The 200,694-nt window shown below is 65.4% G+C and carries 176 protein-coding genes, 3 tRNA genes and 3 pseudogenes (1 of these 182 running past the window's edge); 90 read left to right on the top strand and 92 right to left on the bottom strand.

Annotated elements, in window-relative coordinates; translation table 11 throughout:
• Window positions 1-144: 144 nt before the first annotated feature.
• From gndA to ACFVUS_RS37925, 4 genes are all read right to left on the bottom strand, one after another.
• Window positions 145-1,587: an NADP-dependent phosphogluconate dehydrogenase gene (gene gndA / locus ACFVUS_RS37940; RefSeq protein WP_387778136.1), complete on the bottom strand. Its 1,443-nt coding sequence runs from the start codon at window positions 1,585-1,587 to the stop codon at window positions 145-147.
• A gap of 149 nt (window positions 1,588-1,736) precedes the next feature.
• Window positions 1,737-3,041: an ATP-binding protein gene (locus tag ACFVUS_RS37935; protein ID WP_387778597.1), complete on the bottom strand. Its 1,305-nt coding sequence runs from the start codon at window positions 3,039-3,041 to the stop codon at window positions 1,737-1,739.
• Complete coding sequence (locus ACFVUS_RS37930; protein ID WP_387778133.1) at window positions 3,041-3,727, bottom strand: response regulator transcription factor; 687 nt, start codon at window positions 3,725-3,727, stop codon at window positions 3,041-3,043. Before ACFVUS_RS37930 ends, ACFVUS_RS37935 begins: the two co-directional genes overlap by 1 nt.
• 46 nt (window positions 3,728-3,773) lie before the next feature.
• Entirely contained in the window at window positions 3,774-5,276 is a 1,503-nt protein-coding gene (locus ACFVUS_RS37925) for an alpha/beta fold hydrolase (RefSeq protein WP_387778130.1), read from the bottom strand.
• A gap of 135 nt (window positions 5,277-5,411) precedes the next feature.
• Here ACFVUS_RS37925 and ACFVUS_RS37920 point away from each other — a divergent pair, with 135 nt between their 5' ends.
• Window positions 5,412-6,209 carry a HugZ family protein gene (locus ACFVUS_RS37920; RefSeq protein ID WP_387778127.1) on the top strand — a complete coding sequence of 266 codons (798 nt, stop codon included), beginning with the start codon at window positions 5,412-5,414 and terminating at the stop codon, window positions 6,207-6,209.
• Here ACFVUS_RS37920 and ACFVUS_RS37915 read toward each other — a convergent pair whose 3' ends face one another.
• Window positions 6,210-6,998, bottom strand: a complete 789-nt coding sequence (locus ACFVUS_RS37915) for a hypothetical protein (RefSeq protein WP_387778124.1) — start codon at window positions 6,996-6,998, stop codon at window positions 6,210-6,212.
• Window positions 6,995-8,071, bottom strand: a complete 1,077-nt coding sequence (locus ACFVUS_RS37910; RefSeq protein ID WP_387778121.1) for a family 43 glycosylhydrolase — start codon at window positions 8,069-8,071, stop codon at window positions 6,995-6,997. Before ACFVUS_RS37910 ends, ACFVUS_RS37915 begins: the two co-directional genes overlap by 4 nt.
• Window positions 8,072-8,152: 81 nt before the next feature.
• Here ACFVUS_RS37910 and ACFVUS_RS37905 point away from each other — a divergent pair, with 81 nt between their 5' ends.
• From ACFVUS_RS37905 to ACFVUS_RS37880, 6 genes are all read left to right on the top strand, one after another.
• Window positions 8,153-8,680, top strand: a complete 528-nt coding sequence (locus ACFVUS_RS37905) for a gluconokinase (protein ID WP_387778118.1) — start codon at window positions 8,153-8,155, stop codon at window positions 8,678-8,680.
• Between the two features lie 37 nt (window positions 8,681-8,717).
• Window positions 8,718-9,449, top strand: coding sequence for a hypothetical protein (locus tag ACFVUS_RS37900; protein ID WP_387778115.1), 732 nt, complete (start codon window positions 8,718-8,720; stop codon window positions 9,447-9,449).
• A 474-nt stretch (window positions 9,450-9,923) separates the two neighbouring features.
• Window positions 9,924-12,665: a beta-ketoacyl synthase N-terminal-like domain-containing protein gene (locus ACFVUS_RS37895; protein WP_387778112.1), complete on the top strand. Its 2,742-nt coding sequence runs from the start codon at window positions 9,924-9,926 to the stop codon at window positions 12,663-12,665.
• Window positions 12,666-12,681: 16 nt separating this feature from the next.
• Complete coding sequence (locus tag ACFVUS_RS37890) at window positions 12,682-15,792, top strand: amino acid adenylation domain-containing protein (RefSeq protein ID WP_387778110.1); 3,111 nt, start codon at window positions 12,682-12,684, stop codon at window positions 15,790-15,792.
• A 401-nt stretch (window positions 15,793-16,193) separates the two neighbouring features.
• Window positions 16,194-16,883: a hypothetical protein gene (locus ACFVUS_RS37885; RefSeq protein ID WP_387778107.1), complete on the top strand. Its 690-nt coding sequence runs from the start codon at window positions 16,194-16,196 to the stop codon at window positions 16,881-16,883.
• A gap of 100 nt (window positions 16,884-16,983) precedes the next feature.
• Window positions 16,984-17,994: an alpha/beta hydrolase gene (locus tag ACFVUS_RS37880; protein ID WP_387778104.1), complete on the top strand. Its 1,011-nt coding sequence runs from the start codon at window positions 16,984-16,986 to the stop codon at window positions 17,992-17,994.
• A gap of 3 nt (window positions 17,995-17,997) precedes the next feature.
• Here the strand turns inward: ACFVUS_RS37880 and ACFVUS_RS37875 are convergent, their stop codons facing one another.
• A complete protein-coding gene (locus ACFVUS_RS37875) occupies window positions 17,998-18,531 on the bottom strand; it encodes a hypothetical protein (protein ID WP_387778101.1) in 534 nt (177 codons plus the stop codon).
• A gap of 267 nt (window positions 18,532-18,798) precedes the next feature.
• On the opposite strand from ACFVUS_RS37875, the gene ACFVUS_RS37870 reads away from it, so the two are divergent.
• Complete coding sequence (locus tag ACFVUS_RS37870; RefSeq protein WP_387778098.1) at window positions 18,799-19,731, top strand: cutinase family protein; 933 nt, start codon at window positions 18,799-18,801, stop codon at window positions 19,729-19,731.
• A 58-nt stretch (window positions 19,732-19,789) separates the two neighbouring features.
• Here the strand turns inward: ACFVUS_RS37870 and ACFVUS_RS37865 are convergent, their stop codons facing one another.
• Complete coding sequence (locus ACFVUS_RS37865) at window positions 19,790-21,088, bottom strand: cytochrome P450 (protein ID WP_387778095.1); 1,299 nt, start codon at window positions 21,086-21,088, stop codon at window positions 19,790-19,792.
• Between the two features lie 200 nt (window positions 21,089-21,288).
• On the opposite strand from ACFVUS_RS37865, the gene ACFVUS_RS37860 reads away from it, so the two are divergent.
• Window positions 21,289-22,032: a hypothetical protein gene (locus tag ACFVUS_RS37860; protein ID WP_387778092.1), complete on the top strand. Its 744-nt coding sequence runs from the start codon at window positions 21,289-21,291 to the stop codon at window positions 22,030-22,032.
• Here ACFVUS_RS37860 and ACFVUS_RS37855 read toward each other — a convergent pair.
• The gene (locus tag ACFVUS_RS37855; protein ID WP_387778089.1) at window positions 22,010-23,491 is read right to left on the bottom strand and encodes a glyceraldehyde-3-phosphate dehydrogenase; all 1,482 of its coding nucleotides are present in this window, start codon (window positions 23,489-23,491) and stop codon (window positions 22,010-22,012) included. The two genes, ACFVUS_RS37860 and ACFVUS_RS37855, sit on opposite strands and share 23 nt — an antisense overlap.
• Window positions 23,492-23,639: 148 nt before the next feature.
• Between ACFVUS_RS37855 and ACFVUS_RS37850 the strand changes: the two genes are divergently transcribed.
• The 3 genes from ACFVUS_RS37850 (at window position 23,640) to ACFVUS_RS37840 (ending at window position 26,156) form a co-directional block, all read left to right on the top strand.
• Entirely contained in the window at window positions 23,640-24,395 is a 756-nt protein-coding gene (locus ACFVUS_RS37850) for an isocitrate lyase/phosphoenolpyruvate mutase family protein (RefSeq protein WP_387778086.1), read from the top strand.
• Between the two features lie 86 nt (window positions 24,396-24,481).
• Window positions 24,482-25,327, top strand: a complete 846-nt coding sequence (locus tag ACFVUS_RS37845; RefSeq protein ID WP_387778083.1) for a 3-hydroxybutyryl-CoA dehydrogenase — start codon at window positions 24,482-24,484, stop codon at window positions 25,325-25,327.
• Window positions 25,328-25,364: 37 nt separating this feature from the next.
• On the top strand, window positions 25,365-26,156 hold the full coding sequence (locus tag ACFVUS_RS37840; protein WP_387778080.1) for an ATP-grasp domain-containing protein: 792 nt from the start codon (window positions 25,365-25,367) through the stop codon (window positions 26,154-26,156).
• Between the two features lie 13 nt (window positions 26,157-26,169).
• Here the strand turns inward: ACFVUS_RS37840 and ACFVUS_RS37835 are convergent, their stop codons facing one another.
• The 5 genes from ACFVUS_RS37835 to ACFVUS_RS37815 all read right to left on the bottom strand — a co-directional run bounded on the left by ACFVUS_RS37835 (window position 26,170) and on the right by ACFVUS_RS37815 (window position 29,662).
• Window positions 26,170-26,562: a nitroreductase family deazaflavin-dependent oxidoreductase gene (locus tag ACFVUS_RS37835; RefSeq protein WP_387778077.1), complete on the bottom strand. Its 393-nt coding sequence runs from the start codon at window positions 26,560-26,562 to the stop codon at window positions 26,170-26,172.
• Between the two features lie 58 nt (window positions 26,563-26,620).
• Window positions 26,621-27,607 carry a GlxA family transcriptional regulator gene (locus ACFVUS_RS37830; RefSeq protein WP_387778075.1) on the bottom strand — a complete coding sequence of 329 codons (987 nt, stop codon included), beginning with the start codon at window positions 27,605-27,607 and terminating at the stop codon, window positions 26,621-26,623.
• 7 nt (window positions 27,608-27,614) lie between these two features.
• The gene (locus tag ACFVUS_RS37825) at window positions 27,615-28,481 is read right to left on the bottom strand and encodes an alpha/beta fold hydrolase (protein WP_387778073.1); all 867 of its coding nucleotides are present in this window, start codon (window positions 28,479-28,481) and stop codon (window positions 27,615-27,617) included.
• Between the two features lie 159 nt (window positions 28,482-28,640).
• On the bottom strand, window positions 28,641-29,120 hold the full coding sequence (locus ACFVUS_RS37820; protein ID WP_387778071.1) for a PIN domain-containing protein: 480 nt from the start codon (window positions 29,118-29,120) through the stop codon (window positions 28,641-28,643).
• Window positions 29,121-29,131: 11 nt separating this feature from the next.
• On the bottom strand, window positions 29,132-29,662 hold the full coding sequence (locus ACFVUS_RS37815) for a helix-turn-helix domain-containing protein (RefSeq protein WP_387778069.1): 531 nt from the start codon (window positions 29,660-29,662) through the stop codon (window positions 29,132-29,134).
• A 226-nt stretch (window positions 29,663-29,888) separates the two neighbouring features.
• Between ACFVUS_RS37815 and ACFVUS_RS37810 the strand changes: the two genes are divergently transcribed.
• Window positions 29,889-30,377 carry a T6SS immunity protein Tdi1 domain-containing protein gene (locus ACFVUS_RS37810; protein ID WP_387778066.1) on the top strand — a complete coding sequence of 163 codons (489 nt, stop codon included), beginning with the start codon at window positions 29,889-29,891 and terminating at the stop codon, window positions 30,375-30,377.
• A gap of 54 nt (window positions 30,378-30,431) precedes the next feature.
• On the opposite strand, the gene ACFVUS_RS37805 is transcribed toward ACFVUS_RS37810, so the two are convergent.
• Both ACFVUS_RS37805 and ACFVUS_RS37800 read right to left on the bottom strand, forming a co-directional pair.
• The gene (locus ACFVUS_RS37805; RefSeq protein WP_387778063.1) at window positions 30,432-31,631 is read right to left on the bottom strand and encodes a lipid-transfer protein; all 1,200 of its coding nucleotides are present in this window, start codon (window positions 31,629-31,631) and stop codon (window positions 30,432-30,434) included.
• Window positions 31,624-32,046: an OB-fold domain-containing protein gene (locus ACFVUS_RS37800; protein ID WP_364640349.1), complete on the bottom strand. Its 423-nt coding sequence runs from the start codon at window positions 32,044-32,046 to the stop codon at window positions 31,624-31,626. The genes ACFVUS_RS37805 and ACFVUS_RS37800 overlap by 8 nt, the downstream gene beginning before the upstream one ends.
• A 128-nt stretch (window positions 32,047-32,174) precedes the next feature.
• On the opposite strand from ACFVUS_RS37800, the gene ACFVUS_RS37795 reads away from it, so the two are divergent.
• The 7 genes from ACFVUS_RS37795 to ACFVUS_RS37765 all read left to right on the top strand — a co-directional run bounded on the left by ACFVUS_RS37795 (window position 32,175) and on the right by ACFVUS_RS37765 (window position 37,829).
• Window positions 32,175-32,822, top strand: a complete 648-nt coding sequence (locus ACFVUS_RS37795; RefSeq protein WP_387778060.1) for a GTP-binding protein — start codon at window positions 32,175-32,177, stop codon at window positions 32,820-32,822.
• Window positions 32,823-32,931: 109 nt separating this feature from the next.
• Window positions 32,932-33,381, top strand: coding sequence for a DUF2871 domain-containing protein (locus ACFVUS_RS37790; protein ID WP_387778057.1), 450 nt, complete (start codon window positions 32,932-32,934; stop codon window positions 33,379-33,381).
• 21 nt (window positions 33,382-33,402) lie between these two features.
• Window positions 33,403-34,338 (top strand): NADP-dependent oxidoreductase, encoded by a 936-nt coding sequence (locus tag ACFVUS_RS37785; protein WP_387778054.1) that lies wholly within the window; start codon window positions 33,403-33,405, stop codon window positions 34,336-34,338.
• Between the two features lie 123 nt (window positions 34,339-34,461).
• Window positions 34,462-35,076 carry a TetR/AcrR family transcriptional regulator gene (locus ACFVUS_RS37780; RefSeq protein ID WP_387778051.1) on the top strand — a complete coding sequence of 205 codons (615 nt, stop codon included), beginning with the start codon at window positions 34,462-34,464 and terminating at the stop codon, window positions 35,074-35,076.
• Between the two features lie 130 nt (window positions 35,077-35,206).
• Window positions 35,207-36,085 (top strand): carbon-nitrogen hydrolase family protein, encoded by an 879-nt coding sequence (locus tag ACFVUS_RS37775; protein ID WP_387778048.1) that lies wholly within the window; start codon window positions 35,207-35,209, stop codon window positions 36,083-36,085.
• Window positions 36,086-36,247: 162 nt separating this feature from the next.
• Window positions 36,248-36,589 (top strand): YciI family protein, encoded by a 342-nt coding sequence (locus ACFVUS_RS37770; RefSeq protein ID WP_387778045.1) that lies wholly within the window; start codon window positions 36,248-36,250, stop codon window positions 36,587-36,589.
• A gap of 1 nt (window position 36,590) precedes the next feature.
• Complete coding sequence (locus ACFVUS_RS37765; protein ID WP_387778042.1) at window positions 36,591-37,829, top strand: RNA polymerase sigma factor; 1,239 nt, start codon at window positions 36,591-36,593, stop codon at window positions 37,827-37,829.
• A 6-nt stretch (window positions 37,830-37,835) separates the two neighbouring features.
• Here the strand turns inward: ACFVUS_RS37765 and ACFVUS_RS37760 are convergent, their stop codons facing one another.
• The 8 genes from ACFVUS_RS37760 to tnpB all read right to left on the bottom strand — a co-directional run bounded on the left by ACFVUS_RS37760 (window position 37,836) and on the right by tnpB (window position 47,688).
• Window positions 37,836-39,044 carry an SfnB family sulfur acquisition oxidoreductase gene (locus ACFVUS_RS37760; protein WP_387778039.1) on the bottom strand — a complete coding sequence of 403 codons (1,209 nt, stop codon included), beginning with the start codon at window positions 39,042-39,044 and terminating at the stop codon, window positions 37,836-37,838.
• Window positions 39,045-39,119: 75 nt separating this feature from the next.
• On the bottom strand, window positions 39,120-40,496 hold the full coding sequence (locus tag ACFVUS_RS37755) for a styrene monooxygenase/indole monooxygenase family protein (RefSeq protein WP_387778036.1): 1,377 nt from the start codon (window positions 40,494-40,496) through the stop codon (window positions 39,120-39,122).
• Window positions 40,493-41,986 carry an LLM class flavin-dependent oxidoreductase gene (locus ACFVUS_RS37750; protein ID WP_387778033.1) on the bottom strand — a complete coding sequence of 498 codons (1,494 nt, stop codon included), beginning with the start codon at window positions 41,984-41,986 and terminating at the stop codon, window positions 40,493-40,495. The genes ACFVUS_RS37755 and ACFVUS_RS37750 overlap by 4 nt, the downstream gene beginning before the upstream one ends.
• Window positions 41,983-43,200, bottom strand: a complete 1,218-nt coding sequence (locus ACFVUS_RS37745; RefSeq protein ID WP_387778030.1) for an acyl-CoA dehydrogenase family protein — start codon at window positions 43,198-43,200, stop codon at window positions 41,983-41,985. Before ACFVUS_RS37745 ends, ACFVUS_RS37750 begins: the two co-directional genes overlap by 4 nt.
• Entirely contained in the window at window positions 43,197-44,339 is a 1,143-nt protein-coding gene (sfnG, locus tag ACFVUS_RS37740; RefSeq protein WP_387778027.1) for a dimethylsulfone monooxygenase SfnG, read from the bottom strand. The genes ACFVUS_RS37745 and sfnG overlap by 4 nt, the downstream gene beginning before the upstream one ends.
• A 158-nt stretch (window positions 44,340-44,497) precedes the next feature.
• A complete protein-coding gene (locus ACFVUS_RS37735) occupies window positions 44,498-45,409 on the bottom strand; it encodes a LysR family transcriptional regulator (RefSeq protein WP_387778024.1) in 912 nt (303 codons plus the stop codon).
• A 120-nt stretch (window positions 45,410-45,529) separates the two neighbouring features.
• On the bottom strand, window positions 45,530-45,994 hold the full coding sequence (locus ACFVUS_RS37730; protein WP_387778021.1) for a GNAT family N-acetyltransferase: 465 nt from the start codon (window positions 45,992-45,994) through the stop codon (window positions 45,530-45,532).
• A gap of 302 nt (window positions 45,995-46,296) precedes the next feature.
• Window positions 46,297-47,688 (bottom strand): IS607 family element RNA-guided endonuclease TnpB, encoded by a 1,392-nt coding sequence (tnpB, locus tag ACFVUS_RS37725; protein ID WP_387778593.1) that lies wholly within the window; start codon window positions 47,686-47,688, stop codon window positions 46,297-46,299.
• Window positions 47,689-47,844: 156 nt separating this feature from the next.
• On the opposite strand from tnpB, the gene ACFVUS_RS37720 reads away from it, so the two are divergent.
• Together ACFVUS_RS37720 and ACFVUS_RS37715 are read left to right on the top strand one after the other, a co-directional pair.
• Window positions 47,845-48,273 carry a helix-turn-helix domain-containing protein gene (locus tag ACFVUS_RS37720; RefSeq protein WP_387778018.1) on the top strand — a complete coding sequence of 143 codons (429 nt, stop codon included), beginning with the start codon at window positions 47,845-47,847 and terminating at the stop codon, window positions 48,271-48,273.
• 121 nt (window positions 48,274-48,394) lie between these two features.
• Window positions 48,395-48,868: pseudogene (locus ACFVUS_RS37715) on the top strand (DUF2637 domain-containing protein); the annotation flags it as partial.
• A gap of 461 nt (window positions 48,869-49,329) precedes the next feature.
• Here the strand turns inward: ACFVUS_RS37715 and ACFVUS_RS37710 are convergent.
• The 3 genes and pseudogenes from ACFVUS_RS37710 to ACFVUS_RS37700 form a co-directional block, all read right to left on the bottom strand.
• A complete protein-coding gene (locus tag ACFVUS_RS37710; RefSeq protein WP_387778015.1) occupies window positions 49,330-50,205 on the bottom strand; it encodes a hypothetical protein in 876 nt (291 codons plus the stop codon).
• 419 nt (window positions 50,206-50,624) lie between these two features.
• Entirely contained in the window at window positions 50,625-52,523 is a 1,899-nt protein-coding gene (locus tag ACFVUS_RS37705; RefSeq protein ID WP_387778590.1) for a zinc-ribbon domain-containing protein, read from the bottom strand.
• A gap of 45 nt (window positions 52,524-52,568) precedes the next feature.
• Window positions 52,569-52,934, bottom strand: a pseudogene (locus tag ACFVUS_RS37700) (zinc-ribbon domain-containing protein); the annotation flags it as partial.
• Window positions 52,935-53,357: 423 nt separating this feature from the next.
• Between ACFVUS_RS37700 and ACFVUS_RS37695 the strand changes: the two are divergent.
• The 8 genes from ACFVUS_RS37695 to ACFVUS_RS37660 all read left to right on the top strand — a co-directional run bounded on the left by ACFVUS_RS37695 (window position 53,358) and on the right by ACFVUS_RS37660 (window position 65,075).
• Entirely contained in the window at window positions 53,358-54,605 is a 1,248-nt protein-coding gene (locus ACFVUS_RS37695) for a sigma-70 family RNA polymerase sigma factor (RefSeq protein ID WP_387778012.1), read from the top strand.
• Between the two features lie 500 nt (window positions 54,606-55,105).
• Window positions 55,106-56,329: a sigma-70 family RNA polymerase sigma factor gene (locus ACFVUS_RS37690; protein ID WP_387778009.1), complete on the top strand. Its 1,224-nt coding sequence runs from the start codon at window positions 55,106-55,108 to the stop codon at window positions 56,327-56,329.
• Window positions 56,330-56,899: 570 nt separating this feature from the next.
• Window positions 56,900-59,422: an FxSxx-COOH system tetratricopeptide repeat protein gene (gene fxsT / locus ACFVUS_RS37685; RefSeq protein WP_387778006.1), complete on the top strand. Its 2,523-nt coding sequence runs from the start codon at window positions 56,900-56,902 to the stop codon at window positions 59,420-59,422.
• 108 nt (window positions 59,423-59,530) lie between these two features.
• Window positions 59,531-60,052 carry a hypothetical protein gene (locus ACFVUS_RS37680; RefSeq protein ID WP_387778003.1) on the top strand — a complete coding sequence of 174 codons (522 nt, stop codon included), beginning with the start codon at window positions 59,531-59,533 and terminating at the stop codon, window positions 60,050-60,052.
• 382 nt (window positions 60,053-60,434) lie between these two features.
• Window positions 60,435-61,157, top strand: coding sequence for a competence protein CoiA family protein (locus ACFVUS_RS37675; RefSeq protein ID WP_387778000.1), 723 nt, complete (start codon window positions 60,435-60,437; stop codon window positions 61,155-61,157).
• The gene (locus ACFVUS_RS37670; RefSeq protein ID WP_387777997.1) at window positions 61,144-61,719 is read left to right on the top strand and encodes a hypothetical protein; all 576 of its coding nucleotides are present in this window, start codon (window positions 61,144-61,146) and stop codon (window positions 61,717-61,719) included. Before ACFVUS_RS37675 ends, ACFVUS_RS37670 begins: the two co-directional genes overlap by 14 nt.
• Complete coding sequence (locus ACFVUS_RS37665) at window positions 61,719-64,145, top strand: UvrD-helicase domain-containing protein (RefSeq protein ID WP_387777994.1); 2,427 nt, start codon at window positions 61,719-61,721, stop codon at window positions 64,143-64,145. Before ACFVUS_RS37670 ends, ACFVUS_RS37665 begins: the two co-directional genes overlap by 1 nt.
• 108 nt (window positions 64,146-64,253) lie before the next feature.
• The gene (locus ACFVUS_RS37660) at window positions 64,254-65,075 is read left to right on the top strand and encodes a hypothetical protein (protein ID WP_387777991.1); all 822 of its coding nucleotides are present in this window, start codon (window positions 64,254-64,256) and stop codon (window positions 65,073-65,075) included.
• 49 nt (window positions 65,076-65,124) lie between these two features.
• Here the strand turns inward: ACFVUS_RS37660 and ACFVUS_RS37655 are convergent, their stop codons facing one another.
• From ACFVUS_RS37655 to ACFVUS_RS37635, 5 genes are all read right to left on the bottom strand, one after another.
• Entirely contained in the window at window positions 65,125-66,195 is a 1,071-nt protein-coding gene (locus tag ACFVUS_RS37655) for a DUF4238 domain-containing protein (protein WP_387778587.1), read from the bottom strand.
• Window positions 66,196-66,611: 416 nt separating this feature from the next.
• Window positions 66,612-66,686 (bottom strand) — tRNA-Val (locus tag ACFVUS_RS37650).
• Between the two features lie 63 nt (window positions 66,687-66,749).
• Window positions 66,750-67,214, bottom strand: a complete 465-nt coding sequence (locus ACFVUS_RS37645) for a peroxiredoxin (protein WP_387777988.1) — start codon at window positions 67,212-67,214, stop codon at window positions 66,750-66,752.
• An 89-nt stretch (window positions 67,215-67,303) separates the two neighbouring features.
• A complete protein-coding gene (locus ACFVUS_RS37640; protein WP_364638242.1) occupies window positions 67,304-67,729 on the bottom strand; it encodes a DUF3052 domain-containing protein in 426 nt (141 codons plus the stop codon).
• A 126-nt stretch (window positions 67,730-67,855) separates the two neighbouring features.
• On the bottom strand, window positions 67,856-68,413 hold the full coding sequence (locus ACFVUS_RS37635) for a hypothetical protein (protein WP_387777985.1): 558 nt from the start codon (window positions 68,411-68,413) through the stop codon (window positions 67,856-67,858).
• Between the two features lie 211 nt (window positions 68,414-68,624).
• Between ACFVUS_RS37635 and aceE the strand changes: the two genes are divergently transcribed.
• The 7 genes from aceE (at window position 68,625) to ACFVUS_RS37600 (ending at window position 79,527) form a co-directional block, all read left to right on the top strand.
• The gene (gene aceE / locus ACFVUS_RS37630; protein WP_387778584.1) at window positions 68,625-71,498 is read left to right on the top strand and encodes a pyruvate dehydrogenase (acetyl-transferring), homodimeric type; all 2,874 of its coding nucleotides are present in this window, start codon (window positions 68,625-68,627) and stop codon (window positions 71,496-71,498) included.
• Window positions 71,499-71,543: 45 nt separating this feature from the next.
• On the top strand, window positions 71,544-72,842 hold the full coding sequence (locus ACFVUS_RS37625; protein WP_364640355.1) for a helix-turn-helix domain-containing protein: 1,299 nt from the start codon (window positions 71,544-71,546) through the stop codon (window positions 72,840-72,842).
• Window positions 72,843-72,969: 127 nt separating this feature from the next.
• On the top strand, window positions 72,970-73,884 hold the full coding sequence (locus ACFVUS_RS37620; protein ID WP_376069396.1) for an ACP S-malonyltransferase: 915 nt from the start codon (window positions 72,970-72,972) through the stop codon (window positions 73,882-73,884).
• Window positions 73,885-73,989: 105 nt separating this feature from the next.
• Window positions 73,990-74,289 (top strand): meromycolate extension acyl carrier protein AcpM, encoded by a 300-nt coding sequence (gene acpM / locus ACFVUS_RS37615; protein ID WP_364638251.1) that lies wholly within the window; start codon window positions 73,990-73,992, stop codon window positions 74,287-74,289.
• A 10-nt stretch (window positions 74,290-74,299) separates the two neighbouring features.
• The gene (locus tag ACFVUS_RS37610; protein ID WP_364638254.1) at window positions 74,300-75,550 is read left to right on the top strand and encodes a KasA/KasB family beta-ketoacyl-ACP synthase; all 1,251 of its coding nucleotides are present in this window, start codon (window positions 74,300-74,302) and stop codon (window positions 75,548-75,550) included.
• Window positions 75,551-75,718: 168 nt separating this feature from the next.
• Window positions 75,719-77,149: an acyl-CoA carboxylase subunit beta gene (locus ACFVUS_RS37605; protein ID WP_387777981.1), complete on the top strand. Its 1,431-nt coding sequence runs from the start codon at window positions 75,719-75,721 to the stop codon at window positions 77,147-77,149.
• A 173-nt stretch (window positions 77,150-77,322) separates the two neighbouring features.
• A complete protein-coding gene (locus ACFVUS_RS37600; RefSeq protein WP_387777978.1) occupies window positions 77,323-79,527 on the top strand; it encodes a protein kinase in 2,205 nt (734 codons plus the stop codon).
• 109 nt (window positions 79,528-79,636) lie between these two features.
• Here the strand turns inward: ACFVUS_RS37600 and ACFVUS_RS37595 are convergent, their stop codons facing one another.
• From ACFVUS_RS37595 to ACFVUS_RS37570, 6 genes are all read right to left on the bottom strand, one after another.
• The gene (locus ACFVUS_RS37595) at window positions 79,637-81,028 is read right to left on the bottom strand and encodes an FAD-binding oxidoreductase (protein WP_387777975.1); all 1,392 of its coding nucleotides are present in this window, start codon (window positions 81,026-81,028) and stop codon (window positions 79,637-79,639) included.
• A 201-nt stretch (window positions 81,029-81,229) separates the two neighbouring features.
• Complete coding sequence (locus tag ACFVUS_RS37590) at window positions 81,230-81,643, bottom strand: hypothetical protein (protein ID WP_387777972.1); 414 nt, start codon at window positions 81,641-81,643, stop codon at window positions 81,230-81,232.
• 65 nt (window positions 81,644-81,708) lie between these two features.
• Window positions 81,709-82,242: a DUF3145 domain-containing protein gene (locus ACFVUS_RS37585; protein WP_387777969.1), complete on the bottom strand. Its 534-nt coding sequence runs from the start codon at window positions 82,240-82,242 to the stop codon at window positions 81,709-81,711.
• A gap of 95 nt (window positions 82,243-82,337) precedes the next feature.
• Window positions 82,338-83,174: a serine hydrolase domain-containing protein gene (locus tag ACFVUS_RS37580; RefSeq protein WP_387777966.1), complete on the bottom strand. Its 837-nt coding sequence runs from the start codon at window positions 83,172-83,174 to the stop codon at window positions 82,338-82,340.
• 10 nt (window positions 83,175-83,184) lie between these two features.
• Window positions 83,185-84,615: an amino acid permease gene (locus ACFVUS_RS37575; RefSeq protein ID WP_387777963.1), complete on the bottom strand. Its 1,431-nt coding sequence runs from the start codon at window positions 84,613-84,615 to the stop codon at window positions 83,185-83,187.
• Between the two features lie 292 nt (window positions 84,616-84,907).
• Entirely contained in the window at window positions 84,908-85,282 is a 375-nt protein-coding gene (locus ACFVUS_RS37570; RefSeq protein WP_387777960.1) for a MerR family transcriptional regulator, read from the bottom strand.
• Between the two features lie 45 nt (window positions 85,283-85,327).
• Between ACFVUS_RS37570 and ACFVUS_RS37565 the strand changes: the two genes are divergently transcribed.
• The 3 genes and pseudogenes from ACFVUS_RS37565 to ACFVUS_RS37555 all read left to right on the top strand — a co-directional run.
• Entirely contained in the window at window positions 85,328-86,098 is a 771-nt protein-coding gene (locus ACFVUS_RS37565; protein WP_387777957.1) for an alpha/beta fold hydrolase, read from the top strand.
• A 36-nt stretch (window positions 86,099-86,134) separates the two neighbouring features.
• Complete coding sequence (locus tag ACFVUS_RS37560; protein WP_387777954.1) at window positions 86,135-87,325, top strand: serine hydrolase domain-containing protein; 1,191 nt, start codon at window positions 86,135-86,137, stop codon at window positions 87,323-87,325.
• Between the two features lie 112 nt (window positions 87,326-87,437).
• Window positions 87,438-88,436 (top strand): annotated as a pseudogene (locus ACFVUS_RS37555) (agmatine/peptidylarginine deiminase); the annotation flags it as partial.
• On the opposite strand, the gene ACFVUS_RS37550 reads toward ACFVUS_RS37555, so the two are convergent.
• Both ACFVUS_RS37550 and ACFVUS_RS37545 read right to left on the bottom strand, forming a co-directional pair.
• Complete coding sequence (locus tag ACFVUS_RS37550) at window positions 88,433-89,029, bottom strand: DinB family protein (RefSeq protein WP_387777951.1); 597 nt, start codon at window positions 89,027-89,029, stop codon at window positions 88,433-88,435. The pseudogene ACFVUS_RS37555 and the gene ACFVUS_RS37550 overlap by 4 nt on opposite strands.
• A 126-nt stretch (window positions 89,030-89,155) precedes the next feature.
• Window positions 89,156-90,211: a phosphotransferase family protein gene (locus ACFVUS_RS37545; RefSeq protein WP_387777948.1), complete on the bottom strand. Its 1,056-nt coding sequence runs from the start codon at window positions 90,209-90,211 to the stop codon at window positions 89,156-89,158.
• Between the two features lie 125 nt (window positions 90,212-90,336).
• On the opposite strand from ACFVUS_RS37545, the gene pabB reads away from it, so the two are divergent.
• Window positions 90,337-92,922 (top strand): aminodeoxychorismate synthase component I, encoded by a 2,586-nt coding sequence (pabB, locus tag ACFVUS_RS37540; RefSeq protein ID WP_387777945.1) that lies wholly within the window; start codon window positions 90,337-90,339, stop codon window positions 92,920-92,922.
• Window positions 92,923-92,933: 11 nt separating this feature from the next.
• Here pabB and ACFVUS_RS37535 read toward each other — a convergent pair whose 3' ends face one another.
• Entirely contained in the window at window positions 92,934-93,422 is a 489-nt protein-coding gene (locus tag ACFVUS_RS37535; protein WP_387777942.1) for a hypothetical protein, read from the bottom strand.
• Window positions 93,423-93,526: 104 nt separating this feature from the next.
• On the opposite strand from ACFVUS_RS37535, the gene ACFVUS_RS37530 reads away from it, so the two are divergent.
• On the top strand, window positions 93,527-95,209 hold the full coding sequence (locus ACFVUS_RS37530) for a TerD family protein (RefSeq protein WP_387777939.1): 1,683 nt from the start codon (window positions 93,527-93,529) through the stop codon (window positions 95,207-95,209).
• A 236-nt stretch (window positions 95,210-95,445) separates the two neighbouring features.
• Here the strand turns inward: ACFVUS_RS37530 and ACFVUS_RS37525 are convergent, their stop codons facing one another.
• Window positions 95,446-96,255 (bottom strand): hypothetical protein, encoded by an 810-nt coding sequence (locus ACFVUS_RS37525; protein ID WP_387777936.1) that lies wholly within the window; start codon window positions 96,253-96,255, stop codon window positions 95,446-95,448.
• Window positions 96,256-96,336: 81 nt separating this feature from the next.
• Between ACFVUS_RS37525 and ACFVUS_RS37520 the strand changes: the two genes are divergently transcribed.
• From ACFVUS_RS37520 to ACFVUS_RS37510, 3 genes are all read left to right on the top strand, one after another.
• A complete protein-coding gene (locus ACFVUS_RS37520; protein WP_387777933.1) occupies window positions 96,337-97,566 on the top strand; it encodes an MFS transporter in 1,230 nt (409 codons plus the stop codon).
• Window positions 97,567-97,569: 3 nt separating this feature from the next.
• The gene (locus ACFVUS_RS37515; protein ID WP_387777930.1) at window positions 97,570-97,941 is read left to right on the top strand and encodes an ArsR/SmtB family transcription factor; all 372 of its coding nucleotides are present in this window, start codon (window positions 97,570-97,572) and stop codon (window positions 97,939-97,941) included.
• A gap of 188 nt (window positions 97,942-98,129) precedes the next feature.
• Window positions 98,130-99,743 (top strand): flavin-containing monooxygenase, encoded by a 1,614-nt coding sequence (locus ACFVUS_RS37510; protein ID WP_387777928.1) that lies wholly within the window; start codon window positions 98,130-98,132, stop codon window positions 99,741-99,743.
• Between the two features lie 76 nt (window positions 99,744-99,819).
• Here the strand turns inward: ACFVUS_RS37510 and ACFVUS_RS37505 are convergent, their stop codons facing one another.
• Window positions 99,820-100,851, bottom strand: coding sequence for an alpha/beta hydrolase (locus ACFVUS_RS37505; RefSeq protein WP_387778581.1), 1,032 nt, complete (start codon window positions 100,849-100,851; stop codon window positions 99,820-99,822).
• Window positions 100,852-101,159: 308 nt separating this feature from the next.
• Here ACFVUS_RS37505 and ACFVUS_RS37500 point away from each other — a divergent pair, with 308 nt between their 5' ends.
• The gene (locus ACFVUS_RS37500) at window positions 101,160-102,530 is read left to right on the top strand and encodes a serine hydrolase domain-containing protein (RefSeq protein WP_387777925.1); all 1,371 of its coding nucleotides are present in this window, start codon (window positions 101,160-101,162) and stop codon (window positions 102,528-102,530) included.
• On the opposite strand, the gene ACFVUS_RS37495 is transcribed toward ACFVUS_RS37500, so the two are convergent.
• Entirely contained in the window at window positions 102,517-105,822 is a 3,306-nt protein-coding gene (locus tag ACFVUS_RS37495; RefSeq protein ID WP_387777922.1) for a BTAD domain-containing putative transcriptional regulator, read from the bottom strand. The genes ACFVUS_RS37500 and ACFVUS_RS37495 overlap by 14 nt on opposite strands.
• An 89-nt stretch (window positions 105,823-105,911) precedes the next feature.
• On the opposite strand from ACFVUS_RS37495, the gene ACFVUS_RS37490 reads away from it, so the two are divergent.
• From ACFVUS_RS37490 to ACFVUS_RS37465, 6 genes are all read left to right on the top strand, one after another.
• Window positions 105,912-106,322 (top strand): PaaI family thioesterase, encoded by a 411-nt coding sequence (locus tag ACFVUS_RS37490; RefSeq protein WP_387777919.1) that lies wholly within the window; start codon window positions 105,912-105,914, stop codon window positions 106,320-106,322.
• A 201-nt stretch (window positions 106,323-106,523) separates the two neighbouring features.
• Window positions 106,524-107,600 (top strand): phospho-N-acetylmuramoyl-pentapeptide-transferase, encoded by a 1,077-nt coding sequence (gene mraY / locus ACFVUS_RS37485; RefSeq protein ID WP_364638317.1) that lies wholly within the window; start codon window positions 106,524-106,526, stop codon window positions 107,598-107,600.
• A gap of 131 nt (window positions 107,601-107,731) precedes the next feature.
• Window positions 107,732-108,637 carry a metal-dependent hydrolase gene (locus ACFVUS_RS37480; protein ID WP_387777916.1) on the top strand — a complete coding sequence of 302 codons (906 nt, stop codon included), beginning with the start codon at window positions 107,732-107,734 and terminating at the stop codon, window positions 108,635-108,637.
• Between the two features lie 5 nt (window positions 108,638-108,642).
• Window positions 108,643-109,752: a PDR/VanB family oxidoreductase gene (locus ACFVUS_RS37475; RefSeq protein ID WP_387778578.1), complete on the top strand. Its 1,110-nt coding sequence runs from the start codon at window positions 108,643-108,645 to the stop codon at window positions 109,750-109,752.
• A gap of 45 nt (window positions 109,753-109,797) precedes the next feature.
• Complete coding sequence (locus tag ACFVUS_RS37470; protein ID WP_376069449.1) at window positions 109,798-111,561, top strand: SDR family oxidoreductase; 1,764 nt, start codon at window positions 109,798-109,800, stop codon at window positions 111,559-111,561.
• 185 nt (window positions 111,562-111,746) lie between these two features.
• On the top strand, window positions 111,747-112,043 hold the full coding sequence (locus ACFVUS_RS37465) for a hypothetical protein (protein WP_387777913.1): 297 nt from the start codon (window positions 111,747-111,749) through the stop codon (window positions 112,041-112,043).
• Window positions 112,044-112,068: 25 nt separating this feature from the next.
• On the opposite strand, the gene ACFVUS_RS37460 is transcribed toward ACFVUS_RS37465, so the two are convergent.
• From ACFVUS_RS37460 to ACFVUS_RS37450, 3 genes are all read right to left on the bottom strand, one after another.
• Window positions 112,069-112,560, bottom strand: a complete 492-nt coding sequence (locus ACFVUS_RS37460) for a hypothetical protein (RefSeq protein WP_387777910.1) — start codon at window positions 112,558-112,560, stop codon at window positions 112,069-112,071.
• Between the two features lie 111 nt (window positions 112,561-112,671).
• Complete coding sequence (locus ACFVUS_RS37455; RefSeq protein WP_387777907.1) at window positions 112,672-113,685, bottom strand: TerC/Alx family metal homeostasis membrane protein; 1,014 nt, start codon at window positions 113,683-113,685, stop codon at window positions 112,672-112,674.
• Window positions 113,686-113,894: 209 nt separating this feature from the next.
• On the bottom strand, window positions 113,895-114,323 hold the full coding sequence (locus ACFVUS_RS37450) for a nitroreductase family deazaflavin-dependent oxidoreductase (RefSeq protein WP_387777904.1): 429 nt from the start codon (window positions 114,321-114,323) through the stop codon (window positions 113,895-113,897).
• A 126-nt stretch (window positions 114,324-114,449) separates the two neighbouring features.
• Between ACFVUS_RS37450 and ACFVUS_RS37445 the strand changes: the two genes are divergently transcribed.
• Together ACFVUS_RS37445 and ACFVUS_RS37440 are read left to right on the top strand one after the other, a co-directional pair.
• On the top strand, window positions 114,450-114,830 hold the full coding sequence (locus ACFVUS_RS37445) for a DUF4234 domain-containing protein (RefSeq protein ID WP_387777901.1): 381 nt from the start codon (window positions 114,450-114,452) through the stop codon (window positions 114,828-114,830).
• 160 nt (window positions 114,831-114,990) lie between these two features.
• Window positions 114,991-115,064 (top strand) — tRNA-Ile (locus tag ACFVUS_RS37440).
• A 19-nt stretch (window positions 115,065-115,083) separates the two neighbouring features.
• Here ACFVUS_RS37440 and ACFVUS_RS37435 read toward each other — a convergent pair.
• The 4 genes from ACFVUS_RS37435 to ACFVUS_RS37420 form a co-directional block, all read right to left on the bottom strand.
• Entirely contained in the window at window positions 115,084-116,007 is a 924-nt protein-coding gene (locus tag ACFVUS_RS37435) for a TIGR03564 family F420-dependent LLM class oxidoreductase (protein WP_387777898.1), read from the bottom strand.
• 121 nt (window positions 116,008-116,128) lie between these two features.
• A complete protein-coding gene (locus ACFVUS_RS37430; protein ID WP_387777895.1) occupies window positions 116,129-116,905 on the bottom strand; it encodes an SDR family NAD(P)-dependent oxidoreductase in 777 nt (258 codons plus the stop codon).
• A gap of 58 nt (window positions 116,906-116,963) precedes the next feature.
• Entirely contained in the window at window positions 116,964-118,646 is a 1,683-nt protein-coding gene (gene aspT, locus ACFVUS_RS37425) for an aspartate-alanine antiporter (RefSeq protein ID WP_387777893.1), read from the bottom strand.
• A gap of 29 nt (window positions 118,647-118,675) precedes the next feature.
• Window positions 118,676-120,310, bottom strand: coding sequence for a bifunctional aspartate transaminase/aspartate 4-decarboxylase (locus ACFVUS_RS37420; protein ID WP_387777890.1), 1,635 nt, complete (start codon window positions 120,308-120,310; stop codon window positions 118,676-118,678).
• A 178-nt stretch (window positions 120,311-120,488) separates the two neighbouring features.
• Between ACFVUS_RS37420 and ACFVUS_RS37415 the strand changes: the two genes are divergently transcribed.
• The 3 genes from ACFVUS_RS37415 (at window position 120,489) to ACFVUS_RS37405 (ending at window position 122,609) form a co-directional block, all read left to right on the top strand.
• A complete protein-coding gene (locus ACFVUS_RS37415) occupies window positions 120,489-121,616 on the top strand; it encodes an asparaginase (protein WP_387777887.1) in 1,128 nt (375 codons plus the stop codon).
• A 92-nt stretch (window positions 121,617-121,708) separates the two neighbouring features.
• The gene (locus tag ACFVUS_RS37410) at window positions 121,709-122,371 is read left to right on the top strand and encodes a lysophospholipid acyltransferase family protein (protein ID WP_387777884.1); all 663 of its coding nucleotides are present in this window, start codon (window positions 121,709-121,711) and stop codon (window positions 122,369-122,371) included.
• Between the two features lie 61 nt (window positions 122,372-122,432).
• Complete coding sequence (locus ACFVUS_RS37405) at window positions 122,433-122,609, top strand: DUF6374 family protein (RefSeq protein ID WP_375968405.1); 177 nt, start codon at window positions 122,433-122,435, stop codon at window positions 122,607-122,609.
• Window positions 122,610-122,670: 61 nt separating this feature from the next.
• Here ACFVUS_RS37405 and ACFVUS_RS37400 read toward each other — a convergent pair whose 3' ends face one another.
• From ACFVUS_RS37400 to ACFVUS_RS37375, 6 genes are all read right to left on the bottom strand, one after another.
• Complete coding sequence (locus ACFVUS_RS37400; protein ID WP_387777879.1) at window positions 122,671-124,623, bottom strand: amino acid transporter; 1,953 nt, start codon at window positions 124,621-124,623, stop codon at window positions 122,671-122,673.
• Between the two features lie 281 nt (window positions 124,624-124,904).
• Entirely contained in the window at window positions 124,905-125,585 is a 681-nt protein-coding gene (locus ACFVUS_RS37395; protein WP_387778575.1) for an N-acetylmuramoyl-L-alanine amidase, read from the bottom strand.
• 139 nt (window positions 125,586-125,724) lie between these two features.
• Window positions 125,725-126,141, bottom strand: coding sequence for a MarR family winged helix-turn-helix transcriptional regulator (locus ACFVUS_RS37390; protein ID WP_387777876.1), 417 nt, complete (start codon window positions 126,139-126,141; stop codon window positions 125,725-125,727).
• Entirely contained in the window at window positions 126,134-127,507 is a 1,374-nt protein-coding gene (locus ACFVUS_RS37385) for an MFS transporter (protein ID WP_387777873.1), read from the bottom strand. Before ACFVUS_RS37385 ends, ACFVUS_RS37390 begins: the two co-directional genes overlap by 8 nt.
• A gap of 50 nt (window positions 127,508-127,557) precedes the next feature.
• A complete protein-coding gene (locus tag ACFVUS_RS37380; RefSeq protein ID WP_387777870.1) occupies window positions 127,558-128,499 on the bottom strand; it encodes a hypothetical protein in 942 nt (313 codons plus the stop codon).
• A 160-nt stretch (window positions 128,500-128,659) separates the two neighbouring features.
• Window positions 128,660-129,649, bottom strand: a complete 990-nt coding sequence (locus ACFVUS_RS37375; protein WP_387777867.1) for a zinc-binding dehydrogenase — start codon at window positions 129,647-129,649, stop codon at window positions 128,660-128,662.
• Between the two features lie 315 nt (window positions 129,650-129,964).
• On the opposite strand from ACFVUS_RS37375, the gene ACFVUS_RS37370 reads away from it, so the two are divergent.
• The 10 genes from ACFVUS_RS37370 (at window position 129,965) to ACFVUS_RS37325 (ending at window position 138,937) form a co-directional block, all read left to right on the top strand.
• Window positions 129,965-130,195, top strand: coding sequence for a hypothetical protein (locus ACFVUS_RS37370; RefSeq protein ID WP_387777864.1), 231 nt, complete (start codon window positions 129,965-129,967; stop codon window positions 130,193-130,195).
• A gap of 91 nt (window positions 130,196-130,286) precedes the next feature.
• On the top strand, window positions 130,287-130,640 hold the full coding sequence (locus ACFVUS_RS37365; RefSeq protein ID WP_387777861.1) for a hypothetical protein: 354 nt from the start codon (window positions 130,287-130,289) through the stop codon (window positions 130,638-130,640).
• A gap of 692 nt (window positions 130,641-131,332) precedes the next feature.
• A complete protein-coding gene (locus ACFVUS_RS37360) occupies window positions 131,333-133,558 on the top strand; it encodes an ATP-binding protein (RefSeq protein WP_387777858.1) in 2,226 nt (741 codons plus the stop codon).
• Window positions 133,555-133,977: a roadblock/LC7 domain-containing protein gene (locus ACFVUS_RS37355; RefSeq protein WP_387777855.1), complete on the top strand. Its 423-nt coding sequence runs from the start codon at window positions 133,555-133,557 to the stop codon at window positions 133,975-133,977. Before ACFVUS_RS37360 ends, ACFVUS_RS37355 begins: the two co-directional genes overlap by 4 nt.
• Complete coding sequence (locus ACFVUS_RS37350; protein ID WP_375968411.1) at window positions 133,974-134,330, top strand: DUF742 domain-containing protein; 357 nt, start codon at window positions 133,974-133,976, stop codon at window positions 134,328-134,330. The genes ACFVUS_RS37355 and ACFVUS_RS37350 overlap by 4 nt, the downstream gene beginning before the upstream one ends.
• Window positions 134,311-134,913 (top strand): ATP/GTP-binding protein, encoded by a 603-nt coding sequence (locus ACFVUS_RS37345; protein WP_387777852.1) that lies wholly within the window; start codon window positions 134,311-134,313, stop codon window positions 134,911-134,913. The genes ACFVUS_RS37350 and ACFVUS_RS37345 overlap by 20 nt, the downstream gene beginning before the upstream one ends.
• Window positions 134,910-136,163, top strand: coding sequence for a cytochrome P450 (locus ACFVUS_RS37340; RefSeq protein ID WP_387777849.1), 1,254 nt, complete (start codon window positions 134,910-134,912; stop codon window positions 136,161-136,163). The genes ACFVUS_RS37345 and ACFVUS_RS37340 overlap by 4 nt, the downstream gene beginning before the upstream one ends.
• Complete coding sequence (locus tag ACFVUS_RS37335) at window positions 136,160-137,383, top strand: cytochrome P450 (RefSeq protein WP_387777846.1); 1,224 nt, start codon at window positions 136,160-136,162, stop codon at window positions 137,381-137,383. Before ACFVUS_RS37340 ends, ACFVUS_RS37335 begins: the two co-directional genes overlap by 4 nt.
• A gap of 91 nt (window positions 137,384-137,474) precedes the next feature.
• The gene (locus ACFVUS_RS37330) at window positions 137,475-138,176 is read left to right on the top strand and encodes a hypothetical protein (RefSeq protein ID WP_387777843.1); all 702 of its coding nucleotides are present in this window, start codon (window positions 137,475-137,477) and stop codon (window positions 138,174-138,176) included.
• A 17-nt stretch (window positions 138,177-138,193) separates the two neighbouring features.
• Window positions 138,194-138,937 carry a hypothetical protein gene (locus ACFVUS_RS37325; protein WP_387777840.1) on the top strand — a complete coding sequence of 248 codons (744 nt, stop codon included), beginning with the start codon at window positions 138,194-138,196 and terminating at the stop codon, window positions 138,935-138,937.
• Here ACFVUS_RS37325 and ACFVUS_RS37320 read toward each other — a convergent pair whose 3' ends face one another.
• Window positions 138,938-140,560, bottom strand: a complete 1,623-nt coding sequence (locus tag ACFVUS_RS37320) for an acyl-CoA synthetase (RefSeq protein ID WP_387777838.1) — start codon at window positions 140,558-140,560, stop codon at window positions 138,938-138,940. It lies immediately after the preceding gene.
• A 317-nt stretch (window positions 140,561-140,877) separates the two neighbouring features.
• Here ACFVUS_RS37320 and ACFVUS_RS37315 point away from each other — a divergent pair, with 317 nt between their 5' ends.
• Window positions 140,878-141,141, top strand: coding sequence for a GlsB/YeaQ/YmgE family stress response membrane protein (locus ACFVUS_RS37315; protein ID WP_387777835.1), 264 nt, complete (start codon window positions 140,878-140,880; stop codon window positions 141,139-141,141).
• Here the strand turns inward: ACFVUS_RS37315 and ACFVUS_RS37310 are convergent.
• From ACFVUS_RS37310 to ACFVUS_RS37270, 9 genes are all read right to left on the bottom strand, one after another.
• Entirely contained in the window at window positions 141,114-141,998 is an 885-nt protein-coding gene (locus ACFVUS_RS37310) for a class I SAM-dependent methyltransferase (protein WP_387777832.1), read from the bottom strand. The two genes, ACFVUS_RS37315 and ACFVUS_RS37310, sit on opposite strands and share 28 nt — an antisense overlap.
• A gap of 18 nt (window positions 141,999-142,016) precedes the next feature.
• A complete protein-coding gene (car, locus tag ACFVUS_RS37305) occupies window positions 142,017-145,514 on the bottom strand; it encodes a carboxylic acid reductase (protein WP_387777829.1) in 3,498 nt (1,165 codons plus the stop codon).
• A gap of 211 nt (window positions 145,515-145,725) precedes the next feature.
• Window positions 145,726-146,520 (bottom strand): IclR family transcriptional regulator, encoded by a 795-nt coding sequence (locus tag ACFVUS_RS37300; protein WP_387777826.1) that lies wholly within the window; start codon window positions 146,518-146,520, stop codon window positions 145,726-145,728.
• Between the two features lie 25 nt (window positions 146,521-146,545).
• Entirely contained in the window at window positions 146,546-148,105 is a 1,560-nt protein-coding gene (locus ACFVUS_RS37295; protein WP_387777823.1) for a GMC family oxidoreductase, read from the bottom strand.
• Complete coding sequence (locus tag ACFVUS_RS37290; protein WP_387777820.1) at window positions 148,102-149,646, bottom strand: APC family permease; 1,545 nt, start codon at window positions 149,644-149,646, stop codon at window positions 148,102-148,104. Before ACFVUS_RS37290 ends, ACFVUS_RS37295 begins: the two co-directional genes overlap by 4 nt.
• A gap of 36 nt (window positions 149,647-149,682) precedes the next feature.
• Window positions 149,683-151,182 (bottom strand): aldehyde dehydrogenase family protein, encoded by a 1,500-nt coding sequence (locus tag ACFVUS_RS37285; protein WP_387777817.1) that lies wholly within the window; start codon window positions 151,180-151,182, stop codon window positions 149,683-149,685.
• Window positions 151,176-152,303 (bottom strand): aromatic ring-hydroxylating dioxygenase subunit alpha, encoded by a 1,128-nt coding sequence (locus ACFVUS_RS37280; protein WP_387777814.1) that lies wholly within the window; start codon window positions 152,301-152,303, stop codon window positions 151,176-151,178. Before ACFVUS_RS37280 ends, ACFVUS_RS37285 begins: the two co-directional genes overlap by 7 nt.
• A complete protein-coding gene (solA, locus tag ACFVUS_RS37275) occupies window positions 152,300-153,439 on the bottom strand; it encodes an N-methyl-L-tryptophan oxidase (protein WP_387777811.1) in 1,140 nt (379 codons plus the stop codon). Before solA ends, ACFVUS_RS37280 begins: the two co-directional genes overlap by 4 nt.
• Window positions 153,440-153,442: 3 nt before the next feature.
• The gene (locus tag ACFVUS_RS37270; protein ID WP_387778572.1) at window positions 153,443-155,863 is read right to left on the bottom strand and encodes an FAD-dependent oxidoreductase; all 2,421 of its coding nucleotides are present in this window, start codon (window positions 155,861-155,863) and stop codon (window positions 153,443-153,445) included.
• 223 nt (window positions 155,864-156,086) lie between these two features.
• Between ACFVUS_RS37270 and ACFVUS_RS37265 the strand changes: the two genes are divergently transcribed.
• Together ACFVUS_RS37265 and ACFVUS_RS37260 are read left to right on the top strand one after the other, a co-directional pair.
• Window positions 156,087-156,425 carry a bifunctional 3-phenylpropionate/cinnamic acid dioxygenase ferredoxin subunit gene (locus tag ACFVUS_RS37265; RefSeq protein ID WP_387777808.1) on the top strand — a complete coding sequence of 113 codons (339 nt, stop codon included), beginning with the start codon at window positions 156,087-156,089 and terminating at the stop codon, window positions 156,423-156,425.
• Window positions 156,422-157,624, top strand: coding sequence for an NAD(P)/FAD-dependent oxidoreductase (locus ACFVUS_RS37260; RefSeq protein WP_387777805.1), 1,203 nt, complete (start codon window positions 156,422-156,424; stop codon window positions 157,622-157,624). Before ACFVUS_RS37265 ends, ACFVUS_RS37260 begins: the two co-directional genes overlap by 4 nt.
• Before the next feature lie 228 nt (window positions 157,625-157,852).
• Here the strand turns inward: ACFVUS_RS37260 and ACFVUS_RS37255 are convergent, their stop codons facing one another.
• The 4 genes from ACFVUS_RS37255 to ACFVUS_RS37240 form a co-directional block, all read right to left on the bottom strand.
• Window positions 157,853-158,191 (bottom strand): YdeI family protein, encoded by a 339-nt coding sequence (locus ACFVUS_RS37255; RefSeq protein WP_375968428.1) that lies wholly within the window; start codon window positions 158,189-158,191, stop codon window positions 157,853-157,855.
• A 114-nt stretch (window positions 158,192-158,305) separates the two neighbouring features.
• Complete coding sequence (locus tag ACFVUS_RS37250; RefSeq protein WP_387777802.1) at window positions 158,306-158,722, bottom strand: hypothetical protein; 417 nt, start codon at window positions 158,720-158,722, stop codon at window positions 158,306-158,308.
• 76 nt (window positions 158,723-158,798) lie between these two features.
• Window positions 158,799-159,650, bottom strand: coding sequence for a hypothetical protein (locus ACFVUS_RS37245; protein WP_387777799.1), 852 nt, complete (start codon window positions 159,648-159,650; stop codon window positions 158,799-158,801).
• Window positions 159,651-159,806: 156 nt separating this feature from the next.
• Window positions 159,807-160,262, bottom strand: coding sequence for an SRPBCC family protein (locus ACFVUS_RS37240; RefSeq protein ID WP_387777796.1), 456 nt, complete (start codon window positions 160,260-160,262; stop codon window positions 159,807-159,809).
• A gap of 93 nt (window positions 160,263-160,355) precedes the next feature.
• Between ACFVUS_RS37240 and ACFVUS_RS37235 the strand changes: the two genes are divergently transcribed.
• The gene (locus ACFVUS_RS37235; protein WP_387777793.1) at window positions 160,356-160,799 is read left to right on the top strand and encodes a DoxX family protein; all 444 of its coding nucleotides are present in this window, start codon (window positions 160,356-160,358) and stop codon (window positions 160,797-160,799) included.
• On the opposite strand, the gene ACFVUS_RS37230 is transcribed toward ACFVUS_RS37235, so the two are convergent.
• Together ACFVUS_RS37230 and ACFVUS_RS37225 are read right to left on the bottom strand one after the other, a co-directional pair.
• On the bottom strand, window positions 160,775-161,629 hold the full coding sequence (locus tag ACFVUS_RS37230) for a patatin-like phospholipase family protein (protein WP_387777790.1): 855 nt from the start codon (window positions 161,627-161,629) through the stop codon (window positions 160,775-160,777). The two genes, ACFVUS_RS37235 and ACFVUS_RS37230, sit on opposite strands and share 25 nt — an antisense overlap.
• Before the next feature lie 38 nt (window positions 161,630-161,667).
• Entirely contained in the window at window positions 161,668-161,913 is a 246-nt protein-coding gene (locus ACFVUS_RS37225; RefSeq protein ID WP_387777787.1) for a hypothetical protein, read from the bottom strand.
• A 55-nt stretch (window positions 161,914-161,968) separates the two neighbouring features.
• Here ACFVUS_RS37225 and ACFVUS_RS37220 point away from each other — a divergent pair, with 55 nt between their 5' ends.
• The 8 genes from ACFVUS_RS37220 (at window position 161,969) to ACFVUS_RS37185 (ending at window position 166,703) form a co-directional block, all read left to right on the top strand.
• The gene (locus ACFVUS_RS37220; protein WP_387777784.1) at window positions 161,969-162,184 is read left to right on the top strand and encodes a hypothetical protein; all 216 of its coding nucleotides are present in this window, start codon (window positions 161,969-161,971) and stop codon (window positions 162,182-162,184) included.
• Between the two features lie 162 nt (window positions 162,185-162,346).
• On the top strand, window positions 162,347-163,249 hold the full coding sequence (locus ACFVUS_RS37215; RefSeq protein WP_387777781.1) for a helix-turn-helix domain-containing protein: 903 nt from the start codon (window positions 162,347-162,349) through the stop codon (window positions 163,247-163,249).
• Entirely contained in the window at window positions 163,246-163,437 is a 192-nt protein-coding gene (locus ACFVUS_RS37210) for a DUF397 domain-containing protein (RefSeq protein ID WP_387777778.1), read from the top strand. The genes ACFVUS_RS37215 and ACFVUS_RS37210 overlap by 4 nt, the downstream gene beginning before the upstream one ends.
• Window positions 163,438-163,556: 119 nt before the next feature.
• A complete protein-coding gene (locus tag ACFVUS_RS37205; protein ID WP_387777775.1) occupies window positions 163,557-163,880 on the top strand; it encodes a hypothetical protein in 324 nt (107 codons plus the stop codon).
• Entirely contained in the window at window positions 163,880-165,238 is a 1,359-nt protein-coding gene (locus tag ACFVUS_RS37200) for a hypothetical protein (RefSeq protein ID WP_387777772.1), read from the top strand. The genes ACFVUS_RS37205 and ACFVUS_RS37200 overlap by 1 nt, the downstream gene beginning before the upstream one ends.
• A gap of 128 nt (window positions 165,239-165,366) precedes the next feature.
• Complete coding sequence (locus ACFVUS_RS37195) at window positions 165,367-165,744, top strand: hypothetical protein (RefSeq protein ID WP_387777769.1); 378 nt, start codon at window positions 165,367-165,369, stop codon at window positions 165,742-165,744.
• A 1-nt stretch (window position 165,745) separates the two neighbouring features.
• Complete coding sequence (locus ACFVUS_RS37190; protein ID WP_387777766.1) at window positions 165,746-166,090, top strand: YbaB/EbfC family nucleoid-associated protein; 345 nt, start codon at window positions 165,746-165,748, stop codon at window positions 166,088-166,090.
• A 64-nt stretch (window positions 166,091-166,154) separates the two neighbouring features.
• A complete protein-coding gene (locus ACFVUS_RS37185) occupies window positions 166,155-166,703 on the top strand; it encodes a hypothetical protein (protein ID WP_387777763.1) in 549 nt (182 codons plus the stop codon).
• 104 nt (window positions 166,704-166,807) lie between these two features.
• Here ACFVUS_RS37185 and ACFVUS_RS37180 read toward each other — a convergent pair whose 3' ends face one another.
• The 3 genes from ACFVUS_RS37180 to ACFVUS_RS37170 all read right to left on the bottom strand — a co-directional run bounded on the left by ACFVUS_RS37180 (window position 166,808) and on the right by ACFVUS_RS37170 (window position 173,972).
• Window positions 166,808-167,248 carry a hypothetical protein gene (locus ACFVUS_RS37180; protein WP_387777760.1) on the bottom strand — a complete coding sequence of 147 codons (441 nt, stop codon included), beginning with the start codon at window positions 167,246-167,248 and terminating at the stop codon, window positions 166,808-166,810.
• A 29-nt stretch (window positions 167,249-167,277) separates the two neighbouring features.
• Entirely contained in the window at window positions 167,278-172,686 is a 5,409-nt protein-coding gene (locus ACFVUS_RS37175) for a DUF6531 domain-containing protein (RefSeq protein WP_387777757.1), read from the bottom strand.
• Between the two features lie 191 nt (window positions 172,687-172,877).
• On the bottom strand, window positions 172,878-173,972 hold the full coding sequence (locus ACFVUS_RS37170) for a DUF4268 domain-containing protein (RefSeq protein WP_387777754.1): 1,095 nt from the start codon (window positions 173,970-173,972) through the stop codon (window positions 172,878-172,880).
• Between the two features lie 243 nt (window positions 173,973-174,215).
• On the opposite strand from ACFVUS_RS37170, the gene ACFVUS_RS37165 reads away from it, so the two are divergent.
• Both ACFVUS_RS37165 and ACFVUS_RS37160 read left to right on the top strand, forming a co-directional pair.
• Window positions 174,216-175,307, top strand: a complete 1,092-nt coding sequence (locus tag ACFVUS_RS37165) for an RNA ligase (ATP) (RefSeq protein ID WP_387777751.1) — start codon at window positions 174,216-174,218, stop codon at window positions 175,305-175,307.
• A gap of 287 nt (window positions 175,308-175,594) precedes the next feature.
• Window positions 175,595-175,807, top strand: a complete 213-nt coding sequence (locus ACFVUS_RS37160) for a hypothetical protein (protein ID WP_387777748.1) — start codon at window positions 175,595-175,597, stop codon at window positions 175,805-175,807.
• A gap of 57 nt (window positions 175,808-175,864) precedes the next feature.
• Here ACFVUS_RS37160 and ACFVUS_RS37155 read toward each other — a convergent pair whose 3' ends face one another.
• The 5 genes from ACFVUS_RS37155 to hxsA2 all read right to left on the bottom strand — a co-directional run bounded on the left by ACFVUS_RS37155 (window position 175,865) and on the right by hxsA2 (window position 180,210).
• On the bottom strand, window positions 175,865-176,434 hold the full coding sequence (locus ACFVUS_RS37155; protein ID WP_387777745.1) for a hypothetical protein: 570 nt from the start codon (window positions 176,432-176,434) through the stop codon (window positions 175,865-175,867).
• Window positions 176,435-176,639: 205 nt separating this feature from the next.
• Window positions 176,640-177,809, bottom strand: coding sequence for a His-Xaa-Ser system radical SAM maturase HxsC (gene hxsC / locus ACFVUS_RS37150; protein WP_387777742.1), 1,170 nt, complete (start codon window positions 177,807-177,809; stop codon window positions 176,640-176,642).
• On the bottom strand, window positions 177,797-179,251 hold the full coding sequence (gene hxsB, locus ACFVUS_RS37145) for a His-Xaa-Ser system radical SAM maturase HxsB (RefSeq protein WP_387777739.1): 1,455 nt from the start codon (window positions 179,249-179,251) through the stop codon (window positions 177,797-177,799). The genes hxsC and hxsB overlap by 13 nt, the downstream gene beginning before the upstream one ends.
• Before the next feature lie 3 nt (window positions 179,252-179,254).
• Complete coding sequence (locus ACFVUS_RS37140; protein WP_387777736.1) at window positions 179,255-179,545, bottom strand: hypothetical protein; 291 nt, start codon at window positions 179,543-179,545, stop codon at window positions 179,255-179,257.
• A gap of 86 nt (window positions 179,546-179,631) precedes the next feature.
• Window positions 179,632-180,210, bottom strand: coding sequence for a His-Xaa-Ser repeat protein HxsA2 (gene hxsA2 / locus ACFVUS_RS37135; RefSeq protein WP_387777733.1), 579 nt, complete (start codon window positions 180,208-180,210; stop codon window positions 179,632-179,634).
• A 444-nt stretch (window positions 180,211-180,654) separates the two neighbouring features.
• Here hxsA2 and ACFVUS_RS37130 point away from each other — a divergent pair, with 444 nt between their 5' ends.
• The 4 genes from ACFVUS_RS37130 to ACFVUS_RS37115 all read left to right on the top strand — a co-directional run bounded on the left by ACFVUS_RS37130 (window position 180,655) and on the right by ACFVUS_RS37115 (window position 185,038).
• Window positions 180,655-181,491 (top strand): vWA domain-containing protein, encoded by an 837-nt coding sequence (locus ACFVUS_RS37130; RefSeq protein ID WP_387777730.1) that lies wholly within the window; start codon window positions 180,655-180,657, stop codon window positions 181,489-181,491.
• Window positions 181,488-182,324, top strand: coding sequence for a hypothetical protein (locus tag ACFVUS_RS37125; protein ID WP_387777727.1), 837 nt, complete (start codon window positions 181,488-181,490; stop codon window positions 182,322-182,324). The genes ACFVUS_RS37130 and ACFVUS_RS37125 overlap by 4 nt, the downstream gene beginning before the upstream one ends.
• A gap of 5 nt (window positions 182,325-182,329) precedes the next feature.
• On the top strand, window positions 182,330-184,483 hold the full coding sequence (locus ACFVUS_RS37120; RefSeq protein WP_387777724.1) for an AarF/UbiB family protein: 2,154 nt from the start codon (window positions 182,330-182,332) through the stop codon (window positions 184,481-184,483).
• 78 nt (window positions 184,484-184,561) lie between these two features.
• On the top strand, window positions 184,562-185,038 hold the full coding sequence (locus ACFVUS_RS37115; protein ID WP_387777721.1) for an HNH endonuclease: 477 nt from the start codon (window positions 184,562-184,564) through the stop codon (window positions 185,036-185,038).
• 161 nt (window positions 185,039-185,199) lie between these two features.
• Here ACFVUS_RS37115 and ACFVUS_RS37110 read toward each other — a convergent pair whose 3' ends face one another.
• Both ACFVUS_RS37110 and ACFVUS_RS37105 read right to left on the bottom strand, forming a co-directional pair.
• Window positions 185,200-185,346, bottom strand: a complete 147-nt coding sequence (locus ACFVUS_RS37110; protein WP_387777718.1) for a hypothetical protein — start codon at window positions 185,344-185,346, stop codon at window positions 185,200-185,202.
• A 778-nt stretch (window positions 185,347-186,124) separates the two neighbouring features.
• A tRNA-Asn gene (locus ACFVUS_RS37105) sits at window positions 186,125-186,197 on the bottom strand.
• A gap of 174 nt (window positions 186,198-186,371) precedes the next feature.
• Between ACFVUS_RS37105 and ACFVUS_RS37100 the strand changes: the two genes are divergently transcribed.
• On the top strand, window positions 186,372-186,617 hold the full coding sequence (locus ACFVUS_RS37100; protein WP_067567582.1) for a hypothetical protein: 246 nt from the start codon (window positions 186,372-186,374) through the stop codon (window positions 186,615-186,617).
• Window positions 186,618-186,694: 77 nt separating this feature from the next.
• On the opposite strand, the gene dnaG is transcribed toward ACFVUS_RS37100, so the two are convergent.
• Window positions 186,695-188,623 (bottom strand): DNA primase, encoded by a 1,929-nt coding sequence (dnaG, locus tag ACFVUS_RS37095; RefSeq protein ID WP_387777715.1) that lies wholly within the window; start codon window positions 188,621-188,623, stop codon window positions 186,695-186,697.
• 94 nt (window positions 188,624-188,717) lie between these two features.
• Here dnaG and ACFVUS_RS37090 point away from each other — a divergent pair, with 94 nt between their 5' ends.
• The 3 genes from ACFVUS_RS37090 to ACFVUS_RS37080 all read left to right on the top strand — a co-directional run bounded on the left by ACFVUS_RS37090 (window position 188,718) and on the right by ACFVUS_RS37080 (window position 190,619).
• Window positions 188,718-189,308 (top strand): energy-coupling factor transporter transmembrane component T family protein, encoded by a 591-nt coding sequence (locus ACFVUS_RS37090; protein WP_387777712.1) that lies wholly within the window; start codon window positions 188,718-188,720, stop codon window positions 189,306-189,308.
• A 70-nt stretch (window positions 189,309-189,378) separates the two neighbouring features.
• Window positions 189,379-189,948 (top strand): biotin transporter BioY, encoded by a 570-nt coding sequence (locus ACFVUS_RS37085; RefSeq protein WP_387777709.1) that lies wholly within the window; start codon window positions 189,379-189,381, stop codon window positions 189,946-189,948.
• A complete protein-coding gene (locus tag ACFVUS_RS37080; RefSeq protein ID WP_387777706.1) occupies window positions 189,945-190,619 on the top strand; it encodes an energy-coupling factor ABC transporter ATP-binding protein in 675 nt (224 codons plus the stop codon). The genes ACFVUS_RS37085 and ACFVUS_RS37080 overlap by 4 nt, the downstream gene beginning before the upstream one ends.
• On the opposite strand, the gene ACFVUS_RS37075 is transcribed toward ACFVUS_RS37080, so the two are convergent.
• The 4 genes from ACFVUS_RS37075 to ACFVUS_RS37060 form a co-directional block, all read right to left on the bottom strand.
• Window positions 190,616-191,695, bottom strand: a complete 1,080-nt coding sequence (locus ACFVUS_RS37075) for a DUF4190 domain-containing protein (protein WP_387777703.1) — start codon at window positions 191,693-191,695, stop codon at window positions 190,616-190,618. The genes ACFVUS_RS37080 and ACFVUS_RS37075 overlap by 4 nt on opposite strands.
• A gap of 91 nt (window positions 191,696-191,786) precedes the next feature.
• The gene (locus ACFVUS_RS37070) at window positions 191,787-193,049 is read right to left on the bottom strand and encodes a deoxyguanosinetriphosphate triphosphohydrolase (RefSeq protein ID WP_387777700.1); all 1,263 of its coding nucleotides are present in this window, start codon (window positions 193,047-193,049) and stop codon (window positions 191,787-191,789) included.
• A gap of 2 nt (window positions 193,050-193,051) precedes the next feature.
• Window positions 193,052-193,720, bottom strand: coding sequence for a YdcF family protein (locus ACFVUS_RS37065; protein ID WP_387777697.1), 669 nt, complete (start codon window positions 193,718-193,720; stop codon window positions 193,052-193,054).
• A 29-nt stretch (window positions 193,721-193,749) separates the two neighbouring features.
• Window positions 193,750-194,445 carry an MBL fold metallo-hydrolase gene (locus tag ACFVUS_RS37060; RefSeq protein WP_387777694.1) on the bottom strand — a complete coding sequence of 232 codons (696 nt, stop codon included), beginning with the start codon at window positions 194,443-194,445 and terminating at the stop codon, window positions 193,750-193,752.
• Window positions 194,446-194,508: 63 nt separating this feature from the next.
• On the opposite strand from ACFVUS_RS37060, the gene ACFVUS_RS37055 reads away from it, so the two are divergent.
• On the top strand, window positions 194,509-196,494 hold the full coding sequence (locus ACFVUS_RS37055; RefSeq protein WP_387777691.1) for a TPM domain-containing protein: 1,986 nt from the start codon (window positions 194,509-194,511) through the stop codon (window positions 196,492-196,494).
• A 314-nt stretch (window positions 196,495-196,808) separates the two neighbouring features.
• Here ACFVUS_RS37055 and ACFVUS_RS37050 read toward each other — a convergent pair whose 3' ends face one another.
• From ACFVUS_RS37050 to ACFVUS_RS37035, 4 genes are all read right to left on the bottom strand, one after another.
• Window positions 196,809-197,414 carry a response regulator gene (locus ACFVUS_RS37050; protein ID WP_387777688.1) on the bottom strand — a complete coding sequence of 202 codons (606 nt, stop codon included), beginning with the start codon at window positions 197,412-197,414 and terminating at the stop codon, window positions 196,809-196,811.
• Window positions 197,411-198,634: a sensor histidine kinase gene (locus tag ACFVUS_RS37045; RefSeq protein WP_387777685.1), complete on the bottom strand. Its 1,224-nt coding sequence runs from the start codon at window positions 198,632-198,634 to the stop codon at window positions 197,411-197,413. The genes ACFVUS_RS37050 and ACFVUS_RS37045 overlap by 4 nt, the downstream gene beginning before the upstream one ends.
• 112 nt (window positions 198,635-198,746) lie before the next feature.
• Window positions 198,747-200,177, bottom strand: a complete 1,431-nt coding sequence (locus tag ACFVUS_RS37040) for a molybdopterin-dependent oxidoreductase (protein WP_387777682.1) — start codon at window positions 200,175-200,177, stop codon at window positions 198,747-198,749.
• A 93-nt stretch (window positions 200,178-200,270) separates the two neighbouring features.
• Window positions 200,271-200,694 carry the final stretch of an amino acid adenylation domain-containing protein gene (locus ACFVUS_RS37035; RefSeq protein WP_387777679.1) on the bottom strand. It continues 13,754 nt past the right edge of the window, so the window shows 424 of its 14,178 coding nt (coding positions 13,755-14,178); its start codon lies beyond the right edge, outside the window — the gene reads right to left on this strand; it ends in the stop codon at window positions 200,271-200,273.

Below are 200,694 nucleotides of genomic sequence, written 5' to 3'. Positions count from 1 at the left end.
CGCTTGCGTCAGCCGGCCTTTTTTTGGGCGGTATTTTTTCACCCGGGGTGTGCCCCCGGCCAAACCGCGCGCCGGGATGACGAAGGCGCGGTCACAGCTTTCGTGACCGCGCCTATGCGCTACGCGTGGAGCGGGGACGTGCTTCTACGCCTCGATTTCACTCCGGTCGCCGCTCCACAGCGTGTGGAACTTGCCGGGGCCGTCGATGCGCTCGTAGGTGTGCGCACCGAAGAAGTCACGCTGACCCTGGGTCAGCGCGGCCGGGAGGCGCTCGGCGCGCAGCGCGTCGTAGTACGACAGCGAGGACGCGAACGCCGGGACCGGAATGCCGAGCAGGGTCGCGGTGGCGACCACGCGCCGCCAGCTGTCGATGGCCGTCTCGATGGCCTCGCGGAAGTACGGGGCCAGGATCAGGCTCGGCAGCGCCGGGTTCTCGTCGTACGCCTCCTTGATGCGGTTCAGGAAGCGGGCGCGGATGATGCAGCCGCCGCGCCAGATGGTGGCCAGATCGCCGGGGTGCAGATCCCAATTGTATTCGGCGCTACCGGCTTCGATCTGATCGAAGCCCTGCGCGTACGCCACGATCTTGGAGGCGTACAGCGCCTGCCGGATCGCCTCGGTGAATTCGGCTACGTCCGTGGGCTTTTCGGCGAGCTGACCCGAGGCCAGGCCGACGGCGGCCTTGCGCTGGGCGCGCGAGCCGGACAGCGCGCGGGCGAAAACCGCCTCGGCGATACCGGTTACGGGCACACCGAGATCCAGTGCGGACTTGACCGTCCAGCGGCCGGTGCCCTTCTGCTCGGCGGCATCGACGATCACATCGACCAGCGGCTTACCGGTCTTGGCGTCGACCTGATTGAGCACCTCGGCGGTGATCTCGACCAGGTAGCTCTCCAGTTCACCGGAGTTCCAGTCGGTGAACACATCCGCGATCTGCTTGGCGTCGAAGCCGAGCGCATCGCGGAACAGGTTGTAGGCCTCGCCGATGAGCTGCATATCGGCGTATTCGATGCCGTTGTGCACCATCTTGACGAAGTGGCCGGAGCCGTCCGGTCCGATGTGCGTGCAGCACGGCGTGCCATCGACCTGTGCCGCAATGGATTCCAGCATCGGGCCGAGCGATTCGTAGGATTCCTTGGGCCCGCCGGGCATGATGGCCGGACCGTTGAGCGCGCCCTCCTCACCACCGGAGATGCCCGCGCCGACGAAGTTCAGCCCGCGCGCGGCCATGGCCGCCTCGCGCCGAATGGTGTCGGTGTACAGCGCGTTACCGCCGTCGATGATGATGTCGCCGGGCTCCATGGCCGCGGCCAGTTCCTCGATGACGGCATCGGTGGGATCGCCGGCCTTGACCATGATCAGCACGCGGCGCGGCTTCTCCAGGGCGGCGACGAATTCCTCGACGGTCTCGGTGCGCACGAAATCGCCGTCGCCGCCGTGTGCCTCGAGCAGGGCGTCGGTCTTGCCGATGCTGCGGTTGTGCAGAGCGACCGTGTAGCCGTTGCGTGCGAAGTTGCGGGCGATATTGCTACCCATGACCGCGAGTCCGGTGACGCCGATCTGGGCGCGCGCTGTAGAGGTCGCCATGAAACAGCCTCTCTCCATTCGACAGATGTAGTTGCGTGGCCGCACGAACCGGGTTCGTCGGCGGCACCCCGAAACTCCGGAACGCCTGATCTTTTCTACCGCACGCCGAATTCGCCGCTCAGCGCGGCTACGGGCGACCGCGCCGCGGGTCAGCCGCGCGCGGGCAGCTCGAAGCCGACTTCCGCTCCGCCGCCGGGGTTGTCGGCCGCGAAGACGCTGCCGCCGTGCGCGGTGACGATGTCGTGCACGATGGCCAGGCCCAGGCCGGAGCCGGGGGTGGCCCGGGTGCGGTCGGCCCGGTAGAAGCGATCGAACACCGCGCGCTGGGCGGCCGGATCGATGCCGGGACCGTGATCGCGCACACTCAGCCGGGCCCGGTGAATCACCAGTTCGACATCGGTGTCGGGCGGGCTGTACTTGGTGGCGTTATCGAGCAGATTGTCGACGCAGCGGGCCAGGGCGTGCGGTCCCGCGGTCACCGTGGCCGGGTCGTCCAGCCGCACGGTGATGGTGCGCCCGGTGCGGCGACGGAAGCGCTGCACGCAATCCTCGGCGAGTTCGGCGAGATTCACCTCGGTCGCGGGTTCGGCGGTGTGCTGATCGGTGGCCAGTTCCACGAGTTCGGCGATGAGGGCGTCCAGCGCCTTGGCCTCCTGGACCAGGGTGGTGAGCACCTTGGCCTCATCGTCGGGACCGAGTCGGCCGCGGGCGCGCTGGAGCAGTTCGGCGCTGCCGCGCACCGATGTCAATGGTGTGCGCAGTTCATGACTGGCGTCCTCGACCAGCCGCTGCTGCTGTGCGCGCGAGACGCGCAGCGCGGCGAGCATGGAGTTGAAGTTCCTGGTGAGCTCACCGACCTCATCGCGGCCCGCGTCCGGGAGCACGGTGGACAGATCCCGGGTGGTCGTGATCCGTTGCGTCGCATCGGCGAGGCGGCGCATCGGTCGCAGTATGCGGCCGATGGCCAGCCAGCTGATCAGCGCCGCCGCCACCACCGCGAGCACCGTGAGAGAGGCTGTGCTCCACAGGAACTCATTGTCGACGCGGGTGACCTCGTCGTAGTTCTGGCCCACCATGACCGCACCGCCACCGGCTCGGCCGTGGGTGAGCACCCCGTAGGTGGTATCGCCGATATCGACGTTGGTCTCATTGCTGCCCTTGCCCGCGCGGGCGATCTCTCGATCGAAGTCGTTGACCGGCAGCGGATTCCGCCCGGGGGTGAGCGGTACGACGGTGCCGTCCGCGAGCAGCAGCTGTTCGGTCATATCCGGTCGCTCCGGCAGTTCCGCGCCCGAATCCAGCAGCGCCAGCACCACATCCGCCCGATCGGCGAGTCCGCGATCGACCTGCGCCGCGACCAGCGGCGACACACTGCGATACGCCATGACCAGGGTGGTCAGAATGGCGGCCACCGTCACGATGACCGCCACCAGGGTGAGCCGAGCCCGCAACATCACGCGGTCTTGACGGTGTAGCCGACATTGCGGACGGTCTGGATGAGCCGGGGCTCGCCGCCCTCTTCGGTCTTGCGGCGCAGATAGCCGATATACACATCCAGCGAACGGGATTCGGTGTCGAAGTCGAAACCCCAGATGTGCTCGTAGATCTGGCCGCGCGAGAGCACCACCCGCTGATTGCGCAGCAGTAGTTCCAGCACATCGAATTCGGTGCGGGTCAGATCGAGAAGTCTTGCGCCCCGGTGAACTTCGCGCGTCGCGGGATCCAGGGTCAGATCCCCGGCGGTGAGCAGTGCGGACGCGGGCTCATCGGGTGCGCTGCGGCGCAGCAGCGCCCGCAGCCGGGCCAGCAGTTCCTCGGTATCGAACGGTTTGGCCAGATAGTCGTCGGCTCCGGCGTCCAGGCCCGCGACCCGGTCGCCGACCTGGTGCCGCGCGGTGAGCACCAGGATCGGCAGCCGGTCGCCCTTGCGGCGCAGTGCCCGGCACAGTGAGAGTCCGTCCATGCGGGGCATCGCCACATCCACCACCGCCAGATCGGGACGATCGGCCTCCAGCGTCGCGAGCGCGGTCAGGCCGTCGTCGGCGAGCAGCACCCGGTAGCCCTCGAACCGCAGGAGCTGGTCCAGGGTGCTGCGTACATTCGGATCGTCCTCGACCACGAGCACTGTCGCGCTAGTCATCGGCTCAGTCTGGTCGGCGGTGGTCGCGGTCATGGATTCCGGCCTGTCAGTTCGTGACCGGGGCCACGGCGATGGGCGGGACCGCGGCGATGCAGGCGGTGTCACCGGTCTTGCCGTTGCGGACGAAGTCGCCGATCACGCCGACCACGCAACCGCTGGGCTCCAGGTCCGGGACGTGTCCGGTGTTCGGCACCGAGATGAAGGTGGCGTCGGCGAACTTGGCGGCGACGAGCTTGCCATTGGCGTCCGGGGTGATGGCGTCGAGATCACCGGAGATGACCAGTACGGGCACATTCGGCAGTGCGGTGCGCACCTGATCGGGGCGCTGGTGATCCTTGATACCGGGCCAGTTGATGCACGCGTCACCGCCGTCACGCTGGCCGGCGGCGAAGCCCTGCGGGCTGAACGCGCCGAACGCGCCGGGGGTACCCGCCTGGGCGAGGGCGTCGCGATACTGCTGTTCACGCTGCGGCAGCGCGGCATCCCGGGACCACAGTGGTGCGTAGTCGTTGCAGGCCACGGTGATATAGAGCCCGATGTTCTCGTATCCGTCCTCGGCCGTGGTCTGTTTGGTGAATTCGATGAGGCCGGCGTCATCGCCGCGCACGGCCGCGTGCAGGGCGGCGGGCAGCATGCCCAGCGGGGTCATGGCCTGCGGGTCCGCGCCGATATTGCTGGTGGCGGATTCGAACACCAGGCTGGCGAGCTTGGCCTCGTCGAGCTGGATGACGCCCTTGCCCTGAACGGTGAGCGGCTTGTCCCGCAGGCGAGCGGCCACGGCGGTCAGGTCGTTGACGGCGGTATTGCCGTCGCACACCCTGCTGCGCTCGCAGATGCGTTGCAGTGCAAGGGAAACCGCTTGGGCATTGGGCCGCTGCATCGAATCGGTGTCATGCGGGTACGCACCCGAGAGCACCATCGACTGCACATGCTCGGGATGCCGCTGGGCGTAGATCGGCAGCAGGTACGTGCCGTAGGAGATGCCGTACGGAATCACCTTGTCGATGCCGAGCTGCGCACGGACCGCGTCGAAGTCGTCGACGGTCGCGGCCGAGGTATAGCCCTCCGCCTTCGGGCCGAGCTCCTGGGCACAGCGCGCGACCGCCTGGCGTTGCTGTTCGCGGGTGCCCAGCTGGTATTCGTCCTCGCTGACACCGCATTTCACCGGGTTGGAGACCCCGGTTCCGCGCGGGTCGATCAGCAGCACGTCGTACTGATTCAGCAGTCCGGCCGCCACCTTGGACGCGTCCCCGGCATGCCCGATCATCGGCACGCCCGGCCCGCCCGGGTTGGGCAGGATGGTGCCCGCCGCCGCACCGCCTTCACTGTGCTTGATGCGGGCGTACCCGATATCGATGGTGCCCAGGTCGGGCTTGCCCTCGACCAGAGGGCGTTGCACCACACCGCAATCCACCGCGTAGCCCTCGACGGTCGGGCACCACGGCGTGGCCGCGGCCTGATCCTTCGAATCCCCGCAGCCGGTGACCAGTCCGGCCAGTACGGCCGCTGCCAGTCCGAACCCCATTATCGATCGCACTCCGGCACGCATACCGGGCTCCCTCCGCACTCTCACCCGGTGTTTCCGGGCGACCGAGGTAATCGTGCGTGGGCTCCCGCAAAGGCTTTTCAAACAAACGTCAAAGCGAGGTAAGAATCCGCGGCGGGTGGCGCGTAGCCTGTGAGCGTGCCTCTCGACCACGGCGATCCCGGTGACGCCCCCTCCACTCCCCCGCCCCTGACCGCGGTCGTCAACGAGCAGCGGCCGACTCCCGCCGAGGAGACCAGAAGCGTTGTGGCGGCGACGAATACCGCCACCCTGGCGTCGCTGAGCACCGATGGCGGGCCGTGGGCGTCCTTCGTCACCTATGGGCTGCTCGACGGTCAGCCGGTGCTGTGCGTATCGCGATTGGCCGAGCACGGGCGCAATCTCGCCGGTGATCCCCGCGCCAGTCTGTCGATCGTCACCCCGGATTTGCCGTCCGATCCGCTGGCGGGTTCCCGGGTGACGCTGGCGGGCCGGGTCGAACAGCCGACGGGCGAGGAGGCCGCCGCCGCGCGCGAAGCGCATCTGGCCGCCGTGCCCTCGGCCAAGTACTACATCGATTTCAGCGATTTCACCGTGTGGGTGCTGCGGGTGGAGCGGGTGCGCTGGGTCGGCGGTTACGGCCGGATGGATTCCGCGAGCAGCGCGGACTACGCCGCCGCGCGCCCCGATCCGATTGTGTCCGTTGCCGGTCGGGCCATCACGCACCTCAATGACGATCACGCGGACGCGCTGCTGGATATGGCCAGGGCGCGCGGCGGCTATCCCGATGCCACGGCCGCGGTCTGCGAACGCGCCGACCGCTACGGCCTCGATCTGCGCGTCACCACCCCGCGCGGCATCGCGGTGACCCGGGTCGGCTATGTCGCGCCCATCGATACGATCGGTGAACTGCGTTCGGCGACGGTCGAATTGACCCGACTGTCGCGCGAGGCGTGATCAGCTCAGATCGTTGATGCAGTACCCCTCCGGGCCGATGGTGGTCTTGAACAGCATCGGCTGGGTGACCCCGGACGAATTCGTCACCGGCACAGTGACATCGACATCGGAGATGCCGGTCGGCTGGGTGCTGAACTCACCGAATCCGGTGGTGCCGGTGAGCCTTCCGGGATTGTTCGACAGCACCGATCCGGGGCACACCAGCGGGTACTTGCCCTCGATATCGTTCACGTCGACCGGTTTGCCGACCCAGCGGGACAGGTAGCGCTGCACGGTATATCGCGCATCGGCCTCATTGAAGGAGTTGACCGTGCCGTTCGGGGCGACGCGGGGACAGGCGTAACCGGAGCCGATCTCACTGCGCTTGGCGCTGACGGTCAGCGCCGGTCCGGTCCAGATCGCGGCGAACTGTCCGTCCACCCCGGGCTGCGCGACAGCCGCGAGGATTCCGTCCTTGTCGGCGTACATGTTTCGCGCGTTCTGCGGTTCGATGGTCCAGCACTTGCGCACCAGCTGATCCATATCGCCCGTCAGCAGATTCCGCACGAACGGCCGCAGGGCGCGCGCCGCGGCCTGATAACCGGGAACCTCACCGATCGTCACCTCCGGATCGGCGGCGCTGCTCGACGTCGCCGCCGTGGACGAATTCTGTTGCGGTAGTGCCGCTATCGACTGCGAGGTCTGCGAGGAATGTCCTGAATGCTCATCAGATCCCCCGCAACCGGTCAGCAGCGCGGCCAGCGCGACGGCGGCCAATCCGAACGAACCCAACGCTCCGCGTGTGCTCATCTCCCAGATGCTAATGCTTCGTCACCGACCGCGATGGGGGCATCGGGACCAAGAGCCATACCGAATTGCGGACGGCCGTCGGGCGCGAAGGCCATCGGCTGGGCGCGCACACTCCGGCCCGCCCACCCGGTGCCGGGATCCAGCCGCGCGTGATAGGTGATCCACTGCCGGTCACCGACGGTGAAGAACCCGTTGTGCCCGGGCGCGATCGAACCGGGACCGCCGGGCAGGATCGGTCCGCCGGATTTGGTCCACGCCGCCGGATTCATCGGATCGCCGCCGGCGGCCAGGCGCAGCAGGCCGAGTCGATAGGAGTCGTCGAAACTGGCGTTGGCGGAGAAGGTCACGTACAGGGTGCCGTCGGGGGCGAAAAGCGGCTGGGGCGCTTCGTTGATCAGCAGGTTCGCGTCATTGGGAACGGTCTCCCAGTCGGCGGTGGGTGTCGAGATCACCACCGATTCACCGGTGGGTGTCAAAGGATCCGCCATCCGGATCGCGCAGATCTGCTGTACGAGTTCGTTTTCCGGGTCCAGGCAGGACCAGAGGAAATAGCCCTGTTTCTTATAGGGCAGGTAGACCCCGTCGATCGCGACGCCGCCGGGCAGATCCATCGGGCCGAGGTAGTCGTACGGACCGGCGGGATCATCGCCGACGGAGCGCAGCGCGTACATCCGATGCGACTGATGGCTGTCGTTCTCCTGGCCCGCGTAGTAGATCCACCAACGATCGCCGATGTGCTGTAGTTCGGGAGCCCAGATCTTGGTGCAGGCGGGTGCCGGGCAGTCCGGATGCCGCCACACCACCGTCGGATCGGCGTCGCCCAGTCCGCCCAGCGTGTCCGAACTGCGGATGACGATATTGTCGCCGTTGTAGAAATCGCCCTGTACCAGGTGGAATCGGCCCTGGTAATAGGCGATGCTGGGGTCCGCGCCCGCGCCCAGGATGGGATTGGTGAACTCCTCGCGATGCGGGCCGTAGGCCGCGGCGTGCGACGCCGATAACGTGGGACCGAGGATCGTGACGCAGATCAGTCCGAGTATTGCCCGCCAGCCCGCCACGACCACCTCCAGCACCTATGAAGAATCCAGTTTCCGGCGTCCCGGTGGCAAGATCGGTGATTCCCGGACAGTCCGGCGTTTCGCCCAGGAGGATTCATGACCGTCGACGGCCCGCGCATCGTTGTCGTGATGGGCGTGTCCGGGTCCGGGAAATCGACCGTGGCCGCAAAGCTGGCGGACACCCTGGGCTGGGAGTTGCTCGAGGGTGACGATCTGCATCCGGCGGCCAATATCGCGAAGATGGCGGCCGGACATCCGCTCGACGACGCCGACCGGCAACCCTGGCTGGAGGCCATCGCCGCGTGGATGTCCGAGCGCATCGCCTCGGGACGTTCCGGTGTGGTCACCTGCTCGGCCCTCAAACATTCGTATCGGGACACCCTGCGCGGGGCTACCGCCGGGCACCCGGAAGGCCGGGTCACCTTCCTGCTGCCGTCCGGCACCCGGGAACAGCTGCAAGCACGCATGACCGCGCGCACCGGGCACTTCATGCCGCCCGGCCTGCTCGACTCCCAACTGGCCACCTTGGAGCTGCCCGGTCCGGATGAGGACTTCGTCACCGTCGAAATCGGCCCGCCCCCAGCGGAAGTCGCGGACGCGGCGCTGGCGGCCCTGCGAAAATAGCTGGGCAGCACCCGGTTTTCGCCGATACAGTGCCCGAATGACACGTTTGAATCAGATTGTCGCCGTGGAGAAAGGGATCAAGTCCCGAACCTTTTCCGAACTCACCGAGGCACATCACCAGCTGGGCAAGAATCCGCTGCTGAGCGGAATCTCGCGGACCTACCGCCCCAAGGATGAGGAAGGCGAGCAGCTGCCGCCGGAATCGACTCGCGTGCAGGTGAAGTCGGAAGAGGTGCTCAAGACCACGGCGGAGATTCTGACCAAACTCTTCGATGTCGTCGCCACCAAGGATTGGGCGAACTGCGCGGCCACCGCCGATGTGGTGGTGGACGGCCGCACCCTGGTCAAGGACGCCCCGGTGACCTATCTGCTCTTCCTGGAGAAGCAGCTGGTCGACCTGCACACCTTCGTGCGCAAGCTGCCGGTGCTGGACGCGGCCGAATCGTGGGAGTACGACACCGCGGCCGACTGCTACGCCACCGAGCCGGTGAATACGGTGCGCACCAAGAAGATTCCGCGCAACCACGTGAAAGCCGAAGCGACGGAGAAGCATCCGGCGCAGGTCGAGGTGTATCACGAGGATGTGGTGGTGGGCTACTGGCGCACCATCAAGTTCTCCGGCGCGCTGCCCGCCAAGCGCGTCAACGATCTCACCGAGCGCGTCGAAAAGCTGCAGCACGCGGTGAAATTCGCGCGCGAGGAGGCCAATAACGCCGAGATCACCCAGCGCAAGCCGGGTGCGGAGGTCTTCGGATATTTGTTTGGCTGACCGGCCGTAGCCCGCTAGTGTCGGTGGTGCGCAAGAGCGCAAGCTGAATCAGAAGTTCAATGTGACTGGCACACCGGCACAGTGGGGGTTCGAATCCTCCTCCCGCCACTCGCGGCGGGATAGCCCAATCGGCAGAGGCACCGCGCCATCAAACTCACGTTATCGCTCCAGTTTCAGCATTTCCGCCGAACGTCGAATCGAAGGAACGGACCGGGATCCAGAGGTTGCGGGTTCAACTCCCGCCGGCTCAGCCACCAATGGGCCGTAGCTCAATCGCAGAGCGCTGGACAATTTCAAGCTCATTCCGTTCTTAAACGTGTCGATGTGTCGCAATTCGGCGGACACCGAGGCCCCGGGGCAGGCTAGTCCCCGGGGCTTCCCCATATCCGGAGTAGGTTGCCGCCGGTACATCTCACCGCCCGAGACTTAGGTTTGCCTAACCTTATGGCCGGGTGTAACCTCGGCGCGGCAATGATGAACACAGACACTTCGGATAATCAGTCGATCGCCATCATCGGTATCGGAATTCGGGTACCGCTGGCACGCACCGCTCCCGCCCTGTGGGACAACCTGATCGCGGGAGCCACCGCCATTCGGCGCTTCAGCGTCGAGGAGCTCACCGCCGCCGGGGTGCCCCGGGCGCGGTTCGAGCACCCGAGTCATGTCCCCTACGGCACCGAGCTCGCGGGGATCGCGGACTTCGACGCGGATTTCTTCGGGTTCTCCCCGCGCGAGGCCAAGGTCACCGATCCGCAGCAGCGCATCTTCCTGCAGACCGCCTGGGAAGCCATGGAGGACGCGGGTGTGGTGCCCGCGCGGACGCCGCGCATCGGCGTGTTCGCCGCCACCACCATGAGCACGTATCTGCTCCGGAACCTACAGCGCAATAGCGAATTCCGGCCCGAAGACCTGGACTATCAGACGCTGATCGGCAATGACAAGGATTTCATCGCCACCCGGGTGGCCTTCAAACTCGGTCTCACCGGACCGGCGCTGACCGTCCAATCCGCCTGCTCCAGTTCACTTGTCGCGATTCACCAGGCGGTGCGGTCGCTGCGCGCCGGGGAGAGCGATGTCGCGCTCGCCGGTGGCGTCAGCATCGTCACTCCGCAGACCGCCGGATATCGCTACGAAGAGGGCGGCATCCACTCCCGCGACGGACAGTGCCGCCCCTTCGACAAGGATGCCTCCGGCACCGTGCGCGGCAATGGCTGCGGAATCATTGTGCTCAAACGACTTTCGGACGCGGTGGCGGACGGGGATCGCATCCACGCCGTGCTGGCGGGCTCGGCGATCAACAACGACGGCTCGGACAAGATGGGCTTCACCGCGCCCGGTATCGCGGGGCAGGCCGCCGTGATCGGTGCCGCGCTCGCGGACGCCGGAGTCCCAGCGAGCGATATCGGCTATGTCGAAACCCACGGCACCGGAACGGCATTGGGTGATCCACTGGAGTTCCGGGCATTGTCCCGGGCGCATACCGCCGCCGGTGGACCCGCGCCGGACTGCCTGCTCGGCAGCATCAAGGCCAACCTCGGACACCTGGATGTGGCGGCGGGCGTACTGGGCGTGATCAAAACCGCCCTGATCCTGAGCAATCAGACGGTGCCGCCGCAGCTCGGCTTCGATGCCGCCAATCCGCATGTGCCGCTGGGGCGTTCGGCCTACGACATCAACACCGAGCCGGTGGCACGCGAGTTGCGCGCCGCCGCGGTGAGCTCCTTCGGCCTGGGCGGGACCAATGCGCACTGTGTCCTCACCCGCGCGCCGCAACTCGCCGAACGACCCGTGCCAGAGGACCGGGCCTACCGGATCACGGTGACGGCACGCGATCGGAACGCGCTCACCCGGTTGTGCGGAGAACTCGCCGCCGACCTGCGCGGGCGGTCGATTCGTATCGACGATCTGGCCCATACGCTGGCCGAAGGCCGCACCGTCTTCGCCGAAAAGCTGGAATTCGCGGCGCATTCCAGCGCCGAAGCGGCGGAAATCCTGGATCGCCACCGCGGCGATTCGGCCCCGGCCAACGCGAATCTCACCGATCTCCCCGCCGCGCGCGGCCGCAAGATCAGCCTGCCCGGCTATCCATTCGACACCACCCCGCACTGGGTCGACCCGGATCCGGCTACCTCCGACAGCGTCGCGTCCACAACGACCGCCGCACCCGGAGAGGCCGTCGATCCGGATCGGCTGGCCGCCTTCGTACTGGAGACCGCGCGTCAGCTATTGGGTGATCCGGCGCTGCAACCGGATTCGGATTTCTACGCCTCGGGCGGCCAGTCCATGACCCTGGTGCGACTGGTCAGCACGGTGCGCGACACCTACGAACTCCCGCTGGGGCTCGAAGGATTCGAGCGACTGCGCACCATCGAGCAACTGGTGCAGCACATTCGGCTGGTATTCGAGAATCCAGGCCAGGCCGCTCCCGCCGTTGTCACCATCACCCCTGGCGACGGATCCGCGCTGTTCCTGGTTCCTCCCGCCGGTGGCACCAACTTCTGCTACCAGGCGCTGGCCACCCATCTGCCCGGTACGCATCCGATCATCGCCTTCACCGCCGCACCGGCCACCGATGAGCTGACGGTGCGAGAGTTGGCCGCCCGCAATATCTCCGAGATGCGCCGCGTTCAGCCCGACGGTCCGTATCGCGTCGGCGGCTATTCCTTCGGCGGCAATGTCGCCTTCGAGATGGCCATCCAATTGGAGGCGGCGGGCCAGGAAGTCGCCGATGTGGTCATCTTCGATTCGAATCCGCCGGAGGCCTATGTCGGCGGCGGCTTCGACGACAGCGAATTCTTCAAGGCCCTGGTGCAGATGGTCACCACCGCGTTCCCGGGCATCGAAGTGAGCGATGACCAGATCCCGACCTCGATGGCGGAACTGCCCGCGCTCATGCGGCAGTACCCGGAGGTCGCCGCGTTCACCGAACACGATGCCATTCGGTTCGCGCACCTGTGGCGACAGAACCACGATTCGATCAAACGGCATTACCCGGATCGCAAATACGGTGGCACGCTGACGATTCTGCGCGCCACCACGGCATTCGTGGCCGATCAGGAGACGCTGCGCATCCGGCAGGTTGGCAAGGACGTCTGGCGCGGGCACGCCACCGGGGCCGTGCGCATGGTCGACGTACCCGGCAACCACTACACCATTTTCACCGACGCCACCCTGATCCCGCAGGTCGCGGCGGCGCTACAGCCGCTGCTCGGCTGATCCAGGAGGTATCCGAATGACCGTGCGCGGCCGCCAGCTCTCCCCCGCCCAGCACACCCTGTACTCGCAACAGCGATTGTTCCCGGACGACCCCGCGTACAACCTGGGATTCCTGTACCGGGTGCGCGGGGACCTCGATTCCGAACGATTGCGCCGGGCGGGGGAATTGATGGCGGCGCGCGCCGTCCCGCTCAACGAGTACTTCGTCGAGCGGGATGGGACGGTCAGCGCCGAATACGATCCGGACAACCACTACGCGGTCGAACTAGATCGCCGAACCGGTGACGCCGCAGCACGATTGACGGCGGAGATCTCGGCGGAACTGGACCGGCCGATCCCGATGGATCGGTGGCCGCTGTATTCGGCGCGCATGGTTCAGGACGACACCTCGACCTACGTGGTGCTCATCGCCTCGCACCTGGTCGCCGACGCGCTCACCTTCTACAACCTCATCACCGATCTCGGAAAGCTCTACGGGGACCTGGATTTCATTCCACCGGGCGGGGAGCTGCTACCGCTGCCACCGGCCGCGGATCCGGACCGGGCGCGGGCCGCGGTCACCTACTTCCGCTCGAATTTCGTTGCGCTGGAGACTCTTTCGACACCCGAGTGGGAAGGCGACCGCCAGCGGGACGGGCAGCTGCCCGGCGAGCACGTGACCATGGACCTCGGCCCCGACCTGAGCGCCGCCGTGCACGCCGCGGTCAAGGAGCTGAAGGTGGGCAAGGTCGCGTTCTTCCTGGCGGTGCATCTGCTGGTGCTCGGCTGCCTCACCGCCTCCGCCCGCGTGACGACCGCGTTTCCGCTCGCGAACCGGCGCCGGGATCGAAAGCTGCTGCGGGCGTACGGATATCACGTCAATACGCTGCCGCTCTCGATCGATCTCGATGAGTACGAGACCTTCGATGAACTGTGCGCGGGCGTACAGGAACGTATCGACGCGCTGGTCGCGTTCGAGGACATCAGCCTCGGCGCGCACGCCCGGGAGATCTTCGACCATCCGGCGGCCGCCGTATCCCGCCCGTCCAGCAGCTTCACCTTCTACCGGCAGAAACTGTCGCTGCGCATCCCTGGCTGCGAATTCACCCCCATCCCGCTCCCGCGCGCCCGCCTCATCTGCCCCTTCGTGGCGAATGTGGAACAGCACGACCGGGGCTACACCTACTACATCCAATCCAGCTCCCGGGTAGCGGATTCGCGCCCGCAGGATGTGCTGCGCGCGGTACTCACCCATATCGCCGGACAACCACGCACGCGGCTCGACGCGGTGCCCTGGCTCGGTGCGCGCGAACTCGCGGAACTGCGCGAACAAGCCGGTACCCGGGTGGAACCTCCGGCGCACCAGACGATTACGCACGCCTTCGAGGAACAGGCGCGGCGAACCCCGGACGCCGTCGCGGTCTCCTACGAGGGCGTCACACTCACCTACGCGGAACTGAATCGCCGGGCCGACCGCCTGGCGGCATGGATCGACGCCGAACTCCCCGGCGACTTCACCGGCATCGCCATGCAGCGCTCACCGGAGCTGATCACCACGATTCTGGCGGTGCTCAAGTCCGGTCGCGCCTACGTCCCGATCGACCCCGCCGCACCCGCGCACCGCGTGGAAGCCATTGTGTCGCAGTTCGATTCACTGCACGTGCTGACCGACTCGACCGACCTACCCACCGTGGCCGCACTGCGCTGCCACGATGTCCACGCGGCCATACGCGCCGCAGCGGCCAACCCCGCACCCTTCCAACCGGCGGCCGGACGACCGGCGTACGTCATCTTCACCTCGGGATCCACCGGGACGCCCAAGGGTGTCGTGGTCACCCATGCGAATGTGCTGCGGCTGTTCACCGCGACCGCCAGGGAGATCGACTTCGGCGCGGATGACGTGTGGTCGCTCTTCCATTCGTACGCTTTCGATTTCGCTGTCTGGGAGATGTTCGGCGCACTGCTGCACGGCGGCAGGCTGGAGATCGTCCCGGAGTGGACTCGGCGCTCACCCGCCGATTTCGCGGTCTTCCTGGCCGAGCGCGGGGTCACCGTGCTCAGTCAGACGCCGTCGGCCTTCCGCGCGCTGAGCGCCGTGCTCACGCCCGCGCTCGCGGACGAGCTGGCCGTGCGCACCGTCGTATTCGGCGGTGAGGCACTGCAATTCGAGACGCTCGCGCCCTGGGTCGAGCGGTACGGGCACCGCGCCGAACTGATCAATATGTACGGCATCACCGAGACCACCGTGCACGCCACCGCGCATCGCGTCACCCCCGGCGATCTGAAGTCCCAGCGCCCCAGCGTGATCGGCCGCGCCCTGGACGATCTGCGCATCACCCTGGTCGATACCGCACTCCGCCCGGTCCCGGACGGGGTGGCCGGTGAGATCCTGATCGCCGGGCCCGGCGTTTCGAACGGCTACCTGAATCAGCCGGGGTTGACCGCCGAGCGCTTCCTGCGGCCGCCCTTCGCCGACGAGATCCACTACCGCTCCGGGGATCTGGCCCGCCGCGAAACCGACGGCACGCTCATCTACCTGGGCCGGATGGATCAGCAGATCCAATTGCGCGGGGTGCGAATCGAACTGGGCGAGGTCGAGGCGGCGCTGTCGGCCCACGACGGCGTCGGGGCATGCGCGGTCCGGCTGGATGGCCGTGATGCGGACGCACCCGAACTGGTCGCCTTCATCGTCGCGACCACCCGCGGCTCGGGCGATGACGGCACCTCCGTCACCGTCACCGATGCGGAACTGCGCCTGCACCTACGCGATCGACTGCCCGCCGCCATGCGGCCGACCCGATTCGTCCGCACGGAACAGCTGCCGCTGACCGTCAACGGCAAGCTGGACGACGCCTGTCTGCCCTGGCCGGAACCGCTCGAGCCGGACAACAACGCCACCGAGATCACCGCCGCCGCCGCGTCCACGCCCGCCGAAACGGTGCGCAATGCCTGGTCGAAGGTGCTGGGCCGCACCGATTTCAGCGATGCCGAATCCTTCTTCGACGCGGGCGGCACCTCGATCCAACTGGTCCAGCTCCTGGAGGAGCTGCGCGCCGGTTGCCCGCACCCCGATCACCTGGAGATGGTCGACCTGTTCGAGTTCACCACGGTGCAGGCGCAAGCCGCGCATCTGGCCACGCTGCTCTGACCTGCGCGAACGACCGATTCCACGGAAACCCGCGGCAAAACGAGAACACGTTCTATATGCTGACGCGTGATCGGCCGGGTACGAGCCGAAGCTGTGACCGGCAGGCTCCGCCGCCGGTGCGCGCCGCCACCGTGCGGCGCGCTTATTTCCTGAATAGCGCATTCGGCGCTGAATAATGTCTTTTTCATGCCTTATTCAGCCTTTCGAAAGACTGATCAACGAAGTGACATGACATATTTTCACTAGTTTTCCAGAAACCCTGGACGAGCGTCCAGCTGTCCGGTTTACTCATCCTTCAGGCGGCCTGTCACGGCAATTCGAGACGGGCCGCTCATCGATGAGGATATTGGTTCCGGGATGTGCCGGAGCCGCTGGAAGGAAACATGCTTCAGACTTCACGATTGACCGCCGGAATTGCGGCCTCCACCTTGATCATCGCCGGTGCGAGCGTTGCCCTGACCACCGGGGTGGCCACCGCCGATACCGCCACCTGCGCGGTTACCAGCCATGACACCAAGAAGGACATCAGCACCGTCGGTATCACACATGTGTACGACAAGACGGCCAGCGCGGAACAGATCGGCGTCGGCACCACCGTCACGTACACCATTGTGGTCGGTACGACCAGTATCGGTAACCCGTACGTAAATACCATTACCGATTACCCGCCCACCGGTTTCGCCGCTCCTGTCAAGACCACGATTACCGCGTACCACGCGATCGGCGGCCAGAAGGAAGAAACCGTCACGCCCGAGCCGAATGCGGGCGGCTGGAAGGTGACCAGCACCGGCTGGTTCGTCAATTCCGGCAACCCGGTCACCATGAAGATCACCTATAACGTGCCCGCCAGCGTCAAGCAGGGCCAGATGATCACCAGCGGCGGCATCGGCGTGGCCGGCACCGTCGGCGTCGGCGCCAGCTTCCCGAACCTGACCGCGTGCTTCACCGCGCGGGCGGCGAACCCGGGCGAGTCGGTGCAGGGCAGCCTGAGCAATAACGGCCTCGGCTCGTCCGACGGTCAGCTCAGCTCGACCGGTTCGGTCACCGACATTCTGACCGGCGTGCTGAAGAACGTCATTCCGGGCAGCTGATTTCTCCCCGTCCGTGGCCGGTGCGGTGCGACTGTCCGGCCACGGTCCGGGTACCATCCGGAATTACGTTATCCGCCAATCTTTTTCGAGGACGAAGTTCTTGTTCGCGCGTAAATCAGCGGTACTGTTCGCCGCTTCCGCTCTCGCCCTGTCTTTGTTGTCGGGCCTACCGGGCTCGGGTGCGGTGGCGCACGCCGAACCGGACGTCTCCCATATCGACCACATCGACCGGCCCGGACAACGCCAGCAGGTCTTCTACGTCTATTCCGCGGCCATGGATCGCATTATCCCGCTACAGATCCTGACCGCTTTCGATCAGAGCGAACCGCGCCCCACCCTGTATCTGCTCAATGGCGCGGGCGGCGGCGAGGATCTCGCCAGCTGGTACAACCAGACCGATATCGTGCAGTTCCTCGGCGAGAAGAACGTGAATGTGGTGACCCCTTCGGTGGGCGCGTTCTCGTATTACACCGATTGGCAGCGCGACGACCCCAAGCTCGGCCGCAATAAGTGGGAAACCTTTCTGACCCGCGAACTCCCGCCGATCATCGACGCGCAACTGGGCGCCTCCGGCGTGAATGCGATTGCCGGAGTGTCGATGTCCGCGACCTCGGTGCTGTACATGGCGGGCGCGGCCCCCGATCTCTATCGCGCGGTCGGCTCCTTCAGCGGTTGCGCCTCCACCCTCGATTCGGCCGGGCGCACCTATATCGATCTGGTGCTGGCCCGCGCGGGCGCGAGCCCGAAGAACATGTGGGGTGAGAACGGCGATCCGGCCTGGCGCGATCACGACGCCGTGCTGAACGCGGAACGCCTGCGCGGCAAGGCGATCTACCTCTCCAGCGCCACCGGCCTGCCCGGTGAGGCCGAGGCCATCGTGCCGCCGTATTCGGTCGGACAGGTCATGACCAAGGCCAATCAGATGGTGCTGGGCGGACTCATCGAAGCCGCCACCAATACCTGCACCCACCAATTGGCCGACCGGCTGGCCGAACTCGGCATTCCGGCGCAGCTCGAATACCGCGCCGCGGGATCGCACACCTGGCATTACTGGGAGCAGGATCTGCACAAGTCCTGGCCCATGTTCGCGACCGCGCTCGGCATCTCCTGAGCGCTAGTCGAAGACCCGGCCGGTGAGCTGCCCGCCCGAACGCTCCTGCACCAGACACACCTGGCGGGGCCGAGCGACGTAGGTCTGCTCATCGCCGGGATACAGCGCCAGCGTCATCAAATCCGCGTGCTCGCGGGTGCTGCGGCGCGCGAACTCGGACGCGCAATCGGTTCCGGCGTGAATCGACACCAGACTCGCGCCCGGCCACGCGATCGACGCGTCGAAGGTGTGGATGACCTCGGCGCGATGCGGTTCCCGGCACGGCACCACCGTGACCCGGTCCGCGCTCGTGTACGCCTGGGTCACCGAATCCTTGGACTGTGGCGCGGGATTCGCCATCGGTGGTAGCTGATCCACGCAGTATCCGGTGCGCAATTCATCGACCGGCAGCGATTGCGAACCCACCACATCGGCGGGCGCGCCGCCCGAACCGTCCTGGCGAATCACCCACACCACGATCCCGGCGAGTATCGCCAGGGTCAGTGCCGTCACCACCGCAATGAGCACGCCACGCGGCGACATCCGAGCAGACTCCATCGAACCTCCCGGTAGAGCGGTTGCCGACGAGATTTGACAATACAGAGCGTCAATCTTGCGACGTGATGGCAATCAAACAGCAAGCGCCGTCCGGACTGGCTGGTTTCTTGGTATGTTCGGCCCGGCGCGCCCACCGCAGGCCGACCTTCGTCATCGTCGGCCGATCTCAGCCCGCAGCGGCGAGCGCATATGCCGAAGTGTTGCCGCCCCGGGTTCAGCGGGGCTGAACTGCCGACAACGTACGGTCCGAGCAAGGAGTGATGCGCCTTGTCCTTTGGAACAACACGAACTTTCAAGACGGCCTGTGCCGCCGTGGCCGCGGTCCTGGCCACCGCGACGGGGGTGCTGCTCAGCGGCGCGCCCGAGGCGACCGCGGCCCCCGGCTGCCCGGATCTGAATGTCATTGCCGTACCGGGCACCTGGGAGACCACCCGGGACGATTCGGAACCCACCGGAATGCTGACCATGGTCACCCGCGGGCTACCCGGCAATGTGAAGACCAGCTACGTCGGCTATGCCGCCACCGCGCTGCCGTGGGAGGGCGAGGTGTACGGGCGCTCCAAACGCGAGGCCGTCACCAATGCCCGCGCCATGATCGCGGACGTCGCAGCCCGGTGCAGCGCAACGCGTTTCGCGCTGATCGGGTACAGCCAGGGCGCGGACGCGGCGGGTGATCTGGCCGCCGAGATCGGCACCGGACACGGCGTGGTGTCCCCCGATCGGGTGGTCGGGGTCGGGCTGATCTCGGATCCGCGCCGCTCCCCCGCCGATGCCCTGATCGGGCCGCCGGTACCGGGTACGGGTGCGGGCGGGGCGCGCATCGGCGGGTTCGGCTGGCTGAGCCAGAATGTGCGAACCTTCTGTGCTGCGGGCGATTTGTACTGTTCGGTGCCGGTCGATGATCTCGCCGGGCGATTCGCCGGATTCATGACCCAGCTGTCCGCGCCGGATCCACTGCAGATCGGCAATTACCTGCTGACCACGCAGTCCATTCTGGCCGAGGCGCTGCTGCCGGGCTGGTCGGCCATCATGGCCGCACCGGCGGACAATCCGGCGGGCGAGCAGTGGACGCGGCAGGTGCAGCAGTTCCTCACCTCCGGCATCCATCAGTCGTATCCGCGCTACGTGGTCGACAACAACGGGGCCACCGCCACCGCATGGCTGCACAATTGGCTCGTGGATATGGCCACGACGTCCTGATCTCCACCACCTGTCCCGGGGCCCGTCACCAATTGCGGTGGCGGGCCCCGTTTTCTATTCAGCCGGCGATGCGGGCCCGTTGCCCCAAACGCGCGGGCATGCTGGAATATCCGCGCAGCGTGAACAGCGGCCGTCGGCTCGGTTCGGCCGTGAGGGTCAGATCCGGGAATCGTTCGAAGAGCGCGCGCAGCGCGTGAATACCCTCCATGCGCGCCAGGCTCGCGCCGAGACAGGCGTGCACACCGCTGGAGAAGGACAGGTGATCCTTGGCGTTGGAACGGGTGACATCGAAGGCATTCGGATTCTCGAACACGGCCGGATCGCGATTGGCCCCGCCGAGCGACATCACCACCAGGCTGCCCTTCTTCAGCGGGACCCCGGCAACCTCGGTGTCGCACAGGGCCAGTCGCGCGGCCGCCTGAATCGGGGCCTCGAATCTGAGCATCTCCTCCACCGCGTTCGGCCACAATTCCGGCTCATCGCGCAGGATCTCCAGCTGGTCGGGATTCGAAAGCAGGTGCACCACACCGTTTCCGATGAGATTGACCGCGGTTTCGAAGCCCGCGCCCATCAGCAGCGTGGCCGCCGATTTGAGTTCGCCGTCGGTCAGATCGCCCGCGCTCACCAGCGCGCTCAGAATGTCCTCGCGGGGTTCGGCGCGCAGCCGAGCGATGTGCTCGTCCAGATAGCCGTCCATACCGCGCATGGACACCACCGCATTGCGCCACTGCCGCCAGGAGATTCCGATATCGAGCATCGGGCTCACCACATCACCCCACGCCAGGAAGGTGTCCCGGGATTCGTCCGGGAAGCCGAGCATCTCGGAGATGATGGCGATCGGCACGTGCGCCGCGAAATCGTGGATCAGATCGGCGGATCCGTCCGCGGGCAGCGCGTCCAGCAGCTCGGCCGTCACCGATTCCACCCGATCCCGCAGCCGCCCGATCGCCCTGGGCGTGAACGCCTTCGACACCGATTTGCGCAGCCGGGTGTGCTCGGGCGGATCGCTGATCAGCATGGACGGCTTCTCCACCGGATTGGGCGGAATCGGGGCCCGATCGGCGATCCGCCGCACCACACCGGTGCGCTCGAACCCGGTGATCCCGTATACGCCCCAATCACCGTCCCGCAGAATCCCCCGGCTCACCTCGTAATCAGCTGTGCCCCACGCGACCGGGCTCGGCACCAGCCGCCCCCGCTCCCGCAACCGCTCGATCGGCGGGAACGGATCCCGCAGTCCCGCAACACTTCCCATCAAATCCGCCAGCGGATCGTCGCGCAGCGTCTGCATCCGAATCCCATACCGCGGCGCACCCTGCTCCACCAGCCACCGCACCCAGTACCGCGCACCGATCATCACCGTCTCCTCATCATCGGATGACCTTTCAGGCAATGGAAACCTATTGTGCGGCAAAAGATTCCGCGAATAGTCCCACCGGAGGGCATTGCCACGGCGCAAGACGACGAAAGTAGGGGCATCACATCCCGGACCGGGCGCGGGAATGGCGGTGAGTTTTCCATTGGTCGTTCATTGGTGGCGGTCCGCATTCTCGGTGCGTGAAATCCTTCGCTCGCACCGCCGCACGTACCGCGCTCGCCGTGGCGGTGGTGGGTACCTCCGCCGCCGGACTCTTCGGCGCCACCACCACCATCGCCAACGCCCAGGGCGATTACGGCCCCGACACCTGTCTGGAAGGCTATGTCTGGCGGGAGGCCAACTCCGCCGATCATGTCTGCGTCAGCCCCGGGGTGCGCGATCAGGCGCGGGCGGACAATGCCGCCGCGGCGTCGCGCCGGGCCGGTGGCGGGGCGTACGGCCCCAATACCTGTGTCAACGGCTATGTCTGGCGCGAGGCGTACAACGGCGATGTGGTCTGCGTGACCACCGCGGTCCGGCAGCAGGCCAAGGACGACAATGCCGCGGCTGCCAATCGCAAAGCGTCACTGAATATCTGGCTCACCGACTACACCGAGGGACGGCACTGCGACGGTGACGTCTGCACCGTCACCTCGGACAGCGGCAGCAAGTTCAAGATAAACGGTGATCACTTCAACAGTGGCACCGTCACCATTATCGTCAACCGCAACAACGACTCTCACATCGCGACCTACACCGTGACCGCCGGACAGCACGACGGCTATCAGGGCGCGTCGTTCGGTTACCAGAGTCCGATGTGGGATCCGAACTCCGGTTACCACGCCGCATGCACCGCCGGGAACGACGCCTACATCCAGGCGTACGACCCGAACTCACAGCGCTGGTCGGCCAAACTGCCGTTCAAGCACGACTGCCGTTCGTGACGGCCACGCCCGCCCGATCCTGTTCGCCCAGTTGCGGATACGTCGGGTACTCGATGCCCGAGATGAACTGCACGGTGCGCACCACCTGGCAGGAGTAGCCGAATTCGTTGTCGTACCAGAGGTAGAGGATCGCGGTGTCACCGTCGACGATGGCGGCGTTGGCATCCACGATCGAGGCCGCGCGCGAGCCGATGAAATCGCTGGAGACCACATCGGTGGCGGCGGTGTAGTCGAGGTTGCGGCTCAGCGGGCCGGACAGCGAGACCTGGCGCAGGTAGTCCAGCACCTCGGCCTTGGTGGTCTCCCGCTTCAGCTGCAGGTTCAGGATGGCGACCGAAACATCCGGCGTGGGAACGCGAATGGAGTTTCCGGTGATCTTGGCCTGGAAGTCCGGCATGGCCTTGGCCACCGCGGAGGCCGCGCCGGTCTCGGTCATCACCAGGTTGAACGGCGCGGAACGGCCGCGGCGATCGGCCTTGTGGAAGTTGTCCAGCAGGTTCTGGTCATTGGTGAACGAGTGCACGGTCTCCACATGTCCACGCACGATGCCGAATTCGTCATCCATCGCCTTGAGCGGCGGCACGATCGCATTGGTGGTGCAGGAGGCGCAGGAGAAGATCCGTTGCGACACATCCTGTTCGCGGTGGTTGACCCCGTGCACGATATTGGGGACATCGCCCTTACCGGGCGCGGTGAGCACGACCTTGGCGATGCCGGGGCGCAGATGCTGCTCCAGGCCCTCGCGGTCACGCCAGCGGCCGGTGTTGTCGATCAGGATGGCGTCATTGATGCCGAACTCGGTGTAGTCGATGGTCTTCGGGTCATCGCTGTAGATGAACTTGATGACGCTGCCGTTGGCGATGATGGTGTCGTTCGCGGCGTCGACCTTGATGGTGCCGTTGAACTGCCCGTGCACCGAATCCCGGCGCAGCAGCGAGGCGCGCTTCACCAGATCGTCGGCGCTACCCCGGCGCACCACCACCGCACGCAGATTCAGGCCGTTGCCCGAACCGGTCTTCTCGACCAGCAGCCGGGTGACCAGACGCCCGATCCGGCCGAAGCCGTACAGCACCACATCGCGCGGGCCCTGCGGTTCGGCCTTGTTGCCGCCGATCACATCGGCCAGCACGTCGGCGGCGAACTCGGCGACCCCGAGTCCGCGCGCGTCGGCGCGATAGGCCATGACCAACCGGCCCAGATCGATCTTGCTCGGCCCCAGGTCCATGGCGCTCAGCACCTCGAGGAACGGCAGCGTCTCCTCGATCGAGAGCTCCTCGCCCTCGATCTGCCGCGCGAACCGGTGCGTGCGCAGAATGCTGATCACCGACTTGTTCACCAGCGACCGGCTGTGCAGGAGGATCGTCACCCCCTTCTCGCGATACAGCTTGCCGATGATCGGGATCATCGCCTCCGCCGAAGCCTCGTGAGCGTTCCAGCGGTCAAGATGGTCGGTAGTCAACACAAAGTCCTAGGGGTCGCCTCGAGATCTATACGAAAACGATGCTAACCAGCCCAAAACCATCACAACCCCCGGCTACCCCACTGTGAGACCTGCGTCATTCGAATCCGGCCGATGAGTTTCGGGCGGCCCGGCGGTATATCCATATATGACCGATCCGAAGACCCACGCCGACACCCTGCGCGCCCTGCACACGAAGGAGATGCTGGTACTGCCCAACGCCTGGGACGCCGCGAGCGCGAAGGCGGTGGCTGAGGCCGGATTTCCGGTGATCGCCACCGCCAGCAACGCCATCGCCGCCATGCTCGGCCACCCCGACGGCGAGGGTGCGCCCTGGCGGGAGATGTTCTACGCCGCCGGTCGCATCGCCCGCGCGGTCTCGATCCCGGTGACCGTGGACGCCGAGGCCGGATACGGTATGCGCCCGCGCGAACTGGTCGACCGGCTGCTCGATATCGGCGCGGCCGGCTGCAATCTGGAGGATACCGACCACCGTGCGGGCAGGCTGGCCGATCCCGGTGCGCACGCCGAATGGCTCGCGGAAATCCGTTCCGCCGCAACCGATGCCGGGGTTCCGATCGTCATCAACGCCCGCATCGATGCCTTCCTGCCCAAGAGCCGGGTGGCGGCGGCCGACCGGCTGGCCGAGACGATCCGGCGCGGACTCCTATACCGCGAGGCCGGAGCCGACTGCCTCTACCCCATCGGCGTCGGCAGCCACGACGATCTCGCCGCGCTCGTCGCCGAACTGCCGGGACCGATCAACGGCAACACCGGCGAACAGCTGCCGCTGACAACGCTTCGCGATCTCGGCGTAGCCCGAGTCTCCTACGGCCCCCGCTTCTACAACGCGGCCCTGGCCGGGCTGCGCACCGGCCTCGGAGACCTGAAAGCGCAGCTCTGAGGAAGCTGCCCGCGCCCGGTGGCGGGTCGATGAATCCGGTCGACCAGGATGGTCGCGAGACATCCGAACACAGGGAGATACGAATAATGCAACTCATCGGCGTAATCGGTGGCGGCACCATGGGGGCGGGTATCGCCGAGGTGGCCGCTCGCGCGGGCGGCGAAGTCCTGGTCCTGGAGCGGGACGCCGCCGCGGCCGACGCGGCGATCGAGCGCATCGAGAAGTCGCTGGCGCGCGCGGTGAAGTCGGGTCGCCTGGAGCAGGAGGCCGCGGACGCGGCGCGGGCGCGCATCACCCTCACCGTGTCGATCGACGATTTCGCCGATCGGGAGCTGGTGATCGAGGCCGCGCCGGAGATCGAATCGCTCAAGGCCGATTTCTTCACCAAGCTCGACGCCATCGTCTCCCCGGAGACCATTCTGGCCACCAACACCTCCTCCATCCCGGTCATCCGGATCGCCAACGCGACCTCGAACCCGGGCCGCGTGGTCGGTGTGCATTTCTTCAACCCGGTGCCGGTGCTGCCGCTGGTGGAGATCGTGGTGACGCTCAAGACCGATCGCGCGGTCGCGGACGCGGTCACCGCGTACGCCCGCGACGTGCTGGGCAAGCGCACCATCGAATCCAAGGATCAGGCCGGATTCATCGTCAACGCACTGCTGATCCCGTACCTGTGCAACGCGATTCGCATGTACGAGACCGGCTTCGCCAGCGCCGAGGACATCGACGAGGGCATGGTCAGCGGCTGCGCGCACCCCATGGGCCCGCTGCGCCTGACCGATACCGTCGGCCTGGACGTCACCCTCGCGGTCGCCGAATCCCTCTACGCCGAATTCGGTGAACCGCAGTACGCGCCCCCGGTGCTGTTGCGCCGCATGGTCGAAGCGGGCTATCTGGGCCGCAAGACCGGCCGCGGCTTCTACACCTACTGAGGTCTGCCCGGGCCGCTCACCTGCCGGGAGCGGCCCGGTGGCTCCGAATCCGGCTGTCGCGGTGCATGATCTGAGGATCATGTTCAGCACCGCCTTTCTCCAGTACTCCGGATCCGGTCCGATGCGCCATGAGGAGGCGCTGCTGTCGGAAGGATTGCGGCGGCGCGGGATTCCGGTGCGGTACTACACGATCAAGCAGATGCACCGCCGGACGCTGCCGTTGGGGCCGGGTGTGCTGATCGCCGGTGATATGGATGCGATGCACGGGGCGTTGCGGCAGTTGGGGATTCCGATTCCCGCGCCCGACGACTATCCGGATGTCCTGCGCGAATTCCTGCGGCGTGCGGTGCGGCTATCGACTCTGGGCGAGGTCGAGCGGGCACTGGAAATCGGTGCCCTGCCACCGACATTCGTCAAGCCCGCCGAGCGGCGCAAAAGCTTCACCGGTGCGGTGTGCTACTCGGAGCGGGATGTCTCGCACTTCGGGCCGGTCAGCCGACGCCAGCGGGTGTGGTGCTCCGAGGTCGTCTCCTGGATCGCGGAATACCGTGTCTACGTTGCCGATCGGCGCGTACTCGCGGTCGATCTGTACAGCGGTGATGAATCGGCGGCCTTGGATATGAGCGTGGTCGAGGCGGCGATCGCGGCCTATCAACCGGTCGCGCCGAGCGCGTACGGCATCGACTTCGGCGTGCTCGCGAACCGGGAGACGGCTCTGGTCGAAGCCAATGACGGGTATGCGCTCGGCGCGTACGCCATCGCCGCTGACGATTACACCGAACTGATCATGCGGCGGTGGCGTGAGCTACTCGAATCTGCCCGGGGCTGAACAGGTTCGGGGCTCAGGCGATATCGGCGACCAGTACGCCGAAACGGCCGCCCGCGACGCGCGCCGGAAGCGGGAGATCCAGACCGGCCTGACCGGGTTCGACAATGCGCGGGTTGGTGATTCGGATGGTGCGGAATTGGGATTGCACATCGGCCTCGCCCGCCGCCAGCACATTCCGGACCCAATCGGTGACGCCGTGACCGAGCACCACGGTGAACTTGCCCTTCGAGCGGAAGGCGTTGACGGGGGTCGTGTACGGCTTCCCGGATTTGCGTCCGGCGTGGTGGATCACCGCGAACGTGGGGAGGTAGGGCGCTGCCCGGCGCATGACCGGGTTCATGTATTTGACCTGCAGCCGGTCGAACCAGGCCGGGAACATCGATGCTCCGAGATCGGGTGTACTCATACCGCTCCTTCTATCTGTCTCGGACAGCCTAGATGCGCTGCGGCGGGCGCACATCCGCTCACGGGTGGTCTTCGACGGGCTTTTCGGCGAAGTGGCGGCGATAGCGCTCGGGCGTGGTGGACAGGCGGCGGGCGAAGACGCGATGCAGGGTCTCACCGTGCCGATAGCCCACCGCGCGCGCGATCGCGGTAATGGTGAGTTCGGTGGATTCCAGCAGGCGGCGGCCCGCCTCGATGCGCAGGTCCTCCACGAATGCCGCAGGGGTGCTGCCGGTTTCGAGTCGGAAGGCGCGCGCGAAGTGCCGCTCGCTCATACCCGCGCGCTCGGCCAGCACGGCCACCGACAGATCCGCGTCGAGATGATCGGGCAGCCACTGCTGCACCGCGCGAATCGCCGGGGTGCGCGCGGGCTGGGCGCGCAATTGCGCACTGAATTGCGCCTGGCCGCCGGATCGCCGGGTGAACACCACGAATGCCCGCGCGATCTCCTGCGCCAGCTCCCGCCCGTGATCATCCTCGACCAGTGCGAGCGCGAGATCGATTCCGGCGGAAACACCCGCCGAGGTCCACCGATTGCGATCGTGCACGAAGATCCGATCCGGCTCCACGGTCACCCGCGGATAGGTCCGCGCCAACCGCTCGGTCGTGCCCCAGTGCGTGGTGGCCCGATACCCGTCCAGCAGCCCCGCCGCCGCGAGCAGCAGCGCCCCCGAACACACCGAGGCCACCCGCCGGGATTTCCGTGCCAGCGCGGGTAATTCGCACACCACCTCGGCCGATACCGGCCCGGAAATCCAGCCGCCGACCACCACGAGCGTGTCGATCTCCGCCGCCGAGGCGGCCAGCTCGTGCAGCGAATGCTCGACCGCCAGGGTCAATCCCCCGGCCGCCTTGATCGCGCGCCCGCCCGGCGAGGCCGTGATCAACCGGTAGTCCTCACGTGCGGCGAGCGCGTTGACGAATACGAAAACATCCATCGGCCCGGCCAATTCGACCAGCTGCATGCCTTCGTAGACAACGAAGACAATGGTGCGCGGCTCGGGCATACCGTCATCATCGCAGCCGGGGCATCCGCGCCGCATATCGCTCCAGGAAGGGAATGACCACCGCGGCAACGCGATCGGGGAACTGCGCGTGCGGATAGTGACCGCCGTTCTCGACCATCACGACCCGCCCCACTCCCTCCGGCATGGCCGCCACAATCGCATCGGCCTCCGCCTCGGGATCCGCGAAATCCGGATCCGCCGCCCCCATGATCACCAATGCCGGACACCGCACCTCCCCCAGCCGAGCCTGCGCATCAGCCGGTGTCGTCGCCCCGGTCTTCGCGAACTCCGCCCACCGTTCAGGCCGCACCAGCACATTCCCGAGCTGCGCCAGATACGCGTCGAAGTCGGCGGGCTTGGTCGGATACGCGATATTCAGATACCGCCGCCACCACGACAGTGACTTCAAGATCGAGGTGAGCGCCAGCCGCACCATCCCCCGCCGATACCGCCGATCCGCGAAAAACGCTCCCGCATGGAAACTTTGGGCGAGTGTGAACGGATCGATCTCGACAATCCCGCACACCAGCTCCGGCGCCGACGCCGCCGCGATCGTCGCCGCCCCACCCGACAGCGAATGCCCCACAATCACCGCCGGACCCCCGAAATACCGAATCACCCCCACCAGATCCTCCGCCACATCTGTCCGACTGATAGCCGCCTCCCCCGTAACCGAAGGCCACCCGACACTCGACTCCCCATGCCCCCGCATATCCACATTCACCACCCGAAACCCCGCCTCGGCCAACAACCCCACCAAATACCGAAAGTCCTGCCGCACAGTCCCCATCCCATGCGACAACACCACCAACGGCCCCTCCCCCACCACATCACAAGCCAACGTTCCATACTCGAGATCCACATACTCGGTCATCATCATTCCTTCCGCCACGGCCACCTCCGTGACCTGCTGAAAGTGAACGCCGAAACCCCGCCCACCCCGACCCCCAAGTCCGAATCAGTCAGTCACCCGTCCGTTTTCATCAGCCCCTGACCATTTGGCCATAGCACTCCCGCCGTGGTCGAACAGCCTTCAGCGAACGGCGCGAATCGTCTTGATCGCACGCAGAGCCGCATCAGGCGAAACCGAGACCGTATCCGCGGCGAACTCGGCCGGTCGCAGAATCTGAATCTGTTCCGGCACTGCGGATCTGGAAAAATGACGTACGTTGTCGGTCACGATCGCACCGGCGTTACCCACAACCGCTGCGGCGAGCACATGCTCGTCGTATGGATCAGGAAGGCCGAATGTGCCCTCGTAGGGTTCCCAATTCTCCACGAGGGCGTCATCGAATGCGGACTTGACAGTCGCGATCAAACGACGCGTACGCACCTCGGCAATCCTCGGATCTTCCCCTCGATCAACAAGTTTGGCCGTCTCGCAGTGTTCCAACTCGGCAAGGATCGGTTCCGACCACAGCGGCCGGTACAAGCCCTCCACAGCGAGGGACAGGAGGAAGTCGCGTTGCAGACTCGGCCAGAGCACGCAGGTATCCAGCACCACGGCAAACACCTATGGCCACCTCAGCCCTTGGCCTTTCGCCGTTCCGCGACTAGGCGTCGGGCCTCATCGAGCCGCTGCCGGATCTGCGCGGGATCCTCGTCTCCGGTGATGTCAACCGCAGTAGCCGCCAACGCGTCGTACTGGCGCTGGCGACGCGCCTCCCGGTAGTCGAGCACATCATCGAGCTTCAAGCGATGACGTGTCCCGATCCGTTCGGCCGGCAACTCGTTCTTCTCGATGAGCCGCTTGACGGTCGGGCGACTGACGCCGAGGAGATCGGCGGCCTGCTGTGAGGTCAGCGTCATATTCCGCGGTGCGACCGTGACCGCCTTACCAGCCAGCAGCGCCGCGACTACTTGTTTGAGCGCCTGATGCACCTCACGCGGCAACTCGATCCGGTCGTGTTCGACTGCACCGACCAACGCATAGCTGGGCTTTGCATCGGTACCCCACCGCCGCTCATGCGCCTCGAGGAAGCTCAAGATAGGCGCCAACTGCTGGGCATCGGCCCCCGGAATGAATGTCCTCTCCTCCAAAGCCTGCGAACCCATGCCGCACCTCCAAGCGCCAACCGACCCATTCGAACGTTTCAAAACCATGTTCGAATCTTTCGATTATCGTCCCACGCCGTCAGCCAATTGTCGAGTACCACCTGGTCACACCATGTAGACAGTCACGAACCACCCCATCCTCGGCGAGACGAACGGTTGTTTATCGGCGACGAGCTTGCCGGTCGTCGCCAGGCGATCGGATCGCCAAATCTGTTGGGGCGCATGTTTGGATGGTGGGGTGAGTGATGAGTGTTTTCGGGTGATCGAGCCGGTTGCGATGGTGGAGGTCATGCCGCGGTGGGCGTTGCGGTTTCCGCAGTTCGACACTGTGGTGGGGTATTCGGATTTGGGGCAGGTGTTTTTGGCGAAGCGGAGTAGCGGGGAGTACGGGGTGCTTTATCCGTATCGGGATGCCGCCAAGAACTATGGGGTGTTCGGGAGTACCGGGGAATTCTTCGACAGCATTGTGCGGGATGAGTACTTCACGAAGGTGATCATGTTGGCCGAGCATGCGGCGGCGATCCGGGAGCGGCTCGGGGAGCTCGGGCCGGGGCAGGTGTATTTCCCTGTGCCATACCCGTTTCTCGGCGGCACCGAGGATGTGCACACCTATGAGAGCGGCGATGTGTGGGTGTTCCTGGATATCGTCGGGCAGTTCATGACTCAGGAGGCCGCACCGGCCAGACGACGGTGGCCTTGGTCTCGGCGTAAATGAGCGGTGCCCGAAAACCCAGGTGTGGCCTGGGTTTTCGGGCAGCGGGACCCGGTGTCAGCGGGTGGCGATGATCGCGGAGCCGTGGCCGAAGAGGCCCTGGTTGACCGCGATGCCCGCGCGGGGGTTCTCTACCTGACGGCCGTCGGCTTGGCCGCGGAGCTGCCAGGTGAGTTCGCAGATCTGAGCGATGGCCTGGGCGGGGATGGCCTCACCGAAGCAGGCCAGGCCGCCGCTGGGGTTGACGGGGACGCGGCCGCCGAGTGTTGTTGCGCCGCTGCGCAATAGCTCTTCGGCCTCACCCGGCTTGCAGAGCCCGATGTCCTCGTACCAGTCCAATTCGAGGGCGGTGGACAGGTCGTAGACCTCGGCGAAGGACAGGTCCTCGGGCCCGATGCCCGCCTCTTCGTAGGCCGCGGCGGCGATGGCGGAGCGGAAGGTGTTGCCCGAAGGCTCCACCGCCACAGCGGAATCGGTCGCGAAATCCGGCAGGTCCAGCACGGTTTTCGGGAACGTGGGGGTGACCGTGGACAGCGCGCTGATCCGAACCGGATCGGCGATGCCGTGGCGGCGGGCGTAATCCATGGACGTCAGCACCAGGGCCGCGCCGCCGTCACTGGTGGCGCAGATATCCAAGAGCCGCAATGGATCCGAGACGATGGCCGAGGCGGCGATCTCCTCCGCGGTGACTTCCTTGCGGTAGCGCGCGTTGGGGTTGTTCAGACCGTGCTTGGCGTTCTTGACCTTGACCGCGGCGAAATCGTCGAGCGTCGCACCGTGCAATGCCATGCGGCGACGGGCGTACAGCGCGAAGTAGATCGGATTCGTCGCACCCAGCAGATGGAAGCGCAGCCAATCCGGATCATCGCGGCGCTCCCCGCCGACCGGCTGGAAGAACCCCTTCGGCGTGGTGTCCGCGCCGACCACCAGCGCCACATCGGTCAGCCCGGCCAGAATCTGCGCACGCGCGTTGGCGATCGCCTGCGCACCCGAGGCACAGGCGGCGTAACTGCTGGAGATGCGCGCACCCGACCAGCCCAGCGCCTGCGCGAACGTCGCGCCCGCGACGAACCCGGGATACCCGTTGCGAATGGTGTCCGCACCCGCGATGTAGCCGACATCGAGATGGTTCACCCCCGCGTCCGCCAAAGCCGCACGCGCCGCGACCAACCCGTATTCGACGAAGTTGCGTCCCCATTTGCCCCACTGGTGCATACCCGCACCGAGGACGGCGATATCGCGATCGTTGTCAGTCATTGACCGGCCTCCACATCCACACCGTGTGCTCCGCTTCCTCGTCCTCGTACAGCACGCCGACGGTCAACTCGACCGGCATGCCGACGGCGAGATCGTCCACGCTGAGCCCGCGCACCACCTGCCCGAGAATCACCAGCTTCTCGACCTCGAGCTCCACCGCCGCGACCACGTACGGTTCGAACGGATCGGCGGAGACATAGGGCGGCGGTGGCTTGTACCGGGCGTCCGCGTACGACCAGATGCGGCCGCGGGTGGAGAACAGGTATTCGGCGAGCTCGGAGCCGTCATGCGGTCCGGTGCACTGCGGATTGCGGCAGGCCAGGGTGTTCTTCGGGAAGTACGGTGTGCCGCAGTCATTGCAGCGTGTTCCCACGAGCCGCGTCACACCGTCATCCGTGGTGAACCAGTCGGCCACGGCGGGGCGTTGTTCTTTCTGCACAATCCCGACCGTATAGGAACACGTTCTACTTTGGGGCCGGAATCCGCTCCGGCCGCGCCCGCCCGGAGGTACGGTGGACGCGGATTGAGGAGTATCACACCGCGATGGGCACCAAAGCTATTGACCCGCAGTCGATCCGCAATGTCACGATCATCGGCGACCCGAATGAGACGGCATGCGTGGCACACCGCCTGCACCGCGATTCCGGCGATCGGGGCGCCATCCGCTGGCCCGCGGACCAGGCCGAGTACACGATCCGCATCGCGGAACTGTCCAGCCGCACCCCCAACGCCGATCTGGAACGCTCGATCCGGGTGGCCGACGGCCTGATCGCGGTCGTCAACGCCACGACCCGCCGTGATCCGCGCCTGGAAACCGTGCTGCGCATCGCCGATGACCATCAGGTCGCCAGACTGTGCCTGATCAACGGACTCGATCAGCCCGGCGCGGATTTCGACCGCTGGGTGCACACCATCGCCGACATCCACGGCGCGACACCGCTGGCGCTGCACGTCCCGCTCGGCGTCGGCGCGGAGTTCCAGGACATCATCGACCTGTTCCCGATGTGGGCCGATTCCACCGAGATCCCCGCCGAACAACTGCATCGGCGCATCCGCCGCCGCACCCGCATCGGCGATGTGGTGCCCATCCTGTGCGACGCCCCGGGCAATGCCCCGCTGCTGGACGCCATCGTCCGATATCTGCCGTCACCCCTGGATGTCTGCCAGCCCGAGCACGCCCTGGACTACTGAATCGTTCAGCGCGCCTAAACCGCTGTTGCGCAACGGGTCATTGTTCCGGTATCGCCCGTCCCGAATCCTTGGAAACGCGGTTTTCAAGTGAGATGAGGAACGAGCCCCCGTGCAGAAGATCTATTACGCGGCACACACATACATGATCGTCGGTGTCATCAGCGGCCTGGTCTACCGCGAAATCACCAAATGGCAGGACTTCACCGGCGACACTCAGCTCGCCGTGGTGCACACCCATCTGCTGGCCCTGGGCATGCTGTTCCACCTCATCGTGCTGGCGCTGGAGAAGGCGTTCGGCCCGAGCGACGGAAAACTGTTCGACTGGTTCTTCCGGATCTACAACGCCGGTCTCGTACTGACGGTCACGATGATGACCATCCACGGCACGCAAACCGTCTTCGGCGCGCAGACGAGCGCCGCGATCTCCGGCCTGGCGGGCATCGGGCACATCCTGCTGACCATCGGCCTGATCCTGTTCTTCGTCAACCTCGGCAAACAGGTCTCCGGTACGACCGCACGCCCCGGCACCGCACCGCACCTGCACGATCAGCCCGCCTGATCTCGAAGGAGAGACTCGAAAATGCTTGCCATCACCCAGGATTCGTTCGGCGGACCCGAGGTATTGAAGCTCGCCGAGGTGTCCCGCCCCGAGCCCGGACCGGCCGAGGTGCTCATCAGAGTGCATGCGATCGGCGTCAATCCGACCGACTCCTGGCATCGGGCCAGCGGCGGGCTCGCGGGCGGTGAGACGCCGATTCGCCTGGGCTGGGACGTATCCGGGGTGATCGAGGCCATCGGCCCCGGCGTCACCATCTTCCAGCCCGGTGACGAGGTATTCGGCCTGCCCCGGCATCCGAATCCGGCGGGCACCTATGCGCAGTACGTGACTTCCCCTGCGCGGCATGTGATCCGCAAGCCGTCGGGGCTGACCCATACCGAGGCCGCCGCACTGCCGTTGGCCGCGCTCACCGCGTGGCAAGCGCTGGTGGACACCGCCGACCTACGGCCCGGCCAGCGCGTGCTGATCCACGCCGCGGCGGGCGGCGTCGGTCACCTGGCGGTCCAAATCGCCAAGGCGCGTGGCGCATACGTGATCGGCACGGCCCGCTCGGCCAAACACGATCTCGTGCTCGGACTCGGCGCGGACGAGGTAATCGACTACACCGCGGTCGATTTCACCACCGTCGCCCGCGATATCGATGTCGTGCTGGATACCATCGGCGGCGAATACGGCCCGCGTTCGCTCACCACCCTGCGACCGGGCGGCATCCTGGTCTCGCTGGCCTCTCCCGCCGAGGCGTACCTGGCCGAACAGGCGCGCCCGCTCGGCCTGCGCGCCGCGTTCATGATCGTCGAGGCCGACCGGGCGGGCCTGCGCGAAATCGCCGATCTCGTCGAAAACGGTTCGCTGCGACCGCATATCGATACGGTGCTACCGCTCGAGTGGGCCGCCGAAGCGCACGCGCTCGGCAATACCGGCCGCACCTCCGGGAAGATCGTGCTCACCGTCGACTGACCGTCCGGCGACCACATCGACGGAAGCGGTCCACCGGCGCACACATACCGGGCGATCACATCGGATCGCCCGTGCAGCGTGCCGATACCGCCGGACCGGCACCGCGCTGGCTATCATCGCCGCATGTCGCCGCGACCGCAGAGCCATCGCGCCGCGGGCGCCGCACGACGCGCACTGCTGCTGGACGCCGCCATCGAGGTGATCGCCGAGGGCGGAGTCAAGGCCGCGACCCATCGGGCCATCGCGGCGCGCGCGGGCGTACCGCTCTCCTCGACGAGTTATTTCTTCACCTCGATCGACGAATTGATCGCGGCCGCAATGGATGTGGCGGCGACCCGCTTGATCGGCAATATTCGGCGGCTGGCAGTGGAGCCGGTACCGCGGGAATCCGCGCCGCAGGTGATCGACCGCTATCTCGACCTGTTGATCGGCGCTGCCGCGCAGACGGGAGCGACCGGCGCGGAGAAGCTCTCCCAGTTGACGCTGTATTTGCAGTGCCGCCACGATCCGGCGCTGCGCCCGATCGCGCAACGGTTGATCACCACCTACGAAGAAGTAACCGAGTCATTGCTCGAGAGTCTCGGAGTGCCCGATGCGCATTTCCGAGCGCGCGTGATCATGGCGTTCATCGACGGTGCGGCATTGCAGAATGCGGCGTGGCCGCGCGGTATCGAGGATCTCGACTTCTTCCGCCGGGCGATCAAAGCGCTCATCAACAGCACCCCTGAACAGGACTGATACCGCCCTTCCCCAGGTCGGACCGGTGTGACCATCGCGACTCACGAACATCGGACATTTGTCCGATGTCTTGGTAAAGTTGCTGATGAATCGCTACGAGAAGAAGGAACCTCAACGGAAAGGCATTCTCATGAAGATCGCGATCATCCAGCACCTGCCCGAGCTCGACTACCCCATCAAGGAACGCCTCGAGCGCGCCTGCGCCCGGATCGAAGCCCTGGCCGACCGGAACATCGACCTGATCATGCTGCCGGAGGAATGGCTCGACGGCGCTTTCATGGACGACATCCAATTCGCCGAACAGCACACCCTCGACGGCTGGGCCTTCACCCGCATCGGCGAATCCGTCCGTCGCGTCGGCGCCTACGTCCACGCCGGCACTTTCCAGGTGAAGAACGAAGACGGCGGACTCCCCTTCAACACCGCGATCTTCTTCGCCCCCAACGGTGAAATCCTCACCCGCTACGACAAGATTCACCTACACGGCAAGTCCTACGCCTTCGTCTCCCCCGAGGACAAGGCGCGCTACCTCGGCGGCGCCAGCGAAGTCCACAAGGCCGAACCCCAAACCAACGGAAGCAAACTCGTCGTCCAGACGGTGACCCTCCCACACAGCGGCCGCGACGTCACCTTCGGTTTCAACACCTGCGCCGACATCACCTACGGCGAACAACAGCGCGCCCTGGTCGAAATGGGCGCAGACGTCCTACTCCTATCGGCCGCCTGGCCCACCGAATACGCCCACGCCTGGGAACTACTGCCGGCCACCCGCGCCCTGGAGAACTCCGCCTTCGTCCTGGCCGCCAACAACCGCGGCCAACAGGAAGCCCTGGAGCTCTACGGCAACAGCATGGTCATCGACCCTCTCGGCAAGGTCATCGCCCGCGCCGGCAAAACCGACGAGATACTCCTCGCCGAAATCGACCTCGACCAGGTCAAGGCCGCCAATATCATCAGCGGTTTCAAGAAGGACCGCGAGGTGGCCGAAAGCTACGCGGGCAAGATCTGACTTTCCCGTCACCTGCCTGTCGAAAACCGCGATGTCCATTCGTATAGGGGATGAACCCCGGCACGGTGCCGGGCTCACGGAAGGAGCGCATATGAATGGCATTGTTGCGGTAGTCGGCGTGACCCCGGACGGGGTTGTGCGACCCGGGACGGAGGAGCTGCGATGAAACAGTATCTGCTCGGCATCTATCAGCCCGATGACACCGATCCACCGGACAATCTCGACGAGATCATGCGTGACCTCGAGGCGCTCAACGACGAGATGCGGAACGCCGGGGCCTGGGTGTTCGCGGCCGGGCTGCATGCGGCGAGCACCGCTACCGTATTGCGGGCCAACGGTTCCGAGGTGCTGGTCACCGACGGCCCGTATGCCGAGGGTAAGGAGCATATCGGCGGGTTCACCATTATCCGGGCCGCCGATCTCGATGAGGCGCTGGCCTGGGGACGGCGGCTGGCCCGCGTGGTGACGCTGCCGATCGAGGTGCGTCCACTCCAGGACGGCTGAAATGAGTACCGCCGCAGTCGATATCGCGACCATCGAGACGGTGTTCACCGAACACTACGGTCGCGCGGTGGCCAGCCTGATCCGCGTCTTCGGCGATGTCGATATCGCCGAAGACGCGGTGCAGGACGCGTTCACCACCGCCGTATCGCGTTGGCCCGTCGAGGGATTGCCGCCGAGCCCACCCGGCTGGATCATCACCACCGCCCGCAATCGAGCGGTCGACAGACTGCGGCGGGACGCCGCCGGACACGATAAATACGCACAGGCCGCACTCCTGCACGAACACGACGAACCGATCGAGACCGATACCGTGTACGACGACCGCCTGCGCCTCATCTTCACCTGCTGCCATCCCGCATTGGCCCCCGCCACCCAGGTGGCACTCACCCTCCGACTCCTGGGCGGCCTGACCACAGCCGAACTGGCACACGCCTTCCTGATCCCGGAATCTACTATGGCGCAACGCATCACGCGCGCCAAGGGCAAAATCCGCGATGCCCGTATTCCCTACCGAGTCCCGGCGCCCGGCGAACTCCCCGCCCGCCTGAATTCGGTCCTGGCCGTCCTCTACCTGATCTTCACCGAAGGTCACACCGCCACCTCCGGCATCGACCTGACCCGCCCCGACCTCTGCGCCGAAGCCATCCGCCTCGCTCGCGTACTCGCCGACATCATGCCCGGCGAACCGGAAGTCCGGGGCCTGCTCGCCCTCATGCTCCTCACCGATTCCCGCCGCAATGCCCGCATCACCCCCGACGGTTCGCTGGTCCCGCTGCCGAAACAGGACCGCTCCCAATGGAATCGGGCACAGCTCGACGAGGGACAGGCGCTGGTCCGAAAATGCCTGCGCCACAACGACCCCGGGCCCTACCAACTACAGGCCGCGATCAACGCCGTACACGCAGACGCCCTCGACCCCGCCGACACCGACTGGGCCCAAATCCTGCGTCTCTACGACCATCTCTCCGCCCTCTCCCCCAGCCCCATAGTCGCCCTCAACCGGGCCGTGGCACTGGCCGAGGTACACGGACCACATGCGGCGCTCGATGTCCTCGACGAACTGAATCTCCAGCAGCACTATCTCTTTCACGCCATCCGCGCCGACCTACTCCGCAGACTCGGCGACAACACCGAAGCCGCATACGCCTACGACGCGGCGATAGACCGCACTCGCAATGACGCCGAACGCGCCTTCCTGATCAGCCGGCGCGATGCGCTCGCCGCGCCACCCGGTGCGTGAGATCGGTCAGAGCACACCGTGCCGGGGCGGTGGCGTGCCATTGAGGATGTAGCGCCCGATGTGCTGGATCTTCCACCGCACCGGATCGTGCAGGGTGTGGGTGCGGGCATTGCGCCAATGCCGGTGCAGGTTCAGCGAATCCAGGGCCGAGCGGGTGCCCGCCACCTCGAACAGGGCGTTGGTGACATCCAGGGCGGCGCGATCGGCGGCGGATTTCGCGGTGGCCACGGCGATGGACGCGGCGGCGGCGCTGTCCTCGTCGAGGGCGGCGGCCGCCGCGTCGATGGTGTGGCCCGCGACCGCGAGCAGGGCCTCGGCGGCGCGTACCGAGACCTCCAGTTCGCCGAAGCGCTGCACCGTCAGCGGATCCTCGTGGGCGTGCGCCACACCGGCTTCGAACCACGGGCGGCTGCGGGTGCGGACGAAATCGACGGCCTCGGTGAGCGCCGCGCGGGCGATACCGGCGTCGATCGCCGTATGCAGCACCTGGGCGCGAGCGCCGTACAGTTGCGGACCGGTGAAGGTGAGATGGTGCGGGACAACATGATCCGCGGGTACGCGGACGCCATCCAGTTTCACGGTGCCGCTCGCTGTGGTGCGCTGGCCCATACCGTCCCAGTCGTCGACGACGGTGACACCGGGGGCATCGGCCGGCACGAAGGCCACTTCGATCCGGTCGTCATCGTTCTTGGCCAGCACCGGAATCCAGTGTGCGAAAAGGGCTCCGGTCGAATAGGACTTCACACCATCCAGCACGTATCCGCCATCGGGATGCGCGCGCAGGCGAGTGCGGTAGTCCTGTACGTGTTTGGTGCCGATCTCCGATTGCGCGTTGCCGAATCGCCTACCCGCCAGCACTTCCGCGAAGAGCCGCCGCCGCAGCGATTCGGTTCCGTTCTGCCGCAGCGCGTTCACGTACACGAAGTGGCTGTGCGGAATCTGCGCGATATTGGGATCACCGGCCGCGAGCAGCCGGAATACCTCCGTCACAACCGAAGTCGGCAGATCCGCGCCGCCGTATTCACGCGGCACCGTGATGCCGAGCAGACCGCTCCCCGACAGCTCGTCCAATTCCACCGACGGCAGTTGCCGGTGGGCGTCCCGCTCGCTCGCACCGGCGGCGAAGTGAGCGGATAGTCGTGCCGCGACCGCCAACGCCTCGGTGGCGTCGGCGATCACGGGCACGGTCACGGGTCGATCGGCAATCTCGGTCATCGCACCCACCGGGCGGTTTCGGTCATTGCTGGTCCTTCCGACGTGGTGGGTCGCGATCCGAGGGGGTTCCGGCCGCTACGCGGTGGCGAGACTGCTTGTGAAAGTTGAACGATCGAAACGTCCGGCCGGTTCGAAGCGGGCCAGCAGCGCGTCCGCGTTCTCCCCGGTCACCTCGGTGATGAATCTGCCCGCGGCGTCGAGGGAATCGATGCCCAGGAAGGGCTGCGGGCGATGCAGCAGTCCGACCAGCGCCGAGGCGAAGCGCGGCTCCACCGCGGCCGCCGCGAACAGCGTGTTCCCGATCTCCGCGAGTTCGGGATCGCCCAGGAACAGCCGGGTCACCCGATTCGCCGCATCACCGCGTGCCGCGAGGAAGGAGCGGTACTGCCGCCCGATCCACTCCTCGTCGAACGGTCCGTCGTGCACGGCTGCCGCCGCGACCAGCCGCTGCGCCTGAATCAAACCGCTCTGCGCGCCCTGGCCCGCGATCGGATCGTAGGCGGCGGAGGTATCGCCGAGCGAGGCCACCGGATGACCACTCCCGGTATGCCCCACCCCGGCCCGAACCACCGGTCGCACAGCGCCTTTCAGCCATGAGTGCGGATCCTCGGCGATGACCTGCGTGGCCTGCACCTCGGGCAGATCCCAATCGATGTAGTCGCGGTACAGCTCCCGCACGATCCGCAGCGCGGAGTCCGCGGAATCCGCTGCGGCGAAACGCTTCTCCCACTCGCTGCCGGGTCGCGCCCAGCCCAGGAAGGCCCAGCTGGGACCGGCGTCCTTATGCAGGTACGGGCCCCACCAGCCCTCACCCTGATCGGCGAAGATGGAGAAGCCACTGCGCGCGCCGCCCGCGCGGCTGCGGTGCGCGAATACGCTGTCATCGTAATCGAGCCCCGTGACCGTGACGGTGAGCAGTGAGCGCTGCGGAGCGCTGTAGGGCGTGCGGGTCTCGTCCACCGGAAACAGCTCCGAAAGCCCGCCGCGACCGGTCGCGACCAGGGTGAGGTCCACTCCGGCGGCAATGCTGCCGAGCTTCTCCGGCGTCACCTGCTGCACGATGAACCGGCCGCCGCGCTCGGCGAAGGCGGTCAGCCGTTCATCGGCCTTGAGCCGGGTATCGACGGCCACACCGACATAGCCGTCGAAATGCCCGTCGAACGCGATGAGCTCCTCGCGCTCGGGTCCGGCGATCCGCACGGTCAGACCGGTGTGGCGGGGCGCGCGGGCGGTGTAGGTGTCCAGTCCGAGCGCGGATTCGGCCTGCTGTGTCTCGCCGAATTCCAGTGCGGTGCCGGTGGCGGGAACGTCATCGCGCAGCGCGCGCTGATCGCGGTCGCTGTAAAGAGTCACGTCGAAGCCGGCGTCGAGCAGGCCCAGTGCCGCGGTGACACCGGTCTGGCCGGCTCCGATCACGGCGGCCGAGCGGGTGGATTTGCGCTGAGAGGTCATGAGCGGATCTCGCTTCCGGTCAATACTGCGGCGGGGGTCGAATCGTGATCGAGCGGTGAATCAGGTACGGGGACATCGAATCCCGGACGGGACTCGCTATCGGGCAAGGCGGTCGACGCCGTACCGCCGAGGCGATAACTCGCACCCCGATGCTCCGGTGGCAGCCGATCCCCGGCCTCGAACAGGGCATTGCGCAGGGTGCCCGGGACGTACTCCTCGGCGTACGCTCCACGCGCGGTCAGCACCGGAACGACATGGCGCACAATGTCTTCGAAGCTGCCCGGGGTGATGGCATAGGCCAGGTTGAAGCCGTCCAGATCGGTATCGTCGACCCAGTCCTGGAGTTGATCGGCGACGGTCTCGCCGGAGCCCACGAAAACCGGTCCCATACCGCCGATTCCGGCCCAACGGCCGATATCGCGGACGGTCCACTCCCGGCCGTCATCGTCGAATTCCTGGAACGCCGCCACGGCGGATTGGATGGCATTGCTCTCCACCTGGCCGATGGGAGCGTCCAGGTCATAGGTGGACAGGTCGATGCCCATCCAGCCCGACATGAATACCAGGCCGCCCTCCACGCTGGCGTAGGACAGGTACTCCTGGTGTTTGCGGTGCGCGGCCTCGTCGGTATCCGCTGTGATGATGGTGGCCAGGGCGTAGATCCGGGCGGCGTTGCGGTCCCGACCGGCGGCTTCCAGTGCGTCACGAATACGGGAGACCGTCTGCGCCAGCACGCGTTTGGACGGCCCGGCCACGAAGATGGCCTCGGCGTTCTCGGCCGCGAAGCGCACACCGCGCGGTGACGCGCCCGCCTGATAGATCACCGGTGTCCGCTGCGGCGACGGTTCGGACAGATGGATGCCCGGGACGGTGTAGTGCTTACCGCGGTGCCCGATATGGTGCACCTTCGCCGGATCCACGTAGACGCCGCGCACGGCATCACGCACCACCGCATCGTCCTCCCAGGAGCCCTCCCACAGCTTGTAGAGCACCTCCAGGTATTCATCGGCCTGGTTGTAGCGCTCATCGTGATCGAGTTGATCGTCCGCGCCGAAATTCCTTGCGGCAGAAGGTAGATAGCCGGTCACGACATTCCAGCCGAGTCGCCCCCCGGTGAGGTGATCGAGGGTGGAGAGCCGACGCGCGAACGGATAGGGGTGTTCGAATCCGGTGCCGGTGGTGATGCCGAAGCCGAGGTGCTCGGTCACCGCCGCCATGGCCGAAACCAGCAGCAGCGGATCGGCGACCGGGATCTGCGCGCCCTGCCGCAGGGCCGCGATGTCATTGCCGCCGTACACGTCATAGGTGCCGAGCACATCGGCGATGAAGATCCCGTCGAATCGACCGCGCTCCAACAACTTCGCCAGCTCGGTCCAATACGCGAGTTCGGTGTAGCGGTGCGACTGATCCTCCGGATGCCGCCACAGGCCCGGGGATTGGTGCGCCACGCAGTTCATATCGAAGGCGTTGAAACGGATTCGGCGTGTCATGATCTCGCCTCCGACGTCCGCTCGCCCGCGCTCCACGCGAACGGTAGTTCCGCGCCATTGAGCAGGTGATCCCCGATCGCACGCGCCTTCTGAATCGCCGGATTGTGCACCGAGATGGTGCGGGCGTTGCGCCAGTGCCGGTCCAGCCGCAACTGTTCCGAAACCGCCGACGCCCCACCGACTTCGAACAGCAGCGTGGTCGCGGGCAGCACCAGGTCGATCACCGCGAGCTGCGCCCGAGCGGCAGCGAGTTCTGCCGCGACCACGAGATTTTCGTCCTGCGCGCCATCGTCCAGCACCGTATCGAGTGCATCGGCGACCGCGAGCACACTGGCCTCGGCGGCGAAGGCTGCTGCGGACAACCGGCCGATCACCTGCTGCACCAGCGGATCCCGACGGGGCAGGTCGGCGACCGAGTGGGTATAACCACGGGTGCGGGCCGCCACCCATTCCCGAGCGTCCCGCTCCGCGCGGCGGGCGATACCGGCCAGCACCGAAAGCTGAACCAACTGAAGGTAAGCCGTCGCATAGGTGGGTCCGGGCGCGCCGTATCCCGGTCCGAGCACGCGATCCTCGGTCACCAGCACATCGGTGAACTCCGTTGTGCCACTGGCGGTGAGCCGCTGCCCGAAGCCGTCCCAGTCGTCGGACTGCCGCACACCCTCGGCATTCGCCTGCACCAGCACGCCGACGCGCTCACCGTCCTGATCCGCCGCCGCCACAATGTAGTCCGCGTACAGCGAGCCGGTGCTGTAGAACTTCGTGCCGTTGAGCCGCCAGTGCGCGCCGTCGCGAGTCAGCCGCGTGCGATAGCGGTCGACCGCGCCGACGCCCGGTTCGGTGATCGCATTACCAACCAGCGTGCCCTGCGCGACCGACCGCAGCCACCGCTCACGCGCCGGGCTGGGCTCCGCCAACAATTGATCCTCGACGAAGGAGAAATGCACCCGAAGCGCCTGCGGCAGATTGGATTCCGCGGCCGCCAGCGCGATCAGCTGCCGGAACAGCTGGCGCACCGTGACGCCGTACCCGCCGAATTCGACCGGGACCCGCAGCGCGCCGAACTTCGCGGCCCGCAACAGGTTCACCTCCTCGAACAGCAGCCTGCGATCGGTTTCGCGTTGCACCGCGCCCTCGCCGATGCGAGCGAAGATCGGTTCGAAGATCGCGTCCAATTCGGCGTCCGTGGTGGACTTCGCCTCTACGGTGGTCATCGCGCCACCCCCACCGGCTCCGGAGTGCCCGCGAGCAATTCGGCTTCGAGTTCCCGCACGATCGGCAGCACCCGGCTACCGAAATACTCGACTTCCTCGTGATAGTGCAGGAATCCGAGCAGCAGCAGATTCACTCCGCGCTTCTTGTACTCGACGATCCGATGCGCGATCTGCTCGGGCGTGCCAATGAGCTTGGAGCGGAAACCGTCGTTGTACTGCACCAGATCCTCGAAGGACGAGTCGGCCCACATACCGCGCTTGTCACCGGCGGAATTGCCCGCCTGCTGCACCGCGCCCCGGAACCCCTCCACCGCTTCGGAATTGGCTTTGGCGACGATCTCGCGCAGGGTCTCCTTCGCCTCGGCTTCGGTATCGCGGGCGATCAGAAATCCATTGAGCCCGAACCTCACCGTGCGGCCGTGTTCGGCGGCCGAGGCGCGAACCTCGGTGATCTGCTCGGTAATGCCGTCGTAGTCCTTGCCATTGCTGAAATACCAGTCCGAGACCCGGCCCGCCATGGCTCGCGCCGCCGTCGAATTGCCGCCCTGGAAGATTTCCGGATGCGGGCGGCCCTCGGAGGTCAGCGGTTTGGGTTTGAGGTCGTAGCCGCGCAACCGGTAGAAGTCGCCCGCGAACTGGGCGGCATCCTCGGTCCAGCTCTTGCGCAGCACCTCGATGAATTCCTCTGAGCGCCGGTAGCGTTCGTCATGTTCGAGCCACGGTTCACCGAGCGCGGTGAACTCGCCCTTGAACCAGCCGCTCACCACATTCACCGCGGCGCGGCCGCCGGAGAGGTGATCGGCGGTGGCGATCAGCTTCGCCAATACCCCCGGCTGCCACAGTCCCGGATGCACGGCCGCGATCACCTTGAGCCGCTCTGTCGCCAACAGCAACGCCAGGCTGAAGCTCGTCGACTCATGTTGGTACGCAGCGCCATAACTCGCCATGTACCGCACCTGAGTCAACGCGTATTCGAACCCGTTGTTCTCGGCCAGCACCGCGAGTTTCCGGTTGTACTCATAACTCCAATCGGTGCGCTGCTCGATATCGCTGATAACAAGGCCGCCACTGACATTCGGCACCCAATAGGCGAATTTCAAAGGTTCTGCGAGGTTGTCGATTTCATGGTCCGCGGACATAGGGGTACTCCATCGAAAGTAGGTAGAGGGACTCAGCAAGCGCTGCGACAACAACTCTCGTCGATCATGACCACCAGCCTAGAATTCGCGAAAAGCACTGTCCAACAGGCATTTTCGATGTCCTGATAAGTTTTCCCTACCACCGTGCGCAGCGGTGCTCAGGCCGCTCGCACACCGAGCGCACCGGCCCGCCGGACCAGCACGTCATGCAGGGCGCGCGCCGCCTGCGGTGGCGCGGTGGATTTACGCCGTTGCGCGACCAGCAACACTTCGGTCGAACGACAACCCAGCGGACGCCAGGTAATTACGCCGCTCGCCTCCAGCGGATCATCCCGAATGCTGTAGTCCGGAAGTATGGTGGCCCCCAACCCATTTGCCACCATGATCTTCCCCATTTCCGCCCCATCGACGGAATAGGAGAACAGCGGCTGCCTCCCATCGAGCAGCCGATGCACGAACCGGTGCATCACATATCCGGACCGCATGACGATCAGCGGCTCCCCGAGCAGATCATCAACTCCCACAACGGATAACCGCGCCAGTCGACTATCGGCCCGCACGCACACCACCGGCCGCCCCCGCAACAACTCCGTACTGTGAAACTCCGGAGCCAGATCATCCCCCCGCAAATAATTCACCAGCCCGAGATCAAAACTCCCCTCCCGCAACGCCGTATGAATCTCCCCCTGCTGCGCATCCACCACCTCCACCTGCGTCTGCCCGTGCGTCTCCCGAAACTCCCGAATAGCAGGCAGCACCAGCGAAACCGTAGCCGCACTAACGGTCCCCACCCGCACCATCCGACTAACCCGATGCTGCTCATCCGCCGCCCGCCGCAACGAATCCACCGCCTCGACCACCTGCGCGATATAGGGCAGCAACTCCCGCCCCTCCGCACTGATCCGAGCCCCCGACCGCCGCCGATCCAACAGCTCCACCCCGAGCTCCCGCTCCAAGTTCCGCAGCGTCTCACTCAGCGCCGGCTGCGAAACATGCAACTCCTCAGCCACCCGCCGCAAAGACCCCAACCGGGTAACGGCCTGCACATACTCGAGCTGCTCGATCCGCATAGATCCCTCTCCATCAGCGATCCCGCACGCCCTCCCTTCCCCAAGGGTGCAGCGCCATCGCCCCCGACAAGAGGGTTGCAATCACGAAGAATCAATACGCCCGACCCGAACCGCGCGAACTCAGGGTTCGTACCGCATAAGCCAGTTACGCGGCCCGCCCTTCGGCAGCTCGAGCGTCGCAACCACTTCGAACCCGAATCGCCGGTAATACGGAACGTTCTCGGCTTTCGCCGTCTCCAAATGCGCCGGCAGCCCATCCGCCACGCACCGAGCCAACCCCGCCGCCATCAACGCCCGCCCATACCCCCGCCCCCGAACCTCCCGATCGGTCGCGATCGCCATCAAATGCCAATGATGTTCCGCGACATGCCCACCCGCCAGCTGCCGCGCCCCCTCCATCATCAGCGGCACCCGCGACCCGAAAATCCGCCGCCGCCGCACCCAGTCCGCCACCGTCCGCGGCGTCCGCACCCGAGTGGTATTCATCCAGAGCGCCGCACCCACAATCCGATCCCCATCCACAACGGCGAGATCGACCCCCTCACTCGTCCGCCCCGACTCCATAAAGGAATCCTCGAACGCCATCCGCAGCTCCTTCAACCGCGACCCCGCATGCGGATGCATCCACCGCGCATGCGGATCATCCTCGAACGCCTCCGCGAGCATTCGACACACACGCGACCTATCAGACGGCAACCCGCCACGAACCGTCTCGAACCCGGTACCGCCACCGTCAACCACAACCGCACCCATCAGTCCCACATCGCCCACATCCACTACGACATGCATGCCACCACGAATCGATTCCCCAGTCCAGGACGCTTACTCGAACCGTGCCTGACCTAGGGATGAGATGCATGAAGCGGGCACAGAGGGTTTCGAACCGTTCAGGATGAGTAGGCATCCTGAGCAGGCGAATTACTCCGCCCGCGTTGGCCCGGCTCGAGCGAGCTGGGTCTTCCCGTGGCGGTACCCGTTGCCCGCGAGGAGCGGGTCTTCCGTGGGTTTCCAGCGGGCAAGTTTTCCGTCCCGACGCAACTCGCCGAGGACGTTCGGGCTATCGCCGCCAGGTTGCGGGCGGCATTGAGGTCGCGATCGATGACGAGGCCGCATCGGTCACAACAGTATGTTCGATCGCGCAGGGAGAGTTTGGGTTTCACTGCCCCGCAGGTCGAACACATCTTGGAACTCGGGTACCAGCGGTCGGCGACGTGAACCTGTGCGCCATTCCAGTTCGCCTTGTACTCCAGCTGACGCCGGAATTCACCCCACCCGACATCGCCGATGGACCGCGCCAGCCGCCGATTAGCCAGCATCCCAATAACATTCAGATCCTCGATCGCGATCGTGCCGAAAGAAGTAGCCAGCCGGGTAGTCAGCTTGTGCAGCGCGTCGCGCCGAGCATTCGCAACTCGCGCATGCGCGCGAGCAAGTCGCTTCTGGGACTCGAGCCATCTTTTCGATGGCGCCGACTGTAACCGCTTATCCCTGCCACAGCGACGAGCCGCTTGTCGCTGCAATCGGCGAATACGACGCGTCGCGGCATCGAGATGCCGAGGGTTGGGCACAATCGTCCCGTCCGACAGCATGGCAAGCGACTGAATCCCGAGATCGACCCCAACCACCAGATCCGGCTGTGCCGGAACGGAATCGACACGCTCGACCTCGACCGAGAACGATACGAACCACCGCCCGGCCCGAAGCGATACCGTCGCAGCGCGGATGCGAGCGCTACCGAGCCTGAGATGCCGGGCAAGCTTGCGGGTTGACTCATGCGAGCGCACCAGCCCGATCCGTGGCAGCCGAACATGACGACAATCCGTCGCAAGCCCGATCGCCCCGGTTGTGAATCGACAAGACATGGCACTGCTCTTCGTCTTGTATCGAGGGAAGTCCATCGCAGGGCCCTCGCGTGTTCCAGCCCGAGAGTCGCTCCAATTCTTCAACGCGGCAGACAGATTCGCGAGCCCGGACGCGTACGACTCCTTGGAGTTCTCCGGCCACCAGGGTGCGACAACATCTTTGGCTTGATTCCACTCCTTACGCAGCGCGTATGCGGACCACGCCACCACCGGGGTGAGTTGATCCCCGGTGAATCCATAGGACATCTCGGCGGCACGTTGATCGATGTTCGCCTTGATGCGCCGCAGACCCCAGTTATAGGCGAACCGCTGTGCACCACAGTGCGACCGCAGCGCCTGATCCTGGACGGACGAGGGGTCGAGAGCAAACCGATAAGCCTGAATCACGACACCCACCCGAACCCCCATCAGATCCACCGACAAGAACTGGAATCGAATATCAGTTCGAACGATAGTTGGTCCGGGTCGGCAGGACACTCGAAACACAAAGAAAACCGGCAGGTACCTGTTGGCACCTGCCGGTTGGGAGTGGACCTAGCGGGACGTTATTCGAACCGCGCTGACCTGCGGGAATTGGAAGCCGCCCGAGCCAAGATCGAGGTCGCGAGCACACCAGCGGCCTCGCGGCGGCGCAAGCGGCCGTCGAGCAAGAAGGCGGCATCGCGTACCCCGCAGAAGGTTGAGCGCAGACTTTCGAAGAGCATGATCGAGGAGTTGATCCAGGGCTACCGCGACGGCTCGTCCACCGCGGAACTGGCCTCGCGCTACGGGGTGTCCAAAAGTGCTGTCCTCGCGCTTCTGACCAAACGCGGCACCTCGCGGCGCTACCAATCCATGACCGTAGCCGACGTCGCTCGGGCCGAACAGCTCTACCTCAACGGGCACTCGCTGACTGCCTGCAGCAAGCTCACCGGCTTCCCCGCCAGCAGTATCAACCGCGCCCTCAACAAACGCGGAACCTCTATGCGCCTCGCAGGCCGACCCAGCGTCACCGATCGCTAGGACCGACGGTTCGGCGTGTCGCCACGCCGAACCTCGATCGAATTTCACCGCCTCAGCAATCAGACGGCAATCAGATCCTTCGCCGTGAATCGATTCGTCCGGACGCACCCGAGGACACACCATGCGAGTAACCGCAGACGGCTCCGCCATCCCGTCCGACACCGAGTGGTCCACCGCATCGCACCAGGCGGTGGACACTGGGACCGACGCGTGCGCGCACACGTTCTCCTGGTGTGTACTCGCTACCGCCTCCACGGTCAGCATCACCGGCAACGCAACTCATGCTGTTCTACACGCCCAGGCCCTAGCGTTCGTGGCCGCAGCGGTCGCCATCGTGCCACCGATCGCGCTACTCGCCGCCGTACATGGAGTCACGATCCTGCTGCGTGCACACGGCCGAGCGCACCTTACCCAACTACTCGCCACACTGATGACCGTGCTGATCGCAGCCGGCGCATTCAAGCTGTCCTTCACCGCATTACGCGATCTCGCCGTCCTTGCCGCAGTACCCGGACGGGAAGCGTGGCTATGGCCACTCATCATCGAAGGATCGATGGCACAGGCGACCGTCGCACTGCTCGCTCTCGCACATTCAGGCACAACCCGTGCGTACACGACGGCCATACACGGCGATCTCACAAACCCGAATATCGCGTCCGAACGACGCGGCGGGGACCCCAACCGCTCCGAATCGAAAGTCGTTTGTGCACACGATATTTCCGACAACAGCGCCCCGCCGGGGATCGTGCGCACGCACCCCGAACGCGAGCCGTCGGCACTCCAATGGACCCAAGTCGCGACCGCACTCTGCGAACGCGACCCTGCCCATCGCCGTGACCCAATCGAAGTGGCCCCATCCTCACGCGCCACCACGACGACGGACGGACACCCACCCAGATATCCCGCGAGATCCAGCGCAGCAGATCCACGATCAGCAGGATCATCAGCGACGCCGCGCAACTGCACACCGCATCGACGCCGACAATATAAGGGACGCTCTGAAATCAACGTTCGGGTTGGCAAGCTCTTCGGCACACCAACGGTTGTCTCACGACCTCAATCATCAGGCTGGGGAAGGCGACCGAGCCAGTCGACAAGCTCCAAGGGCACCCGCGGGAGGAACGTGGTGAATACCTTGAGCTCACGGGAGATCATGATGGCACGCCTGACGGCTTTGTCTGTGTAGACAGCGTCGCAGTACGGCACCGCGACGGTGAGTGCGTCGATGTCGTGAATATCGTTGACCGTCCACACATGTGCAGGGTTACGGTGATAGGCCACCTTAAGTGAGATGGCTACCCGGGTCGAAGGCATTCCATCAGCGAGAGAACGAAATCGCTGCTGGTCGCCGTCGAGCATCTGTTCGATCGTGATGTTGTTGTGTGCTGTGGCCTGCGTGAGCAGATCCATCAGTTCAAGGGCGAGTTCGCGCGTTGCGATGACATCGCGCAGGCGTCCTTTACGCCACCGGGGCTCCTGGTCGAGTCGCCGTGCCTGCTGCTGTTCTTGGTCAGCACTGCCTTTCGCCGCTGCCCACGCCTTCTGCGGCGAGTACCCGTCTTGGATGAGCGCGGGCATGTCATGGTCGGCTGGTCCGGCCAGCATGGCACGCTCAAGCATCCGGTTTAGTAGCTCGGCTTTGGCGGCAAAGGCAGTCTGGCCGAGACTCTTCTCAAGTGCAGGCGTGGCATCGCTGCCGTCCTTATTCTGGAACAACAGTCCACCGCGCATGCCGAATGCTCGTCCGAAACCGGTCCCTATCAGTGGGATGCTCTCCCTGACTATCGGTTCGAGCCCGAAAAGTGATTCGAGCACGGCATCAACCTCCATGCGCGCTACGGCCGTGCGCCCGAGGAGATAGTGGAAGTCCGACAACTCCTCCATGATCTCGGTGACAGAACTGCGTTGCCGCGGGTCGCTGATGCCAGTCATTTCGAAACAGTGGGTTCCCGATAGTGGGAACAACGCCGTACCGTCTTGTCGGCTTCGCCGACATGCCTCTAGCAGGTCGTCGTATCCTACGGGCCCGGAACGCTGCGCCGCACGGGCGAGATTGATGAAATGGTTCAGGTCCAAATAGACCAGTGCCGGCGGACGCGGGGGCAGAGTGAGATGCGAGGGGAACACGACGCTGTGGTTCACCGGCGGTCTGGGTGGAGGGCTCGGTGAAGTTCTCGTGTTCATGATTACAAGTGTCGGCCGCGTCCACGACATGAGGGACATCGACCGCAATTCGGTAACCGAAGATTGACCGAGACGGTTCGTGCGACGTCGCGCTTGTTCAAGAGCCCGGGAACGGCGCTGCCCACAGCCAAGGTGACAAATTGGCGCAGATTGCCTGGTGAGCTAGGTCAGTTACGGGCCCGGTACCTGCAATTGGGGCATCCGGTCCCGCCAGCGCCACGATTTGAGATCGTGGCAAGCCACTCATGGCCATGGTCGCAGACCCACCACACCTTCCTGTTCGACCCCGCGGTCACCATCCCCGGCGTCAGGTCCCTATTGAGGGCCGGGTGCCACTGAGCCGCTAGCCCGGGATTGATGGTCCCCAGATCGTTCACTCCCGCGACTACCTTCTTGCCCGAACACACCGGACAACCGCTTCCACTACTGCGCTCCGCAACCCTTGCTGACCATTCATGACCGTGGTCGCAGGCCCACCACACCTTCTTGCTCGACTTCGGCGCGACCATCTCTGGAGTCAGGTCATCGTTGAGGGTCGGGTGCCACTGAGCCGCCAACTCCGGATTCACCGTCGCCAAGTCTGTTTCGCCTGGGATTGTTCTTTGCCCGGAGCATGCAGGACATCCGGTACCGATGCCGTCACGATTGGTAACGCTGGCAAGCCATTCGTGCCCCCGTTCGCACCGCCACCACACCTTCTTGTTCGACCCCGCAGTCACCATCGCCGCCGTGAGACCATCGTTCAGCGCGGGATGCCACTGGGCCGCCAACTCCGGATTCACCGTCGCAAGATCGTTCGCACCAGCCAACACCCGCTTGCCCGCACACACCGGACAACCATTCCCAGCACTGCGGTCTGCGACGGTCGCAATCCAGTGATGCTCACGCTCGCAAGCCCACCACACCTTTTTGTTCGACTTTGGCGCGACCATCTCCGGCGACAGGGCTCCGTTGAGGGTCGGGTGCCACTGAGCCGCCAACTCCGGATTCACCGTCGCCAAGTCTGTTTCGCCGGCCACCGTCCGAAGTCCAGAGCAAGAGGGGCAACCGCGGCCGTGCTTACTCCGGTTTGAGACTGTCGACGGCCATTCGTGCCCCTGTCCGCACCGCCACCACACCTTCTTGTTCGACCCCGCAGTCACCATCGCCGCCGTGAGACCATCGTTCAGCGCGGGATGCCACTGGGCCGCCAACTCCGGATTCACCGTCGCAAGATCGTTCGCACCAGCCAACACCCGCTTGCCCGCACACACCGGACATCTAGTGCCACCGCTGCCGCGATTGGCGACGGTGGCACAAAAGGCATGGCCTCGCTCGCACTGCCACCACACCTTCTTGTTCGACCCCGCAGTCACCATCGCCGCCGTGAGACCATCGTTCAGCGCGGGATGCCACTGGGCCGCCAACTCCGGATTCACCGTCGCAAGATCGTTCGCACCAGCCAATACCCGCTTGCCCGCACACACCGGACAACCACTACCGCTGTTGCGGTTACCGACCACCGAGGGCCATTCGTGCCCGTGGCCGCAAAGCCACCAAACCGTCTTTCCCGACGCCACGGTTACATGACTAGGGGTCAGGCTTCCGTTCTTGATTGGGTGCCACTCGCTGGCGAGGTCAGGATTCACCGAGGCTAGGGATATCTTGCGTAGCGCGGCGATCTCGTCGCTGATCGAGTCCTCGGCCCATGCATCTTTGGAATTCAGGTACTCATCCAAGCATTCCGCGACGAATCCGAGCTCCCTTAGGTGTGAAAGTACTATAGCTGCAACACCTTTCGCATCGAAAGGGTTTGTTTTTGGGACGATACAGTCATCCGGTCCGGTCTCCGGCAGGTCCTCCCTGACGCGGACGACGCGCCAACCGGCGTCGTTGAGGTACTTAGACTGCCGCCGATCTCGGGCCAGAGCTTGCGGCCCCTTATGGAACCAGCTTCCGTCCCATTCGATGACAATGCCCCAATCCGGACAGACCATGTCAGCCTTAATATCTCGACGACGCCCCGTGGCAATGGGCTCAGGATCAGTGGCGATCGGGACGCCAGCAGCACACAGCTCCTTCCGCAACCGAATCTCCTGCTCGGATACTGCGGGCATAGAACATGATGGACATCCCGTGCCGTTGGTCCTGTTCAGAACGGTCGCCTGCCATTCATGCCCATATGCGCAGCGCCACCACACTTTCCGGCCCGCACCCGGTCTCACCATCTCGGCCGTCAGATCTGCATTCAGAGTCGGGTGCCATTGCGCCGCCACGTCTGGATTCATAGTCGCAAGATCGTTAACTCCGGCCAGAGCTCTCCGTCCCGAGCAAACAGCGCACCCATTCCCTCGACTACGCGAGGAGACCAGGGCATCCCAGTGATGACCCGACGCGCAGAGCCACCACACCTTCTTATGCGACTTAGCCGCCACCATCTCGGGCGTGAGGTCCCCGTTCAGGGTCGGATGCCACTGGGCCGCCAACTCGACGTTCACCGCCGCGAGCGACTTCCTGCCTGCCGAGCGGTCAACTTCGCTCAGTGCCGATTGCTCATCCTTCAGCAAGATCGTTCACCACTAACCCCGCCAGACTCCATCGAATGTCCTACCATCTAGTCCTACAGTAACCGTAGCTGACGTTTCAAAGACACTGCCAAGAAGGAGGGGCGCGAAACCTTAAGTGCGCGATCGACATTGGATCGGCGGACGGGTGTCACGTCCAATCGGGCGCGATTGCCGACCATGCGTTCGCCACATCGATGCCATCGCATACCAAACTTCCACCGCGCGCCGAAACTTCCTCGGCCGCTCCGCATTCACGGGGCATCCGTAGGGTGGATCCGAAGCGGTTGGCGTGCAAACAGAGTGCTGAAAAGTATGGGTGGAACGAAACCGAGCGCGGTTGTCGTGAGGTTCTATGTGACGATCAATGCTGCAGATCCGGATGTGGACATGCCCGAGGTGCCCGACGACGAGATCGATACCGTGCAACGCGAAGAGCTACTGCTGGACCCGCAGGACGAGCGTGCGAACCCCGAGCAGTATCCGCAACTCCGGCACATTTCTGCGGCCCACATGTGCCGCGCAGTAGTCAGGGCAGATGCTCCCGCAGCTCCTGAGTACGTAACCCTGCCCATGTGGGACTCTCGATATCACAGGGTCGAGGTTCAGCTCGCCGTAGCGCAGTGGAATATGTTCTGGGAGTCTGCGCAGTATCGGCGACACTTCGTTGCCGAGGACGACCTTCCGCCAGTGCTTGACTGGATTGCCGAGAAGGATGCCAGCAACATTGTGCTTGTACCGCGAACCGCCACAAGGTATTACGAACATGCCCCTCTGTTCCATCTGCTGTCTCGATCGACGCTAGAACGCCATGGCCTTCCACTGTTGCATCGTGGACTCTGGCCCTTCAGTATCGACTCCTCTAATCCCGACCGTTATCTGCCAACAGCATTCGAGGAGAGGTTGTCACGTGCGTGGTCGTCCACGGTCTGGCGCCACCTGATGCCCAGTTCACCGATCAGCGGCTTCACCACCTCGGATCCGATCAAACTGCTCTCCCACAACTTGGATTTCTGGCTCCCACCCGTCACCGAGGTCATCCAAAACGCTCTGCGCGAGTTTCCGACTGTCGACAAAGGTGCAACCGAGGGCCCTGTCCCATTGGACGACGGGACCTTTCTGGAAGGCGCAACACTCACACACCCTCATACAGGTGGCACCCTGTGGTGGGGTGAGGACGAGGCCGCAGACTTCGTGCGCCGAACGGTCGAGGAGGCAGACGCCGACGGCCGGCTGCGTGGAATTCTCGATGCCGTCCGATCCAACCGTGTCGAAGACGACTTCTCCGACCGATGGACCTACGCCCGAGAGGACTTCGAGCGAAAGCTCTACCGAAAACGAAACAAGATCAAGGTCCGCTTCGTCGAACTCACCGACACCATCCCAGTCCAAGGACCCGAAACCGAAATCGTCGACCGCATCGTCTACGGAGACTTCCTCACTCTCCTCAACGAACGCGACCGCGAAGTAGTCGTCCTTTTGCATAGCGGCATCACCAACCTCACTGAGATCGCCAACATCATGGGCTACAGCAACCACAGCCCAATCTCCAAGCGACTCAAACGAATCCGCAAACAAGCAGCCGCCTTCTTCGAGGGGCGATGACATGGTGGACTTCGTTCAGGGCGCCGGCGGTACTTTCACCGGAATCGGATCACTAGTGGTTGGCCTCTTGTGGTGGCTCCATCATGACGGCCCTGGCCGTTTGATCGCAGCGATCGTCGCCGTCACCACCAAAGATCCAGGTAAACGAAGTGCCGCACTAGAGGTGCTGGCCTCGACCCGCGGCCCAATGCAAGGATCCACTGCACCCATCCGGTCTCGCCGACGTGTAGCCCGTCGTCACACCACCACAAAGAGACCTACTGTCAACGAAATACATGCCTTAGCAGGAGAACTCACCACCGCGAGCCAACGCCGACCAAGAAGTACCACCTAGTACGCAACCAGGCGCAACGGGCGTCCCACTGCGGTTGCGGCAAGGCACTTCCGGTTGCGCTGTGGCTGGCGACTTTGAGATCTGTGGGCCGCGGTGATGGTGCTGGAACGAAATCGAGGCCGAGTGCCGTGAGACGTATGTGAATGCCCAACCGATTACAACAACCATGACGGGCCGCAACAAGCCAGTGCCACCACACAACACGCCGACGGATACCGACGACGACAGCCTCATTCTGGGCCCTGACCACGAGCATGCGACCGCAGAGATGTATCCCCGGCTATGGAATGGCTCAACGGGCATGCTGTACGAAAGGGTTCTGCGTGCGCTGGCTCCTGAACCAACCGAGTATCTGACCATCCCGATGACACCAAGGGGCGCCAGCGACCGACTCTGTGTCGCAGTGTCTCAGTGGAACATGCATTGGGAAGCAGCACAGTTTCGCCGACGGATCTCGATCGAAGACCTGCCGCCGCAGCTCTACTCGGTGGCCGACAGGGGCGACTACAACGTCATGTTCGTACCCCGCACCAAGTCGCGATATTACGAGTACTCGCCACTGTTCCACCTGCTGTCCAAGGAAACGGTTGAGCGGTTCGGCCTGCCCTTGCTCCGGGGAGGTCAGTGGCCCTACCTGGCAGAATATCGAAACGTCGACAATGTGTTGCCGGAGGACTTTCCCGACAGACTGTCACGGGCGTGGTCATCCACAGTTTGGCGGCACCTCATGCCTGGCTCCCCGGTCAGTGGCTTTACCACCTCGGACCCGATCCGTCTGCTGTCGCACAACCTGGACTTCTGGCTGCCTGCCGTGACTGAGGTGATCCATAGCGAGCTGCAAACACTCCCGTTGGTGGACAACGGTATTCCCGAAATGCCAGCCACACTTCTGGATGGATCCAGGCTCGAAGGGGCGATGATCGGGCGCCCTCGAATGGGCGCGGACGTGTGGCAAGGTCAGGAGGATGCGGCGTACTTCGTAGACCGCACGGTCGAGGAGGCAGACACCGACGGCCGACTCCGCGGAATCCTGGACGCCGTCCGATCCAACCGCGTCGAAGACGATTTCTCCGACCGATGGACCTATGCCCGAGAAGACTTCGAACGCAAGCTCTACCGAAAACGGAACAAAATCAAAGTTCGCTTTGTCGAGCTAACCGACACCATCCTGGTCCAAGGTCCTGAAACTGAGATCGTCGACCGCATCGTCTACGGAGACTTCCTCGCACTGCTCAATGAACGCGACCGCGAAGTGGTCGTCCTCCTACGTAGCGGCATCACCAACCTCACCGAAATCGCCAACATCATGGGCTACAGCAACCACAGCCCAATCTCCAAGCGACTCAAACGAATCCGGGAGCAAGCAGCGAATCACTTCGAAAGTATGTGAGCACTTCGACGTTCAGACGCCGAGGCCGCACCTGCGCTCCCCATTTCTGGCGCACTTCCGAGGAGGCGGCCAGTTCTGACCGGATTTTCAGCACAGTGGCAATATCACGGCGGTCGAGCCCCGCAACCTCGTAAGAGACAGATAGATCGGGCGCCGAACACTGCGCGATCATGCTGTGGTCCACCCGAGGTGGCCAGCCGGATGTATTGAGACACAGAGGGTCTCAGCCAACGCCACCACGGCGTCCGGTCCGATCGGCGCGGCTTCGAATGCAGTGATCGACATGGTCGCTTTTGATCGGTTTCGGACGTTCTCCGATCGGAGTTGATCATCCCTTCGATCAGCGTATTCCACTGTGTTGAAATGGTTTTCGTTCCACTTCGAGCGAATGGAGAACCAGTGATGTGGGCCGAGATCGGTAAGACTGTGCGTAAGGCGATGGATGGGTGGGGGACGTTGTGGCGATTCGTGGCATGCGTGGTGGTGCTCACCGCCGCTACGGCGACATTGATATGGGTGGGCATGTTGTGATCGGCACATGGGGCAAGTCAGCGACGCAAGATGTTGATGATGAGTAGCAACGATCTTGACCCACGCGCGCTCTTGGCCGCCGAGCTGTCTGACCTGCGCACCCTGGTCGGTGAGCCGAGTTATAAGTCGATGGCCACGATGTTGAGGAAGAACCATGAAGACCCGGTCGGCGCGACCGCGCTGCGCAACGCCGTGGCCGGTGAGGGAGTGCCGAGACTGCCGACCGTGATCCAGTTCGTGACAGCTTGTCGACTGATCGCCGCGAAGAACCGACCTGATCTGGACACGGCGATTTTCAATATCGACCTGTGGCATGCGCGGTGGAAGACGATTGGAGCGCCCGCAGATTCCGACACCGAGCTGAGGCTAGCGGAACTGAGATCCCTGGCCCAAGAACAGGATACGGTCATCGGTCGAGGCGCGGATGAAGAAATCCACACCGATCCGGCTGACGCCTCCGCTCGTGCGGTGATGGTTGGAGCGGTCCCCCGGAGATCTGCCCACTTCGTATACCGGGACCAGTTCGCTGAATTGAGTATTGGTTTGACTCAAGGGCGTGGGGCGGTGGTTGTGACCGGGATGCGTGGGGCAGGTAAAACCCAACTGGCTGCCTCCTATGCCCGCCACGTCCTCGACCACGAGAAGAACCTGCTGGTGGGTTGGGTAAACGCCGAAACCCCTGGCGCCCTGCACTCCGGGTTGGCCGAAATCGCCGAACATCTCGGCGTTTCCGCCATTGACGGTGACCCAGTCAAGTCGACGCACCGGCTGCGCGACCACCTCAACAATGATCCCAGCGCACACCTTCTGGTTCTCGACAACGCAACCGACCCAGACCTACTACGTAGCGTGCTGCCCACCCGAGGTGGCGCTCGGATCGTAATTACCACGACCGACCAGGCCATGGCCCACATCGCCGATGTCCCTCCCCTCACCGTCGGCGGCTACACCCCTGATGAGGCCTGCACCTTTCTACGAGGGGCGACCGGCATTACCGACGACCTGGACGGTGAAGCCGAACTGGCCGAAGAACTCGGTTATCTGCCGTTGGCGTTGGCCGCCGCAGCTGCCGCAATAACAGCACCCCGGCCACGCCTGACCTACCCGGACTACTTGGGGAAGCTTCGATCGCAGCCGCTACCTCGAGCGCTGCGCCGCCGTGCTGGCACTGATCACCCACTACGCACGGATCAGGCGCTCATGCTCTCGGTTGAGGCTGCCGAGGCCGCCACCGACGACATCGAGCTAGACACAGTCGTGGCCTGGCTGGACAGGTTGTTCGCTGTGTTCGCTTCGTCTGGAGTGCGTCGGAACTTGCTGCGCCACCGCGATCCTGAGCTGGACATACTGGTCGACGACGCGATTGAGCGCTGCGTCCGGCACAGTTTGCTGACCTGGTCTGCCGGAGAAGACCGGCTGCTGACACACCGGCTTACTGCCCGTGTACTGCTTGAGTGCGTCCGCGATAACGGGACCGGCGACGAACTCTTAACCGATGCATTAGATGTCGTGCAACCACAGCTTTTCGGCTACGAGCACGCCTGGGCGAATCGCGTTGAAGGCGCGGATCTGGTCGACCAGATCGAGGCCATCTGGGCCAGCAAACTCTCTCCCCAACCCTCGGACAATCTGCATGATCGCGTCGTGACCATCCGTCTGTGGGCCATTTCCCAATTGAACGGGACTGCATCCTTTGACCGAGCGGTAACCATTGCGCAGCAGACACTGGTCTATTGCGAAAGGGTTCTCGGCTCCGATAACCCCAACACCTTGAACTGTCGAAACAACCTCACCTACGCCCTCGCCTCGACTGGGCGTCTCGCCGAGGCCATCCCCCTGTATGAGCAGAACCTCACTGGTTGTGAGAGGGTCCTGGGCCCCGACCACCCCGAAACGCTGGCCGCCCGAAACAACCTCGCCTACGCCCTTACATCAGCTGGAAACCTCGAAAAGGCGATCACGACGTACGAACAGACCATCATCAGCTGCGAAGAGGTTCTCGGCCCCGACCACCCCGATACCGTCGCTTCCTGGAACAACCTTGCTGCGGCACTGGAAGCAGCCGGATATCTATCCGACGCTATCCGAATGTACGGGCGGACCCTTGTCGTTCGGGAACGCATCCTCGGCTCTGACCACCCCGAAACGCTGGCCTCCTGCAACAATCTCGCTTGCGCCCTCACCTCGGCGGGGCACTTCGCAGACGCAATCGCGCTACACGAGCAGAACTTGATTGACTGCGAACGGAGCCTGGGACTGGACCACCCCGACACCCTCAGCTATCGCAACAACCTCGCCTACACCCTAAAATGGGCGGGGCACTTCGGCGAGGCTGTCGCCCTGTTCGCGCAGAACGTCATCGAGCAGGAACGTGTCTCCGGCCCTGATCACCCGGACACCTTATCGTCCCGCAAAAGCCTTACATACGCCCTTGTCGCGGCGGGACAGGTCGCCGACGCAATCGCATTGCACGAGCAGAATCTCTTGGATTGCGAACGTGTCCTCGGTTCCGATCATCCACTCACCGCTCTCATCCGTGCAGACCTTGATGAACTGCGCTGAATCTGCGAAATGCTGTGCGTACCTTCGGATTAACAACCTCATCCTGATAGAACATGCCTGCGGACGAAGGTACCCACGCCTGCCGGAATCCGCTGCCAAACTGGATCGATGGACGACCCGGACGATGGTGTGCCGGACTACGTTGACCGACACTACGTACATCAGGCCTGTTTGAGGCCGGGCGAGACACACGACTCGCCGATATGGAACACCTATATCAAGCCGTTAGTCGGCCCCTTTGTGGACGAGCACAACGACTTCCGCTACTGCGATGAGGATGAGTTCCATGAGCTCATATGGAAGGTGTGGTCCGATGCGGGCGTCGATGAAGACGTCACGATCGAGCATGAGCGAGAGCTGTCGGTAGGCCGTTCCACAGCGCGGGGAAGCCGGATCGACTTCCTCATCTGTTACGACGACCTACATCGAGTCGGAGTCGAGATCAAGGCCGCAGGCTGGTGGTCGCAGGAGGCGGTAGAAGAGCAACTCGTCCGCTACGCCGAGACCGGTGAGGTCGACTCGATGCTGCCGCTGACCGCCGATCCCGAGATGACCGAGATCGACTGGCCTCGCGACCTCGGAGTACCCCTGTTCGTGGTCATACTCACCGGCCGCCGCGGTCTCTTGTAGATCCTGCCGGCTGCACTAGAGGACCGTTCTGATCGTCGGCGTGGAAGAACTACCTCAGCCTCAATCGTTTCGACGACGAGCGCTGCCCGACCGGTCTTTGACCGCGGGCAGCTTGAGGAATGGGCGGTCGACATCCGTTCCGGATCGCCGTACGATCGAGACGGGTCGCACGTTGCCGTAACACTAACCTCTGAATCTAAATTACCCGGCGCTCAATGTAACTGATAGTTTCTAGAGCTCAAAGCTCTCCCACTTGAACCTTCCAGCCGGACCTTCAGCTAAGCATCCCAAGTCGAATAGCGCGGCCTTGCAAGGGTTCTCCGCCCGTGGCTCGCCGCGGATGTCGGAGCACCTCCGCCTATTCCGAGAAGGATGTCCTGAGGTGAGTTCTAACCATCTCTTCGTCGCGCTTGACCTTGCGCGCGGCGAGTATGTCTGTGCCCCAAACGATCCCGCTGATCCGCGCATGGATGAGCTACGCGCTATTGGTTACCGCGGTGCGCAGATGCTGATCTGCGCACCGTGCTATGCAGGTATCGGCGCACCGCCAGGTACCAGGATTCCAGTCGTGGTCAAGGGCCGTATCGGCGGTGAACGACGACCACACTTCGCACATCCCCCGGGCCGACAACCGACCAGGGGGGAGCATGAGCCGGAATCGATATGGCATCTTGCCAGCAAGATGACCGTCGCAGAATGGGCTCGAACTCAGCCAAGTGTTGTCAATGTCCACACCGAGGTGTGGCTGCCGAACCGCACGCGTCGCTGCGACGTACGTGTCATGTTCTCCGACGGCCAGCAACTCGCACTCGAGGTCCAATACTCCCCGTTGTCCGATACGGCCTGGAACCAACGGCACCAGGACTACCAACACAATGGTGTCAGCGACGTGTGGCTCTGGCACCCAGACAGTGCCATTCCGTGGATGGTCCTGAGCGGCACCGACCGTCGGCATCAGCTATGGATGTTTGATCCCTGGAACGAGTTGATCACGCTGATGGTCGGTGCACCCCACACGAGCGAACGACTGGCCTCCGGCGACGATGTGGTTCGCCACGTTCAACATCTCCCTCCGTTGCGTCGGAGACAAGTTGGTTCCCTATGACTTCTCGCTTCGCGATCTCTTGCTGACCCCGCGAGGCATCGCAATCCCGGCAGAACTGAAGAAGCAGCTAGCGGATCGTCTAGAGCAGGAACGCCACCGAGTCCAGATCGTCGAGAACGCCATCAGCCGATGGAACACACCGCGGGGCTCAACAACAACATCGACTCCCGCACCACCACATTCCCAATCCCGCCCGCACGCTGCCGACAGCGGAACATCCGCCCCGGCTGAGCAATCGCTGGGAACGGCCGCACAAGCCCACCTGAACTGGATCATCCTGCAGAACGCACTCCATGCCGCAGGTCATATCATCGAATATCACGATGCCCCACAGCTTCCGCTGCCGCCGACCAAACCACGGATCGTGCGCTGCACCCGCTGTGGCGGGCTCTGCCCACCGAACATCGATCCGGAATCTGTCCAGACATGCCGGCCTGGAGCGGACAACCCACTCGACCACCCCACGGAACCCGCAGTTGGTGTCACCCCTTCGGGCTATCTTGAGATTTCGGCGAGCCCACCCGGCTCACTGACGGGCGCAGCGATCAAACGAGGTGCGTAGTGACCGAAGGCACGGTTCCCGATCTAGCGTTGACCACGTGGGGAATTCGAGACTGCACCGTGGCAGCAGACCGGTTCACAGAGCCAGGCTGGTCCTACGAGGAATCCCTCGCCATCGAATGTCCGGACGGGCACACCTCGCTGCATGCGGTCCGAAAAGCCTACGAGCGCAACGGTAAAACGTTTCAATACACGGCGCTGATATGTGCCGAATGCGGGCACGCTTACGAGATGAGTAACCTCGGCTACACCTCGTATCCCCAGTTACGCAAGGATTCTCAACGCGCTGGCGACAGCCTGCGGGTGAACAGTACCAACCGGTCACCTACCACAGCGACTGGACCCTCGCGCCTGAAACACAAACCGACGCCTGAGCAGCAGCTGGTCATCGACGCTGCACAGCAACAGCAGAACATGATCGTTCAAGCTGGTGCCGGCGCGGGCAAAACGAGCACTTTGGAGATGGTCGGTCACGCCTTGGACGGGAGCCGGGTGGCCTACATCGCTTACAACGCCGTCACCGCACGGGAGGCGCGAAGCCGCTTTCCTCGACATGTGCGCTGCTCCACCGCCCACGCGCTCGCCAGTGCCTACCGACAGCGATACCAACACCGCTTGGAAAACACGCAACGACAGCGAGCCCACGAACAGGCTCAGATTCTCGGCATCAGCCGGAGCATCGAACTCACCTCCACGATTCTGCTTCCCCGCGACCTAGCTCGCATCGCCATGGAAACGGTGACGCGGTATTGCTACTCCGACCACAAGGAGATCAGCCATCACGACGTCCCCGGACAATCCGGGATCGATCCGCAAGAGCTGGCCTATCTCGCCGACGCCCTGCTCCCCTTTGCGCAGCGCGCCTGGGACGACATCCGAAACATCAACGGCCGACTAAAGTTCGAGCACGATCACTACTTCAAAATGTGGTCGCTAACGCGGCCGCGACTGCCCTTCGATGTTGTCATGCTCGACGAAGCCCAAGACACCAATCCTGCACTCGCTGCTGTCGTCGCCGCCCAGGACGCCCAGCAGATCCTCGTCGGTGACTCCAATCAACAGCTCTACTCCTGGCGCGGAGCAATTGACGCCCTCGACAGTTGGGACAGCGACGCCATCCGCCTGACGCTGCAACAGTCCTGGCGCTTCGGGCAAGCCATCGCCGACGAAGCCAACCGGTGGCTCGACATCTTGGGCGCCGAGCTGAGGTTGATCGGCAATCCCGCCCTGACCTCCACTGTCGGCCGGGTCCAGCATCCAAACGCCATACTGTGCCGAACCAACGCGGAAGCCGTCAAACAGCTGATGGAAGTCCTACAGACCGGCCGCCGACCAGCACTGGTCGGCGGCGGAGAGGCGATCAGAAGACTCGCCGAGTCAGCGCAGCAGCTCAAGAGCGGACAACGCACGAGCCACCGCGAGCTATTCGCGTTCAAGACTTGGGGCGAAGTACAGGACTACGCCGAGAACGAAGACAGCGGACGAGACCTTAAACCCTTCGTTGATCTCATCGACGATCACGGCGTCGAAACGGTCCTACACACTGTCGACAATCTCGCCACCGACGAAAAGACCGCCGATGTCGTCGTCTCCACAGCCCACAAAAGCAAAGGGCGAGAATGGGATACGGTCACTATCGCCGAGGACTACCGCGAACCACTACCCGATGACGACGGCAACCCCGGACCGATACCACCAGCCGACGCCATGCTCGCGTACGTGGCAGTCACACGCGCCAAACACCGACTAGATCGCACCGGCCTCATCTGGATCGACAACTACCTACCCTGTTTACCTGTCGGCCAGCGCGGCCGCCAGGCATCCGCCCGATCGTCAACCTCGGCCGCACGCACAACAAGTTCCTACTACGACCTGCCAGCAGCACAGAAACTCGCCGATCATCTGACACAGCACGCCGGACCAATCATCAATCGGATCGAATCACGCGATCTCTCAGGAAATTCCGGCGGATACACCGTCCTCGTGTCCAGTCACACAACCTATCCCGTGGTCACCTTCGCCACGACGGGACTGCGCTTCGGCACGCCAGCGCCCGATACAGAGATCGCGATTACCTCCTACCAAGACCAAAGCGACCTGGCGCGAGAATTGCTCGACATCACCGCGATGACAATCCTCGTACAGCCCCAGACCCTCACCCTCGGGCATCGGATGTTCAGCCAAACACCACTCGTCTCCGGCACCGATATCCACGGGATCGTCCTCTGTGAGCACCCCTACTTCGGAGCGAGCTTCAGCGCCGTGTGCGATCCGTCAGGTCGCCAACTTGTCCGATTGATGACGCTACTACCACTCGTCGGCACCGAGCTGGACTACGTCCGCAAATTCGGACACCAAGCGTTGGAAACCCTTTGGAGAGTTCAGGAGGCACCCCTTGCCGACCTTTCTCGGCGCAGCGCTACCTAACGCCAGCCGACGGCCACTAGTCTCGCCCCCGCCAGCCAGGCGTAACCCCACGCGCGGTCGACCGAAACTCCGGCAATCCTTGTCGGTGTATGCCGCTATGGTCCCCCCATGGGGTGGAACAGGCTAGGCCGATACCGCGGCACCGGTGAAGAGGCTATGCCCGGCACGTCAATCATGGAGACCAATCTCTTCGCGATCTTGAACTTCGTCCTGGGTAACGGCAAACGCAATTACAGGGTGGGCGGCTACCACGGGCTGCGCACGGATATGGGTTTCGAGGTCGGTACCTTCAGACGACACATACTCGTTGTCGAATACGACGGAGCGTACTGGCACCACGATCGTGAACAGACCGATGTCGAGAAGATCTGCCGGACACTGGATTATGGCGACCACGACATCGTTCGCATTCGAGAGCAACCCTTACGACGCCTCCGTGCTGCGGACGTCAGTGTGCCGAAGCGATCAGACGCACTGACGTGCGCGCGGCTGGCGTTGCTCCACGTCGCACACCGCCCAGCACCGTTAGAGCTTGACACGGAGACTCTGGTCAGGGTCCAGCAGTTCCTTTCGATCGGCAACGTGCCGCTCAACGATACCCAGATCATATGCGGATTCTGCCAAGAGCTGAACTACGTTCTCTACCAGGAACACCCGTTCCCTCCGGTCAATGACAGTCCCCGTCGCCGCGTATTCCACGATTGCACCTTCACGAGGTTGACAGCTGAGATCTCTTGGGCCCACCGAAATCACGAATCGCGTTGGCACCCCGACGACCGATCTTGGGAGCAAGCAGAAGCTGACTCGGCAGCACGTCGCGGATTCACGAACTGGCTGGACCAGCAACGTACACAGCAGCAAGCAAACGAGCGGCCGGACGAACCTGCCAACGATCGACCCGACGATTCGTCAACGATTCGACTCTTTTGACTGGGCACGATCGACAACGAAGCACTCGTGGCCTCGGAGCCGTCAACGTTTATCCGTTGTACCAACGCGGAACTGGCCAGTCCGGTGGGAAATCGGCAGTGGCCCAACGACTACGCGGCACAGCACCGCGGACGAAAAGCTGCATGACTGCAGCGTCGTCAAGACGTCGAATCGCTTCATCGTCAAGTTCAACCACCTCCGGCCGAACTGATACATGGATCGATGACACGATGCCGTCGCCCGGGCGTTCGAAGGCTGTTTTCGAGGCTGCACCGACAACCTCGACATTGACGCTGCGCGTCTCTTCTTTGTTCAACAGGTAGGGCCCACGGTGGCGGAGACCCGGCTTCAACATCACCAGCAGATGCGCGGGGTCAAGAGGGTACAACACGGCGGCACTCTCGCCACGCACGGACAGACTGCGCGGGAATCGTGGTCCCGCCACAAAAACAACCGGATCGTCGCACGTTACAACTGGACCTGTAGTCTGATAAATCGCCCATTCCCGTTCGATGAGATCGCTCGCCAACGTGTTGCGGACATCCTTGATCATCAGATCGAGAGCTTCGTGAGTCGCATCGGCTTGACGATGCCGCATAGCCTGGTCGACCTCGGCAACGCTCAGACCGGGGTACAAGCCCATCAAGATCCTGCGCTTCAGATGATCCGGCATGTTGATCACAACGAGAGTGTGTTCGCGGGCGCTGGGCGTTCGAGTTACCTGCAGCCCTAGGAAGACCGACAAATCCCGCCTCGTGGCTTCATCCGACACCACTCCAGGCCCCTGGGCCACCACGCTGTCCAGACGCTGGCTACATTTGGTTTCGATTCTCCCGAGGTGTGTCTCAATCCACCGCAAGGGCAGGTCCAGCGTGGTTCCAACACTCGGAAGAGTGTAGAAATCAGGTTCCTTTGCGATGGACTTCGGCGACTTCGGTTTGCCGATCCAACTTTCGTCAACCTTGACCGGTTGAACCTGCCGATTCAATGCCCAGCGGCGGAGGTACATCTGTGGAACGTAATGATGTTCGATCGCTGACTCGCCCTCGGCGATCCGCTGCGATTCGGTGACGAAGTCGTCCGAAAGCCACTCATGGTCGAACTGCCTCAGACCGAACATCGCCACCGATCCTCTCGATACATGCGTGATCATCCCAGCGCTCTGGGGCGTTACACCGGAACGGTCGGAGTCGACTGTGGGCCAACGTCACCAGTGTGCTTAGTGACCCTCCCGACTTGCGGTAACTCAGCCGGGCAATCATCAACATTGGCCAAGGAGAAGACCGACGACATCCGCACCGGGAACGACGGCCAAGCCGACGCGGATTGTCCACCCGAACGGCCAGATCCACAGCAATGGTCGACAATCCCGCGCTAATCACTCTCGGCACGCTGAGCGCATCAGCTGACTTCAGCATCCAGGCCATGCAGGGTTCGAACCGCGCAAGCGCGGATTGCTGCAGCTCAAGGACCGAGTCTGCGTCCACGCAACATAACCGAAAGAAGCCGCAGGTCAGTGACCTGCGGCTTCTTTCATGGTGGGCGCACGCGGTTTCGAACCGCGGACCGCTGGTGTGTAAAACCAGTGCTCTACCACTGAGCTATACGCCCGAGTCGTCCCGGCGGGGCCGGGTCGGATGTCGTTCGCGGATCCGGGGATTCGCGGGTGACGGGTTATGAATCTAGCGCGGCGAGGGCTTTCTCCCAAGCCTGCTGGTCACGGGCCTCTCCGGGGCCGTTCATTTCGGCGAAACGGATGATTCCGTCCTTGTCGATGACGAACGTTCCGCGGTTGGGGTAACCGGATTTTTCGTTGAACACGCCGTAGGACTGGGCTACCGCGCCGTGCGGCCAGAAGTCGGACAGCAGGGGGAAGGTGTAGCCCTGTTCGGCGGCCCAGATCTTGTGGGTGGGCGGGGGGCCTACCGAGATCGCGAGGATTTCGGCGTTGTCGTTCTGGAACTTGGGGAGTTCGTCCCGGACCTTGCACAGCTCGCCCTGGCAGATGCCGGTGAAAGCGAGGGGGTAGAAGACGACCAGGACGTTCTTCTCACCGCGGTAGCTGGAGAGCGTCACTTCCTGATTGTTCTGGTCCTTCAGGGTGAAGTCCGGTGCGACCGTGCCGACCTCTAGTGGCATGCGAAACCTCCATCGTGTCCGGGCATTCGAGGACGGCGTGCCACGACAGGTGACACGCCGTCCATTCGAAGACCTTAGCGAAGACGCGGTCAGCGCTGCTTCGAGGGCGTCTTGGGTTGTACCAGGCGGCTTCCCGACCAGTCGTTGCCCAGGCTGATCGACGAGGTTTGGGTCAGGCCCGCCGGAGATGCGGATTCGGCGATTTCCGCCGGATCCACATGGCCACTATGGCCGGTCTTTGGGGTCAAGACCCAGACGATGCCGTCATCGGCCAGCGGGGTGATCACGTTGAGGAGTTCGTCGACCAGGTCGCCGTCTCCGTCCCGCCACCACAAAAGCACGACGTCGACGACCTCATCGGTGTCTTCGTCGAGCATTTCGGACCCGATGGCCTCTTCAACGGCGGCCCGCAGGCCGTCGTCGGTATCCTCGTCCCAGCCCAGTTCCTGAATCACCATTCCGTGAGTAATGCCAAGCTTCTGAGCGTAGTTCTGCGCGTCCGCCGCGGCGACCACGGTGGCGTCCTCCTCAACTCCAGACAATAGGTAGATGCAAGCGAACATGGTTATGGCCCGTAGCGCAAGCTGATCGGCCGAATTCGCACCCTAAATGTCGTATGTGAGACCCCGCGCCCACCCGGATCACCGTGCCGGGCAAGCGTTCCGGACCGCGTTCAAAGCATCGTTGACCTTGTGACTCGCGTCATTGAGCGGTCCCACCGACGAGCTGTTCGTCATTTTTCGAACTTCCGCGGCCAATCCGCGCGCCGCGCCGATGTAATCGGTGAACTTCTGCGCCAGATCGGTCGCCAGGTCCGCGCCGGACGCGTTCACCCGTCCCTCGACCGTCTTCGCCGCATCGTCCAAAGCGTTCGCCGCGGCCTCCCGCTTATCGGCCTGGTCGGCGGTCTGACCGTCGTGCGCATCCACGAAATCGTTGTAGCGATCCACAGCCGTGCCCGTGGTCGCGCGGAACGGATCGCAGTTATCGGTCACCGCCTTCGCCTGCGCGGCCGCCGCTTTCGACGCCGCGGCCGCCGTCGACGATGCCGCGGCCTCGGCCTTGTACGAGGTCGCATCCGCCTGATTCACCGTCGCGGTACCCTCGACGGTGCTGGCGCAACCTGCGACAACAAGCCCCAGCCCGACCGTGACGGTCGCACATGCCAATCCGAACCCACGCGGGTTCAGCAGCTTCATCGTCTCCCCGTTCCTGCCTGAGCCGGTTCCCTGGAGAACGGTACTGGATCAGCTGCTGACATGATGAGCTGGGACGCATCATGCACAAGGATGTGAGATGCGCCCCAAACCAATCGTTACGGGTATGCCAACAACCAACGGCTGCCCGGGTGAATGACGCCTATCAGATGTCCCACCCTGTGTACGAGGAGCAAACGTCTTGACCGACCTGATGCACCCCAACCCTTCGTCGAGTCCCACAAACGGCACGGCACGAAATCGCCCGGCGGGGGGCCGGGTCCGAGTGATCCGCGAGGGGGTGGCGTCATACCTTCCGGACATTGATCCGGAGGAAACCAGTGAATGGCTGGACTCTTTCGACGAGATGCTCGAACGTGAGGGACCGGGCCGCGCCCGCTACCTGATGCTGCGCATGCTGGAGCGCGCCGGTGAACGCCACGTCGCCATCCCGGCATTGACGTCGACGGACTACGTCAACACCATCCCCACCGAGAACGAGCCCTGGTTCCCCGGCGACGAGGAAACCGAGCGCCGCTTCCGCGCCTACATCCGCTGGAACGCCGCGGTCATGGTGCACCGCGCCCAGCGGCCCGGAATCGGTGTCGGCGGCCATATTTCGACCTACGCGTCGTCATCGGCCCTGTACGAGGTGGGTTTCAACCACTTCTTCCGCGGTAAGGATCATCCCGGCGGCGGCGACCAGATCTACATCCAGGGTCACGCCTCCCCCGGTATCTACGCGCGCGCCTTCCTCGAGGGCCGCCTCACCGAAGACCAGATGGACGGGTTCCGCCAGGAGTACTCCCACGGCGGACCCGGAGCCGGTCTCTCGTCCTACCCGCATCCGCGACTCATGCCGGACTTCTGGGAATTCCCCACGGTCTCCATGGGTTTGGGCCCGATGAACGCCATCTACCAGGCACGTTTCAATCATTACCTGCACGATCGCGGTATCAAGGACACCTCCGATCAGCACGTGTGGGCCTTCCTCGGCGACGGCGAGATGGACGAGCCGGAATCGCGCGGCCTCATCCAGGTCGCCGCGAACGAGGGCCTGGACAATCTGACCTTCGTCATCAACGCCAACCTGCAGCGCCTGGACGGCCCGGTGCGCGGTAACGGCAAGATCATTCAGGAACTCGAGTCGTTCTTCCGCGGCGCGGGCTGGAATGTCATCAAGGTGGTCTGGGGCCGCGAGTGGGACTCGCTACTCCAAGCCGACCGCGACGGCGCGCTGGTCAACCTGATGAACACCACCCCCGACGGCGATTACCAGACGTACAAGGCCAATGACGGCGCGTACGTGCGCGAACACTTCTTCGGGCGCGACCCGCGCACCAAGGAGCTGGTGAAGGGCCTGTCCGACAGTCAGGTCTGGAACCTCAAGCGCGGCGGCCACGACTACCGCAAGATCTACGCGGCCTACGCGGCGGCCATGGCGCACAAGGGCCAGCCGACGGTCATCATCGCCAAGACCATCAAGGGCTACGGCCTGGGCAAGCACTTCGAGGCCCGCAATGCCACGCACCAGATGAAGAAGATGACGCTGGACGACCTCAAGTCGTTCCGCGATGTGCAGCGCATTCCGATCACCGATGAGCAGCTCGAGGCCAATCCGTATCTGCCGCCGTACTACCACCCCGGTATGGACGCGCCGGAGATCCAGTACATGATGGGCCGCCGCAAGCAACTGGGCGGTTTCGTGCCCGAGCGGCGTACGGCAGCAAAGCCTCTGCAACTTCCGGGCGATGAGGCCTACCGTTCGGTCCGCAAGGGCTCGGGCAAGCAGAGCGTGGCCACCACGATGGCCTTCGTCCGCCTCATGAAGGAACTGCTGCGGGACAAGGAAATCGGCAAGCGCATCGTGCCGATCATCCCCGACGAGGCCCGTACCTTCGGTATGGACTCGTGGTTCCCTTCGTTGAAGATCTACAACCGCAACGGTCAGTTGTACACATCGGTCGACGCCGAATTGATGCTTGCCTACAAAGAGTCGAGCATCGGCCAGATTCTGCACGAGGGCATCAACGAGGCCGGATCGACCGCGTCCTTCACCGCCGTCGGCACCTCGTACAGCACGCACGGCGAGCCGATGATCCCGCTGTACATCTTCTACTCGATGTTCGGTTTCCAGCGCACCGGAGACGGTCTGTGGGCCGCCGCGGATCAGATGGCGCGCGGATTCGTCCTCGGAGCAACCGCCGGGCGAACCACACTGACCGGAGAGGGCCTGCAGCACAACGACGGTCACTCGCTGCTGCTGGCGTCGACCAATCCGGCGTGTGTCCCGTACGACCCGGCCTTCGCCTTCGAAATCGCCCATATCGTGCGAGATGGCTTGCGCCGCATGTACGGCGGCGGCGTCGGCATCACGGGTTATCAGGAAGCCCTGCCCGGCACCGATCCCGAGGCGCACTCGGAGCATCACGACTTCGGTGGCGAGGACATCTTCTACTACATCACCCTCTACAACGAGCCGCAGTCACAGCCGGCCGAGCCGGAGAACCTCGACGTCGAGGGCCTGCTCAAGGGCATCTATCTCTACAAGCGCGGTGGTGAGGGCGCGGTGCGCGCCCAGATCCTGGTCGCGGGCGTCACCATGCCCGACGGCCTGCGCGCCCAGGAGATGCTGGCGCAGGAGTGGGGTGTGCAGGCCGACGTCTGGTCCGTGACCTCGTGGGGTGAGCTGCGAAAAGAGGCTCTCGCCAAGGAGATCCAGAAGTTGCGGCATCCGGACACCGATCCGGGCCAGCCGTACATCACCCAGGCGCTCGGCCAGGCCGAGGGCCCGTTCGTGGCCGCCTCGGACTGGATGCGCGCGGTACCGGATCAGATTCGCCAGTGGGTACCGGGCAAGTTCATCTCGCTCGGCACGGACGGTTTCGGCTTCTCCGACACCCGTCCGGCAGCCCGCCGCGTCTTCAACGTGGATGCCGCATCGATCGTGGTAGCGGCCCTTTCCGGGCTCGCCGAGGCCGGAAAGATCGACCGCGCCAAGCTGGTCGAGGCGGCCGCCAAATACCGCATCGACGATGTGAACGCCGCGCCGAAGGCGGCACCCGGTAGTGAAGGTGGCGACGCATAACGCACGATTAACACCGTGGAACGTAAACCGCCGAGGCCGCGCCGGATCAACGAAGGCTCCTCCGAACACGAGGTCTACCTTCCGACCGGCGCACTCTCGCCGAACCGCCAGACCCGAGATCCATTACCGGACACGCTGCTCAAGCGGGTCAAACAGTTCTCGGGCCGACTCTCCACCGAGGCCGTGTCCTCGATGCAGGAGCGGTTGCCGTTCTTCGCCAATCTGGATGCCGCCCAACGCGCCGGGGTCCAGATGCTGGTGCAGACCGCGGTGGTGAACTTCCTGGAGTGGCTGCAGGATCCGGAGAGCGATATCAGGTTCAGCCTGGACGCCTTCCAGGTGATCCCGGACGATCTGGCGCGGCGGCTGACGCTGCGCCAGACCGTCGACATGGTCCGCGTGGCCATGGAGTTCTTCGAACAGTGGCTGCCCGCGCTGGCGCGCAATGACCGGCAGCTGGTGGCATTGACCGAGGCGGTACTGCGATACGGGCGTGAGCTCGGCTTCGCGGCCGCCTCGGTGTACGCCAGCGCGGCCGAATCGCGCGGCGCCTGGGATACCCGCCTGGAAGCGCTGGTCGTGGACGCGGTGGTGCGCGGCGATACCGGCCCCGAAATGCTCTCGCGCGCCGCCACTCTCAACTGGGATGCCACCGCACCGGCGACGGTGCTGGTCGGCACCCCTCCCAAAGATCAAGTGGCCGTGGTCGGTTCGGTGCACTCGGTGGCGGCTCGGCACGGCCGTAATGCCCTTGCCGTAGTACAGGGTTCGCGCCTGGTCATGGTGGTCAGCGGCCATCTGGGCGACACCATGTATCCCTCGCCGTTCCTCGCGGACCTGCTCAGCGAGGCTTTTTCGGACGGTCCGGTGGTCATCGGCCCGACCACCCGCACCCTGTCCGTCGCACATATAAGTTCTGTGGAGGCGATGGCCGGTATGGAGGCCGTGGTGGGCTGGCGAAGCGCGCCACGCCCGGTGCACGCGACCGAACTACTGCCCGAACGTGCGCTTTTGGGGGATCGTGCCGCGGTAACCGCCCTCAACGAGCTGCTTGTGTTACCGTTGGCCGCCGCTGCGGGCGAGCTGTCCAATACCTTGGACGCCTACCTGGACTGCGGCGGTGCCGTAGAGACTTGCGCACGGCAATTGTTCGTTCATCCAAATACCGTCCGCTATCGGTTGAAGCGCATCGCCGATATCACGGGACGTGATCCGATGAACCCGCGCGATGCCTACGTGTTACGAATCGCGTCCACGATAGGTCGCCTGACGCGAATCCGTAACGAATCGCCCACTTCGGCCCCAGATGTAACCCCCGTCACAGAACCTAAAGATGGGATGTAACGCGTCTGGGGAATCGGACGATCCGAACAACCCACGTGCCCTTTTGTAGACTCCTCACAAAAGACTCCGGCAAGCTTCATTCGCGCCGACATCTCGTGAGATGGGCACCACAGTGTTTTCTAGAGACGTGATCGCAGTGTTCGCCCCAGGACAGGGCTCTCAGACACCCGGCATGCTCACCCCTTGGCTCGAACTGCCCGGCGCGGCCGATCGAATCGCGCTGTGGTCGAAGGCTTCGGGACTGGACCTGCTGCGGTTGGGTACGACGGCGACCGCCGAGGAGATCACCGATACCGCGGTGACTCAGCCTCTGGTGGTCGCGGCAGCACTTCTGGCCTTCGCGGAAATCCCCACGGATTCGCTTCCCGCGGATACCATCGTCGCCGGACACTCGGTCGGCGAACTTGCCGCCGCCGCCATCGCGGGGATCATCTCCTCCGATGACGCGGTAGCACTGGCCGCTCTCCGCGGTGCGGAGATGGCCAAGGCTTGTGCACTCGAGCCGACCGGTATGTCCGCGGTGCTCGGCGGTGACGAAGCCGTCGTGCTCGCCCGGCTCGACGAACTCGGCCTGATCCCGGCCAACCGCAACGCGGTCGGTCAGATCGTGGCGGCGGGTAAGCTGGACGCGCTCGCAGAGCTTGCGAGCAACCCGCCCGAAAAGGCGCGCGTCCGAGCCCTTCCCGTCGCAGGCGCTTTCCACACCGCGTTCATGGCACCCGCCCAGGACGCAGTGGCAGCGGCCATCGCCAAGATCGCTCCCGGTGAGCCGATCCGGACCCTGCTGTCGAACTTCGACGGTAAGCCGGTGAGCTCCGGACAGGATGCGGTCGATAAGCTCGCTGCCCAGGTCACGCGCCCCGTGCGCTGGGATCTGTGCACCGAAACCGTTCGCGCGGCGGGTGTTTCCGCGGTGGCAGAGCTGCCACCGGCCGGAACCCTGGTCGGCATCGCCAAGCGGGAGCTCAAGGGCACCCCGAATCTGGCGCTGAAGACTCCCGCGGACATCCCCGCGCTGGCCGAACTCACCACCACGGGCTAGCTTGACTCGCGGCTCGCTTCGTCAACGGCGACGAAGGCAAACGAGCCGCAAGCACGAAAACCAAAAAATCGACCCACTACAGGAATCAAGAAGGGAGCCACCACAGTGGCCGCTCTGACCCAGGAACAGATCGTCGAAGAGCTCGGCAAGATCATCGAAGAGGTGACCGGTATCGAGCCCTCCGAGGTGACCATCGAGAAGTCCTTCGTCGACGACCTGGACATCGACTCCCTGTCGATGGTCGAGATCGCCGTTCAGACCGAGGACAAGTACGGCGTCAAGATCCCGGACGAGGATCTTGCCAGCCTGAAGACCGTCGGCGACGCCGTCTCCTACATCCAGAAGCTGGAGGCCGAGAACGCCGACGCCGCTGCGGAGCTCAAGTCCAAGTTCGGAAACGAGTAGGACCGCAACTGTGACCACTCCTTCCACCTTGAACGGGAACTTCCCCAACGTTGTCGTCACGAGCATGGCGGCGACCACGTCGATCGCCGGTGACGTCGATGCGACGTGGAAGGGACTCCTCAACGGCGAGAGCGGCATTGACGTTCTCGAGGACGACTTCATCGAGGAGTACGACCTTCCGGTTCGCATCGGCGGACACCTGAAGGTGTCGCCGGACACGCTGCTCAGCCGGGTCGAGATCCGCCGTATGGCGTATGTCGAGCGGCTGGCGACCGTCCTCGGTCGCGAAGTCTGGAAGAACGCCGGCTCCCCCGAAGTCGACCCGCTGCGCCTCGGCGTGGCGATCGGCACCGGCCTCGGTGGCGGCGATGCCCTCATCGATTCGGTCGACAAGCTGAAGAACGGCGGCTACCGCAAGATCTCGCCGCTGGCCGTTCAGATGGTCATGCCGAATGGTCCCTCCGCCGTTGTCGGTCTCGAGCTCAAGGCCCGGGCAGGAGTGATCACTCCGGTCTCGGCGTGCTCGTCGGGTTCGGAAGCCATCGCCAACGCGTGGCGGATGATCGTCATGGGTGACGCCGATATGGTCGTCACCGGTGGCGTCGAAGGCTTCATCGATTCGGTGCCGATCGCGGCCTTCTCGATGATGCGTGCGATGAGCACTCGCAACGACGATCCGAAGGGCGCCTCGCGTCCGTTCGACAAGGATCGTGACGGCTTCGTCTTCGGCGAAGCGGGCGCACTCATGGTCGTCGAGACCGAGGAGAGCGCCAAGGCTCGTGGTGCGACCATCCACGCCCGGTTGATGGGCGCGGGCATCACTTCGGACGGCTTCCACCTGGTGGCGCCGGATCCGGAGGGCAGCGGTGCCGGTCGGGCCATGCAGCGCGCGATGCAGACGGCGGGTTTGTCCCCCAAGGACATCACCCACGTCAACGCGCACGCGACTGCCACCCCCATCGGTGACACCGCGGAGAAGAACGCGATTCACAAGGCTGGCGTTGCCCATGCCTCGGTCTACGCACCCAAGTCCGCCCTGGGCCACTCGATCGGCGCCGTCGGCGCGCTCGAGTCGGTACTCACGGTCCTCAGCATCCGGGACGGCATTGTGCCCCCCACGCTGAACCTGGAGAACCAGGATCCGGAGATCGACCTGGATGTCGTGCACGGCGAAGCTCGCCGTCAGGACATCGAGTACGCGATCAACAACTCTTTCGGTTTCGGTGGGCACAATGTCGCGCTCGCCTTCGGCCGGTACTGACGCACCTTCTGGTGCACCGATAACTCGGCACCGCAGCGCCGGTTTGTAAGACAAGTGGTCCCGGCGGGGATTCGGATGCGATCCCGCACCCGAATCCCCCCGGGACTTCGACATTTTCGCAGCCGCTCTCAGGCGACCGCACTTCCTTAATCAAGAGGAGAGTATGCGATGACCATCATGGCCCCGGCTCATGCCGATACCGCGCTCGATCCCCGTGACCCACTGGGTCGATTGCAGCGCTTCTTCGATCCCGGCACCGTGCTGCCGCTGCATCCGCGTGACAAGTCCGGTGTGCTCGCCGCCATGGGTGAGGTCGATGGCGTGCGCACCGTCGCCTACTGCTCCGACGCGACCGTCATGGGCGGTGCGATGGGTGTGGAGGGTTGCAAGCACATCGTCGACGCGATCGATACCGCGATCGACTCCAAGATTCCCGTTGTCGGCATCTGGCATTCGGGCGGCGCCCGGCTCGCCGAAGGTGTCGAGGCCCTGCACGCCGTCGGACTGGTCTTCGAGGCCATGGTTCGCGCGTCCGGTCTCGTCCCGCAGATTTCCGTGGTGCTCGGCTTCGCCGCCGGTGGCGCCGCGTACGGTCCCGCACTCACCGATATCGTGATCATGGCCCCCGAGGGCCGTGTCTTCGTCACCGGTCCCGACGTGGTCAAGAGCGTCACCGGCGAGAACGTGGATATGGCGACTCTGGGCGGGCCGGTCACGCACGGCAAGAAGTCGGGCGTGTGCCATATCGTCGCCAATGACGAAGCCGACGCGCTGCATCGCGGGCGTCGTCTGGTGTCGATGTTCGCCGAACAGGGCGAGTTCGATCTGGTCGCCGCCGCGCACGGCGATGTGGACCTCAAGGCGATGCTGCCGGCATCGGCCAAGCGCGCCTACGACGTGAAGCCGATCGTGCACGAGCTGCTCGACAATGTCGACGGCGAAAGCTCTTTCGAGGAATTGCAGGGCGGGTACGCGCGCTCGATCGTCACCGGTCTGGGGCGGCTCGGCGGGCGCACCGTCGGTGTGCTGGCCAACAACCCGATTCGCATGGGTGGCTGCCTGAACTCCGAAAGTGCCGAGAAGGCAGCGCGTTTCGTGCGACTGTGCAACTCGTTCGGCATTCCGCTGGTGGTCGTCACCGATGTTCCGGGGTACCTGCCCGGTGTGTCGATGGAGTGGGAGGGCGTGGTGCGCCGCGGCGCGAAGCTGCTGCACGCGTTCGCCGAGGCCCGCGTCCCGCGCGTCACCCTGGTGACGCGAAAGATCTACGGCGGCGCGTACATCGCGATGAACGCGCGCTCGCTGGGTGCGACCGCCGTGTACGCCTGGCCCGGTTCCGAAGTCGCCGTGATGGGCGCGAAGGCCGCCGTCGGGATCCTCCACAAGCGCGCCATCGCCGCCGCTCCGGAGGAGGAGCGCGAGGCGCTGATCGAGCGGCTGACCGTGGAGCACGAGCAGATCGCGGGCGGCGTCGAGCGCGCCGTGGCGATCGGCGTGGTGGATGAGGTTATCGACCCGGCCAAGACCCGGTCGATCATCGCAGCCGCGCTGGCCGCGGCTCCGTCCCGGCCGAGCCACCTGAAGAACATCCCGCTGTAGGGATTCGCGTGTAAAGCCCTGCGGGGCACGGTAAGTGGGCGGTCTCCCCGGAGGCCGCCCACTTTCGTGTCCGGGGAGGGCATTCGCGGTGCTCAACCGGCGTTTCGTTCACCGGGTGAGCGCGGGCGCCAGGGCGTATGGTTTCTTCGCACCATGAGTGGCGGAGGGGTGGCATGCGGCTGGATCCGGGGGCGGTATTCGCGGGATACACGATCGAGCGCATGCTCGGTCACGGCGGCATGGGAATCGTCTATGCCGCAAGGCATCCCAGACTCGACCGGCTGGTGGCACTCAAGGTGCTGAACGAAGCGGTCTCCGGCGACACCCGTGCCCGCGCGCGCTTCGAACGCGAGGCCGCACTGGCCGCGCGCCTGGAACACGCCAATATCGTCCCCATCTACGACCGCGCCGACTCTGCGGCGGAGATCCCCTGGATCTGCATGAAATACGTTGGCGGCGGCGACATCTCACTCCTGATGGCCACCCGCCGCGGCCCCCTCCCCCCGGACGAGGCGGTCCGCCTCATCACCGATGCCGCCCGCGGCCTGGACCACGCCCACCGCTACGGCATCATCCACCGCGACATAAAACCGGCGAACATCCTGATAGACCGAGCCGAACACGACGAAGGCCGAGCCCTCCTCACCGATTTCGGCATAGCCCGAGCCTTCGACGACACCCTCACCGTCACCAGCATCTCCGCCACCTTCGCCTACGCCGCCCCCGAACGCTTCGGCAGCACCCCCGCCGACCACCGCGCCGACATCTACTCCCTCGGCTGCACCTTCTACGAAATCCTCACCGCCAGAACCCCTTTCCCCCGCCCCGACCAAGCCGCCGTCATAGCCGCCCACCTGAGCGCGCCACCACCGCGCCCCACCGATCTCAACCCGAGCCTCCCACCCGGCCTCGACGAGGTCATCGCGACCGCCCTGGCGAAATCCCCCGACGACCGCTACCCCACCTCCACCGCGTTGGCTGAAGCGGCCCAGCGTGCCCTCACCCTGGCACCGCGCCCCGCCGTCGCACCCACCCCCGACTCTCGAACCGCGCCCACCACAATCTCCCCCGCCGCAGCAGGATTCGACTCGACGACACCACCGCCAAACCCGGCCGGATGGCGACCGCGAACACCTCCGCCACAGTCGATTTCGCCGGTCCACGCGGAGCACGCGGAATCGACCTCCACCAAACCCTCAGTACCGATGACAGCACCGAGGGCTGCCCCCACACCCGAAATGATCGAGACCGAGGCCGATCGCACCGCCCTCGCGCCCAACCCACGGACCGCGCCGACCGCAGCCGCTCCCGCCCGCAGTGAACTCAATTCTGTTCCACTACAACAGAATACGAGTGGACAGCATGAGTCGCGGTCGTCGGGACACCCCGATCCGCATTCGAGCCATGCGAGCGGATCAGGCGACTCGACCGAGCAACGATCATCGGCCTCGGCCGAACTGCCGGCAGACGCCGAATCAGCCGGACTGCCGGCGCGTGGTGCGATCCCTGGCTGGCGTCGGCACGGCGCCCGAATCACCACTGCGCTGTCCTGGCTGTCGCTGCTGATCGGTGCGGGGCTGCTCCGAGACGGGGCGCATATGACTTTCGCCGACCTCTACCTTCCGGGAAACCCACACCAGTTCAACGACGTCAATGATTATCTCTTCAAATCAGGCTGGTACCTGACGGTGCTGGAGGTCGCTTCGATCATTCTCTGCATCTTCACGCTCATGTCGCGAGTGCATCGGCCGACTCGCCAGGCGGTGGTGGCCGGGTTCGCGGTGTGGAGCGTGTGGGGGGCGTGGCTGCTGGCACAGTTGGCCGACTGGATCAACCACTCCACCCCGACGGTGGACGCCTCCACCGGCTACCGGTTCCTGCTCGCTGGGCATATTTCGATCGCGCTGGCCGGTTTGTGGGCATTGTCGACGCTCGTGCTTGAATTCTGGGGTCCATCGATGCGTGCGACACTCGATGTCCGGCTGCCGCGTGATCCGTTCACCATCGCCACGATGCTGGTTGGTTCGGTGGGCTGGGCTGCCTCGGTCTTGATTCCGGTGGTACTTGCGAGCAAGGTCGAATTCCTGAACTGGCAACGAGGCCCTCAGGTCGCGGCGGCGATACTGTTCGGCTGCATCCCCGTTTTCTCCGCGATGCTGCTGCCGCGCAGGCTCTTCAGCGCGATTACCGTCGGTTGGGGGCTGGGAGCCGGTGTGCTGTGCGTGCTGTTCTACACGATGACCGTCTACGGACCCTACGAAGGGGTTTTCGATAGCCGCCTCACGGTGCCGGGGATATTCGCCTTCACAGTGGTCGCGATACTCGTCATCAACCTGATCGACCTCCGAAGAGCCGCCCGGCGGGAGATTGCGACCTGAGCGATGCCACGGGTCGCACCGTTCTCGTTGCCGCAGGGCTCTCGGAGGATGGTCCGTCCGCCGAGCGGTGGGGCGAGTCGACCCCACCGCTCACCACCCGACTGCCCGGTCAGGCCGGGTGGATGTTGGCGTTGTGGTGGAGGATGTTGTCGGGGTCCCAGGTGGATTTGAGGGTGGTGAGGCGGGAGTACTTGTTGCCGTAGGTGTCTCGGATGCGTTGCTGGTCGTCGTCTACGAGGAAGTTGATGTAGCCGGCGCCGGAGCGGGCGTGTGGGAGCAGGGCGTCCCAGGTGTCTCGGACCCAGGTGCGTTCGGCTTCGAAGTCGGCGGGGTCGGGGCAGAGGGCGCTGAGGTTTACCGCCCAGCAGGGTTCCCGGGAGCCGCCGAATGCTGTTGCGTCGTCTGCTATTTCGGAGTAGCGGCCGCGCAGGGGGAAGATGGGGGCGATGGTGAGGGGGGATTTGCGCTGGGGGAAGCGGTTTACCAGTTCGGCGATCACCTCGGCGTTGAGATCGTCTATGTAGAGCGACTTCTCGTAGGCGGGCAAGCCGCGCGGGGCGGCGTCGTCGAACATCTGCTGGAGCGCGGTGTACGGGATGGGGGTGACCAGTTCCCATGCGGGAGTCGGTGCTGCCGCGCGCAGCGGCGCGACGACCTCGGCCAGCTCTTCGGGAGTGCCGAAACCTACTACGGCGGTGACGAATCCGGGCTGTCCCTGGTACTGCTCGGGGACGAAGGGCAGCGGCGGGGAGCTGACGGCCAGCAATGCGCCGGTGTATCCGTCGGGCAGGGTCCGCATGCGCTCGACACCCGCCGCGAGTCCGGCCGCACCGTCCGCGGGCGTCCAGTAGAGCATGGTGAGCTGCGCCAGCGGCGGCAGATCATGCAGGGCGAAGGTGAATTCGGTGACGATGCCGAAATTGCCGCCGCCGCCGCGGATCGCCCAGTGCAGGTCCGGATTCTCATCGGCCGAGGCGGTGACGATATGCCCGTCCGCGGTCACCACCTGCGCGGAAATCACACTGTCACAGGACAATCCGCAGCGCGCGGTGAGCCAGCCCATCCCGCCGCCGAGGGTGAGCCCGCCGACGCCGGTATCGCTGATGAAGCCGCCGGTGACCGCGAGCGCGTGCTCGGCCGTCGCCGCGTCGACCTGTGCCCAGGTGGCCCCGCCACCGACGCGGGCGGTCTTGGCCGCCGGATCGACGGTGACGCTCGCGAGCGCACCGAGGTCGATGAGCATCGCGTCATCGGCGACCGCGTGCCCGGCGTAATTGTGTCCCCCACCGCGCACGGTGAGATCCAGTCCGTGCCGCCGCGCGTGCAGCAGCGCCCTGGCCACGCCCGCGGCGGACGCGGGCTGCACGATGACCGCCGGGCGGCGATCGAAACTTCCACTCCATACCTGCCGCGCCGCATCGTATTCGGCGTCCTTCGGGGTGATCACCACGCCGTCGATGGTGGCCCGCAGCCCTTCGATATCGAATCCAGCCGTAGTCACAGTGCCGCTCCCTCGCGTACCGCGTCATATCCGCCGGGCACGAGACCGGAGTGCGTGGCGTAATCGCACCCCGCGCGGTCCCGCGCTGTCACCCGGCGCTGACGTGTGTCTGTCGCCACCCCAGCATTACGGGGGTGTGCGGCGCGAAGTTCATCGCGCACGATGCGATCTTGCGAAGCGTGCAGTGCCGACTGCGAACTCTCAGGAGAGCATGCGCACCTTGTCCGCGGATTCGTTCTGGCTGGCGCATTCCTGGAACGGATTCGGATCGCCTTGGCGCTCACCGCAGACCCAGCGCATATCGGCCACCTCGATGGCCACATCCCCGTCGGATTTCTTGGTCCGCTCCTGCACGTAGCTGGTGGCCACGGACAGCGCGGTGGGGCAGAAGTCCGCGCCCTTGGTGGTGAAGGTGACCACGGCGAGACCGTTGGGACCCGAGCCGCACTGCACGACTTCCTGGCCCGGCAAGGGCTGGGCCGCCATCGCGGGGACGGTGGTGGGTTTGGCCGCGCTGGTGACCGCGGCCGAGCTGTCGCCGTCACCGCACGCGGTCAGCGTGAGCGTCGTGGCGGCGAGCGTCGCGACGGCCAGCGGACCCAGGATTCCTCGCACCGCAATCTCCTTCTCGCACAGAATCGATGATTACCGTCGGGCGTGTCGTGCGGCGGAGGCGACCGTCAGCCGACGTCGCGGCGCAGCCAGGTGACCTCCGCGCCCTCGCCGCCGAGGCGGAAGGGTTCGAGGGCATCGTCCCATGCCGTGCCCAGTGCGCGATCGATCTCGGCGGCAATGTCATTGGCGGAGCCGCGCCCGCGTTCGCGGGCCTCGGCGACTATCGAGCGCAGTCGCATCTCCCCCACCATGACATCGCCGCTGGCGCTGGTCGCGCCGTGCCAGAGGCCGAGGCCGGGCACGAAGCTGTAGCGCTCACCGTCGACCCCTTCGCTCGGGTCCTCGGTGATCTCGAAGGCCAGGACGGGCCAATCTCGCAATGCTCCAGCTAACCGTCCACCGGTACCGACTGGCCCGTACCAATCGGTGGTCGCCCGCAAATTTCCGGGAGCCGCGGGTTGTGCGGTCCACCGGAGTTTCGCGGGCGCCTTCAAGGTGGAGGTGAGCGTCCATTCGATATGCGGGCACAGCGCGGCCGGCGACGAATGAATGTAGACCACACCAGACGTCGCGTCGGCGAACTGATTCGTTCCGCGCACCACTAACACCTCCGGCTTCGACGGGGACGTCTTCCCCAACGACCCGTTCCAGCCAGCGTTGCCCGAGTTTACTGGAGTGCTCGAAGTTACGTGTGTTACTTCTCGGCCGTGTCGGTGTTCCAGTCAAACTCCGCGATCACGGCATCGCTGAGCCTCGGCCACGCCGCGCGCGCCCAGTCACCGAAATTTTCGTCCGCCAGCGCGAGACACGCCATGCCGACTTCCGGATCAACCCAGAGGAAAGTCCCCGATTGCCCGAAGTGCCCGAAGGTGCGCGCGGAATTCGCGCCACCCGTCCAATGTGGAAGTTTGTGATCCCGAATTTCGAAACCCAGACCCCAGTCGTTGGGACGCTGCGACCCGTAACCGGGAAGGACGCCATTGCGTCCCGGGAACTGCACTGTGCTTGCCTCGGTGAGCAATTCACCACTGATGATAGTCGGTTTCAGCAATTCTTCGGCGAACCGCAGCAGATCTGCGACCGAGGACTGCCCCGCATGCCCGGCGGGCCCGGCCAGCACCGACGACGTCATGCCGAGCGGTTCGAAGACGGCTTCGTGCAGATAGCGATCGAAGGGAATCGCGGTTTGCTCGGCGACGAAGTCCGCGAGCAGTTCGAATCCGGCGCTGGAGTAGATGCGCCGCAGACCCGGTTCCGAGAGCACCTCGGTGGTGTCGAAGGCCAGGCCGGAGGTGTGCGCCAGCAGATGCCGCACGGTGGACCCGGGCGGGCCGGCGGGCTGGTCCAGTTCGACCGCGCCCTCCTCGACGGCCACCAGAACCGCGTACGCGACAAGGGGTTTGGTCACCGAGGCCAGCCGGAACACCCGATCGAGCTCGCCCTCGCTATCGGCGACACCTCTACCCCGGACCACGACACCGCCCGCGGCGTGCCGGACCGGCCATTCTCGAATCTGTTCCAGCGCTCGCACAGTCACGAGCCTACGAGTCCGCGGTGATGGCGTCCGGCCGGGTCCGATTCAGTGCGGACCGGCGACGGCCATAGCTGAAGTACACGACCAGCCCCACCGCCGACCACAGCGTGAACGCCAGCCAGGTGACCGCGGGCAGATTCCGCAGCAGCCACAGGCACATGCCGACGCCGAGCACGGGCACCAGCGGGACGAGCGTCCGGAAGGTGCGCGGCAGTTCGGGTTTGGTGCGGCGCAGCACCAGCACGCCGACATTCACCAGCCCGAAGGAGACCAGCGTGCCGATATTGGTGGCATTGACCAACTCGCCCAGCGGAATCAGCGCGGACAGCACCGCGACCACACCGCCGACGATCAGGGTGTTGGTGGTGGGCACCCGCTTGGCCCCGACCTTGGACAGCACCTTGGGCATGAGTCCGTCGCGGGACATGGCGACCAGGATGCGGGTCTGCCCGTACAGCACCGTCAGCACCACCGAGGCGATGGCGATGACCGCACCGGCGGCCAGAATCGTTGCGGGCCAGCCCCTCCCGGTGACCTGCTCCAGCACGGTGGCCAGTGAGGCGCCCGAACTGCTGACATCGTCGACACCGACCGCGGCGACGGCGGTGAGCGCCACCAGCACGTACACCAGGGTCACGATGCCGAGCGAGATGATGATGGCGCGCGGCAGATCACGCTGCGGATTCTTGGCCTCCTCACCGGCGGTGGAGGCGGCGTCGAAGCCGATGAAGGAGAAGAACACCATCGAGGCCGCCGAGCCGATACCGGCGATGCCCGCGGGCGCGAACGGATGCAGGTTGTCGGAGTTGAAGGCCGTAACCGCCACCGCCACAAAGAAAATCAGCACCGCGATCTTGATCAGCGTGGTGACGGTGGTGACCCGGGCGCTCTCCCGGATGCCACCGAGCAGCACCGCGGCCGCGAGCAGCACCACCACCGCGGCGGGCAGATTGACGACTCCGCCCTCACTGGGCGCGGAGGACAGCGCATCGGGAATTCGCCAGCCGAGCGTCGATCCGAGGAACTCGTTCAGATACGCGCCCCAGCCGACCGCGACGGCCGCCACCGAGACCCCGTATTCCAGCAGCAGGCACCACCCGCACACCCAGGCGATGATCTCGCCGAGCGTGGCATAGGTGTAGGAGTAGGCCGATCCGGAAACCGGTACGGCCCCTGCCAGTTCCGCGTACGACAGCGCCGAGAAGAGCGCGGCCAATGCCGCGATCGCGAAGGAGACGACCACGGCGGGTCCGGCCAGAGGCGCGGCCTCCCCCAGCACCACGAAGATCCCGGTCCCCAGCGTCGCTCCCACCGACAACGCGATCAGCGGTACGAGCCCCATGCTGCGCCGCAATGCGGTGTGCTCACCATCGGAGGTGAGCTGCTCCACGGGTTTGGTCCGCAGCAACGATGCGGTAATCGACGAGAGTCCTGACACGTCCCGCCACGCTACCGGCTCGAACCGCTCTTACCCGCACGCAACCCCGGTGGAGACCGATGCGAGCACTGATACAGCAATCCGCTCGCGAAGTTCGGGCATATCGCAAAAGGTGTGGATCCCGGCCAAAAGCGCGCCGGGATGACGACGTGAGGTCATGCCGAAGTGCGAGCCACTCGGGGTACGAGTCGCCGCCGCGCGGGCGGAGTAACGCCGCATCATCACGCCGGGCGAGCGAGAGCGTGCCGGATGACGAGGGAGCTCGCGCTCGATGCCCACGGCTGCGGGTGAATCAGGTTCCGTACGGGCGGGATTGGACGGCCTGTTGCTGGCGGGCCAGCAGGGCGCGGCGGTGGGTCAGGTCCGCGATTTGGGTGTCGAGGCGGGTGAGGCCGTCGTGCACGATTTTCCGGGAGTGGTCGCAGTGGGTGATGCCGGTGTCGATCGCGCAGGGCAGCAGGGCGCGGATATCGCGGGTGGGCAGGCCCGCGTCGAGGAGTTCGCGAATGCGATGGACTCGGGCGGGAGCCGAATCGTCGTAGCTGCGGTAGCCGTTGGGGTCGCGGTGTGCGGTCAGCAGGCCCTGTTCCTCGTAGTAGCGGAGCAGGCGGGGTGCGACGCCGGTGGTCTGTGATAGCTCGCCGATCAGCACTGTGACCTCCGGCATTCGGGGTTGACCTTCACATCCATGTCAATCCCTAACGTCGCCGCCATGACGAACATTTCGCTGTCCACCACGGTCACCGGATCCGGCCCCGGCATCCTGCTCGCGCACGGCGCGGGCGGCGGGATTCAGGCGAATTTCGGCGGGCTGATTCCGCTACTCGCCGAAGCACATACGGTGATCGGCCCGGATTACCCCGCCGATGACACCGTCCTGGATCTGGACGCACTGGCCGACGCGCTCGTCGCCGAAGCTGATACGGCGGGGGCCGAGCAGTTCACGATCATCGGATATTCACTGGGCGCCGCGGTGGCCGTGCGCGCCGCCGTGCGCCATCCCGAACGCGTGCGCGGCCTGATTCTCACCGCGGGTTTCGCGCGTCCGGACAATCGCGCGCGGCTCAATGTCCAACTGTGGCAACGCGCCCTGGCCAGCGGCGATCGGGAACTGTTCGCGCGCATCGCGCTACTGTCCGGATTCAGCGCCGATTTCGTGAACGCGCTCTCCCCCGAACAGCTTTCGACGGTGCTGGACCAGCTGGCCGCGGGCATTCCGGGCGGGACGGCCGCCCAGGCCGCGCTGATCGAGACCGTCGACACCACCGCCGATCTGGCGCGTGTCACCGTGTCCACCCTGGTGATCGGCCTGACCGGTGATCTGCTCGTCGATCCCGCTAACGCGCGTCGGCAGGCCGCGGGCATCGCCGACGCCGAATACCTCGAGCTGCCCGGCGGCCATATCGTCATGGTGGAGAATCCCGAGCCCTGGCATGCGGCCATCCGGGCCTTCCTCGCGCGCATCGGTGCATCGGCGCACTGACCCCTTCGGGTATGTCCGGTTACCATCGGACCCACCATGAGTGAGCAGGTCACGGTCCACGGTGAGGTGGACAGCGGGTTCGGTGCGGTCGCGGACGCTTTTCGGCGGAACTTCGCCGCGCACGGGGAGATCGGCGCGTCGGTCGCGGTATTCGACGGCGACCGGCCGGTGGTCGATCTGTGGGCGGGCCATCGCGATCGCAAGCGCCGAGTGGCCTGGGAGCGGGACACCATGGCCCCGGTGTGGTCGTCCACCAAGGGCATGACGGCCTTCGTGATCGCGTCCGCCGTATCGCGCGGGCTGCTGGATTACGAGGCCCCGGTGGCGAAGTACTGGCCGGAGTTCGGCGCGAACGGCAAGGAGTCGATCACCGTCCGGCAGCTGCTGGATCATCAGGCGGGGCTGCCCGCCCTCGATCGCACGGTGCGTTTGCGCGATATGGCGGACCTGGACGGTCTGGCCGGGATCCTCGCCGCGCAGAAACCGCTGTGGCGACCGGGAACCCGGCACGGATACCACCCGATCACCGCCGGTCTGTATCAGGGTGAATTGATTCGGCGGGTCGATCCCGCGCATCGCACTCTCGGCCAGGTCTTCGCGGAGGATTTCGCGAAGCCGCTCGGCCTGGACTTCTATATCGGCCTGCCGGAATCGGTTTCGCTGGATCGGGTCGCCGAACTCTCGGCCACCGAGGGCCTGGATATCCTGCGCTACGAGCGCGATCTGCCGGTGCGCATCGGCGTGCAGTTGTACGCCAAGCGCGGACTCTCGTTCCGCGCCTTGAACTCTCCGCAGGTGGGTGCGCCCGCGCGCGCCGCGCGCCGGGAATTCCTGGAGGTGGAGAGCCCGGCCGCCGGTGGCGTCGGCACCGCCCGCGCGCTGGCGCGGGTGTACGGCGCGGCGGCGGGCCGCACCGGTGAGCTGCCCGTCGACGCGGATCTGTTGGACCGCTTGGCATCCGCGCAGACCGCGCGGGACGTCCCGGCCGAGGATCTGGTGCTGCTCACCCCGAGCCGCTATCACCTGGGTTTCCGGAAGTCCTGCGGCAGTTTCCGTTTCGGCACCGATGCCCGCGCGTACGGCACCACCGGTTACGGCGGTTCGTTCGGATTCGCCGATCCGGCAACGGGTCTGGGCTTCGGATACACGATGAACCGCCTGGGCATGGCCGTACTGGACGATGTGCGCTCCCGGAATCTGCGCGAGGCATTGCGCCGCAGCGTGTGACCGCGTTCCTACCCGGAACCGCCGGTTCCAGCGGCTAACCTCGTATTCGCCAGCGGATTGCCCGCATATCCGGGCGGGCACCCACGAGGTCAGGAGCCGTTCGATGCAGCGATACCGCATGCCCGAGGAAGGCCGCCCGCACCAGCGCACCTGGATGGCCTTCGGTGCGAGCGAACGGGTCTGGACCGCGGATCTGCTACCGATGGCCCAGCGCACCCTCGCCGATATCGCCCGCGCCATCGCGCGCTTCGAACCGGTGTCCATGCTGGTGCGCCCCGAGGAATTGGCGATCGTGCGCGGCCTGGTCGGGGCCGATATCGAATTGCGCGAAGCGCCGCTGGATGATCTGTGGCTGCGTGATTCGGGCCCGGTCTTCGTGGTCGACGAGACCGGCGCGCAGGCCGGTATCGACTTCAATTTCAACGGCTGGGGCGATAAGCAGGAGCATGCCGAGGACGCCCTGGCCGCCAGTTTCGTGACCGCCCAGGCGGGCGCGGAGGCGGTACACACCGAACTGGTCCTCGAAGGCGGCGGTATCGAGGTGGACGGCGCGGGATTGGCCATCATCACCGAAAGCTGTGTGCTGAACGACAATCGGAATCCGGGCTGGACCAAACCGGAGGTGGAGCAGGAGCTCGAACGCCTGCTCGGCATCGAGAAGATCATCTGGCTGCCCGGTATCGCGGGGCGCGATATCACCGACGGCCACACCGATTTCTATGCCCGTTTCGCCCGGCCGGGCGTGGTGGTGGCCGGGCTGGAGAACGATCCGGACGCCTTCGACTACGAGGTCACCCGCACGCACGTGCAGATCCTGCGCGAGGCCACGGACCAGCATGAACGCCCGCTGCGCCTGGAGGTGATCGAGGGGCCGGACACCGTCCGGCCGGAGTGGATCGATGCCGATTTCGCGGCGGGCTATATCAACTTCTACGTCTGCAACGGCGGTGTCATCGCCCCGGAGTTCGGCGATCCCCCGCGCGATGCCGCGGCCAAGGCCACCCTGGAGCGACTGTTCCCCGATCGTGAAGTGGTGCAGTTGAATATCGACGCCATCGCGGCCGGCGGCGGCGGCATCCACTGCACCACGCAGCAGCAGCCGCGAATCTAAGCCGTTGCGGTGCTTCGCTTCTCGACATCGTGCACGTGATGCACCAGATCGTGCAGGAAATAGCTGCCCAGGGTCCGCACGGTGAACAGCGAACCGTTGCTGCGCTTGGCCGGCCGGTCGAGCTCCTCACCGGGCACGGATTCGTATGCGCGAGCGGTTTTTTCGGCGGCAGCGCGCAGGTCGGCGGCGACCTGCGCGCTGCGCTGCGCGGCGTAGTCCTCCGCGAGCGCGGTCTCGTCCTGATCCCAGTTGGCGAACATGGGGATCCCGGATTCGTCGATGACCACCGAGGCGTCGTAGCCGCCGATCACCGGTCCGGGCCGCGCCGATCCGGTGCGGGTGATATCGAGGCGATGCTCGAAGATCCGGCACACATCGCGCACGTGCGCGGCGTATTCGAGGGCGGACCAGGTCGAATCGTCCGGCCGCACAGCGGCATTCGGGTCATCGAGGGCGGCGGTCAGGGCGGCGGCGCTGCTGCGCACCCGGCCCGGGATGGTCTCGAACGCCACGACGCTCGGGTCGTACCCGCATTCGTCGCAGGTGCGTTCGAGCACCCAGGTCCAGTCCTTGGCATCGGGAACGATCGGCATGCGAACAACCTACGATGGCACAAGCTTTTCGGCCACCAATATTCTGCCAGGCGACACAAAGATCGCGACAAGTTTGCCGAACCGCGATTGCCGCCCCGCCCGCGCGAGCGGGACGGCCATCCGGTCTCACTCCATCAGCTGATGCGCCTTGCCGAACAGCTCCAGCGTGATGGCGTGCAGGAAATCGCCAACCTGCTTGGGCGCCTTGCCCGCCGCCGCCCGCGCGTACGTGCCCTCCAGCACGATGCCGAGCTTGAAACAGGCCAGCACGGTATACCAGGTGACATTGCTCAGATCCCGGTCGGAGAACTTGCCGTAGTGCTCGATCATCTCCGCGGCGGTGGGCAGCCCGCCGACCGCGCCGAGCGAGCCGATGAGCGCGGCCCCGGTGGTGCCGGGTTCGGGGCGGGTTGCGATCTGCCAGCCCAGATCCAGCAGCGGATCGCCGATGGTGGACATCTCCCAGTCGACCATGGCCGCGACTTCGGGGCCGTCGAAGGAGAACATCATGTTCGCGAGGTGGCAGTCGCCGTGCAGGATGCCGGGCGTCCACTGCGCGGGGCGATTGCGATCGAGCCAGTCGCCGACCCGATCCACGCCCGGGATCTCGGGGCCGGCATAGCCCTCGTTGACGCTGTAGGACTCGAGTTCCTTGAGCCAGCGCGGCACCTGACGCTCCAGGAACCCTTCGGGCTTACCGTAATCCGCGAGTCCGAGCGCCTCGTGATCGAGCGAGCCGAGCCGGGCGATGGCCTCCACGGCCGAGAGTCCCATCTGCCGCCGGATCTCCGGATCGCCCGCGTGCAGCGGGGGCAGTTCGTTCTGCGGGTTGAAGCCGACGATCGGCTCCATGAGATAGAAGTAGGCCCCGATGAGCGATTCATCGGCCCCGGCGGCGATCACCCTGGGGGCGCGGATGCCGGTTCCGGCGAGGGCCTCGAGGATGCGGGATTCGCGGCGGATCACGTTATTGCTCGCGGCGCGCAGGTGTTTGGGTCCGCGCCGCAGGACATAGTCGCGTTCGCCCCGGGTGAAGCGCAGCATGATGTTCTGGGTGCCGCCGCCGAGGGGTTTCACCCCCTCGAAGTCACCGCCGGGCAAGCCCTGCTCGTCCATCCACTTCCCGACAACGGCGAAATCGACGATGTCGCGATCCACATCGACCGGCTGCACTTCAGACATGTCCCACATTGTGCCGTAACCGTCCAGGGCAACTGAAGGCATATGCCAGCAGAAGTGGTTTCGGCCTCGTTCACGCAGGTCGAGGCGGGGGGCGTGGATGGTGGTGGCGTAAAGTTGCCAGCCAAATGCGCACGCTGCTGATCGACAACTACGACTCCTTCACCTACAACCTGTATCAGCTGATCAGTGAGGTGAACGGGGTGGAGCCCGTTGTCGTGCGCAATGACGAGGTGCGCGAGCTGTCCGAACTGGACCTCGGCCGATTCGACAATATCGTCATCTCCCCCGGGCCCGGCCGACCCGATATCCCGCGCGATTTCGGTATCTCCGCCGCGCTCATCGCGCACGCGGAACTGCCGCTGCTCGGGGTGTGCCTCGGACATCAGGGCATTGTGCTGGCCGCGGGCGGGCTGGTGACCGCCGCGCCGCGCGCCCGGCACGGCTTCCCCGATCGCATCACCCACGACGGGCGTGAGCTGTTCGCCGATGTGCCACAGGATTTCACGGCGGTGCGCTATCACTCGCTGGCGGCGGCCCGGCCGCTGCCGGAATCGCTGGAGGTCACCGCGACCACCGCGGACGGTGTCGTCATGGGGGTGCGTCATCGCACCCGACCGCAATGGGGGGTGCAATTCCATCCGGAGTCCATCGCCAGCGAGTACGGGGCGCAGCTGCTGCGGAACTTCAAGTCCCTCACCACCCTTCACGCCGGACGCCGGTGGCTGCGCGGCGCGGTGGTGGCGCTGCGGCCCGCCGAGAGCGCGGATGTGCCCGCGCTGGCGGCGATTCGGGCGACACCGGAGGTGCGCCGATGGTGGCAGACCGACACCGATCCGAACCCGCAGATCGAAGCCGAACTCGCGGACCCGGATTCGCAGGGCTGGGCAATCGAATATGACGGCCGGGTGGCCGGGCTGATCCAGTGGTACGCGGAGGAGGATCCCGAATACCGGCACGCCGGAATCGATATCTACCTCGATCCGGCGTTGCACGGACGCGGTATCGGCACCGACGCGGTGCGCACGCTGTCCCGGCACCTGTTCACCGAGCACGGCCATCACCGGCTGGTCATCGATCCGGCGGCGGACAATGCCGCGGCCATCGGCTGCTATCGCAAGGCCGGGTTCCGCCCGGTCGGCCGGATGCGGCAGTACCAGCGCGGCAGCGACGGCAGCTGGCAGGACGGGCTGATGATGGAAATGCTCGCCGCCGATATGGTCGCCGAGCCGGTCCGCCCGGAGACCGAAAGCACCCTGCCCACAATCGATTACACGGTCGAACAGGTCGTGATCGAGCGCGCGGTGGACACGGAGGCCTTGTTCCTGCGGCTCTACGCGGACGCACCGGCCGCCTTCTGGCTGGACAGCGAACATGTGGAGCCCGGCCTGGATCGCTTCTCCTTCCTCGGCGACGGATCGGGTCCGCTCGCCGAAATGGTCCGCTACCGCGTGGGATCCGATGCGGTGCGGGTGGATTCCGCGACCGGCACCCACACGGTTCCGGGCGGGGTACTGGATTACCTATCCGGCGAACTACGCCGCCGCCACATCGAATTCCCGGACGTACCTTTCGATTTCGTCGGCGGCTATGTCGGCTACCTCGGCTACGAGATGAAGGCGGACTGCGGCGCGAACACCGCTCACCGCTCGCCCGCCCCGGACGCGCAATGGCTCTTCGCCGACCGCCTCATCGTGGTCGACCACGAGGCCGGACGCACCCACCTGCTCGCCCTCGCCACGCCGGATTCGCTTGCTACCGCGCGGGATTGGCTGACTGCGACGGGGGCCATCGTGGAGACGCTGCCGACCTGGGAGAACCCGCCGGACTTGGAACTGCGCACCGATGAGAGTGTGGTCGCGCCGCTGCTGACGCGCGGGCGGGAGCGGTATCTCGCCGATGTCGTCGCGTGTCAGGAACAGTTGCGTGCGGGTGAGTCGTACGAGATCTGCGTTACCGACAGCGCGTATCTCCCCGCCGAGGCGGACGGGCTGGCGGTCTATCGCACCCTGCGACGCTGTAATCCCGCGCCCTACGCGGCTTTTCTGCGTTTCGAGGACCTCGAGGTGGCGTGCTCCTCCCCCGAGCGTTTCCTCAAACTGGATCGCACCCGCACGGTGGAGAGCAAGCCGATCAAGGGCACCGCGCCGCGCGGGGAGACGCCCGGCGAGGACGATCGGCTGGCGGAGACGCTGGCGCTGGATCCCAAGACGCGCGCCGAGAACCTCATGATCGTGGATCTGCTCCGCAACGATCTGGGCCGGGTCTGCGAGATCGGTTCGGTGCACGTACCCAAACTCATGGCGGTGGAGACGTATACGACTCTGCACCAACTGGTTTCGACGGTGCGCGGCACCCTGCGCCCGGGGCTCGGCGTGATCGACGCGTTGCGCGCCTGCTTCCCCGGCGGCTCCATGACCGGTGCGCCGAAGCTGCGCACCATGGAGATCATCGACGCCCTCGAAACCGAAGCGCGCGGCATCTACTCGGGCACCATCGGCTTCCTCGGCCTCGGCGGCACCGCCGACCTGAATATCGTCATCCGAACCGCGGTGCGCCACAACGGTTCCTGGCGCGTAGGCGCGGGCGGCGCGATCGTGCTGGACTCCGATCCGCACGACGAATACCAGGAAATGCTCTGGAAGGCCGCCACCGCCCTGCGCGCCCTCCCCGGCCTGGCTGTCGCCCCGAAGGCACCCCTACCCTCGGCCTGAGCCCGCGGCCGCTATTTGATGCGGCGGGGTTTGGGGGCCGGTTCGGGGGCGGCGGTTTCGCGAATAGCGCCGGTGAGGCGGCCGAGCAGGGAGACGCCGGGGAGTTTTTCCAGGCGGCCGAAGGCGTCTTCGGCTACGGCGCTGAGGCTTTCCAGGCGGGTGAGGAGTTTGTCGTAGGCGACGAAGCCGGGTTCTGCCAGCGCCAGAGTGCGGTCCAGGCGGTCGATGGTGGAGTTGAGGCGTTCGATGGCGATGGTGAGGTTCTCGATGAGGTCGGGCAGCTGTGCGGCCAGCTGCATGGAGGCCGGGGGCAGCCGGACCGCGGTGTCGAATGCCTGGGTGGCGGTGAGCTGCGCGGAGTCCAGCGCATCGCCCGCCGCGGCCTGCGCCGCCAGCACCGCGGCCTGCGCGGCGGCGAGGATATCGCTGGGCATGGGCACGCGGGGGGCTTGCGGCTTACCGCGCGCCGGCTGCTGGCCCGGTTCCTTCGGTGAGGTCATGAGTCCACTGTGCCGCAGCGCGGGCGTCCCGTAAATCAGGTTCGGACCGGGTGTTTTCCGGCGGCTCCGAAGCTGTCGGGGGTGCGTGGCATAGTTCGATCACAATGAAACTCACCAAGGGTGGCCATGCGCCGGTTCCGACATCGCTTCTGACGGTTGTCCTTTCGTGGCAATCCGATCATGAGGTGGATGCGCACGCCTTGTTATTGGCGCAGGACGGCCAGGTCCGCTCGGACAGAGATTTCGTTTTCTTCAACGCGCCCCGGCACGTCTCGCAGGCGGTGACGCTCGATCCCGAGCCCGCACCGGGCACGGCCCGGCTATCGGTTTCGCTGCCGCGCACCGAATCCGAGGTGACGCGGATCGCGGTCACCGGTTCGGTGGTCGGCTCCTTCGCCGAGGTGCCGGGCCTGATCCTGACCGTCTTCGACCACAATCGCCCGGTGGCCTGGTTCGAGGTCACCGCGGCGGAATCGGTGCGCGCCATGCTCTTCGGCGAGTTCTACCGCCGCGACGGCGACTGGCGGTTCCGCGCGATCGCGCAGGGCTGGGCGAGCGGGCTGGCCGGAATCGTCACCGAATTCGGCGTGCGGGTGGATGATCCGGCCGATGCGGCGCAGCAGCGGTCGCCCGCCCGCACACCCGGTTCGGAGCCGGCACCGCGTCCGGCGCGGCGCGGTTTCGCCATCGAGCGGGAAGTGCCGCCCGCCCCGCCGGTGCTGCCGCCGAATCCCGAACGCGCGGACTGGCATCCGGACCCGCGCGGGCCGGGGCTGCGATGGTGGGACGGGGAGGCCTGGACCGGGACCACGCGCGCCGCTCTGTCCGTGGACGCAAGGCACTGCGCGCGCTGCGGCCGCCCGCGCCGGTGGCGCCTGTTCGGCGGTCCGGCGCTGTGCCGGGAGTGTTCCGAGGAGATCGAGAAGTACCTGTCGGGCTGGCGCGGCCGGGCCGAGCGGGTCTTGCGCACGGCCGGGCCGCGGGGCTCGGAATGGGATGGGTTGTGGGCGTCGCTGCGCTATCAGCGCATCGAGGCGGCCGCCGGGTTCGGCACACTGCGGCCGGTGGCGCAGGACCATATGGAGCGGATGGTGACGTTCGCGTTCGCGGACGGCACCATCGAACAGTCCGAACTCGACGATTTCGAGGCCGCCATCGCCGCGCTGGCCCTGGACGGTCCGCTCATCGAGGATCTGCGCCGCCGCATGGGGCGCGGCCGCATGCTGACCCGGCTGCGCTCGGGCGAGCTGCCGGTACTGGGCGCGACCGGCCTGCATCTGGATCCGGCGGAGCGGCTACATCTGAATGTGCCCGCGATTCACATCCGGCAGTTGGCGCGCGGCCCGAAGCTCACCGAGGGCCGTCTGATTTGCAGCAATAAGAAGCTGCGTTTCACCGGCCCGGATACCGGCACCGAAATGCCTTGGGCGCGCGTTGTTTCGGTGACATCTACGGGCGGCCGGGTGGCCGTTGCCGCCACCTCCGCGCGCGGCGGCGCGGTCTTCGAGGTCGCCGATCCCGATCATGTCGCCGCCACCATGGAGGGTGCGCTGCGGGTGGCCAAACGCCTCACGCTGTCACCGGGCCGCCGCGATACCCGCAGCATCTCGCAGGAGATCAAGGCCCAGGTCTGGCAGCGGGACGGTGGTAAATGCGTCGAGTGCGGCGAGAGCCACTATCTCGAATTCGACCACATCATTCCGTTGAGCCGGGGCGGAGCCACCAGCGCCGCCAACCTCCAGATCCTGTGTCGCGCCTGTAATCGCGCGAAGGGTGCCAATCTCTGATTCTCGTGCGCCCCATTACGTTCTCGTGCGCCCCATTGCGCAAACCCCCCGACCACGCTGTCGGGACGCCGTCACCGGATCCAATGGAGCCGGGTCGATGACCTGACTCCATTCTCGGCGGCCGTGAGCAGGCACGACATCGGTAATTCCCCCGAGATACCCCGTATTTTCCCCGGGCGTACGTATCGTCCGCGCGGTGTAGTCGCCGGCACCTTCGGGGTGTAGTCGCGGGCCGGTCAGTTGCGGCGGATGCGTTGTACGGCGGGTTCGGCACAGAATTGCTGGGTGGCCTCGCCCAGGCTCAGGCCGGTGATGTTGAGTCCGCCGGAATCGATTGCGGTGCAGGTGGTTCCGGCGACTTTGCCGGTGCCGTCGTCGATGGGCCGCACCTGGGCGGTGAGCAGCGGGCGCAGCTTATCGGTCACGAAGGTCCAGAATTCGATATCCCAGGCGGCGTAGCCGACGCGGGAGGACACCACCACGTAGTTCGCGGCGGAGGTGTCCATGCCGACTCCGGCCAGTTCGCCCGCGCGGTGATAGTCGAGGGCGTCGCCGGTGGCGTGGTAGATCGCGTAGCGCGCGTTGGCGGTGGCCAGGGCGAGCGGGATGATCAGTTCATCGCGGCCGTCATTGTCCAGATCGCGGAGTTTGGGGACGGTTCCGGCGACATCGGTATCGGCTTCGGTGATGGTTTGGCGGGCGGAGCCGTTCGCGTCGAGCACCGCGACGGTGGTGGTCATATGCGCCCGGCTGCCGGTATGGCGGATCTCGAAGCCGAGTCCGGCGATATCGTGGGATTGCAGTCGGCAGTCGGGAGCCGTTGTGGCCGTACCGATATCGCCGCAGGGTTGCAGTACCGCGCCGGGGGCGGCGCTGGGCGGGGTGGCGGGCGCGGGTTCGGCGGTGGGCGCGACGGTGGTCGAGACCACCGGGACGGCGCTGCCCGCGAGGTTCGGCGCCGGTTCGGCGCTGCCGTGCGAATCGCAGCCCGAGAGTAGTAGTGCGGCAACTGCGGCCGCGGTCCCGACCGCCGGGTTCCTGCCCATACCGAGCGAGGATAGCGGTCCCGGGTCGCACATACGACTTCATGTGCACATCTGCGCACTTATTGGCGTATGCTCGGCCGCATGCTCGATGTCCTGCGGCACACCCGATTCCGGCGACTGTTCACCGCCCAGGTGGTCGCACTGCTGGGTACCGGCCTGCTCACCGTGGCGCTCGGCCTGCTCGCCTACGATCTCGCGGGCGCCGACGCCGGGGTGGTGCTGGGCACCGCGCTCGCGGTCAAGATGCTCGCGTATGTGGCTGTGGCGCCGGTCATTTCGGCGCTCACCGCACGGGTGCCGCGCACCGTGCTGCTGGTGTCGGCCGATGTCCTGCGCGCCGCGATCGCGCTGGCACTGCCGTTCATCACGCGTACGTGGGAGATCTACCTGCTGATCGCACTGCTGCAATCGGCCTCGGCGACCTTCACCCCGGCGTTCCAATCGGTGATTCCGAATGTGCTGCCGGATGAGCGGGATTACACCCGGGCGCTCTCGCTATCGCGGCTGGCCTACGACATGGAATCGCTGGTGAGCCCGATTCTCGCGGCCGCCGCGCTCACCGTGATCAGTTATCACGCGTTGTTCCTGGGCACCGCGGCCGGTTTCGTGGTGTCGGCGACCATGGTGCGCACCGCGCGCCTGCCCCGGCTCACCGGTGACAGCTCCGGACCGCTGTGGGCACGCATCACGCACGGTGCGCGCATCATGACGCGGCGGCCGGTGCTGCGCGGGCTGCTCGCCATGAATCTGGTTGTGGCGGCGGCTACTTCGCTGGTCGTGGTGAATACCGTGGTCTATGTCCGGGAGCGGCTCGGCGGCACGAATTCCGATGTGGCGCTGGCACTGGGCTGTTTCGGATTGGGCTCCATGCTGGTGGCGCTCGCGCTGCCCCGAATATTGACGGGCATCTCGGATCGCACGGTCATGCTGACCGGATGCCGCGTGCTGCCGGGCGCATTGGCGGCCGCGGCGGTGATTCCACTGCTCGGCTCGTTCGCCGGTAGCGCGCTGCTGGCCGCGACCTGGCTCGCGCTCGGCGCGGGCACCTCCATGATCAACACCCCGTCCGCGCGATTGCTGCGCGCCGAATCCGATTCCGATTCGCGCGGCGCGGTTTTCACCGCGCAGTTCTCGCTCTCGCACGCGTGTTTCCTGCTCACCTATCCCATCGCAGGCGGGCTGGGCGCGGTGGCCGGGCTGCCGATCACGGCGGTGGTACTGGCGGTCATCGCTACACTGGCAGCTACGACGGCCGCGCGGGTGTGGCCCGCGTTCGCCACGGTGGGTGGTGAGGTGACCGCAGGAAGGTGAGTCATGGTGAGCAAGAGCAATGCGAAATCATTGCCCGCCGCTGCCAGTCTCACGCATCCGGTCGATCCGGATCAGGCGCGCCTGGACGCGGCGACCGCCACCTTCCGCATGCTGTCCGACCCCACCCGCCTGCATATTCTCTGGATTCTGGCCGACGGCGAGGCCGATGTCACCGCGCTCACCGAGGCGTGCGGCGCGTCCCGTACGGCGGTCAGCCAGCATTTGGCCAAGCTGCGGTTCACCGGTCTGGTGGATACCCGGCGCGATGGCCGCCGCATCATCTATCGCATTCGGGACGGTCACCTGGCGCGCCTGGTCCGGGAGGGCCTGAACCACGCCGATCACATCGTCACCGGCGAACCCGCGCACGAATAGTCAACCTCGTCATTCCGGCGCGCTTTTGGCCGGAATTCACCCTTACAACCGTGGATCCCGGCCAGAAACATGCCGGGATGACGGAGGGGTGTCTCCTGGTCAGTGGGACGTACCCTCGCGGCCCGTCGCCGCGCGCTCGACGATATGCCTAATCGAAATAGTTTCTGGATGAAGTCGAGAGGGCACGCATGCATGCCAGCGCCGAGCAGGCCAAGCAATACGATGTGATCATCATCGGCGCCGGATTCGCCGGTCTCTACGGTGTCCATCGGGCCGCCCGGGCCGGACTGAACGTGCTGGGCCTGGAGGCCGGCGCGGATGTGGGCGGCACCTGGTTCTGGAACCGCTATCCGGGCGCGCGCTGCGATGTGGAGAGCGTGGACTACTCCTATTCGTTCGATGACGATCTGCAGCAGAGTTGGAACTGGACAGAGCGTTTCGCCGCGCAGCCGGAGATCCTGGCCTACATCCGGCACGTGGCCGAGCGCTTCGATCTGAAGCGGCGCTACCGCTTCGAACAGACCGTCACCGCGGCGCATTTCGACGACGAGGCAGCGATCTGGACGATCACCACCGCCTCGGGTGACGAATTCCGTTCCCGCTTCGTGGTTTTCGCCACCGGCTGCCTGTCCGCGCCGATCAAGCCGAATATCCCGGGCGTGGAAACCTTTGCGGGCGAAGAGCTTTTCACCGCCCGCTGGCCGGAGGAAGGCGCGTCCTTCGAAGGTAAGCGGGTCGGTGTGATCGGCACCGGATCCTCCGGCATTCAGGTCTCCCCCATCATCGCCCGGGAAGCCGATGCGCTCACGGTCTTCCAGCGCTCCCCCAACTTCAGTGTGCCCATGCCGAATCGGCCGTGGACGACGCAGGAACAGCAGGATATTCGCGCCACCTACGGGCAGCGGCGGGAGAAGTCCTACTACGCCCCCGCAGCCACCCCGCATCCGAGCTTGCAGACCAAAGCGCTGGAGATGAGCCCCGCCGATCGCGAGGCCGCCATGGAGGACCGCTGGAACGGCGGCGGCGTGCTCTTCAACAAGGTGTTCCCGGATCAGAACAGCGATATCGCGGCCAATGAGATCGTGCGCGATTTCGCGGTCGCCAAGATTCGCGCCAAGGTCGAGAGCGATTCCGTCGCAGCGGATCTCATTCCCACCGATCATCCGATCGGCACCAAGCGCATCTGCACCGATTCGGGCTATTACGAGATGTTCAATCGCCCGAACGTGTCACTGGTGAACCTGCGCCGCGAGCCGATCGAGGAGATCACCCCCACCGGCATTCGCACCGGGGACAAGTTCATCGAGATCGACACCCTGGTCTACGCAACGGGATTCGACGCCATGACCGGCGCGCTGCTGCGCATCGATATCCGGGGCGCGCGCGATACCCGGCTGCGCGATACCTGGGCCGACGGCCCGGTCACCTACCTGGGCTTCGGCATTCACGGTTTCCCGAATATGTTCAGCATCAACAGCGTCGGCACCCCCTCGGTGATGGCGAATATGGTGTTGCACTCCGAACAGCAGCTGGATTGGGTGCTCGCGCTCATCGAACATTGCCGCGCACACGGGATTCGGCAGGTAGAGGCTCGCGAGGAGGCCGCCGCCAAATGGACCGATCACCTCATGGAGGTCGCCGAGGGCACGCTGTTCGTGCAGGCGAATTCCTGGTACATGGGTGCGAATGTGGAGGGTAAGAAGCGCGTATTCATGCCGTACATCGGCGGTTTCGGCAATTACCGCCGGTTCTGCGACGACGAGCGCGACAGTGGCTATCCGAGCTTCGAACTCGGCTCGTAATCGGTAACGCGAAACCGGCTCGCCTCCACATCCCCTTGGAGGCGAGCCGGTGTCTTTGTGTGCGAAGAACTTCCGGTCAGGCGGGCAGGTCGAGTCCGGCCGCCAGCACCGGCCAGGAATTCTTCAGGTCATCCTGCCAGTAGCCCCACGAGTGGGTTCCGGTCGGTGTGAAATTGAAGGTGGCGGGGATGCCGAGCTGGCCGAGTTTGGTCTGCAAATTGTGCGAGCAATAGTTGGTCGCGGCCTCCAGGGTGCCGCCCACGGTCACCTGATTCGCCAGGCCGCCGACACCGGGCAGGGTGTGCGTGCCGTCCAGCGTGTCCCATGGGCCGGGCAGACCGGAACCGCTGGAGATGTAGAGGTTCAGCCCCCGCAACTGGTCGGCGTGCACGTACGGATCATTGGCCGCCCACATCGGATCGCCCTGCGGGCCATACATATTCGTGGCATCGCCACCGCCCGCGGCGACCACGGTATTGACGAAGTTGTAGCCCAGCGGATCACTGATCTGAGCGCAGCCGCTGTAGGAGGCCACCGACCGATAGAGCCCCGGCGCGGCGATGGGCAGCTGCAATACCGAGGTGCCCGCCATGGAGAGTCCGGCGATCGCATTGCGCCCGTTGGTGTTCAACGCGCGATCGATGAGCGGCGGCAGTTCCTCGGTGAGGAAGGTCTTCCACTTGTTCACGCCCAGTTTGGGATCCGGCTCGCGCCAATCGGTGTAGTAGCTGAATTGGCCGCCGACCGGCTGCACCACATTGACGTTCTTATCGGCCAGGAAGTTCAGCACATCGGTCTGCTTCTGCCAGGTGGCGGCGTCCTCGCCGCCGCCCGCGCCATTGAGCAGGTACAGCACGGGGGCCGGGGCGGAGGTATCGGCCGGGCGCTGTACGTCGATCTGGATGTTCTTGCCCATCGCGGCCGAGTAGACCTGGAGCGTGATGGTGCGACCGTCGCCGGGGGCGCTGGAAACGATCTTGGAACCATCCGCGGAGGTGCCGGAGGGGCTCAATGCCGATGCGGGAGCGGCGGAGGCGGTGCCCGCGGCGATTGGTAGCAGGACGGTTGCGGTCAACGCGACAACCGCGCCGCCCAAGGTCTTCGACAATCGCACGCGAGTGATCTCCTCGGTAGATGACTATTTTCGATCGGAAAGAAATAAGCCTGCCCCAGTTCACTGAGCATTTGCTAGCGCGAAGCTGATGGGCGGCTGAGAGAGGTCTTCTACCAGCGCGAAGAACCCGCCGATAAGTGCCCGCGCGGGTGCTGTCGGCGCACTTTCCGGGGCTGTCAGCGCACTCTCCGGGTCTGTCAGCGCACTGTCGGCCGACTGTCAGCGCCGCTCGCCAAGCTGATTTCAGACCGGATGAGCGGACACCAGTGAGCCGCTACCGAACCACGGAAGAGGTACCCGACATGTCCGATATCGCGCTCCAGGAATTCGTCGCCGCCACCGCCGAGAAATTCGGCATCCCCGGTATCAGCGTGGGCGTCCGGGTCGACGGCCGCGAGATCTTCGCCGCGCACGGCGTCACCAGCATCGAGAATCCGCTGCCCGTCGACCGGGACACGCTGTTCACGATCGGCTCGGTCAGCAAGACGTTCACCGTCACCGCGATCATGCAACTGGTCGCCGAGGGCCGGATCGAGTTGGCCGCACCGGTGCGCACCTATGTGCCGGAGCTGACCCTGATCGACGAAACCTCCGCCGCCACAATCACTGTCGAGCAGCTGCTGAATCACACCTCCGGATTCGAATGGAATCTCATCAATGACACCGGCGAGGGCGATGACGCGCTGGCCCGGTTCGTCGCCGAATTGGCGGAGCTTCCGCTCATCGCCGCACCCGGTGTGCGCGCCTCCTACAGCCAGGCCGGATACAACCTGGTCGGCCGCGTCATCGAGAACGTCACCGGGCGAACGTTCGAGGATGTCGTGCGCACCCGGATCCTCGCGCCGCTGGGTCTGACCGCCACCGGCTACCTGCGCAACGAGCTCATGACCCGTCGCTTCTCGGTGGGCCACGAGCGCGGCGAGGACGGTGAGCTGTCGGTGATCCGCGCCTGGAGCGGCAACCGCGCCAACAACCCCGGCGGCGGCATCTCCTCCACCGTGACCGAGCAATTGCGCTGGGCGCGTTTCCAACTCGGCGACGGCACCACCGAGGACGGCGAAACCGTGCTGCCCGCCGCCTGGCTCGACCTCATGAAACAGCCCACCGTCGAACTGAAGTCGAGCACCCTGGGCGATGCCCTGGGCCTGTGCTGGTTCCTGCGCGATGTCGACGGCGTGCGCACCGTCGGCCACGGCGGTTCGGGCTTCGGCCAGTTCTCGGAGCTACTGCTGGTGCCCGAGCACGATTTCGCCATCTCGGTGATGTCCAACGCCAGCCCCGACGGCATCCCCGCCAATGTGGCCATCGTCCGCTGGGCGCTCGAGCACTACCTCGGCGTCGTCGACTCCGACCCGGAACCGATCGCCTACGACCCCGACCGCGCCGGAGAACTGGTGGGCACCTACGACATCGACGCCATGACCATGACCGTCCTGAACGACGCCGCGGGCCTATCCCTGGAATGCAAGATCAAGCCCGAAATCCGCGCCGCCTCCGACACCGACCTCCCCCAGGACCACCCGCCCTTCCCCTTCGGCCTGCTCCCCGGTGACGGCGACGAATACATCATCACCGAGGGCTCCTTCAAGGGCCAACGCGGTTACTTCAGCCGCAACGCCTCCGGCACGATCATCGGCCTGGACCTCGCAGGCCGACTCTTCACCAGGGTCTAGCGCCACCGGGGGTGACGGAACCACCCGTCACCCCGGCAGTCTCGGCGCGCAGCCGCGCCAGCGCTTCGGCTCGTGGGAGGTCGGAACCGGCGAGGTATGCGGAGCGGAAGGCTTGCTCGCCCAGGCGGGCGACGAGTTCGGTGACGAGGTCGCGGAGTTCGGGTTCGCCATCGTCGAATACGCCTCGGATAACCGCGCTCATGCCGAGCGTGGTGGCCGCGGCGGACGGATCATCCTCCAGCAGTTGTAATTTGGCCAACAGTTCGGCCGCCTGTGCGACGGCCTGCGTGCTGGCCGCTACATCTCCGTAGGCGAACGCGCCCTCGATCACCTCGGGGAGCAGTTTGCGTGCGGCGATGACGGAGCGCTCGGACAGCTGGTTCGCCATGCGGGACAGGGCGATTCGGTTCGGCACGGTGCCGTCCGGGATCGGCAGTCGGGACAGGCGTTGTTCGAGCAGGTCGAGGTCGCGCTCGGACTGCGGCACATCGCCTGTGCGGCGGTGCAATTCGGCTTCGGCGAGGCCGAGGATGGCGGTCATTCGGACATAGCCGAGTTCTTCGGCCACCCGCTGTGCGGCGCGAATATCGTTCTCGGCCCCGGTGAAGTCGCCGCTGCGCAGGCGTTCGCGGGTGAGTTCGGTGCGGCTGGTGAAGACATCGTCTTCCATGCCGAGTTCGGAGGCGATCACCACGGCGCGGCCGAATGCCGCGATGGCCTCGGCGTGCGCCCCGCGCAGCGAATGATCCCGGCCGACCGCGAGCAGGGCCATGCCCAGCCCCCAGCGATCTCCGGCGATCTGGAAGTCCCGCAGGGCTTCCCGCCGTTCCGCCGCCCCGGCGAGCAATTCGCCGCGCCCGGTGCAGGCCATATCCCGCGCCAGGTGCGCGCTGGCCCGTAACCACGGGTCCGGTCGTTCCAGTGCCCGCTCCAGTTGCTGCTCCCCCAGCTCATCCTCACCGGCCTGGAACGCCAGCAATGACGTCCACAGCGGAAGTGCCGGATGGAAATCCAGCGCTCCGGTCCGCACACAGTCCTCGACCAGTTCCCGCACCGACACCGATTCGTCCGCGGGTGCTCCGGCCATCAACTGAATCACCCGGAAGGCGGCCCGCTCGTTCTCCGGCAGCTCATCGCCGAACCCCAGTACACCGGCGACGGCGGTCTCGAACTGACTGCTCATCCCCCGAATCCCCCAGTACCAGAACATGGCCCGTGCGAACCGGCTCGCCAGCCGCGCACGTCCGGCGGGATCGCGCTGTACCGCGGCAGCCTGTCCAGCACCGCGCGCCCCTTCGGAGAACGGTTGCGCGGCGGGCCTCCCGGGATCGGCCCGGTGGGTGGCGATGCGGAGCGCCGCGGCCATATTGGCGTGTTCGGCGTCGAAAACGGCTATGGCGCTGAGTTGTTCGCCGGTGCGCAGCAGCGGCTCGAGTTGTTCGGCGAGAATCAGGTAGTGGTGGGTGAACGCCGCGGTGAGATCATCGCCGGAGGCCGCGAGCTGGTCGGCGGCGTAGGCGCGGATGGTTTCCAGCATGCGGTAGCGCGGCTGGTCGTCGTCCGACACCTGCACCACGGATTTCTCCACGAGTGCGCCGAGCAGGTAGACGATATCGTCGGCCGGGAGCGTGTCATCGGCGCAAATGGCTTCCAGCGCTTCGACTGTCGCGCCGCCGGGGAAAGCCGACAGGCGACGGGCGAGGACACGCTCCGGGTCCTCCAGCAGGTCCCAGCTCCATTCCACCAACGCCAGCAGCGTGCGCTGGCGCGGCAGAGCGGTGCGGCTGCCGGAGGTGAGCAGGCGGAAGCGATCATCCAAGCGGCGGGCGATCTGATCGACGCTCATCGCGCGAAGCTTGGCGGCGGCCAACTCCAAAGCCAGTGGGACACCGTCGAGTTGACGGCAGATCTCCACCACCGGTCCGGTGGTGCGATCGTCAAGGGTGAAACCCGGGCGCACCGCGACGGCTCGATCGAGGAAGAGCTGCACCGCCGGGGAACGTTGCGCGACAGCGGCTTCGGTGACCGCGCCCGGGACGGCGAGCGGTTCGAGATGACACAGCGCCTCACCGGTGATGGCGAGCGGCTCCCGGCTGGTGGCGAGAATTCGCAAGTGCGGCAGGCGGTCCAGTAGCCGCGCGGCGAGTTCGGCGGCCGCCGCGATGACGTGCTCACAGTTGTCCAGAACCAATACCGCCGCACCGACATCCAGCAGTTCGGCCAAGCGCGCGGTCTTATCGGCGGGAGCCCCGTCGGGCTCGAGTGCCCCCGCGACGGCGTCGGCGAGCTGATCCGGTGTCCCGATCTCGGCCAGCGGCACGAAGAACACCGGCCCGCCCTGATACCGGGACATGGCCTCGAGCGACAGCCTGGTCTTACCCGCTCCGCCCGGCCCGACAATGGTGACCAGCCGCGATTCCCCGAGCAGCCGTGCGACGGCCGCCAATTCCCCATCCCGCCCGACGAAACTGTGCAACCGCGCGGGCAGCGTGCTCCCGACGGGTTCCTTACGCACGGGCGGACTTTCGAGCTCCCCGCGCAACAGCGCGAGATGGGTGTCGCGCAATTCCGCCGAGGGATCGATCCCGAGCTCATCCCCCAGCCGCTCCCGCATATCCTCGTACACCGCGAGCGCGTCGGACTGCCGCCCGGCGGCGGCCAGCGCACGCATGCGCAATGCCGCGAGCCGCTCACTCAGCGGATGCGCGCTCCCCTCGACCTCGAGATCGACGAGAATCTCAGCGAATCGCCCCGATTGGATTTCCGCCGCGAATCGATCCTCGACCGCCCCGGCCCGCATATCCTCCAGCCGCGCGATCACGGCCTGCGCGAAGGGGGCATCCTCCACATCCCCGAGCACCGGCCCACGCCACAATCCAAGCGCCTCGGTCAACGTGGCCGCCGCGGATTTCACGCGCGTGGATTCGCCCCGCCCCGCGCCGGATTCGGCCTGCGCGGCCGCGAGTTCACGCCGCCCCCGCTTCACCAATTCTTCGAACCGCTCGGCATCCACCTCGACCCCGGGCAGGCGATACCCGCCCGCTCCGAGCTCCACGGCCCCCGCTCCGCCCAGCGCCCGCCGCAACCGTGATACCAACGCCTGCAATGCCCCCGCGGCATCCGCGGGCGGCTCCTCACCCCACAACCCGTCGATCAGCGCACCGACCGGCACCGCCCCACCGGCCTCCAGCGCCAACCGGGCCAGCAGCATCCGCACCCTGACCCCACCGACCTCGATGGACGTCCCATCCTCGGCCCACGCCGCCACCGGCCCCAATACACCTACCCGCACCCGCCGAGTCTGGCAGAACCGCACCGGAGGCTCTCGCATTACCCTCGAGGTAATCGACGTGGATCCGACTCTCGGGCACAGTCGATCTCATGACTGAATCTCCATTGGATCCGATCGGCGCGAAACTCTTCGGCACCATGCCGTTCGCGGACCGGCTCGGTATCGAGGTGCTCGAGCATGGTCCGGAGCAGGTGCGCAGTCGGCTCGCCTGGGATGAGTCGCTGTGCACGCTGGGCGGCGCGCTGCACGGTGGCGCGCTGATGGCGCTGGCGGATTCCACCGGCGCGGTGTGCGCGTTCCTGAATCTGCCCGAGGGTAAGCAGGGCACCACGACGGTGGAGTCCAAGACGAATTTCCTGCGCGGGGTGCGCTCGGGTTATGCGACCGCGACGGCGCGCCCGTTGCATGCGGGCCGCAGTTTCATCGTGGTGGAGACCGAAATCCGGGATGACGCAGGCAAACTCGTCGCCAAGGTGACCCAGACGCAGGCGGTGCTCTAGCCACCGAATTCCGGTCAACACCGGTAGGCACGTCCCTTTTGCCCGATCTGCCCTCGGGCGACGCACAACTGTCGCCCGGATGCGGTACACATGATGGCTGGTCCCGCCCCTGCGCGGCCCGTTGAGCCGAACCCGCCTGTGAACCGTGGTACCGGCTGGCGATAGCGTCATGGCGAACGTTCGGCAGCATGAGGTGGTCAGATGAGGCAGATTCTTTTCGCGGTGATGATCGCGCTCGCGGTGTCGATAACATTGACACCGCTGCTCATCAAGCTGTTCGCGAAAAGGAATGTCGGACAGGAGATCCGGTCCGACGGCCCGGCCAGCCATCAGGCCAAGCGCGGCACCCCCACCATGGGTGGCATCGCCATCCTGGTCGGTATGTGGGCCGGCTACCTGGGCTCGCATCTGATCGGAATCCGCTATGACGCAGAGGGTTTGACGGTCTCGGGCCTACTGGTGCTGGGTTTGGCGACCGCGCTGGGCATCGTCGGCTTCCTGGACGACTACATCAAGCTCACCAAGCGCCGCAATCTCGGCCTCACCGCCAAGGGCAAGTATCTCGGCCAGCTCACCGCCGCCATCGTCTTCGGCGTGCTGGCCCTGCGCTTCCCGAACAGCTCCGGCCTGACCCCGGGCAGCCGCCACCTGTCCTATGTCCGCGACTACACCTTCCTGTCCTTCGGCGTGGTCGTATTCCTGGTGCTCGTGGTGTTCCTGGTGGTGGCGTGGTCGAACGCCGTCAATATCACCGACGGCCTGGACGGCCTGGCCGCGGGTTCCATGGCGCTGGCGCTGGGCGCGTATGTCATCGTCACGCTCTGGCAGTACACCAACGCGTGTTCCATCAAGCCCGGCCCGGCCTGCTATCAGGTCCGCGACCCGTTGGATCTGGCGCTGGTGTGCGCATCCGGCGCGGCGGCCTGCATCGGCTTCCTGTGGTGGAACGCCAATCCGGCCAAGATCTTCATGGGCGATACCGGCTCGCTGGCGCTGGGCGGGCTTATCGCCGGCATCTCCATCACGACCCGCACCGAACTGCTCATGGTGGTGATCGGCGCGCTGTTCGTGGCCGAGATTCTGTCTGTGCTGCTACAGATCGCGGTCTTCCGTACCACCCGGACCCGGCTGTTCAAGATGGCCCCGTTCCACCATCACTTCGAGCTGAGCACCTGGCCGGAGACGGCGGTGATCATCAGATTCTGGCTGCTCGGCGGCATATCCGCGGGTGTGGGCCTGATGCTCTTCTACGGTGAGCACCTCGCCACGGCGCATTGACGGTTTAGCTGTTACTGGCGGTTCCATATATGCGTAGAATATTGCTACGCTCACGCAGCAAACGATGACCGGGCCTCGCGCCCGGCCGTCACGTCACAAAGTCGTGTCATTGGAACTAACCAGGAGTATCGATGAAGCTACTTCCGAAACTGGGCCGCCGTACGGTGATCGAACCCGGCGAGGTAGCCCTGCACGCCCGGAACGTGCAATTCGATTGGTCGAACACCAAACCGGTGTGGATGGCCTCCGAACCCGTCGCCTCACACGTGCTGAACGCGCTGAGCATGCTGCTGCCCGAGGGCGAGCGCATGTTCCTGGTCACCTACGGCGAAGCCCTGGAACTGGTGCGCGACGAGAAGCTGCGCGAGGCCATGATCGGCTTCATCGGCCAGGAATCCATGCACGCCGAAAGCCATAACGGCGCCCTCGAAGAGGTGCTGGCCACGCACGGCATCGACGTGGAACCCTATGTGCGGCAGGCGGAATTCCTGTTCCGCAAGACGCTCGGACACCGCGAGATGCGCACCGCGGCGGCACAGCAGCAGGTGCTGGTGGAGCGCCTGGGCGTCATCGCCACGCTGGAGCACTTCTTCGCCTTCCTCGGCGATTGGATCCTCAACGCCGATCTGGAGAAGTTCGACGCCGACCCGCAGATGCTGGATCTGTTCCGCTGGCACGGGGCCGAAGAGGTCGAGCACCGCATGGTCGCGCACGATGTGGCCGAGTACTTCGGGGTGGGCTATGTCCGCCGCGGCGCGCTCATGCTGATCGTGTTCCCGATCTTCATCGCACTGCTGCTGCGCGGCACCAAGTACCTGGTGCATCAGGATCCGTCGCTGCCCAATCACCGGTATCCGATGCTGGTCATGCGGATCTTCGCGTGCATGTGGCGCGGTTCGGTGCCCGGTATCCCCTCGCTGCTGATCAGCGCGCTGTCCACGTTCAAGCCCGGTTACACCCCCGAGCCCGTGGGGTCCACCGCGCAGGCCGTGGCGTACCTGGCGCAGTCCCCGGCGGCTCGGATCATGGCCTCGTGACCACCATGAACACCATCCGGCCGGTTCCCGCCACGCCGCCGGCGGACCTGTACGGCAGGGAGCGCACCGATCGCGCCACCCGCGTGCTGGATCTGATCGCCGAATCGCGGTTGCGCTGGACCACTTTCGTGAATCGGAAGCAGCCGCCCGCGCCGATCGACGACCGGCGCACCGCGCTGGTGCTGGTCGAGCGCCGGGTGGAGGCGCACGACACCGATGTGATCAGCCTGATGTTCACCGCCCCGGACGGCCGCGCGCTGCCGGAATGGCGGCCGGGCGCGCATCTGGACCTGGAGCTGCCCTCGGGCAAGGTGCGGCAGTATTCGCTGTGCGGTGATCCCGCCGACCGGCACGCCTATCGAATCGCGGTGCGCCGCATACCGAATGGTGGCGGCGGATCGCTCGAGGTGCACGAGAGCCTGACCGTGGGCACGGCGGTGACGGTGCGCGGACCGCGCAATGCCTTCCCGTTCGTGCTGCCCGGTTACGGATCCTCCGCCGCCCGAATGCATTTCGTGGCGGGCGGCATCGGCATCACGCCGATTCTGCCGATGATCCGCATGGCGCATCGACTCGGTGTCGACTGGACCATGACCTACGTCGGCCGCAGCCGGGACACGATTCCGTTTCTCGCCGAAGTGGAATCGTTCGGATCGCGCGTGAATGTGCGGACCGATGACGAGCACGGGCTGCCCACCGCGGCCGATCTGCTGCCCGGTGTCGGCCCCGACACCTCGGTGTACTGCTGCGGTCCGGTCATGATGACCCAGACCATCGCCGACGCCGTGCGCGAGATGCCCGGCGTGGAAATGTATTCCGAGCGTTTCTCCCCGCCGCCGGTGGTCAACGGCACCGCCTTCCAGGTGGAGCTGGCCCGCACCGGTGAGGTCATCGAGGTGCCCGCGGACAAGTCGGTGCTCGAAGAAGTGCTCAAAGTCCGCCCGGACAGCGCGTATTCGTGCCGTCAGGGCTTCTGCCGCACCTGCCGGGTGAGCACGCTCGGTGGTCAGGTGGATCATCGCGACACCGTGCTCACCGACGGCGAACGCGCGGCGGGCGACATGCTCATCTGCGTATCCCGTTGCACCGGTGACCGTTTGGTCCTGGATCTCTAGCCCTGACAGACCCGGCTTCACACCTCGAACTTCGCGGAGAAGAACGTGACCGAACAGACCATCATCCCCGCCTCCGAGCGCATCGTGCGCAGCGGCGAATTCGATATCGCCGTCTACGAATACGGTGAGCCGTCCGCGGAAACCATTGTGCTGGTGCACGGCTGGCCCGATGACAATCACCTGTGGGATCGGGTGGTGCCGCTGCTGGCCGATCGCTTCCACGTGGTCACCTACGACACCCGCGGGCACGGCCGGTCCACGCGCACCGATCGCACCGAGGACTACCGGCTCGAGCATTTCGCCGCCGACTTCTTCGCGGTCGCCGATGCGGTGAGCCCGGACGCGCCGGTGCACGTGCTGGCGCACGACTGGGGTTCGGTGGAGATGTGGGAAGCGGTGTGCGAACCGCAAGCCGCCGAACGTATTTCGTCCTTCACCTCGGTGTCCGGGCCGAACCTGGACCATATGGGCGCCTGGATGCAGAAGAACGTGGCGCGCGGCAAGCTCTGGGGACCGTTCACCCAGCTGCTGTCCTCCACCTACACCGGCCTGTTCATGACCCCGGTGCTGCCGCGCGTACTGCTGCGCCCGCTGGGCACCGAGAAGGTGTGGTCGCGGTTCGTCGGGCTGATGAACGACACCTCGCCGGAGAACATCAAATTCGGGCCGGAGTTCCGCCGCGACTTCTTCGACGGTATGCGCATCTACCGCGCCAATATCGTGCAGCGCGTGACCGGTCCGCGTGAGCGCCGCACCGAGGTTCCGGTGCAGCTGGTCATCGCACGCCGGGATGTGGCGGTGCGCGCCGCACCGTACGCAGACACCAAGGAGTGGGCGCCCAACCTGTACCGGCGTGAGGTCGGCGGCGGGCACTGGCTGCCGTTCTCGCATCCGGAACTGCTGGCCACCTCGACCATCGAATTGATCGATTCGCTGCGCACCGGGGAGACCTCGCGGGCGCTGCGCCGTGCCGAAGTCGGCCGGGAGCAGCGGCCTTTCGAGGATCAGCTGCTGGTGATCACCGGTGGCGGCAGTGGCATCGGCCGTGAGACCGCGCTGGCCTTCGCCCGGCAGGGCGCGGAGGTGGTGCTCTCGGACATAAACCTCGATTCCGCCAAGGAGACCGCGGAACTCATTGCGCGCGAAGGCGGTACGGCGCACGCGTACCAGCTGGACGTGTCCTCCGAGGCTGCGGTCACCGAGCACGCCGCCGCGGTGATCGCCGCGCACGGGGTGCCGGACATCCTGATCAACAATGCGGGCATCGGGCAGGCGGGCGATTTCTTCGACACGCCCGCGGCGGAATTCGATCGCGTGCTCAATATCAATCTCTACGGCGTGATCAATGGCTGCCGCACCTTCGGTAAGGCCATGGCCGATCGCGGGCTCGGCGGGCATATCGTGAATCTGTCGTCGATGGCGGCCTATACGCCGCAGCGCGGTTTCTCGGCGTACTCGACGAGCAAGTCGGCGGTATTCATGTTCTCCGACTGCCTGCGCGCGGAATTGTCCGGCAAGGGTATCGGCGTGCATACCATCTGCCCCGGCATCGTGCACACCAATATCGTTGCCAACACCCGGTTCTCGGGCGTCTCGGCCGAGGTCGAGGCCGCCAAGCAGGAGCGCTTCGACAAGCTGTACGCGGCCCGCCGCTACGGTCCGGAGAAGGTCGCGGCGCAGATCCTCAAGGCCGTCGAGCAGAACCGTGACGTGGTGCCGGTGACGCCGGAGGCCTGGTTGCAGTACCGCTTCAACCGCTTCGCCCCCGCCGTGGCGCGGTTCTTCGCGGCGCGCGTGAAGCTCACGTAACACGAAATAAGCATGCGCCCCTCGCGGATATCCGCGGGGGGCGTTTTCGTGTCCCGAAATTGCGTGTACCCAGCAGCGCGGGCGTTCACACCCATTTCCATTCCCCGAATTGCGGGGTCTGTCGAGCCGTCTTGCGGCGCTGTAGTTTTCAATTACAGCAAGGAACATCGGGGAGGTGAATCGCAATGCATGGGATCATTGCCTGCATTATTTTCGTGGCTCTGGCGGTGCCGGTCGCGGTGTTGATCTGGTCGAGCAATCGCGCGGAGATCAAGAGTCGGGGCCGCCGCAATCGGAGTTCGAGCTACCGCTACGGCAGCAAATACGGGGGCAGCGGCAGCAGCGGTTCGATCGGTTGCGGCGGCGGCAGCGGTTGCGGCGGCGGGCACGGTCATGGCGGCGGCTGCGGTGGCGGTAGCGGGTGTGGCGGGGGCGGGTGCGGCGGTGGTGGGGGCGGCTGCGGTGGCGGCGGCGGAAGTTGAGCTATCGATTGCGGCGCTGCGGGTTTCAGGCTTCGGCCCGCAGCGCCGCTTCGATGAGATCGACCCGCTCACCCGGGACACCCCACGGGTCATCCACTCCCACAACGGTATCCAGGTCCCACAGCACGCACTTCTCATCCGGCTGCGCCACCATGTTCCAGGCGACCACGGTGCGGCCGAGCTGATCGGACATCGGATCATCCGGATTGCCCGAGCCCTCACCGGCCGGGAAGTGGTGCAGGAACCGGCCGTACGCGCTGTCGCAGAAGCGCTGATAGCGCATGGTGCACAGGATGAGTCCGTGCCAGGCCTCATCCACCGCGAACGACGGCATTCCGATCACCTGCCCGTCCCGCATGGCCGCCCCGCAGCAGCGGAGCCATTGCCGCAGACCGGTTTCCACCAGATCGCGGGGCTGCCAGGGGCAGGTCTTGTAGACGGCTTCGGGAAGTACCAGGTCCCGCACCGCGTTATTGATCCGGTCGACCCCGAGTGGCCGGAAACGTTGCAGCATCATGATTCACGGTACTTCGAGAACTCCGGCGCGCACATGGCGGTGATTCTGGGGGCTGCCGGAACGGCGAACCGCCGGGCAGCGTGGCTGCCCGGCGGTATCGGCTCATGCGGCTCAGTTGGCGGTCTCGACGTCCCGGTTCTGGCCCCGGGTGGCGCGCAGGCTGGTGAAGGTCACCGTCGCCAGCACCACCACGATCACCACCAGCGAGGCGGCCGTAGGGATGGTCGGCACGCCGCTCCAGACGCCGTGCGCCCAGTGCAGCACCAGCTTCACGCCGATGAAGGCAAGGATGGCGGCCAGACCGTACGCCAGGTGCACCAGTCGCGAGAGCGCGGCGTGCAGCACGAAATACAGTGCGCGCAAACCGAGTAGCGCGAAGGCGTTGGTGGCGAACACCAGGAACGGGTCACCGGTGACGCCATATACCGCGGGCACCGAGTCGACGGCGAACACCAGGTCGGTGACGATCACCGCCGCCACGACCAGCGCCAGCGGGGTGAGGGCGCGGCGTCCGGCCTCGATCACGGTCATCTTGGTGCCGCGGTAGTCATCGGTGACCGGCATGAACCGGCGCATCAGCTTCACCGATTTCATCGACGAGACATCGACCTCCTGGTCGTGCCCGCCCGCCGCGTCGGCCAGCAGTTTCACCGCGGTGACCAGCAGAATCAGACCGAACAGCAGGAACGCCCAGTCGAGCGTGGCCAGGGCGGCCGCGCCGAGTGCGATGAAGATGCCGCGCAGCACCAGCGCGCCGGCGATGCCGTACAGCAGCACCCGCTGTGCCAGCGCCACCGGGACCGCGAAGGCGGACAGCAGCAGCATGAACACGAACAGGTTGTCGACCGAGAGCGATTTCTCCAGCAGATAACCGGTGAAGAACTCCAGCCCGGTCTCATTGCCGTTGCGCACCCACAGGAAGATGCCGAACGCTATCGGCAGGGCGATGTAGAAGACCGTCCACCCGATCGCCTCGCGCATCGAAACCTCGTGCGGGCGGCGGGTTATCGCGAAATCCAGGACCAGCAGCGCCAGCACCACACCGATGGTGCTCGCCCACAGCCAGGGCGTTCCGATGGATTCGATGGCGGCGGGGCTCGCCAGGAATGATAGATCAGTACTCATAGGACCTCCTCGGGCAGGAAAAACCGCCTGAGGTCTCCTTCACCCGTGTCCATGGGCAACCACCCGGGGATCACGATGGCGCGATCCGTACTGACCGGAATGATTCTTGGGAAGTACTCCCCTCGTCCGCAGAGGATAGCGGACCTTTAACTCACCTGTCCAACACGCCGCGCCGTGGTCTCGCTCACCCCGGCGCGGCTTTTATGCCTCTACCTGGGGCTGAGCACCACGACGGCAATCTGCCGCGTCGTCTTCTTCTGGTACTCCGCGTACCGCCCGCCATTGACCTTGTCGACCAACGCGAACCGGCGCGCGTACTCCGGATCATCCGGATAGGTGGGCGTGGCGGTGACCTGAATCTTGGTGGTCCCGACCTGAATCTCGCAGTCCGGCTTGGCCTTCACATTGGCCAGCCAGCCCGGCGGCCGCGAGGATCCACCGTTGGAGGCGGTCACCAAGTAATCCTTGCCGTCCTTGGCGTAAGTCAGCGCCGAGGTCCGCGGCTGCCCCGTTTTGCGCCCGACGGTCCGCAACAACAGCGTCGGATTCCCGAACAGCAGCCGATGCCCGACCAGCCCGCCGCTCTTCTCATAGATCCACTGATGCCCACGTAGCACATTCACGAACAGATTCGCCATGACTTCCTCCCGCTGAGTGGTAACGCCACCCTATGCGGTTCACGATCTGCTCACGAAGCCGCCACTACGGTTGCCTCGCTCGCAACACCGGGAGCCTCAACTCCCCTACACACCACCAGGATTCACATGAACCCCACCCAGCTGGCCACCCCCATCAAAGAACGCAACCCCGTCCTGGTCTGGCTAGTCTGGCCCCTGATCACCCTGGGCATCTACTTCTTCGTCTGGTACTACAAGATCCACAAGGAGATGGCCGAACTCCGCCGCGACCCCGACGCCCCCGTCGCAGGCCCCCTCCTGGTCATGATCTTCCTGTCCTGGACCGGCATCGCCTTCCTGATCAGCTTCTGGCGCACCGGCGACCGCATCAAAGCCTCCCAAGAGGCCGCAGGCCTCGAAGGCACCTGCAACCCCATCCTCGGCTTCCTCCTGAACTTCGTCTTCGGCCTCGGCATCCTCTACTACCAGCTCGAACTCAACAAGATCCCCGCCCGCTTCGCCCAGTAGCAGACCCGTTCTCCCCGTACCACTTTCACGCGAACCAATCCCCCGTCGACACCGTCGCCGGGGGATTTCCGCATCAACCTACGACACCGTAGCCCCCAACTAGGCATCTCCCACGGGCCCGGGGTAACATCGCGAGGCCCGCAGCTCCCCGCAGCGGTCAGGGGCGGTAGCTCAGTCGGTTAGAGCCGTGGACTCATAATCCATTGGTCGCGGGTTCGAGCCCCGCCCGCCCCACTCGGATTGCCTCGGCGACTCATGCGCCGACACGGTCGGCGGCCAGCTGACCCACCAGTTCCCACGTACGACGCTCATCCTCCGGACTGCTCAGATCGGTGCTGGTGATGACGACTTCGGTGGCTCCCGCTTCGAAGTAGCGGTGGATTCCGGCGGCTACGGTTTCCTCGTCGCCGATCAGGGCCAGGTCTGCGGCTCGGGATGCGCCCTCCAAGTTGATTACTCGGCTGTAGGAGGGGACCTGTTCGTAGAAGGACAGTTGGTCGAGGGCGTGGGCGCGGACCGCCTCGATGTCGGCGGTGACCACGGCTGGGACGAAGGCGACCACGCGGGGTTTGGTGGCTGATGCGCGGGTGATCGCCGGGACGATGTGGGTGGTCAGGGTTTTCGGACCGGCCAGGTAGGGGAGGATGCCGTCGGCGAGTTCGCCGCTGACGGCTAGCGCCTGCGGACCCATCGCGGCCACCAGCACGGGAGGTCGGGGTTGAGCGCCGGGGACTGCCGTTGGCAGGGTCGGTGTGACGGTCAGCAGTTCGCCGTGGAAATCGGCCGTGCCGGTCTCCAGTAATTGCAGTGTCGCGGTGAGGAATTCGCGCAGACGAGCGATGGGGCGATCGAATGGCGTTCCGAACGCGTCGGCGATGAGGGTCGAACCTACGGCCAATCCGAGGTGGTAGCGGCCATGCGTCGCGGCCTGTGCGGTTTGGGCCTGTGCGGCCACGTTCACCGGGTGGCGGCCGACGACGGGGATGGCGGAGGTGCCTACCTGAAGGCCCGGGACTTCGCGGCCCACGATCGCGGCCAGGGCGGGTGAGTCGTAGTCCATTCGCTGGCCGAACCAGGCGGATTTCAGGCCGAGGTCGTGGGCTGTTCGAGCCTTGGCCACGATGGCGTCGACGTAGTTCTCCACGTTCGTGGCGGCCAGCGCGATTCCGAGAGTCATTCCATGGGCAACCCGTGTGCAGTATCGACTGTTCCCGAATGCACATTGAAATCAGTTTGAGCACAACGGTTTTGGAAATGCAGTAACCCTGGATACTTCCAGCGCATCCACGACAGCCGGGTCAGTCGATGCGGTAGCGGGTGGCGAGGGTGGGGCTTTGTCCATTGAAAGCGGCCAGGTCGGCTTCGAAGACCTTCGGGAGGAGGGTGGGGTCTTCGACGCCGGGGGCGCAGACGACCTCGCCGATTTCCAAGCCACGGAGGCCCGCCGTAACAACGTCGTCGGCAGACATGCGCGGTACAGCGCTCAGGTCGAGGCCCTGGCGTTCGTGGAATTCGGTGGCGACTACGCCCGGGCAGAGGACCAGCACTTTTACGCCGGTGTTTTCGAGTTCGGCGCTGAGGGTTTGGGACATGGCGACGAGGTGGGCGAGGGTGCCGGCGTAGACGGCGCGGCGGGGCATGACCGTGGTGGGGGCGGGGCCGCTGAAGGCGATCATTCCGGCTACGTTGATGATCGCGCCGGAGCCGCGCTGCTGCATGCCTCCCACCGCGGCGCGCGTGATCAGCGTTGGGGCGAGCACCTTGACGGTGACCAGTTCGCGCGCCTTGTCGGCGGGGAGATCGTTGAGCGGCATGTAGTAGGCCACGCCCGCATTGTTGACCAGCAGGTCGAGTGGCTCGGTGGCAGCTTCGGCGACCGCGTCGATACCGTCGAGGGTGGCGAGGTCCGCGGCCAAAGGACGAATTACCTTGTCGGGGAACTCGCCCGCGAGTTCCTGCAGCCGGTCGGTGCGCCTGCCGACCGCGATGACGGTGTACCCGTCACCGGCCAGGCGGCGGGCGAATGCCCGGCCGATACCCGAAGTGGCCCCGGTGACGAGGGCGAGTTTGCTCATGACACTCCCTGACTCGAACGGGTCTATCGGAATGATGCTGCGCGAGAGGCGATTCGGGTCAGGATATGGCTTCGGTCATGGCCACCGCTATCGGCCCGAGGAGAGGGAGGGCGACGTTGGAGAGGGCGTAGACGATTGTGTAGGACATCAAAGGGGTTGCGTTGCCCGCCACCTGCTGGACAGCCGAGATGCCCGGGGTGGAACATTGCTGGCCGGTGATCGCGCCGAGGGCAAGGGGCGCTGGGAGTTTCATGAATTTCCAGGCGACGACGAGGGAGATGCACGCCGGGATGGCGGTCATGAGGACGCCCGCGATCGGGAGGCCGAAGCCGAATTTGCGGACCAGGTCTACTGCCTGCGGGCCGGAGGTGAGGCCGACCACGGCGATGAAGACCGAGAGGCCGAGGGTTTTGATGACATCGGCCGCGGCGGGCGCGTACTGGCCGATCTCCGGGTTCTTGGAGCGGAACCAGCCGAAGAGCAGGCCGGTGAGCAGGCAGCCGCCGCCGGTGCCGAGCGTCAGGGGGATGCTTCCCACCTGGACAACGATTTTGCCGATCATGAACCCGAAGGCAACGCCCAGCGCGATGTAGATGATGTCGGCCTTGACGGTCGGGTCGAGCCGATACCCCAGGGAGGGAACGGCTTTGGCGAGATCAGCCTTGGATCCGGTGAGCCGCACCGTATCTCCGCGCTGCACCGCCATGCTCGAATGCAGCGGGAGTTCCTTGTCCTCGCGGACCACGCCGGTCACGTACAGCCGGTTGCCGAGCTGTGTGTCGATCTCGCCGAGGGTGGCGGCGCGCTGGCGGTGATCGAGCACCACCTGGTCGATCTCCAGCGCGGTCTCCAGATCCGAACTGGGGACGATTTCGGGCCCGATGGCGTCCTCCGCGGGCACCATATCCGCGCGCGGACCCACCACCAGCACCTGATCCCCCGCCCGCAGCACGACATCGTCCGCGACCGCGATCACCTTGCCGCCGCGCAACATTCGCTCCACGGTCAGATGCCCGCCGAGGTCCGCGGTCACCGTCGCGATGGTCTGCCCGGCCACCCGCCGCACCTGGAAGGCGCGGCCGATGAGGTCCGGTGCGGCGGCGACTTCGGATCCGTCGGCATCGTCATCACCGCCGCCGAGCTGCTTCCACAGCTTGGCAGCCTCATCGCGCAGGTTGATGCGCATGATGAGCGGAAAGATCTGACTCGACAGCAGCACCACCACGATGAGCCCGCAGATGTACGAAATCGAGTACGCCGTACCGACATTCGCCTGCATGGCGGTGATCTGATCGGCCGGGCGGTCGAGCCGGGCAATGGCATCGGTCGCGGTGCCGACCGCCGCCGATTCGGTGGCTCCGCCCGCCAGCAGCCCGGACGCGGTGCCCGGATCGAGCTTCATGACCAGCGTCGCGATCGCGGTGATCACCAGCACGCTGGCCACCTCGATCAGCGTGAAAGTGCCGTACTTCAAGCTCTTTCGGTTCAGGCTGCCGAAGAACGTCGGCCCGGAGATGTAGCCGAGGGTGAAGATGAACAGCGCGAAGGCGATATTCTTCACCTGCGCGTTCACCGTGATGTGCCCGGCCATGCCGACGAAGATCGCCACGATCAGGGTGCCGGCCACGCCGCCCAGCGACAGTTTCCAGATCCTGATCTTGCCGATCGCGTAACCCAGTGCCAGGCAAAGGAATAGCGCGGCCTCGGGCGTGTCCTGCAGGAACCTTTTTATCGCGTCCATGAAACCGTCCTCGATCGGAGCGAGCCGGGTCAGCGAGTCTTGGTGCGGTTCTGGAACTCCGAGTGATACTCGTCCATGATCTGCCGCAGCCACTGCCCGATCCGGGCGTAGCTGTCCTGCCGGAGGTTGGCCAGCGACACGCGCACCGACCATTGCGGTCCGTCGAATCCGCCGCCGTTGAGCAGCACGATCGAACCCTGTTCGGCCAGCCGGAACACCGGGTCGACCGGTTCGTGCTGGGTTTGCAGCCACTGCGCGAACTCCGCGCTCCAATGCTGTTTCACCCACACCATCAGATCGAGTTCGACGTAGTAGTTGGCCGCGTTCGGATCTTGCGGCACCGGCACCTGGAGACTCTCGGCGAGGGTCTTCAGTCGCCGCGCGATGATCGCCTCGCAGTTCTTCTTGTGCCGCGCATCCTTGTCGAGCAGATCCGCCAGCGAGAACAACGCCATCTGAACCTGTTGCGGCGTGGACAATCCGGCGGTGTGATTGAGCGCAACATCCCGCGAATCGGCCACCATCCGGTCGATGAATTTCAGCTTCGCCGGTTCCAGCGCGATGGTGGAATAGCGTTTGGTGAGCGCATCTCGTTGCGCGGCGGGCAAATTCGCGATGCGCCGGTCGAAGATATTGTCCTTGGCCACCGCGATGACGCCCAAACGCCAACCGGTGCAACCGAAATACTTGCTGAACGAGTAGACGCCGATGGTATTCGCGGCGGCGATCGACATCAGCGATTGGAAGCCTTCGACGAACGTCCCGTACACATCATCGGTGATGATGGTGAGGTTCGGATTCTCCTTCGCCGCGATCTGCTTGATGCGTTCGAGCGTCGGCTTGTCCAGCATCACCGACGGCGGATTCGACGGATTCACCAGGAACAGCGCCTTGACACTGGGATCGGCCAACTTCTCGATCTCGGAGGCGGGGTACTGCCAGGTGTGCATTCCATCCGGGGCGTCCTTGGACGCCTGCACCTCGACCACATCGAACTGATACCGCTCGAGATGCGGAATCTCCAGATACGGCGTGAAAATCGGCGTCATGATCGCGATCCGGTCACCGGGCGCGAGAATGCCGTTGACCACGCAACTGTCGAACAGATAGCACATGGCCGCGGTACCGCCCTCGGTGGCGAACAGATCCCAGCCGCCCGCGGGCGCACCGCCCATCGCCTGGTCGAGGTAGGCGTGCACCACCTGTTCGATATGGGTGAGCATGCGATCCGGGACCGGATAGTGGTCGCCGTGGATCGCGTCCGCCAACTCCCCCACCCAGGCGTCGGCATCGAATTTCAGTGTGCCGACACCGTATTCGACCGCGCCGCGCAGCAACTCCACCTCGGCGCTCGCGGGTTCGGCGGCAAGGAATTGCTCGAATCGTCCGGCGATGCCCGCGGATTGCGGCATACCGCCGAGCCCCGGAAATTCATCCCAGTCCCGGACGGCTTCGGCGACCGCGAATCGGCCGAGCAGATAGAACGCCGAGCGGGGAACCACGGAGGTCCAATTCGGATTGCCGCGGCCCGCGTTGATCATCGCGTGCGCCGTCTTATGCATATTCTCATCGGCGAGATCGATGAGTTCGTCTTTCAGTTCGAACGGGCTGAGTCGCTCATACTTCTTCTCGGTACCGCGATCGACCTCATTGTCCACGCTCATCGTCCAACCTCCGTATGTCGAAGTGCGGTCGATCCGTATCCAGCGCATACCGTGACATGGGTAAATGAATGCCGACTGTCACGACACGCGATATCGCGAGGTTCGAAATCTGGTTGTCATAGCGGTGGTGCTGCAACGCTATCGCGACACGATCCGACAGGAGAGCACAATGGCGCGAATGTCCATTCTGGGGATGGTCGGCTTGGCGGCCTGTTCGGCGGTGCTGGTGGCGGGATGCGCAAATGGCTCAACCGATTCCGAGGCGACGGGGCAGCCGTCGGCCACATCGCAGGCCGCGCGGCAGTCCCCCGCCCCCGGTCAGCTCCCCCGCGTCACGATTCTGGCCACCGGCGGCACCATCGCCGGTAAGGCCAATGCCAACTCGGCCGTCGGCTACACCGCGGGTGAGGCGACCGCCCAGGATCTCATCGACGCTGTCCCCGGCATCGACAAGATCGCCAAGCTGACCGCCGAGCAGATCTCCAATATCGGCAGCCAGGATATGAACGACGAGGTGTGGCTGACCTTGGCGAATCGAATCAATCAGATCTTCGCCGACGATAAGGCCGATGGCATCGTCGTCACGCACGGCACCGACACCATCGAGGAGACGGCATTCTTCCTCGACCACGTGGTCGCCGGCCCCAAGCCGGTCGTCCTGGCCGGTTCCATGCGCCCCTCCACCGCGCTGAGCGCCGACGGCCCGGCCAATCTCCGCTCGGCCGTCCAGGTCGCCGCCACCCCCGCCGCCCGCGACCGCGGCACCATGGTCGTCCTCAACGACACCATTCACGGCGCGAAGGACGTCACCAAAACCAACACCACCAGCGTGCAGACCTTCGCCTCCCCGAATACCGGCCCCCTCGGCCATGTCGATGCCGCCGCGGTCACCTTCGCCGGGCCCGCCTCCACCCAGCCGCGCCTGACCTTCCCGGTCCCGGACAAATCCCCCCTCCCCCAGGTCGCCATCGTCTACTCCCACTCGGGCATGGACGCGACCCAGGTCAACGACGCCCTCGGCCACGGCGCACAGGGCATCGTCCTGGCGGGCGTGGGCGACGGCAACACCGCCAAGCCCGTGGTCGCCGCCCTCAGCGCCGCCGCGGGCAAGGGCGTCCTCGTAATCCGTTCCAGCCGAGTGGGTTCCGGCAGCGTAGTCCGCAACGCCGAACTCAACGACGACGACCTCGGCACCATCTCCGCCCTCGACCTCAACCCCGCCAAATCCCGAATCCTCACCCAACTCCTACTCGCCAACGGCATCACCGACAAGGCAAAAGTCCAACAGGCCTTCGCCGATTGCTGATTCTCGTCCTCGAGTAGTTACCCCGTGTCGCTCGCGCGGACCGGCGACAAGGATGGAAGCTGTTCGCGGACAGACTGATTGCGGGGGTTGTGATGGAAGACGATGCGGGACAGCGGCCCAAGGGGCTCGGGAAGCGGGCCTGGGTGGTCACCCAGTTCGTGCGCCGGATTCTGCGGGCGCTGGCGTGGTCGAACTTCGTGCGCGTGAACGTGATCGGGCGGGAGCTGGTGCCAAAGACCGGTCCGGTGATCATTGCCAGCAATCACATTTCCATGCTGGACGCGGTGTTTTTGTGGGGTGCGCTGCGGCGGCGCGCTGTCGCGATTGCCATGGCGGAGTTGTGGACCTGGCCGGTGGTGGGGTGGTTGGTGCGGCGGCTGGGGCAGATTCCGGTGGTGCGCAGGGACAGCGGGTCGGGGCAGAGTGCGCTGGAGCGGGCAGAGCAGGTGCTGCGGTACGGCGGGGTGCTGATCATTTATCCGGAGGGGCGGTTGGTGGCGGCCGGGGAGGATGAGCCGTACAAGCCCGGGGTGGCGAAACTGGCGCTGGCGACCGGGGTTCCGATCATTCCGGTGGGGACGACCGGGACCGATCGGGTGCTGCCGATGCGGCGGGTGCGCGGGAACGGGCCGAAGTTCGATCGATCGCAGCAGGTCACGATTCATTTCGGGACGGCGGTCGATCCGGCCGAATTCGATGATCCGGAGAAGTTGCTGGACCACCTGCGGCAGCGGATCGAGGGCCTGAGGCAGTGAGACCAAATCGCAGACCGTTCGGTATCGAACAAAGGTTCGACTCGAGGTAATCTCTCGGGCCATGCCGGAACTGTCCAGACGCGATTGGGCGACGATGAATCTCGAGCAGGTGCGGCGGCAGCTGCTCGACGCCGCCGCGTTCGGCAAGTACCTCACCCCCGAACAGCTCGAACACGCCGCCGGGAAGATCGGCGAGGGGTTGCGGGTCTTCAAGGAGGAGACCGAGCCACCGCGCTGAGCGGGCATAAACGCTGAGCGGGCATGAAAAAGGCCGGTACCGCGTGGGCACCGGCCTCGGATCAGCTGTCGACGTGGACGTGCGGCCGCTGCGAGCGCCGCGGCACCGCCCGCCGCAGAATCTCCCGGGTCACCGGCGCCACCTCACCCTCACCGAAGAACATGAACCGCACCAGATTGGTGAGCGGATTGCCTTCGGTCCATTCGAAATACACGTGCGGCGGGGTGCCGGTGCGGTCGCGAATGGCCAGCAGGATCGCCGCGATGGAGTTCGGCACGGCCGCCGCCTCGACCGAGAGGATGTGATACTGATCCACCTCCACATCGGTGACCAGCAATTCGGTGCTGAATTCCGAAGGATCCCGGACGATCACCTCGAGGAACAGGATCGGATCATCCTCGGGGATATGGCTTTCCCGGCGCTGATCGGCTTCCTTCTCCGCGTACTCCTCCGGTTCGCGCTTATCGATATCGTGCGTGACGATGCGGACCTCACCGCGCGCGGCCAGCGAATCGATCATCTCCGCCGCCCGCTCGTCGAAAGTGACTGTCACGGCCCGCAATTCGAATGCCCGGCGGAAGCGCGAAGCGAACGAGACCACCAGCGTCGCCACGATGAACAGTAGCGCCAGCTGCGCGCCCTCGGGCTTCTCGATGACATTGTCAATGGTGGTGTACACGAAGATCGCCGACACCAGCCCGAACGCGAATACCCGCGACCGCTGCCCCTTGTTCGCCGCGGACAGCGTCACCGCGACGGCGGCGGAGGTGATCAGCACCAGCACACCGGTCGCGTACGCCGCGCCCTGCGCATCGACGCTGGCATCGAAATACCAGGTGATGCCGAACGCGACCGCCGCGAAAACCAATACCAGCGGCCGAATCTGGCGCGCCCACTCCGGTGCCATGCCGAAGCGCGGCAGATATCGCGGCACCAGATTCAGCAGGCCCGCCATGGCGGACGCGCCCGCGAACCACAGGATGGCGATGGTGCTGATGTCGTAGACGGTGCCGAAGGTATTGCCGAGCTGTTCATGCGCGAGATACGCCAGCGCGCGGCCATTCGCCGGACCGCCCGCCTTGAACGCGTCCTCGGGAATCAGCACGGTGGTGATGAAGCTGGTGACGATGAGGAACCCGCTCATGATGAGCGCGGCGGTGGTCAGCAGTTTGCGCGCGCCGATGATGCGGGCGCGCGGATGCTCCTCGGTGTCCTCGGGGCAGCCCTTGATCTGCGGCATGACCGCCACACCGGTCTCGAATCCGGACAGACCCAGCGCCAGCTTCGGAAAGACCAGCAGCGCAACGCCGATCATGGCGATCGGACTGCCGTGTTCGGCGGTGAGGGCATGGCCCCAGTCGGTGACCAGCGACCCGTGTCGGAGCACCTCGACCAGACCCCGCGCGGCGACAACCAGATTCAGCGACAGGTACACACCGACCAGTACGACCGCGATTCCGATCGCCTCGCTGAAACCCTTGAGGAACACCGCCGCCAGCAAGGCCAGCAGCACCAGGGTGATGAGCACGTTATGCCCGTGCAGCGCGTCGGGCATGAGCGGATTCTCGACGATATGCGCCGCGCCGTCGGCCGCGGACAGCGTCATGGTGATGGTGAAATCGGTGGCCGCGAAGCCCAGCAGCACCAGAATCAGCAGTTTGCCCCACCAGTTCGGCAGGAATTTGGCGAGCATGGCGATGGAACCGCCGCCGTGCGGACTCTCCTTGGCGACCCGGCGGTACACCGGCAGCGCGCCCAGCAGCGTCAGCGCCACCAGCACCAGGGTGGCCAGCGGTGAGAGCACGCCCGCGGCCAGCGCCGCGATACCGGGCTGATATCCGAGCGTCGAGAAATAGTCGACACCGGTCAGGCACATCACCTTCCACCAGGAATGCTGATGTTCCTTGGGCGCGCGTTTGGCCATGGGTCCGGGTAGTTGGGAGTGCTGCTCCCCCGCGTCCTCCAGCAGCCAGGACGCGAATCGCGTACGTAGCGCAGGCTCGGTCGTGGTCAAGTGAGTCCTCCCCGGAACCCGTGTGTCCGGTTTCCCGGAATCAGCCGAAATGTCGTGGCCAATGTACTCACGGCGCGCCGAGACAAGACACACCCCGCGCCGCGAGTCGCCCGCGGCGCTGTGCTAGCCGAGAAGGGCGCGGCCGACCCCGTCGTTCCGGCGTGCTTGTGGCCGGAACCAACGAAACCGGTTGTTGCGCCACAGCTGTGGATCCCGGCCACAAGCATGCCGGGATGACAGGACAGGCCGAACCCGGGAGTGAGGTTGGACCGTCGACTCCATCAGCCCAGGTAGGCCATGACCGCGTTGGTGAGCGCGGTTGCCAAACGGGCACGGCCGTCCGGGGATTCGAGGATCGCGGCATCGCCGGGATCACGCATGTTGCCGCATTCGACCAGGGCGGCCGGGCGCTCGGCGAGGTTGAGGCCCGCGAGGTCGGCGCGCGGGTTCATCCCGTTGGAACCGACGTAGGTGGAGGGGGTGAAGCCCGCGCCGACCAGGCCGTCGCGCAGCGTGGTGGCCAGTCGGCTGGACGGCTCGCCCTGCGAATCATTCACCGCGGGAGAGGAATAGGCGACGTGGAACCCGTGCGCACCGGCGGGCGCGCCGTCGGCGTGAATGGAGACCACGGCCGCCGCGTTCACCCGCTGTCCGAGCGTGCCGCGCTCATCGACGCAGGGTCCGACACCATTGTCGTTATCGCGGCTCATCACCACGCGAATCCCGCGCTGGCTGAGCAGATCCCGCATGCGCAGCGCCACATCGAAATTGAATTCGTGCTCGGTGTAACCGTCATTGCCGTTGGTGCCGGTGGTGTTGCAGGCCTTCATACCGCCGCGCCCGTCCGGCACCTGCGCATTGATCTCATCGGTATGCGCGGCGCCGCCGCCATTGTGGCCGGGGTCGAGCACCACCACGCGTTCGGCGATCGGAAAGATCGGCAGCGCGGGCAGATCCGCCATCGGGCGATGCTGTCCGGGAACGGCCGCCGCCCCCGTACCTCCCGCCGCGATCAGCAGAGCACCGGAAATGGCCGCCAGAGCTTTCCAAGGTCGCTTGCGCACCCGGCCCACCATACGGGCCGGAGCGCGCCGCGTTAAGTCACTCCTCGAGCTTGCGCAGCAGTGCGGCGAGTGTGCGCAGTTCGTCCGGGGTGAGCGCGGCGGCCGCGGCGGGCGCGGGATCGGGCGTGGCGAGCGCGTCCAGCACCAGCTCGCGTCCGGCCGGGGTGAGCGAGACCAGTTTGACCCGCCGATTGCCGGGATCGACCTCGCGCACCACCAGTCCGCGCTCCTCCAGATCATTGACGTTGACGGTCGCGGCGGGCGCGTCCATGGTGGCGGCGTGCGCGAGCTGCTTGACCGACAGCGGCCCCGGCAGCAACCGCTTCATGACGCGAAACCTGCTGAACGGCAACCCGGTTCGCTCCACGACGGCGCGTTTCCAGCCGTCCCGGGAATCCATCACCAGGTGGGTCAGCAGCCGCCAGACCTCATCGGGGGTGGGCGTGTCAGACATGTGCGGGGACCTTCTGTTCGAGCAGGGGTGCGACGCGGTCGCGGGTGCGGTACGCCCACGAGGTGTTCGCGGCCACGCCGAGCATGGGCACGGTGACCGCGAGCGCGGCAATGGTCCACCACAGCCCCGCTCCGGTGAGCGCACCACACAGTGCCACACCGAGACTGGCGCCGACCTGACGGCTGGTGGAGGCGACCGCGGCGGCCGCCCCGGCGCGATCGAGCGGCATACCGCTGACCGCGGCGGTGGTGATGGGCGCGTTGACCATGCCGAATCCGATGCCGAACACCGCGAACATGATGATCAGCTGCCACTGCGGGGTGGCGGGGGCCAGCCGGGTCAGCGCGACCGCGGCGATGGCCATCAGTGTGCCCGCGATGACCAGGGACGGCCGGGTGCCGTAGCGACCCACCATGCGCCCGGAGACGGGCGAGAAGATCAGCATGCCGACCGCCATGGGCAGGTACAGCAGGCCGGTGTGCACGGCCGAGAAGTCCCGTGTCCCTTGCAGATACAGCGAGATGTCGAACAGGAACGCGCCCAGCGCCGCGAACGCGCACACCGCGGTGATGGTGGCCGAGGCGAACGGGAAGCTGCGGAAGAAGCGCAGATCGATGAAGGGGGTGGGATGCCGCGATTCATGCCACAGGAATCCGGCCAGCGCGGCGGCGGTGAGCAGGAAGATGAGCGGTTTGTGCTCGATCAGCCCGAACACCAGGGTGAACATGAAGGCGATGGCCAAAAGCTGTCCGGCCCAGTCCATTCCGCGCGGTTGACTCGACTTGGATTCGGGCACGAAAAGCGTGGTGAGCACCAGGGCGACGGCCACGATCGGCAGGTTGATCCAGAACACCGACTGCCAGCCCAGCGAATCGATGAGCAGGCCGCCGACCAGCGGCCCCATGGCGGTCGAGATGCCGACCACCGCGCCCCAGACGCCAACGGCGCGTGCGCGTTCCATGCGGCCGGTGAAAACGGTGGTGATGATCGACATGGCGACGGGGTTCAGCATGGAACCGCCGACGGCCTGCAAAAACCTTGCGCCGATGAGGATTTCGATGGTGGGCGCGAGACTGCACAGCAGCGAGCCGACCGCGAAGGTGAGCAGGCCGATCCGGAACACGCGCTTGCGGCCGATGCGGTCGGCCATGGCGCCGGACAGCATGAGCAGGCTGGCCAGGGTGAGGGTGTAGATGTCGACGATCCACTGCAACCGGGTGAGCGGTGCGCCGAGATCGGACTGGATGGTGGGGATGGCGACGTTCACGATCGTCGCGTCCATGGAGGAGATCAGCAGGCTGAGACAGCAGGTGATCAGGATGAGCGTCTTGCGCTCTTTGCTGAGTTCCCCAATAGCTGTATTCACACAACGATTGTGAAACTAAAAGTATTCGATGGCAATAGGTGTGCTCCAGGTCACCGCAACGGCGCGGGGACGCCCGCCGGACCCGGGGGCTGTCCGGGCTGTCCGGGCTGTCCGGGCTGTCCGGGCAACATTCCAGCCAGGCCGGGCATCGCACCGGGTAGGCCCGGGACCGCGTCGAACAGGTCGGCGAGCGGGGCGAGCGTCCCGCCCAGCGGGGCCAGGAAACCCGGCACCGGCCCGAGCACCCCGGAGAGGGTCTCCAGCACAGTGGTGAGCGGTCCGAGTTCTCCGGCTTCGGCCGCGAGCACATCCTCGGTCTGCTCGGCGGCGGTGCCGTAGGTGTGCGCGGTGACGGTGAAGCCCGAACCGAAGGAGGCCGAGGCGACTTCGGGAACGCCCGTATCCGCCCAGCCCCATTTGGTGCCTTTGATGTGCGGCAGGCGCGAGGTGCCCCAATCCTGTTTCGTGCCATCGGCGGCGGTCGTGCTGGCCTGCTCCATCCAATCGAGGATGGGACTGTCCGGATCGTTGCGGACCTTGGCCAGCAGGAAATCGGCCATATCGGCGGTGCTGGTGGAGGACATGCCCCAGTCCGCGCCGCCGTGCGTCGCGGGCAGTTCGTATTCGGCGGCGACCGCGTCGATGGCTCCGGGATATTTGGCCGCCATGGCGTCGGCGGCGGCATCGTCGGAGTAGCGAATCATGCGCTCCCCCAACTCTTTATCCTGCGGGGAGCCATCACCGTGCCGGAGCGCGTAGTCCGCGAGGTAGAGCTTGGCGATGGAAAGCCCGCCGCGCGATTCGGTTTCGTTCTCGGTGCCCCACTTCATGCCCGGCACGATCGAGCGCAGTGAGATCGCCGTGCGCGGGGGCACCTGCCGGTGCTCACCCGGCTGGGGCTCGTGCGGTTTCGGTTCCTGCGCCGCCGCCGGGGCCGAACACAGGCAGACGCCCACCGTGACCGCGCCGATCAGCCCTGTCCAGTAGCCCATCGCAACCTCCGCGTCGAGCCCCGCCCACTGCCCAGCTTGCCGGGCGTAGCCACCGAGAGCTGGGAAAACGCTCTCGACACGCCGATTACCAACGCGACTCGCCCACCGGGTGCCATTGCACGCGGTGGCCGATCACCGAACCCCGGATCGCCGCCCGGGATCACACGGTGAGAATCGTGCGACCCGCCGCCGCCCTGGATTCGATGGCGGTGTGCGCGGCGGCGGCGTCCGCCAGCGGGAAGCGCTGCCCGATCACGACCTCGAGGCGTCCGGCGGCGGCTTCGGCCTGGGCGCGGTCGTGCAGTGCGATCCAGTCGGTGGTCGCGGCGGTGATCTCGAAGAGGGTGAGCACCGTAATGTCGCGCGCCGCTGCGGCTTCGGCGTCGACCATCGCGAATCCGCCTGCCGCGTTGCCGTATCCGAGCAGGCGACCGCCGGGAACCAGGGCCGCGATGCTGTCGCCGCCGATCCGCCCGCCCGCGCCGTCGAGCACCGCGTGCACGCCGCCGGTGATCTCACGCACCTGATCGACCCAGTCCGGCCGCGAGTAATCGACCACCGCTTCGGCTCCGAGTCGTTGTGCCAGTGCGAGTTTGGTCTCACCGCGCGCCGCGGCGATGACGCGGGCTCCCGCCGTGCGGGCGAGCTGGATCAGCAGGGTGCCCAATCCGCCCGCGGCAGCGGTGATCAGCACCCATTCGCCCGCGCGCAGTTCGGCGCGATCGGCGACCGCCAGTGCGGTGCGGCCGTCGTGCACCAGCGCCACCGCCCGGTCCAGGCTCAGGTCCTCGGGGACGATCGCGAGGGTGGCGGCCTTGGCCAGCACCTTCTCCGCGTAACCGCCGGTCGGTGTGCCACTGGCGATTCCGCTGTCGGCGGTGGGGGTGGCGACCCGGCGGCCGACCCATGCCGCGTCGACGCCGGGGCCGACCGATTCCACCACGCCGGACACCGCTCCGCCGGGGACGAACGGCGGGTGCACCGGGAAGTAGTCGCGGCCGGCGCCGCTGCGCAGCATGGTGTCCAGGAACATGACGTCGGCGGCGGCCACCGCGACCACCACTTCACCGGCTCCCGCCACCGGATCGGGGACTTCATTCACCGCCAGCACTTCCGGATCTCCGAATGCCTTGGCTTCGACAACGCGCATCGCCCTAACCTTCCCGCCGTACCGGATAACTGACACCACCCTCCAACCTCGACAATGGTTGAGGTCAAGTCCGGCGGACGGAATTCGCTCAGAGCGATATTCGACGGGAGTTATAGCCGACCCGTATTTAATACATTTCTAATCGAATTCGCCGCGTTATTGCGGGTGTGACGCGTACAACAAAACAGCGAATTCATGCGATGAGCTGGCTCTTTACAGACAACATGCAGCTATCTGAATCATTTTCGAGGCACGGAACATTGCTGGCGATTCAGAGCCTGCTTTACCTTGGTGGGCATACAGGAAGGACACGAAGTGCAGTCGATCACCACATCGCAGCAGCATCTCGAACAGGTTCGCGCCGCCACCCGCGCCCGCGAAGCCGCCAAGCAGGCCGCACAGGCCGCGGATGCCATCTGGCGCAACAGCATCAAGGACGCGACCGTCGCGGGCGAACGGGTTTTCCTGATCGCCAAGGCCGCCGGGGACATCACCACCTCCCGCGTCTATCAGATTCGCGACGGCGTGCGCACCGGCAGCCGCTGACGACGAACTTCCCGCACGCGGGCCGACAGTGCCCCGAACATGCCGCACTCGCGCCCCGAACCCGGGGCGCTTCGCATGCGACAATGACCGCGTGCGCGAGCAGTTGAAGCAGTGGGTCGATGACCTCACCGGGGGTGACAGCACCCGCGCGATCGCCGTGGTCACCGGCATTCCACAGGCCACCCTGGCACGGCATCTGACGATGGACACCCCGCCCGTGGAAACGCTCATCGAGATCGCCCGGGCCTATAACGCCAACCCGGTCGAGGCACAGGTGGTCGCCGGAATCATCACCGAAGCCGAGGCACATCGCGCCGGATCCGGTAGCGCCATCCGCCTGGCCAGCACCCGGCAACTGCTCACCGAACTGATACGCCGGGACCGAGGCGATGAGGAACCGACCCGGCGCGGTCCCGGCCACAACGGCACCCGCGTACCCCGCTAACCCGCACTGCACTGCACTGCACTGCACTGCACTGCACTGAGCAACGCCCGCACACCCACCCGCGCCCGCACACCCACCCGCGCCCGCACACCCACCCACGCCCGCTGCGGCCACGACCGCCGTCGGTCGCCCCGGGGTCAGTCATCCGCAGCCCGCAGGAGCCCGATGGTTGGATGCCCCGCAGGAGATTCGACTGCCGCCCGACCATCTCGGGTTGAACATTTTCGGTCAATTTCGGTCCGGCCGTGGGTGTTTGCCGCGGTGTGACTGCGAGGCTCGGCGCCGGGGCGATCGTGGCAGCTCACGATCCCCTCGCGCGGCGGTTCCGGCGGCATGGGCGTGAGCAGGTCGAAAACTGATTCTGTACGGCCGATTACGGCCGGGCGACGGTGGTCCCAACTGACGGGATGGCGCGTTGCCTGGGCGTTCGCGCTCGGGTAGCGCCGGGCATGCCGGGCGCTTATGCTCGTCCGCTAGATCCGAATCCGCTTGCCGGTGCACATATTTGGCGTGCGCCGCCGCCGAGTGGATACGGCCGCATCGTGGAACTCGCCCCGGTGCACGTGCGTGCGGAGTTGCGAAGCTTGTCGGAGTCATCGAATCCCACGGGGTCATCGAATCCCAGGGACGGGGAGCCGGATACCGTCGACGGTGCACGGCTGCCGTTCGGGACGCTGCTGGGATGTGTCGCCGTGACCGCGATCGCGGTGGGCGGCACGGTTTTCGCGGCCCCGGACGATATGCGGATCGCGGTCGGAATCGGCGGCGGCGTGGTGGCGGTGCTGTTGTGCGCGGCGATCACCGCGGCGGTGTATTTCCGTTCCCTGATCGGCCGGGCGGGCCGGGTGGGCGATACCCGGGCCGGGCACGCCGAGGCGCGGACCGCGGCGGTCATCGCCGAGGCGGAGGCGCGACTCGCGGACGGGCAGCAGCGAATTCAGTTGCTCACCGACGCGGTCGCGGTCAAGACGCGGGAGGCCAAGGAGAGCGAGAATCGGCGCGCGGCGGCCATGGCGGCCTTCGCGGGCGCGGCCGGTCGCATGCAGGCGATGAGCACCTCCATGCTCGCCGAGCTGCGCGAGATGGAGCATCGGCACGCCGATCCCAAGATGCTGGCCGATCTGCTGGAGCTCGATCACCGCACCGCGCAGGCCGGGCGGCTCGCCGACAGCGTCGCGGTGCTCAGTGGTGCGCGCTCCGGGCGGCGCTGGGCCAAACCCATTGCCATGGAGTCGATTCTGCGCGGGGCCATGGGTCGGGTGGCCGGTTACCAGCGCATCCGTTTGCGCGCGGTCACCGATATCGCCATCGCGGGGCATGCGGCCGAGGGCGTCATGCACGCGCTGGCCGAACTGCTCGACAATGCCTGCAACTTCTCCCCGCCGACCACCGAGGTGCACGTCTACGCCGCGGAAGTCCCGGCGGGCGTGGTGATCACCATCGAGGACAGCGGCCTGGTGATGAGCGAATCCGCGCTGCGCCGTGCCGAAGCCACCGTCTCCGGCAAGTCCAATCCCACCGGTCTGGGCAACCCCGGCTCCAATCCCGCGGCGGCCCCGGGTATCTCGGACCTCTCCTCGCTCTCCGGCACCCGCCTGGGGCTGGCGGTGGTCGGCTACCTGGCCCGCAAACACGACCTCACCGTCTCCTACCGCCCCTCCGCCATCGGCGGCACCGCGGTAGTGGTGGTCGTCCCGCGCGAACTGACCACCCGCATAGATCGCACCCCCGGCTCCCTCTCCGCCATCCCCCTGCCCGCCCAACCTGCGGCAGAACTCCCCCCGGCCGCCCCGCCGCGCTCCGATACCGTCCCGGCCCTGCTGACCGTGGACATCACCCACACCGCGCCACCCCGGGTAGCTCCCCGCACGGATTCCCCGCACGCCGATCCCACCCCCACCGGCCCGATCCCCCGCCGCACCGAGATCCATTCCGGCGCAACGGCAGTCGCTCCCTCCGGCCAACCCGCGATCCCGGATCGGTCGAGCGGCGATCCCGCCGTGGCGGCCCGGGCGGTTCCCAACGCGACAGCCGCAGCGCCCGGCGAGCCGACCAGCGAGCGGGCACTACCCGCGGACGACGGCACCGAGCATTCCCACCCGGCGGCCATTCCGTCCGGCACGACCGGATTCGCCGGACCGGTACGCGGCGGTGCAGCCGCGGGCGGGCCGGGAACACCTGCCGCTGGAACGGTGCCGGGCCCCGCCCGCGCACCCGAGTCCACCATCGGTGTCCCCGCGGGTGCGCGGCCCCCGCTCGGCGACGAGGCGGGACTGCGCACGTCCTACCCGAGCGCTCCGCCGATCCCCGCTGCCGCAACCGAATCCGCGCCTCCCGCGCGACCCGGCCAACCGGCCGCCCCCGGACCTGGTCAGGGCAAGGCCGCAACCCCCTGGTTCCGGGAGACGGCACCGGACCCGACCTCAGGCCGACCCTCCGCTACTCCCGTTGCACCACAGCCGAATTCGACTCCTGCCCCGGCCGCTGGCGGCGGGCAGCAACCGCCCGGATCCCGCGGCCACCATCCCGCTCCCGCCACTTCGGGTGGCTACCACCCCGGTTCGACCCCCGGCTTCTCCGGCAGCACTTCGGTACTGCCGGATCGAATGTTCGATGGTGGCGGCCAGGGCGCGACCGTAAAGCCTTCCGCACCTGGCGGTTCGGCCTCCGCGCCCGGTTCGGCTCCCGGTTCGGCGGCCGCACCGCCTTCCCTCCCGTCTGGGTTGCCCCGCCGGGTGCGGGGCCAGACACTCGCGGCGGTGCATCCGGAAGGCCTCGCGGCGCCGGAGGCGCCACCGCGCGGGGTGGCGCGGCCGGTATCGCCGGGCGCGCTGGGGGCTTTTCAGCGAGCGGTCAACGGGCGCGAGAATGCCGGTACCGCAATACCTTTCCCGTCGGCCTTGGAGAGCGATAAATGATCCCGTCCGCCACGCAGCTGGGCTGGCTGCTGGAGCAGCTACTCACCCGTACCCCGCGCGCCAGGCATGCCCTGCTGCTGTCCGGGGACGGGTTGAAGATCTGCCACACCCCGGAGCTGGGCAATGACAGCGCCGATCAGCTGGCGGCCATTGCCGCCGGCATTCAAAGCCTTTCGCACGGTGCGTCGGTGGAGTTCGGTGACGGTCGCGGCGGTGTGCGCCAGTCCATGACCGAGTTCTACGGCGGCATCCTGTTCATCGTGGAGGCGGGGGTGGGCGCGCATATCGCGGTGGTCGCCGCCGAGGACGCCGATGCCGGACTGGTCGGCCACAATATGCGCGAACTGGTGGAGCAACTGGGCGAGCACCTTGCCGCGCAGCCGCGGGTGCGCGATCCCCGGGGAGCTGGCGTGTCGTGACCAGGCCAGACGAGGATCCGGATCGGCTCTACACGCTGACCGGCGGCCGCAGCCGACCGGATTCGGATGCCTTCGATCTGGTCACCCTCGTGGTGAGCGAATGTGATCCGGCCCCGGGCATGCAATCCGAGCATGCCGCGATTCTGGAGATCTGCCGCTCCCCCACCGCCGTGGTCGAGATCGCGGCGGAATTGCGACTACCGGTCGGCATCGCCACCATTCTGCTGTCGGATCTGCTGCACGCGGGCAAGATCACCGTGAGACATCCGCGGTATGACCCTGCCTCGCAATGGCATTCGCTGCCCGACACCACCACCCTGGAGAAGGTGCTCGTTGGACTCCGCAATCTTTGACCCCCGGCCGTCCCGCGCCGCCGCACCCCTGCACGCCTCCGCCAGCAATGGTCTCAAGATCGTGATCGTCGGTGGTTTCGGTGTCGGCAAGACCACCATGGTGCGCGCGGTGAGTGAGATCCGGCCGCTCGATACCGAGGCCACCATGACCCAGGTGGGCGTCGGCGTCGACGATCCGGCCGGTGCGCCCGGAAAGTCGACCACCACTGTGGCTTTCGACTTCGGCCGCATCACCATCGACGCCGAGCACGTGCTGTATCTGTTCGGTGCGCCCGGGCAGGAGCGGTTCTGGTTCCTGTGGGATCGCCTGTTCACCGGCGCGCTCGGCGCCATCGTGCTGGTCGATCAGCGCCGAATCTCCGATTCCTGGTACGCGATCGACCGGCTCGAACATCAGCGCACCCCGTTCATCGTGGCGTGCAACAACTTCGGCGCGGACTTCGATCCGCGCGAGGTGCGCGAGGCGCTGGATCTGGACCCGCATGTCCCGCTCATCGATTGTGATGCGCGGCAACGGGATTCCTGTAAGCAGGTGCTGATCACCCTGGTCGAATACCTCTACACCCCGGAGACCCTGTCATGACCTCGCCCGAGCCCGCCACCTGCCCGGTGCGGCCGGGCGTCGTACCGCTGAGCGGCCCGCGTTTCCACACCGATCCGCACCACCTCTACAACGATATGCGCCGTGAACACGGCGCGGTGGTGGCGGTGGAACTGCCCGGCGGGGTGCCCGCGTGGCTGGTCATCGGCTATCGCGAGATGCATCAGGTCACCAACAGCCCGGAGCTGTTCCCGCGCGATGTGAGCCTGTGGAATCAGTGGGGCAATATTCCCGAGGACTGGCCGCTGCTGCCCATGGTCGGGCAGCCCATGCCGTCCATCTATTTCACCGCGGGCGCGGAGCATCGCCGTCATCTCGCCATGGTGGAGCCCGCGCTCGAATCCGTTGATCCGTTCGAATTGCGCAGGATCTGTGAGAGTTTGGCGGATCGGCTGATCGATGCCTTCTGCGGTCGCGGCTCCGCGGATCTGATGGCCGAGTTCGCCGAACCGCTGCCGGTGCTGACCTTGGCGGCCCTGCTCGGTTTCCCGGATTCGGATGGCCCGCACCTGGCCTGGTCCATGAAGGTGATGGCCGATGGCGGTGCGGACGCCCAGGCCGCGCATCTGCAATTCGCGGGTCATATGCAGCGCCTGGTGGCGATGAAGAAGGCCATGCCCGGCGATGATCTGACCTCACGCATGCTGGCGTATCCGACGCCGTTCACCGATGAGGAATACATCAACGACCTGATGGCGATCACCGCCGCCGGGCATCTGACCACCTGCGACTGGCTCGGAAACTCGGTGCGGCTCATGCTCACCGACGATCGGTTCGCCGCCGCGCTGGGTGGTGGCCGCCGCAGTATCAGCCAGGCCATGAACGAGGTGCTGTGGGAGGAGTCCCCCACCTCGATTCTGGCCGGACGCTGGGCCGCGCGCGATACCCGCTTGGCCGACAAGACGATTCGCGCCGGGGATCTGCTGCTGCTGGGCCTGGCCGCGGCCAATACCGATCCGCATGTGCGCCAGCATGTTTCGGAGGGTATGCAGACCGGCAACAGCGCGCATTTCGCGTTCAGCCATGGCGAGTATCGCTGCCCGTTCCCGGCGCAGCATATCGCCGAGATCATCGCCCGGACCGGTATCGAGGTGCTGCTGGATCGGCTGCCCGATATCGATCTGAGTGTGCCCGCGCGGAACCTGATGCGCCGACCGTCTCCTTTCATGCAGGGAATGTCTTCTCTCCCTGTTGTTTTCAGCCCAGTTCGTGCCGTCGGAGGTTTCCAGTGAGTTCCGCATGCCCACACGCCATAGCCATCGATCCCATGGTCGCCGATCTGGCCGGTGAGACCGCGCGCCTGCGCGAGGCCGGTGCGGTGACCCGTATCGAGCTGCTCGGGGTGCCCGTCTGGACCATTACCGAGCACGCCCTGGCCCGTCAGCTGCTGACCGATACCCGGCTGGTGAAGGACATCAATTCCTGGGGACTGTGGACCTCGGGTGTGGTGACCCGGCAGTGGCCGCTGATCGGCATGATCGATGCCGGGCGTTCGATGTTCACCGTGGACGGGGCCGAACATCGCCGGTTGCGGATCAAGACCACGCAGGCGCTGACCCCGCGCCGCCTGGAGGCGCTGCGGCCCTCGATCGAGGCGCTGGTCGCGGAATTGCTCGACAACCTCGAGGCCGCCGCGCGCGAGGGTGAGGTGGTCGATCTCAAGCAGGTCTTCGCCTATCCGCTGCCGATGCGGGTGATCAGCGAGCTCATGGGTGTGGAGCCGAGCGATCAGGCCATGCTGCTGGACTGGTACAAGAAGTTCTTCTCCATGATGACCCCGCAGGATGAGCGGCTGCGCGTCATCGACGCCATGGACGTGTACTTCACCGAGATGGTGCGCCGCAAAACCGATTCTCCCGGTGACGATCTCACCAGCGCGCTGATTCTGGCCGATGAGGGCGGCGACCCGCTCACCGAGGAAGAGGTGGTCGGCAACCTCAAGGCACTGGTGGCCGCCGGGCACGAGACCACGGTCAGCCTGATCGTGAATACGGTGCGCGCCTTGCTGACTCGCCCCGAACAGCTCGAGGCGCTGCGCAGCGGCGATGTGGACTGGAAGCAGGCCATCGAGGAGACGCTGCGCTACGACGGCCCCGTCACGCATCTGCTCATGCGCTTCGCCACCGAGGATATTCCGTTGGGCGACACCGTGATCGAGAAGGGTGAGGGCGTGGTGATCTCCTACCGCGCCGTGGGCCGCGATACCGCCGTGCACGGCGCGGACGCCGACGAGTACGACATCACCCGTACGACCGCGAACCGCAATATCTCCTTCGGTTACGGCCCGCACATCTGCCCCGGCGCGGCGCTGGCCCGCCTGGAAGCGGCCATCGGCCTGCCCGCGCTCTTCGAGCGCTTCCCGGGCCTCAAGCTCGCGATCCCCGACGAGGAGATCACCCACCTCCCGGTCCTCACCCAGAACGATGTAGCCGCACTCCCGATCAGTATCTGAGCCCCGGCGGCCGATGCTCGCCGCATCGGCCGCCGTACTCGCCCGGCGCACCTCCCGGAATTCGCGGCAACCGCCTGGCATGCTGTGGCGCGTGATGACCAAGGGAGCGATTTCAGCGATCCTGTGCGCGGTGCTGCTCACCACGGGTTGCGGTGGCACCAAGAGTGATTCCGGCGCGGGTTCCGGTACCCCGCAACCGAGTACGCCCCGCGATCAGCTGCTATTGAGCGCATCGGAGTTCCCGCCCGGCACCAAGCCGCTCGATATCCCCGCCGACAAACTGCGCTCCAGCGTCACCGATCTCGGCGATATCATGGCCAACTCCACCGTCACCCCGCCGGAGTGCCGTGGCCCGCAGGTGGATCTGGCCGCCCTCAGCAATGATCTGTTGAGCAATTCCGCCATGTCCGCCGCCGCCACCGAAAACATGGACATCTACATAGAATTCGTCTCCCCCAAAACCGCCGACCTGAACCTCATGATGGACACCAACACCAGGTGCGCCCACCTGAGTTCGATCAGCACGGTCGACGGCCAACAGGTCGAGACCAAGGTCGACATGGAAAAACTCCCCGCCACCCTGGACGGCGTGGATTCGGTCGCCTACAAAGCCAGCAGCACCTCCACCATCCCCGGCACCCCCGCCATGACCCGCACCGCCTTCCAAGGCTGGGCCACCCTGCGCGGCCTCACCGTCGCCGCCCGCTCCGCCGCCCTCTCCGGCACCCCCGACCAGGCCGCCTTCGAAAAATTCTTCGCCGCCGCCGTAGAGAAGGTCCGCAACGCGAAATAGGACGGCAGGATGGGCAGATGCCGCCCGTTCCGCCGCAGGCCGATATCGCCGAGTTGCTCATCCAGTCCCGAAACCTGTTGGACTCGGCGATATCCCACGCCACCTCAGCCCGGGGCGGCACCGACCGCATGGTGCGAATCAGTCCGGATGCGGACTGGGGCGCGGATCTGCATCGCATGCTGCGCGAGGTGCGCAGCGAGACCACCCTGGCCATTTCCAGCCCAATTCACCTGGAGCCCAGGTATTCCCGGAGCGGCACCCTGCTGCGCGAGTTGCAGCGCACCGGTAAGCAGGTGCGGTTGCTGCTGTCGCCCGGCTACGCGGGCACTCGCGAGCCCGACCTGTATTCGACCGCGTTCCCGTTGAATTCGCAGGTTCGGGTCGCCGCCGCGGCGTTCTGCAACACCATCGTCATCGACCGCCGGACCGCAGTACTGTGGACCGGTTCGGAGGCCGCGGATCCACGCGGGCTCATTGTCACCGAGCCCATGGTGATCGAGGCGATCCACGAATTCACCGTGCGGGCCTGGTCGGCCGCGCGGCAGTTTCATGATCACATTCGCGACGCGAACTTCGACGACCTGTCGATCACGGTGCTCAACCTCCTTGGCTCCGGGCTGAAAGACGAAGCGGCGGCACGGAAGATGGGCGTCTCACTGCGCACCTACCGGCGCTACGTGGCCGACCTCATGGAGCGGTTCGGGACCAGCAGCCGATTCCAACTCGGTGTGCGCGCGGGCGAACTGGGGCTGTCGCGGTGATCAGCGCGGCGTGCGCATGTCATTCGCGTGTGCGGCAACGTATTTCTTCGCGGCGGCGTAGTTGGCCTTGCCGCTGGGCTGCCGGGTGACCTCCGGCACGATCCAATAGCCGCGCGGCGCTTTGTATCCCGCCACCTTGGTCCGGATATGCGCGTCGATCGCGCGCAGGTCGAGGGTGACGCCGGGGCGGGCTTGCAGCACCGCCGCGACTCCCTGACCGAAACGCTCGTCCGGAATCCCGATCACCAAGGCGTCGAATACTTCCGGATGCGAGGTCAGCGCGCCCTCGACCTCTTCGGGGAAGACCTTCTCGCCACCGGTGTTGATGCACTCCGAGCCCCGGCCCAGCAGGGTCACGGTGCCGTCCGCCTCGTAACGCGCGTAATCGCCGGGCACCACATATCGGGTGCCGCTGACCTCCACGAAGATCTCCGAGCTCTTCACCGGGTCCTTGTAATAGCCAAGGGGCACATGACCCGAACGCGCCATCCGGCCGGTCGCACCGGGCGTGCGGGCCACCAGTCCGCCGTTGTCATCCAGCAGTACGGTCTGCGCGTTGAACCTCACGCGCGGACCCTGCGAATGATCGGAGTCCTTGCCGACCACGGCTAGGCCGGTGCCGCCGCTCTCGGAGGAGCCGATGACGTCGGTGATGAACAGGTTCGGAAACTCCTGTACGTATTGCTGTTTCAACGCATGGGAGAAGAGCGCGGCATGACTGCTGAAGGCCCACAGCGACGACGCGTCGTACCGGCCCGCGCGATATTCCTCGAGCAGCGGCCGGGCCATGGCGTCACCGACCACGGTCAGCACGTTCACCCGATGCCGCCGCACGGCGCGCCACACCCGCGCCGCATCGAACCGCGGCACGAAAACCAGTGTGCCGCCGGAATTCAGCGTCATGAATGCCGCCCACTGCGCCGCGCCGTGGATCAGCGGGGACAGCGGGGCCATCACCAGACCCGCCGGTGCGGCAGCGGCATTGTTCGCGAGCTCCCATTCGTCGGCGACGTAGTCACCGGTGACATGGTTGATGCCGCCGCCGAGTGTGCGCCAGACGTCCTCGTGCCGCCACATGACGCCCTTGGGCATTCCCGTGGTGCCGCCGGTGTAGAGAATGTAGAGGTCATCGCCGCTGCGGGCGTCGAAGTCCCGCGCCGGCGAGCTGTCCGCCAGCGCCGCGTCGTATTCCGTTCCGCCATAGCGCGAGAAGTCCGCGTCGGTGCCGTCCTCGACGACCACCGTCTCGATGAGTCGCGGGGCATGCGGCAGCACCTGCGCGACGATGTCCGCGTAGCCGCGCTCATGCACGAGGGCCTTCAGGTCGGCGTTCTCCGCGATGTACCGGACCTCCTCTGCGACATAACGGTAGTTCACGCAGATCAGTACCGCGCGCAGCTTGTAGACCGCGAGCATGGTCTCCAGCGCCTCGATCGAGTTGCGGGAGTACACGCCGACGTGATCACCTCGCCCGATTCCTCTGGCGGACAGATGATGTGCGAGGCGATTGGCACGCTCGTCGAGTTCGCGATAGCTGAGCGAGCGGTCCTCGCAGATGATCGCGATGCGATCGGGGACCGCGTCGACGGCGTGCTCGAAAAGGTCCGCGACATTGAAGGCCATGGATGAAAACCGTTCTACGACAGGCACTATGCGATTTCGATGCACCGGATCGGCATCGAAGGCCAGCCTGGCAGGGGTGGCCCCGGGCGGGAAGCGACGCCAGCGACAGCAAGCTGCCCGGCCATGGCAGCAAGATGTCACCGTCGCCGCCGAGAGCCGCCGCGATCGATTCGGGCGGAAGGGGTTGTCCGGCAGGTTGACATGCCGAGGCCGGAAGTTCACGAACCGGACGCGCTGATGTTGGGCGACACGCTCTTCTGGGCGGTTTGTTTTGCTACCTTCGAGGTCGCGACATCCGCAAGGCTAGGAGCATTGCCATGGGCATTATCGCCATGATCATCATCGGCCTGATCGCCGGCGCCATCGCCCGGCTCCTTGTTCCAGGTAAGGAAGACTTCGGGTGGATCGCCACCATCGTGCTGGGGATCATCGGCGGATATGTCGGTGGGACGCTGGGCAGTCTGGTGTTCGCGCCGCATAAGTTCAGCGTGCACCCGCCGGTATCGCATACCTTCCTCGGGGCGATCGTGGGCGCGGTGATCGTGCTGGTCATCTACAAGTTCGTCAAGGCCCGGGTCTGATCCGTACCGTGCGTGGCGCGCAGTACGTGAGGCATGTTGCCGGACTGCGGGTTTCGTGGTTTGCCGAACAGGTCGGCGATGATGTCGGGGGCCGTGTGGTCCTCGATATCGAGGTAGCCGAGGCCGTGCAGTAGTTCGGCCATTTCGGCGGGCGTGAAGTAGCTCAGGAATGGTTCGCCGACCGCGCCCACGCGGGCGGCGCGGGCCTGTAGCGCCGCGCGTTCCTCGGCGGTTTCGCCCGGGCAGAGGTAGTCGAAGATCACCTGTGCGGTATCCGCTTGTCCGGCAATGTAATCCAACGTGCCGAGGATGGCCTCGCGGGTGAGGTACATGATGACGCCCAGCCAGACGAATACCGCGGGCCGGGTGCGATCGAAGCCCGCCGCGGCCAAACCGGCTGCCAGGGTGCTGGTTTCGAAGTCGACGGGGACGTAGGTCACCGAATCCGGCACCGGGATATCGGAGTGCGCGAGTTGGCGGCGTTTCCAGGCCTGGGTATCGGGATGGTCGACCTCGAAGACCCGCACCTCCGGAAAAGGATTGCGGTAGGCGAAGGTATCCAGACCCGCACCGACGATGACAACCTGCCGGGTGCCGGTGGCGACGGCCGCCGCGACGGTGTCCTCGGCGAAGCGCGCGCGGGCCGCCAGGAAGATGCGGCGACGCCGATTCAGGTCCGGATCCTCACCCGGCCGGGTGCTCGGGGTCGCGTGCCGCTGTGCGACGACCGTCGCGTCCACGCCCAGAATGCGCACCGCCAGTGGATCGGTGAAGATGCGCGGTTCATCGGCGAACTGATGGTAGGCGCGGGCGTACGCGGTGGCGAGGGCGGTCCGGCTGGGTTGACCGTTCTCCATGGATCGGGCCTTTCGAAGCTAGAGCAGTCCGCGCGATCGCAGATCGGTGACGTATTTGCGGATCAGTTCCGGTGTCAGATGCGGGATATCGCGGTCCGGACCGATCTCGGCGTCCTGTACCGCGGCATGGAATCGCTTGGCGGGCAAGGCCGAACCGGGAATCGGCGGCCCGGGATACCGGTACGCGTGCAGTAGCGGCAGCACCGACGCCGCGCGCTGCGATTCGGGCAGCGCGCGCAGTGCGGTGTCGAAGCGGGTGAACCAGGTGTCGTAGTCGTCGAGGCGGTCGATGGCGTGACCGTCCGCGATCAGCCAGTCGACGAAGGTATCCAGGGAGATATCGTCATCGTGCGGGTTGAATACGTCGTAGGTCTGGAAACCGGTGCTCTCCGCGCCCAGGACGGTGATGGCGGCGGCGGTGAAATCGGCGGGCAGGCCGTCGTAGTGCGCGCGCTGCCGATTGCCCTGGGAATCGGTGCGGTAGAACGATTTCGGGGCGATCCCGGTGGCGAGCAGGCTGAGCAGCAGACGGCTGAACATATCGGTCAGGTTGAACTGCCCCGCGTAATCGCTGTGCGCCAGAATCATATCGGAGCGGAAGACCGCCACGGGCAGGCCGAATCGCTCGTGCGCCGCGCGCAGCAGTACCTCACCCGCCCATTTGCTATTGCCGTAACCATTGGCGTACCCGTCGCCGACCCGGCGTTCGGCACTGATCTCCCGAATATCGGCGTCCTCGTCGAAGAGTTCCGGATCGACCTGATCGGCGACCGCGACCGTCGACAGATAGGTGACCGGCTTCAATCGGGAGGTCAGCGCCAGCCGAATGACCTCGGCCGTACCCGCGACATTGGGTTCGAACAGCTGGTTGTACGGCAGCACGTGATTGACCAGCGCGGCCGGATGCACGATGACATCGACCGTCTCGGCCAGGCGCTGCCAATCCGCCTGCGACAGACCGAAGTTCGCGTCACCGATATCCCCGGCGAGCACGACCAGATGCCGGTCGGCCAGCTCGCGATATTCGCGCAGCAGTCCCGCGTCACCGGAATCGAAGGCGGCATCGAGCCGCGCCCGAGCCGCCGCGGCGCTGCTGCCGCGCACCAGGCAGATGACCGAGCCGCCCGAATCAGCCACGCGCCGTAGCCATTCCAGACACAGGAAGCGGCCCAGATACCCGTTCGCGCCGGTGAGGAACACCGTGCGCGGCGATGCGGCGAGGCCGGCGAGCCCGGCCGCGGCCGTCAGAGTGTCGGCATCGATGAACTTGTCCAATGTCAGGTCGGCAGCGCGAATGCTGTCGCCCTCCCCGTGCACGGTCGCGGCCGTCGGCCGTCGCGAGCCCGAATCACGCTGCTGCTCTACATAACTCGCCAGCGCCGCCAGATCATTGGCCGGGCTGACAATGACACTCACCGGCACGTCCACGCCCAGGATATCGGTGAGCAGCGTCGCGAACGACAGCGCCGACAGCGAATCACCACCGAGATCCGCGAAATGCGCGTCGGGCCGCAGATCCCCCGCCGCACAACCCAATAGCGCACCGGCGGCCCGGCTGACCGTCTCCAGTACCGGCCGATGTTCCGCGTCCTGCCGCAGTGCCGCGAGTTCATCGGCCTGCGCGGCGGCGAGTTCACCGTAGAGTTCTTCCAGTCGCGCCCCGTAGCGCTCTTTGAGCTTGGGCCGCAACAGCTTTCCGAGCCCGGCCAGCAGTCCGTTATCCATGCTGAACGGCTCGGTCTCGATGAGGAAGGCCCGGGGAATCTCATACGATTCGAGCTCGGCCTCACGCGCCAGCCGCTGGAGCGATTCGTTCAGCGCTTCGCGCAGCGCCGCGCTGTCCGGTCCCGCGAGCAGCGCGCCCTCGGTCGGCACGATCACGGCCAGCAGGTACGCGCGCTCACTGTTGCCGTACACGTAGATCTGCCGAATCAGCGGGCTGGTGGCGTACACCGCCTCCAGCTTCGCGACGGTGACGAACTCGCCCTGTGACAGCTTGAGCACGTTATTGCGCCGGTCGAGGTAGATCAGTTCGTCCGTGCCGATTTCGGCGACGATGTCACCGGTGCGATAGAACCCGTCCGCGTCGAAGATCTCGGCGGTGATATCCGGCCGCTTGAAGTATCCGGGAATCATCACCGTGGTCTTGAGCAGCAATTCCCCACGCGGATAAGGCTTATCGGTACCGTAGTACCCCAGTTCGGGCACATCCACGAGGCGGTAGTCCAGTACCGGCGGCCGGGACAGCCGATTGTCGAACAGGATGCCGCCGCCCGCCTCGGTGGAGCCGTAGCCGTCGTGCAACTCCAACTCCAGCAACGACTGCATGAACGTCTTCATTTCGGCCGAGATGGGCGCACTACCCACCATCACCCCGAACAGCCGCCCGCCCAGCACTCGTTCCCGCAGTGCGGTTTTCACCTCGCGAACGGCGTCATCATGGTCGGCTCCCGCCGCGACCCGACCGCCGACCTCGCTCAGGAAGCGCTGGTACACCATGTCGCAGACGCGCGGTACGAAGAAGAATTCGGTGGGCCGCACCAGCGCGATGTCCTCGAACAGCGTCGACAGATCGCTGACCGCCGCGAAGTAGGCGGTGCCGCCCCGGGACAGCGCACCGAGCAGCGATAGCCGCCCCGCCACATGACTCATCGGCATATAGCTGAAATTGATTGCGGGAATGGGTGATTGCGCCGCACTACCGGTCCACATGGCATTCACCAGTCGCGCCGGATACATGGCCCCCTTGGGCGCGCCCGTACTCCCGGAGGTGTAGATGAGCAGCGCCAGCGCCTCCGCGTCGACCGCCACGGCCGCGACCGGCGGCAGCGACCGCCCGCGCTCGAGCACCTGCGCCAGCGTCTCGATCGCGATCGAGCTGCCGTCCCGCAGTAGTCGCGCACGCGCGGATTCCAGTGCGGCACGGTGATAGTCGTCATCGGGATGGAAGTCGATGACGATCACCGCGGGCGTCAGCCCCGCCGGAATCGCCGTCAGCGCCGCGTCCAGCAATTCCAGGCTGACCGCGAGCACCCGCGGCGCGGTCTCGGTGAGAATCGAATTCCACTGCGCCACCGCAGCACTCGCCTGCAATGGCACGCAGACGAGTCCGGAGAGCTGACAGGCCAGATCGACGGTCGTGTAATCGGCGCTGGTGAACCCGAGCGTCGCGACGAATTCCCCGGTGCGCACCGGAGCCGGGTCATGCCACCACGCCGCCCGCACCGCCCGGATCCCGGCGGCCAGTTCGGCATAGGTGATGGTCTCGTATCGATCCACCGACCGCCGCGTCCGCCGTCCCTTGGCATCGGTGATGACCTCGTAGGCCCGCTCGCCCAGTGCGGGCCGCTCGGCATACCGCTCCAGCACGATCGAAATGATCTCGGCGGGCGCGAGTCCGGACCGCCGGATCTCCGCGTTCACCTCGCTGCTCTGCAGTGCCGCACCAACCTGCGCATCGGCGAGCAGATCCGCGATCCGCTGCCTGCGCTCAGCCTCCGACGTGCCAGTGTCCACGACGACCCCTCAGACGTTTAGCATAGCTAACCAGATTACGGTGCGCCCGCAACCCCGGAATGTCAAGCATCCCCGCTGACCGCCCGAAAAATCACGCGTGTCCGCTACCTGTCCCGCGGATCCGCCACCCGCATCGGCGGTGCCGTTTGTGCCGAGATCATATGGGGATCCGCGATCCCGGACACGGCTTCGCGCTCGGCACCGCCCGCCGTCAACCGGTGTAGCCGAGACGGCGCGAGATCGTATGCGCGGAATCGATTGCCTGACGCGCGGTTTCGGCGAAACGGGCGGGCGGCAGACGGTACGAGGGACCGGAGACGCTGAGCGCGGCGATGATTCGCCCGTCACTGTCGCGGATCGGCGCGGCCACCGCGTTGAGGCCGATTTCCAGCTCTTCCTCACAGGCCGCCCAGCCCTGCCGGCGGATCTGGTCGAGCTGAGCGCGCAGGGCGGGCAGTTCGGTGATCGTGTTGGGGGCGAAGGAATCCAGCCGCCGGGACAGGTGCGCACGCAGTTCGGTCGCGGAGAGTTCGGCGAGCAGCACCTTACCGCTGGAGGTGGCGTGCGCGGGGCAGCTCTGGCCGACCCAGGTGCGCAGGGCCACGCCCGCGGACCCGACGGCCTCGGCCACATTCACTATGCGATCGCTGTCCAGGATGGCGATATTGGTGGTCTCACCGAGGCGGGCGGCGAGTTCATCGCAGACGTCCTGGCTTTGCCGGGGCAGATCCATATGGGCGCTGGTGGAACCGGCGAGCCGGACGATGGTGAAGCCGAGGCGGTATTTGCCGCGCTCGGAGAGTTGTTCGACATAACCGCGCGATTCCAGCACCGCGATGAGCCGGGACACCGTGGATTTGTGCACCCCGAGTTCGGCCGCGATCTCGGTGACCCCGGCCGCGCCCAGTTTGGCCACGATCTCCAGGGCGGTCAGCGCGCGGTCGACCGACTGCACCGCCGCGCCTTCCTGGGATTTGCCGGACCCCTCGCCCGCTCGCATAGCCATAACCATTCCAGTGTAGGTGCCGCGATCATCGGCCCGCCGCCTTGATCAGGTCCGCGCACTTCTCCCCCATCGCCATGATGGTGATATTCGGGTTCACGGCGGGCAGTTTCGGCATGGCGGAGGCGTCCACGACGCGGAGGTTGCGCACCCCCTTGACCCGTAATTCCGGATCCAGCACCGCCATCGGATCATCCGGTGCGCCCATGCGCGCGGTGGCGGCCGGGTGATAGACGGTGTTGTGGGTGCGGTGCATGTAGTCGATGAGGTCGGCGTCGGTGACGGCCTCGGGACCGGGTGCGAGTTCGCGAGCGACCCAGTCGCGCAGCGGGGATTGTTCGGCTATGCGCCGCGCCAATCTGATGCCGTGCAGCATGACTCGCTCATCGTGGCCATCCGGATCGCTGAAGTAGCGCGGGTCCACGCGCGGTTTGTCACGGAAATCGCGGGAGCGCAGCCGCACCGTGCCGCGCGAAAGCCCCTGCGTCACATTGGGTGTGAGGCAGAAGCCGTTCTCCGTGGTCGGATAACCCCAGCGCACCGTGTTCATATCGAAAGGCACGCTGCCGTAGTGCATCATGAGATCGGGTTGCGCCAGCCCGTCCGCGGTGGTGGCGAACAGGCCGATCTCCCACCACTGGGTGGAGCTGGTGACCATGGGTCGCGCGGCCTCCCAGAACACCAGGCCCTCGACGTGATCGTCGAGGTTGGACCCGACGCCCGGCGCATCGGCGCGCACACGAATTCCCATGTCCCGCAGATGTTCCGCCGGGCCGATGCCGGACAGCATGAGCAGTTTCGGGGTATCGATGGCCCCGGTGCTGATGATCACCTCGCGCCGCGCGAGCACGGTGTCGAAGCCGGTCAGGTCCGGTCGCCGGTATCGCGCTCCGATCGCGGAATCGGTGTCGTCGAACAGGATTTCACTGACCCAGCACCCGGTGCGCACCTCCAGATTCCGGCGCTGCCCGATGATCGGATGCAGATACGCGTGCGAGGAGGACATACGGTTGTTATCGCCGTCGGCATTGATCTGGAACCAGCCCGCCCCATTGCGGACGGTGGCGCCCCGATTGAATTGCACCGTGGGCAATCCCACCCGCGCGGCCGCCTCCAGCACGGCATAGCCACACGGATCCTTGGGCGGAATATCCAGCAGCCGCACCGGCCCGCCGCGCCCGTGCTGTGCACCGGGCGCGTCATTGTTCTCCAGTTTGGTGACGTACGGCAGCACCCCCGCCGCACCCCAGCCTGCCGCGCCGAGAGCCTCCCACTCATCGAGGCCCTCGGCGGGCGGCCAGAACGCGATACACGAGTTGTGCGAGGAACATCCGCCCAGCACCTTGGCGCGCGCATGGCGCAGGTGACTATTGCCGGTCGACTGCGGTTCCACCGGATAGTCCCAGTCGTAACCGGATTCGAGCAGCAGCATCCAGTCGGTCAGCCGCCGGATCTTGTCATCGCCGATATCGGAGGGTCCGGCCTCGACCAAACACACTGTGACCGAGGGATCTTCGCTGAGCCGTGCGGCGACCACGCATCCGGCGGACCCGCCGCCGACGATGACGTAGTCGAAGGTATCGGTCATGACGCCGCCTCGGCGGCGGGCGCGGCGTGCGAGGCGAGCACACCGATGACGCGAATTCCCCTGAGCGCGTACCAGATCAGGCCCGCACCCAGAATCGCGCCGATATAGATGAACGCGCCCCAGGTGTTGTACCAGGGCCCGCCGTACACGGCCTCGCGCGGCCAGGCCAGGTTGATCGCCATCCCCAGCCCCCACAGCACCGCAACGATATTCACGAACATCCCCCAGCGGCCCATGCTGAAGTAGCCGTTCTCGGCGAGGTCGTTCGGCGGCCAATTGCCCTGGAACCGCTGCCACAGCATCGGCCCCGTGACCATGAGATACGCCAGGTAGATCATGATCACCGCGATCGAGGTCAGCACCGTGAACACCTGCGGCTGACCGATATTCACCACCAGGATCAGCGCCGACAGGATGCCGATGATCACCGCCGGGACCACCGGCGCGGAATGCTTGACGCTGAGTTTGGCCAGCCGCTCGGAGAACGGCAGCGCGTTATCACGAGCCATGGCGAAGGTCAGCCGGATCCCGGCGGTGTGCACGGCCAGCGAGCACACGATCACCGCGATCACGATGCACACCAGGAACACTCGGCCCAGCCAGCCCGTCATCACCTGCTGCACGATGTATTGCAGTCCGCCGTCGGTGGTCCCGAGCTTCTCATCGGACAGATTCGGCGCGGCCATGACCGCGAAGACCAGGATCGCGCCACCGATGACGAACGAGGCCAGCAGTGCACGCAGAATCGCCTTGGGCGCGGTGCGCCGCGGCTCCACCGTCTCCTCACCGAGCGAGCTCGCGGTATCGAAGCCGTACATGACATAGCCCGAGGCCAGCGAGGCGATCAGGAAGGCGCTCAGATATCCGCCGCTCTGGCCCGCGCCATACCCGTTGGCGGAGAAGAACACGCTCGGACCGCGCGTCACGTGCAACCCCAGGATGATCGCGATCAGCACCGCGGCAATGAGTTCGATGAAGACCCCGGTGCTGTTGATCCGCGCCATCAGCTTCACGCCGAACGCATTGACCACGGTGGTGAAGACGATCAGCACGGTGCCGAGCACGACCGCGTTGGTGGCGTAATCGTGCTCACCGGTCCCATCCCCGATGATCTGGAATCCACTCCACAATCGGGGCAGATTCAGCTGCAACGCCAGCACCACCGCCGACAGCGTGACAATCGACGCGGTCAGCATGAGCCAACCCGCGGACCAGCCGACCAGCCTGCTGCCCAACTTCTTCGACCAGTTGTAGACCGAACCGGCCACCGGATATTTCGCCGACAATTCCATGAAGCACAGCGCCACCGCCAACTGCCCCAGGAACACCAGCGGCCACGACCACAGATACGCGGGACCGGCTGTGCTGTAACCGAAATAGAAGAGTTGGAAGGTGCCGGTCAGAATGGAGATATAGCTGACGCCCGCGGCGAAACTGGAGAATTTTCCGATGCTCCGGCTCAGGGATTCCCGATAGCCGAATTCTTCCATGCCGTGGTCGCTCGGTGCTGCGGAGGGAGTGGGGGGACGGGTGGTCGTCATGACGGCCCAACTTTCGAGAAAAGCAGCTGAGAGTATTCAGTTGTGGTCGGCGAACCATCCACCCACCGCGGGTGCGGTGTTGTGCCAGATGTGTTTGGTTTCCTGGTATTCGGCCAGGCCGCTGGGGCCGAGCTCGCGGCCGGTGCCGGAACGGCCGAAGCCGCCCCATTCGGCCGCGGGGGTGTAGTAGCCGAAGTCGTTGAGCCATACCGTGCCGTGCCGCAGGGCCCGGACCATGCGTTCGCCGAGCGCGGTATCGGCGGTGCGCACGCCCGCGGCCAGGCCGTAGGCGGTGTCATTGCCCAGCGCCAGCGCCTCCACCTCGGTGCCGAAGCGTTCGACGGTGAGGATGGGACCGAAGGTCTCCTCCTGCACCACGCGCATCCACCGGCGGCAATCGTCGAAAATGGTTGGCGGGTAATAGCTTCCCCCGGCGAGCGCGGGATCGTCCGGACGTTCGCCACCGGTGATCAGCGTCGCCCCCTCCGCGATGCCCAGGGCCACATAGGCTTCCACCTTGGCGCGATGCTGTTCGGAGACGAGCGGACCGGTCTCGCTGGCGGGGTCCAGGCCCGGGCCGATGCGAATGCGCTCGGCTCGGCGCGCCAGTTCGGCGACGAGGCGGTCGGCGATGGACTCGTGCACGATCAAACGCGTTCCGGCCGAACAGACTTGGCCCGAGTGCAGGAATACCCCGGTGAGCACGGCGTCCACGGCACTGTCGAAATCGGCGTCCGGGAAGATGATGTGCGGGTTCTTACCGCCCAGTTCCAGCGCCACCCGGGTGGTGTGTGTGGCGGCGGTGCGGGCGATGGTCGCCCCCGTGTGCGCGCCGCCGGTGAACGAGATCAGATCCACATCGGGGGTGTCGGTGAGCGCGGAACCGACTGTCGCACCACTGCTCTGGATGAGATTCACCACGCCCGGCGGCACTCCCGCCCGATCGATCAGCCGCATCAGGGCAATGGTGCTCAGCGGGGTAACTTCGCTCGGCTTGGCCACCATGGTGCATCCGGCGGCCAGCGCGGGCGCGATCTTCCAGGACATCTGGAGCAGCGGATAGTTCCACGGCGCGATGAGCGCGCACACCCCCACCGGTTCGCGCACCACCCGGCTGATGACCGCCGGATTCCCCGTGTCGATGAGCCGATCCGCCTGGGTACTCGCCAGATTCGCGTAATACCGGAAGACCGCGATCACATCGTCGATATCGATATAACTCTCGCGCAGGGTCTTACCGGTATCGAGAGTCTCGATGCGCGCGATCCGATCCCGCTCGGCATCGAGCAACTCGGCGATGCGCAGCAGATATCCGACGCGCTCGGCCACCGGGGTCTGCGGCCAGCCACCGGTATCGAAGGCCGCTCGTGCGGCGGCCACGGCAGTGACCGCGTCCGCGCGATCGGCCTCGTCGATGGTGACGATCACCGAACCGTCGGCCGGATTCACTATCTCCCGGGTGCCGCCGCCCGCGGCGTGCACCCATTTGCCGTCGATATACAGATTCGGCGCACCGCAGAGCTCTTCGCCTAACATGATTCGCCGATCTTCTTGCGGGTCCACTCGTGGAATTCGGCAATGTGATGTTCGGCCGGCACCAGTACGCCGCCCTTGCGATAGGCGCGCGAGGACATGGCGGGCTGGGTGCGTTCGCACGCGGCGAAGTCCTGTTCGTTCACCCTGTGGAACAGTTCCACGGAATGGTCGAGCACACCCCCGGATTCGATGACATCGGGTGCGTACAGCCAATCGCATTCCACAATGGTGCGATCGTGCGCCATCGGATACATGCGATGGAAGATCACGTGGTCGGGCACCAGATTCACGAAGACGGTCGGCCGAATGGTGATGGCGTAGTACTTGCGATCCTGATCGGGCGCCAGGCCGGGTAGCGGATCGAATCCGGCGCGGCCGTCGACGGTGAATCCGTCGATGCGATCACCGAATTCGGCGCCGTGGCCGACGTAGTACTGGGCGGCGAACCCGCCCGCGAACTCGGGCAGCACCTCCACCAGTTCGGGGTGGATGGTGGCGCAGTGGTAGCACTCCATGAAGTTCTCGACGATGAGTTTCCAATTGGCCGCCACGTCGTAGACCACGCGCTTGCCGACGGCCAGTGCGGACATATCGTAGTGATCGATGGCGGCCGGATCGCCGAGGCGGGCGGTGGCCGCGCCCATCACCTCGGTCTCGAACGAGGGCGGATCATCGGCGAGGCAGACCCAGGCGTAGCCGAGCCATTCCCGCAGGGCGACCGGAATCAGGCCGTACGCGACCCGATCGATCGGGGCTCCCGAATCGTCCTGGAGCGAACCGAGATTCGGTGCGGCGATCAGCTTCCCATCCAGGCCGTACGTCCACGCGTGATACGGACAGCGCAGATTGCGCCGCACCTGACCTTCGGATTCGGTGCAGATCATCGCGCCGCGGTGTCGGCAGATATTGAGGAAGGCGCGCAGTTCGCCATCGTGGCCGCGCACCACCAGGACGCTCTCCCGGCCGACCTGCACCCGCCGGAACGCGCCCGGATCGGTCAGATCGCCGGAGCGAGCGGCGCAGAACCACATCTGTTCGAAGATGTGCTCCTGTTCGGCGGTGAAAATGGCCGGGTCACAGTAGTACTCACCGCCGAGGGTGGGGATGAGATCCGAGGTCACAGGGTCACCAGCCTTTGCGGGGCGAACAGCTCGATGGGGTGCCGGGTGCCGCCGGTCATGGCGAGTTCGGCCAGGATCTCGCCCACCACGGGCACGAATTTGAAACCGTGACCGGAGAATCCGCAGGCCACGGTGACGGCGGTATGCGCGGGATGCCTGGCGATGACGAAATGCTGATCGGCGGTATTGGCGTACATGCAGGTGGCGGCGTGCAGCAGCCGTCCGGCCAGGGCGGGAAGCAATTCGGTTACCCGGGTGCGCATTTCGGTGACCTCCTGCGCGTGCACCTCGCGGTCGATGGTGTCCGGGGTGCAGGCGATGCCCTTGCGGAAGAACGCGGTTTTGACGCCGCCGTCCGCGCCGTCGATGGCGGGGAAGCCGTATATCTGTGCGCCCGCGTCGTTTTCGGCGATGTAGATCGGATCGCGCTCGAACTTGGCCGCGCCGGTCACCGGATCCAGCCAGTACATGACCTGACGTTCGATCCCGATGCCGACGCCGAGGTCCGCCAGCAGTTTCGGAGCCCACGCACCGGGACAGATCACCAGCTGCCCGGCGGTATGGACGCCCGCCGCGGTGGTGACGGTGACTCCCGCGCCGGACTCCTTCCAGTCCTGTACCTGTTCCCCGAACAGCAGTGTCGCGCCCGCCCGTGCGGCGAGTTCGAGGTGTGCGCCGACGGTCAGCTCGGGGCGCGCGAAGCCCGCCTGTTCCTCGTACAACCCGATGAAATGCGGTTCGGGCGCGAAATTCGGGAAGGCTTTGCGGATTTCGGCGGCGTCCATGACTTCATGGGGCAGTGACCAGGCCCGGGCGGCGCGCAGGCTACCCGCCACCGTGAGACTCTCCGGCGGGCCGACGTACAGGCCGCCGGTGAGGCGGTACACCTCGTCACCGGAGTCGCAGGCCAGCTGCTCCCACAACTCGTAGGAGCGCAACAGGAGTGGAACGTAGGCCGGATCCTCGAAGTAGGACTGGCGAATGATGCGGGAGCCGCCGTGGCTGGAGCCCCGATTGTGCGCGGGCGTGAACCGCTCCAACCCGAGCACCCGATACCCCTGTGCGGCAAGGTGATACGCGGCGGCACTGCCCATACCGCCCAGGCCGATGACGATCACGTCGTAGGTGTCGGACATGTGCTACCTCCGGATCAGCGACATCTCGGGATCGACCACCGGCTCGGCATGCACCCGCGCGGTGAATGTCTGTGTCAGATAGTCGATCTGGACCTGAGCGCCGGGTTCGACGGCGGTGGGCAACCAGGCGTACGCGATACAGCGGCCGATGGTCGCGGAATAGCCCGCACTGGTGAGGTAGCCCGCGACGACGCCGTCGATCGTGACCGGCTCCTTACCGAGCACCACCGCATGCGGATCGTCCAGAACCACCGAACGCAGCGTCTTCTGCGGCGGGGCGGCCGAATCCAATGCGGCCTTACCGATGAATGACGACTTGCTCTGCCGCACGGCGAAACCCACCCCGGCCGCCTCGGGCGTGTGCTCGGCGGTCATATCGGTGCCCCAGGAGCGATAGCCCTTCTCCAGCCGCAGGCTGTTGAAGGCGATGCGGCCCGCGGTGATCACCCGGTGTTCCGCCCCGGCGTCCCACAGCAGATCCCACAGTGCCGCACCGTGTTCGGCGGTCGTGTAGATCTCCCAGCCGAGCTCGCCGACATACGACACGCGCATCATGGTGACCGGGATACTGCCCAGAAAGGTACGCAGCGCCCGGAAGTAGCCGAAACCCCTGTGCGAGAGGTCATCCGCGCACAGCGGCTGCACCATATCGCGCGCCCGCGGCCCCCAGACGCCGAGACAGCAGGTGCCGCCGGTGATATCGCGGACGGTGACGCTGCCGTCACCGGGGAGATGCCTGGTGAACCAGTCGAAATCCAGCGGGCCGTTAGCGCCCACCTGGAACAGGTGATCACTCAGCCTGGCCACGGTGAGATCGCTGCGAATGCCGCCGTTGTAGTCCAGCAGCAGCGTGTAGGTCACAGCACCGGGCTTCTTGCCGACATCGTTGGTCGTCATCTGCTGTAGGAACGCCGCCGCACCGGCTCCGCTCACCTCGTAGCGGGTCAGCGGGGTCATGTCGTACAGGGCGACATGCGTTCGCGTCCAGCGTGCTTCGGCGATCGAGATGGGTGAGTAGAAGCTGCCGGACCATTCGTCCCGCACCGGGAATTCCACGCCCTGCGCCGCGAGTTCGGCCATCAGATGCGCGTTGGCGTCGAACCAGGCCGGGCGTTCCCATAGACCGCCCTCGAAGAAGTACGCGCCCAGCGCTTTTTGTCGGGTGTAGAACGGGCTGGTGCGCAATTCCCTTGGTGCACTGCGGTATTGATGCGGATGGATGATGTCGTAGACCTCGACGAACGCCTGCATGCTGGTGCGCCGAATGAAATCCGGGCTGTGCGCGGCTTCCTCGAAGCGATACAGATCGCATTCGTGCAGGTCGATTTCCGGTGTGCCGGTGACGATCCACTCCGCCACGGCCCTGGCGACACCGGCCGAATGCGTCACCCACACCGCCTCGGCGACCCACAGCCCGGCCAGGTCGCGATGTTCGCCCAGGATGGGGAAGCCGTCGGGGGTGAAGGAGAAGATGCCGTCGAAACCCTCGGCCAACTCGGTCGCGCTCAGGGCGGGCAGTAGCCGCTGACTCTCCCGCCACGCCGGTTCGAACTCCGCCGGGGTGAACGGCAGCATGGAGGGCATCTGCTCGGATGCGGTGTCGTACAGCAGTGTTCGCATATCAACCGGGCGCGGATCGTGGCCGTAGTAGCCGATCCCGATGCGGTCGCCGTAGGTGCGGTAGTACAGGTCGGCGTCTTGATGCCGGAGCATGGGCAGGCGTTCGCCGCCGTCGAGGGCGGGCACCGAACCGGTCTTGGCGAACTGGTGCGCCATGGGGACCAGCGGTACCGTCAGGGCCACCGCGCGACCCAGTTCCGCACCCCAGAATCCGGCGGCGCAGATCACCACGTCGGCGGGGAACTCCTGGCCGTCGGCGGTACGCACGCCGGTGACGCGGCCGTCACCGCGCAGGATTTCCATCACCTCGCAATAGGCCAGAAAGCATGCGCCCCGTGCGATGGCGCGCCGGGCCTGCGCTTCCGCCGCTGTCAGTGCGAGCGCCAAACCGTCTGTGGGCGTGTGGTATCCGCCGAGAATGCGATCCGGATCGAGCAGTGGATGCAGTTTGGCGCATTCCTGCGGGTCCAGCAGCCGGGATTCGATGCCCCAGGATTTCGCCCAGCCGTGGCGGCGGTGCAGATCGGTCCAGCGCTGCGGGGTGGTGGCGATCTCCAGACCGCCGACGGGGTCGAACGCCTCCAGTTCGGTGAATTTCTCCACCGTGTACCGGGCCAGTTCGGCCATGGTCTTGGAACCGTTGGTTTGGAACACCAAACCCGGTGCGTGCGAAGTGGATCCGCCGGTGCGGAAGAGCGGTCCGCGATCGGTGACGGTGACATCGGTCCAGCCGAGCCGGGTGATTTCGTCCGCCAGCGCCGTGCCCACGATTCCCGCACCGATGATGACGACTCGCGGCTGCATCACCGAGCCTCCAAAGTGTTGCGTATTGCGCACCAAGTGCCGTAATACGCAACTATGCTCCGCCCGCCGGATCGGCCTGTCAACCGGAATGGCGAAATCCGTATTCCCTTTGTTTCCCGGGTGTTTCGGCTGCTGTTGACGGGTCCGCCGGGAGCGGCCACACTGTTGCACATAGCGCGTCACAACGCGTCATTCGCAACAGACCTCGTTTCCGGGAGGGCCCATGCCCGCATCGATCCCCTCGCTCACCCTGCTGGCCGGACGCCTGAGCGCGTTGCCGGAGGGCGAAGTGCTCACCGTGAATCACCCTGGCCTGCCGCCGATTTCGATCTTCCACACCGAGCACGGACTCTTCGCCATCGACGACACCTGCACCCACCAGGACGCCTCCCTGGCCGACGGCTGGGTCGAGGGCTGCACCGTCGAATGCCCGCTGCACGAATCCTGTTTCGACCTGCGCACCGGTGCGGCCTCCGGCCCGCCCGCCAAACGCGCTGTGCGCACGCACAGGGTGGAGGTCCGCGGCGACGACATCATCCTCACCCCGAACACCGGCTCATGACCCCCACCATCGCCATCGTCGGCGCATCCCTGGCCGGACTCTCCGCCCTACGCGCCCTCCGTGCCCGCGGCTTCCCAGGCCTCATCACCCTCATCGGCGACGAACCCCACCTCCCCTACGAGCGCCCCGCCCTCTCCAAACAATTCCTGCACACCGGCGCACCCACCGCCCTCCTCGAAGATCATTCCGAGACAGCGCAATTGGATGCGCAATGGCTGCTGGGACAGCGAGCGACCGGGTTCACACCCGCCGCACGCATCGCTGATCCACGGGATAACGGCCATCCCACTGCTCGCGAATCGCGGCATTCGATCAGACTTGAGGACGGGCGAACCATCGTGGCCGATCTCGTCATTCTCGCGACCGGTGCGCGGCCGCGCCGCCTGCCGGGTGTGCCGGATGCGCATTACCTTCGCGATCTGGATGATGCCCATCGGTTGCGGGTATTACTTTCTAACGCAAAGCATCTCTGCATCGTGGGTGCGGGATTCATCGGGGCGGAGGTGGCGTCCGCCGCGCGTGGGCTCGGCGTGGAGGTCACTCTGATCGATACCGCCGCCGTGCCGGGTAGCGGCGCGCTCGGTGCGACCGTTGCCTCGGCATGTGCGGCCTTGCACGCACGAAATGGTGTGCGGCTGCTGACAAGCGCTCGGATCGAAGCCGTGCGGCCGGACGCGATTCACCTCGTCGGCGGTACGCGGGTGGCGGCGGATGCCGTACTGGTCGGCATCGGCTCATTGCCGAACACCGAGTGGGCGAGTTCCGGAAATCCCCTATTGCACAGCCCGAATGGGTTCCCGGTCGACGGCCTGGGGCGCACCGCGATTCCGGGCGTTTACGCCATCGGTGACTGCGCACGGGTCACCGATCCGGTCACCTTCGGCCATACCCGCAGCGAACACTGGCACGCCGCTATCGCGCAGGCGAACACCGTCGCAGCCGCAATCACGGGCACAGCGCCACCGCCGCGAACCGCGCCGTACTTCTGGTCCCACCAGTACGGCAAACTGCTGCAACTCGCGGGCGACCCCACCGCTGCCACCGGCCTGCGATTGATAGACGGCGCACTCGATGGCGAATCCTTCACCGTGCTCTACGAACTCGATGACATTCCGGTGGCCGTCTGCGCCCTCGACAATCCGCGCCTGTTCACCCGCCACCGCAAACACCTCGACCGAGCGTTGGCCGCTGTTCATTGACCTGCGCCACATCGACTTTCGAGCGCCGCTGCGGCTGGTTCCGGGTCCAAGACTGTTCACGCGTCAATCAGCCCGTCATCCCGGCGCGTTTTTGGCCGGGATCCACACCTGCGCATGCGCTGCCGGTGGTGGATCCCGGCCACAAGCATGCCGGGATGACGAAGGGGATTCCCGCACGATGTTTCCGGACGCGGCACCGGGGCGATCCGACCTGTTAGAGATCGGATGTCACGCCCACCGACCGTCGGACCGAGCGGCGGCGACTTCCGCCAAACCCGGGGCGCGCATGCGACCGGCTTCAGTAAGCGCTGTCACGATCTCGATATTGCGGCGCGACCATGGGCTGCGCCGCCGCCTGCGCGAATAGCGTTGCAGGAACGAGTGTTCGTCGAGGGCGCGGCGGTGGCTGTCGATCCAGCCGTAGCAGAGTCCGATTTCCGCGGCCTGCTCGATGCTGATCAATCCGGTGGAGCCCTTCTTGCCGATGCGCAGCCACGCGTCATCCGCGTCGGCGTGGTGTGCGGCCAGCCAGGATTCCCACTGGGCGGGGTTCTCGAACTCGTACACGGTTACCTCCTCGATCGGCGTCGAGGACCATATTCCGCCGCAAAGTGCTCACCGAATGAGCACTTTTCCGAGATCGATTACGCGCCGACCGAAGTCGCCTTCATACCCGCGTCATCAGCTATCGGGGTCTTCGATCACATGCAGGCGGGAATCGGCGGCGCCGTCGACGGCGGGCCACGGCAGCGGGGAGGCCATCGGATCCGCGATTGCGTGCACATCCGCCGCGGGCCCGGTCGCGATCGGAATCGCCAGCGAGATCGCGCCCATGGCCGCAGCCGCCCCATCGCGCGCCGAACGCGGCGGCCATCCCGGCTCATCGGCGAACTGGTCGGCAATGCGAATGACGCGCCGCTGCAATTCGATCAGTTCGATCAGGTCGCGATTGACGGGCAGCCCGGAATCCGACGCCGACGCCACCGCGCGCACCGCTTCCTCATGCGCCGCGAATATGGCCTCTCGAAGTCGCGCCGACACCCCCGCTTCCCGCCCGGACGTCCGCTGTACCCGAGGTCCCCCCTCACCGGTAGTCACCTCTCAACAGTACCGCGCGCCCACCCCTACATCGGGGAACCGCAATCCCATACTCGCGGCGTCCATTTCGTCCTGTTCAAATTCCCATGGCGTCACGGAGCACCCCGATGCCCGCGGTCAGCGCCGCACCACCGGCCGAAATGCTCACCGAGGGTTGGCTACTCAGCAGCACCACGGCATAGCGCAGATCGCGGCCGACCAAACCGGTGGTATTCAGCACCAGCGATGAGCCGTACCACATCCAGCCCTGTTTCACCGCCCAGTCACAGCCGCGCATGGCGTCCGGAATGCCGAAATACTGGTCGACGCCATCGGCGGCGATCTCGGCGGCCTGACCCATGGCGTCCAGGATCACCGAGCGCGCCGGCGCGGGTGCCTCATTCACCAGATACCGGTAGATGGCCATGACATCCCTTGCGGTGGTGCGGGTTTCGCCCCACTGCCCGGTATCCGAGGCCGCCGCGGTGGCGGTCAGGCCGATCCGCTCGGACATGCGCGCGATGATCTCCGCACCACCGCCCGCGCCCCAGAGCCGACTGGCGATGGCATCGTCACTGGCCGACAGCATGCGCTGCACCGAGGCCGAATCCTGTTGTCCGGCACCATCTCCCAGCGCATCCAGGGCGATCAGCAATTTCACCACCGAGGCGGTGTAGAACTGCTTGTCATCGTTCACCCCCGCCAGCAGCGCACCGGTTTCGGTGTCCACGACCTCGATACCGGTCTCCGCCCGGGCGGAAACCGCCTGCACCGCGGCCTGCATCCGCTGCGCCAGCGCGCTCGGCGGGATGGTGATGGTGGCCGCCGGTTTGGCGTGCGACGGATCCGGCGGCAGGGCCGCCGGGCGAGCCGAAGCCACCGGCACGGTCAAAATCGATGAAATCCCCATCGTGGCAACCGCAATGGCGGCGCGGACCGCGAAACCCATGACTCTCCCTCACAACGAACCAGCCGGTCGAGCCGAAGAGCCCTCGTCTCAACCAACCCACGAACTACACGGATCGTACTAATTCCGCACTAATTCGCCAGTTGTACAGCTGGATTCGATGTTACGTTCAGGAGAATCAACTATTTCCGCAATGAGTCACGGCTGTTCAGCGAGCGCGGCGAGGCGATCGACGGAGGCCAGCAACCGCTCCGAGGTCGTCGCCCGCGCGCGCACTTCCCGCTTCTCATCGTTCAATTCGGTCCAGTCGTAGGTGTGCGTCACCTTGGTGCGGCCCTCGCCCAGCGGCTGCACCGACCAGCGCCACAGATGACCCGGCGGTTCCTTACCCGGTTCGGACGGCAACCAGGCAATACGCTTGCCCTCCACGAACTCCACCACGTGGTTCTCCCGGACCGCGCCATTGGTGAGCGTCATCCGGAATACCGCACCCACACCGCGAACCCGCTGCCCGCCAACGGCTTCGGCCAGATTGTCATTCCCGTCCCAGCGCGGCTGCTCGGCCGGATCGGCGATCAGCTCGAAAACGCGCTCCACGGGAGCGTCGATCTCCCGGCTGGCGGAGACGACGCGTGGTATCTCGGTATCCGTCATGCCCTGATCAAAGCACAGAACCAAGCACCTCGCGGGTTCGTATTCATAGGTAGGCACACCCCCACCCGAGCCGCATAGCCAACGGAGCACGCCATGCACCTGCTGACCGCCGCACCGACCACCGCGGCCAAACCCACCGTCCTGACCAACGTCGTCCTGGCGCTCTTCCGCGTCCTGGTCGGAGTGTCATTCGCCATCCACGGCTGTTCCACGCTCTTCGGCAAACCCGTCGCGCCACACGGCGCGCTACCCGCGGTCGGAGCCTGGCCGTCCTGGTGGGCCGGAATGATCGAATTGGTCGCGGGCGCGGCCGTGGCCCTCGGCCTCGGCACCCGGATCGCCGCCCTGCTCTGCTCGGGCGCGATGGCTTACGCCTTTCTCACCGTGCATCTGAAGCACGGCATTCTGCCGATCAAGAATGGCGGCGAACCCGCGGTGCTGTTCTGCTGGTCGTTCTTCCTGATCGCGATCATCGGCCCGGGGCCGTACTCGCTGGATGCCCTGATCGGGCGTTACCGACGCGGGTCGGCGACCTGAGCCCAGAGCTCACCGACGCGCGCGGCCTCCGATTTGCCCTGTGCCCGTCCGGCGTTCGCGGCGGGCACCCGGGTCGCGGCATTGAGCGGATCGGTGCCGAACGCCTCGAGCGAAGCCTCATCGGGCGTGATCACCTCGACTCGCGAACCCCGCTCGATCAATTCGGCGACCTGCTCTTGCAGGGCGTCATCGGGCAGCGGGGCGATCACCAGCACCCGGTCGAACCCAGCCGCCAGATCCGCGTTCGCCGAACTGCGCGCCCCGCCGTCGATATAGCGCACGCCGTCGATCGTGTACGGCGGCCACACCAGCGGCACCGCCGAACTCGCGGTCACCGCGTCCACCAGGGCGACCCCGGAATTGCGATCGAATACCCGTAATTCCCCGGTCAACGCATCGACGGCGGTGACGAGCAATGGGCGCTCGGGCCATTCGCGCACCGGCAGCCGGGACTCCACCACGGCTCGCCGCGCACTCTCCGGCACGGTCTCCACCTCCAGCGCCAACTCCCCCAGATGCCTGCGCGCCCCCATCGGATCACCTTCGGCCTCGGCGTGAATCGCCGCGACCTGCTCCCACACCTCTTCGATGGGTGTGCCCTGCGGCGTCAACTCCCGGCTCCACACCTCCGCGTCCACCTGCCGCCGGAACAACTCCTCCCACGACAGCCCGCTACTGATCTGCGCGGCCACATTCGCCCCCGCGGACGTCCCCACGATCAACTCGGCCTCGGTGATATCCACCCCCGCATCGGCCAACCCCACCACCAGCCCATTGGCCCAGGCGATCCCCGCCACGCCCCCGCCACCGACAACCAAAGCCCGCCGCATACCCACTCCTAAGTCTCGCCCGACTCACACCGTCAACCTCAACCCTTACCAAGTCCATCCCCGAGCCTGCCGCCCGGGAGCACATGAACGTTCGATCTCTCCGCATATCGGTCAGCCTCGACACTGACAATCCGCCCGGCCTCGAGCCGTCTGGCGCAGAACACCGGATCACAATCACGGTGAATTATCGAGGCTTCCAATGCTTCGGCCGCGTTCATCGCGATGTCATCGTCACGAACGTGGCAGTCTTCCAATCGTTCCAAGCGCGGGCCGTAGAACTCCATGCGGATGCTCCTTCCAATTCCGTTGCCGGAGTTAGGCTCTGGTGAGCTTGCAGCGATGCCGACCGCGCTGTTCCCGATCAATGGCGGCGGTAATGCATTTGCCATCGCGAATTTGAATACGCACCGCACGGTTTTCGTTCGCGGTGAAGCGCCGCCGGTCCCGGTAGTCCTCGACCACGCAGGCGAGGACGATCGTCCCGCATCCGGCAATGAGAATTATCAAAAGCAAAGCATCCCAAGGCATTACGCCTCCCAGCTGCATTCGGATTGATTCCTCGGTGTCAGTACTCCAGGCCCGCACCGAGTGCTATGCACCAAGTAGACACCCAAACGAGTTCTCCGAAGCCAACAAAATGGACCTCACAAGAAATACGATTGAGGTCCATTTTGCGCAGGCCCGGAATGAGCTCTCCCAGATAGCGAGGCTAACGAAATGACGGGATCTACTGTCTCTCGCAGAGCATTTGGCAAATTTCTTCGGAAGATCCGTGAGGACGCCAGAAAGACCGCACTGGCCGCCGGACTTCACATCGAGGTATCGAAGGCGACTCTGCTTCGCCTCGAAGACGGCATTCCAACCAAGATCGCCACCTCGCAACTCAAAGATCTTCTCGAGTTCTACGATGCCACCGGCACCGTGCGCACCGAAGCCCTGACCCTATGGGAGGAGGTGAAGGAGCAGTCGAAAGCGCAACAGCAGCAGGGGAATCCGAAGGGGTTCTGGCGTCCCTACGCCGATCAGTACGAGGCCCACTTCCCGCACTATCTGCGACTGGAGTCCGCCGCCGATCGAGTGACCACTCATCAACTCGTCATGGTGCCGGGTTTGCTGCAGACGCCCGACTACCGCCGAAGCGTAATCCGCATCGATGAACCGGATCTGTCCGCGGTCGACCTGGAGCGCCGGATCGAACTCACAGCACGTCGACAAGCACGGCTCGACCAGCCCAATTTCCAAATGACGGTGCTGCTTTCGGAAGCTGTGCTCCGGCATCAACCGGCCGTCCCGGAAGTTATGGCAGGACAACTCAATTGGCTCATCGAGGCAAGCGAAAGAGAGTTCATCGACATTCGCGTTGTGCCGTTCCGGGTCGGGCCGCACCAGGGGCTCACCGTGCAATCGTTCACCCTGCTGGAGTTTCCGCCGCTGAACAGGGGCCTAATGGAGCCGCCGGTGGTCTACGTCGAGGGCGCGAGCAACACGGCGGTCTATCACGAGCGGGCAGACGTGGTGGCGAAATATCGGACGACCATCGCGGCTCTCACGGCGGTAGCGTTGACAGAACAGGCCACCAGAGATCTGGTGTCGCAGTGCGCGAAGGAGTATGCGGCGTGACGGAACCGGGATTCGGCATCTGGTACAAGTCGAGCAGGTCGGAAGGCGGCAAAGCGTGCGTCGAGATCCGGCACGAACCGGGCACAACTCTCGTGCGCGACACCAAGGACAGCGGCCACGGACCGATCCTCGAATTCCCCTCTGACGCATGGTCGACGTTCATCGCCAGTCGCGTCTGGGAGGGTTGAGGGCGCAGCCTCGCGGAACTTCGCGGCGCTGTCAAGCCACCGAAAGCTGGCGCTGCGCAAGGATTCTCGATCGGTTACTCTCGCGTCGTTGTACGGGCGGACAGCTGATCGGGGGAACCATGGTCGACATCCTGAAGGTCGACGCGGATGCGTTGCGGGAGTTGGGGAAAACGCTGACGGGGCAGGCCGATGCCATCACCGGAATCAAAATCGATGTGGCGGTGACCATGCCGGGCTCCCCGGTGCACGAGGTCTCCGCCGCGATCGACGAGAACGCCGAAGCCGCCTTCCACGCACTCGGTGACCGGGTGCGAAACATGGCTCGGGTGGCCGGATCCGGCGCGAAGACGTACGAGGAGGTCGACACGGCCTTCGGCGAACAGTTCGGACAACTGATGGGCGAGGCCGGCCGCCTACCCAGCGGCAAGAAGATTCCCGACTGATGACCACGATCAGCCATGTGCGCGGCTGCCTGCCCTCCACCATGGTCGACTTCGGTAGGGCCCTCGATACGGGCACCACCGAATTCACCAAACAGGTCGGCAATATGAGCACTGCCGTCGACAAGACCACCGCCAACTGGAAGGGCGCGGCCAGCTCCGCCGCGACCGCCGGAAAGATCTCACAGCGGTTGACGGGCACCAGGATCGACGAAATCGTCACCGCCGTCGCCGACTACTATAAGACCTACGGCGGCCGCCTGGACGCGACCCGCACCGCGGTGCTGAACATCGTCGACCGTGGCGCGCCCTCAGCGGGCATGACGGTCGCCGACGACGGCACCGTCACCGCACCGAAGTATCCGGGCGTCCCCGGCGATATCACCGTCCAGTTGATGCAGAACAAGCTCGACGGGCAAGCGTCCTGGCTGCAAACCCAATTGCAGGAAATGCTCAGGGAATTCGGCGAGGGAGAGGACCAGGCCGCCACCTCCATCAAAACCGGGGTGACCGCGCTGGCGACGCTCAAGGACACGCCGACCGGCCCGATGCCGGACCTCGCGCCCATCCCGCCGCCGGTCTCACCGGACGGCAAGTACCGGATCGGCGACCCGAAAGAGCCTTTCCTCAAACACGATGACACCTTCATCTACAACTCGAAGGACGGCAACTTCAGCGACTGGCTGGCCAAGCAGAAGTGGCAGGCGAAACTGCTCGGCGGCGAGTACGTCAAATCCGACTTCGACGACGCCACCGCGCTGTACCGGCACTACTGGGACAACAACGGCAAGAAGATGGAATTCGACTACGACGAGGCGTACCGCGAGGACGCGAACGTCCGCAACTCCGTCGACTCCGAGATCAGCCGCGCCGCCCTGGCCGCCGACTACTTCGCGCGCACCGGCAATACCAATTTCAAAATCACCGGCGACCCGAATACCGTTGCGGGCAAGAACTATCCGGCCACCGAGAACTGGCAGAAGGCCATCGGTGGACATCAGCAGTGGAGCCACGCCAACGTCCGCGTCGAAGGCAACAAGGTCGTCATGGACGTCACCGTCGAAGCGCAGGACTACTACAACTTCGACAAGGGCAAGAGCGATATCGGCACCGGCGCAAAGGATTCCGAGAACGGTCGCTTCACCGAGATCGGCTGGGCCAAACCCTTCGAATCACACGGCACCATCACCCGCACGGTGACCTGGGATGTCGGGCTGCCGCCCTCCAGCGGCGTGACCGCCGAAACCTCCAGCCCCGACCGCAATCCCGGCCGCGAGGATCGCTCCGACGGCCGCGGCGACGGCGATGACGGGCGCATGCCGGACAACGATCGCAACACCGGCGACGCACGGCCCAAATGAGAAGCCCATCGCGGTCTCACGCGACGCGGCCGCTCCTCGCCGGTGCGATCGCCGTGCTCCTGGCCTCGGCCGTAATCGGCTGCTCCACACCATCTTCCGATCCGACACCGCAGGAAAGGACCAGCACCGTGTCCGAAGAACTGCGCCACAACGCCGAGCCGTTGCGCAAGTACTTCCCCCTCATCGGCGACCCGGTCGCCGTAACCTGGACCAGCCGAGATAATTCCAGGGGCGGCCCCGGCCTGGTCACCTATTGGCTCGAAGCCATCGTCGAACTGGCCCCGGGCACCGCGACCGACCTGCGCACCCGCTACGCCACCGGCGAATCCACCCAGCCAACCGGACTACCCGCAGCCCTGCAAGCCCAGGTCCCCGCCGGAACGTTCGCCACCAGCCCGGATTTCGACACCGCCCTCGGCGGCTCCCCCGAATGGAACGGCACCGCAACCGGATACCTGCACAGCGAACTCCCCATCCTGGTGTTCACCGCCGTAGCAGGAGGCTGACATGCCAGGCGAACACGACGAACTAGGCGTGAAAGTCCAACGCGCCCAACACGCCCTGTCTCAAATCCGCGCCACCGCCACCGTAGACGGCATCACAGTCGAGGTAGACGCCCAAAACCAAATCCTCGCCATCAGCGGCCCCCTGGGCAACACCATCCTCACCGCCTACCGCCAAGCCCTCGAATCCATCCACCCCCAGGTAACCGAAGCCATGCGAGAACTACACGCCGACCCCAAAGTCGAATCCACCATGGCCTTCACCGCCGCCAACCCCGCCACCCTCGAAGCCGCCCGCCTCGACCGCGCCGAAGCCGAAGTGGACAACTACTTCGAACGCAGCTGGTAAAGGCACCGCCGCTCCCCTGCCGACCGGACGGCGGCTGTCGGCCCCGCGGTGTAGCGTCCTGCTCATGTCGGATCGGGGGATCGAATACAAGCCGGGGATGGCTGACCCCAAACGGGTGTCGATGAATCGGTTTCTGCCGCAGGGGATTTTGCGGGCGGAGGTCAGTTATCGCAAGCCCGGCGGGTTGAAGGGGACGCGCGTGGTGGCGCGTTCCGAGGCGGAGTTCGCGGTGCTGCGGACCGCCGTTCACGAGGGCTACGGCGAAGTCTGGCGCAAGCCGGAACAACTGTCGTTGAGCGAGGCCGAGGCGTACATCAAGAGGGTGTCGGACCAGCTGGCGCAGGAACAGGACGAGATCAGGCGCAGGCGCGAAGCGATCGACCTGTCCTGCCCGTGGTGCAAACGGCAGCGCGCCTACATCGGTGTCCTCGGCCTCGTCACCGGAACAACCCGCTGGCTATCGGACCGCCCCTCCGAGTTGAGCCAGCAGGTCATCAACCAACACGCCTACCGCTGTGAACTGTGCGGCTCGATGCAGTTCTTCGCCGATGGCTACCTGGAACATCCGCTACCCGGCCGGGCCGCTCCTGAGGACCGGCCTTCATACGGCTGAAATCCTCCGCATGCGGCGCAGAGTCCAGTCACTATCTGCTCAATTTCCAGGTGAAATGGCTGGATCCCTTGCGTACGAACGGCTCTCAGCAGATCCACGCCCCCTCAGGACGCCTCGTCAACATCGAAGCGCACGATCCAAAAGCCATCCTCCTCGGTGGTGACCGATACCAGTACGTGCCCGTCAACGGCAGCAGTCACGAAGTCAGGCTCTCCAGGATTCTGAACCAGCTCACCCGCGAGGGCTTTGTCGCCCGAAATCCGGACCAGGAACCAGGGATCCTCCTCGACAACCTGCCCCGCAACACTCACCAAGAAGGTCCCTTCGGCACCGAAAAGACCACACCGTTCGGCAACCTCGAACCACTCGTCATCTATCTCCTGGAGGTAGACATCACTTTCGTCACCGATGACGTTGGTCGGAACCACCGTGCCGTCAACCACCCTCTTCCAGGCGTCGAACGGACGCAACCGCCCCGCGCGCTCCACCTGGCCAACTACCTCCAAGCCCGCATTGGTCAGCATCACCGGAATATCCTGTCCCACAATCGCCCTTCCATGTCAGCTTCATTCGATCAAGGGTTCTCATAGAAGAGATGGTGACGACCACCCATCTTGCTGAATCGCTCCCAAGGCGAATCCTTATCCCAGCCGAAATTAACATCTCTCAAACTTGGATTTGTCTTCGGTTGTCCAGCATGGAAGTGCGGTCGATAGTCCAGATTTGGGTCGGAGGTGTGCTCGGCAATGATCCGCGACCCCTGGTCGGTCTCGAACTGCATGTTCCTACCCCAGGCCCCCTCATCCTCCGAATAGACATACCCATCTTCGTCTCTTCGTTTGGGATCATTGCCGACCTCCCATTCTACGGTCGGCTCGGTCCCCCTCGGAACACCGGCTCGATCGTAAGCCGCATCGAGGGCCTCCTGACGCGTACCGAACGTCAGATTCTCGGTGACCCCCTTTCGGATCTTCGTCTTGCCGTCCTTGCACGCCAGTCCGAGCGGATCTATCCATGTAGTCGGGTTGTGGGGATACGTGTTGGGGTTGGGAGCCGGCGCGAGCCCGAGCGGGTCCTGGGTGAGGAACCGCCCGTTCGATGGGTCATAGACCCGGTGAAGGTTGTAGTGGAATCCGGTTTCGGAATCGTAGAACTGACCAGGGAATCTCAGCGCAGTTGATGCTCGGCCGTGCCACGTGGTCGTCCCCCACAGATCGGCAGTCGCAGTAGCTGCGGGTTGCGCGGTATTCGGATCAACCAGTTCAACGGGGCTTCCGATGAGATCGGTGATTACGGCATAGAACTCGCGATCTATGGCTGCTTGATCCGTGGACTGCGTCAACGGGGCGTGATCATCAGGTCGGTACTGCCAGCGGAGAATGGTCTCACCAGTGCTCTCTTCGATGAGAGTGGTTCCATCCCAGGTATATTCCGCTCGAGAGAGAACATCACCATTGGTAGCGAGATGCTGTTTCGTTGTCCGACGGCCTAGGGCGTCGTACGTGTAATGCCACCATTGACGATCCGGCGTCCAGACGTCGGTCAGCTCATCGAAGCTGTTGTAGCGGAAATGCCAAATGTCCGGTTTGCGTGATAAACGAGTAGTGGTCTTGCGAATCAGGCGGCCTGATTCATCGTAGTGGTACCGAGTTCGTCCGGCGCGGATGAGCAAGTTGCGGTGGTACTCACGACCACCTGGAGATTCGGACTGAGGATGAGGTTGAGTGAGTGAACTCGTGGGCTGGGTAGCCGCGATCTGACTGCTGGTGATATTGCTGAGCGAATCGTAGGTATAGCTCTCGGTAGCAGCATCACTTCGGGTCAGTGTGGTGATTCGCCCCATTGGATCAAGTTGGTAGTCACGACGGTTGTGCGGAACATCGCGATGATGTGTGACCTGAGCCGTGAGGTATCCGTCTGGGCGCCAAGTGTATTCGTCGCTGCGGAGCTGCTGCGGCGCCGGACGCGCATTGCTGCCGAAGTCCAGGTTGAGCAGACGCACCGGATGCGCGATGACGTCTTGGCGCACCACTCGGCCTACGGCGTCGTGGGTATAGTCCACGGCCAGCTCACCGACCTGCCAGCGAGTAAGACGATCGGCCTGGTCATAGGTGAAACTGATGTCGCGGCCGTCTGCGCTGAGGTTGCTTGCGCGGCCGACATCATCGTAAGCCCATCGAGTTTCCGCACCAGAGGGAGTCGTGCGCCGAATACGGCGGCCCAGCCCGTCGTATTCGAACAGCATCGGCGCCTGACCATCGACTTGTCGCCCATTCAGCCGACCCGTGGCGGTGTAGCCGAATGTGAGTGTGTGGATGGACTTTTCGCCCTGCCCCTTGATCGCGGAAACCAGACGGCCCGCCGAATCGTGGGCGTAGGCGATCCAGTCGCCGGCATCTGTCGCGACACCGACTAGACGTCCGAGAATATCGTGGGTCTGATGGCGGGTTATGCCCGTAGCCGGAGTCACCGATACGGTTCGGCCGACAATGTCGTGGCCGTAGCGAGTAGTCGCTCCGGTGTAATCCGTTTGCGAGACAAGGCGACCGGCTAAGTCGTAGTGATAGTGCCAAGTTTGGCCATTTGGGTTCTGAACTCCGGTCTGGCGCAGTTCGGTGTCCCACACGTAGTTGGTGGTTGCCCCGGTCGGATCCGTGTGAGCAGCCAACTGATCGAATGCGCCGTAGGAGAAGCTGGTAGTGGCGTTCGCAGCATTGGTATGGGTCAGCAGGTTGCCTTCACCATCGAAGGTCCAGCTCTCGCTGGTCCCGTCCGCATCGCTCCGATGCAGCAACTTGCCATCGGGTGACCACCGGTTGACGGTCACCCCACCCAGTGGGTCGACTGTTCGGATCGGACGACCGAAACCATCACGCGCGACACTGGTTACCGCGCCGCTCGGCTCTGCGATGCGGACCGGCAAGCCAGCCGGATCGACATCGATATGGGTAACCGCCCCATTGGGGTCGGTGATCGTCGCGATCGCGCCCGATGGATGGTACGTGTACTCGGTTCGTGCTCCTGATGAAGCAATGACGGCGACGAGATCGCCGCGTTCATCCCACTCACGCCCCTGGACGGTGCCGTCGACGTCAGAAATACGGATCGGGCGTTGGCGCGCAATGTAATCCAGGGTGATGGCACGACCATCAGGGCGAGTCACCGACGCGATATCCCCGTCATCGGTATAGACGTAATGAGTGGTCGCACCATCTGGGGCGATTACTTGCGACGGCTTGCCGGCCGCCGTGTGGGCGTACTGTGTTCGCCCACCGAGCGGGTCGGACAGATCACGCAACCGCAATTTGCTGTCGAAGCCGTAGGTAGTGCGCGCACCGACGGAATCGGTGTGGACCGTCACAGCACCCTGGGATCCCTCCGCGTACTCGAACTCGGCGTCAAGAACACCGGCGATTCCTCGCTGACCGACAACACGTCCCAGCCGATCGTAGGTATTGACCATGTAATTGCCGTTGGAATCGGTCCACGACAGCATGCGGTGATCATCGTCGTAGGTGTAGCGCGTGGTGCCACCCACTCCGTTGACGACGGCTGCCAATTCTCCACTGTGGTAGTCGAATTCACGGACGGGGGTGTAGGTGTCACTCCCGGTTTCGACCACGGCGAGACCGATAATCCGTCTTCCAGCCGTTCGAACACGAACGCGGTACCCGCCAGTGTGCGTGATTTCGAGCGGGTTGCCGTCAGAGTCGTAGTGAAATCTGACCTGGTTATGGTGACGATCGATGATTGCCGCGATTGGATAGATGCCGAGATGCTTGTCCAGGTCATCCGATGCAGGCTCGAACTGCCAACCCAACTCACGCTCCTGCGCCCAAACCCGATATCCGCCGGAATCGGTACGGGTGAGCGTCCAGTCCAACGCCCCTGCGACCGGCACTACCGATTCCTCGAGAGTTGGATGCGGGTAGGCGAGAACTACGCCATCCTCCGCGATGAGAGTGACACCGCGATCTCCGACCAGTAGGCGCATGTCCAGCGTGGCCGACCATGACGGACCGAACCACCGGCCGAACCGGTAGTTCGAGCGGTGACGACGCTTCAGCACAATGGCGAGAACTCCCGGTAGTGTCAGATCGGTTTCCGGAAGCAGGAATTCACCGGTAGCAACGTCAACAGGGTCGCCGCACGTCTCCGTGCTGTCAGGGGTTCGAGAATTCTCGGCAGCATGCTCGCTGGCAGCATCGAAGGCCGTTTCACGGTGATCGCCGCCAACCGGGTCAGCTACAAGATCCTCCGCCCTGCCGAGATCGCGCGCACCGCTCGAATCATCTGCTCCATTTCCAGATTCTCGCTCGGATTCGCTGGGAACGGAGGTCTCCCGGCCCGGCCCCTCTTCCCTGCCGGTGGACGGTTTTTCGGCGGGGAGAGTTTCGGGCTCGACGGTCGGAGCGGACTGTTTCGATTCCGGCGCCGATCGCTCGACCGGCACCGGACGATCATGTTGTGCGGCAGCGACATTCGAGGGACGATCACCAGTGGTGACCGGCGCACCCGCACGTGATGGCGACCGATCTCCCTGTTGACCACCCGGCACGTTGTCCTTCGGTGCGACCGACCGATCAGATGCGGGTGCTGAAGCGCTTCGGTCCGAGGGTGCAGCAGGGCGGCTTGGGTTTTCCGCCGGGCCTTGAGCAGCGGCACGGTCGACTGGGGCGGCAGACCTGTTGCCGTGGTCTGCGGTCGTAATGTCCGAGCGTGCGGGTGAATTCGTCGCGGCGCGGGATTCAGGTGTACCAGCGCGCGACTCAGGTGTCCCCGAATGAGATTCAACAGGCTTAACCTGCTGTTCCGTGCGTGCAGGTTCCGCAGCAGCGCGAATGTTGTTCGGATCGTTGATGTGGGAGTTACCGAGAACGTCCCTGCCGCCCGGTCTTCCACCCTCGAGATTCACCTTGGGAACAGGGCTGGCGGCATCTCCCCCCAGGACGGGTTTGAGTATCTCGGGTTTGCCCGCCGAAGGATGGGGCGCCGTGGCGTCGGCACCATTTGTGATTCGGCCTGCCCTTCCCGATGCCCGGACACCGTGCATGGCGCCGAGCCCGAATCCGGCTGTCAGCATCGCTGGGCTCAAGGTCGTATTGACCTTGCTCCAATCAAGTTTGCCGTGCACGAGTTGATCACCGACCTGCCAGCCGATGTCGGCACCGTACATTCCCAGACCACCTGTGAGCCCGGACAATCCACCCGACAAGAAACCTCGCGTGGCCGGAGCGAGCGGAGTGTGGCCGAATATCTTCGAAATGCCCGGACTGACGCCTCTGGCAACAGCACCTCCGGCAGCCCAGTCGACCGCGGTCCGTGCTGCCTGCCCCACGTCGATCCCGTCACGGTTACCCGACATCACCTGGTAGCTCTGAATGCCCACATCAAGTCCGAGGCCCGTGACACCAGCCTTGAGCCCGGTGATCGCGATCTCTTTCAGATACGGCTTGACCGCGGTGCGCAGCCCCGCCTTGGCGACTTGCAGGGCAACCTGTCTCACGCCCTGTTCGGCGGCTACCGCCAGCGCTTCCCGCCCTGCCGCCAGAGCCACCGGTACCGCAGCCGAACCCCACGGCCATGCTGCAATCAACGCGATCACGCTATACGCGGTGATTCCGGCGAAGGTTGCCTCCATGATCTTGGTGTATTCGACCTCCGTACCCGTCTCACGCGTTCGTTCACCGAGGTCTTCGAGGCCTTTGACCAGGCTGTACATCGAATGAACGTCATCGTCGTAAAGCTTGGCGAATTCGGCGGCCGCCTTCTGCGCGCCTTCGCCGCTATAGAACTCTTGCGTGGAGTCGGTGGCGGCCTTCATATCTGGGATCAGCGCTTCCAGATCCTTGGCAGCGGCCTTCCATGCATCGGCGAGGGCCCACAGATCATCCTCATCGCCGTCGGGATAAGCCATCCCGAAGTTCAGAGTGGTCAGAATCCAACTGGGAATCCACTCCCAGAACGAGGTGATTCGAGACATGGATCAGCCCAATGCCCCACCGACAGAGTCCAATTGCCCAGCCCAGCTCACCCTAACCCCCTCGGAGAGACCTCCGGCGATCATGGCACAGACAGAGTTGCTTGCGCGACCGTTGGTGGGACCACGACTGAACCGAACGCCTCCGCGTACATGTACGGGCTGCGATTCCAGCCCGACTCGACCTCATCCCCTCACACCGGGATCCCCCCAACAGCTTCGACCGAAGCCCTAAGGCGTTTCTGGGCATCGATGAACCATCGTATGTACGAGTCCCATTTGTCCTTGTCAACGACCTTTCCCGCAGCACGATCCCATATCAGGCACGCAGATCGGCCATCCCGCACATCAAACCCGAGTTCGCGGCCATAAACACCCTCGAACTTCGCCTGCACCGCCCGGAGTTGCTCGAGCCGTGCACGATTCGTTCCGCTGTCAGAATTCTTGAAGTACAAGTGCGATTGCAGACCACCACTCGAGAACTTGACGCCATAAACCACATCTGCTCGACCTGTTGGCATATCCAGCCAATTCTTAGTATTGCTACCCGTCCTCGAACTGGTCCACTGCTGCAGTCCCTCCCCACCCAGCCCAGACAGGAACCTATCCCAGAACTCCGCGTACAGCTGACCTGCTGCGCTAGCCTCTGATCGGGTCCGAGCCCTTGCCGTCTTGCCCCAATCATTCGGTTTGGCCACAACGCGGAACTGCGGTGCCGGCACCGAGTCACCAATCCGAACAGCCGACACCTCGATCCCGAAAAATCTTGTGTCTATGTCAGTGCGGTGATTGAGCCAGTCCAGCGCTGCCCGATGCTCTTCCCGGAATCGCGCAGCCACCCACACAATGTTGGTCGCCTCGGTGCCGGCGGCGTATGTCAGGACCTGACCAAGGTGCGAGTGGTCGGTCTCCTCGAGCTGATTCTCGATGATCACGACTTCATCCCCTGCAGTACCGATGAGATCGAGTGAATAGCCGCCAACAGGATGCTCGTTCGCCTCGAGGATGAGTTCAAGCCCTAGTGCCTCGCCGAGCTGGTCGGCATTAGCCAGCAGCCAGGGCGTGAAGTCGTGAGCCTCGTGCGCCCAAACACTGCGCAGGTTAACGGCTTCAAGGCGACCGATCGTTTTCCCGTCGACACCAACCGCTGTCATGCAGTACTCCGTTTGTCGTTCCAGGACCGTGACAGTCATCAGGTGCTGCCAGGAAGTGTGCAGCACGGGCCCGACTCGCATGGCACTGATGAAAATTATCAGCGCCCGCTCCAGCATCGATTTACGATTCTTCACACGTAATCCGTTGGGTGAGTGGAAGATTCAACGACATCAAGTGGCATGTGCAACTACCGCACTGTGGCCGATCATCGATGGTGCCGCGTTCTCACGCAGCGACTCTGGGAATGGTCGCCATGACGCCGTACACGACACTGCGTGGCAAACGCCGGGTCCATCGACACCTTCGTGTCATGCGAAATCCGGTGGACTCGCTGTTGACCACGCACCTACCCTCGCACGATCGGAGGGAGAGAATTCATGTCCACACTCAAGGTGACCGTCGAACGGCTGCTCGTGCATCCGCACCCGAACGCGGATCGGCTGGAGCTGGCGCAGGTTGGGCTGTATCGCGCGGTTGTGGCCAAGGGGCAGTTCGCGACTGGGGATTACGCGCTGTATATCCCCGAGCAGGCGGTGCTGCCGGATGCACTGATCGACGAGCTCGGGCTGACGGGCAAGCTGGCGGGTGGCGCGCGTAATCGGGTCAAGATCGTCCGGCTGCGCGGTGAGGTCTCGCAGGGGATCGTGTGCCTGCCCGCGTTGATCAGGGATGTGGATCTCGCGGCGGCGGCCACGGCCGGCACCGACTTCGCCGAACCGCTCGGCGTAACCAAATGGGCTCCGCCCGTACCGGTTTCGATGTCGGGACAGGTCGAATCCGCGCCGGAGCTGATCCGCTGGATCGATGTGGAGAACATCGCCCGCTACCCGGAGATCTTCACCGAAGGCGAGCACGTCATCGCCACCGAGAAGATCCACGGCAGCGCCTGCCTGTTCACCTACGACCGAGCCGGCGACCGAGTACTGGTGTCCTCCAAGGGAATCGGCGCACAGAGCCTCGCCATCACCGAAAGCGACACCAACCTCTACTGGCGCGCCATCCGCCGCTTCCAGCTCCCGGACATCGCCCGAAAACTGGCCGCCACCCTCGACGTCGACCGCGTAGCCCTCTTCGGCGAGGTCTACGGCGCAGGCGTACAGGACCTGCACTACGGCGCGAACGCCGGCCAGAACGACACCATCGGCTACGCCCTGTTCGACATCGCCGTCGGTACCGAAACTGTCCCGCGCCGCTGGCTGACCCCCACCGAAATCGACACCGCCCTCGAAGACCTGACCGCGGACATCCCCCGCGTACCGATCCTCTACAACGGCCCCTACAACATCGACACCCTGCTCCACCTCGCGAACGGCACCGAAACCCTCACCGGCACCGGCGTCAACATCCGCGAGGGCCTCGTAGTCCGCCCAGCCACCGAGCGCTACTCCGAAATCCTCGGCGGCCGAGCCATCGGCAAACTCGTCTCCCCCGCCTACCTGCTCCGCAAGGACGGCACGGAATACGAGTGACCGGCACCGGCTGATGCCCGGCGCGATATCCCGCGCCGGGCATCAGCCGCATCGCCATCCCAATCCCCCACCGGCAGAACACAGTTGCGCGCAATCGGTCCCTGTGAAGCCGGATTGTGCGCCGTCCCGGCTGTGCGTAATCTTCCCGCCGGGGCGGGGACAATCGGGGATCTCCAAGTTCTGTGTGATGCATCCCGGAATCGGGAGATCTCGCGAACGCTTGTGGCGCAACCAATTCACTCCGGCCCGGCAGTAAATCAGCTCAATTTCGATCAGGAGTTTATCCAGTGGCCTTGCGCAGCACCGTTCGTACCGCGATGACCAGCGTCGTCTTCATGTCCGCCATCGCTGCGGCCGCCGCCGCACCCGCGACCGCCGAAGCCCCTCTCACCTCGGTGGCGACCACCACCCCCGACTCCGGCTCGGCGTCGGGCAGCGCAACCGCCGTACAAACCCTGCTGGACGCCATCACGTGCCCGTTCGTCAAGGTGCACTGCTGACCACCCGCGAATAACAGCGCTACTGTCCCCGATTCCACGATTTGGAATCGGGAACAGTCACCAGCGCAGACCCGGCGGCCAAGCTCCCGACCGAAAGCTGACCCCGTAACGCTGATGCGCGCGCCGACCTTCGAGGACGGCGAGAATCGTGATCGTGACGCACCCGCCCAACAGCAGAGCGAGATCGACCGGGGCGGGCAGCAGCGTCGATTCCCGGGCGGTGAGACCGATGGCGGCAACCGTCCAGGTCACGATGACGGCCACGGTTGGCCCGAGCAGTAGATGCCCGTCGGCGGCATTGAACCAATGCTTGGTGATCAGGAAAGTCGCCCGGATCAGAAACGGCACAACCGCCAGCCCGGAGGCGATGACCGCCACCACCGCGATCAGGCCCGGCACCGGCCCCGCGAATCGATCGAATGTCGACAACAACGCCGGAACCGTGGCCAGGGCCGCAACACCGGCGATGCAGATCCCCATCGTTCGCAGCGGATGAGCCAACTGTGCGGCAGTGTCAGCCCGGTGCGCCGAATAGGTCACCGCCAGGATGACGACCATGGCGATCAAACAGACCGGAAACGCGACTATCGCCGACAGCACGAGCCGTTGAACGCCAGCGAATGCCATACCTTCAACGGCGCTACCCGAGTACTCGCCGAGAACCAAGATATTGATAACCAAACCGAGCACCGTCCGGGCCGTAGCCAAGTCATCAACGGTCCGATCCAACGGCGCCAGCCGATACCTCGGCTCGAAAAGCCTGCCAGCCAATTCCCAGCCGTAGCCAATCGGTATGGCCAGCAGTCCCCACATCATCCCTCCCCGCCGGACACTAGATGGCGGCTATCCCTCGACTGAACTTCGGTCGGCCCGTCGAGAAGAATCCGGCACATTCGTGGCGCACCGAGCAGTCGTCACACTCCGCGACGTACGCGTTCTTCCAGTCCGAGATCGACTGCACCGCGAACGGCCGGATGCCGGCATCGAGAACGCACAGGGGCAGGTTGTAGATCGAAACATCCACGCCGGCAACGGACAGAACGTCGACACCAGCCTTCAATTGCTCCTGGTAATCGACGGGATCGATCCACAATGTGGCGTCGTTGGCGACCGCGAAGCCGGTGTTTTCCATGCCCATCAGAGCCACATGATCGACGAATGGAAGATTACGCGCGATCCAGGAGCAGGTCTCACGGAGACGCTGTGCGGTGATGGCGTGCAGAACAATACGAATCTCGACCCGTTGCCCCAGGTTCTTGAGTCGGAGCACGCCGAGCACAGTTTCGTCGAACGCGCCCGCGGCCTGAACCACATAGTCGTGAATGTGATCCACCGCCGCATAGATCGGTATACCCGCTGAGAGCCGCGGATGCCCGATCTCGGCCCAGGCGTGCGCGACCTCGGGAACGGAGAAGGCGCGCCCGTTGGTCAACACGTGAATCGCGGTGTCCGGGAGCAGATCCCGCGACAGCTCCAGCAGTCCGATGAATCGGCGCCATTCGGTGAGCGGTTCCCCGCCGGTGAATGTCAGTGCGGGAGTAGCCGGGTCGAGCAGTGACAGTGCCTCTGCGATCTCGTCGATCAGCCAGCCGTCATCGACCTTCTTCGGCGGCTGCGAACACATCAGGCAATAGTTGTTGCAGCGTTCGGTGACGAGGAAGAAGTTGTGTCGCGACGACCGACGATAGAGCAGCCTCACTCGACCCGACCGCGGGTAGATGCTCATCACATCGCCATCGCCGACCTCGGCGAACCCCGCCGGAAGTCGGAGGTAGCTCGTCGATGCGCCGTCCGGGCACGCATCGCGCCCGACCGCGATCCGGAATCCATTCGCCTGCGCCGCCATCCAGTCGCCATCATCGACGATCAGCGCGGCATCGCGATCATCAGACGGGGCGCTGTTCGGGGGACGGAGCCGAACGATCCGGTTCTCCTCACCGAGTCCGACGTTGTCCGCCGCCGGCGATCGTCCTACGAGCAGAAGAGGTTTCACGACGCCCACTCCCGAAGAACGGCGGCGTCTTCGGGCGAGTGTTCCAACAGTTCGAACAAGTGAGTGATCACGCCCTTCTGTCGCTCGCAGAACTCGGATAGCGGTTTGATCCCCAGCAGATCCCCTTGCGTCGCATGGTGATACACGGGGTCCGCGCCGCAGTTGGGCTCGAATACGCACGTCGAGCACTGTGGAGCCGTTTGGGTCAGCGAATCCGCCACCGCCGCCACCAGCGTGTCGGACAACACGAGATCTCGGTAACCATGCTCATGAACGTTGCCGAGTTCGAAGCTGCGGTCCCCCATTTCGGCGAGCATCCGCGCCTCGTCCGAGGCGAATACGGTGCCGTCATAGTTGTAGACCAGCGCACCGAGACCGATCCCTGCCGGACTTCTCAGATCGACGTAACCGATGGGCTCATCACTCAGCATTCGGCGAAGGATCAGGGCCGAATAGAACTCGGGAAACCGGCGGCCGGACTTGTTGATCTCCAGGATGTAGCGAAGACCGCGCTTCCAGAATGCGAGCCATTCTCGGGCATCGTACTTCTGGAATTGTTTGGTCTTGATCGCATGACCGTACGGAGACAACGGCCTCAGAAAGATGCCGTCGAGACCCTGCGCGAGGTATTCGTCGACGATCTCCTCCACCCGATCCAGACTCGCTTCGGTGGTGGTCATCAACGCACCGACCCGGTCCGGGCCGAGCCGCTCTCGAATGCGCCCGATTCCGGCCACCGCGAGCTCGTAGCTGTTCTGGCCACGACGGGGCCGATTCCTGTTGTGCAGATCGCGCGGCCCGTCCAGCGAGGTACTGAGCAGAACATCGTGCTCAGCGCAGAATTCGAGCACTTCGTCATCCAGGAGTGCCAGGTTCGTCGTGATCACGAATTGCAACTGCTTGCCCAGGGGCATCGCACGCTCCTCAGCGGTCACGACGATCCATCTGATGAGCTCGAAGTTCAGCAGCGGCTCGCCGCCTTGGAACTCGATCTTGATCATCGGCGCCGGCGCGGACAGCGCGATATCCAGTGCTTTGGACGCCGTGGCGATGTCCATGTCGTAGCGGACGCGGTCCTTGCTCTGACGCGACACCTGGCAGTACGGGCAGGAGTGCTCGCATCGCAGCGTGACGACGAACAGGTGCAAAGGCGTGGCGGCGCGCAGAAAGCTCAGGCGGCTACGTAGGCGAAGAGCGAGAAGCTGCTGCGATGCACGCTGATCGGCCGATGCGATGAAGAGCTTCTCGAAAGCCGTTTCATAGAGCCCGTCACCCGGGGCGAGATCGAGCGCGCACAACCGCTCCAGCTCGGTTGCCGTCATTTCCGCCATGTCGCCAACCATGTTGCCGACCAGGAAGCGGTCCGCACCAAGGCGTTCGAACCGAACGGGCAGGAGTCGCAGCCGGGACGTATCGGGACGGAACGAGTCCGCCGAGGCGAAGCCGACCAACGGTCACTCCCCCTCTGCCAGCGATCCGAATGCCAACGCGACGATGACATCGCGATACCGGCCGGTCTCGCGACCGACCTTCTCGCGTAGGTTCTCGTCCGTCACGAGATTAAGGAAATGAGTGCGCAACTCATCGCCCCCGAGTTGTGACTGCGTTGGTGAGAGCCGACAGACGTATCGCCCGTCCGCTTCGTCGATCTGGCATGCCGCCTGCCCGATCAAGCGGTAAGCGGCCTCCTGCAGCGCGTCGAGCGACTGCACCGATCTGCTGAAGTCGACAACCAAATCAGACACTGACATCACTCAATCCCCTCACAGAACACGAAACCCACACTCGCCGAGAGCCATTGGCATAGTTCGAAGGCAACCGCACTGCTCGGTCACTGAGGGGGCACCGCAGTCGCGTCAACCGCCGTGCACTGGTCCAATGCTCGCTGGGCAAGATCCTCAGCCTCGGTCGCAGCGAGGCCGAAGACTTCTTGCAGCTCGCGCGCGATCTCATTCAGGCCGAGGCCGTCCTTTGCCCGCGTACACGCCAGAGGGAACGGATCGGGAGCAGGCTGCGAGCTCGGCGGTGGGGTCGAGGTAGGCGGCGGAGCGGCCGGTGTGGTCACGGCGGGCGGTGGGATGTAACCCGGCCGCGGCACATTCGGTCCGCCGAGCCCCGGACTGGAAGACGCATGAGATGCATGAGAGGAATGGGACGAGTGAGATGAATGAGAACCATGCTGCGCGAACAACCTGCCATCGCTGGTGCGATGCGTCGTGAAGCTCATCAACTCGACATCCTCCGGCAACGCGACCTGAGGCTCCGGCCGGGCCTCCTCCCGTACCGCCGTGACGCGAGGTTCGTCCGTTCCCGTCGAGACGGACGCCTCCGCGATTGCCGGTGCGGCCGTGGGGATCGCGAGCGCGGCGAGGGCCGCCGTCAGACTCACGATCTTCGGCGTCTCACGCATTCGTACCTCCCGAAATCGAACCCGAGTTGACCACGGCGAACGAAATGTCCGCACGCTCCATCGTCACTCCCCCTCCATCACCACACCGATGATCTTCGAAACTTGTTGCCGCAAAGAGTATCTCGCCCGCCGCCGCACCGTTACACATCGAGGCCTCATGCGCCCGCCCCGCAGGAAGAATCGAACTTGGTCTGGTTTGCGAAACTTTTTGCTAGGGACAGCAACCTGGCCGGTCAGTCGCAAATCTGGAGACCGTACGCGGGAATGCGAAGGGGAAGCTAGATAACTACCGGTCGGTAATTGACATCGACTATCCAGTCGAGATCACTTGCCACGCAAGATTATTGACACTGCTACGGTGGTCCGATTTCATTGTGGGTGCAGATTTCAGGTGGCATGCAGGACGCGCTGAAGCGACCGCGGCCGAGCATAGGGGGACAATTCATGCCGTACACGGCCGAGATCAGTCGTACGAATCCAACCTGTTTCGTGTTCCTGGTTGACCAATCGACCTCCATGAACGAGACGATCGGTGGCGAGGTACCGCAGAAGAAGGCCGATGTCGTCGCCGACGCGATCAACCGGCTGCTGACCGAGCTGTCGGTCAAATGCGCCAAGGAAGAGGGCGTGCGGGACTACTTCCACGTTGCGGTGGTCGGATACGGCTCAACGGTCGGGTCCGCGTTCTCGGGAGCGCTCGCCGGTCGAGATCTGGTGCCGCTCAGTGAAATCGCGGATAATCCGGCTCGGTTGGAAGAACGTACCAAGAAGGTGCCTGACGGAGCGGGTGGTCTCGTCGAGACCACCGTGAGCTTCCCGCTGTGGATGGATCCGGTCGCGGGCGGCGGTACGCCGATGACGCGGGCCTTGCGGTATGCGGAGTCGCTGATCCGGGGATGGGTCGAGCGCTATCCCGGGGGGTTTCCACCGATCGTCATCAATCTGACCGACGGCGAATCGACGGATGGCACTCCGACCGAAGCGGCCGGCGGGATCACCTCTCAAGCCACTGCCGACGGTGCGGTGTTGCTGTTCAACCTGCATGTGTCCGCCGCTGGTGGTTCACCTGTCGAGTTCCCGAGCTCGGACGCCGGACTGCCCGACTCGTACGCGCAGACCCTGTTCAGGATGTCGAGCATCCTGCCCTCCCATATGCGGTCCTATGCGGCGAGCCAAGGCCAACAGGTCAGCGAGACCACACGCGGGTTCGTCTACAACGCGGATATCACCTCGGTGGTCCAGTTTCTGGACATCGGGACGCGCGCGACCGAACTCCGGTGATCACACCCGGTCTCTACGTCACCCACCTGCTCGTCCCGAAGCACGGCAGCACGATGGGTGAATGCGAGGACGCCGTATGTGTCTTGCCCGCAACACCATTCGATGAGCTGATCGAGGACGCGGTCGCTGTCAGCGTGTGTGACGGCGCCACTGAAAGCATGCTTTCGAAAGACTGGGCACAGCTGCTGGCAGCGCTGTCGGCGCAACGCGCACTGGACGACCCCGGCTTTTTCGACTCCGGCCCGGTTTTCGAGACCTTCGCCGCCGAGGCCGTGAACGCGTGGGAACCTTGGCTGACCGAATACACGGCTCGACGGGCGAGCGATGGACGACCGCTGCAGTGGTATGAACACAAAAAGCTCGAGGAGGGCAGCGCCCTCGCGACTCTGTTGAGCGTCCGTCTCACGCCCGCCGCGCCCGTGGAGCAGGAGTTCGACTGGAACTGGCAAGCCGCGGCATTGGGTGATACCTGCCTCTTTCATATTCGCGACGACCTGCCGATCCGATCTTTCCCCGTTCAACACGCTGACGAATTCGGCACCACACCAAACCTTTTCGGCAGTCGCAACTTCGACGCGGCACTGCTCTCGGCCCGCACGATGTTCGCGGCGGGTGGATGCCGGGCCGGCGACAGACTGCTGCTGATGTCCGACGCTCTCGCGCACTGGTTTCTGACGTCGAAGGATCCAGTCTCCGCACTGTACGAGCTGCTGGAATTCGGCGGGCCGCACGATACGCCCGGTTTCGAGGACTGGATCGAGTCGCTCAGAGCCCGTGGTGAGCTCAAGAACGACGACGTCGCGTTGATTCGCATCGATGTCGAAGGGAGATAGCGTCCGTGGCTCCGCAAGCCGTCCGCGATTTTCCCACCGCGGGCAATTACCAAGAGGCACTCCAGAATCCGAAGGTGTGCTTCACCGACCCGGACCTGGCCAACTCGGTTCCCGAGCTGACGAAACTACGTCAGCCGCGGGCGATCTCCGGAGCGTTCGCGAGCGTATTCCCGTTCACGCGTACCGACACCGGTGACCGCTACGCCATCAAATGCTTCACCCGGCACATACCCGACCAGCAGTCCCGATATCGCGCCATCAGCGACAAGCTGTCCGGGCTGTCCATCACCGAGCTGTCCCAGCCGTGGAAGATCGGCTTCGAGTACCTGCCGGACGCGGTGCTCGTCGGCACCACGCGGTATCCCGTCCTGAAAATGGAGTGGGCACAGGGCATCACGCTCTCCGCCTGGCTCGATGCCCACCACACCGACCACCTCGAAGTAGGGCGACTGGCCGACCGGTTCGCCCAGCTGATCACCGACCTCGAACGACACGGCATCGCCCACGGGGATCTTCAGCACGGCAATCTCCTGGTGGCCGACGACGGGACCCTGCGGCTACTGGACTACGACGGCATGTTCGTGCCCGCGCTCTCCGGATTCGGAGGGACCGAGCGCGGGCATCGCAACTATCAGTCGCCGAATCGGGGTGACCAGGACTTCGGGACCACGATGGACCGATTCTCGTCGTGGGTGATCTACTTCGCACTCAAGGCCGTCGCGATCGACCCGGATCTGTGGCTGCAGCTACATGAGCCGCACGGGGAATACCTGCTGCTCACCGAGCAAGACTTCAAGAATCCAGCCGCCTCGCCGAGGTTTCCGGCGCTGCTGTCCCACGCCGACAACGCAATTCAGGGGTTGGCGGATCATCTCCGAGTGCTCGCGTATCAGCCGCTCGCGGCGCTGCCGTCGTTGGCTGCGGGCGCGAGACCGGTAGCGCCGGCGCCGGCCGCACCGGCGGCGGCACCCGTCGGCAATGGCGTCCACCCGGCCTGGATGACAACCGGGCACCTATCCCCCGGCTCAATAGCCACCCCGGGCACTACCCGTCAACAGAACAGCGGAAACTCGGCTTTCACAGATCGACGTCCCGTAGATGTGCTCGCCGCGGTACTGATCGTGATCGCCGTACTGATGTCCGTGCTCAGCTCGATCGTCGGGGCCCCGATCGCCGCACTCGGTCCGATCATTGTCGCCTGGGTCGCCACTCGCGCGGCGAAACGGTCTCGGGCCGAGAGCATCTCACTGCGAGGCCGGTTGCATGACCTCACCGCCCAGCGCGCAGGCATCGCCGACACCGCGAGTGCCGCGGCCGCGCTGCACCACGAAGCGGCGGAGTTCGACCGATTCGAGCAACAGCGGGTCGCAAACGAGACCGCGGCGCGAGCCCAGTCAACCCAGCAATATCATCGATGTCTCGCGGATGTCGAACGTCAGCGCCTCGCGCGCACCGCCGAATTCGAGCGCCGAATCAGCGCACTGCCCCAGCAATTACAGTCAGCACTCGATGCCGCGCTCACCAGCGAACGACACGAGTACGTGGTGCGCGAGCTTGCCCGATTTTCGCTGTCCCAGGCCTCGATCACCGGCATAGGCAAGGCATTGACCGCTGAACTCGCGGCCAACGGGATTCGGACAGCGGCCGACTTCACCGGATACCAGCTCGTCTCGAACTCGAGTGGTTACAACTCCTCGACGGCGAGGATCACACTCGGACGCGGCGGAACGCTACACGTCAAGGGAATCGGCCAGGCGAAAGCACAGGCATTGACCGACTGGAGACGCGGTCGACTCCAGCGGGTCGAGGCACAGTGCACCATTCGAACCCCGACTCAGGGGCCAGCGATCAGATCCCGCATCGATGCCCAGAAACAGCAGTTGCAAGCCGACCTACGCAAAGTCGACTCTGAGATCGGCGCCCTGAAAGCCCAAGCCGCACAACAGCTCGAAACCGAACAGAACCGGGTGACCGCCGCTGCCACCGCGGCAACGGCGGCAGCGGTCCGCAAGCGGGAAGATCTCTCGCGTCGCCGGTTGAAGCTGCAGGGCACACCGCACGAACTGGCGCTCATCGACAACCACATCGCGCAGATCCATCAGCACCGACGTGAGCTGAACTACTCCAAATACATTCGGTTCGCCTTGACCGGCAGATAGTGAGGGGCACATATGCTTCGCCGAGCAGAGAATGTCGCCATCACCCACCGACGCGGCATGTTCACGGGCCGGGGACCCATGAGCCTGCACGTCGGCCGTCAGACGTATGTGATCGCCGCGAAACTATCCGTGACGGAATACCAGGCAGTCCTCACCAACTCCGTGCATCATCCAGTGTTGGTCGCGACCATCGGCGACCGGGCATACTGGCTGTTCAACGGAAAATGGTTCTGGGACAACGACAGCATGACACCCGATCAGGTGTACGCCATGCTCATCACCCGCGAGCAACGGCGCCAAGCTCAGATCAACCGTGCACAAGCCACCGTCGCGATGTCCCAATCGCCGACCCCCACCGTCCGCGGCGCGATACCGGACGATGTGAAGCACCTGGTCTGGACGAGGGACCAGGGATGCTGTCGCAAATGCGGCTCGAATGTCGAGCTCCAGTTCGACCATGTCATACCGGTATCCATGGGTGGAGCATCGACGCCGGAGAACCTGCAAATCCTTTGCGGGCCATGCAATCGCAGGAAAGGAGCGTCGATCATCTAAGCTCGCGGGCCCGCGAGAAGACGGCATCGCAGCTGGCCCGGGTCGTCACCGCGAGGTGTGCGACGGGGGTGTGAACCAAACCCGAGCCTCTGGCTGGGCCAGCACGGTCCGCTGCGCGGGGTTACGGAGGATCGCCAGCAGAGTATTCGGCTCGCAGGTCATCAAATTGCTCCGATGATCCCGAAGCGGCTCAGTCCCGAATTCAGGTCCCCGGTCCAATGACCGTCCCTGCCGAACTTGCCCCAGTTCTTCACCCAGTCGAGCACGCCACTGTCAGCCGCATCGGTCGCCGCGTTCGACAGACCCATGCGAGCGCCCTTCGGTCATCGCGCTGACAATGGCGGACGCCGTCGTGACCGGCACGTCCGGCGCCCAGAAGGATCTTCTTGCCCCACTTGGCATCGGCCGTCGACAACGTGCTGGCGAGACCCGTCAAACGGGCAGTTTGGATGGCGGTGTCGGAGTTCGGGTCGTCGACGCCGTTTACGGATTGGTGTTGAGCCGGGATCACCAGGCGACAGGGTGACTTTGGCGTCGCTGGTGATCCAGTCCGTCATCGAGGCGATCACCGGATGATAGGGGTCGGTGAAGGCGTGCTCCGACAGCGGCATTATGGCGGTATCGGGGTGGTACCCCGCGCCCAGTACCTCCGGGCCGCCTTGACCGATGAGGATGGCGGTGGCACCCTCTCGACTGCGCGAGCCAGCTGCCGTGAGGGGCCGTGTCCTGGTCGGCACTACTGTTCGCCACCGCCGACGCTCTTGGGATGCACCTGCCGTGGCAGGACGGTGCACCGCTGAAGCCGGAGACAGCGGATCACAGCTCGCTTCGGTCGTGAGCGAACCCGCTGAGGAAGTCGCTAGTTTGGCGGCTACTTAGGCCAAGTACCAGATGTAGTGACGCAACTCATTACACCTGGATAATTGCAGGTCAGGCGTGAAAAGCGCCCTGAAAACCGCATCTCAGGTGTGGGGCAGACGAAAAATCAGATGGTGCAACGACTTTCGTCTACGCTTTGTCGGCACCTCAAGTTGCACTTGATTATGAAAAACGCCTATGACCACTGGTCATAGGCGCTTTCCAACGCTCCCCCATCTGGACTCGAACCAGAAACCTGCCGATTAACAGTCGGCTGCTCTGCCAATTGAGCTATAGGGGATTGTGTCCCGGTTGCCCTCTCGGGCGACCGGAGAAAACTTTAGCGTATGGGTTGTTCAGTTCCCAAATCGTGGCTCTACCTGGGGACATGCGGGTGGAGGGGCGGCGTCGACAGGGGGCGGGGCTTCGGGCAGGATGTACACGCGGACAGGGCCAACGGGAGGAGCTTCTCGACATGCTGCGGTTGATCATCGGCGTCGCGGCCGGGTATGTGCTGGGCGCGAAGGCCGGGCGAGCCCGGTATGAGCAGATCAGTAAGACTACCCGCGCCATCAGTGAGAGTCCGGTCACACGGAAATTGGTGCAGGTTTCGCGGCAGCGGCTGTCGGACAAGTTGAGTACGCAGCCGAAGTTGGAGCCGATGGAACCGCTGGATGAGCGGACCACCATTCTGGTGCCGCACGACCAGTTGCGGCGGTAGATTCACCGGAAGACCACTGAACACCCGAAGTTGGCGGATCTCAGCCAGTTTCGGGTGTTTCGGCCTGTGGGCGGAGGCTATCGGCCGCCGAAATCGTCGGAATTGCCCATGGCCTGGGTGAGCAGGCTCTTGCGGTACTGCTCCAGCGCGACCAGATCACCGAACAGGGCGAAGTACGCCTCGGACTGTTCGGTGGAGGAGATGCGCTGCAACTTGGACTTCAGTTCGGCGATCTGACGACCGACCCACGCCTCCTGGACGCGCGCCAGCACGCCGGTGACCAGACGCGGGATATCGGCCTCGGATTTCACCGGTAGTTGCTCAGCGGCCAATTCGGACACCAAAGCGCGCATGGTGAGATCGTCGGTGTTGTCGGCGACCGCGGCCACCCATTCCGCGCCACCCAAACCCGCTGCGGTACCGCCCGCTTCGACGATCGCGGCGCGGGTGGCGACATAGGCGGCATGCGTGAAGGCTTCCGGTTCAAGGGAATCGAAGACCGGACCGGCGAAGGCGGGGTACTGCAAGGCCGCCGTCAACGCCTGCCGCTGCGGGGCGAGCACCGGATCGCGCGGGTTGGGACGCGCCGCCGGTTGATCGGTAACCGGTTGGGACGCTTCACGTTCGGGCACACCGGTGCGGCGAGTGCCGCCCGCCGCCGCGGTGCGGACATTCTTGCGCGCCTCGTCACCCACCCGGCGCACGACCATCTGGATGTCGTCCCAGCCGACCCAGCCCGCCAGCTTGGTGGCGTACGCCTTGCGCAGCGCGTTGTCCTTGATCTGCGCCACCACGGGCACACCGCGGCGCAGCGCGTCGACCTGCCCCTCGGGTGTGTCGAGATTGTGTTCGGCGAGCAGACCACGAATCACGAACTCGTACAGCGGAACTCGGCGAGCCACCAGATCCCGGACCGAACCGTCACCGCTGCGCTGGCGCAATTCACACGGGTCCAAGCCATCCGGCGCAACGGCGATATAGGTCTGCCCGGCCAGCTTCTGATCGCCGGAGAAGGCTTTCAGCGCCGCGGCCTGACCGGCGGCATCACCGTCGAACGTGTAGATGATCTCGCCGCGCCAGAAATTGTCGTCCATCAGCAGCCTGCGCAGCATGGCGAGATGTTCGTCACCGAACGCCGTACCGCAGGACGCCACAGCGGTTTTCACGCCGGACAGATGCATGGCCATCACATCGGTGTAGCCCTCGACCACCACCGCCTGATGCCCCTTGGCGATCTCGCGCTTGGCCAGATCCAGCCCGAACAGCACCTGAGACTTCTTGTACAGCACCGTTTCCGGGGTGTTGATGTACTTGGCGGTCATGGTGTCGTCATCGAACAGGCGGCGCGCGCCGAAGCCGATCACATCTCCGCTGAGATTGCGGATGGGCCACAGCAGACGCCGGTTGAAGCGGTCCATCGGGCCGCGCTGGCCCTGCTTGGACAGGCCCGCGGCCTCCAGCTCCTTGAACTCGAAGCCCTTGCGCAGCAGATGCTTTGTGAGGGTGTCCCAGCCGCCGGGAGCGTAGCCGCAGCCGAACTGCGCGGCGGCATTCGCGTCGAAATTGCGGTCGGTGAGGTATTTGCGGGCCGTCTCCGCCTCGGGTTCACCGAGTTTGGCGGCATAGAACTCGTGCGCGGCGGCGTTCGCGGCGACCAGGCGCGAGCGAGTGCCGCGATCGCGCTGCACCGAGGTGCCGCCACCCTCGTAGGTGATCTTGTAGCCGATCTTGTCGGCGACCTGCTCGACCGCCTCCACGAAACCGACATGCTCGATCTTCTGGAGGAAGGCGAAGACATCGCCGCCCTCACCGCAGCCGAAGCAGTGGAAATGACCGTGATTGGGCCGCACGTGGAACGACGGCGACTTCTCATCATGGAAAGGGCACAGGCCCTTCATGGAATCGGCACCGGCACGCCTCAGCGCCACGTACTCGCCGACCACATCCTCGATCCGAGCGCGTTCACGAATCGCCGCGATATCGCGGTCTGGAAGTCGGCCTGCCACGCAGCGAGTCTAGCTCGCCCGCCTCCCCCGAACTCGGTCGCACGGCCCGGGAGCCGTTGACCGCATCGGGGGCGAGGTCTGCCAGGATCTACCGGTGCTCAGCCTCTATCACGACGCCTCGACCCCGGTGCATATCGGGCCCGCCGGGACGAAGCTCGTGGTACTCGCGGTGGCCGGAACCGCACTGTTCTTCGTACCGTCGATCGCCTGGCTGGCGGTGGCGCTCGCGATTGTGCTGGCGCTGTACGCGATTGCCCGGATCCCCTGGCGCGCGACCGCCCGCCAGGTGCTGAGCCTCACCCCATTCCTGGCCCTGATCATGCTCGCGCAGCTGCTGTTCACCGGCTGGCAGAGCGCAGTCCTGGTCGGCGAACGCGTGCTCACCCTGGTCCTGCTCGCCAATCTGGTGACGCTCACCACTCGCACCTCCGCCATGATCGACACCATCGAAAAGGCGCTGCGCCCACTGCGACCCCTCGGGGTGCGCCCGGATCGCGTCGGCCTGCTGATCGCGATGACCATCCGATTCATCCCCGTCATCCGCGAACAGGCCGAGCTGGTGCGCGCCGCACAACGTGCCCGCGGCATCGAACGCAGCACGGTATTCCTCATCCCGCTGCTGATCCGCACCCTGCGCATGGCCGATCAAGTCGGCGAGGCATTGGACGCCCGCGGCCTCGACTAGCAGGTTGCCGAAAGTGTGCGCGACAGACGTGGCCCACCACTCCGGACCATGCTCTGCATAGGATGCCCCGGTGCGTAGTAAGGATTTGGCGCAGGTGGCGCTGTTCGCGGCAATCATGGTGGTACTCGGATTCTTTCCGCTCATCCAGTTGCCAGGTGCTTTCGCACCCTTCACCTCGCAAACCCTCGGCGTGATTCTGGCGGGCTCGATCCTGGGCGCGAAGCGCGGCTTCCTGGCGATCCTGCTCTTCGACGCACTGGTGTTCATCGGCCTGCCGGTGCTGTCCGGCGGCCGCGGCGGACTCTCGGTGATCATGGGACCGACCGGTGGCTTCGTCATCGCCTACCCGATCGGCGCACTGGTGATCGGCCTGCTCACCGAACGCCTCTGGCGGCACTACAACCTGCCGATTGCCTTGGCCGTCAACTTCTTCGGCGGCGCGATCGTGCTCTACGCCATCGGCGTGCCGTGGATGGCGGTGGCCGCGCACCTGCCGCTGCACAAGGCAATTGTCACCTCGGTCGCCTTCCTACCGGGCGATGTGGTGAAAACCGTGATCGGCTCACTGGCCGCCCTCGCGGTGCGCCAGGCCTATCCGATGATTCCCGGTCCCATGAAGAAAAGTGCGGCCCGCGCGTGATCGAACTCGACGCGGTCTCGCACAGCTTCGGCGACCGCGAGGTACTCGCGCGCCTGGATCTGACCCTCGCCGAACGCCGCATCGCGGTGATCGGCTCGAACGGCTCGGGTAAATCCACCTTCGCGCGGCTGCTGAACGGCCTCCAGATCCCCAGCCGAGGCCAGGTCCGAGTCGACGGCCTCGACACCCGCAAACAGGGCAGGGCGGTACGCCGCCGCGTCGGATTCGTCTTCCAGGATCCGGACGTGCAAATCGTCATGCCGACCGTCGCCGAGGACCTCGCCTTCGGCCTCAAACATCACGGTCTCGCCAAACCCGATATCGCCCAACGAGTTTCGGAAGTCCTCACGGAATACGGTCTCACCGAATTCCGCGATCACCCCGCGCACCTGCTCAGCGGCGGCCAGAAGCAATTGCTGGCCATCGCCGCGGTGCTGTCGGTCCGCCCCGACCACGTGATCTTCGACGAACCCACCACCCTGCTGGACCTGCGCAATAAACGCCGCATCACCCAACTGCTGCGCGAACTCCCGCAGCGGATCGTGGTCATCTCACACGATCTGGACCTGCTCACCGATTTCGACCGGGTACTGGTGTTCGACGCGGGCCGCCTGCTCGCGGACGGCCCGCCCGCCGACACCATTCCGTTCTATCTGGACCACTGCGCCTAACGCGGCAGTTTGCTGTTCAGCTTGGTCTCATCGTCCTGAATGGCGATGCACTGCACCGACGGATCGGAATTCCACTCCGACTGGCTGTGCGGCCGGTAGTAGAGGTAGCTCAGCCCGGAGACCTTGGAGTCGATCCGGTCGAACACCTCGGCGCATTTGGTCTCGGCGTAATCCTTGGACTGCTGATCACCCTGGAAGCTGGGCAGATTGAAGTTCAGGAACACCTCGCCGTCATGCGCACCGGTGCAGGAGGTGACGGTCGCACCGCTGATGGACACCTTGCGATGCACACCGTTGACGCAATCGCCGTCCTTGAGATTGCGCAGCAGCGTGTACCCGGCGCCGGAGCCGGACGGCTGCGTGGTCGTCGGCAGCGCGGGCACCGAGAACGACGGAATCGCGGGCACCGAGAACGACGGCGGCGGCGAATACGAATCGGTGCTGCTGTCCTTCGAACCCGCGACACCCACCGCGAACACGATGACGCCGACCAGCGCCCACACGCCCGTCAAGATCAGGCCCGTGATCGCCAGACCCTTACCCTGCTGATTGCGATCCTTGATCTGGCTCAGCGAGATCACACCGAACGGCACCGACAGCAGGCACATGCCGAGCAGACCGGTGATCAGCGCCGCGATCGCGAAACCATTGGTGCCCTGCGGCGGACCCGCCGGTCCCTGCGGCGGATACGGCTGGGGGTACGGCGGGGCCGGGAATTGCTGATAGCCGCCCGAACCCCCGTAGGGGTCCGCCGGGATACCACCCGCGGGCGCATACCCCGGCTGCTCCGGATAGCCACCGGGCGCGGTGTAACCGGGCTGCTCGGGATAGCCGCCGGGCGCGGTGTATCCCGGCTGTCCCGGATAGGGCTGCTGCGCGTAGGCCGGATCCGACTGATTCGGCCACTGCGGCTGACCCCAGGCCGCCTGCTGATCCTGGGCCGGAGCGCCCTGGTACGGCGGCTGCTGCGATGACCACGCCACCACCGTCGGATCCGGAGGAGCCGGTTGCTCGCCCCCGGCCTGCTTGTCCAGCCCGACGGGCTTATCCGGCGAATTCGGGTGATTCGGATCCACGATCCCCCCTCCGCGGACACTTTCCGGCCCGCTCTAGCGAATTTTCCCGCTCACCGTAGCGGTTTCCGATTCGGTCCGCGAAACCTATATATCAGGGGATTACCGCGGCGACCCGCTCGAGACGGCTTTCGGTATACGAGGCGATCTGATCGACGATCACCCGGACCCGAGCGGAGTCATCGCTCGCATCCTCCCACCAGGGCAGCAGCAGACGGTCCAGGCCACGCGGAGCGATATCGAGCAGGTGATGCGCCACCATCAGGATGCGTTCGCGCTGCCCGGCCTGGCGGACCTGATGGATGGGATCGGACAGCACATAGCGCAGTGCCATGGTCTTGAGCACCGCGACCTCGGCCGCCACGATCCGCGGCACCTCCAGATCCGCTGTGTACCGGCACAATTGGCGACCACCCCAGGCGGCTCGGGTGGCCTCGACGGCGGCCGTTGCGAAACGCCCGACCAGATCACTGGTGAGGTTCTTGAGCGCCACCGACGCCGCCAGCGAGCCGTCATAGGAGGCCGCCGCGGTCACCACCGGCAGTTCGGACAACCGCTGCGCGGCCGCCACCAGATCCTCGGCACTGGGCGATTTGCTTTGCCGCGCACCGAGTTCCGCGAGCGCGGCCTGTTCCACCGGATCGGCCAGCGCGCGCAGATCGATGCGGCCGACGATGACGCCGTCCTCGACATCGTGCACCGAATAGGCCACATCATCGGCCCAGTCCATGACCTGCGACTCCAGGCACTGCCTGCGCTCCGGGGCGCCCTTGCGCACCCAGGCCAGCCGATCCATATCGACGTCGTACGCGCCGAACTTGGAGCCGGGACCCGTTCTGCCCCAAGGGTATTTGATGACCGCGTCCAGTGCCGCCCGGGTCGGGTTCAATCCGTAGCTCTGCCCCTGCTCATCGAACACCTTGGGCTCGAGCCGGGTGAGAATGCGCAGGTTCTGCGCATTGCCCTCGAATCCCCCGTGCGCGTCGGCGAATTGATCCAGCGCCTTCTCACCATTGTGCCCGTACGGCGGATGCCCGATATCGTGCGCCAGCCCGGCCAGATCCACCAGATCCGGATCACAGCCCAGCCCATCGGCGATGCTGCGGCCGATCTGCGCGACCTCCAGCGAATGGGTGAGCCGGGTGCGCGGGGTATCGCCATCGCGCGGACCCATGACCTGCGTCTTGTCCGCGAGTCTGCGTAAAGCCGCCGAATGCAGCACCCGCGCGCGGTCCCGCGCGAACTCGCTGCGCCGCGCCGGGGTGGGCGACCAGCTCAATCCGGCGGTTCTATCGGTCTCCGGGACCGGGCGCTCCCGATCGTGCTCGCTGTACACCCGGTCGTAGTCGATGCGCATATTCACTGCTCCGCCGTGTAGGTGAAATCGGCCGAATAGTGGGTGAGCTGGTACCACAGCAGCGCGAAGGTCTCGCGAGTTATGCCGTGCGCCTGCGATTCCCGCGTGTACACCGCGGGCCCGGTTCGGGTCGGCGCGGTCCACGCCGAGAGTCCGGCATCGCGCGCCATGGTGCGGGTGCGCAGCGAATGCCAGGGATCGCTCACCAGCACCACCGACGACTTGCCGCGTGCCAGTAGGGCTTTGGATACCGCCTCGACGCTTTGTAGCGTGTCCGAACCGGTTTCCACCGCTAGCACCCGATCGGCCGGGACGCCACGATCCTTGAGATAGTTCTTGCCGGACGCGGCCTCGGTGTAGTTGTCCCCCACCTGTTTTCCGCCCACCGTCACGATGAGCGGGGCCACACCCTTCTGAAAAAGCTTGTACGCCTGATCCAATCGGGCCTGGAAGACCGAGGAGGGGGTGCCGTCGTACTGCGCGGCCCCCAGCACCACGATCGCGTCGGCGGGCGCCCAATCGTCGATGCGGGCCACCTGCCAGACCCGCACCGCGGTACCGCCGATCACCAGCAGCCCCATGAGCACCCCGCCGATCAGCAGTCGGCGCGCCCAGGCCAGCCATCCCGCGACATTGCCGTCACGGGACTGGTCGACCTGCGCCGGCGCCATGGCGGGCTCGAGGTCGCGGTTCCGGAGTTTTACCAACCGCGCCGCCGCCACTCGGGCAATTGCGGACGCTCCACACCCAGGGTGGTGTCATTGCCGTGGCCCGGATACACCACTGTGTCATCCGGATAGCGGGCGAAAAGTTTGGATTCCACATCACCGAGCAGCGAGGTGAACTCCGCGGGCGAGCCGGTCTTGCCGACTCCGCCGGGGAACAGCGAATCTCCGGTGAACAGGTGGGTGCGGCCGTCGCCGTCGGTGTAGGCGAGCGCCACCGAACCCGGAGTGTGACCGCTCAGGTGGATGGCCTCGAGCTCCAGCTCGCCGATGCTGATCTTGTCGCCGTCGGTGAGCACGCGGGTCGGCGGGACGGGCAGCGCCTCGGCATCGAGTTCATGCGCGGCGGATGGAATCTCGCGGGCGGCGAGCACATCGGCCAGGGCCCACCAGTGATCCGGATGGCGATGCGTGGTGACCAGCAGCTCGACCCCCTGGGGAGCCTCCTGGTCCAGCAATTCCAGAATGCGTTCCGCCTCATTGGCGGCGTCGATGAGCAGCGTCGAGCCGGTTCTCGCGCACTGCACCAGGTACACGTTGTTATCCATCGCGCCCACCGACATCTTCACGATGCGCGCGCCGGAAACGCTCCGCTGCTGCGGGTTGGAGCCGGGGGCGAGATGACCCGTGTACGGGGAATCGATCGTGATCACGCCTTTGATCGTAGTCATGGCCGCCGACACGGGTGACCGGATGAAACCTCACGCCCCGCGTGCGCCGGATAGATTCATACGATGCGGCTTCCGAAGCAGCTCTCCATGCTGCTGTCCGGCTTCGTGCTGGCCTTGATTGTTCCCATCGGCGGGGGCGCTCCCGCGCACGCCGAGCAGCCGCAGCGGCTGCCCAGCTATGTCACCGATCTGGCGGGCGCGTTGCGCGGCGGGCAGACGGCTCAGGTGCAGTCGGCGATCGACCAGCTGTACACGAAAGACCATGAGCGACTGTGGGTTGCGTATGTCCACGACTTCGCGGGCATGGACGCGCAGACCTGGGGTGAGCAGACCGCCAAGGCCTCCAACTTCGGCAATCGCGATGTGCTGCTCGCGGTCGCGATCGGTGATCGCGGGTACGCGTTCACCGGCAGCGCGCCCGAATCGGTCAGCGAGAAGCAGGTCGATCAGCTGCTGATCGACCAGGTCGAACCCAAGCTGCGGGCCGGGGACTGGGCCGGTGCGGCCATCGCGACGGCGAATGGCTTGTCCGCGGCCATGAATGACAGCGGCGGCGGGACCAGCATCTGGGCGGTGCTGATCCTGCTGCTCGTGGTGGCGCTGGTGGTGGGCGCGGTGCTGCTGTGGTCGCGCGGGCGCAAGACGCGACGCGCGCGAGCCGAGCTGGAGGCGGCGCGCAAGGTCGATCCGGCCGACACCGCGGCGCTGAACGCGGTGCCGCTGCCCGCACTGGACGCGCGATCCAAAGAGTTGCTGGTCGATACCGACAATGCGATTCGCACCAGCGCAGAGGAATTGCGGCTCGCCACCGATGAATTCGGCGCGACCGCCACCGCGCCATTCACCGCGGCCCTCGAAGCGGCGAAGAACGCGCTCGCCAAAGCCTTTTCCATCCGCCAGCAACTCGACGACGATATTCCCGAAACTCCCGAACAACAGCACACCATGCTGGTGGAACTCATCAGCACCTGCGGGCGCGCGGATCAGGAACTCGACGCGAAAGTCGCCGAATTCGACGCCATGCGGAATCTGCTCATCAACGCGGGCGAACGATTGGACGCGCTGACCCGGGATCTGGTCGAGCTGACCGCCCGGGTGCCCGGCTCGACGGCGACGCTCGCGCAACTGGTGGCGGCGCAACCGGCGTCGGTGCTGGCACCCGTGCACGACAACGTGAATATGGCGCAGGAGCGAATTACCTTCGCGGACAAGGGTATTCAAGAAGGCCGTGCGGCTGCGGCCCGGCCCGTCGGCGAACAGGGCGGCGCGGTGGCCGCCATTCGCGGGGCGGAGGCGGCCATCAATACCGCACGCACACTGCTGGATGCGGTCGACACCGCCGCCACCGATATCGAACAGGCACGCGCCGGGCTGCCCGGGATCATCGAGGAACTGCGGATGGACCTCGGCACCGCGGCCACCCTCACCAAACACGGCGGGCCCGAACTCGCGACCGCCGCGATCGCCGCACGCACGGCGCTGGATCAAGCCAGCGCCGACGGCGCGACCAACCCGCTGGGGACATTCCAGCAGGCGGTGGCCGCGGATACCGTGCTGGACAAGGCGATTGCCGCGGCCACCGATCGCAAACTCGCCGCCGAGGACCTCGCCCGCCGCCTCGACCAGGCCATGACCGCCGCGCTGAGCCAGATCAACGCCGCCTCCGATTTCATCAGCACCCGGCGCGGCGGCGTCGACGCCGAACCCCGCACCCGCCTAGCCGAAGCCCAGCGCAGCCTCGACCAGGCCCGCCAACTCACCGAATCCGATCCGGCCCAAGCCCTTACGGCCGCCCAGCGCGCCACCGAACTCGGCACCCGCGCCTTGCTCACCGCCCAGGCCGCCGTCCGCGAATGGCAATCCCAGCAGGCGAGCTCCAACTCCCAAACCGGAGCCATCCTCAGCGGCGTCCTCATCGACGGCATGCTGCGCGGCATGGGCGGCGCCAGCCGCGGCGGTGGAGGCGGTTTCAGCGGCGGCAACTACGGCCCCGGCTCCTTCGGCGGCTCCGACGGCTCCCGCCGCATCAGCCGCGGCGGCAGATTCTGAGCGGCGGCAGTCACCCGAGGAGCGCAGCACCTCCGGGCGTGGATCCCGGCCAAAAGCATGCCGGGATGACGGAAAGGGTTTCCACGAGGCGGTTCTGAGTGCGGGGCTGAGCCATTCGCGGCGGCCGGTTCTTACGGACTGCCCGCCGGTTCGCCCTGAGGTGGACTATTCGTGCAATCCCCTGGCTCGGGCGCGGGTTTCCCGCAGTTCGTCCACGGAATTGCACGAAAAGTTCACCGGCCCAGGCGTAGTGGATGCGGGCCTACCGCAGTCGGCGCGATGAGCGTGGCCCCGGCAGCACCGGAAGGCGCGCGTCAGAGCCAGCCGAGGTGTTCTGCGGCCTTCACCGCTTCGGCGCGGGTGCGGGTGCCGGTTTTGCCGATTGCGGCGGAGAGGTGGTTGCGGACTGTGCCTTCGGAGAGGTGCAGGGATTTGGCTATCGCGCCCGCTGTCGCTCCGTCGGAGGCGGCGGCGAGGACTTCGCGTTCGCGGGCGGTGAGGGGGGAGGTGCCGGCGGTGAGGGTTTCGGTGGCGAGGGCGGGGTCTACTACGCGCAGGCCCATGTGGACTCGGCGGACGGCGTCGGCGAGTTCGCGGGCCGGGGTGTCCTTGACGACGAAGCCGTCGGCGCCCGCGTCGATGGCGCGGCGCAGGAAGCCGGGGCGGCCGAAGGTGGTGACCATGAGGATGCGGACGCCCGGGTGCGCCTTGTGGAGTTGGGCCGCCGCCTCGATGCCGTCCATACCGGGCATTTCCACATCCAGCAGGGCCACATCGGGATTCGTGCGTTCGACGGCGGCGAGGACCTCGTCGCCGCGGCCGACCTCGGCGACGATCTCCAGGTCGTGTTCCAGGCTCAGCAGTGCGGCGAGTGCGCCGCGCACCAGTGCCTGATCGTCGGCGAGCAGTAGTTTGATCATCGCGGGTCTCCCATCGGTGCCGCCGGAAAGCTTGCCAGTACCCGCAATCCGCCCTCCGGCCGGTTCGCCACGGTGAGGGTGCCGCCGGTCGCGTGGACTCGTTCGGAAAGACCGGTCAGGCCGGAGCCGAACTCGCCGTCACCCAATCCCGCACCGTCATCACTGATCTCGATACTGTCAGCGGTCACCCGCACGGTGGCACGTCCGGCACCGCTGTGCCGGACGATATTGGTGACCGCCTCGCGCAGCACCCAGCCGAAGACCACGCTGTGCCGGGTGGGAATTCCGTCCGCGGGCAGATCGGCCTCGATCTCGGCGGCGTCCAACGCCGTTCGCGCATTTGCCAGCTCACCCGCCAGCGATACCTCCCGCAGACCACCCACCGTGCTGCGCACCCCGGCCAGCGATTCGCGCGCCAGCCGTTCCACATCGGCCAGCTCCTGTTTGGCGCGCTCCGGATCGATATCCAGCAGTCGTTGCGCCAGTTCGGTTTTCACCGTGATGACGGTCAGCGAATGGCCGAGGATATCGTGCACGTCCCGTCCTACCCGCAACCGTTCCTCGGTGATGGCGAGTTCGGTCAGCTGCAATCGGGCGGTATTCAACTGCTGATTGCGCTGGATCAGCTGGCGGATGCCGCCGACCGCGAACGCGGACATGGCCATCGATTGCATGGTGTCCCAATCGATCGCACCACCCGACGCCACCTGCGGAATGACACCGGTCACCAGCATCAACCCGAGCAGCGTCGGAATCGCCTGCGAAACGGGCAGGGTGAAGGCCAGGAACGAGGCCAGATACACCGCCAGCGGTGAGGCATGCGAATGCAGGGTCAGCGCGACCGCCCCGAGCAGCGCCAACTGCGCGCCGAGCAACGGGAACACCAGGCGCGCGGGCGGACTCGGCCAGGCCGGACCCGTCATCGGCAACCGCAGCAGCCGCCAGAACGAACCCACGTACGCGATCCCGAACGCCACGATCGCGATGAGCGTGTACACCCGGGCGAAATCACCGTCGAGCTCCCAGGCCCGGCGCAGCGGCGTGATCAGATACACCGACCACACGGCCGCGAAAATCCAGCCGAATCGCCGACGCCGCGCAATACTCTCCCGACTGTCCACCACATCGCCGGACGTTACCGCAGGCCACGACGGCAGGCGACGCTCGAGGATCGCGTCCGCCCAGCCGACGCGACCGCCGCCCGGCACCGGAGTATTCATGACTCCACTATCGGGCGGGCGGGCGGCGAATACCCCACACGTCCGTCACGTTCGACCCATGACAGATGTCATTGCCACCGGTGCAGCATCACCGGCCGTGCGCGCGGCGGGCTCAGATGGTGAGGGTTACGGTGTGGAAGCCGCTGGGGCCGGAGGGGAAGCTGGGGCGGTCGACTCCGTCCTGGACTTCGCCGGAGCGCCCGGTGACGCGGGCCTGGATGGTGTGTGTGCCGGGTGGGAGGTCCACCACCGTGCGCCAGCGCCGCCAGGCGGCGGGGGCCGATTCCGCGCCGAGTTCCACCGGGAGCCAATCGGTTCCGTCGACCCGGATGTCGACGGCCGAAACGCCCTGGGGTGGCGCCCAGGCGACGCCGGCGACGGTGGTCTTGCCCGGGCTGCCCGCACCGGGCGATGCCACATCGATGCGCGATTGCGGTGTCACCCAAAGGGTTTCATTGGTCCAGCCGCGCTTCCACCAGTAGTCGACGTGCGAGTCGTCCGAGAGTTCGAGTTCGGAGATCCATTTCGCGCCGGTGTACTGACCGTAGATACCCGGCACGAAAACCCTTGCTGGAAAACCATGTTCGGGCGGCAACGGCTCCCCGTTCATGCCGATGACCAGATAGCCGGGCAGCTCCCCCGTGCGCAGCTTCGCCAAATCCAGCGAAATGGTGTAACCGTCCACCGCGCGGGTGACCAGCCGGGTGGCATCGGTATCGGGCATGGCGTGATCGAACAGCGCGGTCAGCGGTACACCGAACCAGCGGGCATTACCGGCCCGATGCTGACCGGGCGTGTTATGCACGCACACCATGACCGCGTCGAATTCCACCGCCTGCTCGGCCAGATCCGCCAGCGACAGTCGCAGCGGATGCGCGACCTTGCCGGTGATGGCGAGCCGCCATTCGCGCGGATCGATGCGCGGCGGACGCGAATTCACGTCCGCCACATAGAATCTGCCGACCTTGGTGATCAGCGGCGACAGGCCCGGCTCGATACCGAGCCCGTCCTCGGCCATCGGCACGTGCGAACCCATCGGCCCGAGCTGCCGCACCCGCTCCCCGTGCCGCTGATCGGCGCGCCGGATCAGCGTCTCGGCGGCCGCGAGCATGGCGACTCCGCCTGTGGCCCAGAGCAATCCGGCTGCCATCCCGTCCGGGCGGCGCAGTCCGGCGCGCAGCACACCCGCCGCCGCGATACCGCCGAACGCTCCGGCCACCGACCGGTTCGCACCGCGCAAGGCAACCGCGCTCGCCCCCGCGCCGAGCGCCGCCACCGCGGGCGTGCGCAATCGCTCCGGCAGCAGCGCCACACCCGCCGACCCGGCAACGATATTCGCCACCACGGCGGCCCGGGTGGCCTCCTTGTCGTACCGCCCGGCCCGCGCGACCATGGCCTCCACCACCGGAACGGGCGCGATATCGGCTCCCAGCCGCCCGATCCCGTCGATTACCGAGCCACCCCGAGTCGCGGCGAGCAGTTCCCCGGCGCCCAGCGCCCCCAGTCCCACCGCCGCCGCGCGCAGCAGCCGCCTCCCGTTCACCGACACAGTCCGAGCCTTCCGTAGCCGAGCGGTTTGTCCCCGCCCATTCTTCACCAGCCGGAAGCCATGCCAATGGGATTCGTGCGGCGGCCCTCACCGCCGATCGAGATACGCGGTGATCAGCGGGCCGATCTCGGCCAGCGCGGCGGCCGTGACGAGTTGATTGTGGGTGAACACGACCGGATGTTCGGTGATCGCGCCCGCGATGAACGGACGCCAGGTTTCGAGATTGGGCATCGGATCCGGATTGCCCGCGGCGGAGACGAACATCAGGTTACCGTCGAAGACATCGGGTTCATGGTCGGAGATCTGCCGCAGCAGGTGTCGAAGATCGCTGTAGAAGTGCTCGATCTCGGTCGCGGTGAACGAGATTCCGGAGGCCGCCAGCAGATCCGCGGCCTGTTCGGGGGTTACGCCCTCGAACCCCGCGGGCACATCGATACCGCCGAATTCGGCCAGCAGCATGGCCAGCGGCGGCAGGTCCGCATCGGCCGTGATCCGCACCCGAGCCCGGGCG

Source organism: Nocardia sp. NPDC058058 (assembly GCF_042885355.1).
GTDB lineage: Bacteria > Actinomycetota > Actinomycetes > Mycobacteriales > Mycobacteriaceae > Nocardia.
This window is presented reverse-complemented; position numbering and strand designations above follow the sequence as displayed.

Bases quoted from the DNA above. Each gene is read 5' to 3' on its own strand.
- ACFVUS_RS37270 (WP_387778572.1), bottom strand. From the start codon at position 155,863: ATGCAGCCGCGAGTCGTCATCATCGGTGCGGGAATCGTGGGCACGGCG.
- ACFVUS_RS37165 (WP_387777751.1), top strand. From the start codon at position 174,216: ATGTCCACACTCAAGGTGACCGTCGAACGGCTGCTCGTGCATCCGCAC.
- ACFVUS_RS37570 (WP_387777960.1), bottom strand. From the start codon at position 85,282: ATGCCGGAGGTCACAGTGCTGATCGGCGAGCTATCACAGACCACCGGC.
- ACFVUS_RS37390 (WP_387777876.1), bottom strand. From the start codon at position 126,141: ATGTCTGACACGCCCACCCCCGATGAGGTCTGGCGGCTGCTGACCCAC.
- ACFVUS_RS37110 (WP_387777718.1), bottom strand. From the start codon at position 185,346: ATGGGTCTGTCGAACGCGGCGACCGATGCGGCTGACAGTGGCGTGCTC.
- ACFVUS_RS37780 (WP_387778051.1), top strand. From the start codon at position 34,462: ATGTCGCCGCGACCGCAGAGCCATCGCGCCGCGGGCGCCGCACGACGC.
- ACFVUS_RS37055 (WP_387777691.1), top strand. From the start codon at position 194,509: ATGCGGCTTCCGAAGCAGCTCTCCATGCTGCTGTCCGGCTTCGTGCTG.
- ACFVUS_RS37300 (WP_387777826.1), bottom strand. From the start codon at position 146,520: ATGGCTATGCGAGCGGGCGAGGGGTCCGGCAAATCCCAGGAAGGCGCG.
- aceE (WP_387778584.1), top strand. From the start codon at position 68,625: ATGCACCCCAACCCTTCGTCGAGTCCCACAAACGGCACGGCACGAAAT.
- ACFVUS_RS37835 (WP_387778077.1), bottom strand. From the start codon at position 26,562: ATGAGTACACCCGATCTCGGAGCATCGATGTTCCCGGCCTGGTTCGAC.
- mraY (WP_364638317.1), top strand. From the start codon at position 106,524: ATGAGGCAGATTCTTTTCGCGGTGATGATCGCGCTCGCGGTGTCGATA.
- ACFVUS_RS37545 (WP_387777948.1), bottom strand. From the start codon at position 90,211: ATGTCTGAAGTGCAGCCGGTCGATGTGGATCGCGACATCGTCGATTTC.
- ACFVUS_RS37285 (WP_387777817.1), bottom strand. From the start codon at position 151,182: ATGTTAGGCGAAGAGCTCTGCGGTGCGCCGAATCTGTATATCGACGGC.
- ACFVUS_RS37375 (WP_387777867.1), bottom strand. From the start codon at position 129,649: ATGCGCGTTGTCGAAGCCAAGGCATTCGGAGATCCGGAAGTGCTGGCG.
- ACFVUS_RS37235 (WP_387777793.1), top strand. From the start codon at position 160,356: ATGCACCTGCTGACCGCCGCACCGACCACCGCGGCCAAACCCACCGTC.
- ACFVUS_RS37315 (WP_387777835.1), top strand. From the start codon at position 140,878: ATGGGCATTATCGCCATGATCATCATCGGCCTGATCGCCGGCGCCATC.
- ACFVUS_RS37795 (WP_387778060.1), top strand. From the start codon at position 32,175: ATGGGCACCAAAGCTATTGACCCGCAGTCGATCCGCAATGTCACGATC.
- ACFVUS_RS37465 (WP_387777913.1), top strand. From the start codon at position 111,747: ATGCATGGGATCATTGCCTGCATTATTTTCGTGGCTCTGGCGGTGCCG.
- ACFVUS_RS37565 (WP_387777957.1), top strand. From the start codon at position 85,328: ATGACGAACATTTCGCTGTCCACCACGGTCACCGGATCCGGCCCCGGC.
- ACFVUS_RS37660 (WP_387777991.1), top strand. From the start codon at position 64,254: ATGGGGTGGAACAGGCTAGGCCGATACCGCGGCACCGGTGAAGAGGCT.
- ACFVUS_RS37190 (WP_387777766.1), top strand. From the start codon at position 165,746: ATGCCAGGCGAACACGACGAACTAGGCGTGAAAGTCCAACGCGCCCAA.
- ACFVUS_RS37775 (WP_387778048.1), top strand. From the start codon at position 35,207: ATGAAGATCGCGATCATCCAGCACCTGCCCGAGCTCGACTACCCCATC.
- ACFVUS_RS37635 (WP_387777985.1), bottom strand. From the start codon at position 68,413: ATGAAGCTGCTGAACCCGCGTGGGTTCGGATTGGCATGTGCGACCGTC.
- ACFVUS_RS37680 (WP_387778003.1), top strand. From the start codon at position 59,531: ATGGACGACCCGGACGATGGTGTGCCGGACTACGTTGACCGACACTAC.
- ACFVUS_RS37875 (WP_387778101.1), bottom strand. From the start codon at position 18,531: ATGGAGTCTGCTCGGATGTCGCCGCGTGGCGTGCTCATTGCGGTGGTG.
- ACFVUS_RS37925 (WP_387778130.1), bottom strand. From the start codon at position 5,276: ATGCGTGCCGGAGTGCGATCGATAATGGGGTTCGGACTGGCAGCGGCC.
- ACFVUS_RS37730 (WP_387778021.1), bottom strand. From the start codon at position 45,994: ATGGCGTTCGAGGATTCCTTTATGGAGTCGGGGCGGACGAGTGAGGGG.
- ACFVUS_RS37750 (WP_387778033.1), bottom strand. From the start codon at position 41,986: ATGACACGCCGAATCCGTTTCAACGCCTTCGATATGAACTGCGTGGCG.
- ACFVUS_RS37600 (WP_387777978.1), top strand. From the start codon at position 77,323: ATGCGGCTGGATCCGGGGGCGGTATTCGCGGGATACACGATCGAGCGC.
- ACFVUS_RS37805 (WP_387778063.1), bottom strand. From the start codon at position 31,631: ATGACTGACAACGATCGCGATATCGCCGTCCTCGGTGCGGGTATGCAC.
- ACFVUS_RS37755 (WP_387778036.1), bottom strand. From the start codon at position 40,496: ATGACCTCTCAGCGCAAATCCACCCGCTCGGCCGCCGTGATCGGAGCC.
- ACFVUS_RS37510 (WP_387777928.1), top strand. From the start codon at position 98,130: ATGCATGCCAGCGCCGAGCAGGCCAAGCAATACGATGTGATCATCATC.
- gndA (WP_387778136.1), bottom strand. From the start codon at position 1,587: ATGGCGACCTCTACAGCGCGCGCCCAGATCGGCGTCACCGGACTCGCG.
- ACFVUS_RS37185 (WP_387777763.1), top strand. From the start codon at position 166,155: ATGTCGGATCGGGGGATCGAATACAAGCCGGGGATGGCTGACCCCAAA.
- ACFVUS_RS37265 (WP_387777808.1), top strand. From the start codon at position 156,087: ATGCCCGCATCGATCCCCTCGCTCACCCTGCTGGCCGGACGCCTGAGC.
- ACFVUS_RS37460 (WP_387777910.1), bottom strand. From the start codon at position 112,560: ATGATGCTGCAACGTTTCCGGCCACTCGGGGTCGACCGGATCAATAAC.
- ACFVUS_RS37560 (WP_387777954.1), top strand. From the start codon at position 86,135: ATGAGTGAGCAGGTCACGGTCCACGGTGAGGTGGACAGCGGGTTCGGT.
- ACFVUS_RS37690 (WP_387778009.1), top strand. From the start codon at position 55,106: ATGACGGGCCGCAACAAGCCAGTGCCACCACACAACACGCCGACGGAT.
- ACFVUS_RS37890 (WP_387778110.1), top strand. From the start codon at position 12,682: ATGACCGTGCGCGGCCGCCAGCTCTCCCCCGCCCAGCACACCCTGTAC.
- ACFVUS_RS37530 (WP_387777939.1), top strand. From the start codon at position 93,527: ATGAAACTCACCAAGGGTGGCCATGCGCCGGTTCCGACATCGCTTCTG.
- ACFVUS_RS37830 (WP_387778075.1), bottom strand. From the start codon at position 27,607: ATGCCCGAGCCGCGCACCATTGTCTTCGTTGTCTACGAAGGCATGCAG.
- hxsA2 (WP_387777733.1), bottom strand. From the start codon at position 180,210: ATGCGTGAGACGCCGAAGATCGTGAGTCTGACGGCGGCCCTCGCCGCG.
- ACFVUS_RS37230 (WP_387777790.1), bottom strand. From the start codon at position 161,629: ATGCGGCGGGCTTTGGTTGTCGGTGGCGGGGGCGTGGCGGGGATCGCC.
- ACFVUS_RS37260 (WP_387777805.1), top strand. From the start codon at position 156,422: ATGACCCCCACCATCGCCATCGTCGGCGCATCCCTGGCCGGACTCTCC.
- sfnG (WP_387778027.1), bottom strand. From the start codon at position 44,339: ATGTCCGCGGACCATGAAATCGACAACCTCGCAGAACCTTTGAAATTC.
- ACFVUS_RS37645 (WP_387777988.1), bottom strand. From the start codon at position 67,214: ATGCCACTAGAGGTCGGCACGGTCGCACCGGACTTCACCCTGAAGGAC.
- ACFVUS_RS37220 (WP_387777784.1), top strand. From the start codon at position 161,969: ATGCCGACCGCGCTGTTCCCGATCAATGGCGGCGGTAATGCATTTGCC.
- ACFVUS_RS37100 (WP_067567582.1), top strand. From the start codon at position 186,372: ATGCTGCGGTTGATCATCGGCGTCGCGGCCGGGTATGTGCTGGGCGCG.
- aspT (WP_387777893.1), bottom strand. From the start codon at position 118,646: ATGGACGCGATAAAAAGGTTCCTGCAGGACACGCCCGAGGCCGCGCTA.
- ACFVUS_RS37605 (WP_387777981.1), top strand. From the start codon at position 75,719: ATGACCATCATGGCCCCGGCTCATGCCGATACCGCGCTCGATCCCCGT.
- fxsT (WP_387778006.1), top strand. From the start codon at position 56,900: ATGAGTAGCAACGATCTTGACCCACGCGCGCTCTTGGCCGCCGAGCTG.
- pabB (WP_387777945.1), top strand. From the start codon at position 90,337: ATGCGCACGCTGCTGATCGACAACTACGACTCCTTCACCTACAACCTG.
- ACFVUS_RS37225 (WP_387777787.1), bottom strand. From the start codon at position 161,913: ATGGAGTTCTACGGCCCGCGCTTGGAACGATTGGAAGACTGCCACGTT.
- ACFVUS_RS37445 (WP_387777901.1), top strand. From the start codon at position 114,450: ATGAACCCCACCCAGCTGGCCACCCCCATCAAAGAACGCAACCCCGTC.
- ACFVUS_RS37245 (WP_387777799.1), bottom strand. From the start codon at position 159,650: ATGGGTTTCGCGGTCCGCGCCGCCATTGCGGTTGCCACGATGGGGATT.
- ACFVUS_RS37325 (WP_387777840.1), top strand. From the start codon at position 138,194: ATGCCGCCCGTTCCGCCGCAGGCCGATATCGCCGAGTTGCTCATCCAG.
- ACFVUS_RS37760 (WP_387778039.1), bottom strand. From the start codon at position 39,044: ATGACCGAGATTGCCGATCGACCCGTGACCGTGCCCGTGATCGCCGAC.
- ACFVUS_RS37850 (WP_387778086.1), top strand. From the start codon at position 23,640: ATGACCGATCCGAAGACCCACGCCGACACCCTGCGCGCCCTGCACACG.
- ACFVUS_RS37380 (WP_387777870.1), bottom strand. From the start codon at position 128,499: ATGGGCTACTGGACAGGGCTGATCGGCGCGGTCACGGTGGGCGTCTGC.
- ACFVUS_RS37900 (WP_387778115.1), top strand. From the start codon at position 8,718: ATGACACGTTTGAATCAGATTGTCGCCGTGGAGAAAGGGATCAAGTCC.
- ACFVUS_RS37060 (WP_387777694.1), bottom strand. From the start codon at position 194,445: ATGACTACGATCAAAGGCGTGATCACGATCGATTCCCCGTACACGGGT.
- ACFVUS_RS37420 (WP_387777890.1), bottom strand. From the start codon at position 120,310: ATGAGCGTGGACAATGAGGTCGATCGCGGTACCGAGAAGAAGTATGAG.
- ACFVUS_RS37825 (WP_387778073.1), bottom strand. From the start codon at position 28,481: ATGACCGAGTATGTGGATCTCGAGTATGGAACGTTGGCTTGTGATGTG.
- ACFVUS_RS37815 (WP_387778069.1), bottom strand. From the start codon at position 29,662: ATGGGTTCGCAGGCTTTGGAGGAGAGGACATTCATTCCGGGGGCCGAT.
- ACFVUS_RS37405 (WP_375968405.1), top strand. From the start codon at position 122,433: ATGCCGGAACTGTCCAGACGCGATTGGGCGACGATGAATCTCGAGCAG.
- ACFVUS_RS37310 (WP_387777832.1), bottom strand. From the start codon at position 141,998: ATGGAGAACGGTCAACCCAGCCGGACCGCCCTCGCCACCGCGTACGCC.
- ACFVUS_RS37290 (WP_387777820.1), bottom strand. From the start codon at position 149,646: ATGACGACCACCCGTCCCCCCACTCCCTCCGCAGCACCGAGCGACCAC.
- ACFVUS_RS37200 (WP_387777772.1), top strand. From the start codon at position 163,880: ATGACCACGATCAGCCATGTGCGCGGCTGCCTGCCCTCCACCATGGTC.
- ACFVUS_RS37500 (WP_387777925.1), top strand. From the start codon at position 101,160: ATGTCCGATATCGCGCTCCAGGAATTCGTCGCCGCCACCGCCGAGAAA.
- ACFVUS_RS37240 (WP_387777796.1), bottom strand. From the start codon at position 160,262: ATGACGGATACCGAGATACCACGCGTCGTCTCCGCCAGCCGGGAGATC.
- ACFVUS_RS37550 (WP_387777951.1), bottom strand. From the start codon at position 89,029: ATGCCGATCGTTCCCGATGCCAAGGACTGGACCTGGGTGCTCGAACGC.
- ACFVUS_RS37915 (WP_387778124.1), bottom strand. From the start codon at position 6,998: ATGAGCACACGCGGAGCGTTGGGTTCGTTCGGATTGGCCGCCGTCGCG.
- ACFVUS_RS37175 (WP_387777757.1), bottom strand. From the start codon at position 172,686: ATGTCTCGAATCACCTCGTTCTGGGAGTGGATTCCCAGTTGGATTCTG.
- ACFVUS_RS37355 (WP_387777855.1), top strand. From the start codon at position 133,555: ATGATCCCGTCCGCCACGCAGCTGGGCTGGCTGCTGGAGCAGCTACTC.
- ACFVUS_RS37050 (WP_387777688.1), bottom strand. From the start codon at position 197,414: ATGATCAAACTACTGCTCGCCGACGATCAGGCACTGGTGCGCGGCGCA.
- ACFVUS_RS37865 (WP_387778095.1), bottom strand. From the start codon at position 21,088: ATGATCGGTGCGCGGTACTGGGTGCGGTGGCTGGTGGAGCAGGGTGCG.
- ACFVUS_RS37130 (WP_387777730.1), top strand. From the start codon at position 180,655: ATGCCGTACACGGCCGAGATCAGTCGTACGAATCCAACCTGTTTCGTG.
- ACFVUS_RS37785 (WP_387778054.1), top strand. From the start codon at position 33,403: ATGCTTGCCATCACCCAGGATTCGTTCGGCGGACCCGAGGTATTGAAG.
- ACFVUS_RS37745 (WP_387778030.1), bottom strand. From the start codon at position 43,200: ATGACCACCGTAGAGGCGAAGTCCACCACGGACGCCGAATTGGACGCG.
- ACFVUS_RS37410 (WP_387777884.1), top strand. From the start codon at position 121,709: ATGGAAGACGATGCGGGACAGCGGCCCAAGGGGCTCGGGAAGCGGGCC.
- ACFVUS_RS37340 (WP_387777849.1), top strand. From the start codon at position 134,910: ATGACCTCGCCCGAGCCCGCCACCTGCCCGGTGCGGCCGGGCGTCGTA.
- ACFVUS_RS37065 (WP_387777697.1), bottom strand. From the start codon at position 193,720: ATGGCGCCGGCGCAGGTCGACCAGTCCCGTGACGGCAATGTCGCGGGA.
- ACFVUS_RS37430 (WP_387777895.1), bottom strand. From the start codon at position 116,905: ATGAGCAAACTCGCCCTCGTCACCGGGGCCACTTCGGGTATCGGCCGG.
- ACFVUS_RS37895 (WP_387778112.1), top strand. From the start codon at position 9,924: ATGAACACAGACACTTCGGATAATCAGTCGATCGCCATCATCGGTATC.
- ACFVUS_RS37295 (WP_387777823.1), bottom strand. From the start codon at position 148,105: ATGACCGATACCTTCGACTACGTCATCGTCGGCGGCGGGTCCGCCGGA.
- ACFVUS_RS37415 (WP_387777887.1), top strand. From the start codon at position 120,489: ATGTCCATTCTGGGGATGGTCGGCTTGGCGGCCTGTTCGGCGGTGCTG.
- ACFVUS_RS37070 (WP_387777700.1), bottom strand. From the start codon at position 193,049: ATGCGCATCGACTACGACCGGGTGTACAGCGAGCACGATCGGGAGCGC.
- ACFVUS_RS37475 (WP_387778578.1), top strand. From the start codon at position 108,643: ATGAACACCATCCGGCCGGTTCCCGCCACGCCGCCGGCGGACCTGTAC.
- ACFVUS_RS37045 (WP_387777685.1), bottom strand. From the start codon at position 198,634: ATGAATACTCCGGTGCCGGGCGGCGGTCGCGTCGGCTGGGCGGACGCG.
- ACFVUS_RS37320 (WP_387777838.1), bottom strand. From the start codon at position 140,560: ATGGCCTTCAATGTCGCGGACCTTTTCGAGCACGCCGTCGACGCGGTC.
- ACFVUS_RS37935 (WP_387778597.1), bottom strand. From the start codon at position 3,041: ATGTTGCGGGCTCGGCTCACCCTGGTGGCGGTCATCGTGACGGTGGCC.
- ACFVUS_RS37515 (WP_387777930.1), top strand. From the start codon at position 97,570: ATGGTGAGCAAGAGCAATGCGAAATCATTGCCCGCCGCTGCCAGTCTC.
- ACFVUS_RS37395 (WP_387778575.1), bottom strand. From the start codon at position 125,585: ATGGCGGATCTGCCCGCGCTGCCGATCTTTCCGATCGCCGAACGCGTG.
- ACFVUS_RS37480 (WP_387777916.1), top strand. From the start codon at position 107,732: ATGAAGCTACTTCCGAAACTGGGCCGCCGTACGGTGATCGAACCCGGC.
- ACFVUS_RS37710 (WP_387778015.1), bottom strand. From the start codon at position 50,205: ATGACTGGCATCAGCGACCCGCGGCAACGCAGTTCTGTCACCGAGATC.
- ACFVUS_RS37490 (WP_387777919.1), top strand. From the start codon at position 105,912: ATGACTGAATCTCCATTGGATCCGATCGGCGCGAAACTCTTCGGCACC.
- ACFVUS_RS37525 (WP_387777936.1), bottom strand. From the start codon at position 96,255: ATGGGCAGGAACCCGGCGGTCGGGACCGCGGCCGCAGTTGCCGCACTA.
- ACFVUS_RS37765 (WP_387778042.1), top strand. From the start codon at position 36,591: ATGAGTACCGCCGCAGTCGATATCGCGACCATCGAGACGGTGTTCACC.
- ACFVUS_RS37655 (WP_387778587.1), bottom strand. From the start codon at position 66,195: ATGTTCGGTCTGAGGCAGTTCGACCATGAGTGGCTTTCGGACGACTTC.
- ACFVUS_RS37735 (WP_387778024.1), bottom strand. From the start codon at position 45,409: ATGCGGATCGAGCAGCTCGAGTATGTGCAGGCCGTTACCCGGTTGGGG.
- ACFVUS_RS37435 (WP_387777898.1), bottom strand. From the start codon at position 116,007: ATGACTCTCGGAATCGCGCTGGCCGCCACGAACGTGGAGAACTACGTC.
- ACFVUS_RS37215 (WP_387777781.1), top strand. From the start codon at position 162,347: ATGACGGGATCTACTGTCTCTCGCAGAGCATTTGGCAAATTTCTTCGG.
- ACFVUS_RS37905 (WP_387778118.1), top strand. From the start codon at position 8,153: ATGACCGTCGACGGCCCGCGCATCGTTGTCGTGATGGGCGTGTCCGGG.
- ACFVUS_RS37455 (WP_387777907.1), bottom strand. From the start codon at position 113,685: ATGAGTACTGATCTATCATTCCTGGCGAGCCCCGCCGCCATCGAATCC.
- ACFVUS_RS37770 (WP_387778045.1), top strand. From the start codon at position 36,248: ATGAAACAGTATCTGCTCGGCATCTATCAGCCCGATGACACCGATCCA.
- solA (WP_387777811.1), bottom strand. From the start codon at position 153,439: ATGTCCGACACCTACGACGTGATCGTCATCGGCCTGGGCGGTATGGGC.
- ACFVUS_RS37930 (WP_387778133.1), bottom strand. From the start codon at position 3,727: ATGACTAGCGCGACAGTGCTCGTGGTCGAGGACGATCCGAATGTACGC.
- ACFVUS_RS37535 (WP_387777942.1), bottom strand. From the start codon at position 93,422: ATGACCTCACCGAAGGAACCGGGCCAGCAGCCGGCGCGCGGTAAGCCG.
- ACFVUS_RS37205 (WP_387777775.1), top strand. From the start codon at position 163,557: ATGGTCGACATCCTGAAGGTCGACGCGGATGCGTTGCGGGAGTTGGGG.
- ACFVUS_RS37155 (WP_387777745.1), bottom strand. From the start codon at position 176,434: ATGGCATTCGCTGGCGTTCAACGGCTCGTGCTGTCGGCGATAGTCGCG.
- ACFVUS_RS37520 (WP_387777933.1), top strand. From the start codon at position 96,337: ATGCTCGATGTCCTGCGGCACACCCGATTCCGGCGACTGTTCACCGCC.
- ACFVUS_RS37115 (WP_387777721.1), top strand. From the start codon at position 184,562: ATGAGCCTGCACGTCGGCCGTCAGACGTATGTGATCGCCGCGAAACTA.
- ACFVUS_RS37450 (WP_387777904.1), bottom strand. From the start codon at position 114,323: ATGGCGAATCTGTTCGTGAATGTGCTACGTGGGCATCAGTGGATCTAT.
- ACFVUS_RS37845 (WP_387778083.1), top strand. From the start codon at position 24,482: ATGCAACTCATCGGCGTAATCGGTGGCGGCACCATGGGGGCGGGTATC.